The following is a 192,501-nucleotide window of genomic DNA, read 5'->3' as shown; positions in this document are numbered from 1 at the left end:
ACCGGTACGCCATCAACGATACGCACCGCCTTGCCTTGCGCGCCTGGCGCATAACCGCCGCCGACGTCGGCATGCGCGCCGGGATAGTAGTGTTCGTAACAATTGTCCGGTAAAACATCGCCCTGATATAGGCTTTCGACGGGGAATACGGTGCGGAATTCATGCAGTGCCACATAGTGGACACAGTTCATGACCCACGGATGTATGCGCAGATTTTCCGGCTTGGCCCAATCCCAGTGGCCTTCGCCATCGTTGGCGTTGGTGGCGCCGACCGAGGCGACCGTATCCATCAGGCCCAGCATGCGGACATAGGCGGGGATGCCGAACAATTGGCAGTCAATCAGGAAATATTGGTGCAGCCAGGTGGTGAACACGCGCGCCTGGGCCGCGCCGCGGGAAAAGCCGAACACATCGAGATAAATGCCGGCCAGGCATGGCAGCGTTGTCGATTTCCTGAGGTGCACGCTGAGTTTAAGGGCGCATTGTTTCAAGAAATTTTCTCGCGTTTTTTCGTAACCGACCAAACCGGATTTCAAGCCGAGTTCTTTGAGTATCTTATCTTCTTCGGACGGGATGGGCGCTGGCCATTCACGTGAGTTGTCCTGCTTTACCCAGTGGTCGCTGCATAGAACCCTCATTTGGTCGATATCAAACATGGTTTCACCTCGACTCACAAAACTATGCACAGAATTCAAGACCTGCAGCAATCCCCAGATGATGCGCGGCTCACCGCCCTTGCCGGCGGCAGCCTCTCGTATGTCTTCGCCATCGGTGCCAAGTTCTTCAAATGGTGTCGCGACACCGGGAATGTAGTGCGAAAAAAAGCCTTCCATTGGACTGTTTTGATAAGCGCGAAATAAACGGGCAATATTGCTTTGGGAAAGTGATGGGGTATCGCGTTTCATATTGTTGTCGGTACCATCAAAAAAGATGCCGATGTTTAAATTGAAGTCACAATATTTTCCGCAATCCATCGGCAACGCACGTGGGCAGACTACCTGGGCCGGTTCCAGGCAGGATTTTGCATTCGTCATGCTTACTTCCCCTTGGCCGGTTCAGGTTTTTCGTCGGGGAGAGGAACATAATCCGGAGCAGGAGGGCGTGGATATGGAGGACCTGGATATTCTGGATCCCAAAGTCCAATTCGTGCGCTCCAAACTTCAACACGATGTCCAGGTAAGAAATGAATTTTCAGACCATCGCTCTTCCCTAATGGGACATCAAAGTGCACTGGCACAGTCACCTCATGCCAGCGCTCTTCCGTGACTCCCGTACGATATGTCTTCCATTTCACTGTCACCATGATGGGCGCGTTGGTCGTGCTTGGCAGTGTCACACAACACACTGTCGCACCTCCGCCACCCCAGCCATCATATAAAACTCCGCCCCATTGCCCGTTGATATAGAAGTCTCCAATTCCGATACCCTTGCCATAGTGCGACACTGCCGAAACAGGAGCGGAACTCTTTCCTTCTACGATCAATCGGTTTGATCCCGTACCAGCACAGGCACTTAACAGCAATGCCAGGAGTGCCGACAACAGCCATCGCAATAATGCAAATTTAAAGAAACTGCTCTTCATCTAATTTCCTTTGAAAAAATACCGATATTCAAATTGAAGTCGCAGTGCGTGCCGCAATTGATCGGCAATGCACGTGGACAGACTACCTGTGCCGGTACCAGGCAGACTTTGCATTCGTCATGTTTATTTCCCCTTGGCCGCTTCAAGTTCTTCGTCGGCAAGCGGAGCATGGTGGGGAACGGAGGGGACACGGAGCAGGCAGACCCAGGATAATCAGGATTGCCTATCTTGCATGAAATAATATTGTCAGTCAAATAACAATCAGATGTCGATTGTAGGCAGTCAATCTGCAGAATCAGGTGTGTAGAAGAATGGGTACCGTTAATCCTTGATTTTAAGATTTACCCATTGCGCCAATTTTTTTTCATACGCCATCGTATGCGCCGGACTGCTCGAAGGCAGCAGCACGATCCGGTATTTCTCGGCGCGTTCCTTCAACGTTTTCAATCCCAGGCGCGCCGCCGTTCCGCCGTTGAATCCGATGGTCGTCAGCCTGGGCAGGCTGTCTATCAGGCCGACCAGGTCGTTGTCGGCGTGGTCGACGATGTTGCTGTCGAGACTGCCTTGGCGCTGCGCTTCCGCCACCACGTCCCACAATCCCACGCCATGTCCAAGCAAGGCCTGCAGGCGCTGCGCATAATCCAGCGCGCGCAGGTCTCCGCCGACGACTTCCGAAATCAATCTCCAGAAGGCGTTTTGCGGATGCGCATAATACTGGCTGTGCGCCAGCGAGACGTTGCCCGGCAGGCTGCCCAGTATCAAAAGGCGGACCTGCTCATCCACTACCGGGGGAAAGCTGCGCTTGAGGGTCATCGAGGTCAGGAATGGAACTGGCGCAAGCCGTCCAGGTCGAGGATGGTGATGCTGCCGTAATCGACTTTCAGCAACCCGGCTTTCTCCAGCACCTGCAGCGCCTGGTTGGCGCGCTGGCGCGAGGCGCCGGAAAGATTGCCGACTTCTTCCTGGGAAATCTGCAGCTCGCGGCCTATGCCGGGATTCAGGTAGGGATTGAACAGCGCCGCCAGGCAGCGCGCGACGCGTGCATCGGGTTCCAGCATGCGGTCGTATTCCACCAGCGAGATGAACAGCGCCAGCCGTTCATTCAATTGCGTGACCAGGAAGCGGTTGAACTGGATGCTGTTGTCGAGCAGCCATAGATAGGTGGTTTTCGGCATGTACAGCAGTTCGCTGTCGCGCAGCGCCACCACATCGTATTTGCGCGGCTCGCTCTTGAGCAGGGAGCCTTCGCCCAGCCAGCCGCCGTTCGCCATGCCGGCAAAGGAAACCGTTTTCCCTTCGGGGGAGACGCTGCTCATCTTCAGCAATCCCTCGTGCACGCCGATCCAGTGCGTGACCGGATCGCCTTTGCGGCAGACGAATGCGCCGTCGGCTATCTTGCGGCTGAACATCTCGGCTTCCACCCGCGCCAGTTGCGCCTCGGTAAGCGAACGCGCCCACATGGTCTTGGCCAGCATGTCTTGGATGGAAGTCTCTTTGATCATTATGATGCGTTGCAATATCGAAAATTTGGCAATTGTCTGCGAGATGACAACCCCATCTCCCGACTCCCACTACTATCATCGCATAAAAGCAGCACGTGACCGGCGGTTACTGTCCGCTAGAGTAAGCGCGACGTAAGCATGCCGGCCCAGACTGACTTGATACGGACAGGCACATGGCTTCGATCTCGTTGCCGTGGGACCAGATAAAAAAGGTGGGACGATGGTGGAGACAACACGACGTCCAGGAGTGCAGACATTTCCGGATCTGCTCCTGAAACATGCACAGGAACGCCCGCAACAGCCGGCGTTCCGGGAAAAAGACCTCGGCATCTGGCAGGCGACCGGCTGGGCCGAAGTGGCCGCCGAAGTGCGGGCTTTTGCCTGCGGCCTGGCGGCGCTCGGTTTCCGGCGCGGCATGAGCCTGGCGATTGTCGGCAATAACTGCCCGCGGCTGTATTGGGCGATGTCGGCCGCGCAGTGCCTGGGCGGGATGCCGGTGCCGCTGTACCAGGATGCGCCCGCGGCCGACATGGCTTACGTGCTGGACGATGCCGAAATCGATTTTGTGGTGGTGGAAGACCAGGAGCAGGTCGACAAGGTGTTCGAGATCAAGCAGACGCTGCTGCGCATCAGCCGCATCATCGTCGACGATGAACGCGGCCTGCGCAATTACCACCAGCCTGAATTGTCTTCCTTTGCCAAAGTGGCGGAGATCGGGCGCGCCTACGACTTGGCGCATCCCGGCTTCTTCATGAACGAAGTCGATGCCGGGCGCGCCGACGACATCGCCATCATCCTGTATACCTCCGGCACCACCGGCAAACCGAAAGGCGTCTGCCATTCGCATGCGGCGATGATCACCACCGCGCGGACGCTGGTCGAGTTCGACCAGCTGGACCAGGACGACGACCTGCTGTGCTACCTGCCGCTGGCCTGGGTCGGCGATTTCCTGTATTCGTTTGCGCAGGCGCATGTCGCCGGCTTCTGCCTGAACTGCCCGGAATCGCCGAATACCGTGATGACCGACCTGCGCGAGATCGGCCCGACCTATTATTTTGCGCCGCCGCGCATCTACGAAAATATCCTGACGCAGGTAATGATCAGGATCGAAGACGCCGGCTGGATCAAGCGCAAGCTGTTCCATGGGTTCATGGGGATCGCACGGCGCGTCGGCATACGCATACTCGACAAGAAGCCGGATGTGTCGCTGGCCGACCGCCTGCTGTACGGGCTCGGCAACCTGCTGATCTACGGTCCGCTGAAGAATGTGCTGGGCATGTCGCGGATTCGCGTCGCCTATACCGGCGGCGAAGCGATCGGACCCGACCTGTTCGATTTTTATCGTTCGCTGGGGATCAACCTGAAGCAGCTGTATGGGATGACGGAAACCTGCGTCACCGTGTGCATGCAGCCTTCCGGCGACGTCAAGCTGGACACGGTAGGACGGCCGATGAAAGGCGTGGAAGTGCATATCGACAGCAAGGGCGAAGTGCTGGTGCGCTCGCCCGGCTTGATGAAATCCTATTTCAAGCGGCCCGAGGCCACGGCCGCAGCGATCGATGCCGACGGTTATTTCCATACGGGCGACGCCGGTTTTTTCGACGGCGACGGCCACCTGAAAATCATCGACCGCGCCAAGGATGTGGGCAAGATGGCCGGCGGCACCTTGTTTGCGCCGAAGTATATAGAAAACAAGCTGAAATTCTTCCCCTTCATCAAGGAAGCGGTGGTGTTCGGCAACCGGCGCCAGCAATGCACGGCCTTCATCAACATCGACATGGATGCGGTCGGCAACTGGGCCGAGCGCCGCAACCTGGCTTACAGCAGCTATGCCGACCTGGCCGCGCAGCAGGCAGTGTATGCGCTGATCGCCGGCTGCGTTGAAAAGGTCAATGCCGACCTGGCGCAGGATCCTTTGCTGGCGGCCTCGCAGATCCACCGTTTCCTGATCCTGCACAAGGAACTGGATGCCGATGACGACGAGCTGACGCGCACCCGCAAGGTGCGGCGCGACTTCATTGCCGGCAAGTATGCCGTGCTGATCGACGCCTTGTACGGCGGCAAGCAGTCGCAATTCATAGAAACCCTGGTCAAGTTCGAGGACGGCCGGCAAGGCATGATCGCTGCCGACTTGCGGATCGCCGACGCCAAGATTTTCGCCACCATCGATAAAGCAGCCTGAACCCTATGAGCGCGATCATGAAAAGACATGCCACGGCAGAAATCCTGCCGGCAGAACCGGCGCCGCCGGCTCCGGCCCTGCACAAGCCGGAACAGCAGGTCATGGGGCGGGAGCGCAACATCGGCGAAGTGGTGCTGGACCTGCAGAACATTTCGTTGTCCTTCGGCGGCGTCAAGGCGCTCACCGATATTTCCTTCAATGTGAAAGAACATGAGATCCGCGCCATCATCGGCCCCAACGGCGCTGGAAAAAGTTCGATGATCAATGTCATCAACGGTGTCTATCATCCGCAAAAAGGCAGCATCGTATTCCACGGCGTGCCGCGGCACAGCATGCATCCCAGCAAAGTGGCGCGGCAGGGGATTGCGCGCACCTTCCAGAACATCGCCCTGTTCAAGGGCATGACGGTGCTCGACAACATCATGACCGGCCGCAATACCAAGATGCACTCCGGCCTGCTGGCGAACGCTATCTGGTGGGGGCGGGCGCGCAATGAGGAAATGCAGCACCGGCGCAAGGTCGAGGAGGTGATCGATTTCCTGGAGATCCAGCATATCCGCAAGACACCGGTCGGGCGCCTGCCTTACGGCTTGCAAAAACGCGTCGAGCTGGCGCGCGCCCTGGCGGCAGAACCCAGCATGCTGCTGCTGGACGAGCCGATGGCCGGCATGAACGTGGAAGAAAAGCAGGACATGTGCCGCTTCATCCTGGATGTCAACGACCAGTTCGGCAGCACCATCGTGCTGATCGAGCACGACATGGGCGTGGTGATGGATATCTCGGACCGCGTGGTGGTGCTTGATTACGGCAAGAAAATCGGCGACGGCACGCCGGAGGAAGTCATGAACAATCCCGAAGTCATCAAAGCCTACCTCGGCAGCTCGCACTGAACGGAGACGACAAATGCAATTTTTCTTTGAAGTGACGCTGAGCGGCTTGCTCTCCGGCCTGATGTATTCGCTCGTGGCGCTGGGATTCGTGCTGATCTACAAGGCCTCCGGCGTATTCAATTTCGCCCAGGGCGCCATGGTCTATTTCGCGGCGCTGGCGGTGGTGGGTCTGATGGACAAGGGTTGGCCGATGTGGGCGGCGATCATCGGCGCCTTTGCGGTAATGGTGGTCGTGGCGGTAGCGACCGAGCGCCTGGTGCTGCGCAAGCTGGTCAACCAGCCGCCGATCACCCTGTTCATGGCCACCATCGGCCTGGCCTTTTTCCTGGAAGGGCTGGGGCCGATGCTGTTCGGCAGCGAAGTGCGGGCGATCAACCTTGGCATCGTCGACGAGCCTATCGCTTCGGTCATGGACAGTTTCGGCATCGGCATCTCCAAATTCGACCTGTTTGCTTCCGGCATGGTGATCGGGCTGGTGCTATTGCTGGCGCTGTTTTTCCAGAAAACCAAGGTCGGCCGCGCCTTAAGGGCGGTGGCTGACGATCACCAGGCGGCGCTGTCGCTGGGCATCCCGCTGCGCCATATCTGGGTGATTGTCTGGGGCGTGGCCGGTTTCGTTGCGCTGGTTGCCGGTTTGCTGTGGGGCTCGCGCAACGGCGTCCAGTTCGCGTTGACGATGACTGCCTTGAAGGCCTTGCCGGTATTGATACTCGGCGGCTTTACCTCGATCCCGGGAGCGATTGCCGGCGGCCTGATCATCGGCGTTTCCGAAAAGCTGGCCGAGATCTATATCCCGCCGGTCATGCAAGACCTGTTCGGCGGCAATTTCGGCGGCATAGAAGGATGGTTCCCCTATGTGTTTGCATTGCTGTTCCTGCTGGTGCGGCCGGAGGGGCTGTTCGGCGAGCGGCATATCGATCGTGTGTGACGGCCTGCCAACCTGCAAGATGATTCGAACGGAGAAATGCCATGTTTTATCGTGAGGCCGGACAGTTTAAAACCTCGTACATCGCGGATAGCCAGATATTCCCGATCCGCCAGGACCGCATCGGCATGGCCGTGCTGCTGGCGGTCGCCTTTGTCGGCATTCCCCTGGTCGGCAGCGAATACTGGTTTTCGGCGATCCTGATCCCGTTCCTGGTGTTTGCGCTGGCGGCGCTGGGCCTGAACATACTCACCGGCTATGCCGGCCAGCTATCGCTCGGCTCGGCCGCGTTCATGGCGGTGGGCGCCTATGCCGCCTACAACTTCCAGCTGAGGATAGAGGGCATTCCTATCCTGCTGTCCTTCATCCTGGCCGGCTGCTGCGCGGCGGCGGTCGGCGTCCTGTTCGGCCTGCCTTCGCTGCGGATCAAAGGGTTTTACCTGGCGGTGGCGACGCTGGCTGCGCAATTTTTCGTGATCTGGGTGCTGACCAAGTTCCCCTGGTTTTCCAACGACAGTTCTTCCGGCGTCATCAGCGCGCAAAAAATCGACCTGTTCGGCATCGCCATCAACAGCCCGGTCAGGAAATACCTGTTCGTGCTGGCGATTGTCTGCGTGATGGCGCTGCTGGCGAAAAACCTGGTGCGCTCCTCCACCGGCCGCGCATGGATGGCGGTGCGCGACATGGACGTGGCGGCGGAAGTGATCGGCATCCGCCTGATGCAGACCAAGCTGCTGGCGTTTGCCGTCAGCTCGTTTTTCTGCGGCGTGGCCGGCGCCCTGTACGCTTTCTGTTACCTCGGTTCGGTGGAGCCGGACGGCTTTTCGCTGGATTTGTCGTTCCGCATCCTGTTCATGATCATCGTCGGCGGCATCGGCAGCATCCTCGGCGCTTTCCTCGGTTCCGCCTTCATCCTGCTGCTGCCGATTTTCCTGGATAACGTCTTGCCGCCGCTGGCGGCCTGGCTGCACCTGCCGTTCACCAACGCCACGGTGTCGCATATCCAGATGATGCTGTTCGGCGCCCTGATCATTTTCTTCCTGATTGTAGAACCGCACGGGCTGGCGCGCCTGTGGCAGATCACCAAGGAAAAGCTGCGCTTGTGGCCGTTCCCGCATTGACCGATGCGGCAGTTTTTTTGCAGTCCCGATAACTAGCACGACAAAAGGAGACAAGATAATGAAAAACCTCAAACGGATCATGCTCGCCGTCGCGGCCGCAGCCAGCCTGCTGGCGCCGGCCTTGCCGGCAATGGCGCAGGCGAGCGACCAGTTCATTGCGATTCCCAGCTATCGGGTCGGTCCTTACGGCACCAACGGCCAGTCGTATTACGGCGGCTATATCGACTACCTGAGCTACGTCAACCTGAAAGAGGGCGGCATCAACGGCGTCAAGCTGTCCTGGGAAGAGTGCGAAACCGAGTACAACAACGCCAAGGGCGTCGAGTGCTACGAACGGCTCAAGGGCAAGAACCCGGTCACCAAGGGCACCGCCATCAACGCCATGGCGACCGGCATCGCCTATGCGCTGATCGACAAGACGGCGGAAGACAAGGTGCCGCTGCTGATGGTCGGCTACGGCCGTACCGATGCGGTCGATGGCTCGGTATTCCCGTACGCCTTTCCGCTGGTGACGACCTACCAGATGCAGGTGTCGGCAATCGTCAAATACCTGGCGAGCAAGAACAATGGTTCGCTGGCCGGCAAGAAGATCGTGTTCCTGTACCACGACTCGGCCTACGGCAAGGAGCCGATCGTGGCGCTGGAAGCCGAGGCGACGCTGGGCAAGTTCAAGCTGGTGCAGATTCCGGTGGCCCATCCGGGCAACGAACAGGGCGCGCAATGGCTGAAGATCCGCCAGGAGAATCCCGACTACGTGATCTTCTGGGGCTGGGGCGTGATGAACCAGACTGCCTTGAAGGCGGCGCAGAAAGTCGGGTTCGCCCGCGACAAGATCATCGGTTCCTGGTGGGCCGGATCTGAGGAAGACACGGTGCCGGCCGGCGATGCCGCCAAGGGCTACCTGAGCGCGACCTGGAATGTGTCCGGCAAGGGCGTGCCGCTGATCGCCGATATCGAAAAGGTGGTGTACGGCGCCGGCAAGGGCAACATGCAGGACAAGGCCAAGATCGGTTCGATCCTGTACAACCGCGGCGTATCGGCGGCACTGGCGACGGTGGAAGCGATACGCACCGCGCAGGCCAAGTACGGCAAGGGCAAGGTGATGAGCGGCGAGGACGTGCGCTGGGGGCTGGAGAACCTCAACATCACCAACGCGCGGCTGCAGCAGCTGGGCGCGTCCGGCCTGCTGCCTGAAATCAAGACGTCCTGCGATAACCATGAGGGATCGGGCAAGATCAAGATCCAGCAATGGGATGGCGCCAAGTGGGTGCTGGTGTCGGACTGGATCGAAGGCAACAAGAACCTGATCCATCCGCTGTTCAAGGCTTCCGCCGCCAAGTATGCCAAAGAAAAAGGCATCACGCCCGCCTGCATGAAGTAGTCCCGGCGCCGGCGCCCGTCCGGGCTGCCGGCGCTTTTTTACCGCATAGCCGAGGAAAGCATGGGTACTGCACTCAACATCAATAATATCGAAGTGATCTACGACCATGTCATCCTGGTGCTGAAAGGGGTGTCGCTGGCGGTGCCGGAAGGGAAGATCGTCGCTTTGCTGGGCGCCAACGGCGCCGGCAAAAGCACGACGCTGAAAGCGATCTCCAACCTGCTGTCGGCGGAGCGCGGCGATGTCACCAAGGGCAGCATCGAATACCGGGGCGAGCGGGTCGACCGCCTGACGCCGAACGACCTGGTCAGGCGCGGCGTGATCCAGGTGATGGAAGGACGCCATTGTTTCGGCCACCTGACGGTGGAAGAAAATCTCCTGACCGGCGCCTATACGCGCCAGGCCAGCAATGTCCAGGTCAAGCGCGACCTGGAAAAGATCTACGATTATTTCCCACGCCTGAAAGAAAGGCGTAAATCGCAGTCGGGCTACACCTCCGGCGGCGAGCAGCAGATGACGGCGATCGGCCGGGCGATGATGGCCAAGCCGTCGATGATCCTGCTGGACGAGCCGTCGATGGGGCTGGCGCCGCAAGTGGTCGAAGAGATTTTCGAGATCGTCAAGGATTTGAACCGGCGCGAAAACGTGTCTTTCCTGCTGGCTGAGCAAAACACCATGGTGGCGCTGCGCTACGCCGATTTCGGCTACATCCTGGAAAACGGCCGGGTAGTGATGGAAGGCGCTGCCAGCGAACTGGCCAGCAACGAAGACGTGAAGGAGTTCTACCTGGGCGTCTCCGGCGCGGGACGCAAGAATTTCCGCGACATGAAATTCTACCGGCGCCGCAAGCGCTGGCTGGCTTGACATTACCTCTACGCTGCTCCTCCGTCCACGCATACAGGCCTGCCATGTCTGACACTCTCGACTTCCTTGAACAACGCCATCCGCTGCAGCGCGAGGCGGACCTGATGAGCGCCTTGCCGCAATTGATCGCACGGGCGCAAGGCGCGCAGGGCTGGGCGCGCATCCTGCACGGCGTCGCCGCCGGCGAGATCCGCGACCGCGCCGCGCTGGCGCAATTGCCGCTCACGCGCAAATCGGACCTGCATGGACTGCAGGCGCGGCAACCGCCGCTCGGCGCCCTGAACACCACGCCGCACCGCCAGCTGCGCCGCCTGTACGTGTCGCCCGGGCCGATCTTCGATCCCGAGGGATACGGCCAGGACTGGTGGCGTTTTGCGCGGCCGATGCGCGCCCTCGGGCTGCGCGCCGGCGACCTGATACAGAATTGTTTCGCCTACCATTTCACGCCAGCCGCCTTCATGGTCGAAGGAGCGGCCAGCAAGCTGGGCTGCGCGGTGATCCCGGCCGGCATAGGCCAGACCGAACTGCAGGTGCAAGCGATGTCGGCCCTGCGGCCGGATGCCTACGTCGGTACGCCGTCCTTCCTCAAGATCATCATCGAAAAGGCGCGCGAGATGGGCGCCGACATCGGCACCGTGCAACGGGCGCTGCTCAGCGCCGAAGCCTTGCCGCCGTCGCTGCGCCAGTGGTTCCACGACAACGGCGTGCCGCATGTGCTGCAATTGTATGCATCGGCCGACGTTGGTAATATCGCCTACGAGTCGCTCAGCGACGGCCGCCTCAATCCGGGTATGATCCTGGATGAGGATTTGATCCTGGAAATCGTGCGGCCCGGCAGCGGCGACCCGGTTGCCGCCGGCGAGGTGGGCGAGGTAGTGCTGACGTCCTTCAATCCAGACTATCCTCTGATACGTTTCGCCACCGGAGACTTGTCTGCGGTGCTGGAGGGCGTCTCGCCATGCGGCCGCACCAATACCCGCATCAAGGGCTGGATGGGGCGCGCCGACCAGGTAACCAAGGTGCGCGGCATGTTCGTCCACCCGTCGCAGCTGGCTGAAGTGCTGAAGCGTCATCCGCAGGTCCTGAAAGCGCGGCTGGTGGTCAGCGGCGCCATGGCGAGCGATGTGATGACGCTGCATTGCGAAACGCAAGGCGCGCCGGCGTCCGTCGCCGAGCAGGTTGCGGACAGCCTGCGCGATGTGACCAAACTGCGCGGCGAGGTTTTGCTTGTCGCACCGGGCAGCTTGCCGAATGACGGTAAAGTCATCGAGGATGCCCGCAAATACGAATGAGGGCAGCATGTCGAAACAAGTGATCGTGATTACCGGCGCCAGCCGCGGCATCGGCGCCGCCACCGCGCGCCTGGCGGCCGCCCGCGGCTACGCCGTATGTGTCAATTATGTACATAACCGCAGCGCCGCCGAACAGGTGGTCGACGCTATCCGCCAGGCCGGCGGCGAAGCCTTGGCGGTCGCCGGGGATGTCGCGGTGGAGGCCGACGTACTGAACCTGTTCCAGACCGTGGATGCGCAACTCGGCAGGCTGGCCGCCCTGGTCAACAACGCCGGCATCCTGGAGCGGCAGATGCGGGTAGAAGAGATGGACGTAGCCCGTCTGCAGCGCGTGTTCGCCACCAACATCGTCGGCAGTTTCCTGTGCGCCCGCGAAGCCGTGCGGCGCATGTCGACCCGCTTCGGCGGCGAGGGCGGCGCCATCGTCAACCTGTCGTCGATGGCGGCCAAGCTCGGCGGTCCGGGCGAATATGTCGATTACGCCGCCTCCAAGGGAGCGATCGACGCCATGACGGTCGGCCTGGCGAAGGAAGTCGCCGACCAGGGCATCCGCGTCAATGCGGTCCGGCCCGGCGTCATCTATACCGATATCCATGCCAGCGGCGGCGAACCGGGGCGGGTCGACCGGGTCAAGGATACGGTGCCGATGCGGCGCGGCGGCAGCGCCGAGGAAGTGGCGCGCGCGATCATGTGGCTGGTGTCCGACGAGGCGTCTTATTCGACCGGCGCATTCATCGATGTCGCCGGCGGCCGCTGATGCCGGCGCGCGGGTGAAAAGCGATGCGTTTCTTGCAAAATGCCAGTTGCCTGTAAAAAATTGATAAAATGAGCAGAGTTGGCCAAAACCTGATCCACTGATTCACTGTCCAATGCTGCAAGCAACGGCGCCGTGCCCGGGCAACCCTTCTGTCGGTGCGCTTCGCGGGTTATGCGGCAATTTTTGTGTAAGAGCAATTTATGATGGAGTTATCAAGAATGAAGAACCTGATCGTAGTCGCAGCCATGGTGGCCTTGAGCGGTTGCGCCGTGACGCCGAATTCGGCAAACGTATATACCAGCCGCCAGGCCCAGGGTGAGCAATCGGTGCGCATGGCGGTGGTTGATTCGGTGCGTCCGGTCACTATCGACAAGAACACCGGCGGCGGCGCCGGCACCTTGGCTGGCGGCGCGCTTGGCGCGGTAGGCGCCGGTTCGCTGATCGGCAAAGGCAACGGCTCGATTGCAGCCGGCGTGGTCGGCGCGGTGCTCGGCGGGATTGCCGGCAACCAGGTCGAAAACAACCTGAACCAGCGTCCAGGCCTGGAAATCACCGTACGCCTGAGCAACGGCGAATTGCGCGCCATTACCCAGGATGCCGACGAGCGTTTCAATGTCGGCGACCGCGTGCGCCTGCTGTCGTCGGGCGGCGTTACCCGGGTAACCCACTAAGCGCCGGAGCAAGCGGCGGTAAAGTCAAAAAGGCTGGAAGACATGATTGTCTTCCAGCCTTTTTTATTGACGGCGACGTTTGTTACTGGCCGTTATGGATCACCACCAGCAGCGCGGTAGCGGCATTCTTGCCGACATTCTTGATGTAGTGGGGACGGTCTGCCGCATAGCGCGCCGTTTCCCCTACCTTGATCTTGGTGATGTTGCTGCCGCTCTGGACCTCCAGCATGCCGGACAAGACCGTCAGGTGTTCGCGCGAAGCCGGTTCGTGCGCCTCCGAGTCGAGGCAGCCGCCGGGTTCCACCGACAGTTCATACCATTCAAACTGGCCGGCCAGTTCGATCGGCCCCAGGATGCGCAGCACGCAATGGCCGTCGCGCGAGCGCAGCGATGGCGTGGCGTGGCTGGGCAAGGTTTCGATCGAAGCAGGCACAGGCTGGTTGCCGTCGACCAGCAGCGAGATCGGCACACCGAGGGCGTTGGCCAGCCGCCACACCACGGCCACCGTGGGATTCGCCTGGTTGCGCTCGATTTGCGATAGCATGGACTTGGAGACGCCGGCGCGCTTCGACAAGGCATCCAGCGAAAGCCCGTCGGCCTGGCGCAGCTTGACCAATGTATCGCCGACCTTGGGCGGTGTATCCTCCAAATTTTTCCCCGGATTGCTGCTCATCTGGTTGACAACCTCGTTTTTGTGCATTATCGTGGAATTCTTGTTCGATATATCGAATTTAAGCAATATATTATATAAGATCGAGGCAGACAATGACACAAGACATCAGCACCCAAGCCGGCGCGACTGGCTTCTATGGCCACCTGCGCGACGAGCTGGCCGGGATCGAAGCCGCCGGCCTGTTGAAACGCGAGCGCCTGATCCTCGGCCCGCAAGGCGGCAAGATCAATACCGCAAGCGGTGAATTGATCAATCTGTGCGCCAACAATTACCTCGGATTGTCGTCCCATCCGGCCTTGATCAAGGCTGCGCACGCCGCCCTGGACAGCCATGGTTTCGGCCTCAGTTCGGTGCGTTTCATCTGCGGCACGCAAGATATCCATCGCGAACTGGAGCAGCGCCTGGCGGCGTTCCTGGGCACCGAGGACTGTATCCTGTACGCCGCCGCGTTCGACGCCAACGGCGGCCTGTTCGAGCCCTTGCTGGGCGAGCAGGACGCCATCATCAGCGATGCCCTCAACCACGCCTCGATCATCGACGGTGTCCGTCTGTGCAAGGCGAAGCGCTACCGCTACGCCCACAACGACATGGAAGACCTGGAGCGTTGCCTGAAGCAGGCCAAGGCCGACAACGCCCGTTTCTCCATGGTGTTTACCGACGGCGTATTTTCCATGGATGGCACCGTGGCGCAGCTCGATGTGATCCGCCAGCTGTGCGACCAATACGGCGCCTTGCTCGGCGTCGACGATTGCCACGCTACCGGCTTCATGGGCGCGCGCGGACGCGGCACGCATGAAGCGCGCGGCATCTTCGGCAAGGTCGACGTGATTACCGGCACCCTCGGCAAAGCCCTCGGCGGCGCCAGCGGCGGTTTCACCGCCGGGCGGCGCGAGGTGATCGACCTGCTGCGGCAACGTTCCAGGCCTTACCTGTTTTCGAACACGCTGATGCCGGCGATCGTCGGCGCTTCGATCGAGGCGCTCAACCTGCTGGAGGCCTCCACCGAACTGCGCGACCGGCTTGAACGCAACACCGTCTATTTCCGCAAAGCCATCACCGACGCCGGTTTCGAGATCAAGCCGGGGACCCATCCGATCGTGCCGCTGATGGTGTACGACGCCGTGGTGGCGCAGAACCTGTCGCGCCGCCTGTACGAGCTGGGCGTCTACGCCGTCGGTTTCTTCTATCCGGTGGTGCCGCAGGGACAGGCGCGGATCCGGGTGCAGATGTCGGCGGTCCATGACGAAGCGACATTGCAGCGCGCCGTGGGCATTTTCCGGCAAGCCGGCGAAGAGCTGGGCTTGGTAAAAAACTGAAGAGACGAACGATGAAAAAAATACTGGTAATCGGCGCCAACGGCCAGATCGGCACCGAACTGACGACGGCGCTGGTCAAGCTGCATGGCGCAAAACAGGTGGTCGCGAGCGATATACAAGCCCTGGGCCGGCACCAGGAACTGGCCTACGAAAAACTGGACGTGACCGACGCCCAGCGCCTGGCCGAAGTGGTGCAGCAGCACGGCATCGGTGAAATCTACCACCTGGCGGCCGCCTTGTCGGCCAAAGGCGAGGAGCATCCCGAGTGGGCCTGGAACCTGAACATGACCGGCCTGCTGAACGTGCTGGAAGTGGCGCGCCAGGCCAAGCTGTCGAAAGTGTTCTGGCCCAGTTCGATCGCCGCTTTCGGCCCTTCGACGCCGCGCGACAATGCACCGCAGGTCGGCGCCATGGATCCCAAGACCGTCTACGGCATCTCCAAGCTGGCGGGCGAGCACTGGTGCAGCTGGTATGCTGAAAAATACGGCATGGATATCCGCAGCCTGCGTTATCCGGGTTTGATCAGCTATTCCGCCGAACCGGGCGGCGGCACCACCGACTACGCGATCCAGGCCCTGTTTGCAGCTGCCGCGGGCCAGGACTACACCAGTTTCCTGGATATCGACAGCACGCTGCCGATGATGTACATGCCGGACGCCGTGCGCGCTACCATCGAACTGATGAGCGCGCCGAAGGAGCGGCTGAAGGTGGCCGGTTCCTACAACCTGGCGGCGTGGAGTTTTTCGCCGCACGAACTGGTGGACATCATCAGGCAGCACTATCCGTCGTTCAGCATCGCCTATAAGCCGGATTTCCGCCAGGCGATCGCCGATGCATGGCCGCGCTCGATCGACGATTCCAGTGCGCGTGAAGATTGGGCGTGGCGTCCTGCATACAGCCTGAGCGAGATGGTTGACGACATGTTGAAGCACTTGGCCGGACGCAAGCCTGCGAGGCCGGAAAAGCAGGTTGCCTGAATGACGATCGCGGTGGTTTTCCGACGGACATGACCGACAAGCAAGACTGCGCAAGTCGGCGAAAGGGCTGGGGACAATTTGTCTTCCAGCCCTTTTTTATAAGAATTCAATTAATTTCCCCCGTTGTTCACGCAGACGGTGCCTGAAAAAGATATTCTTTGTAAAAAATCAATCATTAGCCGTATCGGATGCTTGCATTGATAGCAGAATTAGCTAGAATGATAGCGTTGCAATCGATTATGAGGTCCGGCAATGGCTACAAACCTGGTGGTTAGAAACGTGGAAGAAGAACTCACCCTGGCACTCAAGCGGCAAGCTGCTTCACATGGCCGCAGCGCCGAAGCGGAACATAGGGAAATCCTGCGCGCAGCGCTGCAGCGGCCTCAACGGCGTTCCTTGGCGGACTTCTTGTCGAGCATGCCGAATGTCGGGGAAGACAACGACTTCGATGCGCGCAAAATTCAAGAATAAATTCAGGAGTAAAGCGTGTATCTGCTGGATACCAATGTGATCAGCGAATCCCGCAAAGGGAAAAAGGCCAACCCTGGCATGCAGAAATTCTGGCGCTCGGTCGATCCCGATGCGATTTATCTGCCGGTGCAAAGCATAGGCGAGATACGCCGCGGCGTTGAAATCGTCAAGCGTCGCGGCGATTCAGCACAGGCCAAGATGCTGGAGATATGGCTGCAGACGCTGGCGACAGTCTATGCGGACCGCATCCTGTCTTTTGACGGCGACTGCGCCCAAGTGTGGGGGGCGCTGATGTCGGCCGGCAATCAACATCCGATCGACAAACAAATTGCCGCGATCGCCTTGATCCATGACATGACAGTCGTTACGCGTAACACCAGCGACTTCATCGGCACTGGCGTGAGCCTTGTAAATCCGTTTTCGTAGGACCGGCAGGCTGGATCAGCATGGTAAAAGGCAGTTCGCTATGCACCAAGTCTTGTTGCCGTCCCTTGTCCACCGTTCTCTATCGAACGGAAGGAATTTCTCTACTACTTACAGTTGCCGGAACTCCCATGAGCTACAGCCTGCATTGCACCAAGAAACTGCTTGATCGCATCAAGCCGCAGATCGAACCTGGCAGCGATGAGCCCGGCACACTGCTCGGCAACTGGTACGCCACGGCCCTGTTCTGGAGGCCGCAATTAGTTTTGCTGGTGAATGAACGGACATTATTGCCAGTGCTGTTGCCGTTGGCTCCGGCTACGACGTTGGCGGATCGTTTCCCTCAACAACTTGAATCCGTGCTGACGGCTCATGGTGTCGCTCGGGAGCGCATTGCTGCAGAGATTGCGCAGATGAGCGAGGTTCGATATGCGAAAACCGCGAGCCGCAGCCATGTCGGCGTCATGAACGAGTTTTCCTTCCTTGCGGAAGTTTATCGCGATCACCCGGGCACGGGAGATTTGATCGAATTCTCGCTCAAACTGGCGGAGGTCCCATGTGGCCCGCTGTACAAGCGATTGGGTACACCCGAGCGCGAGTTGCAGTTTTTGTTTGCAATACAGCCAGGATAAGAAAAGGCCGGAAGACATGACTGTCTTCCGGCCCTTTGCAGTTACCGAGGCCGTCTTGTATGGCGGCCCGTTTAGCTTTACTTGCCAGCCATGCCCAACAGCATTTCGTTGAGGCGTTTGACGAACCCGGCCGGATCGGCCAGGGCGCCGCCTTCGGCCAGCAAAGCCTGGTCGAACAGGATGTGCGACCAGTCGCCGAACTTGGCTTCTTCATATTTCAGGCGCTGCACCAGCGGGTGGTCCGGGTTGATTTCCAGGATCGGCTTGGAGTCCGGCGCTTCCTGGCCGGCGGCCTTCAGCATGCGCAGCAGGTTGCCCGACAGTTCGTTCTCGTCAGCCACCAGGCAGGCCGGCGAATCGGTCAGCCGGAAAGTGACGCGCACATCCTTGGCCTTGTCGGCCAGCGCGCCCTTCATCTTTTCAACCAGGTCCTTGAACTGGGTTTCGGTTTCTTCGTGCTGCTTTTTCTCGGCTTCATCTTCCAGGGTGCCGAGATCGAGGCCGCCCTTGGCTACCGACGCCAGTTCCTTGCCTTCGAAATCCTGCAGGAAGGACAACATCCATTCGTCGACGCGGTCGGTCAGCAGCAGGACTTCAACGCCTTTCTTGCGGAAGATTTCCAGGTGCGGGCTATTCTTGGCGGCGGCGAAAGTTTCACCTGTCGCATAGTAGATCTTGTCCTGGCCTTCTTTCATGCGGCCGATATAGTCGGCGAAGGAGACAGTCTGCGCCTCGCTGCCGTTGCCATCTGCGTTGCTGGTGGAAGCAAAGCGCAGCAGCTTGGCGATTCTCTCCTTGTTGCCGGCGTCTTCGCCTATGCCTTCTTTCAGGACCTGGCCGAACTCTTTCCAGAAGCTGGCGTACTTGTCTTTTTGCGCCTGGTCGTCGCTGTTCGCCAGTTCTTCCAGCAAGCCCAGCACGCGTTTGGTGGAACCTTCGCGGATCACGCGCACATCGCGCGATTCCTGCAGGATTTCACGCGAGACGTTGAGCGGCAGGTCGCTGGAATCGATCACGCCCTTGACGAAGCGCAGGTAGACCGGCATCAGCTGCTCGGCGTCGTCCATGATGAAGACGCGCTTGACGTACAGCTTGATGCCGCCGCGCTTGTTGCGGTCCCACAGGTCGAACGGGGCGCGGCTTGGCACGTACAGCAGCTGGGTGTATTCGCTGCGGCCTTCGACCCGGTTGTGGGTGTAGGTCAGCGGCGCTTCGAAATCGTGCGAGACATGCTTGTAGAACTCGACATACTGTTCTTCCGTGATGTCGGATTTGTTGCGGGCCCACAGTGCGCTGGCCTGGTTGACGGTCTCGAATTCGTCCTTGACCACGGTTTCCTTCTTTTCTTCGTCCCATTCCTCTTTCTGCATCACGATCGGCAGCGAGATATGGTCGGAGTACTTGCGGATGATGGATTTCAGTTTCCAGGCCGACAGGTATTCGTCTTCGCCTTCGCGCAGGTGCAGGGTGATGTCGGTGCCGCGCGACGGCTTGTCGATGGTTTCGATGCTGAAATCGCCGGCGCCCGCCGATTCCCAGCGCACGCCTTCGGTGGCGCTGGCGCCGGCGCGGCGGGTGTCGACCGTGATCTTGTCGGCGATGATGAAGGCGGAATAGAAGCCGACGCCGAACTGGCCGATCAGGGCCGCGTCTTTTTGCTGGTCGCCCGACAGTTTCGAGAAGAATTCCTTGGTGCCGGATTTGGCGATGGTGCCCAGGTGCGAGATGGCTTCGTCGCGGCTCATGCCGATGCCGTTGTCCGAGATGGTGATGGTGCGCGCGGCCTTGTCGAAAGCGACCTTGATCTTCAGTTCGGGATCGTTCTCGAACAGGGCGCCGTTGTTGATCGCTTCAAAGCGCAGCTTGTCGGCGGCATCGGACGCATTGGAAACCAGCTCGCGCAGGAAAATTTCCTTGTTCGAGTACAGCGAGTGGATCATCAATTGCAGCAGCTGCTTTACTTCTGCCTGAAAACCAAGGGTTTGCTTTTCGGATACGGCCATTGTTTCCTCTGTGTGTAAATTAAATAAGCGTAGAAAAAGTGATGTAAAAACGATAAGGGCGGCAAAGCGGCCTGCGGGGCTTCGCTTTTGCCTTGTACATTGCTCGAAAAATGGGGAGTAATCCGGATTTTACAAGAGCGGACCGGGTGGCAGCTGCTTAACTTGCTTGTTTGTCACATGCATTTGCCACATTCACTTGCCGCATTCCTGCTCCAGGAAGCGCCAGATGGCCGGGTCCGACATCGCCGCCACGTTGATCCGCATGCGCGAAGAAGGTAGCTGGCTGGGCGAAAACAGGGCGCCGGGGGCCAGTAAAAAACCTTCGGCCAGGGCTTTTTCCGCCATCACGTTGGTGTCGTGGCCGGTGTCGGCCCAGACAAAGATGCCGGCCGGGGTACTGATATCGACCGTCATGCCGATTCTTTCCATCTGTCGGATAGTGCGGTCGCGCACACTGTCGAGCTTGCTGCGCAGGCGGTCGAGATGTTTGCGGTAGTGGCCTTCGGACAGGATCTTGTAGACCACGCGTTCGCCGACTTCGGCGCTGGTGAGGTTGGTCAGCATCTTGCGGTCGGCAAAATGCTGCGCCAGTTCGAGCGAAGTGGCGATGAAGCCGGAGCGCAGGTTTGGCGACAGCGTCTTCGAGAAGCCGCCCATGTAGATCACGCGGTTGAGCTGGTCGAGTGCGGCAATGCGGGTCGCCGGCTGGATCGCCGAGCCGGGATGCATGTCGCAGTAGATGTCGTCTTCGACAATCATGAAATCGTGCTCCTCGGCCAGCTTGAGGATCTGGAATGCCTTGGCTGCCGAGAGCGAGGTCGAGGTCGGGTTGTGCAGCACCGATACCAGCACATACAGCTTCGGCTTGTGCAGCGCCACCAGTTCCGCCAGCTTGGCCATGTCGGGGCCGTCGGCCAGGCGCGGCACGCCGACCACCTTGGCGCCCAGCGCGGCGAACGAGGCGAACATCAGGAACCAGGAAGGATCGTCCACCAGAATCACGTCGCCGGGCTGGGTGAAGTGGCGCGCCACCAGGTCCAGCGCCTGGGTGACGCCGGTGGTGGTGACGAATTGTTCCGGCGTGGCGGCGATTTCCAGTTCCGCCATCTTCAGCTGCAATTGCTGGCGCAGCGGCAGGAAGCCCTGCGGAATGCCGTAGGAGAGCAGTTGCGCCGGATTCTGCCGGCTGATGCTGCGCAGGGCGTTGGCGATCAGGTCGGCGTCCAGCCATTCGCTGGGAAACATGCCGGAGCCCGGCATTTTCTTGTGCGGCGCCTGCTGGTGCATATTGCGCACCAGCCAGACCACATCGATCAGCTGCGGCTGCTGATGGTTTCCTAGACTGGTGGCGGAATTGCTGCCGCGCTCCACCAGCAGCGGCGAGCGTTCGCGCACATAGAAACCGGAGCCGCGCCGCGATTCCAGGCAACCCTTGGCCACCAGCCGGTCATAGGCTTCCACCACCGTGAAGCGTGACACGCTGTGGCTGTCGGCGAACTGGCGGATCGACGGCATGCGGGCGCCGGTGCGCAGCAAGCGGTCGCTGATGCGGGTTTCGATGCTGCGCACGATCTGCTCGACCAGCGAGGTATCGCTATCGCGCGATAGCGGCTGCGGGGCAGGCGGCGGCTGGCTGTTGCTCAGCTTGCGGGGAGGGACTGTGTTGGTCACTGTGCTGGTTGCTGTATTGGTGATTTGGCCGGGACAATGTCAGAAATTACTTGTTTAACTGTATTGGTACTGTATTGGTTAGTTGGCTTAGCATAGACCTAAATCCTCAATGCTGCAAATCCGGAAGCGAATTCGCCATGCAAACACTATTCAAACAGCAGTCTCATACCTTGTCGGGCGGCAGCGTGCTGTCCGGCGTCACTGAACAGCCATTGACCCTGAAGGTGGTCAGCGGCCGTGTCTGGGTGACGTTTGAAGGGCAGCCGGAAGATCACTGGCTGCACGCCGGCCGTTCGCTGGCCTTGCTGCCGGGGCGGGTGGTGGTGGTCGAGGCCGATCCCGGCAACAGCCGGATTACCTTGAGCGGCCAGCCGCAGCGCGGCACGGCCGGCTTGTTGCGCATCTTGCTGGCGCGCCTGCGCGGGCCCGGCTTCCATCCTGCGACGAGCGTGTCATGATGCTGGAGACCTTGCTGCCGCTGGCCGTATTTGCCTTCGTGTCGTCGATCACGCCGGGGCCGAACAACATCATGCTGACCTCGTCCGGCATCATGTTCGGCTTTAACCGCACCATTCCGCACATACTCGGCGTGACCTTCGGCTTCGGTTTGCTGCTGGTGCTGTGCGCTGCCGGCATCGGCGGCCTGGTGCTGGCGCTGCCATCGATCCATGTCATCCTGAAAACCCTGGGTTCGGCCTATTTGCTGTACCTGGCCTGGAAGCTGCGCAACATGTCGTTCAAGTCGGAATCCGGCGGCCACCGGAAGCCGATGACCTTCCTCGGCGCGGCGGCATTCCAGGCAGCCAACCCGAAAGCCTGGATCATGGGCATCACCAGCGCGTCGGCATTTTTACCGCCGCTGCAGCCGATCTGGCTGTCGATCGGCATATATTGCCTGGTGTTCTGCGTCATCAACCTGCCGTGCGTCGGTGTCTGGGCCGGCGCCGGTTCGGTATTGCGGCGTTACCTGGCCCAGCCTTTGTGGCAGCGCGTATTTTGTACGGTGATGGTGCTGTTGACGATTTACTCCGCGGTTTCCATCTGGCTGTGACCGCAACGCGAAAGGCTGGCGCCATGACGGATGAATCGAAAGGCATGTGGCTGGGGCTGGCCGGGGTGGCGCTGTTCAGCCTGACCCTGCCGTTTACCCGCATGGCGGTGGCGGAACTGAATCCGGTGTTCGTGGCGTTCGGCCGGGCAGTGGTCGCCGCGCTATGCAGCGTGCTGCTGCTGTGGAAGCTGAAAGCCGCGCTGCCGACCGCCGCGCAGTGGAAACCCCTGGCGCTGACGGCGCTCGGCGTGGTGGTCGGTTTTCCTGTGTTTTCATCGGTGGCGATGCGCTATGTACCGGCAGCGCACGGCGCCATCGTGCTTGGCATCCTGCCGCTGGCGACAGCCTTGTTTGGCGCTTTGCGCTTTGGCGAACGGCCTTCGGCCGGATTCTGGATTGCCGCCGTGGCCGGCAGCGCCATTGTTATCGTTTTTGCACTGAGCCAGGGCGGCGGCGGTTTGCAGGCTGCCGACCTGGCCCTGCTGGCGGCGGTGCTGGCCGCTGCCATGGGCTACGCCGAAGGAGGGCGCCTGTCGCAAACCATGGGCGGGCAGCAGGTGATCGCCTGGGCGCTGCTGCTGTCCTTGCCGGTGCTGCTGCCGATCACCGTCTGGCTCGGATGGCGCTACGGCGTCAGCGCTTCGCCCAAGGCATGGCTGGGATTCGCCTACGTGTCGGTGTTCTCGATGTTCATCGGCTTCTTCTTTTGGTACAAGGGCCTGGCGCTGGGCGGCATAGCACGGGTTGGCCAGGTGCAACTATTGCAGCCGTTCCTGACCTTGCTGGGGGCTGCGCTGTTGCTGGGCGAGGCCCTGGAAGCCCGAAACATGCTGTTTGCGCTGGCCGTGCTGGCGGTCGTGGCGTTCGGCCGCAAGATGGCGGTGCGGCGGCAGGCCGCGTAGGCGGCAAACGCAGCTGCCGAAATACCAGGCGACATTTCGCAATTTGGGCGCTGGGGTGAGATAATCCGATATTGGCCGGAATTTGGCGGGGCGCCAGCCGGCTGTATCCCATTTATCCCGTCATTGCTGCTGGCGTCAAAAGCGCCGGCAAATGATTTTTTTTCGGAGTGTCAGATGTCTGTATATGAAAAGTTGCAAGCCCTGAATATCACGTTGCCTGCGGTAGCCGCGCCTGCCGCTGCCTATGTGATGTACGCCCAAAGCGGCAACACGGTTTACCTGTCCGGTCACTTGTCCAAGAAAGACGGCAAGATCTGGGTCGGCCAACTGGGCAAGGACATCACGACCGACGAAGCCAAGCTGGCCGCGCGCGGCATCGCCGTTGACCTGATCGCGACCTTGCAGGCAGCTTGCGGCGGCGACCTGAAGCGCGTCAAGCGCGTCGTCAAGCTGATGAGCCTGGTCAATTCGACGCCTGATTTCACGGAACAGCACCTGGTCACCAACGGCGCTTCCGAACTGATCGGCGAAGTATTCGGCGAGCAGGGCAAGCATGCCCGTTCCGCATTTGGCGTAGCACAGCTGCCGTTGGGCGCTTGCGTGGAAATTGAAATGATTGCTGAAATAGCGTAGTCCGCGGCGTAATCCTGGCAGCGTCATCCGCTGCCAGCCCAGGAGACGGCAGATCATAAGAACCGCAGGCTGCTGCAATCCGCGTCCGGCCCTGGCTGGGCGCTTGACGGCAGCCTCTTAAAATAGATCACTTGAAGAGAACAGTATGAAAATCGAAAATCCAACCCCGCTGCAATGGCGTTTTTCGCAGCGCGCGCAGAAACTGCAAAGTTCGGCCATCCGTGAAATCCTGAAGATCACCATGCGCCCGGAAATCATTTCCTTTGCCGGCGGCCTGCCTTCGCCTGCGACTTTCCCGGTCGAGCAGCTGAAAGTGGCGTTTGACAAGATATTGTCGGAGCAAGGCAAGGTTGCCTTGCAATACGGTCCGACCGACGGTTATGGCCCGCTGCGCGAATGGGTCGCCAATTCGCTATCGACCAACGGCGCCAAGATCATGGCGAACCAGGTCATGATGACTTCCGGTTCGCAGCAGGGGCTGGATTTGCTGGGCAAGGTGCTGATCGATGAAGACAGCAAGGTGCTGGTTGAAACACCTAGCTACCTGGGCGCCTTGCAGGCGTTTTCCCTGTACGGCCCAGAGTTCGTTTCGGTGCCCAGCGACGAAGGCGGCCTGATCCCGGAAACCGTGGCGACCCTCGGGCAGGGCGCGCGCATGCTGTACGCACTGCCGAATTTCCAGAACCCTACCGGCCGCACCTTGTCGATGGAACGCCGCCACGCGCTGGTGGATATCTGTGCGCGGCTCGGCTTGCCGCTGATCGAGGACGATCCGTACGGCGCCCTCAGCTATCGCGCCGAACCGCTGCCGAAGATGCTGAGCATGAATCCGGGCGGCGTGATCTACATGGGTTCCTTCTCCAAGATCCTGACCCCGGGGATACGTCTGGGCTACGTGGTCGCGCCGCGGCCGCTGATCGAAAAGCTCGAGCAGGCCAAGCAGGCGACCGACCTGCACACCGCGCAGCTGACGCAGATGGTAGTGTACGAAACCATCAAGGACGGTTTCCTCGACCAGCACATCCCGACCATCCGCAAGCTGTATTCGGACCAGTGCGACGCCATGCTGGATGCGCTCAAGACCTATTTCCCAAGCGGCACCAGCTGGACCAAGCCGGAAGGCGGCATGTTCATCTGGGTCACCTTGCCCAAGCATATCGACAGCGTCAAGCTGCTGGCGGAAGCGGTGGAGCAGCACGTGGCGTTCGTGCCGGGCGGACCGTTCTACGGCAATACGCCGGAACAGCATACCTTGCGCCTGAGCTTCGTGACCGTGCCGCCGGCCAAGATACGCGAAGGCATCGAGCGCCTGGGCAAGCTGATCGCTTCCAAGATCTGATGGCTGCGCCGGCGCCGTAGGCTTGCCAACGGAGCCAGGCACGCAGGGCAAGAAAAAGCCGGCTTGAAGCCGGCTTTTTCACTTTCAGGACTGCGCTGTCAGCGTCGCCGGTTTCAGCTTCGATTCCAGCATCTTTCCCTTGCGCGCCCGCTTGCCGATATGCGGCGCCAGTCCCGACGCCGATAAGGCCACCTGCTGCGCCTTGCCGCCGCGGCCGATGCCGGACACCAGCACGCCGCGCTGGCTGATCGGCTGCGCCGCCAGCAGTTTCTCGTTGTTTTCCAGTTCCATCAGGATCACGCCGCGGCCGCCGTTGCTGAGCGACTTGCACTCGTCCAGGCCGAACACCAGCAAACGGCCCTTTTCCGACAGGCAGGCGATGGCGCCGACATTGGCGCTCAGCGCCTGCGGCGGCAACGGCAGGTCGCCTTCATCCAGCGTGACATAGGACTTGCCGGCCTTGACCCGGCTCAGCATGTCGCCGATCTTGGCGGTGAAGCCGTAGCCGCCGGAACTGGCCAGCAGCAGCACCATGTCGGACGGGCCGGCAAAATAATGCATGACGCTGCTGCCGTTAGCGAGGTCGATCAGGGTCGTGATAGGCACGCCGTCGCCGCGCGCGTTCGGCAAGGTGGCGACCGATACCGAGTAGATGCGGCCGTTGGAGCCGAAGGTCAGCAGGTTGTCGACGGTGCGGCACTCGAATGCGCCGTACAGGGCGTCGCCGGCCTTGAAGGCGAACTGGCCGGCGTCGTGGCCGTGGCCGGTGCGTGCGCGCACCCAGCCTTTTTGCGAAATGATGACGGTTACGGGCTCATCTACGATGCGGGTTTCCACCACCGCTTTTTCCGCCGCTTCGATCAGCGTGCGGCGGGCGTCGCCGAATTGCTTCTGGTCGGCTTCGATTTCCTTGATCACCAGGCGCTTCATCGAGGCCGGGTTGTCGAGCAGGTCTTGCAGCGTGGCTTTTTCATTGCGCAGCTCAGCCAGTTCCTGCTGGATCTTGATGGTTTCCAGGCGCGCCAGCTGGCGCAGGCGGATCTCAAGGATATCCTCGGCCTGGCGGTCGGACAGCTTGAACGCCTCGATCAGCGCCGGTTTCGGTTCATCCGATTCGCGGATGATCTTGATCACCTTGTCGATATTCAGCAGGATCGCTTCGCGGCCTTCCAGGATGTGGATGCGGTCTTCGATTTTCTGCAGCTTGAACTGTGAACGGCGGGTAATGGTGGCGAAGCGGAAAGTGATCCACTCGCGCAAGATCATGCCCAGGCCCTTCTGGCGAGGACGGCCGTCGCCGCCAATCATCACCAGGTTGATCGAGGCGCTGCTTTCCAGCGACGTATGGGCCAGCAGCATGTTGGTGAATTCGGTCTGGTCCAGGTTTTTCGATTTCGGTTCGAACACCAGGCGCACCGGCGCATCGCGTCCCGATTCGTCGCGCACCGTATCGAGCACCGACAGGATCGAGGCCTTGAGCGCCAGCTGTTCCGGCGTCAGGGTTTTCTTGCCGAGCTTGATTTTCGGATTGGTCAGTTCTTCGATTTCTTCCAGGATCTTTTGCGAAGAGGCGCCCGGCGGCAATTCAGTGACCACCGCCTGCCATTGGCCGCGCGCCAGGTCCTCGATTTTCCAGGTGGCGCGCACCTTCAGGCTGCCGCGGCCGCTTTCGTACATTTCCGAGATCGCGCTGGCCGAGGTGATGATCTGGCCGCCGCCCGGGAAGTCCGGGCCGGGAATGATCTGCATCAGCTCGGCATGGCTCAGGCCGGGATTGCGGATCAGGGCTACCGCGGCCTTGGCCACTTCGTGCAGGTTGTGCGACGGGATTTCGGTGGCCAGGCCGACCGCAATGCCCGAGGCGCCGTTCAGCAAGACAAACGGCAGGCGCGCCGGCAGCAGTTTCGGTTCTTCGGTGGAGCCATCGTAGTTGGGCTGGAAATCGACCGTGCCCATGCCGATTTCTTCCAGCAGCAGGCGGGCGATCGGCGTCAGGCGCGCTTCGGTGTAACGCATCGCCGCGGCGCCGTCGCCGTCGCGCGAACCGAAGTTGCCCTGGCCGTCGACCAGCGGATAGCGCAGCGAGAAATCCTGGGTCATGCGCACCAGGGCGTCGTACACCGACTGGTCGCCGTGCGGATGCAGCTTGCCCAGCACATCGCCGACCACCAGCGCCGATTTGCGCGGTTTGGCGGCGGCGTTCAGGCCCAGCTCGCTCATCGCATACAGGATGCGGCGCTGCACCGGCTTCTGGCCGTCGGAAACGTCGGGCAGGGCGCGGCCCTTGACGACTGAAATGGCGTAGTCGAGGTAGGCGCGTTCAGCGAAAGTAGCGAGGGTTAAGGATTCAGCGTCCGGGGTAGGTGCATCTGGCGTAGCAAACAGATCGTTTTGGTCGGTCATGAGGAGTCGGTAAATTATTCGATAAGAGGCGTTGCCGTTGCGGGTATTGCCGCAGCCGGCGGAATTGGCGCAGCGTCCGGCGTCATGGCGGCCGGCATGTTGCTGCGGCCTGGAATCACCAGGCGGATACGGTTCAAGCCGGATTTGGGACCGCCGTCATTGCTGCCGGCGGATTGCGCGAAGGCAGGCTGGTACAGCTGGTAGAACTGCCGCACCAGCTGCACGTAATTGCGCGTTTCGGCGTACGGCGGCACCTTGTTATTGTATTTCTGCACCGCGCCTTCACCGGCATTGTAGGACGCAATCACCAGCTCCTGCTGTGCCGGGTAGAGCTTCAGCAAGTCGCGCAGGTAGCGCGCGCCCAGGCGGATGTTGGTGCGCGGGTCGGTCAGTTTTTTCTCGACAGGTTTCTTGCTGTCGCCGGTCAGGCCGTAACGTTCGGCGGTGGCGGGCATGATCTGCATCAGGCCGATCGCGCCTTTGGGCGAAACCGCGCTCGGGTTGAAGCCGGACTCGGCTGCCATCACCGCCTTCAGCAGCGCCGGCTCCAGCGCGAATTCCTGCGCTGCCTGGTTTACCAGCGGTTCGTATTTTTTCAGGTTCGGATGTTGCGACAGGTAGCGGAACAGCGGGCTGTCGCGCAGCTTGGGATTGAGCGGCTTGGCGCCGCCTGCCGCCAGCTGTGATGAATCGAAAAAGCCGTCGCCGCGCATGAACAGCTGGTAACGGCTGTCCAGTTTTTCAGTCGAGAAATGCCCCATGCCATCGGCGTCGATATAGCCGAAAATATCCGCGCGTGCACTGCCGGCAGTAGTCAGCAGTGCAAACGTCAGCAGAGTGGCGGCGAGGAGTTGGCCCAGGTGACGGCGAAGCTGGTTCATCTGCTGTCGGAGGCCAAGCTTGGTCTGTTACGGCATTTCATTAAAAACACTATCCTTTGCAAGCTCGGCGATGAGCTGCGGTAAAGCCCTGGGCAGCAGGGCGGCTGCGCTATTGTTGCGGCGGACAACGGGGAAGGTCGGCTGCCTGGCGGCCGTCCGGCAAGCCGGACCAAGGCGGCAGGAGCCTGGAAACTCTGCCCATGATAATACGTTTCGCCGCCATGCATGGCCGATGGTGAAAACGTTGTCATATCGCCATGCGCCATGGCGCCGGATTCAGATGTCGGCCTCTGCTTCATTGCCGTGTTCTTCGATCCAAGCCCGGCGCGCCGCCGCTTCGCCCTTGCCCATCAGCATGTTGAAGCGGTTTTCCGACGCTTCGATGTCGAAGTTGCCGAGCGAAACCGGCAGCAGCCTGCGGGTATCCGGGTTCATCGTGGTTTCCCACAGCTGTTCGGCGTTCATTTCACCCAGGCCTTTGAAGCGCGAGATAGCCCAGGCGCTGTCTTTGACGCCATCCTTGCGCAGCTTGTCTTCGATGGCTTCCAGCTCGCCGTCGTCCAGCGCGTAGATTTTCTGCGCCGGCTTCTTGCCGCGCGCCGGAGCGTCGACCCGGTACAGCGGCGGCCGCGCGATGCAGATGTTGCCGCGATCGATCAGCTGCGGGAAGTGGCGGAAAAACAGCGTCAGCAGCAGGACCTGGATGTGCGAACCGTCGACGTCGGCATCGGACAGGATGCAGATCTTGCCGTAACGCAGGCCGCTGAAATCGATGGTGTCTGTCTTGCTGTGCGGATCGACGCCGATGGCGACCGCAATGTCGTGGATTTCATTGTTGGCGAACAGGCGGTCGCGCTCGGTTTCCCAGGAGTTCAGCACCTTGCCGCGCAGCGGCAGGATGGCCTGGAATTCCTTGTCGCGGCCCATCTTGGCGGAACCGCCGGCGGAATCGCCCTCGACCAGGAACAATTCATTGCGGCTGATATCGGTGGACTCGCAGTCGGTCAGTTTGCCCGGCAGGACGGCTACCCCGGAAGATTTTTTCTTTTCGACTTTTTGCGCCGATCGCAAGCGGTTCTGGGCTTGCTTGATCACCAGGTCGGCCAGTTTCTTGCCGTACTCGACGTGCTGGTTCAGCCACAGTTCCAGCGCCGGCCGGGTATAGGTCGAAACCAGCCGCACCGCATCGCGCGAATTCAGGCGTTCCTTGATCTGGCCCTGGAACTGCGGATCCAGCACCTTGGCCGACAAGACGAAGGAGACGCGTGCAAACACGTCTTCCGGCAACAGCTTGACGCCCTTGGGCAGCAGTGAATGCATTTCGACGAAACTCTTGACGGCGCCGAACAGGCCTTCGCGCAGGCCGGATTCATGGGTGCCGCCGGCCGAGGTCGGAATCAGGTTCACATACGATTCGCGCACGATGGCGCCGTCTTCGGTCCAGGCCACGACCCAGGCCGCGCCTTCGCCTTCGGCAAATCCTTCGGCGTCGGCATTGGCGTATTGCTCGCCTTCGAACAGCGGGATCAGCGGCTCGGCGTTCGACGACTGCGCCAGCGATTCCATCAGGTAGCCGCGCAAGCCTTGGTCGTATTGCCAGGTCTGGCTATCGCCGGTCTTGGCGTTGAGCAGCGTGACCTTGACGCCGGGCAGCAGCACCGCCTTGGAACGCAGCAGGCGCTGCAGCTCCGGCTGCGAGATGGCCGGCGAGTCGAAGTATTTCGGATTCGGCCAGGCGGTGACGCGGGTGCCGGTCTTTTTATTGTCTTCGCGGCCGATCGGACGCGACTTGAGTTTTTCGATCACGTCGCCGTCGGCAAACACCATGTGGTGCACGCCGCCTTCGCGCCATACCGTGATTTCCAGCCGCGAGGAGAGGGCGTTGGTGACCGATACGCCGACGCCGTGCAAGCCGCCGGAGAAGGAATAGGCGCCGCCACTGCCTTTGTCGAATTTGCCGCCGGCGTGCAGGCGGGTGAAGACGATTTCTACCGTCGGGACTTTTTCTTCCGGGTGCATGCCGACCGGGATGCCGCGGCCGTCGTCCTCGACACTGACGCTGCCGTCGGTGTTCAGGGTGACCAGGATATTCTTGCAGAAACCGCCGAGCGCTTCGTCCGAGGCGTTGTCAATCACTTCCTGAATGATGTGCAGCGGATTTTCGGTGCGGGTGTACATGCCAGGGCGTTGCTTGACCGGCTCCAGGCCTTTCAGTACACGGATCGATGATTCGCTATAGTCAGATTGCGGTGATTTTTTGGTTGCCATTCAGTGGTGTAGGGTAAATGTAAATTATTGTTAATTTGCAACTAATTTCCAATGGGAGCGGAGATTACTCGTTATTATCCCTGCGCATTCTAATGAAAAAGCCGTTCGCTTGCGCAAGCAACATACTGGAAACTGCGCGAAAACCGCGCGGAAACTGCGGGAAATCAAATATCCGCGGGAGGCGGCCGCGATGCAGATGCGATTTTGTTGACAGCCGGCAATCGAATGTTGTTGTTTTGCACAGTGTGTCAATCAGGGTGTAAGTTGAACAGGGCCGCTGTTATGATGGCCTCGCCAGCGTTCGCGCAGCAGGGATATATAAAAATGAAAAATCATGATGCATCATTCGCCATCCGTTTCATCGGGTTTTCCGCCCGGGAAATCAATATTTTCGACGCCACTTTTTCAGTCGAGCAAAACCGCCAGAAACAGTATTGCCGTTTGCCTGCCGACAGCCTGCAGGAGCCGGACCTGTACCTGGTGAACGCCGACGACCTGAAAGCCCTGGCTACCCTGGCCGACATGGAGCCGAACAACCTGCGGCCGGTATTGCTGGTCGGCGCTCCCCACGTGGAATTGCCGTTTGCCGCGGTCGAACGGCCGATTCGCTGGCTGAAGCTGTTCGAAGCCCTGGATACCTTGATGGAACGACGCCAGATCATGCTGGCCAAGCAGAACCCGGCCGACGTGGCGCTGGCCGGCAATGTTGCCGAACGCCGCCGGCGCGAGCGCCTGGACCTGGACCTGACCGATCCGCTCGAATACGAACGCATGCGCAGCAAGCCGCCGCAGAGCGACCGCATCCTGGTGATCGATGACCAGTCGACGTTTCGCGACGACCTGGCAATTACCATGGCGCACCATGTGGTGCCGGTGGAATGGGCCGGCACCCCGGAGGCTGCGGCCGAGGTTTACCAGCGCCAGAATATCTCGGTGGTGCTGATCAATCCGCAGCTGGGACGGTTCGATCCCTATGAAGTGTGCATCACCATCAAGCAACAGTATCGCGACACCAGGGTGGCGGTGATTTTCCTGATCGACCAGGGTTTTACCTACGACCACGTGCGGGCGCGGCAAGTGGAGTGCGACGGTTTCCTGGACCGGCACCTGGGCCAGCCGCAGATATTGCTGGCGCTCGGAAAATTCCTGTCGCTGCGGCGCTAGCAGCCTGCCGGACTTAGGGGATCGAAGCGAAAAAATAGCTGGGCGAGGACAGATTTTGCCGGATTCGCAGTGTCAATAGCCAAGCTATTGACCAAGAAGCTGGTGAAATATGGACCGCTCGGCTATTTTTGCAGCCGATCATCCTGAGTCCGACAGGCTGCTAGAGTCCGTGCTACTTGCTTAGCAGGCGCATGCCGCGTTCCAGGCCGTCCATGGTCACCGGAAACATGCGGTTGCTCATCAACTGCCGTATCACTTCCACCGACTGCCGGTATTGCCACAGGCCCTCGGGTTCAGGATTGAGCCAGATGAACTTCGGGAAAGCCTTGGTGAAGCGCTGCAGCCATTCGGCGCCGGCCTCTTCATTGTTGTATTCCACCGAGCCGCCCGGCTGCAGGATTTCATAGGGGCTCATGGTGGCGTCGCCGACGAAGATCAGCTTGGTGTCCGGCGTGTATTTGCGCAGGATCTCCCAGGTCGGGAAGCGTTCCGCATGGCGCCGCTGGTTGTTTTTCCATACATAGTCGTAGACGCAGTTGTGAAAGTAGAAGAACTCCATGTTCTTGAACTCGGTCTTGGCGGCGGAGAACAGTTCTTCGGTGCGGGCGATGTGGTCGTCCATGGTGCCGCCGACATCGAGCAGCATCAGCACCTTGATGTTGTTCTTGCGCTCCGGCCGCATCTTGATGTCGAGGTAGCCGGCATTGTTGGCGGTGGCGCGTATGGTGTCGTCCAGCGCCAGTTCTTCGGCAATCCCTTCACGCGCGAACTTGCGCAGCCGGCGCAGGGCGACCTTGATATTGCGCGTGCCCAGTTCGCGTTCGTCGTCATAGTCGCGGTAAGCGCGCGCATCCCAAACCTTGACCGCGGTGCGGTTGCCGCCGCTGCCGCCGATGCGGATGCCTTCCGGATTGCTGCCGCCGTGGCCGAACGGCGAAGTGCCGCCGGTGCCTATCCACTTGTTGCCGCCTTCGTGCCGTTCTTTCTGTTCCTCCAGCAATTCCTGCAGGCGGTCCATCAGCTTGTCGTAGTCGAATTTCTCCAGCTGCGCCTGCTGTTCCGGCGACAATTCGCGTTTCATGCGCTGGATCAGCCATTCCAGCGGGATTTCGGCATTTTTCTCGAAGACGGTCTGGATGCCCTTGAAATAGCGGCCGAAAGCCTGGTCGAACTTGTCGAAGTGGGCTTCGTCCTTGACCAGCGTGGTGCGCGCCAGGTAATAAAAATTATCCAGCGTAGGCGAAATGACCTTGCGCTGCAGCGCTTCCAGCAGGAGCAGGAATTCCTTGATCGACACCGGGATCCTGGCGTCTTTCAAGGTGAAGAAAAAATCGATCAGCACGGGATTTACCGGTTTTTCCTGGCCATGAACACCAGGCGTTCAAACAGATGCACATCTTGCTCGTTTTTCAGCAGGGCGCCGTGCAGCGGCGGCACTACCGCCTTGGCATCGCTGCTGTGCAGGGCTTCCGGCGGGATGTCTTCGGCCAGCAGCAGCTTGAGCCAGTCCAGCAGTTCCGAGGTCGAGGGTTTCTTTTTCAGGCCGGCGACGTCGCGCACCTGGTAGAAAGTCTCCAGCGCTTGCGCCAGCAGGTCTTTCTTCAGGTTGGGGAAGTGCACATTGACGATGTCCTGCATGGTCGCCTTGTCCGGAAACTTGATGTAATGGAAGAAACAGCGGCGCAGGAAGGCGTCCGGCAATTCCTTTTCATTGTTCGAGGTGATGATGACCAGCGGCCGATGCCTGGCGCGCACCATTTCACGTGTTTCATAAACGTAAAATTCCATGCGGTCCAGCTCGCGCAGCAAGTCGTTGGGGAACTCAATGTCGGCTTTGTCGATCTCATCGATCAGCAATACTACCTGTTCATCCGCGTTAAACGCTTGCCACAGGACACCTTTGACAATGTAGTTGTGGATGTCCTTGACCCTGGCGTCTCCCAGCTGCGAATCGCGCAGGCGCGATACGGCGTCGTATTCGTACAAACCTTGCTGGGCTTTTGTGGTCGACTTGATATGCCATTGCAGCAAGGGCATGTCGAGGGCGGCGGCCACTTCCTCCGCCAGCATGGTTTTGCCGGTGCCTGGCTCGCCCTTGATCAGCAGCGGCCTCTGCAGCGTCAGGGCTGCATTGACTGCCAGTTTCAAGTCGTCGGTGGCGACGTAGCTGGGGGAACTTTCAAAACGTGTCTCGGGTCGCATGTCGTTAGTGATGAGGAAGCATCAAGGAAGTAAACAAAGCCGAGTATAAACGAGATGGCCGATTGGCTGGCCCGCGCTCAAAAACGCATTGTCCTTACAAGGCAAGCATTTCCTCACTGTTATAAGAATAGCCAATGAAAATTCTGTTTCTCCGCCTGCGGGTGATGTGGCGCCGGTTTCGACACGGCGAGCGGCACCTGGAGGCTGATAGCCGGCACTACGCCACCCAAGCCGACGCCTTGATGCGCCGCGCCAATCCGTTTTATTCCTGGCAAGAACGCGCCAACTGGATCATCGATATCGTCCAGTGGCTGCGCCACGTCCCCAAAGTCTCCATGCTCGACGACGACGCCAGGCTGCGGGCCAAGCAGCAGCGCCTGCATTTCCTGCTGGAATGGCTGGACAGCAACCGCGACGTGCGGCGGGTGGTGCAAGCCACGCTGCAGAAAACCTTGCGCGAGGCAGCCGGGCCCGAACTGTTTTGCGCCACAGGCTTGCCGCATGAACCGGCGTTCTTCAGCGAACTGACCGAACACGCGGTGAAGCTGGTGCTGCCGAAACCGCCGTTCGAGGCCGATCTGTCCGCTTTGTTTACCGCCTTGTTTCCAACCCCGGAAGATGCCGACTGGCTGCTGGCGCTGGACAGGCAAAGCGTGGCGCAGATCTGGAAACTGATCGCCGACGACGGCATCGCCCACAGTTACCAGCAGCAGATCGACGAGGCCCTGATCTACCTGGCGGCGACCGTGCTGGCCGACGGCATCAGCAAAGCCTTCCGCCAGAAGCTGGACCCGAAGATGCCTTTGCAGGCAACCCCGTTCATGGTGTTGCGGCGCGAGCTGGAAACCTACCTGTATGTCAGCCCGCGGGATGAAGCCGCCTTGCGCAGCGTGCGCATGCTGATTGCGGTCTGCCAGGCGCAGACCGACAGGATCTACGCCCACCTGGACGAGCACGGCGTGTCGGTCAGCCTGGTCTACCGGGTCGAACGCATGCGCGCCCAGCTGACACGGATGGCGCTGCTGACCGACCTGCGCTCCGCGATTTTCGGCCAGGACACCGAGCCGGGAGCAGGGCAGGTCCAGGCCCTGCTGGGAGACCTGATCGCCGCCCATCACCAGCGCTCTTCGGTGCGCGGGCTGATACAGCGCAGCTTCTCTCTGTTGGCGCGCAAGATGGTCGAGCGCAACGCCGACCACGGTGAGCACTACATCGCCCGCGACAGCAAGGAATACCGGGCCATGCTGAAGGCGGCCGGGCGCGGCGGCGTCATCACGGCGTTTACCGTGCTGGGCAAATCCCTGGTGTCGGCGGTCGGCGCGGCGCGCTTCTTCGAGGGGCTGTTTGCATCCCTGAATTATGCCGTCAGCTTCATGGCGATTTCCGCCGTCGGCGGTGTGCTGGCGACCAAGCAGCCGGCAGTCACGGCGCCGGTGCTGGCCTCCAAGATGGGGCAGCTGGATACGGTAGAGGGCTTGCGCGCGCTGCTGAGCGAAATCGCCTTGCTCTTGCGTTCGCAAGCTGCCGCGGTGTTCGGCAACCTGATGGGCGTGGTGCCGGTGATGCTGCTGATCTCCGGCGCCATCCTGCTGGCTACCGACGCGCCGATGATGACGGCCGAGCACGCCAGCGCCAGCTTGCACAGCCTGTCGGTGATCGGACCGACTCCCTTGTTTGCCGCTTTCACCGGGATCTTGCTGTGGCTGTCGAGCCTGGCCTCGGGTTTTGCCGACAACTGGTTTGCGCTGCGCCGCCTGCGCGAAGCGCTGACCCATCAGCGGCGCCTGGTATTCGTGCTGGGGGCGATGCGGGCCGAGCGCTGGGCCGCCTGGCTGGACCGCAACGTGGCGCAGATTGCCGGCAACGTTTCGCTTGGCCTGCTGCTGGGGATGACGCCGGTGCTGGCCCAGTTCTTCGGCTTGCCGCTGGACGTGCGCCATGTGACGCTGGCCACCGGCACGCTGACCGCAGCCGCCAGCAGCCTGGGCTGGGAAGTTTTAGCGGCGCCGCAATTCTGGCTGGCGGTTGCCGGCATCGCCAGCATCGGCGTGTTGAATGTGGGCGTCTCGTTTGCCTGCGCGCTGACATTGGCCTTGCGCGCGCGCGACGTGCCGGCGCGCATCCGGCGGCTGGTGTTCCGGGCGGTATTGCGCCGGTTCAGCGCCTCGCCGCGTTCCTTCCTGTTTCCCGAACGGCCGGCGGCTCCAGCCGGCGCAGGAGCGCTGGTTGATGCAGCCACGGCTGACATCGTCGACAGCAATCCCGCCGGGCCTGTGTCGCCGTCGGAGGCGTCGCCTCTGCGGCAACGCCAGCCCGGCAGCCGCCATGGATGAGGCGGCCGCCGTCCCCGGCCGGCAGCGATAGCGCCGGCAAAAGCCTGCCAAGGCGGTGAAAAATGATTGTCCCGGCCTCGCAAATGCTGCGATTTTGGCATTGGCGGGCGTGGACTGTGCTTGTTTCTTGGGGTAAAATTAGCCGGTTTTGGCGTAGGGTGGCGACGGCAGTCAGCGTCGGGCAGGGCTACCTTGGCAATAAATGCCGCAGTATATGCAGCAAGGCATAGAGACTATATCTATGGCCCGTGCTGTATTTCCTGCAGTATTTGAGGCAATATTCGCGGCAAGTTCGCAGTAAAAGGCACCAGGAAAACTGAAATGAGCTGTAATAAGCGGTGCAGGGACGGCGGGAGACACGCAGCCTGGACCCGCAACAGGTTTTCCATGGTTCCTTAAACCGGTTTCGCTACAAATTACCCAGCTAATATGAAAAAACTAATTGCACTTCTCGCGCTCGCGAGTCTTGCCAACCTGGCCGCAGCCGCGGACGTGGTAGGCAACGCTAAGGCAGCTGAAAACAAGGTATCGATGTGTATCGGCTGCCATGGTATTCCCGGCTATAAAGCTACCTTCCCGGAAGTCTATCAAGTGCCCATGCTTGGCGGCCAGTCGGCAAAATATATCGAGAATGCGCTGGCAGCCTACAAAAAAGGCGAACGCAAGATGCCAACCATGCGCGGCATCGCGGCCAGCCTGTCCGAGCAGGACATGGCGGACATCGCAGCTTATTACTCGCAGCAAAAATAAGGGACCCACATAATGAAAAAGATTTTTGCTGGCGTGGCGTTCCTGCTTTCCACCGGATTCATGCAAGCCCATGCCGCCGGTAACATCGCGGCGGGTGAAGCCGCTACCAAAAAATATGCCTGTGCATCCTGCCACGGCGCCGATTTCCATACCCCGATCGATCCCAGCTATCCGAAGCTGGCAGGCCAGCCGCAGGATTACCTGCAGCATGCCCTGATCGCCTACCAGCGCGGCAGCGACGGCCCGAACGGCCGCAGCAATGCGATCATGGGCGGCCAGGCCAAGGCCCTGTCGCACCAGGAAGTGCAAGATATCGCTGCTTACCTGCACAGCTTGCCGACCACTTTGGTGCTGCGCAAATAAAGCTGATCCGCCTGCGGACAAAAAACCACGCAATCATCGTTGCGTGGTTTTTTTTCATTTGCCGTCCGGGAAAAGCAGTGTGAACACGGTGGTGTGGTCCGCCCCGCGGTTCAGGTCAACCCGGCCGCCATGCAGTTTCATGATTGACTGCACGATAGCCAGCCCGAGGCCGGCCGAAGAGGCCGAGTCGCTGCGCGCCGGATCGGCCCGGTAGAAACGGTCAAACAGTCTCGGGATGGCCGAATCCGCGATCTGCGGGCCGGGATTGCTGACCGTGATCACGGTTGCCTGTTCCACTTGCCCGGCTTGCAGCAGGATCGTCTGGCCTGCTTCGGTATAGCGGATCGCATTCGCGACCAGGTTGCTGATCGCGCGCCGCAGCAGCATGGGGTCGGCCCGTACCTGGCCGGACGCGGTTATGCTCAGGCGTACGCCGCTGTCCTCCGCCACTCCTTCAAAATAGTCAGCGATGCGTTGCAGTTCCAGGCGGCAGTCGAGCTGCTCGAAGGCCAGCGCGACATGCGCATGGTCGGCGCGCGCCAGGAACAGCATGTTGTCGAGCATGCGCGCCAGCCGTTCATACTCTTCCACGTTGGACACCAGCAGCCCCTGGTATTCTTCCGGCAAACGCGCCTGCGCCAGCGCGACCTGGGTTTGCACCATCAGGTTATTGATCGGCGTGCGCAAGTCGTGCGCGAGGTCGGCGGAAAACTGCGACAGGCGCTGGAAGCTGTCGTGCAGGCGGTCCAGCATGCCGTTGAACGCCACCACCAGCTGCTGCAATTCATACGGCGCACTGGCTACGTCCAGGCCGCGGTCCAGGCGTTGCGCGGTGATGGAGTGCGCCTGCTGCGCGATCAGGCGGGCCGGGCGCAAGCCGCGCCGTACCAGCGCATAACCCAGCAGCGCCGCCAGGATTGCGCCCGACAGGGCCGCGCCGAGTATCTGCTTGCGATAGCTGGCCAGCATCTCGATGCTGTCGCTGGTGTTATGGGCGACGATGATCTGCATTTTTTCCCCGGTGCTGTCGATGCTGGCCCAGAGCGCCGTGGCCCGTACCGGCAAACCGGCCGAGGTGCGCAGGTTCTGCCTGGATTTTGCATCCGGCGCCTGGCCGACTGCCGTCATCGGCAGCGGCGGCAAGCTGCCGGCCTCGGGTCGCGTGTCCAGCAGCGGCGTGCCGTCGGCGCTGCGCAATATCAACAGCAGGTCATCGTGGCCGAGCGTGGCGTCCATGAAGGAATGCGGATCGTCGCGAATCGCCTGGACCGACCTGGCCTTGGCAGCCAGGTGCCGCATCAGCGTGATTTTTCCCATCAGCTCCTGGTCGTCGTGGTGTTCCAGCTGGCGCGCCAGCGAAAAATACAGGTAGCTGCCGACCAGGGTGAACGTGAGCAGGGTCGCCAGCGCAAACAACAGCGCCAGGCGTACCGTCAGCGAGCGCGGGGCCCACAGCTTCAAGTCCGGTCCTCCAGCACGTAGCCCATGCCGCGCACGGTGTGGATCAGCGGCGGCGCATAGGGCTCGTCGATCTTGATGCGCAGGCGCCGGATGGCGACATCGACGACGTTGGTGTCGCTGTCGAAATTCATGTCCCACACCTGCGACGCAATCAGCGAACGCGACAATACTTCGGACTGGCGCTTGGCCATCAGGTGCAGCAGGGAAAATTCCTTGGTGGTCAGGTCTATCCGTTCGCCGTTGCGCGTGACGCGCCGTTTCATCACGTCGATTTCCATGTCGGCGATGTGCAGCAGGTCCGATTCGCGAATCGGACCGCGCCGCAACAGGGTGCGGATCCTTGCCACCAGTTCGGCAAATGCGAAAGGCTTCACCAGGTAGTCGTCCGCGCCCAGTTCCAGGCCCTTGATGCGATCCTCGACTTCGTCGCGCGCGGTCAGGAACAGCACCGGCGTCGAATGGGTCTTGCGCAGCTCGCTGATCACCAGCCAGCCGTCCATGCCGGGCAGCATGACGTCGAGCACGATCAGGTCGTAGTCTTCCGTGGTGGCGCAGTGCAGGCCATCGGCGCCGGTGCGCACCCAGTCGACCACATAGCCGGATTCGCTCAATCCTTTGCGCAGGTATTCGCCTGCCTTGGGTTCGTCTTCCACCAACAGGATGCGCATATATGTAGCCCTTCCGCTTGCGTGTGTTGTTGCTGCCGGTTGCCGCCTACCGCCGATTATCTTACAGAACCCGGCAGCGGTGGATTACAAAAGCGTAATCCAGCCGTCACCTTCCGGTTTCCGTCTCCTTCCTACACTTGGCTTCAACGATGCGGTCACGGCAAACGGTTCCATGCATCTCTGCAAGCCGGGACTGTGTCGTTGAACTCTTTCTTAATTTTCTGGAGATTGAAATGAACGCTAAACAATTATTCGCCGTACTGACTTTGATGGCTGCTAGCGGCGCCGCATTGGCGCAAGCGCCTGCTGCAGACAAGCCGGCGGCCCCGGCCAACACCGAAACCGCAAAGGAAGCGGGCAAGGCGGCTGCCGGCAAGAACAAGTCCGGCGCGCATGACCACAAGCAAGACGGCCCGAAAAAGTCGATTTATTCCGGCGCCTGAACCTGGGCGTCAATCTAAACCGTAATTACCCATCGCTCCGACGCAGTGGCCGCGTCGATATCGCCGGCTGGCCGTTGGAGTGTTTCCAGATGAAATGGAGAAGCAGATGAATATCAAAAAAATGTCCGTTGCAGTTGTTTTGCTGGCTGCAGCCGGCGGTCTGATGGCCCAGCCTGCGGCGCCAGCCGCGGGCAAGACCCGCGCGGAAGTTGTGCGCGAACTGGAGCAGGCGCACGCCGCCGGCCAGATGTCGGTGGCGGATGCCCATTATCCGAAAGCGCCGGAGGGCGGCAGCAAAGACGGCATGGCGGCGCCGTCGGAACCGGTGGCAGATGAATCCCACCAGAAGGTCGATCCGGCCTACGCCGGCAATTGAGTCATGCCGCGGATTTCATGGCGCGGGCCTGGCGCCCCGTTTGCCTTGCAGTCCGGCACAGCTGTTTTTGGGGAGTAGGGTATGTATAAGCTTTTCTTGCCGCTCGGTCTGGCGGTATTGGCTTGCCAGCCGTCTTTGGCGCAGGAAGCAAAACCGGCGGCCGCACCGCCGGTCATCGATTACAGGCTGCCGCCGCTCAAGAGCAGCGATGCCGGCAGCCGGCTGACGCTGGAACAGGCGCTGGCGCAGGCATTCAAGAGCAATCCGGAACTGGCGGCGGCGGTGCTGGAAGTCGCCGCAGTAGATGCTTCCGTGCTGCAAGCCGGCGCCAGGCCCAATCCGGAACTGTCGACCTTGCTGGAAGACACGCGCAAGGCGACCCGGACCACCACCATACAGCTGAACCAGACGCTGGAGCTGGGCGGCAAACGCGGTGCGCGGATCGCCGCCGCGGAGAAAGGCCGGGATGCCGCCAAGGCGGACCTGCTGGCCAAACGCGCCGACATACAGGCGGCGGTAGTCGCTGCCTACTTTGCCGTGCTGGAAGCGCAGGAGAACCTGCAGCTGCTGCAAAGCTCCCTGCAGCTGGCGCAACGAGCCACCGTCCTCACCGCGAAGCGGGTGAGCGCCGGCAAGGTAGCGCCGATCGAAGAGACCAAGGCGCGGGTTGCCGAAGCCGGCGTCCAGGTCGAACTGCAGCAGGCCGGCAGCGCCTTGAATATCGCGCGCCGGCGACTGGCCGCTACCTGGGGCGACAGCAGCCCCGCTTTTGCCGCCGTCGACGGCGACATCAACAATCTGCCGGCACTTCCTGCCATCGAAACATTGCAGGCGCGCCTGCGCGATTCGCCCGCTTTTGCCAGGGCACGGCTGGAAGTGGAGCGCCGCCAGGCCATGGCAGAGCTGGAGCGCCGCCGCCGGATTCCCGACGTTACCGTCAGCATCGGCAGCAAGCGGGCCGAGGAGATCGGGCGCAATCAAATGATTGTCGGCTTGTCGATTCCGATTCCTGTGTTTGACCGCAACCAAGGCAACCTGCTGGAAGCCTTGCGCCGCACCGACAAGGCCCGCGACGAACAGAAAAGCGCTGAACTGCGCCTCAATGGCGAACTGGCGGACGCCTATGAACGGCTGAAGCTGGGGCGGCAGCAAGTGGCGGCGCTGCAGGACGAAATCCTGCCGGCCGCACAGAACACCTATGACATCACCACCAAGGGTTTTGAACTCGGAAAATTCAGTTTCCTGGAAGTGCTGGACGCGCAGCGCGTGCTGTTCCAGGCCAAGTCGCAGGCCCTGCGCGCACTTGCGGATATCCATCGCGCCGCCACCGAAATCGAGCGTGTGCTGGGAACCTTTCCGTCAACCGACCCTTTGTAGTCGGCAAATCAATCAGCCTATCAATCAGCCTATCAATCAGCTTATGAAGCAGCCAATATGAACATCAATCTGAGCAAAAGCAAAGTTATCGCGGCCGGCGTCACGGCGATTATTGTGCTGGCAGTCGCGGGCATATACCTGGGTGGGGGCAGCAACGGCGGCGATAAGCCGGGCGACGGCTCGCACAGGGAAGCTGTCGCGCACGCCGATACCGAACACCATGGAGAAAAGGCATCCGAGAAACACGATCACGACAGCCAGCATGCGGACGGCGAACACCATCCGGCAGGCGCGGCTGCAAGCGCAGGCCCGCATGGCGGGAAATTGTATGCCGAGGACAAGCTGGCGCTGGAGGTAAACATGATCGAGGCAGCGGGCGAAGCGCGGCTCCAGGTCTGGCTGTTCAATGACGGCAAGCCGTTGGCGCCGGATGCGGCCAAGCTGGAGCTGGTATTGACCAGGCCGGATGGCGAAGTCCAGGAAATCGGCTTCACGCCGGAAAAGGATTTCCTCAGGAGCATCGTGCCGATAGCCGAACCGCATGTGTTTGACGCCAGGCTGCAGCTGCAATACGGCAAGCAGGCGATGCAAGTCAGGTTTTCCCAGGAAGAAGGCAAGGTCGAGCTGGACCAGGCCCAGGTTGCAGCTTCCGGCGTCAAGCTGGAGAGCGCCGGCGCCGCCAAGGTCAAGACTTCGATCACCTTGCCGGGAGAGATCCGCTTCAATGAAGACAAGACGGCCCATGTGGTGCCGCGCCTGGCGGGGGTGGTAGAGCAGGTGGCGGTGAGCCTCGGGCAACAGGTCAAGAAAGGACAGCTGCTAGCGGTGGTGGCCAGCGCCGGCCTGGCGGAACAGCGCAGCGAATTGCTGGCGGCGCAGAAACGCTTCACGTTTGCGCGCACTACCTATGAACGTGAAAAAAAGCTGTGGGAAGAAAAGATCTCCGCCGAGCAGGATTACCAGCAAGCGCGGCAAGTCATGAACGAGGCTGAAATCGCCTTGCAGAACGCGCGCCAGAAACTTGATGTGCTGGGCACAGGGGCCGGCAGTCCAGGCGCCTTGAACCGCTATGAGATCCGAGCGCCGTTCAATGGCCTGGTGACCGAGAAACACATCGCGCTGGGCGAGGCGGTGGCGGCAGACGCCAGCATTTTCACGATCTCCGACTTGTCCACCGTGTGGGCCGAGATCATCGTGCCGGCCAAGGACCTGAACCTGGTGCGGCTGGGCGAAAAGGCCAGGATCAGCGCCACCGCCTTTGAGTCGACGGCGAGCGGCAGCATTTCCTATGTCGGCGCGCTGCTGGGCGAACAGACCCGCACCGCCAAGGCGCGCGTCACCCTGGCCAATCCTGACATGGCCTGGCGGCCGGGACTGTTCGTCAATGTCGAAGTGGTTTCCAGCGATGTTGAAGTGGCGGTGGCGGTGCAGCCGCAAGCGATACAAAGCGTCGACGACAAGCAGGTGGTGTTTGTCCGCATCGCCGACGGTTTCATGGTGCAGCCGGTGACCGCCGGCCGCGCTGACAGCCGGCACGTGGAGATCGTCAAGGGACTGAAGGCGGGCGCGCGCTATGCGGCCGAAGGCAGTTTCGTCCTCAAATCGGAACTCGGCAAGAGCAGCGCCGAGCACGCACATTGATGAAGCAAAGGATCCGATCCCATGTTTGAACGCATCATACGTTTCTCGATCGAGCAGCGCTGGCTGATCATGCTGGCCGTGTTTGCGATGGCAGCGCTCGGCATCTACAACTACCAGAAGCTGCCGATCGACGCGGTGCCGGACATTACCAACGTCCAGGTGCAGATCAATACCGCTGCGCCCGGCTATTCGCCGCTGGAAACCGAACAGCGCGTGACCTTCCCGATAGAAACGGTGATGTCGGGCTTGCCGCACCTGCAGCAGACGCGTTCGCTGTCGCGCTACGGCCTGTCGCAAGTGACCGTGATTTTCAAGGATGGCACCGATATCTATTTTGCGCGCCAGATGGTCAATGAGCGGATCCAGGAGGCGAAGGGCAAGCTGCCGGCCGGCGTGACGCCGGCGATGGGGCCGATTTCAAGCGGCCTCGGCGAAATTTACCTGTGGACGGTGGAAGCCAGGGACGGCGCAAAAAAAGCGGACGGCAGCGCCTACACCGCTACCGACCTGCGGGAAATCCAGGACTGGATCATCAAGCCGCAGCTGCGCAATGTCAGCGGCGTCACCGAGATCAATTCGATCGGCGGCTTCGCCAAGGAATACCAGGTGGCGCCGGTGCCGGAGAAGCTGGCGTCCTACGGCCTGACGCTGCAGGACATCGTCACCGCGCTGGAGCGCAACAACAGCAACGTCGGCGCCGGCTATATTGAAAAGCGCGGCGAACAGCTGTTGATCCGGGCGCCAGGCCAGGTGCAGTCGATGGAGGACATGCGTAACATCATCCTCGGCAATGTGCAGGGAGTGCCGATCCGTATCCGCGATGTCGGCGAGGTAGTCATCGGCCGCGAATTGCGCACCGGCGCCGCCACCGAAAACGGCCGCGAGGTGGTGCTGGGCACGGTATTCATGCTGATCGGGGAAAACAGCCGCGCCGTCTCGCAGGCGGTCGACCGCAAGATGGTGGAAATCAACCGCAGCCTGCCGGCCGGGGTCGAGGCGGTCACGGTCTACGACCGCACGGTGCTGGTCGACAAGGCGATCAATACGGTCAAGAAGAACCTGCTGGAAGGCGCGATCCTGGTGATCGCCATCCTGTTCATGTTCCTCGGGAACATGCGCGCCGCGATCATTACCGCGATGGTGATCCCGCTGTCTATGCTGTTTACCTTTACCGGCATGGTCCAGTACAAGGTGAGCGCCAACCTGCTCAGCCTGGGCGCACTCGATTTCGGCATCATCATCGATGGCGCGGTGGTCATTGTCGAAAACTGCGTGCGGCGCCTGGCCCATGCGCAAGCCCACCATGGCCGGCCGCTGACCCGTAGCGAGCGCTTCCATGAGGTGTTCGCCGCTTCCAGGGAAGCGCGCCGTCCCTTGCTGTTCGGCCAGGTCATCATCATGGTGGTTTACCTGCCGATCTTTGCGCTGACCGGCGTCGAAGGGAAAATGTTCAATCCCATGGCCTTGACGGTGGTGATCGCCCTGGTCGGCGCGATGATACTGTCGATTACCTTTATCCCGGCGGCGGTGGCGCTGTTCATCGGCAAGCGCGTGGCGGAAAGCGAAAATTTCCTGATGCGCGGCGCCAAGCGATTTTATGCGCCGGTGCTGGAATGGGTGATGCAGCGCAAAGCCATGGTGCTGGGCGGCGCGCTGGCGGTGCTGCTGTTGTCCGGCTTGCTGGCGACCCGCCTTGGCAGCGAGTTCGTGCCTAGCCTGAATGAGGGCGACATGGCGATCCAGGCGCTGCGCATCCCTGGCACCAGCCTGACGCAATCGCTGGAAATGCAAAAGCAGATCGAGAGCGCGTTGAAGCGGCAGTTTCCCGAGATAGAGCGCGTATTCGCCCGTACCGGAACCGCGGAAATCGCTTCCGATCCGATGCCGCCAAACATATCGGATGGCTACATCATGCTCAAGCCGGAAGCCGACTGGCCCAAGCCGAAGAAAACGCGGCCCGAACTGCTGGCGGCGATCCAGGAAGCCGCCGGCAAGATTCCCGGCAATAACTACGAGTTTTCGCAACCGATACAGCTGCGTTTCAACGAACTGATTTCCGGCGTGCGCAGCGATGTCGCCGTCAAGATATTCGGCGACGACATGGCGGTCCTGAACGACACCGCCGACAAGGTTTCTAGCGTGCTGGGCAAGATCACCGGCGCTGCGGAAGTGAAGATCGAACAGACGTCGGGGTTGCCTATGCTGACGGTGAATATCGACCGCGACAAGACCGCCCGCTATGGCTTGAACGTGGCTGAAGTGCAGGATGTGGTGGCCACCGCCATCGGCGGCAAGGAAGCCGGCACCTTGTTCCAGGGCGACCGCCGTTTCGATATCGTGGTGCGTTTGCCGGAGGAGCTGCGCAGTGACCTGGAAGCCTTCAGGCGCCTGCCGATATCCCTGCCGCGCAGCGCCGGCGGAGAAGGCCGCACCAACTATATCCCGCTGGGCGAAGTGGCCAGCCTGGAGCTGGCTCCCGGGCCGAACCAGATCAGCCGGGAAAACGGCAAGCGGCGGATCGTGGTGAGCGCCAATGTGCGCGGCCGCGACATCGGCTCGTTCGTGGCCGAGGCCGAAGGCAAGCTGCAGCAGCAAGTCAAGATCCCGTCCGGTTACTGGACCAGCTGGGGCGGCCAGTTCGAGCAGCTGCAGTCGGCCAGCCAGCGCCTGCAGATCGTGATTCCGGTCGCCTTGCTGCTGGTATTCACGCTGCTGTTCGCCATGTTCGGCAACATCAAGGATGGCTTGCTGGTATTCAGCGGCATTCCGTTTGCCCTGACCGGCGGCATTGTCGCCTTGTGGCTGCGCGGGATTCCCCTGTCGATTTCGGCGGCGGTCGGGTTTATCGCGCTGTGCGGGGTGGCGGTGCTGAACGGCCTGGTGATGATTGCTTTCATCCGCGGCCTGCGGGAAGAAGGCCGCAGCCTGGAGACGGCGATCCGCGAAGGCGCGCTGACCCGCTTGCGGCCGGTGCTGATGACGGCGCTGGTGGCGTCCCTGGGTTTTGTGCCGATGGCGATTGCTACCGGCACCGGGGCGGAGGTGCAGCGGCCGCTGGCAACGGTGGTGATCGGAGGAATCCTGTCGTCGACCATCCTGACCTTGCTGGTGCTGCCGATCCTGTACCAGCTGTTCCATCGCCGCGACGAAGGCGAAGACGGCAAAAGCGCCGAAGGGACCGCCGTCCCGCATTGAATTCGCCAAACCTCGGTTCCCTGCCCAAATCTCCTTGGGTTTGCGCCTGGATCACATCCAGGCGTTTTTTTGCAGGATCGAACCGCGTTAAACGCGTTTCCTGACGCAGTCGATATAGGCAGCGCCATCCGGCGGCAAGCCGCTGCGCTGCGAATTCCAGATCATCTCGCCCAGGCATTCCATGATGTGATGATGGGCTTCGTGTTCCGATTGCAGGCGCTGCGTCAAAGCCGTGGCGGCGGCGCGTATGCCTGGCGGCTGGTCGATCGAGATCTGCTCGGCGATAGACAAGTGCATGGACAGGTGCAGGAAGGGATTGGTCTGGCCGTTCTCGACCGAGTAATCGGCGCCTAGCGCGGCGTCGACATCCTTCAGGTCGTCGTCATACTCGGGATGCTGTTTCAGCCAGTCGCTGGCGATGGCCTCCAGCGGCGTCAGGATTTCATTGGCGCGGTGCTTGCGGTAGGTTTCGCAAAAAAAGCGCCGCACGTCGTCTTGGGATGGATTGAACATGGTGGTTAACTGATCAGTCTGGCGATGCCGAAGGCGACGGCCGCGGCCAGGCCGCCAACCATCAGGGTTTGCAATGCCGATTTGACGGCGCCGGTGCCGGTGACGCTGCCTTTCAGGTAGCCGAAGACAAACAGCGCCAGCAGCGTCACCGCGGTAGAGGCGGCGAGCGCGCGCGGGATGGATGTCATCAGCATGTAGGGCGCGAGCGGGATCAGGCCGCCGACCAGGTAGGACACGGCGATGGTGACGGCGCTCTTCCTGGCTGCGGCCGGCCGCGGTTCTTCCAGGCCGAGTTCAAAGCGCATCATGAAATCGCGCCAGGCGACCGGGTTGCGTTCCAGCCCGGCCAGCATCGGTTCGCATTCCTGTTTGGTCACGCCATACTGGGCCATGATGTCGATCACTTCCTTGCGCTCGCGATGCGGCACGTTCAGGATTTCCTGTTCTTCACGCTCGCGCTCGGCATAGTAATGCTGGCGCTGGGTACGCCCCGCCAGGTAACCGCCCAGGCCCATGGCGATCGAACCGGCGGCAATTTCGGCGACGCCCGCGGTGACCACGATATCGATGCCGACAGCGGCGCCGCTGATGCCGGCAGCCAGCGCAAACGGCACCGTCAGGCCGTCGGCCATGCCGATGACGATGTCGCGCACGGTGTCGCTGGCTTGGAAGTGGTGTTCGGTATGCGGATGAGAATGCTGCATGGCTTTATATCCCTTTTTCCGGCAACGGCGTTTTCGCCTTGAAATCGCACAGGTCGGCAATGCTGCAGTTCCAGCATAGCGGTTTGCGGGCAATGCAGGTGTAGCGTCCATGCAGGATCAGCCAATGATGGGCGTCCAGCAGGAACTCGGCGGGCACCAGTTTCATCAGCTTGTGTTCGACCGCATCCACATCCTTGCCCGGCGCGATGCCGGTGCGGTTGGAGACCCGGAAGATATGGGTGTCGACGGCAATCGTCGGCACCCCGAAAGCGGTATTGAGCACCACGTTGGCGGTCTTGCGGCCGACCCCGGGCAACGCCTCCAGCTGTTGGCGGGTGCGCGGCACCTGGCTGTCGTGCAGGGCCACCAGCATGCGGCAGGTTTCGATCACGTTCTTGGCCTTGGTGCGGTACAAGCCGATGGTCTGGATGTATGGAATCAGGCCGTCGACGCCGAGTGCGTAGATTTGCGCCGGCGTATTGGCGACCGGATACAGCTTGCGGGTCGCCTTGTTGACCGAGACATCGGTGGCCTGCGCCGACAGGATCACCGAGATCAGCAATTCAAACGGCGTGGTGTATTCCAGTTCAGTGGTCGGGTGCGGCAGGGCGGCGCGCAGGCGGGTGAATATTTCCCGGCGTTTTTCGGCATTCATTGCGAGTCCTTGGCAACCTGTTCGGCTTGTTGTTCTTTCTTCAGCCGGGCACGTTCAATGGCGGCCTGGATGATGGCTTTCTTACGTTGCTGTTCGGCTTGCTGCTCCGGCGTTGCGGCGGATTCGGCGGCGACCGCCTTGAGCTTTTCCGCGGCCTTGGCAGCCAGGCGCTCATCGTTTTCCCGCTTCTCGCGCGCTACCCTGAACAGATGGAAATCGTGGCGGGCGCGGGCGCCGTCGGCTTGCTGCCGGGTCCACGCATCCCAGCCGGTAGCCGGGCCGCTCGCTTCGACCATGGCGATGCAATCGACCGGGCATGGGGCCACGCACAGGTCGCAGCCGGTGCACAGGTCGTTGATGACCGTGTGCATCTGCTTGGCGGCGCCGGCGATGGCGTCGACTGGGCAGGCCTGGATACAGAGCGTGCAGCCGATGCAGGCGGCTTCATCAATGACCGCCAGCGGCCGCGGCCGCTCGGCGCCGTTGGCCGGGTTGAGCGGGATGACGGGCTTGTGCAGCAATTGCGCCAGCCGGGCCACGCCTTGCTGGCCGCCCGGCGGACACTGGTTATAGCCGGCGCTGCCGTCGGCGACGGCTTCGGCGTAGGGACGGCAAGCCGGATAGCCGCACTTGGTGCATTGCGTCTGCGGCAGCAGCGCTTCGATACGGTCGGCGAGGGAAGGCGAGGACACGGGCGGCAGGGAGCTGGGTGATGACAACATGGGGCATATTATACCGGCGCCGCGCCGAATAAAAAAAACCGCTCCCGGCGAAGGAGCGGTTTTTGCAGCGGATTTACCGGATCGGCAGAGGACAGGGCCGGCTTAAGCGTTGTCCTTGATAAATGCGGTAATTTTCGGGCAAATCAGTTCGCGCCAGCGGCGGCCCGAGAAAATTCCGTAGTGGCCGCATTTTTCGGCGGTGTAGTGCTGTTTCTTCGATTTCGGGATGGAGCTGCACAGGTCGTGCGCGGCCTGGGTTTGCCCGGGGCCGGAAATGTCGTCCAGCTCGCCTTCGATGGTAAACAGCGCCACGCTCTTGATATCCTGCGGCCGCACCAGCTTGCCTTCGACTTCCCAGGTGCCGTGCGGCAGGGCGAAATCCTGGAACACGGTCTTGATGGTTTCCAGGTAGTACTCGGCCGGCATGTCCAGCACCGCGTTGTACTCGTTATAGAACTTGCGGTGGCTGTCGGCCGATTCGTTGTCGCCTTCGCGCAGGTGCATGTAGAAATCCCAGTGGCTCTGGGCATGGCGGCTCGGATTCATCGCGACGAAACCGGCATGCTGCAGGAAGCCCGGGTAGACCTTGCGGCCGAAACCAGGGTAATTGGACGGCACGCTATAGATCACGGTGTTCTCGAACCAGCTGAACGGCTTCTCGGTGGCCAGGTTGTTGACGTCGGTCGGCGATTTGCGCGGATCGATAGGGCCGCCCATCATGGTCATGCTCTTTGGCAAGTGGCTGTCCTTGGCGCTTGCCATCAGCGAGATTGCGGCAAGTACCGGGACGGTCGGCTGGCAGACTGATACCACATGCAGGTCCGGCCCCAGCTGGCGGATGAAATCCTGTATGTAATATATATAGTCGTGCAAATGAAAAGGGCCGTCGCTGGCCGGCACCATGCGCGCATCGGTCCAGTCGGTGATATAGACATCGTGTTCCGGCAGCAGGCCGCGCACGGTGTCGCGCAGCAGGGTCGAATGATGGCCTGACAAGGGGGCGACCAGCAATATGGTCGGCTGCTTGAGGGCGGCCAGTTCCTTGTTGCCCAGGTCCTTCTTGAAATGCAGCAGGCGGCAGAACGGCCGGGTGGTGGTCACTTCCTCGATGATCCTGACGGGCTTGTCGTTGACCAGCGTGCTGTCGATTTCGAACTCAGGCTTTTCATACTGCTTGCCGAGGCGGTACATCAATTCGTAGCCGGCGGCGATGCGCTGCGCGAAGGGCGTGTGGGAAAGCGGCGAGATCGGGTCGGTGAAGAGCCTGCTGCCGGCATCGGCCCATTGCACAAGAGGATGGAGTAAAGAGCGGTTGAATTCGTGAAATTGGTAGAGCATGCATTACCTCTCGGGTGGTCCACTACAACATGGTTGCTTATAGCGCAACTTGTCTGTCATTTTATCTTATGCAAGGAAATGCCGCAGAAATCCTGTAGTTTAACAACAACGACAGAAAAACGGGATAAACGATTTGGTCGCAAATATACCACTTACGGCTTCCCGTCACTGAGGTTTTCAGCCTGTTTTTTACTTGGCGATCAGGTCCGGCGACATGACCGCTTTCAAGAAATTGGTGGTGATGTCGCCACGCTCGCGCTGGGCAATCCACCAGACATTGCCTTTCCTGATCGACCAATCCTGCATCTGGCCTGCCACCAGCAAGGCGGCGGCCTGGCCCAGCGTCGGCTGGTGGCCGATGATCAGCACCGGTTCGCGGCTGTTGGGCCAGTTGGCTGCCGCCAGCAGCTGCTCGGCGCTGCAGTCGGGGGCGAGATCGGGGTGGGTCTTGAATTTGCGGCCCAGCGCTTCCGCCGTCTGCACCGTGCGGGTGGCCGGGCTGCTGATGATCTTGCAACTGTGCGGCAGGTTGCGGTCCAGCCAGTCTGCCATCTTCCAGGCTTGCTTGTGTCCCTTGCCGGTGAGGGCGCGGCCCTCGTCCGGCTCGCCGATTTCTGCCTCCGCGTGTCGCCATAGGATCAGTTCCATGATGTGCCCTTGCTCACTTGTTTGTGTAATGCGTAGGGGAAAGCGCGCCTAAAGCCAGCATCAAATGTCGTTGCGCACTGTATTGTTTCTGTCTCCGGTGAGGCTTGTTCTTGTGCCAGTTGCCGTCGGACCCGAGGCTCCAGGCATTGGTGTTGTCTTTAAGGTAAGGAGCCAGGCCTTCGTTGATGACCCTTCTCTTGAGCGATTTGTCGAGCACCGGGAAGGCCACTTCGACGCGCCGGAACAGGTTGCGGTTCATCCAGTCGGCGCTGGCCAGGTAGACATCGTGCTGCAGGTTGTTGCGGAAATAATAAATGCGGCTATGTTCCAGGAAGCGGCCGATGATGGAGCGCACGTGGATATTCTCGGACAGCCCCGGCACGCCGGGCCTGAGCGCGCAGGCGCCGCGCACGATCAGTTCGATCTTGACGCCGTCGGCAGAAGCTTCGTAGAGGGCGCGGATCACGGATTCGTCCAGCAGCGCATTCATCTTGGCGACGATGCGCGCCGGCCGTCCCTTGCGGGCGATCTCGGCTTCGTTGTGGATGGCCCGGATGATTTCCTTTTGCAGCAGGAACGGCGCCAGCCACAGGTAATCCATTTTCTTGGGTTTGGTCAGGCTGGTCAGGTGCAGGAAGACTTCATTGACTTCGGTGGCCAGTTTCTGGTTCGACGTGAGCAAGCCGAAGTCGGTGTACAGCTTGGTGGTGGTCGGATGGTAGTTGCCGGTGCCGAGGTGGGCGTAATAGCGCAGTTCGCCGTGGCCGTCCTTGCCGGTTTCGCGCCGGATCACCAGCGACAGCTTGGCATGGGTCTTGAGGCCGACCACGCCGTAAACCACCTGGGCGCCGGCGCGTTCCAGCTTGTCGGCCCAGTTGATGTTGGCTTCCTCGTCAAAGCGCGCCATCAGCTCGACGATCACCATGACCTCTTTGCCGCGCTGGGCCGCGACAATCAGCGCTTCCATCAGGTCGGAGTTCATGCCGGTGCGGTAAATGGTTTGCTTGATTGCCACCACATTGCTGTCAAATGCCGCGGAGCGGACAAAATCGACCACCGGCTGGAATGACTGGAACGGATGGTGCAACAGCACGTCTTTCTGCTTCAGCTGCTCGAAAATGTCGTTGCCGTTGTCCAGGTGCAGCGGCAAACCTGGCGCAAACGGCGGGAAACGCAGGCTGGCGTCGCTGATCTGGTCGATCATTTCCGACAAGCGCACCATGTTCACCGGGCCATCGACGGCGTACAGGCGGTTGGCGGCGATGCCGAACTGGTCGAGCAGGAACTGGGACAGGTGTTGCGGACAGCTGCGCGCCACCTCGAGCCGCACCGCAACCCCGAACTGGCGGCTCTGCAGCTCGCTCTGCAGCGCCTGGCGCAGGTTCTTGACTTCTTCTTCGTCGACCCACAGGTCGCTGTTGCGGGTTACCCGGAATTGCGAATAAGCCAATATCTGGCGGCCGACGAAAAGATCGCCTATGTGGGCATGGATGATGGACGACAGCAGGCAAAACGAGGCGCCGCCGGGCGACAGCACGTCCGGCAGCTTGATCACGCGCGGCAAAACGCGCGGCGCCTTGATGATGGCAATCGAGGTGCTGCGTCCGAACGCATCTTTGCCCGCCATTTCGACAATGAAATTGAGGCTCTTGTTTAATACCTGGGGAAAGGGGTGGGCCGGATCCAGCCCGATGGGAGTCAGCAGGGGGCGGATTTCCTGCTCGAAGAAGGATTTTACCCATGCCCGCTGCTCTTCGTTGCGGTCGCTGTGCCGCAGCAGGTGGATATGGCTGGCCGACAGCTGCGGCAAAATGGTCTGGTTCAGGAGGGCGTACTGGCGGTCGACGATCTGGTGGCACTCTACGCTGGTGCGCTCAAGCGCCGCGGCCAATGCCGGCGACTCGGCGCTGACGCCTTCAACCTGGCTGTTTGCCAGCAGGCTGGCGATCCGTACTTCAAAGAATTCGTCGAGGTTGTTGCTTACTATGCATAAATATCGCAATCGCTCCAGCAGCGGCACGTGCCTGTCCTCGGCCTGGGCCATGACGCGCCGGTTGAAGGCCAGTTGCGACAGTTCGCGATTCAGATAGCTTGGGTTGGCGCCTAATCTGGCGCTGGGGTGCTTTGAGTCATCGTCCGGCTTGGTTTTCTTATTCATGAATCAGGCAACTTGTCTGATGGTTACGGCGCAGTGTATGCATTGAATATGACAGCTTCATGAAGAAAAAGGAAGCGTCGCAGGAGGCTTGGCGTTCCGAGGCAGCGCCGTCCGGCGCCGGGATGAAGAAAATATTACGGCGTAATAGGCTTTTCCGCCTGTTTTTCATGTTTTTTCTGACAATTTCATGACATTCACATTCATTTTTACCTCGTCATAAAGCTGTCATAAATCTTGGTTAGAGTTCGCCCTGTCTCAGGGGCTGTTGTGAAATTGGCTTCCTTGCAAGGAGATGGATTTCACAACAGTCTCGACTTGGGCACATCACATCTATAGTCAACAAGGGAGTAACAAATGCGATTGAATCACTTCGTTAAAGCCGCCATCCTGGCAATGGGTTCGACACTGGCGGTTTCTTCGGTCATGGCAGCGGAAATCACCGGCGCCGGCGCTTCTTTTCCTTATCCGATCTACTCCAAATGGGCTGAAGCCTACAAAACCGCGACCGGCAACAGCCTGAACTATCAATCGATCGGCTCCGGCGGCGGCATCAAGCAGATCAAGGCGAAAACCGTGGATTTCGGCGCTTCCGACATGCCCCTGAAGGTGGAAGACCTGAATACTGACAACCTGGCGCAGTTCCCGGCGATCATGGGCGGCGTGGTGCCGGTCGTTAACCTGGATGGCGTTACTCCTGGCCAAGTCAAGCTGACCGGCCCTGTGCTGGCTGACATCTACCTGGGCAAGATCACCAAATGGAATGCGCCTGAAATCACGGCTATCAATCCAGGCGTGAAACTGCCGGCGGACGACATCACCGTGGTGTATCGCGCTGACGGCTCCGGCACTTCGTTCGTGTTCACCAGCTACCTGTCGAAGACCAGCCCTGCGTTCAAGACCGGCGTTGGCGCCGGCACCGCGGTCAAATGGCCAGTCGGCGTAGGCGGCAAGGGTAACGAAGGCGTCGCCGCCAACGTGCAAAAGATCAAGGGTTCGATCGGTTATGTTGAATACGCTTATGCCAAGAAAAACAAGCTGCAGCATACCCAGCTGAAGAATCGCGACGGCGGCTTCGTGCAACCGGACGACGAGACTTTCAAGGCTGCCGCAGCCGGCGCCGATTGGGCCAAGACGCCAGGTTTCGCGGTGGATTTCACCGACGCAGCCGGCAAGACCAGCTGGCCTATCACCAGTGCGTCGTTCATCCTGATCCACAAAACCCAGGCCGACGCTGCCAAGGGCAAGGAAGTCCTGAAGTTCTTTGAATGGGCATACAAGAACGGCGGCGCTTCTGCTACCGAACTGGACTATGTCGCGATTCCTGCATCGGTGGTGAAACTGGTGGAAGAGTCCTGGAAAGCCCAGATCAAGGATAACGCCGGTAAAGCCGTCTGGTAATTGTCCTGCCTTGGCGCATGCTTGAGCTGGCTCAAGCATGCGCTGCAAGTATTGTTCGTGTCGCAAGTGTTGCAAATGCTGGTTGTTGAAGATACGCGTGGCGGACAGTTGTTCGGGGAATGTCGAAGAACTGTCCGCGTCGTTGAATGTTTTTGGATCACCTAGTCTCTACGCGAAACATCTCCAGGTCGAGCGCGGTCTGGTAGTTGAAATTTCCGCCGCCGCTTCTTATTCTTCATTGGATATCGCTACTCATGAGTGCAAATATTCCTGTCATGGCACAATCGATCTCACCCCAGGCAATCAGCGCTGAAGAAGCGGGTTTATCGCATCAGAGCCTGCTTGCCGCGATGCGCAAGCAGCGCATCCAGGATTTTCTTTTCCACAAGGTCACGCTGCTGTTTTCGCTGATCGTGCTGCTGGTCTTGCTCGGCATCATCGTTTGCCTGGCGATCGGCGCCTGGCCGGTGTTCCGCGAGTTCGGGCCATCGTTCATCACCACCGTCGAGTGGGATCCGGTCAATGACCATTACGGCGCCATGATCGCCATCGTCGGCACCCTGGTGACCTCGTTCATCGCGCTGGCGATAGCGTTTCCGGTAAGTTTCGGGATCGCCTTGTTCCTCACCGAAATCTGCCCGGCGAAATTGCGCCGTCCGCTGGGCACCGCCGTCGAGCTGCTGGCCGGCGTGCCGAGCATCATCTACGGCATGTGGGGACTGTTTGTATTCGCCCCGCTGTTTGCCAAATACGGCCAGCCTTTCCTGTCCTCCACGCTGGGCCAGCTGCCGCTGATCGGCGCCTTGTTCAACGGCCCGAAAATGGGCATTGGCTTGCTGACCGCCGGCCTGATCCTGGCGGTGATGATCATCCCATTCATCTCTTCCGTCATGCGGGACGTATTTGAAGTGGTTCCTGCGGTGCTGAAAGAATCCGCCTACGGCCTTGGCTGCACGCGCTGGGAAGTGGTGCGCAAGGTGGTGCTGCCGTACGCCAAGACCGGCGTCGTCGGCGGCGTCATGCTCGGCCTCGGGCGCGCTTTGGGCGAGACCATGGCGGTGACGTTCGTGATCGGCAATGCACAGCGGCTGTCCTGGTCGCTGTTCGCCTCCGGCAACAGTATTGCCTCGACGCTGGCCAATGAAATCGCCGAGGCTTCCACCACGCTGCACGTATCGGCCTTGTTTGCGCTGGGCCTGATCCTGTTCGTGATTACCTTCATCGTCTTGTCGATCGCCAAAATCATGTTGATGGGCATGTCCCGTAAAGAAGGTGCCAAATGAAGAATTCCCTGCAAGCGGATGCCGATATCCAGGCTAACCCGCTGGTCAACCCGGTCTACCGCAAGCGCCTGCTGATGCATCGCTTCGGCATGGTGCTGTCATTCCTGGCGATGGCCTTGGGCATAGCCGTGCTGGCCTGGATCCTGGCGACGCTGGTGATCAAAGGTTTCGGCGCGCTGAACCTCGGCATCCTGACGCAAAACACGCCGGCCCCGGGTTCCGGCGCCGGCGGCTTGCTGAACCCGATCATCGGCAGCCTGATGCTGGTGGGGCTGGCGACCGTGATCAGCACCCCGGTCGGCATCCTGGCAGGCATCTACCTGGCCGAATACGGCGAAGAGAGCAGGCTGGCGCAGGTGACGCGTTTTGTGACCGACATCATGCTGTCGGCGCCGTCGATCGTGATCGGCTTGTTTGTCTACGCCATCTACGTTGCCAAGGTTGGCCATTTCTCGGGCTGGGCCGGTACGTTTGCCTTGTCCCTGATTGCGGTGCCGGTGGTGGTGCGCACTACCGACAACATGTTGAAACTGGTGCCGGGCAACCTGCGCGAAGCAGCATTCGCGCTGGGCGCGCCGCGCTGGAAAGTCGCCTTGCTGGTGCGCCTGCGTGCGGTCAAGGCCGGCGTGGTCACCGGCGTCCTGCTGGCGGTGGCGCGGATTGCCGGCGAAACGGCGCCGTTGCTGTTCACGGCCTTGAACAACCAGTTCTTCAGCACCAACATGAACAAGCCGATTGCCAACCTGCCGGTGGTGATCAGCCAGTTTGCGATGAGCCCGTTCGACAACTGGGTGCCGCTGGCGTGGGGCGGCGCATTGCTGATCACCTTCAGCGTGCTGGCCTTGAACATCGTGTCGCGTTCGCTTTTCAGCCAGAAAATTCCAGGTTAACGAATTCACTTAGATTGCCATCCTTACTGGTCAATATTATGCAAACCTCAATCAAACCGAATACTCTCGACAAGCAGCCGACCATAGAAATCTCGCAGCTGAATTTTTACTATGGCGCGTTCCAGGGCTTGAAGAATATCAACCTGCATGTCAATGAAAAGAAAGTGACTGCATTCATCGGCCCTTCGGGCTGCGGCAAATCGACCTTGCTGCGCACCCTGAACCGGATGTACGACCTGTACCCGGGCCAGCGCGCGGAAGGCAAGATCATGTACGCCGGCCGCAACATCCTGGAAGCGGGGCAGGACCTGAACATGCTGCGCGCCAAGGTTGGCATGGTGTTCCAGAAGCCGACGCCGTTTCCGATGTCGATCTACGACAACATCGCATTCGGCATCCGCCTGTATGAAAACCTGCCCAAGGGCGAGATGGACGAGCGCGTCGAGTGGGCCTTGTCGAAGGCTGCCTTGTGGGGCGAGGTCAAGGACAAGCTGAACAAGAGCGGCCTGAGCCTGTCCGGCGGCCAGCAGCAGCGCCTGTGCATTGCGCGCAGCGTGGCGGTGCGTCCCGATGTCTTGCTGCTGGATGAGCCGACCTCGGCGCTGGATCCGATCTCGACCGCCAAGGTGGAAGAACTGATCAGCGAGCTGAAGCAGGATTACACCATCGCCATCGTGACCCACAACATGCAACAGGCGGCGCGCTGTTCCGACTACACCGCCTACATGTACCTGGGCGAGCTGGTGGAATTCGGCGAGACCGACCAGATCTTCATGAATCCGGCACGGAAAGAGACGCAGGATTACATCACGGGCCGCTTCGGTTAATGCCAGCGACAGCCTCAACCTTGACGCGTAAAGAACAGAAGGAAACAAGATGACCGGCGAACACTCTTCAAAACAGTACGATACGGACCTGGAAACCATACGTTCCAAGGTATTGCTCATGGGCGGCCTGGTCGAGCGCCAGTTCCAGGAAGCGATCAACGTTTTCCGCAACGGCAACCTGGATGCGGCGGAACGGGTGATCAAGGACGACGACCAGGTCAACCGCCTGGAAATCGAGCTGGACGACGCCTGCAGCCACCTGATCGTGCGCCGCCAGCCGACCGCCAACGACCTGCGCACGGTGATGGCGACCATCAAGGTGATCACCGACCTGGAGCGGATCGGCGACGAAGCGGCAAAAATCGCGCGCACCGCGATCCATCTGCACAAGCGCGGCGCCGGCACCATCGACCATACCGAAACGGTGCGCGTCATCGCTGTCGGCGCGGCCGACCTGCTGCACGATGCGCTGGATGCGCTGGCGCGCCTGGATGAAAAACAGGCCATGAAGCTGATCGCGCAAGACGAAGTGATCGACCGCGATTTCCGTTCGATCATGCGCAACCTGATTACTTTCATGATGGAAGATCCGCGCACGATTTCGGCGTCGATGGATACCCTGTGGGTGGCCAAGGCGGTCGAACGCATCGGCGACCATGCCAAGAACATTGCCGAATACGTGATCTACATTGTCGAGGGCAAGGATATCCGCCATACCGATTACGCCACCAGCCAGTTCGATGACGAAGTGTAATGTCATGTCAACCGCGTGTTAAAAAATGGCCGCTGATAAAACATCCATCCTGATCATTGAAGACGAGCCGGCGATCGCCGAACTGATTGGTTTCACCATCAAGGAAGCCGGCTGGACTCCTTCCATCGTGCATACCGCCGCCGATGGCTGGGAATTCGTCCAGCGCCGCACGCCGCACCTGGTGCTGCTGGACTGGATGTTGCCGGACCAGAGCGGTTTGCGCCTGCTGTCGCAAATGCGCGCCGACCGCCAGCTGCAGTCCATGCTGATCATGATGCTGACCGCGAAAAGCATGGAAGAGGACAAGATCTCCGGCCTCGACAACGGCGCCGACGACTACATGACCAAGCCGTTTTCGCCGCGTGAGCTGACCTCCCGGGTCAAGGCCCTGCTGCGGCGCAAGGGGAGCGACGAAGTCCCCGGCATGATGTCGGCCGGCGCGGTGTCGCTCGATCCGGCCAGCTGTTCAGTCTGCCTGGAAAACCAGAAAATCGATATCGGCCACGCCGAATACCGCCTGCTGAAATTCTTCATGGCCAATCCAGACCGGGTGTTCTCGCGCAGCCAGCTGCTGGACAAGGTCTGGGGCGACCACGTGGTGATCGAAGAACGCACCGTCGATGTCCATGTGCTGCGCCTGCGCAAGGCGCTGCGCGAATCGGAACACCTGATCCGCACGGTGCGCAGCGTCGGCTACATGCTTTCGGCAAAATAGCGCAATATATACAGCTGGGTTTCAAGCGCTGGCCGGTTGCCGTGATCCGGCGCCGTGAACGATGCTCCCCTCGCATAATAGTGATTTATGAATCCACAGATGTTGTTCTGGATCCCGGCATTGCTGCGGATCCTGCTGATCTTTGTCATCTCAGGCGTGGTCTGGGCCTTGTTTGGCGTACTGCCCGGCCTGCTGCTGGGTTTGGCCCTGATGTCGGTTGCGGTTGTGGTGCAGCTGCATTACCTGTTCCGGCTCAGCGGCTGGCTCGATAATCCGCGCAGCGAAAAGCTGCCGGACGGCTGGGGTGCGTGGACCGACATTTTTTCGCGCCTGTACCGCTTGCGGCGCGACGACGAGAAACACCAGACCGAACTGAGCGAATGGCTGGCGCGCTTCCGCCAGGCCATGCACTTGCTGCCTGACGGCGTTGTCATCATGGACGACGTCTTGTTCCTGGAGTGGTGCAATCCGGCCGCCGAACGCCATCTTGGACTGCAGCATGGGCGCGACAAGGGCATGCGGGTGACCAACCTGATCCGCACCCCGGACTTTATCGATTACATCATCCTGGGCCGTTACGACCAGCCGCTGACCCTGAGCCTGCGCGAGCGCAAGCTGATCGTGCAGATCATCCCGTTCGAGAACCGGCGCCAGATCCTGGTGACCCACGACGCCACCGAATCCGAAAGGATCGACATGATGCGGCGCGATTTCATCGCCAATGCGTCGCACGAACTGCGCACACCGCTGACCGTGATCAACGGCTTCCTGGAAATTGCGCAGGCGCAGCCGGATCTCGACCCGAAAACCCGCGCCGGCCACCTGCAGCTGATGACAGAGCAGGGGCACCGCATGCAGAACCTGATCGGCGACATGCTGACCCTGACGCGGCTGGAGTCGATCGATTATCCCTTGCGTCCCGAACCGGTGGACATGCAGGCCATGCTGCGCAGCCTGCTGCTGGAAGCCGAGGTGCTGTCGGCTGGCAAGCACAGCTTTTCGCTGGCGGTCGACGGGCCCGACATCAACGGCAGCAACGACGAGCTGCGCAGCGCTTTCAGCAACCTGATTTCCAACGCTGTCCGCTACACGCCGGCCGGCGGCAAGATCCAGATTCTCTGGCAGAACGGCAAGGCCGGGCCGCAGCTGGTGGTCAGGGATTCCGGCATCGGCATCAGCGCCGAGCATATCTCGCGGCTGACCGAGCGTTTTTACCGTGTTGATAAAAGCCGTTCGCGCGAAACCCAGGGCACCGGCCTGGGCTTGGCGATCGTCAAGCATGTGCTGCTGCGCCATCACGGCAGCCTGGTGGTCGAGTCGCGGCCTGGCGAGGGCAGCGTGTTTACCGTCAAATTGCCGGCAACGTCAATCGTTGCTGCGGCGAAAGATCAAGCGTAATTCCAGCGGCGCGGCGGTCTGAACTCTTCAACATCGGCTACAATTCTGCGGCGGCACTTGCCGCCGGCCGCGTTCGTTGTCGATGACTGACAGCGTTTGCGCTTCTTCTTCATCTTGCTCAATGTCCCGCCTCCCTCATATGTCCTTGCCACGCTTATTGCCGCCCCTGAGCCTCGTTTTATGCGTTTTGCTGGCCGCCTGCGGCAGCAACCCGATCGCGCCGCAAGTGCCGCCGGTGGCGGTCGCTCCGATTGTCCAGCCGAAAGTCCCCAAGCCGGTCAAGATCGGCCTGGTGCTGGGCGGGGGCGCTGCCCGCGGTTTTGCCCATATCGGCGTGATCAAGGCGCTGGAGGCGCAGGGGATCGTGCCGGACATCGTGGTCGGCACCAGCGCCGGCAGCGTGGTCGGCGCACTGTATGCGGCGGGCAATAACGGCTTTGCGCTGCAGAAGATCGCCTTGCAGATGGACGAAGCCGCCATTTCCGACTGGTCGGTGCCGTTCTTTGCCAAGGTCAGCGGCGTGCTGAAGGGCGAGGCGATCCAGAACTATGTCAACAAGACCATCCGCAATGTGCCTATCGAAAAGCTGAAAATCCCGTTCGGCGCCGTCGCCACCGATTTGAACAGCGGCGCGCCGATCCTGTTCCGCCGCGGCAATACCGGAGTCGCGGTGCGGGCTTCTTCGGCGGTGCCGGGCGTGTTCCAGTCGGTGAACATCGGCGGCCACCTGTATGTCGATGGCGGCTTGGTGTCGCCGGTGCCGGTGCGTTTTGCCCATGAAATGGGCGCGGATTTCGTGATTGCGGTGAATATTTCGGCTTCGCCTGAGGCTCAGGCCGCATCCAGTTCGGTCGATGTGCTGCTGCAGACTTTCGCCATCATGGGACAAAGCATCAATAGCTACGAATTGAAGGACGCCGACATTGTCATTCGTCCCGACCTGGGGGCGATGAAGGGCAACGACTTCGCCGCACGCAATACAGCGATCCTGGCCGGCGAGCAGGCGGCGATGGCGCAGATGGCGGCCATCAAGAAGAAATTGAAGGAAAAGCGCGAGGAATAACGGTGGCGGCGGGAGCGAAGCGCGCACCAAGCAAAAAGCCCCTGGCAGTCTTCGACTGGCAGGGGCTTTTTGCAGGTAGGGCCGTTATTGATGGTTGTCGCTGCCAGGCTCTGGATCGTTGATGCGGCGCGCGCCGTTAAAGCGCGATTTCCAGTAAGCCAGGTCCATGCTTTCGATGCGGACTTTGCCGCCGGTGGACGGGGCGTGGATGAATTTGTTGTCGCCCAGGTAGATGCCGACGTGGGAGAAGCTGCGGCGCAGCGTGTTATAGAACACCAGGTCGCCCGGCTTCAAGTCCTGCTTGTCGATTTTTTCGCCGCTGCGGCTCAGTTCGGCTGCCGTGCGCGGAACATTGACGCCCCAGGCGTCCTTGAAAACATACCGTACCAGGCCGCTGCAATCCAGGCCGTTTTCAGGGTTATTGCCGCCGTATTTATAGTGAATGCCGATCATGCCCATTGCGCTGACAGCCAAGTCCGACGCCCGATCGGTAAATTGCTGGAGTTTGCTGCGGGTGCTGCTCGGTTGCGGCCGCATGTCGATATCGGTGATATCGGAAGCGCGGGCGGGACTGCACAGCCATAAGCCGGCGAGCAGCGCGCAAGCGAGCGCGAAGGTCTGGAATAGGGGGAAGGCTTCTTTGATCGTCATCGTTACGGGTGGGCGTTGGGACATTACGATCGCACGAATGTAAGTGAATAAGAGGTACCTGTCAAACTTGGCAGGCGACGGGGCCAAACTATATCATGTCAATACACTAATTAAAATCGGATAAATCCGAATGGCGGCAGGGAGTTTCCTGCATTTGGGTTTTCTTCCAAGCAAATATCGCGCCAGAAATAATCTGCCGGGAATGGCGGCGGCGCAGATGCCTATTGCAGAGCACTAAAGTACAATATTCAGTTATTTCACAAGGAGCAAAAATGAAATCCAAACAAGTGTTGACACTCGACGATGTCAAGAAAATCGCCGCGGCTGCAGAGGCTGAGGCGGTGAAGAACCGCTGGGCTGTGACAATTTCGATCGTTGACGATGGCGGCCACTTGCTGTGGCTGCAACGGCTCGACGGCTGCGCGCCGATTTCAGCCCATATCGCGCCGGCCAAGGCTAAGACCGCTGCGCTGGGCCAGCGTGAATCGAAGATTTACGAAGACATGATCAACAACGGCCGTTTCTCGTTCATTACCGCACCAAACCTGGAAGGTTTGCTGGAGGGCGGGGTGCCTATCGTGGTCGGCGGCGAATATCTTGGCGCAGTCGGCGTTTCCGGCGTGAAGTCGAGCGAAGACGTGCAGATCGCCAAGGCCGGCATTGCCGCTTTGAGCGCCTGATCCGAGACCGGGGACCACGGTCGGCTGCCGCGGCTTGCCGGTTCGGAACGCCGGACCGGCAAGCTGACCAATATTGTCTGCGGCATCCTCTGTTGCGGCGCTGTTTGTCAGTTAAGTTGTCAATTGCATCATCGCCGCATGTCTTTACTAATTATTTATACAAAAACCCTCAGCTTGGCGTCGGATCGGATTGCCGGGTAGGTCGTTGTCGGCTATAATTGCAGGGTTTAGCCCAATTTACTCCGCCGTAGCGCGTACCACCTTCCATCTCGTCCCAAAAAGACTAATAAAGCCGCCAAATCAACACTGTTTGGGGTTTCATAGCGGTCGTTTGGCGCAGCGCAGCGGCGGTAACAACATCAGGAGTTACCCCTTGCAGCCATTTTTTTCTGGCCTCACCGTACCGGCCATCCTCGCGCTAGCAGATGGGACGATTTTCCAAGGTATTTCCATTGGCGCTGCCGGTCATACGACTGGCGAGGTCGTATTCAATACCGCCATGACCGGCTACCAGGAAATCCTCACCGATCCAAGCTACAGCCGCCAGATCGTCACCCTTACTTATCCGCATATCGGCAATACCGGCGTCAATGAAGAAGATGTCGAATCTTCGCAAATCCATGCCGCCGGCCTCATCATCCGCGACCTGCCGCGCCTGGTCTCGAATTTCCGTTCCACCAAGACCCTCGACGCCTACCTGCAGGAATCGAACATCGTCGCCATCGCCGGCATCGATACCCGCAAGCTGACCCGCATCCTGCGCGAAAAGGGTGCGCAGGGCGGCGCCATCGTTGCCGGCGAGCAGGATATCGCAGCCGCAACCGCCAAGGCGCTGGAACTGGCGCGCGGTTTCCCCGGCCTGGCCGGCATGGACCTGGCCAAGGTGGTTTCGACCACCAAGGCTTACAGCTGGAGCCAGACGGAATGGCGCCTCGGCCGCGGCTACGACCAGCAGATCACGCCTAAATACCACGTGGTGGCGTTCGACTACGGCGTCAAGTTCAACATCCTGCGCATGCTGGCGCAGCGCGGCTGCAAGATTACCGTGCTGCCGGCCCAGGCTTCGGCTGCCGATGCGCTGGCGCTCAACCCGGACGGGATTTTCCTGTCCAACGGTCCTGGCGACCCGGAGCCTTGCGACTACGCGATTGCCGCCACCAAGGAACTGATCGAGCGCGGCGTGCCGACCTTCGGCATCTGCCTCGGCCACCAGATCATGGCGCTGGCGTCCGGCGCCAAGACGCTGAAGATGAAGTTCGGCCACCACGGCGCCAATCATCCGGTGCAGGACCTGGACAGCAAGCAAGTGCTGATCACTTCGCAAAACCACGGTTTTGCAGTGGATGGCGCGACCTTGCCGGCCAATTGCCGCGTCACCCACGTTTCCCTGTTCGACGGTTCGCTGCAGGGTTTCGCCCGCACCGACAAGCCGGCGTTCTGCTTCCAGGGCCACCCGGAAGCGTCGCCCGGCCCGCATGACATCGCCCCCTTGTTCGATCGTTTCATTCAATTGATGAATCAAACGATGTTGGAGAAAAATAAAAATGCCTAAGCGTAGTGATTTAAAAAGTATCCTGATCATCGGCGCCGGCCCGATCATCATCGGCCAGGCCTGCGAGTTCGACTACTCCGGCGCGCAGGCTTGCAAGGCGCTGCGCGAAGAGGGTTACAAGGTAATCCTGGTCAACAGCAACCCGGCCACCATCATGACCGATCCGGAAATGGCCGATGTCACCTACATCGAGCCGATTACCTGGCAAGCGGTGGAGCGCATCATCGCCAAGGAAAAGCCGGACGCGATCCTGCCGACCATGGGCGGCCAGACCGCGCTGAACTGCGCGCTGGACCTGCATCGCCACGGCATCCTGGAAAAATACAAGGTTGAACTGATCGGCGCTTCCCCGGAAGCGATCGACAAGGCTGAAGACCGTTCCAAGTTCAAGGCTGCAATGACCAAGATCGGCCTCGGTTCGGCCCGTTCCGGCGTGGCCCACACCATGGAAGAATCGTGGGGCGTGCAGAAGGAACTCGGCTTCCCGGTCATCATCCGGCCGTCGTTCACCATGGGCGGCACCGGCGGCGGCATTGCCTACAACGCCGAAGAATTCGAAACCATCTGCAAGCGCGGCCTGGAAGCATCGCCGACCAAGGAGCTGCTGATCGAAGAATCGCTGATCGGCTGGAAAGAGTACGAGATGGAAGTGGTGCGCGACAAGGCGGACAACTGCATCATCGTCTGCTCGATCGAAAACCTGGATCCGATGGGCGTGCATACCGGCGACTCGATCACGGTAGCGCCGGCGCAGACGCTGACCGACAAGGAATACCAGATCATGCGTAACGCCTCGCTGGCGGTGCTGCGTGAGATCGGCGTCGATACCGGCGGCTCCAACGTGCAGTTTTCGGTCAACCCGGCTGACGGCCGCATGATCGTGATCGAAATGAATCCGCGCGTATCGCGTTCCTCGGCGCTGGCTTCCAAGGCGACCGGTTTCCCGATCGCCAAGATCGCGGCCAAGCTGGCCGTGGGTTTCACGCTCGACGAGTTGCGCAATGAAATTACCGGCGGCGCCACGCCGGCGTCGTTCGAGCCATCGATCGACTACGTGGTCACCAAGATTCCGCGTTTTGCGTTTGAAAAATTCCCGACCGCCGACAACCACCTGACGACCCAGATGAAATCGGTGGGCGAAGTGATGGCGATCGGCCGCACCTTCCAGGAATCGTTCCAGAAAGCCTTGCGCGGCCTTGAAGTCGGCGTCGACGGCATGAACGAAAAGACCCAGGACCGCGAAGTCATCGAAGAAGAACTCGGCGAGCCGGGCCCGGACCGCATCTGGTATGTGGGCGACGCGTTCGCCCAGGGTTTCACGCTGGAAGAAGTGCATCAGCTGACCCATATCGATCCGTGGTTCCTGTCGCAGATCAAGGAAATCGTCGATATCGAACTGTGGCTGGAAAACAGCCAGACGCTGGAAGCGCTGGATCGCGACACCTTGTTCCGCCTCAAGCAAAAGGGTTTCGGCGACCGCCGCCTGGCCAAGCTGCTGAAGACGACCGATACCGAAGTGCGCAAGAAACGCCTGGCCCTGAATATCCGCCCGGTCTACAAGCGCGTCGACACCTGCGCCGGCGAGTTTTCGACCAACACCGCCTACATGTACTCGACCTACGAGGAAGAGTGCGAATCGAACCCGACCAGCAAAAAGAAAATCATGGTGCTGGGCGGCGGTCCTAACCGCATCGGCCAGGGCATCGAATTCGATTATTGCTGCGTCCACGCGGCGCTGGCGATGCGCGAAGACGGCTACGAGACCATCATGGTCAACTGCAATCCGGAAACCGTGTCGACCGACTACGATACCTCGGACCGCCTGTATTTCGAGCCGGTGACGCTGGAAGACGTGCTGGAAATCGTCGACAAGGAAAAACCGTACGGCGTGATCGTGCAGTACGGCGGCCAGACGCCTTTGAAGCTGGCGCTGGACCTGGAAGCCAACGGCGTGCCTATCGTCGGCACTTCGCCGGACATGATCGATGCCGCCGAAGACCGCGAGCGTTTCCAGAAGCTGCTGCACGACCTGAACCTGCGCCAGCCGCCTAACCGCACCGCGCGCACGGAAGAAGACGCATTGCGCCTGGCGCAGGAAATCGGCTATCCGCTGGTGGTGCGTCCTTCCTATGTATTGGGCGGCCGGGCGATGGAAATCGTCCACGAGCAGCGCGACCTCGAGCGCTACATGCGCGAAGCAGTCAAGGTTTCGCACGATTCGCCGGTATTGCTGGACCGCTTCCTGAACGACGCCATCGAAGTCGACGTCGATTGCCTGTCGGACGGCGACCGTACCTTCATCGGCGGCGTCATGGAACATATCGAGCAAGCTGGCGTGCACTCCGGCGACTCAGCCTGTTCGCTGCCGCCTTATTCGCTGGCGCCGGCCACCATCGAAGAGATCAAGCGGCAGACTGCGCTGATGGCCAAGGGCCTGAACGTGGTCGGTTTGATGAACGTGCAGTTTGCGATCCAGCAGATCGACGGCAAGGATGTCGTGTTTGTGCTGGAAGTCAATCCGCGCGCTTCGCGCACCGTGCCGTTCGTATCCAAGGCGACCGGTTTGCAGCTGGCCAAGATTGCGGCTCGCTGCATGGTCGGCCAGTCGCTGGACAGCCAGGGGATCAAGGACGAAGTGGTGCCGAAGTACTTCAGCGTCAAGGAAGCGGTGTTCCCGTTCGTGAAGTTCCCGGGCGTCGATACCATCCTCGGACCGGAAATGAAATCGACCGGCGAAGTGATGGGTGTCGGCAAGACCTTCGGCGAAGCGTTCGTCAAGTCGCAGCTCGGCGCCGGCATCAAGCTGCCGAAGTCGGGCAAGGTATTCCTCAGCGTCAAGGGCAGCGACAAGCCGCGCGCGGTGCAGGTAGCCAAGGACCTGGTAGCGATCGGCTTCTCGGTAGTGGCAACCAAGGGCACGGCAGCGGCGATCAGCGCTGCGGGCATCCCGGTGGAAACCGTGAACAAGGTAGTCGAAGGGCGTCCGCACGTGGTCGACATGATCAAGAACAATGAAATTTCATTGGTGATCAACACCGTCGAAGAAAAGCGCAGCGCGATTGTCGATTCGCGGGCGATCCGTACCTCGGCGCTGGCGGCCCATGCCACGACCTACACCACGATTGCCGGTGCGGAAGCGGCGGTCGAGGGGATGCGTCATCTGGACGAGTTGCATGTCTATGATTTACAAGGGCTGCATAAAACCTTACACTAAGGCCAGATCAGGATGTGCCTAGGCGCATCCTGAGTCGCTTCCGGGCTGTGTTGGCGCCTGGAAGCCGATGAAACGCACAATTTAGCTACAGAAGTTCCTGCGGAGGTCATCAGCGCATCTTTTCCCGGTGCGTTTTTGACCTCCGTGACCTTTTATCGTGTGCGTGGCGCACCCTGCGTCATAAACCTTATTTAATATTTGTTGAATACCATCCCTATGAGCTCAGTACCTCTTACCAAGCATGGCGCGCAATTGCTGAAAGACGAATTGCATCATTTGAAAACCAAAGAGCGTCAAGCGGTCATCAAGGCCATCGCGGAAGCGCGCGCGCATGGCGATCTTTCGGAAAACGCGGATTACGATGCGGCGAAAGAGCGGCAAGGTTTTGTCGAAGGCCGGATCGCCGACCTGGAAGGGAAGCTGGGCGCCGCGCAGGTTATTGATCCGGCAACGCTGGATGCGGACGGACGCGTGGTGTTCGCCTCTACGGTCGACCTGGAAGACCTGGAGTCGGGCGATAAGGTGACTTATCAGATCGTCGGCACCGATGAAGCCGATATCAAGCTGTCCAAGGTTTCCGTGACTTCGCCGATCGCACGCGCGCTGATCGGCAAGACCGCAGGCGACGTGGTGGGCGTGCAAGCGCCATCCGGCATTCGCGAGTATGAAATCCTGGAAGTCCGCTACGTCTAAAGCGTGGCCATGACGGCGCCCGGCGGCGCCGGCGCAGCATTCGATCAGAAAATCCGGGAGCAGCAATGTTTGTAGTGCGATGCAGGTTGTTAGTCGCGACCTTGTGGGTCGGTAGTTTGTGGACGGTAGGCTATCTGGTTGCGCCGACCTTGTTTGCCACCTTGCCCGACCGCGTGCTGGCCGGCACCATTGCAGGGAGCCTGTTCCGGATCGAGGCCTGGCTGTCGGTGGCCTGCGGCATAGTCCTGGTCATGCTGTTCAGCTACCGTACCCACGATGATGCGGCGCCGTTGCGCAAGACCCTGATGCGGCTGGCGCTGGCGATGCTGGTTTGCACGTTGGTCGGTTATTTCTGCATCCAGCCGTTCATGGCGGATTTGCGGGAAGCGGCGGCCGGCGGTGTCATGAGCGCCGACGCCAAGACGCGGTTTGGCATCCTGCATGGCGTCGCCAGCGGCATCTACCTGATCCAGAGCTTGCTGGGAGTGGGACTGATCCTGCGTTTGCGCAGCTTGCGCTAGGCGACTGGCCGCCCCGCGCAGGCTGTGGTATTTGCCGAAGCGGCAGGCATCAACGGCCCAATGCGGATTTCTTGCTGCTTTTCTGACGCGGTTTGGCGCGCTTGATATTGCCGCCCTGGGTCACGCGTTCATTGCCTTTTACCATGACCTTGGTCACCGACGGCCGCTTGGTGCCGCTTGGGCTTGGCTTGACGATGGTCACTTCACGCATGCCCTTGCCACGGCTTTCGCTGCGTTCTTTGGCAGCATCTTTTTGCGGCCGGTACAGGACCAGCAGCTTGCCGATGTGTTGTACCGGGGCTGCGCCGAGTTTTTCGCAAATGGTTTCGTAGATGGCAATCCGTGCCTCGCGATCATCACCGAATACACGCACTTTAATCAGGCCGTGCGAGTTCAGGCTGGCATCGATCTCTTTCATCAGGGACGGCTTCAAGCCATCTTCGCTGATCAGGACCACCGGATTCAGTCCGTGGGCTTGGGAACGGAGCTCGCTACGCTCGGCGGATGTAAGTTTCAACATAAAAATTCCTTAAAAACGGTATTCTACGCGAATGGCAAAGAAGAAATTAAACAAAAACTGGCTGCACGACCACATTAACGATCCTTATGTGAAGCTGGCGCAGAAAGAAGGCTACCGTGCGCGGGCCGCCTACAAGCTGAAAGAAATCGACGAACTGGACAAGCTGATCAAGCCTGGCCAGATCATTGTCGACCTTGGATCGACCCCGGGCAGCTGGTCGCAATACGCGCGCAACAAGCTGGCGGGCCAGGACGGCGGCGGCATCCACGGCATGATCATCGGCCTGGATATCCTGCCGATGGAGCCGATCGCCGATGTCCATTTCATCCAGGGCGACTTCCGCGAGGCGGACAGCCTGCGCCAGCTGGAGCGCCTGCTGGAGGGGCGCAAGGTGGACCTGGTGCTGTCCGACATGGCGCCCAACCTGTCCGGCATCGCCATTTCCGATGCGGCGCGGGTGGAGGAGATTATCGATTTGGCAATTGAATTTGCGCAGCAGCACATGAAGCCGGGCGGCGCCTTGCTGGCGAAGTGTTTCAACGGCACCGGCTACAACGAAGTGTTGATGAAATTCCGCCAGGAGTTCAAAACCGTGGCCTCCCGGAAGCCCAAAGCCAGCCGCGACAAGTCCTCGGAAATCTTCTTGCTTGGCAAGATATTGAAAAATCCAAGGTAATTAACAAGTTTTCCTTGATTTATCGTTGGTACGGCCACATATCCTGCCTAGCAAGCCGTATCTATTCCGAGTAAAATCTAATGAATACCTCGAAGCTGTACCTATGTCAGGCGCGCAGCGCGTCCAAGGAGTTCTAGTGAACAACATGTTTTCCAAAGCCGCCATCTGGGTGGTCATCGCCCTGGTGCTTTTCACCGTATTCAAGCAGTTCGACGGCCGAGGACTGGCCAGCGGCGCAGGGCCGATTGCCTATTCTGATCTCATCACTGAAATCAGGGCCGGACATATCACCGATGCGACGATTGAAGGGGGCAACATTGTCGCCAGCACTTCGGACGGCAAGAAAGTGAAAACCGCCATTACGTCGCTGGACCGCGGCTTGATCGGCGACTTGGTCAACAACAACGTCAAATTTGAAGTCAAGCAGCCGGAAGAACCATCGTTCCTGCAGCAGATCTTCATTTCCTGGTTCCCGATGATCCTGTTGCTCGGGGTCTGGATCTTCTTCATGCGGCAGATGCAGGGCGGCGGCAAGGGCGGGGCGTTCTCGTTCGGCAAGTCGAAGGCGCGCATGCTTGATGAAAACAGCAATTCTGTCACCTTTGCCGACGTTGCCGGTTGCGACGAAGCCAAGGAAGAAGTTTCCGAACTGGTCGATTTCCTGCGCGACCCTACCAAATTCCAGAAACTGGGCGGCCGTATTCCGCACGGCGTGCTGATGGTCGGTCCTCCGGGTACTGGTAAGACTTTGCTGGCGCGTGCGATTGCCGGCGAAGCCAAAGTACCGTTTTTCACCATTTCCGGTTCGGATTTCGTTGAAATGTTTGTCGGCGTCGGCGCATCGCGGGTACGCGACATGTTCGAGAATGCCAAGAAACATGCTCCTTGCATCATTTTCATCGATGAAATCGATGCGGTGGGCCGTCATCGCGGCGCCGGCATGGGCGGCGGCAATGACGAACGCGAACAGACGCTGAACCAGATGCTGGTCGAGATGGATGGCTTCGAGGCCAATTCCGGCGTGATCGTGATCGCTGCCACCAACCGTTCCGACGTGCTGGACAAAGCCTTGCTGCGTCCGGGCCGTTTCGACCGCCAGGTGGTGGTCGGCTTGCCGGACATCCGCGGCCGTGAGCAGATTTTGAACGTGCACATGCGCAAAGTGCCGATTTCGACCGACGTCAAGGCCGATATCCTGGCGCGCGGCACGCCTGGCTTCTCGGGCGCCGACCTGGCCAACCTGGTTAACGAAGCAGCCCTGTTTGCAGCCCGCCGCGCCAAGCGCCTGGTCGAGATGCAGGATTTCGAGGATGCCAAGGACAAGATCGTCATGGGCCCTGAGCGCAAGTCTGCCGTGATGCGTGAAGAAGAACGCCGCAATACGGCGTATCACGAATCCGGCCATGCCGTGGTCGCGAAGCTGCTGCCGAAAGCCGATCCGGTGCACAAGGTCACCATCATGCCGCGCGGCTTTGCGCTGGGCCTGACCTGGCAATTGCCAGAGCATGACCGCGTCAACATGTACAAGGACAAGATGCTGGAAGAGATCGCCATCCTGTTCGGCGGCCGTATTTCGGAAGAAATCTTCATGCACCAGATGTCGACCGGCGCGTCCAACGACTTCGAGCGCGCTACCAAGCTGGCGCGGGCGATGGTTACCCGTTACGGCATGTCCGAGACCCTGGGCACCATGGTCTATGAAGATACCGAGCAGGACGCGTACTTCGGCCGCATGTCGGCCAAGACCGTGTCGGAAGCAACCCAGCAAAAAGTCGACGCCGAGATCCGCAGCATCCTCGACCAGCAATACGCCTTGTCGCGCCGCCTGCTGGAGGAAAACAAGGACAAGGTCGAAGCCATGACCAAGGCCTTGCTTGACTGGGAAACCATCGACGCTGACCAGATCAACGACATCATGGAAGGCCTGGAGCCGCGCCTGCCGAAAGCCGGCAGCTCGGTGCGCAAGGCGCCTAGCGACAATTCGTCCGGCGGGGTTTCGCCGAACGCCACCGCACCGGCCTGACCTGGCCCGGAGCGCCGGTCTGGCGTCGCGGTTTGTGAAATGACCATCAGCAAGGGTGAGGAGCGATCCTCGCCCTTTTTGTTTATTTTCGCGCTTTCAATAGAATTTCTATATGCAACAGTATTTTCAATGCGGCCGGTACCGGCTGCCGGTCAACACGCCGCAGGCGCGGCCGCTGGTGATGGGCATACTCAACATCACGCCCGATTCGTTTTCCGACGGCGGGCAATTCCATTCGCTCGAATTTGCCTTGTCGCACGCGGAGCAGATGATCGCTGACGGCGTCGACATCATCGACATCGGCGGCGAGTCGAGCCGTCCCGGCAGCCCGGCGCTGTCGCTGGAAGAAGAGCTGGACCGCGTCATGCCGGCGATTTATGCCTTGCGCGATTGCGGCAAGCCGCTCTCCGTCGACACCTACAAGCCGGCCGTGATGCGCGAAGCGCTCGCCGCCGGCGCCGACCTGATCAACGATATCAACGGCTTGCGTGCGCCCGGCGCCTTGGAAGCAGTAAGCGACAGCGATTGCGGCCTGTGCGTCATGCACATGCAGGCCGATCCGCAAACCATGCAGATCAAGCCCGAGTACCAGGATGTGGTGGCCGAAGTCAGCGCTTTTTTGCATGAGCGGGTGGCGGCGCTGGAGCAGGCGGGGATCAGCCGGAATCGCATCAGCATCGATCCAGGCTTTGGTTTTGGCAAGACCTTGGCGCATAATGTTGCCTTGTTGCAAAGCATGGGAGATATCCAGCGTGCGCTGGACTTGCCCTTGCTGGCAGGCATGTCGCGTAAAACCATGCTGGGACAGCTGACCGGCAAGCCGTTGGAGCGGCGCCTTGCCGGCAGCCTAGCGGCGGCTTTGGCGGCGGTTTCGCAGGGTGCTAAGATAGTCCGGGTGCATGATGTGGCCGAGACGGTGGACGCGCTCAAGGTGTGGCAGGCGGCGCAGCGGACATGAGCAGCAAGACGGTTATGATTGAAATGCATGTGACTGAGGGTTGAGATGACAAGAAAATATTTTGGTACCGATGGTGTCCGCGGGCGCGTTGGCGTAGCGCCGATTACGCCGGATTTTGTAATGAAGCTGGGTTACGCCGCGGGTAAAGTGCTGGCCCAAGCCAAATCGGGAACCGGCAAGCCAACCGTGCTGATAGGTAAAGATACCCGGGTCTCCGGTTACATGCTGGAAGCCGCGCTGGAGGCGGGTTTTGCCGCCGCCGGCGTCGACGTGATGCTGGCAGGCCCCATGCCGACGCCGGCGATTGCCTACCTGACGCGCGCCTTGCGCTTGTCGGCCGGGGTGGTGATTTCAGCGTCGCATAATCCGTACGAAGACAACGGCATCAAATTTTTCTCGGCGCAAGGGAACAAGCTGGCGGATGCGGTGGAAACCGCCATCGAAGTTGCGCTGGAGTTGCCGATGGTTTGCGTGTCGTCGGATAAGCTGGGCAAGGCAAAGCGCCTGGACGACGCGCCTGGACGTTATATCGAATTCTGCAAAAGCACGTTCCCCAACGAGCTCGACCTGCGCGGACTGACCATCGTGGTCGATAGCGCCCACGGCGCCGCCTACCATATTGCGCCGTACGTATTCCACGAGCTGGGGGCGGAAGTCATTTCTATCGGCAACCAGCCCAACGGCTTCAACATCAACGCCGGTTTCGGCTCCACCGCGCCGGACGCGCTGGCGCTGGCGGTGCGCTCCAACCGCGCGGACATCGGCATTGCGCTGGACGGCGACGCCGACCGCCTGCTGATGGTCGATGCCGGCGGCCGCATCTACAATGGCGACGAGCTGTTGTATGTGATGGTCAAGGACCGCATGAAGACCGGGCCGGTCAAAGGGGCGGTCGGCACCCTGATGACCAACATGGCGCTGGAAGTGGCGTTCCGCCAGATGGGCGTCGAGTTTGCGCGCGCCAAGGTCGGCGACCGTTATGTGCTGGAAGTGATGAAAGAGCGTGGCTGGATCCTGGGCGGCGAGGGCTCCGGCCATCTGCTTTGCCTCGACAAACATACCACCGGCGACGGCATCGTGTCCGCGCTGCAGGTCTTGTCGGCCTTGAAGCGCGACGGCGAAACGCTGGCGCAGCTGACTGCCGATATGACGCTTTACCCGCAAACCTTGGTCAACGTGAACGTGAGCGCAGGTTTCGACTGGCAGAAGAATCCGGCGATGGTGGCGGAGAAAGAAGCGGTCGAGCGTGAGCTCGGCGATAACGGGCGCGTGCTGATCCGCGCCTCGGGCACCGAGCCGCTGATACGCGTCATGGTCGAAGCCAAGGATGCTGACCTGGCGCAAGCGATGGCGCGCCGGATCGCCGCTAAAGTCACGTCCTGACGATCGACTTCCACTGAATAGAGCCTATTGCCGATGTCGAAATATCAAACCCACATCCTGATCGTCGAAGATGAACCGGGCATCGCCGAGCTGCTGCGGTTTACGCTCGACGACGCCGGCTTTTCCTGCGAAATAGCGTATAGCGCCAGCGAAGCGCGGCAGGCGATCGTCGGGGTCTTGCCCAAGGCCGTGCTGCTGGACTGGATGCTGCCTGATACCTCCGGCCTAGCGCTGCTGCAAGAGTGGCGCAGCCAGCCGCGCAGCGCCACCTTGCCGGTCATCATGCTGACGGCCAAGGGGATGGATGAAGACAAGGTGCGCGGGCTCAATGCCGGCGCCGACGACTATGTCACCAAACCGTTTTCACCCAAGGAACTGATTGCCCGGATCCAGGCGCTGCTGAGGCGCAAGATCCCGGAACTCGGACAAAGCCTGCTCAGCCACGGCTTGATCCAGATAGACACCGACCGTTACCAGGTGACGGTCGACAGCCAGGAAATCGAACTGGACCAGGCTGAGTTCAAGCTGCTGCGTTTCCTGGTGGCGCATCCGGACCGGATTTTCTCGCGCGCGCAGTTGCTCGATAAAGTCTGGGGCGACCATACTTTCATCGAAGAGCGCACGGTGGACGTCCACATCATGCGCCTGCGCAAATCGCTTGGCCTCGCCGCCGATTACGTGAAGACCGTGCGTGGCGTCGGCTATAAGCTCAACGCCGAGCCGGCAGCGTGACAAGAGCCAGACCCGGAGCCAGACCCGGAGCCGGCGCCAGCACCCGCAGCGCGCGCAAATTCTGGGTGCCGGCGCTGCTCTGGTTTGGCTTGCTGTCCCTGATTGCGGTAGCGGTCGCCGCGGTTGGCGGCGCTATTGTCGGCCTGCTGTTCTTTAGCTTGTCGCTGGCAGGCTTGCTGTTCCTGCAGATGTGGTCGCTGTACCAGATCGAACGCTGGATGGATACGCCGGTCGGCGGCCGCCGGCCGAAAACCTGGGGATTGTGGGCGCACGCATTTGCCGCGCTGGAAGATATCCGCCTGGAAGACGAGCGCTCGCGGGCCGAGATGGCGGAATGGCTGGCGCGCTTTCGGCAAGCCATGAGCTTGCTGCCGGACGGCGTGGTGATCGTCGATGGCGTGATGCATCTGGAGTGGTGCAACCCCGCGGCGCAAACCCACCTGGGGCTGGACCTGAAGCGCGACGAGGGGCGTTTGCTGACCAACCTGATACGTTCTCCCGATTTCGTCGATTACATGCTCTCGGGGCGTTTTGAACAGCCTTTGCCGTTCATGCATCACGACAGGAAAATCCTGGTGCAGCTGATTTCATTCGAAAGCCGGCGCCAGATCCTGGTCACCCACGATGCCACGCAAAACGAAAAAATGGATACCATGCGGCGCGATTTCATCGCCAATGCATCGCATGAACTGCGCACGCCGCTGACAGTCATCAACGGCTTTCTCGAACATGCGCTGAGCAGCGAAATGAGCGAAGAAACCCGGCAGCGCCAGTTGCATCTGATGGCTGAGCAGGGGCAGCGCATGCAAAGGCTGGTGGCCGACATGCTGACCCTCACCAGGCTGGAATCGCTTGTGCAGCCCCCATCGAACGACGCGGTGCGCATCAAGCCGTTGCTGAATCGTTTGGTGGAAGAGGCGAGGGCCTTGTCCGGCGGCAGGCACAGCATCACTTTACAGGTGCAGGACGTCGACCTGAAAGGCAATCACGATGAGCTGGAAAGTGCGTTTGCCAACCTGCTTTCGAATGCGGTCCGGTATACCCCGGACGGCGGCCGCATCGATGTCAGCTGGGGCATGGAAGAAGAGTGCGCCAGCCTGGTGGTTGCCGACGATGGCATCGGCATCGCGGCCGAACACCTGAGCAGGCTTACCGAACGTTTCTACCGCGTCGACAAAACCCGGTCACGCGCTACACAGGGAACCGGCCTCGGCCTGGCGATCGTGAAACATGTCCTGCTGCGCCATCGCGGCCGCCTTGAAATCACTTCCGAGTATGGCAAGGGCAGCCGTTTCAAGGTGAGTTTCCAGCGCGCGCAACTGGCGCTGCGGCAAGACTGATGAATTTTATAAATGATTTTGGCGCGGCGATTTTTGCGTGATATCGCTGCTTCTTTCCGTAGATTTGCCGATGTTTTAAGCAGAACCAAAAGCAGGCTGAAATTTTTGCCGAAATATGCGTTTTTCTCTCGCATATTTTTCCAAATTCTGGTCTAATCCGTCTCTCAAGTTTTTCAGCAGATAAGCTTTTGGCGGTACCGTTATTGGGTTGGTTTTTGCGGCAGGATTTGAAAATTTCCCTGTATAAAAATTTGACAAAAATCGGAATACTGTTTATTATCTTGCTTCTCGGAGTGTAGCGCAGCCCGGTAGCGCACCTGGTTTGGGACCAGGGGGTCCAAGGTTCGAATCCTTGTACTCCGACCATATTTAAGTTGTAAGATCAATGACTTGGAAGAGAAATCTTCCGAGTCATTTTTCTTTGCGCGCGATTTTTTTGCACGACTTTCCGTTGATTACCCTGCGCAGCCTGGGGATATTCCGCGTTTTCCGCACAAGATTTGCCATCTCGATAAGCCGTGCAATTGTCGGTATAGCTTAGTGTCCCGACACATTGTTTACCCCATGGCCCATCAATACCGCCCGGTCCTCGGAAAGGATGCCAGCATCACGCCGGCGCTGCCCAAATGCGCGCCCTGAAAGCCCTCAGGGTGAGGGCTTATTATGCGGGACTTGCAAAGAGTCACTGACCACTTTACAGGATGGTAGATGGCTCCTGCTCGGGGGCGGATCGATGGGGGCCAGTAGCGCTTTGGTTTTCGCAAACGCGATCACGCCCGCTGGATTTTGCCGCGTAGAGGGCCTTGTCGGCCGCCAGTACCAGCTCTAACGGATTGTCCAGGTTCTGAATGGGGATAAACGCATCAACGCCTGCGCTGACGGTGACCACGCCGGCCGAATTGCCCGTATGCTCGATACCAAGATTGTGGATTTCCAAACGGATTTTTTCTGCAATGGTCATTGCTCCGCGTACGTCAGTACCGGGAAGCAGAACGCCAAGCTCTTCCCCGCCGTAGCGGGCAGCGACGTCGCCAGGCCGGTTCTGATTGGTCTTGATTACCTGGCTGATTTTTCGCAAGCATTCATCGCCTGCTGCGTGACCGTATATGTCGTTATATTGTTTGAAGCAGTCAACATCGATCATGATGAGCGCCAATGAACTTGCCTCTCGCACCGCGCGGCTGAATTCCTTGTCCAGCGCGAGGTCAAAATGACGACGATTTGCGAGTCCCGTGAGACCGTCTTGCAATGCGAGCCTTTCGAGCGTCTGGTTGAGTGTTTCCAATGCATCCCGTGCTCGTACAAGTTCTGCTTCGGCATTCAGGCGTTGCTTGATTTGGCCGACGAGGTGGAATCCCAGCATGCTCAATACGATGAGCAGTATCCCCACGCCGGTGGAGTGCAAATAGGTATCCGTGAGCCAATCTGCGAGGATTTCATCTTCCGACAACGCCGTGGCGACGAACAAGGGATAGTGTTCCAAGTGTCGAAAGCTATTCAGGCGCCTCACGCTGTCTAGCGCAGAAACGATAACAATCGTGCCGCTGGCCTTCTTCGCTACGTTGTCACGAAACAGAGGGATGTTTGCAATATTTTTTCCATTGGTATCGGCCAAAAGCGGCCGGCGGGTCAGCATGATGCCGTTGTTTAGCCCAAGCACGATCACGCCGTGCTGGCCGATATCGAAATTTTTGTAGAATTTGTTGAAATAATCCATGTTGATGGTGGCCAGCGCAACGCCGGCGAAGCTGCCGTCTGCATGTTCGATCCTGCGCGAAACGGTAATGATCCATGCTCCCGTTGAACGGCTTCGGATCGGCAGTCCAATGTACGGTTCCGGATCGACGTGGGTGCTGTGGTAGATGAAATAATCGCGATCCGAATTGTTAACATTGGATGGCATGGCCGGTAATGCGTTAACCAGCCAATTTCCTTTTTCGTCATAGACGAACAAGCCTTGCAGCTGAGGCAATTCTATAACCCGCCGCACCAGCAGTTCATGCATGCGCCGCAGGGCTTCGGGACCGGTACCGTCCGTTTGTACCCGTTCAACGAGGCCCACCAGCGTGGTGTCGGCTGCTTTAATCGTATCGTCGGCGTGCTGTGCTATGGCTCGCGTCATGTTAGACGTGGAAATTCCCATCTCGCGCAACTGGATATTACGGGCGGTCCAGCTTCGCCAGCCATCAATGAATACCAAGGATAGGCAGACAAGAACGACGAAAATAAAGGCTAACCACGTAATTGGTATCCGTTTTGTCACTAGTTCTGTTTGCCGCGCCAATGTGTCTCGAAGACCGTTCATGATTTTATGGGGTAGCTGATTACAAGTTTAAAAGTCGGCGTGTCTCTCTTCTATCGCATGGCCAGGCACTTGCGGGCGCCTGGGAATATTTTCTCGTGGAAACTATTATTGATCATAGGTCGGCATAGATCAATGCAATAGTCATTTATTAATTGTGCGGTGCAGGCGCGTTGGCATGAACTGGGTTGCCCCTTCATTGCCTTGCCCGCAAGAAAATTTCCCCCATCGCCTGCCAGTTACAAGCAATCGTAACGATTAAATGGGTGTAGAATTGATTCCAAATGGCAACATTTTGTGGGTTGTTGTCGAACGTCAAGACTGACGCCAACCATCTGCCGGTGCCAATAGAACAGTTATTTCAACTCGGCATTCCCTCTTTTAGGAGGTGTTATGGACTCAATTCCATTCGAAAAAGTCTCGGTCTCGGAAGCAAAAGCCGTACTCGATGCAGAACTGCGCAGGAAGCAAGAAAAGAATTGGGAACAATTGCGCCGCTTGCATGAGCCTGCCGATTTGAAATTGCAGGAACGGACATACAATTGGTTGCTGTCGCTGCCTACAGAAATCTGGCCTTTATGGCTCATCAAACATTATCCGCGTATCGCCAATCAATTTGCCGAAGTCTGGCCGCGGCGTGCGGCTGCTGAAAAACTGTTTGCTGAACTCTTGCTGGATCAACGAGGAACCCGCAAAGGTTTTCCTGCAGATGTGTCCAGGGAAATCATGGCTTTGAAGCTCTATTTCGACATGGAAAAAGTCCCGGCTGCCAGGCAGCCGAGCCCGCTGGAGAAGGCAAACAACGTTTGATTATGCCGGATCATCCACTTCTTGAATGGAGGTGGATTGACCTGGTCGGCCTGCCATTATTGTCTTAGAGCATTCTTACTTGTTCCCAGTCGGTCAGGCCTTGAAATATTTTATCGATCCCGTCCTGTTTCAAGGTACGCATGCCTTCCCCAATGGCGGTTTGCAATATTTCCGGGACATTCGCTTTGGCATGGATTTTTTTCTTGATGGCGGGACTGTTGACCAGTAATTCGTGTACGCCCAATCTGCCTTTATAACCGCTCTTGTCACATTTTTCGCATCCCACGGCCTTGTATAACGTGAGAACAGTGCCGTCGTCGCCATATTGTTTTTGCCATTGCGCTGCTACGTCGTCTTCCCGGAGTCCGGTTTCCAGGCAATATTCGTAAGCAAGCATCTTGACTTGCTCGGCGGTGGCGGAATAACGTTGGCGGCAGCTTGTACACAGTTTACGCGTGAGCCGTTGACCGACTACGCCTAGCAGCGCATCTGCAAAATTAAACGGATCCAGGCCGAGATCCAATAACCTGACGACGCTTTCGACCGCACTGTTGGTATGCAATGTGGAAAATACCAGATGCCCGGTTAGTGAAGCTTCAATGACGGTCCGGGCCGTTTCCGGGTCCCTTGTTTCTCCCACCATGATGACATCGGGATCGGCTCGCAAAAAGCTCCGCAATACGGCGGCGAATGTCAGGTCGATTTTTGCGTGAACCTGTACTTGCCGCAGGCCTTTCTGGGTAATTTCTATAGGATCCTCGACTGTCCATATTTTGCGTTCGCTGGTATTGATATAACTGAGCAAGGAATGCAGAGTTGTGGTTTTACCTGACCCGGTCGGGCCGCAGACAAATAGCAGGCCATGAGGTTTCAGGGCCAGTTTCTTGAGTCCTTCCAGCACCGCGGTAGACAGGCCTAGTGCGTCCAGGGATAAGGCCTTTGGCGCTGCAAGTATGCGCATCACGATATCTTCCAGGCCTTCCGTGGTCGGCATGGTGACGACGCGCAGTTCAATTTTCGCAGGGCCAAACTGCTCAAAATTCAGTTTCCCATCTTGTGAGCGGCGCTTCTCGGAAATGTCGAGGCGGCTCATGATCTTAAGGCGGGAAACCAAGGCATTACGGTAGTTTGCCGGAATGTTCGAATAATCGACCATGATGCCGTCCTTGCGAAAGCGGACCCGGGTGGGCTCATTGCCTTTCATGACTTCGATATGGATGTCGGAGGCGCCTTGTTCGAATGCATCGAGGATGATCTTGTTGACCAGGCGAACCGTGGCATTGTCGGATTCGGTAATGATCTCATTGCCGGCCTGGCTTGGTTCGGCGCTGCCGCCATCATCCATTTTAGAAACAAACTCTGCGATATCCTGACGTTCCCCTTGCCGGCCATAAAATCTTGGAATGACCTCGGCCAGGTCAGTCTCCGACGCCATGACGGGATCAATCGTCAGCTTGGAAAAAAATGATAATGCCTTCAACGCTTCCGACGACAGCGGATCTTCCATTGCCACCACCATGCGCGACTGGGTTCGGTATAGCGGCATGACAATGTATTTTCGTGCCAGGTCGGCAGGCACTACCTTGGTTAAATTCAAGTCAAACTGGAACTGGGGCAGGGTAACGAAGGGGATGCCAAGCTTTTTCGCCAATATTCTTTTAATGCTTTCTTTGGTGACAAAACCCATGCCGACAAGGATTTCTCCCAGGTGCAGCTTTCTGTCTTCATGTTGCTTCTTTAGCGCTTGCGCCAGCTGTTCAACGGTGATCAAATTCTCTTGAACCAATGCTTCCCCAAGCTTGAGGTGAGGCATCGATCTTTGTTTTTGCAACGCCTTTTCCACTTCCGCTTCTGAGACAAGGCTTTCCAGCTGCAGATATTCGCCCAGCTTGGATTCCCGCAGCTGGCCTTGCTTCTTCAAGCCCGCATCGACAGCGTCCGCCGACGCCATTCTGGTGTCTATCAGCATCTGGCCAAGCTTGTCGCCAATTTGATAATTGGCAATTGCTTCTGTTGGAATAAACCAGCGCAAAACGTTGTTGCCGACGCCAACAAGAAATAGAAAGAGTCCGATTTCACGCGGAACGTAACCGATCGTTTCGGATAGCAGATGTTCTCCGTCCTTGAACGTAATCACGCATTTTTGCCGAATCGGGATGGGCAAATCTCCTTGTGTTTCGACCGTTGAAGGCAATTCCATTTTCTTTAACTCTATCGGCGACGTTAAGCGGATACTTTTGAAATTGGAAAAGCCGATACGCAAGTTGCCGCCGGCGCGTTCCGGATGAAATTCTATCGATGAGGTTTCCAGGTCAAAACCCAGCAGATTTCCGACCTTCCGGTTACCGTCGTTCATGGTAACGATGCATGGCGCCTTGCCATTGTCCGCAGCCGAGGTTGCAGAGATTGATTCGAAGTGTGGCGGCAGTGGCCAGCCGAAATCGGTATCCATGGACTTCTCCGTTTTGATTCAAAAACTGTCGCATTCCAAGAAAAATTATCGTTTGGCGTAACGCTTGGCGAGTTGCTATTCCTTATTTCAAAGCGGGTGCGCTGACGGGCTTGGTGTCCTGTTTCGGATTTTTACCCATCGTGCGTGCTTCGTAGCGACGAAACGACTCTCCAACATGCTGCCGCAGCAATCGGTCATCCCACGGCTTCGTCAGGAATTTATAAACGGCTGCCTCGTTAATTGCGCCGGTCGCCAGCTGTATTTCGGAGTAACCGGAAAGCATGATGCGGACTATATGCGGATAGAGTCCCCTGACCCGGCTTAAGGGATCGATTCCAGGTATTTCGGGTTTACCCAGGTCAGATACAATGACGCCCACAGGATAGATCGCTAGCATTTCCAACGCTTCAAGCGGACTGTTCGTGCTGAAAATTTGATAGCCGTCCGGCAGGAAAAGACGATTGAGGGAGGCCTGTATTTCCTCATCGTTGCAGACCAGCAGCAGGGTGCGCTTGAGTTGCTCGCTGCGTTGGTTGTCATCAAGGAGATGTGTTCCTGCGCTAAGCAACGCATCCATTTCTTCTATCGGCAATGGGCGGCTGAAATAATACCCTTGCATGGTGTCGCACCGGTTGCTGCTTAAAAAACCCAATTGGCCTTCTGTCTCCACCCCTTCGGCAACTGTCGTCATATGGAGGGACTCGGCCATGGCAATGATAGATTTGGTGAGCGAGGCGCCATCGACGCTGTTGGTCACGTCGGTGATGAACGACTTATCGATCTTCACTACATCGAAGGGGAATTCCTTGAGATAGGAGAGGCTCGAATATCCGGTGCCGAAATCGTCCAGCGTTAACACCACGCCTATCTCTTTGAGCTGACGCAGTGTTTTTACCGCGGTCTGTCGATCCCGCATGAGCACGCTTTCTGTCAGTTCCAGTTCCAGATATTCAGCGGCGAGGCCGCTATCAAGCAGAGCGCTACGCACGAGTTCGACAATATTCTGTTGTCGAAATTGCCGCGCTGATACGTTGACTGCCATGCTCAGCTCAAGATGCCCTGCAACTTGCCAGGCCTTTGCCTGGACGCAAGCCGTTCTCAATACCCACTCGCCCAAGGGCACAATCAATCCCGTCTCTTCCGCCAAGGGGATAAAGCTGTCCGGCGGGATCAAGCCGACCCCCGGGCGACGCCAGCGCAGCAGCGCTTCAACGCCATTGACTTGTCCACTTTTAAGATCGACCTTGGGTTGGTAGAAGAGCTCGAATTCATGCCGTACGACGGCTTGGCGCAGCGCATTTTCGAGCTCCGCCTGTTCCTCTACCTGAACGCCCATTTCACGGGTATAGAGCTGGAAGCAATTCCGGCCCTTTTCTTTCGCACTGTATAACGCCGCATCTGCCGTTTTCAGCAATGTTTCGCTATTGCCGCCATCCTCTGGATAAATACTCACTCCGATACTGGTCGTGACATGCAGCGTATGATCGCCGACCAGGAACGGCGAGGAAAACGCATCCAGCACTCTTCGCACTGCCGTGTCCGTATCATCGGAGGCGCTGAAAGCCGGCAGCATGATGACGAATTCATCGCCTCCTATTCGCGCTACGGTATCCTCTTCGCGCGTCGCTGTTTTGAGCCTGGCAGCAACCGCCTTCAACAAATTGTCGCCTGCGGGGTGGCCGAAATTGTCGTTAACAAATTTAAATCGATCCAAATCGAGAAACATCACAGCCATGTGCTGGCCGGCACGGTTCGCATGAGCGATTGACTGCGTAATGCGATCGCTTAACAAGTTGCGGTTGGGCAGGTCTGTAAGCGCATCATGGTTGGCCAGGTATTCGATCCGCGCCTCGTGCATCTTACGTTCAGTGATGTCTTGCAAAGTGCCGCGGAGTGTCAGGATCCGACCTTGCTCGCGCAACGCTTCCGCCTGTTGGAGCACAATCCTCTCGTCTCCGTTGGGGCGTGTAATACGGTGCTCCAGGCTATAGCTGATGCCTTCAGTGCGTAAATTCATGAAGGAATAAATCAGCTTGGGCTGCTCATCGTTGGGCGCCACTTGCAGCAGCGATTCAAACCGTGGCGGACTATTACTCTCGTCGAGTCCCAGGATCCTGTAGACTTCCGGGGACCAGTAACCGTCGGCGCTTTCCGGGCTATATTCCCAGTTTCCCACATGGGCCAATCCCTGGGCATACGTCAGGCTCGCCTCGCTGCGCGCCAGGTCCTTCAGGGCTTCGCTGGCCCGTAACAGATATCGCACGCGATGCGGCAGCAATTTCCAGCGCATGGGCTTGGAAAGAAAGTCGGTAGCCCCAGCCTCAAATGCCTGCGTAATCGACTCGTCATCGTCGTTTCCGGTAAGGACGACAATCGGTATGCGCTTGCCGTCAAGCAGTCCACGTATGCGCTTGCAGCAAGCAAATCCGTCCATTCCGGGCATGCTGACGTCTAATAGAATGATGTCAGGCTTGAGGCGTTGAAACGCCTCGATGCCTTCGATGCCGCTTGCGGCTTCTTCCACCTTGAAACCCTCAGGTTCGAGCGCTTCTACAACAAGCATGCGTGTCATCGCATCGTCGTCAACGATGAGGACCACGGTAACGTCTTTAGTTTCCTTAGTCATGCGGCAACCCTTTCCAGAGCGAGCGCCACAAGGACGCGGTCAAGTTCTTCCATTGCTCCATCAAATGGTGCGGCGGTTGCCGCCACATCCGCAGAGCGCGCTAGTTGTTCGATTTCACGGCAGTACGCCGCAAGCAGCATGGCGCCGACATTTGCACTAGTCGATTTCAGCGTATGTGCAGCACGCTGCAAAGCGTCAGCATCATTCGCCGCAATGGCGTTACGCATTGCGGAAAGCAACCGGGGAGCATCGAGGTTGAACATGTCGACAACCCGGGTGAGTACGTCGGGGCGGCCCGGCTTTTGCAGTGCGCGCAAGACTTGCAGCGCCTTGGGGTCGATGGTGACGGCTTCCGGCGTGGCTGATATGCCTGGAATCTCGTCGGCGATCGGAGTGGAGCTTGGGGCCTTTCTTTCATCTCGAGTCCAGTGCGCGAGTGTCTTTAATAATATGTCGCGGCGGAACGGCTTCGAGATATAGTCGTCCATACCCGCTTCAAGGCAGCGTTCCCTATCGCCGCCAATGGCATTTGCCGTCAGTGCAATAACGGGAATGCGATGGCCGCCGGTTTCGTTTTCTCGCCGGCGTAGCTCGCGGGTCGCTTCGAAGCCGTCCATTTCCGGCATTTGGCAATCCATCAATATGACATCAAAATCGCTGCTCGCAAGCATGGATAGCACTACGCGACCGTTCTCGGCTGCGGTGACGTGGTATCCGGTATCTTCAAGCATTGCTGTGGCGATTTCCTGATTGATCGCGTTGTCCTCAGCCAGCAGCACTCGAACCGTCATCCCGGGGAGCAGATTGGTTGCCGCAGCTGATGCAGGATCGATCGCCTTTATCATGGGCTGCGCGGTAGTTGGGGTGCCGGCTCCGGTTGCGGCGATGATGCAGTCGTAGAGATCGGTTCCACGTACCGGTTTGTTAAAACAGTGTTCGATGCCCAGCTTGCGGGCAAGATTGATGTCGTCGACGGTGTCGAACGAAGTGAGCATGACAATCTTCGGCTGAAAGAGAGAAGTATCGGCTTGGATCGCGTGTACCAGGGCAATGCCGTCCATGACAGGCATGCGAACGTCGATGATCGCTACGTCAAAATGCTTGTCGCCGGCTGCGGCGGCGCGTAGCTGATCCAAAGCTTCCGCGCCGCTCGATACGCTCACGGCATCCATATTCCATTCGCCCGCATGCTCCAGGAGAATACTGCGGTCGGTCGCATTGTCATCGACAATCAGCATCCTCAATCCGGCCAGGGATGTCCGTACGGCAGGAGCGTGGGACGATATTTCCTCGGCCAGCCGCTCCAGGAGCAAGGTGACCGAAAAAATGGATCCCTGACCCGGCGAACTCTTCAATTCGATTGTTCCTCCCATCATTTCGACGAGCTGCTTGGTGATGACAAGACCTAGTCCGGTGCCGCCGTACTTCCGTGAAGTTGAACTATCCGCTTGCTGGAAGGGCTGAAAAAGATGCGCGGCCACCTCCGGTGCTATGCCTATGCCAGTGTCAGAGATCGAAAAACAGACACGGTCGCGATCGTCGCAGCGCACATCGACCACAATTTCTCCACGATCAGTGAACTTGATGGCATTGTTGATCAGATTCGTGATGATTTGGCGCACCCGAACCGAGTCGCCTCGCACATTTTGCGGCAGGTCCTCTGCCATAAGAAGGATGAGATCAAGGCCCTTGCGTTGAGCGCCATGAGCAAGCAGGACAACGACATCGTCGATCGTCTGTCTCAAGTTGAATCCGATTTTCTCCAGTGTCAGCTTGCCTGCTTCGATTTTTGAAAAATCGAGAATGTCGTCGATCACTGTCAGAAGCGACTCGCCAGAGCGGTAAACCGAGTCGACGAAGCGTCGCTGCTTGGCATCCAGCCTGGTGCGCAACAATAATTCAGTCATGCCCAGCACGCCGTTCATGGGAGTGCGGATTTCGTGGCTCATCTTGGCTAAAAACTCCGACTTCGCCTGGTTGCCGGCCTTTGCTTCCGCTGTCGCGTGCTTGAGCTGCGCGTCACGCCGCTCAATATTCTCGAGCATGCTGTTAAAACCGTTGATCAGTATTCCTATTTCGCCCGTGCCGTGCCCAGGCACCCGCAAAGAAAGATCCTTCCCGCCGCGTATGCGTTCGATCGTGGCGGACAGGCTGGAAAGCGGGTGCGCGATCGACGTTCCAATCTTGGTATTGACAGCGATGCCGGCGAAAGCCAGCAATAATGTTGCGAGCACAATCACGACAAACGATCTATTTACCGAACTTTGCAAATTCGATACGACGCCTTGCTGTTGCTTGCCGATGTTTTCCACTTGCAAGTCGCTGTAAGCCAGTTTTTTCATCGAGACGGCATTTACCTGTCCGACGATTTCGCGTAACGCAGCGTCACTTGCAAGCACGCGCATCTTTGCCGTGATGATTCTTTCAGATCCTTCATTGAGTACCTGGATGAGCCGGTTGATGGCATTGGCATCGGCAATGTATTTGTTCTGCTGCGTGCCCAACAGCTCCTTTCTAAGCAACGAGTCACTTTCTTTCAATTCCTTTGCCTGGATCCTTGCAGCGGTCACGCTCGTTTTTAATTCAGACTCCGATTCGCTCAGGATCACTCCTCCGATTGCGCTATTCAACTCGTTGACATCAATGGTGATGGCATTTCCAGCGTCTTTCACACGCGTCGCCTTTTGCAAGAATGCAACGGCTTCTTCAAGTTTGTGGCGGTCGCGGACCAGTTGCATTTCAATCGGATCGATAGCCTCGGATACTTTCGCATCAATGGATTCAAATTCCTGAATGATGTTTGCTTTTTCCGAAAAATAGTCGGCCTCTGAGGCAGCGTTCGACAGTGTGTTGGAGCGCAACGCGATCAATCCGCCTTTATTGTTGAGGACACGTTCAGTCAATGCCGAAATGGCGTCGCCTATTTCCTTCATTTTTGTCGTGCCGTCCTGCGCATAAGCAAGCCCTTTAATCGCATTTTCCGCAGCTTTCATGCGTTCTTTCAAAGGGGTAAGCCGATAACGGTTCTTTACTGTTTCAATCTCATCGATGATGATGATCATGTCTTTCACGCGCATTCTGATACCGGAGAATTCTTTGATAATCTTGTTCGACGAAAGACTTGCCTGCTGCGCCGCGGCGACCACTGTTTCGGCCTGGGTATTCAGCGTGCCAATACTGGTCTTGATGGTGCTTATCGAGCGCTCTATGTTCTTTAGCGTCTCTTTGATGTTGTGCGCCTCGTCCTTGAATATTTCGGTATCCCGTAGACGGTCGCCGACCGCAAGATTCATCTTTCCCTGCATCGCCTCATATAATGCAGGATTGATGTCAATCCCTTGCTGATCCATTTCTTGGATATTGCTCGTAAGAGTTCTGATCGACTTGATATTGCTGGCGATTGCCGATGAAGACTGTTCTTGCTGCTGACGATCTGTCGACATGCCGAGTTTGAAAAAATTGTCTGACGTTCTTTCGATGGTGCGTTGCAGTTCGCCTGTTTTCAATTGCAGGGGCAGCGATTCCTTGGTAAGCCTGTATACGCTCGAAGAAACGCCGTTCAAGGCGATCAGGCTAGCCGTCGCGATCGCGATCACTCCTAATAGCAGCAATCCTGTACTCGCAAACAGCTTTGTTCTGATTTTCACCCAGGCCTCACTTTTGCAACGCACGGTTCGTTTTTTCAAGCCGGCTGTCTTGCGTGCTACTTTGGAATAGTGTCGATCGGGGTTATTTTCCCTTGCGATATTCTGGTCAAGAATACTGAATTGGATGCTTGATGATTATCCGGGCCGAGATTGAATTGCAGGCCGCCGATATCCAGCCCCTTGATCGATTCGAAGGCGTGGATCAGTCCCGGCCGTGTCAATGCCGGCCCGGTTCTGTCCAAGGCGATGACCATGGCCTTGGCGCTGATACACCCTTCGAAATTGACAAATCCGAGTTTTTCTTCCGGAGCATATTTCTTGATGAGTACCGCGCATTCCCTGGCGAGCGGCAAGTCATGATTTTCCGGGAACGGGACCACTTGCGATATGACGACTCCATCGCCGTCGGCGCCGACCAGCCTGACCAGATTGTCGGTACCGACGAACGACACGGTCGCTAAACTGGCTTTCAACCCTTCGGTTTTCGCATTTTTGATAAATGTCGACAGCGGCGTATAGGGTCCGACCATGATCACAACGTCGGGCTTGCTCTCTATTAATGTGGCAAGCCCAGCCTGGATTGCAGTCGTCCCGCGTTGGAAAGTCGCCTTTGCCACGATTTCAATGCCGCGCCGTTTTAATGCCGTCTCGGTTCCGGCCAGGACCGACAGGCCGAATCCATCGTCTTGGTAAAACACGGCAAAACGTTTGGCGCCTCTGTCCTTGATGAAATGATCAACCAGGATTTCCGTCTCATCGCCATAGCTGGCGCGCAGATTGATCACTTCAGGAATGACTGGCTTGCGTAACAGCATCGCGCCGCTGAAGATACCCACGAGGGGGATCTTGGTGTCCTTGATGATAGGCAGAACGGCGTTGGCGGTTGGCGTGCCGACATATCCGAACAAAGAAAAAACATTTTCCTGGTCGATCATTTTCAATGTTGCATCGATTGCCTTGTCGGGATCGTAGGCATCGTCATCCACCAGTAAATTTATCTGTCGCCCGTGAATCCCGCCATTGGTGTTGACGTCGTTGAAAACCGCCATGGCGCCAATCCGCATGCCTTGGCCCAGTCCGGCGGCCGCTCCGGATTGCGCATTAACCATGCCCAATCGAATTTCAGTGTCGGAAATTCCCGGATCCGCAGCGAATAACTGGCCTGCAAGCAGCGTGCTAAACATGAAAAAGATAAGCGATTGCCTTACCACCAGTTGCCTCCTAAATCCGTTGTCAGCTCTGTAAATATGGACGAGAAAATTGACATCAGGCTGTCCATGCAGACATGGCAATAGTTGCCTTTTGTCTATAGTTGGCCAGAAAAATAACAAGGCAGTTCATGATCGACATATAGCCCCCACACACATATGGCATGGCAATGACCGTGGCCGATTTTCCCCTGGTGAATAGCAGGTTGCGTCCGACGGCTGGGCAGTTCAATAGCCATTAACCGCTTTTTTAACATTAATGCTTTAGATGTCACAAAAACAGCTGTCAATATTGATAGGTGGCAATATATTAATAAGCTGGCAATATTAGGCATCAAACGATCAAGACCTGATCAGCATTTGCCGCCTGTGGTTTTTTGCATATTTATCTTCAGCGGCTGACTGCTGGATGCCGGCATTGCATATCTTCTTGGTCTGGATCGTTGTTGAAGTGCGTCGACCGGATTCTTTGCTTTGTGATTTGTTAAGACAAGACTACACTTAATTTCCATGTGGGAATTTTTTTCTTGCCCATTGGCCCTGTGAGGATGAGCGGTGCACATTGCCGTACCGCAGCAATCTTCCTGCCATCAGGAGAGGGATTTGGTATGGGTGCTGATAATTTTCCGGTATATGACGATATGCCGAGGAAGAATTGGGAGCGGCCTTCCGAGCCACCCATGGTAGTCGCCGACCTGCTGGTGGCCTATCTGGACCAGATGGAAATCGAATGTGTCTTCGGTGTTCCAGGCGGCGCCATCGAGCCTTTTTTCGATGCCCTTGCCAGAAGCAGCCGCAGGGGGGGAGTGCGCCATGTCCTGGCGCGGCACGAAGCGGGAGCTGCCTACATGGCCGACGGTTATGCCCGTGAAACCGGCAAAATCGGCGTCTGCTGCGCCACCTCCGGTCCCGGCTCCACCAATTTGATTACCGGGGTGGCCTGCGCCTACGATAACAATATTCCCTTGCTGGTGATTACAGCGCAGCCAGCCCTGCCTACTTTCGGCAAGCATCCGTTGCAAGAGTCGACTTGCACCGGTGTCGATACGCTGGGCATGCTGCAGCACTGCACCCACTACAATTCCCTGGTGTCCCATCCGCAGCAGTTCGAAAACAAGCTCATGACCGCTCTGCAGCGCGCCATCCGCACACCAGTCGGGCCGGTGCATTTAAGCATACCTATCGATGTGTTTCGCAGCCCGAATACGCAGTTGGCTCCCTCTTACGATTTACAAGCGCTTTTGCAGCCGTCGGCGTCGGTGGACGACGAAGCGCTGGCAACGCTGCTCCTGATGCTTTCCAGGGCCGAAAATATCGTCTTGCTGATTGGCGTGGGTTGCGGCGAAGCTATCGGCTCCATACTCCAGTTCGCCGACCTGAGCGGTGCTGCCGTGATTACCACGCCGGACGGCAAGGGCCTGGTAAGCCCACGGCATCCGCTTTTTCGCGGCGTATTCGGTTTTGCCGGCCACGCCTCCGCCGAGACGGCGATACGAGACAAGTCGGTCGACCTGATCATGGCGATCGGCACCGGGATGGGCGAGTGGAGCAGCGGCGGCTGGAGCGACGGTTTGCTCAATTCACGGCTGGTGCACATCGACGATACCGAGGAGCATCTCAGCCAGACCCCGATGGCGCGCTTTCACATGCGGGGACGGATCCTGTCAATTTTCAATCGGCTGGTCAAGCATATGCAGGACGTTCGCCGTTCCGGCAATTTCGAGTATGAACAGAGGCGCTTCGTTCGCAAGCAGCATAGCAGCCAATGGGAGCCGGAGACCATGCTGATTGCTCCCAAAAAATACGAGAGCAGCGTCATACCGATTTTGCCGCAACGGCTGATGCGCGAATTAAGCCGGCTGTTTCCGCCGACCACGCGTTTCCTTGCCGATACCGGCAATAGCGCCGCCTGGGCGATTCATTATTTGCAACCCCGGGACCGGCGCATATCCGAAAGACGCCAGGGCGGGGGAGGGAGCGTCCGCGCGCCGGGACGGCGCAAGACCTACGGCGGCTGGCTGCGCGTCATCATGAATTTTGCACCGATGGGCTGGGCTATTGGCGGGGCCATCGGCACCGCCATTGGCAATCCAAAAATGCCTGTGGTTTGCATTACCGGAGACGGTAGTTTCTTGATGAACGGCCAGGAAATATCGGTAGCCGTCGCCGAAAAGCTGTCCGTGATTTTTGTTGTCCTCAACGACCAGGCCTTGGGAATGGTCAAGCATGGCCAGCGGCTGGCAGAAGCCGAGCATATCGGCTGCGATTTGCCGCCTACCGATTTCGCTGCCCTGGCGCGGGCCATGGGAGCCGAAGGGCATACCATCCATGCGCCTGAAGATCTGGCCAAGCTAGATATCGCTGCGATGTGCGCGCGACCGGGGCCGACGCTGCTGGACGTGCTGATAGACCGCGACGAGGTGCCTCCAATAAATCTTCGCATGCGGGTTCTCGCTGGAACTCTATAAGGAATAGACATGGGCAAACTGGACGGCAAGACGGTACTCATCACAGGTGGTTCCAGCGGCATCGGTTTGGCAAGCGCAAAGCTTTTCCTGGAGCAGGGCGCCCGCCTGGCGATTACCGGGCGTGATCCGGATGGCTTGGCGCGCGTCCGGGAGGAGCTGGGCGGCGACGTCCTGACGATCCGCAGCGATACGGCGAATCTCACCGAAATCGCATCCTTGATGCAGCAAGTAGAGCGCCGCTTCACACGTCTGGACGTCCTGTTCGTCAATGCCGCCATCGCCACCGCAGCGCCAATGGAATTGGTCTCTGAAACACAATTTGACGACATCATGGGAATCAACTTCAAGGGAGCGTTTTTCACCATCCAGAAAGCGTTGCCGTTGTTTAGCGGGGCGGCATCCATCATTGTCACCACCTCTATCGCCAACCAGCTGGGATCGCCGAATTTCAGCGTCTACGGCGCCAGCAAAGCCGCCTTGCGCTCGCTGGTGCAGTCGTTGGCGCTGGAGCTGATCAGTCGCGGGATCCGGATCAATGCGATCAGTCCTGGCCCCATCGCCACACCGATCTTCGACCGCTTCGGCCTGCCGCCCGCCGTAGCCGACGGCATAAAAACCGAGATTGCGCAAAAGTCTCCGAGCAAACGTTTCGGCCTTCCGTCAGAGGTAGCCAAGGTTGCCCTGTTCCTGGCTTCGGACGATGCGGCCTACGTGGTAGGCGAGGAAATCGTTGTCGATGGCGGCATGAGCCTGCTTTAGCAGTTTCTTTCGAATAAGGAATCAGATGAACGATAAAGAAAGCCCGCACAGCATCCGCAGCAGCGTCTGGCAAGAAGAAGCTGAAACGGACAACCCTTTTGCTGCCGCAGCCTGTTATTGCCGAGGTTACGATGTCTATGGCGATTTGCTCGGCAAGATCGGTTACATCGAATACCTGTATCTCCTGTTCAAGGGCGAACGCCCGCAACCGGCCGTGGCTGCAGTCTTGGAGACATTAGCCGTAGCCTTGGCCAACCCCGGCCCACGCGATCCTTCTGTACACGCGGCGATGGCGGCCGGCGTCGGCGGCTCAACCGCTGCTTCGGTGCTCATGGCAGCGCTGGCTGTCGGCGCCGGTTCGCACGGCGGGGCGCGAGAAATCTTTCTGGCATTGGAGGCATGGAAGAAGAATGGGAAGGAGCTTGCAAACTGGCGCTCCGCTCTTGCCAGCCCGGCCGCACCGACCCGCCTGCAAGTATGGCCTGAGCCAGGCCATCCTCCAGGGTTCGATCCCTATGGCAAGAGTTGCGCAAATCCGGTACGCCAGACCCTCTCGCAATTGGTCGCGATGATGCCCGCAGGCCACCTGGCGTGGCTGTCGCAAGAAAGAGAGGCGTTGGAATCGATGGCCGGCCACCCGCTGGCGATGACCGGCGTGGCCGCCGCCGCGCTTGCCGATATCGATTTTTCTGCCAGCGAAGGTGAGATGCTGGCTTTGCTGCTGCGGCTGCCGGGCGCGGCCATCCATGCTTTGGAACAAGGCAGGCAGGGTTTTCGCCAGTTTCCTTTCTTTGAACTGGATCTGGAAAACGATCCCGGCCCGGCCTTCGCCAGGGAGCAAGCATGAGAAACATCTTGCTGGACTATGAAGGTCCCCTGCGCACCACGATGGGCGCATGTTTCCCGGGGGAGCGCGCGGTATTTCGCGGACACGATCTGCATGCCGATCTGAAGGACATGGATTGGATCGCACTATATGCCTTCGGCATCACCGGGCGTCGCTACTCGCCTGAGCAAATAACCGTCCTGCATGCGCTCTGGACTTATACCAGTTACCCGGATCCCCGATTGTGGAACAACCGCGTCGCCGCCCTGGCAGGTAGTGCCCGCAGTACCGGCGCGCTCGGCATTGCCGCCGCCATCGCGGTTTCGGAAGCCAGCATTTATGGGTGGCAGCCGGAATTCGCTGCGGCAGATTTCCTGGTCCGCGCCCATGACCGCATCAATGCCGGGGAGTCGCTGGAAGCAGTTCTGCAGCAGGAGCTGCTGCAGCATCGACGCATCCTGGGGTACGGCCGTCCGGTGGCGACATTGCAGGTGGATGAACGTATTCCGGCGATTCTCGTGCGCATGGAAAGCGAAAAAATGGCGCAGGGTCCGTATCTTCGATTGGCCTTTGATATTGAAAGGGAGCTGTCTCGAATGGGGCGCCGGTTACCGATTAACTATGCAGCTGTCGTCGTGGCCATCCCCTTGGATCTGGGCTTTTCTCCGCGCGAGTGTTATTTATTCCTGCTTCCCTCGTTCATGGCGGGCATGCCTCCTTGTTATCTGGAGGCCAGCGAGCGCCCGGCAGGAGCGACATTTCCGTTGCGCTGTTCACAGCTGCGTTACGAAGGACCCGGGCGACGGCTCTGGCAGGAAGAGTAAGACAGCAAGAATAAGGCAGCTGATGCGGGAGGATGAGGAGCAGCGGCTCGACATCCTGTGATATCTGGGTTCCATCGAATGAGGCAGCAATGAAAAACCGTTGGCAAACTCAAATTCCGTGCGCCGCCATCCTGTTCCTGGGCGCCGCTTCGGCTGCAGCACAGCAAAATGCCGATGAAGACGATTTGGTGCTTTCCTACGGGAATAAAGCGTTCGTCAGCATCGCCACGGGCAGCCAGCAAGATATTTCCCGGGCGCCGGCGGTAGCGTCGGTGATAACCGCCCAGGACATCCAGGCCATGGGGGCGACCAGCATGAACCAGGCGCTGGAAAGCGTGCCAGGTTTGCACGTATCTTACTCGGGCCTTTACAACGATCCAATCTATTCGTTCCGCGGCATCACCACGCAATACAATCCGCAGGCATTGATGCTGGTGAACGGCATCCCCATCAACGATGCTTTTCTCGGTAATCGTGACTTTGCCTGGGGCGGTGTGCCGATCCAGAACATAGCCCGTATCGAGGTCATCCGCGGCCCTGGATCAGCGCTGTACGGCGCGAACGCTTTCGCCGGCGTCATCAATATCATTACCAAGACCGCGGCTGACATCAACGGCACCGCGTATGGCGCACGGGCGGGATCGTTCGATACGCACGAAGCCTGGATCCAGCATGGCGGCAAGATGGGGCCGCTGGATGTGGCGTTCTATCTTGGAGCGGGCCACACCAGCGGCGCGAATAAAACGATAGACGCCGATGCGCAAACCAGCCTGGACAAAATTTTCGGGACGCAGGCCTCGCTAGCCCCTGGGCACGAGCAGCTGATGCGCAACAGCCTGGACATGCAGGTCGATGTCGCCTATGACCTATGGCGTCTGCGCGCCGGCTATCAGGACCAGGAAACCGGCACCGGCGTCGGCCTGGCCAACAGCCTCGATCCCAGTGCGCGCGTGCGGGCGCAGCGCTGGAATGCCGACCTGACCTATTCCAATCCCAATTTTTTCCGCAATTGGGATGTCACTGCGCAGGCGTCGGTGAAAGATATCAACGAACTGCCGGCGTCGCCGCCGACAGTGCTGTTCCCGCCGGGAGCTTTCGCAGGATCTTTCCCTAGTGGCGTCATAGGCAATCCCGGCCACGCCGAACGAGACAGTCAATTCAGCCTGTCGGGGTTTTACACCGGGTTTGACAAGCATCGGATCCGGCTCGGCGCCGGCTATCGGATTGAAAACCTGTATCAGACCAGCGAGAGCAAGAATTTCAAGATCGTGGCGGTTCCCGGGGTCGGGGTCGAGTTCGTTCCGCTAACGAGCGTCATCGACGTAAGCGGCACCAGCGATGTATACCTGACCCCGCACAAACGCACAATCAGCTACGCGTTTGTGCAGGACGAATGGACCTTGGCGAAAGACTGGACGCTGACATCGGGGGTGCGGGTGGACCGCTATTCCGATTTTGGCAGCACGGTCAATCCGCGCCTGGCGCTGGTTTGGGATGCTGCCTACAATTTTTCCGTCAAGGCCTTATACGGCAGCGCGTTCCGCGCACCGTCCTTCACCGAGCAATACAGCATCAACAATCCGGTCACCATAGGCAATCCCCATCTCGAACCGGAAACCATCAATACACGCGAGCTGGCGTTCACGTGGCAGCCTACCCAGACGCTGCAAACAAACTTGAGCCTGTTCTACTACCGTATGCACAACATCATTCAGTTTGTGCCGAATCCTGACCCCTCGACCGGCTCGACCGCGCAAAATGCGGGCGACCAGACCGGCCGCGGCTTGGAACTGGAAGCAACCTGGGACGCCACGCGCAACCTGCGGCTTTCCGGCAGCTATTCCTTGCAGCACTCTACGGACCAGACCACAGGACAGGACGCAGGCCTGGCGCCGCGCCAGCGCTGGTTCGGCCGCGCTGACTGGCGTTTCGCGTCATTATGGCAATTTGGCAGCACCGTCAATCGCGTAGTCGACCGCAAGCGGCAACCTGGCGACACCCGCCCCCAGATTCCCGATTACACCACCGTCGATTTGAATTTGCGCAGGGAGAAATTGATCGGCAACTGGAGCGTCAGCGCGATGGTGCTGAACGTGTTCAATCGAGATGCCAGGGAGCCCAGTTTCGCTCCAGGAAATATTCCTTTCGATTTTCCACTGCCAGGCCGTACCTTCTATGTACAGTTCCAGCACAAACTGTGAGTCGTCCCTGCTGATTCAACTGCCCAGGGTCTCCTGTGCGGTTGTATTGCGGATCGAAGCCAGCTTGCTTCTTTTGCTGGCATGTACATTCGGCTACGCTGCCCCGGGGAGCGTCTACCAGGATCCTGGCCGGCGCGCGGGCGCCAGCCACTTGCCGGACTGGTACGAAAATACGGCTGAGATGCGCGCCGTGCGCAGCGAACTCCAGCCGCTGATCATCGCCGCAGTGGCCGCGCTGGACGCGCCAAGGCGACAGGAGATCATGGATGGCAAAGGTGCGATCGCTGTCATTTATCCAGACATCGGTGAACCCTATCGCAGCATCTTTTCCAAGATTATCGAAGGCATTCAGGAGCAAGCTAAAGTGCCGATAAACACTTACGCCGTCGGTCCCAACACCAATGCCAGCGACCTTGGCGCACAATTGGCGCGCGGCAGCGTCAAGGTAGTGATAGCGCTGGGGCGCCAAGGATTGAAGGCTACATCCGGGTTGGCGCCGGAGATAGCGGTAGTGGTCGGCGGTGTGCTGTCGGTACCCGAAAACGAGAGCCGCAACCTGACCGGCATCAGTTTGACGCCGGATCCGGCCCTGCTGTTCGTACTATTGAAAAGACTGTTGCCCGGCATAAAAAGGGTGACCGTGATCTACGACCCGCAGCATAACGACTGGCTGATCAAACTGGCGCGTGAGGCAGCCAGGGCGCAAGGCCTGGAACTGGTCGCCCGCGAAGCCCATGACCTGGCCTCGGCGGCGCACCTCTATGACGCTGCTTTCGCCACCGCTGACAGCCGCCAGGATGCGATCTGGCTGCCTCAGGATACTACTACGGTAGATGATGAAACCATCTTGCCGCTGGTCCTGAAGGAAGCCTGGAGTCGAGGTTTGCCGGTCTTTTCCAGCAGCTTCCTGCACGTCAAAAAAGGCGTCATGTTCGCCTTGTATCCGAACAACCTGGGGCTGGGGCGCGACCTGGCCAGTTCCGCCTTGGGTGTACTTTCAGGAGAATCACGCAAGCGTGGCGTGTCGCCGCTACGCGAGGTGCTGACGGCGGTCAATCTGCGCACCGCCAGTCACGTCGGGTTAAATCTCGATTATCAGCAGCAGCGTAGTTTTGATTTTGTTTTTCCGGAGCCTTAGCGTACGAGCATGTTCATTCAATACAGATGCAATTCGCGTGGCCAGCCGGTATGCGATGCCTTTTTTTCCTCATCTTGACGAGCCCATCATGTTGCAATCCTACTTACGCCGCACCGGATTTCGCCGTCAGCTGATGGCGATTGTCACCATCTCGATCCTGGGCCTGGCGTTGTTTTCGTCCTTGATGAATTCCTGGCAAACCAATCGCAGCGTGCGGGGTTACCTGATTGAGCAAGGGCTGCATATTGCAGAAAACCTGGCGCGTCAAAGCACCCTGGCTCTGCTTTATCATTCCGCTGACAATGTGCGTGAGGAGGTTGCTACCACGCTTGCGTTTCCTGACGTGCTCCAGGTGGAGATTACCGATACCGCTAACAAAGTTCTGCTGTTCGAAACCAAGGCAGGCAAGATAGCCGGGCCGATTCAAGGGCCGCAGCCTGGCATCGCTCCGACCAGGGCCATGCTGGAACAGGAAAACGATAAGGAATGGCGTTTCGGCGCACCGGTCTATCAAGGCCATGCAGCAACGTCGCCGTTCGAGCTGCAGGAGAGCAAGCCGCAGCTCCTTGGGTATGTGTATATCGTGCTTGGCAAGGGAACCATGAATCACCTGGTGCTCTCCTTGCTGATGGTCAATCTGGCCATTACGCTTTCCTTTGCTCTTATCTTGCTGGGAATCATGCGCCTTTTGGCGCGCAATCTGATCCGGCCTTTGAATGCCCTGTCCGAGCTGATGGGGCGCGCCGAGTCGGGCGAGTCGGGCATGCGCGCAGCGCGCGAGGGGCCGCGCGACATCATAGACATGGCCAAAGCCTTCAATAAAATGATGGCAGTACTGGAAGAGCGTGAGCTCGAGCTGAAGCAGTCGCGCGACCAGGCATTGCACGCAGCAATGATGAAGGCCCAGTTTGCCGCGACGGTGAGCCATGAAGTGCGCACGCCCTTGAGCGGCGTGGTGGGAATGCTGGACATGCTAAGGGAAATGCGGCTCACCAAGCCGCAAATGGAATGCGTCGAAGTGGCCTGGAGTTCGGCCCATACGCTAATTGACTTGATCAACGATGTCCTCGATTTCTCCAAGATAGAGGCCAACAAGCTGATATTGGAAGAAATCGATTTCAACTTGCGCAAACTGGTGGAAGAAGTCCTCGATCTGTTCGCCAAGCAGGCCCGGGAAAAAGAACTGGACCTTGGTTATCTACTGGCAGCCGACGTTCCGGATCTGATCAAAGGCGACTCGATGCGCTTGCGGCAGGTTCTCACCAACCTGGTGGGAAACGCCTTGAAATTTACCGGACACGGCGAGGTGGCTGTCCGCATTTCCCGCAGTCAGGACAGCGGCGAACACTTCGGCCTGAGGATAGAGGTGAACGACACCGGCATTGGCATGGACCAGGATGCGGCGCTCCATGTATTCGACTCTTTTGCCCAGGCCGACAGCGCCACCGCTCGCCAATACGGCGGGACCGGTCTCGGCCTGGCGATTTGCAAGCAGCTGGTGGAGCTCATGGGAGGCGGGATCGGAGTGGTCAGTGCGCCGGGCCAAGGCGCTACATTCTGGTTCACGATTGTTTGCCAGCCGGCTGAAAAGCAGGCTGCAGTTGCGCCCGAGCCGGACTTGCAAGGGATGCAGGTCCTGATTGCAGCGAAAAGCGAGATCGTACGCAGGTTCCTGATGCAAAGCCTGGCAAGTCACGGGATGCAATGCCGCATAGCCTACAGTGCCGCGGAAGCGCGGGAAGAACTGGAGCGGGCGGCGAAAACGCCATATGCGCTGATCATCACCGAATGCACGCAGGCAGAAGGCGAGGAGGCCGACTTGCTGCGATATATCCGAGCCGCGCCGGCGCTGGCGACGGCACGTCTGCTGCTGTTGCAGCACTACGGCGCAGCGAAAGACGCACAGTTCAAGGGAGTCGATGCCTATCTGGACAAGCCGTTACGCTTGCAGCGTCTATTGGAGGCGATCCGCCAGCCGCGGCCGGATCGACAATCAGGCGCCGCCGAAATCCTTGCCGCGCAATTGCCAGGCACACTGCCAGCCAAGGCAAAACAATACCGGGTATTGGTCGTCGATGACAATCGCACCAACCAGGTGGTGGCTACCGGCATGCTTGTCATGAGCGATTGTTTCTGCGAATGCGTCGACAACGGCTGGGCGGCGATCGAGGCAGTCCAGCGCAGCCACTTTGATCTGATCCTCATGGATTGCAATATGCCTGAGATGGACGGATATGAGGTCACTGCGCGAATCCGCAATATCGAAGAACCCGGGTTGCGGCACACGCCGATCGTCGCCATGACCGCCAATACCCAGAGCGGCGATGTGGAAAAATGCCTGGCCGCAGGGATGGATGATTACCTGGCAAAGCCAATCACGCTGATTGAGCTACGGCATAAGCTGGAGCAGTGGCTGATTCGAGCAACCGGACGCAGGACAAAGGAATCCGAAACGGCGTCAATGGCGGCTAATCCGATCGAGACTGAGGCCAGTCCTTTGGATCGGACTGTGTTCGATAAACTGCAGGAGATATTAGGGCCCAGCTTGCAGCAAGCGGTGACGCCCTACCTGGAAGATATGCCGCTTAACCTGGAGCAGCTGGAGCAGGCCATAGGACAGAAAGACACGGATGCTATCCGGTCTTTAGCGCATGCCATCAAGGGTAGCAGCGGCAACCTGGGAGCAACCAATATGACCCAGTTGGCCAAGAAAGTGGAAGAGCTGGAGCTGGCTGGGCAGATCGATGAGATCCGTCCTTTGCTGCCGCAGTTGCGTGCAGCGTTCGATGATGTAGCAGCCTTGCTTTACAGCGAGGTCTCAAGTGAAAACTATTTCAGCACAAAACCGACGGAAGGCAGCGCCCTGGTGCTGGTGGTCGATGATGACCGCAGCACCCGCAGTGCCTTGCGCTATACCTTGTTAAGGGACGGTTTCCGGGTGGCGGAGGCAGAAAATGGCGCCCAGGCATTACGTGTCCTTAAGCGGATAAAACCAGACGTCATACTGATGGATGCCGTGATGCCGGTCATGGACGGATTTACCGCCTGCGCTCGCATGCAGGAGATTCCCAGTCGCCAGCATATCCCGGTATTGATCATTACCGGCCTGGAAGACAACTTGTCGGTAGAGCGTGCGTTCGCCGCAGGCGCTAGCGACTATATACCCAAGCCGATTCACTTCGCAGTCCTGCCGCAGCGAGTACGCCGCATTGTCGAAGCCAATCGCGCAGAGAGGCGAGTGCGCGACCTGGCCTTCAGCGATTCGTTGACCGGCTTGCCGAACCGGGCCATGTTTTTCGATCAGTTGAAGCGCAGCATTGAGCAGGCGCAGCGGAGCGGGAATGGCGCGGCCGTGCTGTTCCTGGATTTAGATCGGTTCAAGTACGTGAACGACACGCTCGGCCACGATGTCGGCGATCAGTTGCTGATAGCTGTAGCACGCCGCATCCAGCGCAGCGTGCGCATCGTGGATTGCGTGGCCCGATTGGGCGGAGATGAGTTCACCGTCGTACTGGCGGACGTGGCAACTTCGGATATAGCCACGCTCGTTGCCCAGAAAATTTGCCAATCCTTGGCTAAACCCTTCCTGATCAGCGGCCACGGTATCGTCGTTAGCGCCAGCATCGGTATTTCGCTCTATCCTCAGGACGGTGCTGATGTGGGAACCTTGCTGCAGCATGCTGACGCCGCAATGTACCGCGCCAAGAAAGCCAACTCAGGCTTCATGTTTTTCGAGGCTTCCATGGAGTACTCGATGTCTGAACACCTGTCCTTGGAAAGCGATTTGCGCGAAGCGTTGAACCGGAAGGAACTGGAGGTGTTTTATCAGCCGCAAATCCGGTGCGACACAGGTCGCATCGTTGGCGTGGAAGCATTGGTGCGTTGGCATCACCCGACCCGAGGCATGCTGGCGCCCAAGGATTTCATCCCGCTTGCAGAAGAAACCGACCTGATCAATATCATTGGCGCCTGGGTGATGCGTACAGCATGTGTTCAGTTGCAAAGCTGGATCAAATCTGGCATGCCGGCAATGAGAATGGCTGTGAATTTTTCCGTGCGACAGTTAAGGTCCGATTTCACTGACGCTGTGGAACAGCTCCTGGTAGAAACCAGTTTGCCTCCACAGTTATTGGAGCTGGAGATCACCGAGAGCACGCTCATGGAAAATGCCGAAAACAATTTACAGGCGCTGCATCGGCTGCATACTCTCGGAGTGCGCCTGACTATCGACGATTTTGGTACCGGCTATTCCTCGCTTGCCTACCTTAAACGCTTTCCTGTTGATGTCGTCAAGATAGACCAGTCCTTCGTGCGTGATGTCCCCCATGATCTGGATGACGTCGCCATCGTTAAAAGCATTATTGCGCTGGCGCATAGCTTGCGTCTCGAAGTGGTTGCCGAAGGAGTGGAGAACGAATCCCAGCTTGCTTTCCTGAGAGGTAATTCATGCGATCTGATGCAAGGCTATTACTTTGGAAAACCCATGGCGGCGGAGCAGTTCATGCATTTTTTCATGGAGCAGGAGAGCCTTCAGCGGGCATGAACTCCTTGATTCTGGAACCGGATCTTCCTAACGAAATGATTTGTTTTGCCGACTATCTCCTATTTTCTTCCCGGCACAGCTCTGCTATACTCCTGCGACGGGCAATAGCCAAGCCTTTGATTTATAAGACGTTCCGATTTTATTGCCTGGTTTGGACCAGGGGTCCAAGGTTTGAATTGTTGTACTCCGACCAAAGAATAAAAAAGGGGCGGTCTTCGGACAGCTCCTTTTTATTTTTGCGCTTGAAGAGCAGCAGGCTCAGCAATGAAGTGATCTCCCGATCGGCATCAAGGCAACAGGCGCATGAATCCGGCCGTAGCTCAACTGGATAGAGCATTCGGCTTCTACCCGAAATGTTGGGGGTTCGATTCCCTCCGGCCGGACCAGTTTTAGCCTGACTTTCAACGCGGCATTCCATTGTCAACATCCATCTTTGTAAAATTTCGTCTGCGACACGTGTTCGCGGATTTTTCCTGCCTGTTTCCTTCTCTTCAAATTTTCCCTCGATCAGGTTAGGCCCGGGCTTATTGGCTGGGCGGCGCGAGCAACATTATGATGTGTCAATGGCATCTATCTGGTGCCGCACACCGTTGCCTCTAACCGAAGGAGAATTGCATGCCTGCTACAGTCAGCTTATCCAGCAATTTACGTTTTTTCGCATACTGCAAGATCGTGCTTGTCCGGTTCGCCGGCAGTGCGCTGGTTTGGGCCGCGACATTCCTGTGCGCAGCCGGCGCCTTGACGTTTTGCGCGACACCGGCGAACGCGGTCGAATATGTCGACGCCGTGCATTATCCCGGCAATGAGCAGGGCTGGGATGTCTTCTACGACCTGGCGCGGCGGCTGCATCGGGATTTCGACGATATCTGCGGCGATACCATCTGCGAAGGTGAGTTCAGCAATATGCAAGCCTTGCGCTACCGCTGCTCGGTGCGGCAGTCCGACGGCACGATGGGAGAGTGTGTGTGGGTCTTTGCGGGCAGTAATGCTGAAATCGATGCCGCCAACGGCAAGGTCGTGACCGATGCGCGCACCTGGGCCTGCCGCTCGCCACTGGCGGCGCAGACGCCGGTAGCGTCGTTTTACAGCGCACTGGCGGGCGACAGGCCGCTCCACGCACCGTTGCCGGGCTCGAGCATGACGATCTATGATGGTTTGACTGATTGCCTGAACTGAATCAGAGAGGAGGGCGTGCGCTGAATGGGCGATGCCGGCTGAGCCGGCATCGTACTGTCATCAGTGAGGCTTAGCGGCCGCGACCGCCGGAGCGGCGTGGAGCCGCAGGACGCGGTGCCGCACCATTGCCGCCGCCGTGGCCACGGGATGGTCCCTGGCCTGGCTTGACGCCAGGCGCCGCGCCTTGTGAGCGTCCACGCCCACCGCCGCCTCCTGCGCCACGATTGCCGCCGCCACCACCGCCGCTACGCAGCTGTATAGGCTGCGCGCGGGCATTTGGATCGGGTTCAAAACCGGCAACCACTTCCTTCGGCAATTCACGCTTGATCAGCTTCTCGATATCTTTCAGCATCTGGTGCTCATCCACGCATACCAGCGATACCGCTTCACCGGTGGCGCCGGCGCGGCCGGTGCGGCCGATCCGATGGACATAGTCTTCCGGCACGTTAGGCAGATCGTAGTTGACCACGTGCGGCAGCTGGTCGATGTCGATGCCGCGTGCCGCGATGTCGGTTGCTACCAGCACTTGCAGGCTGCCGTCCTTGAACTCGGCCAGCGCGCGGGTGCGTGCCGACTGGCTCTTGTTGCCGTGGATCGCCATGCCGCTGATGCCGTCTTTTTCCAGCTGCTCGACCAGTTTGTTGGCGCCGTGCTTGGTGCGGGTAAACACCAGCACTTGCGACCATTGGTGAGTCTTGATCAAATGCGCCAGCAGCGGATGCTTGCGGTCGCGGTCGACCGGGTGGATCTTTTGCTGGATCACTTCAACCGTCGAGTTGCGGCGCGCCACTTCGATCATGGCCGGCGAGTTCAGCAGATTGTCGGCGAGGATCTTGATCTCGTCCGAGAAGGTGGCCGAGAACAGCAGGTTCTGGCGTTTCTTCGGCAGCACGGCAAGGATCTTCTTGATGTCGCGGATAAAGCCCATGTCCAGCATGCGGTCGGCTTCGTCCAGGATCAGGATTTCCACGTGGTTCAGGTTGACGGTGCCTTGCTGCATGTGGTCCAGCAGGCGGCCCGGGGTGCACACCAGGATATCGACGCCATGCTTGAGCAGCTTGATTTGCGGGTTGATGCCGACGCCGCCGAAAATCACCGCCGAGGTCAGCTTCAGGTATTTGCCGTACAGGCGCACGCTTTCTTCGACCTGGGCGGCCAGTTCGCGGGTCGGTGTCAGCACCAGCGCGCGGATCGGGCGCTGGCTGCCGACCGGGTTGGTGGCCGATGTCGACAAGCGGTGCAGCACCGGCAGCGTAAAGCCGGCGGTCTTGCCGGTGCCGGTCTGGGCGCCGGCCAGCAAATCGCCGCCAGCCAGCACCGCAGGAATGGCCTGGGTCTGGATTGGAGTAGGGGTAGTGTATCCGTGTTCGGTTACGGCACGAACGATGGCTTCGGACAAGCCGAGTTCAGAAAAAGACATGACAACTCAATAGAATAGTATCGGCCTGTCGCCTTCTATAAGGCGCCAGTCGCAGGCAAACGGATTAGAGGAGATTGGAGTCAGCTGGGCTGGCATTTGCTTTTCAGCCCGATAACGTCCTTGACAGCAGTATTTGACTGGAGAATTTGCTGTGTCGCCGCAGAGTATAACAACGGCGCGCTACAGGCAAGCAATTCCCGCATGTTGTGGGGCCAGGGGCCATAAAACAGCCGCTGGCGATCCGCCTGGAAATAAAGCGGACCGCACGGTGTGCAAGCGCGGGTCAGCCGGTTTGTTTCATGGCGGCAGCGGCGCGCTCGCGTATTTCTTCATCCGAATAGTCGGCGATGTGCGTGCCTACGGTCCAGACGTGGCCGAACGGGTCTTTCAGGGTGCCGGAGCGGTCGCCGTAGAACTGGTCTTGCAACGGCCGCGCCTGCGTGCCGCCGGCAGCGATTGCCCGCGGGAACACCACGTCCACCTCTTCAACATAGAGCATGATGCTGACGCCAGCCCCGCCCAGTGTTTTCGGGCTGCGGATATCCATCTCCGGGAATTCGTCGGCCAGCATGACGTGGGAATCGCCGATCTTGATTTCCGCATGCCCGATCCTGTGGTCAGGCCCCTCCATGCGCATTATTTCCACTGCGTTAAAAGCTTTTTTGTAAAACGCGATTGCGTCGGCCGCGCCGTTGACAATGAGGTAGGGAGTGACGGAAGAATATCCGTCCGGAATTGGTTTGACTGCCATATTGTTCTCCTGCGAGTTGAGAAATGGTCGTTAGGGCTGTCCAATTGCGCTGTTGCGCATGCATTGTAGTCGCCCGGCCACGCAGTTGAAATGACAAAGCAGAGTTTTATGGCGCTTCCGGGGCAGGGTTTCTCTTGCCCCGGAAAATCCAGTGGGTTATTTGCCGGCGAATGGCGACAGCAAGCCAACCATCTGCGCAAATACTTTGGGACTGCCGGCCAGCACGTCGCCCTTGTACAAATAATCGGATTCGCCGGTGAAATCGCCGACGATGCCGCCCGATTCGCTGATCAGCAGGGAGCCTGCAGCGATATCCCAAGGTTTCAGGCCTTTTTCAAAGAAACCGTCAAGGCGGCCTGCTGCGACGTACGCCAGGTCGAGGGCGGCGGCGCCAGGACGGCGCAGGCCGGCACAGCTTTGCGTCATGATGCGGAACATTTTCATGTATTCATCCATGGCCGGGCCTTCTGTTTCGCGGAAAGGAAAGCCGGTGCCGATCAGGGCGTCGGCGATCTTGTCGCGCTTGCCGACGCGGATCCGCTTGTCGTTCAGGTAGGCGCCGGAACCCTTGGTGGCTGTGAACAAATCGTTGCGAGTCGGGTCGTACACGACTGCCTGGGTGATCTGGCCGCGGTGCTGCAGCGCGATCGAGACGCAGTATTGCGGGAAACCATGGATGAAATTGGTGGTGCCGTCGAGCGGATCGATGATCCAGACGTTTTCATTATCGTCATGCAGGTTGGCGGAGGCGCCAGATTCCTCGGCCAGGATGGCGTGGTCCGGATAGGCATTCTTCAGTACATCAATGATCGCCGCTTCAGCAGCCTGGTCGACTTCGGTGACAAAGTCGTTATGCTGCTTTTTGGTGACTTTCAGCAAATCGAGGTCGAAAGAGGCGCGCGAGATGACCTTGGCGCCATTGCGGGCGGCCTTGATGGCCGTATTGAGCATTGGATGCATGATAGTGTTCCGTTAAAATGGCGGCACTGTGCCAACCGGGAACAGAACCACCTATATGATGAATAATAATGAACGATGCGGATGTTTCAGTGAATATTTCGAAAAATAAGCAACTTTTAGTCGAAGAAATCCGCGTAATGGCGCTATTTTAAATGAACCCGGCAAAAATCAACACGTCTCTTTTCAATCGGCTGCGCTTTGTGCTGGTTGAAACCAGCAGTCCCGGCAATGTCGGTGCTGCTGCACGCGCTATCAAAACCATGGGATTTTCCGAGCTGGTCCTGGTCAATCCGCGTTTCCCCGATGTGTTGCAGCGTGAGGAAGCGGTCGCGTTTGCCAGCGGCGCGCAGGATGTCCTGGCGGCGGCGCGGATTGTCGATAGCCTGGAGCAGGCCCTGGAAGGCTGCAACTTCGCTGCTGCCCTGAGTGCCCGCTTGCGAGAATTTTCCCCGCCCTTGATGGCGCCGCGCGCCTTGGCGGCACAACTGGCCGGCGATGCCAGCCTGAATGCGGCGGTCATCTTCGGCAGCGAACGTTACGGGCTGCCTAACGAGATTGTCGAAAAATGCAATGTGCTGCTGAATATTCCGGCGAATCCCGAGTATTCATCGCTGAACCTGGCGCAGGCAGTGCAGGTGCTGGCGTATGAATGCCGGGTTGCAGCCAGCGAGGATGTGTCGCCGACAAGCAGCGGCGAGATCGGTTTCCAGGGTAATGCTGCCAGCCTGACCGACATCGACGGCATGTTCGCCCATCTTGAACAAGCCTTGATAGAGATCGAATTCCTTGATCCGGCCAGCCCGAAAAAGCTGATGCCGCGCCTGAAGCGGCTGTTCTCGCGCACCCAGCTGGAAACCGAGGAGGTCAATATTTTGCGCGGCATCGCCAGCCAGATACTGACCAAACGGCGCCGCCTTGATCGTTCCTGATTAATTCCAGCTACGCAATAGTCCGACCGCCAGGCCCTCCAGGGCGAAATCTTCTTGGCTGGATGTCACGATGATCGGCTCGAAATCAGGATTTTCCGGCAGCAGCTGGATAGTGGAGCCGGTTTTCTGGTAACGCTTGACGGTGACGTCGTCGCCCAGGCGGGCCACCACGATCTGGCCATTCCTGGCACTGTCGGCTTTCTTGACCGCGAGCAGGTCGCCGTCCAGGATGCCGGCGTCGCGCATCGACATCCCGCGCACCTTCAGCAGGTAATCCGGTTTGGCGCTGAACAGGGCGGGGTCGACGTTGTAGCTGGCCTGGATATGTTCCTGCGCCAGGATCGGCGAGCCTGCGGCGACCCGTCCGACCAGCGGCAGGCTGAGCTGCATCAGGGCCGGGTGCGGCAAGGCCAGCTGCGTGCCCTGGCTGCGGCTGGCGCTTTCGGTCAGCCGGATCCCGCGCGAGGTGCCGGCCGAGATCACGATGGCGCCCTTGCGCGCCAGCGCCTGCAGATGTTCTTCTGCCGCATTGGCTGAGCGAAAGCCGAGTTCGGTTGCTATTTCGGCGCGCGTCGGCGGGAAGCCGGTGTTTTCGATGGCGTCCTTGATCAGATCGAGGATTTGCTGCTGACGTGCGGTCAATTTGATCATGGCGTATTTTGGTGTAAAAAAATGGTGTGGGAGTGCTTGGAAAAGCGGTAAAGAAACAGTAAAGGCAGCGCTGGTGCGCCCAACCGATGCTGTGCATAACAACAGTCTGTATTTTTGTACAGTATTTGTGCAAATGCAAGACAATTTGATGCGATTTGACCACTCTTTAGCTATTTACTTACATCCCGGCGAGGGCCAGGGTCTGAAATCATTGAGTTTTGTTGCAATTGCTAGTACTATTGCTGGTTTTCCTCTTCCCACACTCGTCTTGACGCCGAGGTGGGCGATTTTTCAATCCGTCCAAAAGGAGCTTACATGCGTCATTATGAAATCGTATTTATCGTCCATCCAGATCAAAGCGAGCAAGTGCCTGCGATGATCGAGCGCTACAAAGGCATCGTCACTACACGTGGCGGCACTGTGCATCGCGTGGAAGACTGGGGCCGCCGCCAACTGGCATACCTGATCCAGAAACTGGCTAAAGCACATTACGTCTGCCTCAACATCGAGTGCGACAGCGAAACCCTGGCTGAAATCGAAACCGGCTTCAAGTTCAATGATGCAGTGCTGCGTCATCTGACCGTCAAGCTGAAGAAGGCTGAAACCGGTCCTTCGCCGATGATGAAGGCTGTGCAGAAGGAAGATGCTGCCAAGAGCCATCGCACCGAAGCGCCGGCAGCCTAATACTAGCCGCCTACCAGCATTCATTACGTAGCCAACGAGTTCATCAGGAGTGGATCAACCCAATAATGTGTTTCAACTGGTTGCCGTAGTCGCCGAACGTGAAGTCATACGTTACACACCGGCAGGCATCCCGATCGTATCTGCGATATTGCAGCACCGCTCGGAACCGATTGAAGCAGGCATCAAGCGTCTGATCGAATTCGAAATTGCCGCGCTAGCCGTCGGCGAGATTTCGGGAAGATTCAGCAAGGCGCAACTGGGCGAGACATTCTGGTTTACGGGATTCATGGCACGCAAGAGCCGCAACGGTAGAAGCCTGGTATTTCACATCACGGATTTCGCTGCATTGGATATTGCAGACGAATCCATTAGTCAAAATTTAGATACAGGAGCCAAAAATGGCATTCGGTAAAAAGTTCGATAAAAGCAAACTGAAAAACAAGCGTCAACAACAAAACCCGCTGTTCAAGCGCAAGAAATTCTGCCGTTTCACCGCTGCACACGTTGCCAGCGTTGACTACAAAGATATCGACACGCTGAAGGATTTTGTTCAGGAAAACGGCAAGATCATGCCAGCACGTCTGACCGGCACCAAGGCAATCTACCAACGTCAAGTGGACACCGCGATCAAGCGCGCGCGTTTCCTGGCGCTGCTGCCGTACACCGATCTGCACAACGCTTAATTGACGACTTGAAATAGGAGAAAAACATGCAAGTCATTCTGTTGGAAAAAGTCGTTAATCTCGGCAATCTGGGTGAAGTTGTTCGCGTCAAGGACGGTTACGCACGTAACTTCCTGATTCCGCAACGTATGGCACGTCGTGCTACAACTACTGCCATCGCTGAATTCGAAGCGAAGCGCGCCGACCTGGAAAAAGCTGCCGCCGCCAAGCTGGCTGCCGCTCAAGTCCAGGGCGAAAAACTGAACGGCCTGACCGTGCAGATTTCGCAAAAATCGGGTGTTGACGGCCGTCTGTTCGGTTCCGTGACCAACTTCGACATCGCTGAAGCGTTGACCAAGCAAGGTTTTGCAGTCGAAAAAGCACAAGTTCGTTTGCCTGTCGGTCCTCTGAAGACCACCGGCGAGCACGCTGTTGCGGTTGCCCTGCATACCGACGTCGTAGTCGACATCGTTATCGCTGTGATCGGCGAGCACGTTTGATACGTTGCCTGAAATAGTTGTTGTAGTGTTAAAAAGCCGGGTTTTCCCGGCTTTTTTTATGTCCTTTTTCTGGACGCGGTGGCAAGACCGATATCAGAAGCAGGTATAATTCGCGCCATGAAAGCACCTTCCAAAGCACCGTCCGATCCGCAGTTAGATTCCCTCCGCGTACCACCCCATTCCATCGAAGCAGAACAATCCGTTTTAGGCGGACTGCTGCTGGATAACGCGGCCTGGGACAAGATCGCCGACTTTGTGAACGCCGACGATTTCTATCGGTACGACCACCGCATCATCTTCCAGCACATGGTCAAGCTGATCAACGGCAGCAAGCCTGCGGACGTGATCACTGTCTATGAATCGCTGAGCGGCACCGGCAAGGCTGAGGAGGTCGGCGGCCTGAGCTACCTCAACGCGCTGGCCCAGAATACGCCGTCCGCCGCCAATATCCGCCGCTACGCCGAGATCGTGCGCGACCGCGGCGTGCTGCGCAAGCTGATCACCGTCGCCGACGAGATTTCCGGCCAGGCTTTCAGCCCGCAGGGCAAGGAAGTCAAGCAGATGCTGGACGAGGCCGAGTCGAAGATCTTTGCGATCGCCGAGGAAGGCGCACGCGGCGCCCAGGGGTTCCAGGAAATCCAGCCTTTGCTGACGCAAGTGGTGGAGCGCATCGACGAACTCTACAACCGCGACAACCAGAGCGACATCACCGGCGTCTCGACCGGCTTCATCGATCTCGACAAGATGACTTCCGGCCTGCAAAAGGGCGACCTGGTCATCGTGGCCGGACGGCCGTCGATGGGCAAGACCGCATTCTCTGTGAATATCGGCGAAAACGTCGCGCTCGACAGCGGCTTGCCGGTAGCGATCTTTTCGATGGAAATGGGCGGCACCCAGCTCGCCATGCGTATGTTGGGTTCGGTCGGCAAGCTCGACCAGCACCGCCTGCGCACCGGCCGCCTGAACGACGAAGACTGGCCGCGCCTGACGCATGCGATCCAGAAGATGAACGACGCCCAGCTGTTCATCGATGAAACCCCGGCCCTGAGTTCGATCGAGCTGCGCGCCCGCGCGCGCCGCCTGTCGCGCCAGTGCGGCACGCTGGGCCTGATCATCATCGATTACCTGCAGCTGATGTCAGCCAACAACGCCGGCGAGAACCGCGCGACCGAAATTTCTGAAATCTCGCGTAACCTGAAGGGCCTGGCGAAAGAGCTGCAGTGTCCGGTGATCGCGCTGTCGCAGCTGAACCGTTCGCTGGAACAGCGCCCCAACAAGCGCCCCGTGATGTCGGACTTGCGCGAATCCGGCGCTATCGAGCAGGATGCCGACGTCATCCTGTTCATCTACCGCGACGAGGTGTACAACCCCGATTCGCAAGAAAAGGGCACCGCCGAAATCATTATCGGCAAGCAGCGTAACGGCCCGATCGGCAGCGTCCGGCTGAGTTTCCTCGGCCAATACACTAAATTCGACAATTACGTTGGTAATCTGGATGCGCCGTACGGCGGCGACTGACCGCCGTTTCCATTTTTTGTTGCAGTAATGCGAAACAGGTAAAACCAGCTTAGCAACGTTTGGGCGAGCCTGATATATTTCAGTTTCGTGACATTTGTTTGCTTTAAATCAATATATTCGGCAGATAACAGTTAGTAAGTAGCGCAGTAAGCAGATTCAGCTTAACCCTCAGAAGAGAGAATAAACATGTTTGGACGATTGATGCCCACCGAGGGCAAATTCTTTGAGCTCTTTAACCAGCACGCAGAGTTATGCGTCAAGGGCGCCAAGGAAATGGTGGCGTTGATGACTAATTTCGACGATCTGGAAATCCGCGTGCACGCTATCGAAGGCATTGAGAAGCAGGCCGACCAGGTCACCCATCATGCGATCGACATGCTGCACAAGACTTTCATCACGCCTATCGATCGCGACGACATCCATCAGCTGATCACGCGCATGGATGACATCCTGGATTTGCTGGAAGACGCGGCGCAGACCATTTCCCTGTACGACATCAAGGCCATCACGCCGGAAGCCAAGCGCCTGGCCGAACTGTGCCTGGGTTGCGCGGAAAAGGTCAAGGCCGCGGTGGGCCTGCTGCACAACATGGACAACTCGCGTGAAATCCTGGCCATCTGCGTCGAGATCGACCGCCTGGAATCGGATGCCGACCACGTGATGCGCGCCGCCATGTCGAAGCTGTTCCGCGACGAACCGGACGTGCGCACCCTGATCAAGCTGAAAGCCATTTACGAGTTGCTGGAAACGGTAACGGACCGTTGCGAAGATGTCGCCAACATCATCGAAGGCATCATCGTAGAAAACGCCTGATCCATGCACACTCTTCAAATCAGTATCTACGTTCTCGTTTTCCTCATTGCACTGGCGCTGGTATTCGATTTCATGAACGGCTTCCATGATGCCGCCAATGCCATCGCAACCGTGGTTTCCACCGGCGTCCTGAAGCCGCAGCAGGCAGTCGCCATGGCGGCCCTGTTCAATTTCATTGCGATCGCGGTATTCCAGCTGCATGTGGCCGCCACGGTGGGCAAGGGCACCATCGATCCGAATGTGGTCGACCATTACGTCGTGTTCGGCGCGCTGGTCGGCGCCATCTGCTGGAACATCCTGACCTGGTATTACGGCATTCCGTCGTCGTCTTCGCACGCCTTGATCGGCGGCCTGGTCGGCGCCGCGGTAGCCAAGGCCGGCACCGGTTCGCTGATCTCGGCCGGCCTGATCAAGACGATTGCGTTCATCGTCCTGTCGCCGCTGCTGGGTTTCGTGTTCGGCTCGATCATGATGGTGCTGGTGTCGTGGATCTTCGTGCGCTCCACGCCGCGCAAGGTCGACAAATGGTTCCGCCGGCTGCAGCTGGTGTCGGCTTCGATGTACAGCCTGGGCCACGGCGGCAACGATGCGCAAAAGACCATCGGCATCATCTGGATGCTGCTGATCGCCACCGGCTTTTCGCAGCAGACCGATGCGCTGCCGCCTTGGTGGGTGATCATTTCCTGCTATAGCGCGATCAGCCTCGGCACCTTGTTCGGCGGCTGGCGCATCGTCAAGACCATGGGCCAGAAAATCACCAAGCTGAAACCGGTGGGTGGCTTTTGCGCCGAAACCGGCGGCGCCATCACCTTGTTCCTGGCCACCATGCTGGGCGTTCCTGTCTCGACTACCCACACCATCACCGGCGCCATCGTCGGCGTCGGCGCGGCGCGGCGGGTCTCCGCGGTGCGCTGGGGTGTGGCTGGAAATATCGTCTGGGCCTGGGTTCTGACGATCCCGGCGTCGGCCTTCATGGCAGCGATTGCCTGGTGGATAGGCAGGCACATCTTGTAAGAAATTTTGCAAGAAAAAGTGGGAATGGGCGATGCAGCGGATTGTGCATCGCCTTTTTTACGCCCGATCCGGGTAAATTTTGTGAGCGTTGCCTGCTTGCCATGGTCTTTCATAGCAACTAGAATAATTTCTACGGGGAAATAAATTATAGTTTGACCATAATAAGCACATGCATTGTGCACTGACTGAGGAGCGGATTATGCAACGAGCACTCAAGAAAAGCATGAATGGCGTCGTCATCGCATTTGCCGGAACATTGATTACCCAGGCGCACGCTACCTGCAGCAGCAATGCACCTGCCAGTGGCGTTTCGGTAAGCTGTTCCGGCGCCGTTGCAACACCTGTCGCGGCACAAGCCGGCAGCACCGGCGTGACGGTCACGCTGGATTCCAGCGTAGTGGCGAATATTCCGCGCAGCACCAGTCCGGTCGGTTTTCAGGTGGATACCTCAAGCACCGTCACCAACAACGGCAGCATCACCCTGACCGGCGGCGGCGGCACCGGCGGCAACCGAGGCGCCGCGCTGCTCGGCTTGAACAACAACAACCAGCTCACCAACGGCGCCCAGGCCAGCATCAGCACCACCGGCGCCTTCAACGACGGCATGGCCGCCAACGGCAGCGGCAACACGCTGATCAATCAGGGCACCATTTCCACCACGGGTCCCAATGCCTTCGGCATATCCGCCGCCTGGGGCCAGACCAATCTTGGCCAGTTGAACAACACCATCAGCAACTCAGGGACGATTACCACCGCAGGCAGCAACGCCCGCGCCATCTCCATCCTCGGCGGCAGCGGTACGGTGACCAACAGCGGCAGCCTGTCGACCAGCGGCGCCAGCAGTCCTACCGTGTACATGCAGGGCAATAACGACAAGCTCGTCAACAGCGGCACGATCAACGCTTCAGGCACCGGTTCCGACGCGGTGTTTTCAAACACCGTGGGTTCCAGTTTTACGGCCAGCATCGAGAACCAGGCCGGCGGCCAGATCATCAGCCAGCAGGGCGCGGCGGTGCGCACTCTCAACGGCAGCAGCACCGTCATCAATGCCGGCCTGTTGCAGAGCGGCTCCGGCACGGCGATTTCGATGGGCACCGGCGTCAATACGCTGATATTGAGAACCGGTTCGGTGATCAACGGCGCTGCCAATGGCGGCGGCAACGCCGGCAGCGGCGTAGTGCTGCAGGGATCGGGCACGGCCTCGAATGCATTTACTAATTTTGCCAGCTTGCAGGCGCAGGGCGACAGCTGGACCTGGAGCGGCAACGGTGTTTTCACTACTGCGCAAATCCAGAGCGGCCTCTTTAACCTCACCGGCAGCCTGGGCGGAGCAACCACCGTCGCCTCGGGAGCAACCCTGGCCGGCAACGGCGGCACGATTGCCGGCAACCTGCTGAACCAGGGCACCCTGCATCCAGGCGTCGGCGACGGCAGCGGCGGCCTGACCGTGACGGGAAATTTCACCCATGCGGCAAATGGCATATTCCAGACCGAGGCGTCGCCGGTTTCCGCCGGCTTGCTGACTGTAGGCGGCACTGCCAGCCTGCAGGGAGGAACCGTGAATGCGGCCATGCTGCCGGGTTCTTATCCTGACCAGGTCCGGTTGCCGATTGTCACCGCCACGGGCGGCGTCACCGGTACTTTCGGCCAGCTGCAAGCGAACGCAACGGCGTTGCTGACGCCAACGCTGGCGTATGACAACGGCAATGCCTACCTGGTGATTACCCGCGCGCCGATCGCGACGGTGGTCACCAGCGGCAACAATGCAGCGATCGGGCAAGCCATCGACACCAGCCGGCCCCAGGCCACGCCCCAGGAACCGGTGCCGCCGGCCGTTACGCCAGCCGGCGTGCCGGTAGCCACGGGTGCGCTGGCGGAGACGGTCAATGCCCTCAACTTGCTGGATAAAGCAACGTTGCAGGCTACGGTGGGCAGCCTCACTGGGGGCGTCCATGCAACCTTCTCGCAACTCGCCCTGCGTGAAAACGACCTGTTCGGCCGCGCTCTGTCGATACGCCTGGACACCCAGCGCGAGGGCGGGCGCAAGGTTGGCGATAACGGCGTGTGGGTACGCCCCTACGGTTCTTTCGGTAAATTGAGCGCCACCGCGGACACCTCCGGCGCCAGCTACCGGATAGGCGGCATCAGCGCCGGCGTCGACCGTGCTGTAGGTAACGATTGGATAGTCGGCGGCGGCTTCGATTATGCCCACCTGAACGCCGACTTCGACGATTACAACGGCAACGGCAAGCTCGACAGCTACAAGATCGGCGCCTATGCCAGTTACGCTCCAGGTCCGCTGTATGTCGATGCGATCGCCAGCTACGCGATACAGCGTACCGGCATCCAGCGCGACGTGCTGACCGGAACCGGCGCCACGCTGCGCGCCAAGAGTTCCTATGACGGCCAGCAGGCAAGCGCCTACGGCGAACTGGGCTATCGTGCGAAACTGGACGAACGTTTTGTCCTGCAGCCGTTCACCGCCTTGCATTACACGCGCTTGCGCCAGGACGGCTTCACCGAAACCGATGCCGAGAACCTGGGATTGTCCACCCACAGCACTACCTTGAACAGCTTGCGCAGCAGCCTCGGCATCAAGGCCAGCCAGGACCTGCCGCTGTCCACGGGTTTCATCACGTTCGGCGCGCAGTTGCGCTGGATGCATGAGTTCATGGACGCCCAGGCGCAATACCAGGCGACCCTGATTGGCGCCCCGGGCAGCGATTTCACGGTGAAGGGCGTGGACCTGGGCCGCGATGCGGTGCTGGCAGGACTGAGCCTGTCATACACCGTTTCGCCGCGCATGAACCTGTTCGCCGACTACGACTACCAGGCGGAATCGCATAACCGTGTGAACCGGGTCACTCTCGGCTTGCGTTATCTCTGGTGAGCCCGGTTCAACCGCTTGGCGCGCCGCGGTAAGCAAGGTTTGCGCATAAAAAAAGAGCGATGCCGTCTCAACGACGGTATCGCTCTTTTTACAACGGCATCCGGTCCTTTAGTGGGCGCCGCCCGCATCAGCCGGCACGCTGGAGCGGGAAGGCTTGGTCAGCCACACCAGCGCGATCAGCATCAGGAACAGGACCGCCGAGATCCAGAAAATATCGGTGGCGCCCTGGGTTGCGGCTTTCACCGTAATCAGGCGCTCGATAGTGGCCCAGGCCGCAGGTTCCGACATGCCCTGGGCGGTCAGGTTATGAACCGCTTCGTTGAATGCCGGGCTGTGCGGGCCGCTGAATTCGGTCAGCTGCGAATGGTGCAGCGATGTGCGGCGATCCCAGAAGGTGCTGGTGATCGATGTGCCCATGCCGCCGAACATGATCCGCACGAAATTGGACAGGCCGGCCGCCGACGGCATCTTTTCCGGCGGCTGGCCGGACAGGATGATCGAGGTCAGCGGAATGAAGAACATCGCCATCGCCGCACCCTGGATCACGGTAGGAATCATCAGCGTGAAGGTGTCGACGTTTTCAGTGAACTGCGAACGCAGGAAAAACACTAGCGCAAAGATCAGGAAGGCCGTGCTGGCAACCCAGCGGGCATCCACCTTCGGCAATATTTTCCCGATGAACGGCGACAGGATGATGGCAAAGATCCCCACCGGCGCCATCACTTCGCCCGCCAGCGTCGCCGTATACCCCAGCGTGGTCTGCAGCCACAGCGGCAGGATCACCAGGCCGCCGAACATCAGGCCGTAGCCGACCGAAATCGCGATCACGCCGCCGCTGAAGTTGCGGCCTTTGAACAAGGTAAGGTCGACCACCGGATGGTCGTCGCCCAGTTCCCAGATCACGAAATAAATAAAGGCAACCAGTGCGATCGCACCCAATATCACGATGGTCGAGGAATTGAACCAGTCGAGCTCCTTGCCCTTGTCCAGCATGATCTGCAGCGAACCGACCCAGATCACCAGCAGGCCGAGGCCGATTTTATCGATCGGCAGTTTATAGACTGCCGACTCGCGCTTGTGATAGATCGACCAGGTGGCCCAGGCGGCAAATACGCCGACCGGAATGTTGATGTAGAAAATCCACGGCCAGGTGTAGTTGTCCGAAATCCAGCCGCCCAGCAGCGGCCCCATGACCGGCGCCACCAGTGTCGTCATGCCCCAGAAGGCCAGGGCCATGCCGCTCTTGGCGGGCGGGTAACTGGAGAGCAGCAGCGACTGCGACAAGGGAATCATCGGTCCTGCCACCGCGCCTTGCAGCACCCGCGCGGCAATCAGCACTTCCATGCTGGGAGCCAGGCCGCACAATATCGACGACAGCACGAACAGGATGATCGATGTGACAAACAGGCGCACCTGGCCGAAGCGCTGGGTCAGCCAGCCGGTCAGCGGCACCGAGATGGCGTTGGCGACGGCAAACGAAGTGATGACCCAGGTGCCTTGCTGCGGCGATACGCCCAGGTCGCCCGAAATGGCCGGGATGGAAACGTTGGCGATGGAAGAATCGAGCACGTTCATGAACACGGCTAGCGATAACGCTACCGTGCCCATGACAAGCTTGCCGCCGGCCAGCGGCGGCAGTGGTTGCGATGGCGGCCGCGCGGGCAGCGCCGGTTTTGGGGAACTCATGAAGGCATTCCGGTAAGGGTTCGCGCGCCGGAGGCCGCCGCGACGGCGGCATCCGGCAGGGCAGGCAGCAGCTTAGTGTGCAGCAGCTGCATTGTTATTGGCGGCGATGATGCTGGCGATGCGTGCATCGGCTTCCTGGCCGCTCTTGTCGAAGACGTCGGTGGTGTAAGCCGGCGTCGTGCGCGCGGTGCCTGCGGTCAGCGAGGTGCCTTCGGTCTGGGCGATGTCGACAGTGGCGTCCATCGATACGCCGATGCGCAGCGGATGGCTTTCAAGATCCTTGGGGTCGAGGGAAATCCGCACCGGGATCCGCTGCACGATCTTGATCCAGTTGCCGCTGGCGTTTTGTGCCGGCAGCAGCGCGAAAGCAGAGCCGGTGCCGGCTGCCAGGCCGACCACCTTGCCGTGGTATTCGATCTTCGACCCGTACAGGTCCGATTTCAAGGACACCGGCTGGCCGATGCGCATGTTGTTGATCTGCACTTCCTTGAAATTGGCGTCAACCCACAGTGCGTTCAGCGGCACGATCGACAGCAGCGGTGTGCCGGCGGCGACGCGCTGGCCGACCTGCACCGAGCGCTTGGCGACGTAGCCTGTGGTCGGCGCCAGCAAGGTGGTGCGGGCCAGGTTGATATAGGCATTGCGCACCTGGGCGGCAGCGTTTTGCACATTCGGATGCTGTTCAACCGAGGTGTGGTCGGTCAACACGCGGTTCGACGCCAGCTGTTCGCGCGCAGCCTGCAATGCAGCTTCCGCTCCTTGCACCGCGACCTTGGCGTGATCCAGTTCTTCCTTGGATACTGCGCCGGTGCTGATCAGCTGCTGGCGGCGCGCCAGGTCGGCGCGGGCACGGTCCAGCTCAGACGTACGGGCGGTAACGTTGGAAACCAGGGCGTTGTTGTTGACGAACAGCGTGCGCACCTGGCGCACGGTTTGCGCCAGCTGGGCTTCCGCCTGGTCCAGCGCTACCTTGGCGTCGGCCTTGTCCAGCTCCACCAGCGGTTTGCCGGCTTGCACCAGTTCGGTATCGTCGGTATTGATCGCCAATACCGTGCCGCCTACCTGCGGCGTGACTTGCACCACGTTGCCGCCGACATACGCGTCGTCGGTGTTTTCGTAGTGACGGGCATAGATGAACCACCAGATGCCATAGGCAAGCAGGACGATGATGAGGGCGATGGTGACGCCGATCAGCAGGCTGCGGCGTTTGCCGTTGCCATTGGCGGCCGGGGCCGGAGCAGCTGGGGACGGATTTTCTGGAGTTTGATTTGGTGTGGTCATGATGCGGGTTTCGCAATAAGTGAACGGTTTATTTTATGGATCAGTTAGCTGCGTTTGCTTGCGGGCTGGCAGTGCCTGTGCTTGCTTCGGCCGGATTGAGTCCCTCGGCCGCGGCGTCAAAGCCGCCGCCCAGCGACTTGATCAGGTTGACGCGCAGGTCCGCCCTGCGGGCGCGCGTATCGAGCTCAAGCTTGCGTTGCGCCAGCCAGGAAATCTGGGTGCTTACCACCTGCAGCATGTTGGCGGTGCCCACCTGCTGCCGCTGTTCAGCCAGTTTCATGCCGCGCTCGGCGGCATCTACCGCAGCCTGCTGGTTCTTGCCCTGGGTTTCAGCCGCCTGCAGCGATTGCACGCTGTCGGCCACTTCATGGAACGCATCGTTCAGGGCCTGGTTGTAAGTCGCCACGGCGCCGTCATAAGCGGCGACCCGGCCCTTGAGCTGGGCGCGCAATGCGCCGCCTTCAAAGATCGGCAGGTGGATCGCGGGGCCGATGCCGACCACCTTGCTGCTGTGGTTCAGGAATTGCGAAAAGCTGAGGCTGGAAAAGCCGGCCATGGCCGACAGGTTGATATCCGGGTAGAACTCGGTCTTGGCAACCTTGATGTCGCTCTGTGCAGCTTCCACCTGCCAGCGGGCGGCGACCACGTCCGGGCGGCGTCCAAGCAGGCCAAGCGGCAGCTGGTCGGGCAGGGCGATGGCGGCGTCCGCCGGCAATGCCGGAGGCGCGATTTTCAGGCCGCGGTCAGGACCCTGGCCCATCAGCGCGGCGATCTGGTTGCGGGTCAGCGCGATCGCTTCCTGCCATTGCGCCTGCTCGGCGCGCAAGCCGGCTACCTGCTGGCGGCTTTGCTGGTTGTCGCTTTGGGTGTCAAGGCCGGCGGCGAAGCGCTGCTGGGTCAGCTTGTCGAGCTTGTCGCGCAGCACCAGCTGCTGGTTGGTCAGGTCCAGTTGCGCGTACTGGCGTCCCAGCTGCAGCCAGGCTTTCGAGATGCCGGCGGTCAGCGCCAGGCGCGCCGCATAGTGCTCAGCTTCCGCGGCCTTGCTTTGCGAAATGGCTGAGCGCAGCTGTGCACTGTGCTTGCCCCAGAAATCCAGGTCGTAGGAGAAATTCAGCGCGGTTTCATAATCCGTCACATACATGCCGCCGAACGGCGGCGGATAAATGCTGTTCTCGGAAAACCGTTCGCGGGTGGCCGACAGGCTGGCGCTGACTTGCGGCTTGCTGGTGGCGCCGGCTGCCTCGACCATGGCGCGTGCGGCGCCGATGCGGGCAGCGGCGGCCTGCAGGTTGGGATTGCCCGCCAGCGCTTCATCCACCAGTTGCTGCAGCTGGCTGCCGCCGATCGCGTTTACCCAGGAGCTGGCCGGCCATAAACCGCCTTGTCCCGGCAGGGAAGCGGAGGAGGCGTAGTCGTCCGGGTTGTTGGTGCTGGCGGTGCTGTGGATACCGCTGAAGTTGGCGCATGCCGCCAGCAATAGTACGGCGGCGCTGATCACAAGGCGCTGGGTGCCGAGTTTCGGCAGGCTGCGTCGGGCTGAAGATGGATGAGAGTTCATGTCGGCGTTGATTTGACGGATTGGTTTAGCGGTCACGAATAGAAAGACTATCGGGAACTGCTGCTTGTTTAAAAGTAATATTGAATAAATTAATCTTGCATAGTCAATGTGTTTTCTCTGGCGGCGCATTGCTTGCCAGCAGCCGCCTGAGCATCGATTTCAAAAAGCCGATCTCTTCCGCGCTGAACGCCGAAAAATGCTTGTTCAGCACGCCGCAAAACGCCTGCGGCACCAGTTTCGACAACTCCACGCCGCTTGCCGTCAGGTGCAGTTTCATCAGCCGCCTGTCATTTGCGCAGGGCTCGCGCTTGATCAGGTCTCGCGCCACCAGGCGGTCGATCATGCGCTTGGTGGATGCTGCGTCGGTATACGTCTCGCGGGCCAGGTCGGCGGCCGTCGAATACTTTCCTGTTGACAACATCAGGAGGATGGCGCCTTGTGCATGGGTGATCCCGTACTGCATCAGAGATTCATCGGAGCTCTTGACCAGCATGGCGCGCGAACGCGCCAGCAGGTAGCCTATGCTTTCTTCAATCTGGTAAGTATCCAGAGTGAACAATGGGGGTGGGTTGCTCACGATTTTCTCAACTTGTTTTGCTTGACTTGTTGCTTCAATATTCATTGCCTAGGCAAGAATATACTGCAAAATAAAGTTTCTTGCTGACGACACTTTAGAATTGTTGTTCAGGTCCTGGCGTGGCACAGGCGGGCAGTTGCAGCAACACCGTCAGGCCGCGCTGCTGCTCGCCGATGCCTAGCGTCACCGTGCCTTGCGCCGCGATCACGATTTCCTTGACGATGGCAAGGCCGAGGCCGGTGCCGTCCTGCCCCGGAGCCGCGTTGCGGAAGAAGCGTTCAAACACGCGGTCGCGCACTTCGGCCGGGATGCCCGGACCGTTGTCGCTGACGCGGATCTCGACCTGTCCGTCGCCCGCCGCGATGGCTACTGTTACCTTGCCGTCCACCGGGGTGTAGCGGATAGCGTTGTCGACCAGGTTCATCATCATGGCGCTGAACAACGCCTCGTTCCCCATCACCCACGCATGCTCGATTGCTGTCTCCAGCCCGAGGTCGATATTCTTGCGCTGCGCCAGGTCGACGATTTCTTCCAGCACCGTGGCCGACACCGCCAGCAGGTCTACCGGCTGGCGCAGGAAGGCCGTGGTGTTGGAGGCTTCCGCCTGCGACAGCAGCAACAGCTTGTTGGTCAGTTCGGTCATGTTGCGGCTGCTCTCCTGCATCGCCTGCAGTACCTGCAGCACTTCGGCGCGCCGGCTTTCATCGCTCAGGCGGTGCGCGAACTGGATTTGCGAATCGAGCAGGGTGAGCGGGGTGCGCAACTGGTGGGCGGCATCGGCGATAAAACGCTTTTGCGCCGACACCTGCGTGTTGAGGCGCTGGATGGTCTGGTTGATGGCTTCGACGATCGGCCTCAGCTCCAGCTGCAGCTGGCCGGCCTTGATCGGCGACAGCGAGGTCGCATCGCGCGCGGCCAGCTGGTTTTTCAGATGCATCAGCGGCCGCAATTCCATGCTCAGGCCGATCACCACCAATGCCGCGGCCAGCAGCAGCATGGCGATCTGGCGATGCAGGGCAGGGCGCCACAGGTCAGCCGCCATCTGGTCGCGGGCGCCGGTGGTCTGGCCAACCAGTACCGCGATCTTGCGCAGCTGGCCAGCGTTGTACAGGGTGCGCACCTGGCTCACCACGCGCAGTACCTGGCCGTGGTAGTCGATGGTGCTGAACGCCGGCGTGCTTAGAGGAAAACGCAGCGCTTGCGGGAAATCGGGACGGCCTGCCAGCAAGCTGTCGTTATCGGTGATGACCTGGTAGTAGACCTGGTCCTGCCTGGGCGAGACCAGCAGCTCCAGCGCCGCCGGCGGGATGCTGGCATGCGGTACGCCGTCCAGCCAATGGATCTCGCCGGCGATCACTTGCGCCGACGCCAGCAGCGCATGGTCCTGGATCAGGTCTGCGGTCTGGCGCGCGCTGCGATAGGAAAGCGTAGCGCTGATGGCGACAAACACCGCCAGCGGAATCAGCAGCCATAACAGCAAACGCAGGCGCAGGCTGATGATCAATTGGCGTCTTTCTGTTTGAGCAGGTAACCGAGTCCGCGCAAAGTCATGATGGCGGCCTGGCAGTGTTCCAGTTTCTTGCGCAGCCGGTGGATGTAGATTTCGATGGCGTCGGCGCTGGGTTCGTCGTCGAGGCCGAATACGCCGTCCATCAAGGCGGTCTTGGAGACGGTCTTGCCTTGCTTCAGCATCAGGATTTCGAGCACATCGTGTTCCCGGCCGGGCAGCGCCAGCAGTTGGCCGGCAATCGAGAACTGCCGGGTGTTGCTGTCGTAGCGCAGGTCGGCGCAATGCATCTCGGCCGCCTTGTCGGGCGTCTGGCGGCGGATCAGGGCCTTGATCCGCGCGACCAGCTCGCGCACCTCGAACGGCTTGACCAGGTAGTCGTCGGCGCCGGCGCCGAGGCAATCGACTTTCTCGTCGACCGAGCCGCTGGCGGTAAGGATCATGACCGGCACATTGTTATGCCGTTCGCGCAGCCGGCGCAAGACGCTCTTGCCGTTCATCTTCGGCAGCTGCAGGTCGAGCAGCACCACGTCGTAGCTTTCGCTTTGCAGCAGGCGGTCGGCGGCTTCGCCGTCGCTGGCGAGGTCGATGGTGAATTTGTCTTCCTTCAAAATCTTGCTGAGCCATAACGCCAGCGGCGGATTGTCTTCGATCAGGAGTAGTTTCATGGATGTGGTTGCTTATGTGGCGCTTTATGTTGCACTGCAAGTTAAATAAGGCGGTTTTGGAAAGCTGGATGAAAGTTAGCGCATCCTAGAATACGCCCAAGACTGGAACAATGGCATGCTGTCCTGCGGATCCGGTCATTATCCCAAAAAAACAAACGGAGACAACTCAATGCATACCCTCATCCGCGGTTCCCTGCTTTCCGCTGTGCTGCTTGGCAGCGGCGTGCTTGGCGCCAGCCAGGCCATGGCGGCCGATTCAGGAAAGATCACCATCATGGTCGGCGGCATCACCAAGATGATCTACCTGCCGGCCAAGCTGACCGAGCAGCTCGGTTACTTCAAGGAAGAAGGCCTGGACGTTGAGCTGCAATCGCAGCCGGCTGGCGTGGATGCGGAAAATGAATTGCTGGCCGGGGCAGTGCAAGCGGTGGTCGGCTTCTACGACCACTCCATCGATTTGCAAAGCAAGGGCAAGGAAGTCACTGCAATCACGATTTTCGGCCAGGTCCCGGGTGAAGTCGAAATGGTGTCGACCAAGGCTGCCGCCACCATCAAGAGCATGGCTGACGTCAAAGGCAAAACGCTGGGCGTGACCGGCCTCGGCTCGTCGACCAATTTCCTGACGCAATACCTGGCGGCCAAGGCCGGCATCACTTCCAGCCAGTATTCGGTGTTGCCGGTGGGCGCCGACAATACGTTCATCGTCGCCATCAAGCAAGGCCGCATCGACGCCGGCATGACCACCGAACCGACCGTGTCGCAGCTGCTGAAGACCGGCGAGGCTTCGGTGCTGGTCGACATGCGCACCGTCGAAGGCACGGTCAAGGCGCTGGGCGGTTTGTATCCGGCGTCCAGCCTGTACGTCCAGGGCCCATGGCTGAAGGCGCACAAGGCCGAAGCGGCCAAGCTGGCGCATGCTTTCGTCAAGACGCTGAAATTCATCAACACCCATAGCGCTGCCGAAATCGCCGACAAGATGCCGAAGGATTACTACGGCAATAACAAGCCGATGTATGTGCAGGCCCTGCAAAATTCCCTGCCGATGTTTTCGGCCGACGGCAAGATGCCGCCAGGCGGCCCGGAAACCGTGCTGCAGGTGCTGTCGGGTTTCAATCCTAACGTCAAGGGCAAGCATATCGACCTTGCCAAGACCTATACCAACGAGTTTGTCAGCCAGGCCAAGTAAGGCCGAAGCATAACCATCCGGCAGGCCGGAAGCGCAGCTTCCGGGCGGGGAGACCCGCGCCCAGCGAATTGCTTCGGCCTGTATAGCAAAGGAATTTCAAATGACTCAAGCAGCACATGCCTCGCAACCGGCCACGCCTGCGGCAGCTTCGCCGGCGCCCCAGGTTTTAAGGGACACGCCCGCCATCGAACTGCGCAACGTTTCGTGCCGCTTCATCTCTCCTGACGGCAAGGCCACCGTGGCCTTGCGCGATTTCAGCATGAGCGTGGCGCGCGGTGAATTCGTGGCCGTTGTGGGACCGACCGGCTGCGGCAAATCGACCACGCTGAGCATGATTACCGGCCTGCTCAAGCCGACCGTGGGCGAGGTGCGCATCATGGGCGAGCCGGTCAGCGGCATCGACCCGCGCATCGGTTTCGTATTCCAGAACGATGCGGTATTTCCTTGGCGCAGCGTGATCGACAACGTGGCGGCCGGACCGCTGTTCCGCGGCAAGCCGAAAGATGCCGCGTATGCCTTGGCGGAAGAGTGGATACGCCGCGTCGGCCTCGATAAATTCGCCAACCATTACCCGCACCAACTGTCCGGCGGCATGCGCAAACGCGTTGCGCTGGCGCAGACATTCATCAACAGCCCCGAGATCCTGTTGATGGATGAACCGTTCAGCGCGCTCGACATGCAAACCCGCACCCTGATGCAAGACGAGTTGCTGCAGCTGTGGTCGTCGCAAGCCGGTTCGGTGGTGTTCGTCACGCATGACCTGGAAGAAGCGATTGCGCTGGCGGACAAGGTCTACGTGCTGACCGCGCGTCCGGCCACCTTGAAGAGCGTGTATGAAATCGACTTGCCGCGGCCGCGTGTGATGTCGGAAGTGCGTTATGAACAGCGCTTCATCGATATCTCGCGCAAGATCTGGGCCGACCTGCGCGAAGAAGTGCACATCAGCTGATTACAGGCTGTCATCCATTTACATACCGTCGCTTATGCAGATATGGATGTCGCATAAGCGAAAGGAAAAAGGCATTATATGAGTCAAGTACGGAATCAAGCACAAACAATCGACAAACTTAGCGCGGCCAGCCTGGCCACTGTCGAACAAGAGGCGCAACGAAAAATCAAGCAACGCTACTGGCTGGTGATATCGCTGCGCGTCGCCATCCTGGTGCTGACCCTGGGCGGCTGGGAGCTGGCTGCCAGGCTGCAGTGGATAGATCCGTTCTTCTTTTCGCAGCCGTCGCTGATCGTGGTGCAGATCTATGACTGGATCGTGGAAGGCACCTCGCAAGGCCCGCTCTGGACCCAGGTGCTGGTGACGCTGGAAGAGACGGTGCTCGGTTTCCTGATCGGCTCGGTCGCCGGCGTGATCTGCGGCATCCTGCTGGGCCGTAATAAATTGCTGTCGGATGTTTTCAGCATCTACATCCAGGTTGCCAATTCGATTCCACGGGTAGTGCTGGGCTCGATTTTCGTGATTGCGCTGGGCCTGGGCATGGCTTCCAAGGTTGCGCTGGCGGTGGTGATGGTGTTCTTTGTGGTGTTCGGCAATGCATTCCAAGGAGTGCGCGAAGCGGACCGTTACATGATTGCCAATGCCCAGATCCTTGGCGCTTCGCCGCGCCAGGTAACGATGTCGGTGGTGATCCCTTCCGCGCTGAGCTGGATCCTGGCCAGCCTGCACGTCAGTTTCGGCTTTGCCCTGGTAGGCGCCGTGGTCGGGGAGTTCCTAGGCTCCAAGCAAGGCATCGGCTTGCTGATCTCGACCGCGCAGGGCGCTTTCAACGCCAGCGGCGTGTTTGCGGCGATGATCGTGCTGGCTGTGGTGGCCCTGGCGGCGGATTATTTGCTGACAACGCTGGAAAAACGTTTGCTTAAATGGCGTCCTGTGGCATTCTAGTTTTAACTGAAGATTAGTGACTTAAGGTTGCGGCGCATTGAAAAATGCGCCGTTTTTTTATGCCCGGATTCTTCCCGTCGACAGCCACGTCGCCCAGTCGGCCCGGCCGTTCTTCAGCGCCGCCGCGGCAGCCTTGTGATGGTCGTAGCTGATGTTGATGTGGCTGACATCCCAGCCGTGGGCGGTTTTTTCGCAGATCGCGTAACGGGCGTGCGGGCTGCCGTTTTCGATAGCGTGGAAGTAGGGCTGGTCGTCGTCATAAGCCTGCAGGCCGACGCTGCCGGGGTTGACCACCAGGCGTCCGCCGGAGATCGCATGGGCGCGCGGCTTGTGCGTATGGCCGCAAATGATCAGGCTGTGGCTGATGCCGGCCGCATGGGCCTCGATGTCCGCTGCTTCGGCCAGGCGGCAGCCTTGCTGGTCGACCTGTTCGAGGAAATACACCAGGTCGCTGGCCGGCGTGCCATGGCACATGAAGATCTCGTCCGAAATGGCGAGGGTGGCAGGCAATCCCCTGATCCAGTCGCGTTGCGCCTGTGTCGTGTGCTCGAAGGCAAACTGGTCGCTGGGATGTCCCGGGCGCTGGTCGCAGTCCAGCAGCTGGCGTTCGTGATTGCCGCGGATGGTGGGCAGCTGCAGCGACATCAGCAGGTCCGCGGTGGCCGAGGGCTCCAAGGGGCCGGACAGGATGTCGCCGGCGTTGACGACCAGGTCCGCTCCTTGTTTGCTGATGTCCGCGAGGACGGCTTCCAGCGCCCAAATGTTGGCATGAATGTCGGAGACGATAGCGAGTTTCATTGGCGGCTTTCTTCACGGAAGATGGCGGGATATCACATCATCAAATTGTATTATCAAATAAAACGGGTGCAATTCAACCGGAATTGAATTGCACCCGTTCTGCCATCCGGCAAGCGCATCGCTGCGCCGCCGTTCAGGCCATCTTGTTACAGTACGTCGCTGGCATGGTCGGCCAGGCGCGAGCGCTCGCCGCGCGCCAGCGTCACATGGCCGCTGTGCGACCAGCCCTTGAAACGGTCGACTACATACGTCAGGCCGCTCGAGCCTTCGGTCAGGTACGGCGTATCGATCTGGGCGATATTGCCGAGGCAGATGATCTTGGTGCCCGGACCGGCGCGGGTGACCAGGGTTTTCATTTGTTTCGGCGTCAGGTTTTGCGCTTCGTCGATGATCAGGAACTTGTTGACGAAGGTGCGGCCGCGCATGAAGTTGAGCGACTTGATCTTGATGCGCGAGCGAATCAGGTCCTGGGTGGCGGCGCGACCCCATTCGCCGGCATCCGAATCGGACTTGTTGAGCACTTCCAGGTTGTCGTCGAAGGCGCCCATCCACGGCCCCATCTTCTCTTCTTCGGTACCCGGCAGGAAACCGATATCCTCACCGACCGGCACCGTGACGCGGGTCACGATGATTTCGTTGTAGGTCTTGGTTTCCAGCACTTGCGCCAAGCCGGCGGCCAGCGCCAGCAGGGTTTTGCCGGTGCCGGCCTGGCCCAGCAGGGTGACGAAGTCGCAGTCGGGATTCATCAGCAGGTTCAGCGCGAAATTCTGCTCGCGGTTGCGCGCTGTGATGCCCCATACGCTGTTCTTGGCGTGGCCGTAGTCGCGCAAGGTTTGCAGTACCGCCGTCTTGCCGTTGATCTGCGTGACTTGTCCGTAGAACGCCGGTTCGCCGTTTTTCGGTTCGATGAAAACGAACTGGTTGACCAGCAGCGTCGGCACCAATGGTCCGCTCAGGCGATAGTAGGTATAGCCGGTGCCATGCTTGTTTTCTTGCCAGGATTCGATGCCCTTGCCGTGCTTGATCCAGAAATCGTCCGGCAATTGCTGGATGCCCGAGTACAGCAGGTCGGTGTCTTCCAGCACATGGTCATTGAAATAATCTTCCGCCGGCAAGCCCATCGCCCGCGCCTTGATGCGCATGTTGATGTCTTTCGACACCAGCACCACCGGACGGCCCGGGGTTTCGGCTTCCAGGCCGCGCACTACGCCGAGGATCTGGTTGTCGGCCTTGCCTACCGGCAGGCCTTCAGGCAAGTCTGCGTTCTGCAGCTTGGTCTGGAAGAACAGGCGGCCCTTGGCGTCCTTGTTGCCGAGCTTCGACAAAGGAATGCCATGGTCGATCTGGTCGTCGACGATATCGCCTACCAGTGCATCCAGCGAGCGCGACACCTGGCGTGCGTTGCGCGCAACTTCCGACATGCCTTTCTTGTGGTTGTCGAGTTCCTCCAGCGTCACCATCGGCAGGTAGATGTCGTGTTCCTCAAACCGGAACAGGGAGGTTGGATCATGCATCAGCACGTTGGTGTCCAGCACAAACAGCTTGGTCGTGCCGGATTTGTCGGCGGCGCGGCTGGTGCTCGATTTCGGCCGGCTGTCGGCCGGTTTTGAAGGTTTGTCGGCAACGGCACGCGAATTCTCTGCGGGGGCCTTGTCGGTCTTGCGGTTTTCTACTGGTTTGTTGCGGGCTTGCGGAGCAACTTCCTTGTTACGGGTAATCGGTTCAACGACGGCGATACGTGGTTTGACGGCTTTGCCGGCTTCCGCTTTTGGGTAATCTTGAACGGAGAGTAAAGCAGCGGGTTTGGTCGGTAATTTTGGTAAGGGCATCAGAACCTCGCTTTAAAGATGAAAAAAGTGTTCGCTTTGGTGATAACACGAACCGGACCAAACGGGTGAAGCTACGGCGGGTACGACTTAAATATATTTAAAAAACATCAGGAGTGAAGCGGCCTGGCTAACAAAACACAAATTAAAAAGTAAAAAAGCCGTTTGGGAAGGCCCTCAGGCCTTTTCCGCAAACGGCTTCCAAAATTATTTTTTTTGAATTCAATGACTTACAAACTCCAATACTTCTTCAACATGCGATGGCACCTTCACTCCACGCCATTCTTTCACCAATGTGCCGACGCCGTCAATCACAAACGTGCTGCGCTCGATGCCGCGTACTTGCTTGCCGTACATGTTTTTCATTTTCATGACATTGAACATGGCGCACAGCGTTTCATCGGGGTCGGCGATCAGGTCGAAAGGCAGCCCCAGTTTGGCTTTGAAACCTTCATGGGAGCGAATGCTGTCGCGGCTGACGCCAAATATCAAAGTGTTTTTCTGTTCGAATTCCTGGTACAGGTCACGGAATTGCATGGCTTCGGTGGTGCAGCCAGGCGTGTTGTCCTTGGGGTAAAAATACAACACTATGTTTTTTCCATGATAGTCCGACAACTTGAATGTCTGTCCGCCGGTCATGGCTGCAGAGAAGTCGGGCACCGTCATGTTGATGATGGAGGGTTGGTCAGCCACTGTATTGTCCTGTTCATTAGATGATGATGAATCGGTCGCCAATCAGGGTCCTGCTGTACACGCTGATCAGCTGCTGCTTGCCTGCATGATCATCTCGCCCGATCGTCCCGGCAATTCCGCCCATGCAAGAGGGACCGTGGGTAATTGCCGGTCTTTGACGTGTCGATGATAGTCTTCCATCGCGACCAGATCATAGCCCTGCGCCTTCCAACCCTGCAGCAACTGCTCGAATATGGGGGCGAGTTTTTGCCCTTCAAGCTCTGCATGCAGAGTAAATACATGATCGCGCGGCGAGGCTGTCAGGGCAAGGATATGGGCGGCGATATTCGCCGGCGTCAGTTCAACGCCGCCGAAGCTCCTGCCCAGCAGTTCATCCAGCGTCGGCAGGGTAGTCGGCAGCTGTATGCATGCCAGTGTCTTGCCGTTGACCTGCAGGCGATGCGGGCCGGCGGCCTGGTCGGCCAGGGCGCCGTCATCGGCCAGCATGGCGCGGCCATCGGAGGCATAAGCGATGCCGAATTTTTCCAGCTGCTCGAAGGCATGGGGATTCATTTGCCAGCCGGCGGCGCCGTGGGTCTTGGGCGCCTGGCCGAAAATATGGGTGAAGCGGTCGAACGAGCGCTGCATCTGCAGGGCGGTCCACTCGGCGCCGCGCTGCCGCACATGGTCTTGCCACACGCGGTGATCCCAGGTGTGGACGCCGCATTCGAAGCCGGCGTCGCGCACTGCCTGCATGTAGCTCGCGCACGTCTTGCCGATATCCGGCGCAGGCAGCAGCACGCCGTACATCAAGGTCTTGAGGCCGTAATGTTCGACCACCGAGGTGCGCGATACTTTCTGGAAGAAGCCGGGCCGGAACACTTGCTTCAAGGCCCAGCCGGTATGGTCGTGCCCGAGCGAGAACAGGAAAGTGGCGCGGGCCTGGTATTTGCTCAGCAGGCGCACCAGGTTCGGTACTCCTTCACGGGTGCCGCGATAGGTGTCGGCGTCGATTTTTAAGGTGAGGAGGGGCAAGTTGTCTGGTCTGGCAGTAATAGGAAAAACAGCGCCCGCTAAACACACGATACACACGAAACAGCGTCGTGGCTTGCGCGGGCGGCAACGTAGGTCTTAATCCATCAAGGCGCGTGCTTCGGCTACCTGGCCGCGGTACGCATCAAAAATATTGCGCAGGGTGTCGGCCATGGTGGTGGTCGGCTTCCAGCTCAGTTCGTCGCAGGTGTTGGTGATCTTCGGCACGCGGTTCTGCACGTCCTGGTAACCCTTGCCGTAGTATGCGGCGGAAGTGGTCTCGACCAGCTTGACCTTCTTCGCCGAATCGGCGTACTCAGGATATTCCGCAGCCAGCTTGAGCATCATGTCGGCCAGGTCGCGGATCGAGTAGTTGTTGACCGGATTGCCGATGTTGTAGATCTTGCCGCTGGCGACGCCGTCCTTGTTGGCGATGATCTTGATCAGCGCGTCGATGCCGTCGTCGATGTAGGTGAACGCACGTTTCTGCTGGCCGCCGTCGACCAGCGAGATATTCTCGCCGCGCACGATATGGCCGAAGAACTGGGTCACCACGCGCGAGCTGCCTTCTTTCGGCGTATGGATCGAGTCGAGGCCGGCGCCGATCCAGTTGAACGGACGGAACAGGGTGAAGTTCAAGCCTTCTTCCATGCCGTAGCCCCAGATCACGCGGTCCATCAGTTGCTTGGCGCAAGAGTAGATCCAGCGCGGCTTGTTGATCGGGCCGCAGATCAGCTCGGATTGCTCCGGGTCGAATTCTTCATCGTGGCACATGCCATACACTTCGGAAGTCGACGGGAACACCAGGTGCTTGCCGTACTTGGCGGCGGAACGCACGATAGGCAGGTTGGCTTCGAAGTCCAGTTCGAATACGCGCAGCGGCTGCTTGACGTAAGTTGATGGCGTGGCGATCGCTACCAGCGGCAGGATCACGTCGCATTTCTTGACGTGGTATTCGACCCATTCCTTGTTGATGGTGATGTCGCCCTCGAAGAAGTGCATGCGCGACTTGTAAGCTTCGTTGTCCAGCAGGTCGCGGATGCGGTCGGTCATCATGTCCATGCCGTAGACGTGCCAGTCGGTGGTTTCCAGGATCCGCTTGGACAGGTGGTGGCCGATGAAACCGTTGACGCCGAGGATGAGGACTTTTTTCATAGTGATCTATTGTTGTTGGATTGGCATTCCGCAAAACGGAATTTCAAGCGCTGCAGTTCTTGCCGGACAGGGCGCGGTAAACAAACTGACACCGCAACCGCCCCGCCTGCGAAAGCAGCCGGTTTTATAAAAGGATGTTCTTTAAGGCTTCTGGCGTCACGGTTTGGCCGTCCGCCAGCAATTCGTTAATCAACAGCGTGCGGCCATCGCCGCAGACGCCAACAATGCGATTATCCACTACCGCCAAGCCCCGAGGCAAATTTGCCGGCAGGTTTTCCATCAGTTTGGCCGATAAACAGGCTTTTCCGACGATAAACGTGCGCTCTTTGACAATAGTCCAGGCGCCAGGGTAAGGCGGCGCCACTGCGCGGTACAGGTTGTAGACTTCTTGCGCCGGCCGGTTCCAGTCGATTTTGCCGTCCTCAGGCTTGCGTCCGCCGAAATAGCTGCCTTGCGCCAGGTTGTTCGGCAACCGGGGAATGTTGCCTGCCAGCATGGCCGGCAACACCCGCCACAGCGTCTGCTCGGCGGCAACCACGACCTTGCCGAATACTTCGTAGGCGGTATCGTCGGGAAGGATGGGCACCGAGGTTTGCGCCACGATGGCGCCGGCGTCCGGCTTGGCCGCCATTTCGTGCAGGGTGGCGCCGGTTTCGGTTTCGCCGTGCAGCACCGCCCAGTTGATCGGCACCCGGCCGCGGTATTTCGGCAGCAGCGAACCGTGCATGTTGTAAGCGCCGTGTCTTGCCAGCGCCAGCAGGGCGACCGGCAGCATGTGGCGGTAATAGAAACTGAAGATGAAATCCGGCTGCAGGGCCGCGACCTGGGCCAGCAGCTCAGGCGCGGAGGGGTCGTTCGGAGCGATGCTGGCAATGCCATGCTGGCGGCACAGCGACGATACCGATTCGAACCAGATGGTTTCCTGCGGATTGTCTTCGTGGGTAACCACCAGAGCAATGTCGACGCCGCGCGCCAGCAAGACTTTCAGGCAGCGTACGCCAACGTTGTGATAGGCAAAGACGACGGCTTTCATGACGCCTGCTTGTCGTCCGTCGACGACTGTTCCAGCATGGCTTGCACTACATACCGCGGCCGCGCCCGCACTTGCTGGTAGATCCGGCCGACGTATTCGCCGACCAGGCCGATGCCGAACAGGATCATGCCCATCAGGAAGAAGGCAAACGCGAACAGGGTGAACACACCCTGTACTTCAGCGCCGAACAGGAAACGGCGCGCGACCAGGATGAAGAACAGCGCCGCGGAAGCAAAGGAAAGCACGATGCCTATCAGCGAGAACAGCTGCAAAGGCATGATCGAAAAGCCGGTCACCAGGTCGAAATTCAGGCGGATCAGGCTATACAGAGAGTACTTCGATTCGCCGGCCGAGCGTTCTTCATGCTCGACCACGATTTCAGTCTCTTTGCGGGCAAACGTATATGCCAGCGCCGGTACGAAGGTGTTGACCTCCTGGCACTGGTTGATCAGGTCGACCACGTTGCGGCCATAGGCGCGCAGCATGTTGCCCTGGTCGGTCATCCTGATGCCGGTGATCCTTTCGCGCAGCAGGTTCATGGCCTTGGAGGCGATCGTGCGCCAGGCCGAATCCTGGCGCTTGCGGCGGATCGAGCCGACGTAGTCGTAGCCCTCGCGCATCTTGGCGACCAGGTTGCCGATTTCTTCCGGCGGGTTCTGCAGGTCGGCGTCGAGCGTGACGACGATATCGCCGCGGGTCGCTTCAAAGCCGGCCAGTATCGCCATGTGCTGGCCGAAATTGCCGTTGAACAGGACTACGCGGGTAACGTCGGGACGCAAGCGGAACTGTTCCGCCAGGACGGCCGCCGACTTGTCGCGGCTGCCGTCGTTGACGTACAGGATTTCATAGCTGATGCCGAGTGCGTCGAGCGCCGGATAGAGGCGCTCGAACAGTTTGGGAAGGCCCGATTCCTCGTTGTATACCGGGATGACGACGGAAAGTTCTGGTTTCATCAAGCGATCGTTCAATTTATTGAAGCACGGATTTTACCGCGGACACTGCACGTTCGACATCGTTCTTCGTCATGGCATTGAACATCGGCAGCGAGACGATCAGGCGCCCGACCTTTTCGGCGACCGGGAACATGCCTTCCTTGAAGCCGCGTGCGCGATACATGCTGAGCAGGTGGATCGCAGGGTAGTGATAGCCGATGCCGATGCCGCGTTCCTGCATCTGTTCCATGAAGGCAGCACGCGCCGGTTTGCCGTCCTGGCGTTCCGGCAGCACCAGCTGGAACATGTGCCAGTTGCTGTTGGCGAAGTCGGCGACCGGCAGCTGGGCGCCGTGTTTCGCCTCGAAATCGCTGCCGAAGCAGGCAAAATAATGCTGTGCCAGTTCGCGCCGGTGGGCGGTGATCGCTTCGATATGGGCAAACTGGCCGAGGCCGATGGCGGCGGCGACGTCGGTCATGTTGAATTTGCCGCCGAGGACGTCGACATCGAGGCCGTCGAAGCCGCTGCGGGTTACGCCTTGCAGGCGGTATTTTTCCGCCAGGCGCGCTTCCTCGGCATTGTTCAGCACCAGGCAGCCGCCTTCCGACGAAGTGATGTTCTTGTTGGCCTGGAAGCTGAACGAGGCAAAATCTCCGAAAGAGCCGATGCGCTGGCCGTTCCAGGTCGAGCCCAAGGCTTGGGCGGCGTCTTCCACCACGCGCAAGCCATGTTTTTTAGCCAGCGCGTAGAGGCGGTCCATGTCGACCGGCAGGCCCGACAGGTAGACCGGGATGATGGCCTTGGTGCGCGGCGTGATGGCGGCTTCGACCTGGGCCAGGTCGATATTGCGGGTGACCGGATCGATGTCGGCGAACACCGGCGTGGCGCCGGTTTCGATGATCACGTTGGCGGTGGCGACCCAGGAAATCGGCGTGGTGATGACTTCATCGCCGGCGCCGATGCCGGCGATGCGCAAGGCGATTTCCATGGTGCAGGTGCCGGAATTGAACGTGCGCACCGGCCGGCCGCCGAAATACTCCGACAATTGCGCTTCGAATGCCTGCACCTTGGGGCCGCTGGTAATCCAGCCGGAGCGCAAGACGTCGCCGACCGCTGCGATCGTGGCTTCGTCGATGGTGGGTTTGGCAAACGGCAGGAAAGGTTGTTGGCTCATATTGGTTTTGATATCCGATGTAAGTTTGACGGAAAGTCGCGATGCATTGACTAGCTGCGTGTCAGCAATACCACGCCGACGATGATGATGCCGATTGCCAGCAGGCGCTGCATCGAAACCGCTTCTCCCAGGAAGTACCAGGCGCCGACGGCGCTGATGATATAGCCCATCGACAGCATCGGATAGGCAATCGTGACGTCGACCCGCGACAAGCCGATGATCCAGACCCCTACCGAGATGACATAACAAGCCAGGCCGCCCAGGATCGGCAGCTGGGTCGCCAGCTTGATGCCGGTGGCAAGCCAGTTCTGCGGCGTCAGGTGGATCACGCCGACTGCATTGGTGCCGGCTTTCAGCAGCAGCTGCGCGACGGCGTTAAGGCAGACGCCGCCGAGGATGAAGGCAAAAGTGGTGATGTTCATATATATGCGGCGGGTTACGGTGCAGTTGCTGTGGATGCCGCAGCCGAAGCAGCCGGTGCCGCCTCGCTCGCAGCAGCGGCTGGCGCCGCGGGCGCGGCGGCAGCAATTCCCTGGTTGGTCACCACTACCCGGCGCGGATCCTGGCCGATGACCCGCATCGGCACGCCGCGCTGTTCCAGTTCGCGATAGTTTTCCGGGCGGATGATGGCAATGTCCTTCTTGCCGGCAGCGTGATCGGCCGTCCATTTGACGACAAATGCATCGATGGTCGGAATCCATAGCTGCGGCTGCTGGCCGATGCCGAATTCCAGCTCATCCATGTGCTGCACCATGGTCATGGTGCGGCGCAGGTAGAACGGCAGCGCCTGCTCGTATTTGCCGACCACGTACAGCGTGGTTTGCGGCGTCATTTCGGCATTGATGGCCGGCACCAGGTCAATCCCGGCCGAGTAGCGTCCTTGCGGATCGTGGCCGTACATCAGCAGCTGGCCGCCGATGAAGCCGCTGGCGGCTAGGGCGACGATGGCCCATTCGCGCTGCCGGCGCACCAGCAGCAGGGCAGCGACGGCGCCCGCGAAACCGACCGCCGATGCGGCGAACACCCAAGGCACGTGGGCTTGCATCAAGGGCAGGCTGTAAGCATCCTTGGCCAGGTTCGGGATCTTGTGCGACAGGACCAGGCCGATCACGGCCGGCGCCAGCAGCAACAGCGCCGAAGCCTGCACCGACTTGTTGCTGGCGTTATCCAGGTGGCAGGCGATCAGCAGCGCCAGCGCCGGGAAGATCGGCAGGATGTACGACGGCAGCTTGGAATCGGAAATGCTGAAGAACGCGAAAATGAACACGCTCCAGATCAGCAGCATCTTTTTCGGCTGGAAGCCTGACGCCGCATTCTGTTCGCGCGCACCGTTCCACAGGCTCTGGAACAGGACGCCCAGCCAAGGCACGATACCCAATAGCAGGATGGGAACGAAGTAATAAGGCGGGCCGTAGCGGTTGTGGATCTTGCTGGTGAAGCGCTGGAATTGCTCGTGGATGAAGAAGAATTGCGGGAATTCGGGATTCTTCAGCGAGATCAGGACAAACCATGGCGTGGTGATAAGGAAGAACAGGATCAGGCCCAATACCAGGTGCAGGCGTTTCCAGATCGACCAGTCGCGCGAGAACAGCGTATACAGGATCAGCACCGCGCCGGGCAAGACCAGCCCGATCAAGCCCTTCGACAATACCGCCAGCGCCATGCCTGCCCAGCACAGCAGCATCCAGTTGCGCTGCTCGCCATGGCTGATGTCGCTGCGCTGCGCCAGCAGCAGGGCGCACAGGGAAATCGTCATCATGCCGGACAAGCCCATGTCCAGCGTATTGATGTGGCCGAGGCCGGCCCACAGGAAGCTGGAGCCGAGCACCAGCGCTGCGTAGAAGCCGATGCGGGCCGAGAACATGCGGGTGCCGGTGAACGCAACCAATACCACGCCCAGCAAACCGCACAAGCCGGTCCACAAGCGCGCTTGCCATTCGCCCAGGCCGAACAGCTCGAAGGTGAGGGCGTTCATCCAGGTTTGCAGCGGGGGTTTCTCGAAGTACTTGAGGCCGTTCAGGCGCAGGGTGATCCAGTCGCCGGTGGCGACCATTTCGCGCGCCATTTCGGCGTAGCGGCCTTCATCGGTGGGCACCAGCGTGCGCGCGCCGAGCATGTAAAACCAGATGATGCAGAACAGCAGGAACAACAGCCAGGCGAAAGTTTTTGATTTATGCAGTTCACGCATCTTGGGCGGTTTCCTCGTCGGTATTGAAAATCAGGGCCAGGGCGACTTTGCGTCCCTCGGCCATCAGGATGTTGTAGGTGCGGCAGGCGGCCTTGTTATCCATGCATTCGACGCCGATGCGGCGCGCGGTCAGCACGCTGGTCAGCTTCGGATGGACAAAGCGCTGGCGCGCGCCGGTGCCGAGGATCACGACATCGGGCCGGGTGCTGTCTATATGCGCGAAATGTTCGGCATGGAGGGCGTCGAAGCCGCTCACCGGCCATGGCACCGGCGCAGCTTCCGGCAGCACCAGCAGGCTATGTTCATAGCGGACGGCGTTGATTTCCACGCCCTTGTCGTCGTAGGCCGTGACTGTCTGGTACTGTTGGGTCGGGGTGGTATGTAGCTTCATTGCATTATCTTTACACGTTGAGGGGTTGATCCTATCCACGAATACTTAGCTGAACCAAAGGATAGACCGCAGACGATGTGCAAATTCCCGGAAAATGGAAAATAAAGTGCTGCATTGTAGCGTTTTCCGTCCAGGAACTTGCGGTATTGATTGATAAAACCTCACGCTTTCGGCAGAATGGGTGGTTCGGGCGGTGAATTGTGCACTGCCGAAAAGCTGTCTGAAAAGTCGTGAAATGCGGGGGTGTCGAGCCCTGGCGCGCCCTCACAAGGGGTTGTCGCAAGCATTTGTGCGGCGCACTGACCCGTGTGTGACCATAACCCAATTTTCCAGACAGCTTTTTAATGCTGGATAATGTTGCGTAAAATACAAGGGATTGCGCTGTGCGACCGATTCAAAAATCGAAAAAACTGGACGATGTCTGTTACGACATCCGCGGCCCCGTGCTGGAAAAAGCGCGGCAAATGGAAGAAGAGGGTCACAAGATCATCAAGCTGAACATCGGCAACCTGGCCGTGTTCGGTTTCGAGCCGCCCGATGAAATCGTGCAGGACATGATCCTCAACATGGGCAACGCTTCCGGCTATACCGATTCCAAGGGCATGTTCGCACCGCGCAAGTCGGTGATGCATTATTGCCAGCAAAAAAAGATCCAGGGCGTCACGATCGACGATATCTACCTGGGCAACGGCGCCTCGGAACTGATCGTGATGAGCATGAACGCCTTGCTCAACACCGGTGACGAAGTCCTGGTGCCGGCGCCCGACTATCCGCTCTGGACCGCGGCGGTCAGCCTGTCCGGCGGCACCCCGCGCCATTACATCTGCGACGAGCAGGCCGGCTGGTTCCCGGATATCGAAGACATCAAGAAGAAAATCAACAGCAATACCCGCGCGATCGTCGTCATCAACCCGAACAATCCGACCGGCGCCCTGTACCCGGTGGAGCTGCTGCAGCAGATCGTCGACCTGGCGCGCCAGCACCAGCTGATCATTTTTGCCGACGAGATCTACGACAAGGTGCTGTACGACGGCGAGACCCATACTTCGCTGGCGGCGCTGGCCGACGACGTGCTGTTCATCACATTCAACGGTTTGTCGAAAAACTATCGTTCCTGCGGCTACCGCGCCGGCTGGATGGTGGTGTCGGGCGAGAAAAAACATGCCAAAGGCTATATCGAGGGCTTGAACATGCTGGCGTCGATGCGCCTGTGCGCCAACGCGCCTGGCCAGTATGCGATCCAGACCGCGCTGGGCGGCTACCAGAGCATCAACGACCTGGTCGGGCCGGGCGGCCGCCTGACGCGCCAGCGCGACATGGCGTATAAATTGCTGACCGATATCCCGGGCGTCACCTGCGTCAAGCCGAAGGCTGCGCTATACATGTTCCCGCGCCTCGATCCGAAGATGTACCCGATCAGCGACGACCAGGATTTCGCCTACGAATTGCTGGCCGAGCAGCGCGTGCTGATTGTCCAGGGAACCGGCTTCAACTGCCCGACGCCAGACCATTTCCGCGTGGTGTTCCTGCCGAACACCGACGACCTGGCCGATTCCATGGGGCGCATCGCCAGCTTCCTCGAAGGTTATCGCCGGCGCCACGGCAAGGCTTGACGCGGCTTGAGGCAGAATTTTTATTGAACCCGCCGGACTGGCTTGGCAGCCGGCCCGGCATCAGCAGATTTTTTTACAGACAGCAGAGATCATGAAATCCATCAAGGTAGGTTTGCTTGGCATAGGTACGGTCGGTTCCGGCACGTTCAACGTATTGAAGCGCAACCAGCGAGAGATTGCAGCGCGCGCAGGGAGAGCTATCGAAATTACGATGGTGGCCGATCTCGATGTCGAACGCGCCAGGCAGCTGACCAATGGCGAAGTGGCCGTGGTCAACGACGCCAGGCTGGTGGTCAACAATCCCGATATCGATATCGTCATCGAGCTGATCGGCGGCTACGGCATCGCCAAGGACCTGGTGCTGCAGGCGATTGCCAACGGCAAGCATGTGGTGACCGCCAACAAGGCGCTGATCGCAACGCATGGCGATGAAATTTTCAAGGCGGCCCAGGAAAAGGGCGTGATCGTCGCGTTTGAAGCGGCGGTGGCCGGCGGCATTCCTATCATCAAAGCCTTGCGCGAAGGTTTGACCGCCAATAGCATCCAATGGATCGCCGGCATCATCAACGGCACCACCAACTTCATCCTGTCCGAAATGCGCGACAAGGGCCTCGATTTTGACGTCGTGCTGAAAGAAGCGCAGCGCCTGGGTTACGCCGAAGCCGATCCGACTTTCGATATCGAGGGCGTGGACGCCGCACACAAGCTGACCATCATGGCTTCGATCGCATTCGGCATCCCGGTGCAGTTCAGCAAGGCGCATGTGGAAGGCATCACCAAGCTGCAGGCGACCGATATCCGCTATGCCGAGCAGCTCGGCTACCGCATCAAGCTGCTTGGCATCACCAAGCGCACCGCCGGCGGCATCGAGCTGCGCGTGCATCCGACCCTGATCCCGAGCAAGCGCCTGATCGCCAATGTCGAAGGCGCCATGAATGCGGTGCTGGTGCGCGGCGATGCGGTTGGCGATACGCTGTATTACGGCAAGGGCGCCGGCGCCGAGCCTACCGCTTCGGCCGTGATCGCCGACCTGGTCGACATCACGCGCCTGGCGACGGCCGATCCCGAGCATCGCGTGCCGCACCTGGCGTTCCAGCCGAACGCCATGGCCGACACGCCGATCCTGCCGATGACGGAAATCACCACCAGCTATTACCTGCGCATGCATGTGGCCGACCAGCCGGGCGTGCTGGCCGACGTCACGCGGATCCTGGCCGATTCGTCGATTTCGATCGACGCCATGCTGCAGAAAGAACCGGCGGCAGGCGAGACCCGCACCGACATCATCATGCTGACGCACCAGACCCAGGAAAAGAATGTCGAAGCGGCGATTGCCAAGATCGAAGCCTTGGCGACCGTGGTCGGCAGCGTCACCAAGATCCGCCTGGAAGAATTGGGTTAAGCGCCTGTCTTGATGGAAGATGATTGGCGCTTCCAGCGTCAACGTAAAAAAACGCAGCAGATGAATAATCTGCTGCGTTTTTTTTCATCTGCCGCAGGGCGGGGCGGCAGATTTTGTATTAATGGTAATTGCCGCCGCCTGCAGGACCGGGCGCTGGCGACCCAGCTGTCATTCGAGGTTCTGCACCTGCTCGCGCATCTGGTCGATGAGCAGCTTCAGTTCCATGGAGGCGTCGGCGAGTTCCTTGATCGCTGCCTTTGAACCAACGGTGTTGGCTTCGCGATTGAGTTCCTGCATCATGAAATCGAGGCGCTTGCCGACCTGGCCGCCTTTTTTCAGGATATGGCGGGTTTCGCTCAGGTGCGCCGCCAGCCTGGACAGCTCTTCCGCGATATCGATGCGGATGCCGTACAGCGTGACTTCCTGGCGGATTCGGTCCAGCGCTTCTTCGCGCGACAGGCTGGAGTTGCCGGCGTCCTGTTGCGCCAGGCCGAGCGCTTCCTGCATGCGCTCTATGGCTTTTTGCTGGAACTGCGCCACTACCTGCGGCACCAGCGGCGTGATCCTTTGCACGATGGCTTCCATGGCGTCGATGCGGGAAATCAGGGTGGCCTGCAGCGCAGCGCCTTCGCGGGCGCGCGAATCGACAAACGCTTCCAGCGTGGCGCCCATGGCGGCCTGGATGTCGGCTTGCAGCGTGTCCTGGCTGATCACCGCTTCCTCGATCACGCCCGGCCAGCGCAGCAGTTCGTTGACGGTGAGCGGCGCCGCTTCGATGAATTGCTGGCGCACGGCGCTTTGCAGGTCTGCCAGGGAGGCCAGCAGCGCGGTGTTCAGCGCCTGCGATGCGCCGGACGCGGTCTTGCGCCCGAAACTCAGACGGCATTCAACCTTGCCGCGCGCAACGCGGCCGATGATAGCCTCGCGCAGCGCCGGTTCGAGCGAGCGCAGATCGTCGTTGATGCGAAATTGCAAGTCGAGGAAGCGCGAATTGACGCTCTTGATTTCGATGGTAATCGTGCCCGCTGCCGTCTCGCGATTGTTGACGGCGTAACCTGTCATGCTACAGATAGTCAAAATGCTGTCCTTTGTTTCTGGTTTGCAAGGGTTTTTCTTTACAATTCAGCGATTTATCAAGACAATCCTTACACCATTGACTAAGCATTGATTAAGGTAGGATCGCATGGCCGCGCAAAACAATGCACCATTGCCTGACGGGCTAAAAATTGCTGGATACCGCATTGTAAAGAAGATTGCTTCTGGCGGGTTCAGTATTGTCTATCTGGCATACGACGAGGATGGCAACGCAGTCGCCATCAAGGAATATCTGCCGAGTTCGTTGGCTTTACGCCAATGGGGAGAACTGGCGCCGGCCATCTCGCCGGAAAACCTGCCGACCTTCCGCATCGGCCTCAAATGCTTCTTCGAGGAGGGCCGCGCGCTGGCGCGCATCGCCCATCCGAACGTGGTGAGCGTGATCAATTTCTTCCGCGCCAATGAAACCGTGTACATGGTGATGGCCTACGAATCGGGGCGCTCGCTGCAGGAACACATCCTGCGCCGCCGCGACAAGGGGGAGAAACCGCTGGTGTCGGAAAAATTCATCCGCAAGATGTTCCGCCACGTGATGAACGGCTTGCGCGAAGTGCATACCCACAAGTTGCTGCACCTGGACTTGAAGCCGGCGAATATCTACCTGCGCGCCGACGGCACGCCGATCCTGCTGGACTTCGGCGCCGCCCGCCAGACCCTGCGCTCCGACTCGCCCAAGCTGTATCCGATGTATACGCCGGGTTTTGCCCCGGCCGAATTGTATGAGCGGAATGGCAACCTGGGGCCGTGGACCGACATCTACAGCATCGGCGCCTCGATTTTCGCCTGCATGGTCGGCGCGCCGCCGCAGCCGGTGGACCAGCGCAAGGTCAACGACAAGATGGAAGGCCACTTCCGCAAGCTGGAGGGGCTGTATTCGCCGGAGCTGATCCAGGTGGTGCGCTGGTGCCTGATGATCGACCCGCTGCAGCGGCCGCAAAGCGTGTTCGCGGTGCAGCGCGCCTTGATGGAGCCGGTGCAGGAAGAGGAGGTCAGCGTGCGCGACATGGTCACGCGCAAGATACGCAACGTGTTCTTCACGCATATCCAGTTCCGCCGCAAGGCCGAGAGCAACCCGGATACGACCATCCAGGAAAATACGCAGTAAACAAGTAAAAAAACGCCGCTTCATTGCCCCAGCATTCGCTGTATTTTTAGCAAGAACCAGACATAGTCATGCGATTTTCAGTTTATCAAGAAAGCCATATCGGCGGCCGCAAAGTCAACCAGGACCGGATGGGCTACAGTTTCACGCGTGACGCCTTGCTGCTGCTGCTGACCGACGGCATGGGCGGCCACCTGCACGGCGAGATCGCCGCCAGCATCGCGATGCAGACCATCGGCTCGCTGTTCCAGAAGAATGCCCAGCCGTATATCAAGAAGCCGGAGCGTTTCCTGGAAGACGCCTTCTATGCCGCCCATATGGAAATCCACCGCTACCGGGAAGTGCACAAGCTGTCGGAAACCCCGCGCACCACGGTGGTGGCCTGCCTGATCCAGCACAACAGCGCGTTCTGGGCGCATTGCGGCGATTCGCGGCTGTACTGGATGCGCAACGGCCAGATCCTGGCGCGCACCCGCGACCATTCACGCATCGAGAGCCTGATTGCGCAAGGCAAGGCCGATCCTTCGGAGCGCGCCACCCACCCGGACCGCAACAAGCTGTTCAACTGCCTGGGCGCGACCAACATGCCGATCGTCGAACTGTCGCGCCGCGTCAGCCTGCAGGCGGGCGACGTCATGCTGCTGTGCTCCGACGGCCTGTGGTCGATGCTGCCTGACCACGTGCTGGCGCAACGGCTGCAGACCAGCACCATCGTGCGGGCGGTGCCTGAGCTGGTGAACAATGCGCTTGGGATTGCCGGCAAAACCAGCGATAATATTACTGCTTTGGCAATGGCCTGGGGCGCCGACCCGAACATCGACGATCCGGCCAGTTCGATCGTCACCCACACGCTGCCGATCGGCAGCCTGACCACCACCATCCAGGCGCCGCGGCTTGGCGCGACAGACACCCCGGACGGCTTCAGCGATGCCGACATCGAACAGGCGATCGCGGAAATCCGCGGCGCGATTGAGAAAAATATTTGATTTTATTGCGGGACAGAGCTGCCCGGGTAGGGTTTAAGAGCCACCGTAGCGCGGCGAATTACACTCCCCGTGCGGCTCTGTCCTCAACTGGTCAGATAAACGATTAAATTTGAGAAATGAGTTGATTATGTCCACCATTACCCGTCCTAGCGGCCGCGCCGCCGATGCCTTGCGCAGCGTGCGCCTGACCCGCAACTACACCAAGCACGCCGAGGGTTCGGTGCTGGTCGAGTTCGGCGACACCAAGGTCATCTGCACTGCCAGCCTGGAAGAAAAAGTCCCGGGTTTCCTGAAGGGCAAGGGACAAGGCTGGCTGACCGCCGAATACGGCATGCTGCCGCGCTCCACCAATACCCGCATGGACCGCGAGGCGGCGCGCGGCAAGCAATCCGGCCGCACCCAGGAAATCCAGCGCCTGATCGGCCGTTCGCTGCGCGCGGCGTTTGACCTGGAGGCTTTCGGCGAACGCACCCTGCATCTTGACTGCGACGTGATCCAGGCCGACGGCGGCACCCGCACCGCATCGATCACCGGCGCCATGGTGGCGGCTTACGATGCCTTTGCACGGCTGCTGGAGAACAAGGCGATCGCCGCGATTCCCTTGAAACATTTCGTGGCGGCGATTTCGGTCGGCGTCTACCAGGGCACGCCGGTGCTGGACCTCGATTATGTCGAAGATTCCGGCTGCGACACCGACATGAACGTAGTGATGACCGACACCGGCCATTTCATCGAAGTGCAGGGCACCGCGGAAGGCGTCGCCTTCGACCGTCCTACGCTGAACAGCTTGCTGGACCTGGCGCAAGGCGGCATCGGCGAACTGATCCAGCTGCAAAAACAGGCTTTGGGCCTGGCCGACTGAGGTCCCTCCGCCGGCAAAACCGCGAGGCTGAAATATCGGCTGCGCGCGCAGATCGCCGATGATGCGCGCGCGCAAGCGATATAATCCTGCCTATGTATATCGATTCCCACTGCCATATCAATTTTCCGGAGCTGTCCGCCAGGATGCCGGAAGTGCTCGCCAAGATGGCGCAAAACCAGGTGACCCATGCGTTATGCGTATCGGTTGACCTGCCCGATTTTCCGCAGGTGCTGGAGCTGGCCGAGACCTATCCGCACATCTATGCCTCGGTCGGCGTGCATCCCGATTATGAAGATACGCCGGAACCCAGCGTCGACGACCTGATCCGCCTTTCCGACCATCCGAAAATCATCGCCATCGGTGAAACGGGGCTTGACTACTACCGCCTGCAGGGCGACCTGGAATGGCAGCGCGAGCGTTTCCGCCGCCACATCCGGGCTTCGCGCGCGACCGGCAAGCCGCTGATCATCCATACCCGCGCCGCTTCCGCCGACACCATCCGCATCATGCAGGAAGAGGGCGCCGGCACCGATGCCGGCGGCGCCGGCGGCGTCATGCACTGTTTTACCGAGTCGCTGGAAGTGGCCGAAGCGGCGATGGCGATGGGTTTTTACATTTCGTTTTCCGGCATCGTCACCTTCAAGAGCGCCAAGGAATTGCAGGCGGTGGCGCTGGCAGTGCCGCTGAGCAGCACCCTGATCGAAACCGATTCGCCCTACCTGGCGCCGGTGCCGCATCGCGGCAAGATGAACGAGCCGGGCTGGGTCATGCATGTCGGCGAGTTCCTGGCGAATCTCAAAGGCGTGCCGGCAAGCGAAGTGGCGCAGCAGACTACCGACAATTTTTTCAATTTGTTCAAACTGGCAAAGGATCAGGCGCATGCTTAACTTATCTGGCCGCTGGAGCGGCGGTTCGCGGTTTTCGGCAATGTTGCTGCTGCTGGCGCTGAGCTGCCTGCCGTCATTGAGCCAGGCCAGCAACCTCGACGACTATGTCAAGGCGGTCAGGCTGGACGACGAACGCGGCATGAAGAAATTGCTGGCTGCGGGCGTCAGCCCGAACCTGGCGGAGAAACAGCGCGGCGATACCGGCCTGATATTGGCCTTGCACGAAGATTCGAAGAAGGTCTTCGCGCTTTTGCTCAATGCAAAAGGCATCGATCTCAACCTGCGCGCACGCAACGGCGACACGGCGTTGATGGTAGCCTCCTACAAAGGTGATGTGGCGGCGGTGAAGGCTTTGCTGGACAAGGAAGCCGAGCCCAACAATACCGGCTGGACCGCGCTGCATTATGCGGCGGCGATCGGCAATAATGAAATCGTGCAGATGCTGCTGGACGCATCCGCCTACATCGACGCCGGCTCGCCCAACAATACGACGCCGATCATGATGGCTGCGCGCGGCGGCAAGATCGAGACCGTCAAGCTGCTGCTCGACAGCGGCGCCGACGTCACCCTGAAAAACGATCTCGGCATGACCGCCATCGACCTGGCCAGGAAATTCGACCACGACGACATCGCCGACGGCTTGACCAGCCGCCTCAAGAAAGCCGGCAAGCTGTAATCCTTGATTAATTAATCAAGTAAGGATGTGGGGTCCCGCATCCTTGATATCTTTAGTGCCGGTCAGCGCCATGCTGACATCCAGTTCCTGCTGCAATATCTGCAGCATCCTGGTGACGCCGGCTTCTCCCATCGCTCCCAGGCTATACAGGAAGGCGCGGCCGATCATGGTGCCTTTGGCGCCGAGGGCGACCGCTTTCAGCACATCCTGGCCGCTGCGGATGCCGCCGTCGAACCAGACTTCGATCTGGTCGCCCACCGCCTCGACGATCGCCGGCAGCGCCGAGATCGACGATACCGCGCCATCCAGCTGGCGGCCGCCGTGGTTGCTGACGACGATGGCGTCGGCGCCGGTGGTGGCGGCGATCTTGGCGTCCTCGACGTCGAGGATGCCTTTCAGGATCAGCTTGCCGCCCCATTGTTCCTTGATCCAGGCGATGTCGTCCCAGTTCAGGGTCGGATCGAACTGGCTGGCGGTCCATTTGCTCAGGGTCATGATGCCGTCGGCGCCGGAGACGTGGCCCGCCAGGTTGCCGAAAGACTTGCGGCCGCCCAGCGCGCGCAGGGCCCAGCCTGGCTTGGTGGCAAGGTCGAGCAGGTTGGCCAGGGTCATTTTCGGCGGCACCGACATGCCGTTTTTCAAGTCTTTGTGGCGTTGGCCGAGAATCTGCAGGTCCAGCGTCAGCACCAGGGCGGAACATTTGGCGGCCTTGGCGCGTTCGATCAGGGATTTGATGAAACCGCGGTCGCGCATGACATACAGCTGGAACCAGAACGGCTTGGTGGTCACGCTGGCGACATCTTCGATGGAGCAGATGCTCATGGTCGACAGGGTGAACGGGATGCCGAATTTTTCGGCAGCGATGGCGCCCAGCATTTCACCGTTGGCCCATTGCATGCCGGTCAAGCCGGTAGGGGCAATCGCCACCGGCATCGTCACTTCTTCACCGATCATGCTGCTGCGGGTAGAGCGCTGGTCGACGTTGATGGCGACCCGCTGGCGCAGGTGCAGGGCGGCCAGGTCGCTGCTGTTGGCGCGATAGGTGGATTCGGTGTAGGAGCCGCTGTCGGCATAGTCGTAAAACGCTTTTGGCACGCGTTTCTTGGCCAGTACGCGCAGGTCTTCGACGCAGGTGATTACAGACATGGGGGCTCTCCGCTAGATTTTGTTGTGTGTCGCTGTTGCCGCGCTGTTGCCACTATCTTAGATGAAAACAATGCATCCACGGTGCAATTCAATTGACGCCTGGCATGAAGCATTTTCACCTGGCTTCGCGTATCTGCGCCAGCAATGCCTGCGCCGCCAGCCTGCCGCTGCGCACTGCCGATTCCAGCGTCGCCGGATAATCGCTGGCGGTATAGTCGCCGGCCAGCAGCAGCTTGCCGAGGCCGGTGTCGTTGGCTGGCCGCGCCAGGCCCGGGGTGCAGGCGAATGTGGCGCGCTTCTCTGAAATGACCTGGGTCCAGGCGGGCGACGCCAGCTGCGGCTGCCTGAAGGCTGTGGCCAGCTGTGCGGCGACCGCTTTTGCCAGCGCCTCATGGCCGGCCTGTATAGCCTCGGACGAAGCACTGATGACGACTGCCAGCAAACCGGCCTGGGCCGCATCGAGCTGGCCGCGGTCGAATACGAACTGGCCCCAGGCGGCGCTGTCGCCGGCGTTTCCCGGATCGTCCAGCAAGGCGAAGAACGGGCGCGGCAAGCGCGTGGCGGCCGGGTACTGCAGGTAGCAGGTGGTGATCGGCTCGTAGTCGAAACCGCGCAAGGTTGCCAGCAGCGCCGCATCTGCGCAGCCATCCAGCAGCGTTGCCGCGGTTTCGGGCGGCGTGGCGATCACGACGGCGTCGAAATCCATGCTTGCCTCGCTGCCTTGCAGCTGCCATCGTTCGCCGTGGCGCTGCAGTTGCCTGATGCTGTGGCCGGATTCAACGTTGCCGCCGCGTTCCTCGATGAAGGCAGCCGCCTGTTGCGGGAACAGGTTGCTCAGATCGGTACGCGGCAGCAGCATGTCGGAGGCGCTCCTGCGGGCGCCCAGGCTGTCGCGCAGCACTGCCAGGAAAACCTGCGCCGAGGCTTGCTCCGGCGGGGTATTCAGCGCGGCGATGCAGAGCGGGCGCCACATCAGCCGGATCAGGCGCTCGGTCTGGTCGAACCGTTCCAGCAGCGTGCTGACGCTGCAATCGTCATGCAGTTGCCAGCCCATCCAGCGCGCCGCTGAAGAAAAGCGCGCCAGCGCCAGCTTGTCCTGGCGCTCGAGGCCGTCGGCGCGCAGCAATGCCGCCAGCAGGTGCAAGGGCGCCGGCAAGCGCGGAGCCACAAAAGTCATGCCGCCGCTATCGGCCGGGTAACACATCTGCAGCGGCAGGCGCAGCATGACGCTGGCCGGATCGATGCCGACCTTGCGCATCATTTGCAGGGTCTGGCTGTAGGCGCCCAGCAGGATGTGCTGGCCGTTGTCCAGTATGGTTTCGTTGATGTCGACGCGCCGGGCCCGGCCGCCGAGCTGGCGGCTGGCTTCGAACAAGGTTACCTGGTGGCCGGCCTGGGTCAGTTCGACGGCGGCGCTGCAACCGGCCCAGCCGGCGCCGATCACTGCGACCTGTTGCATTTCCATGGCCATGTCAGCGCAGGGGCAGGAGCCGCGATGCGACGCAGTCAGCCGCGCACATAGGTTTTCCAAGCCAGCCAGAGTTTACGGATCGGCGTGAGCGAAATGCGCTGGTTCAATACATGGAAGCCGTCGCGCTCGATTTCACCCAGCAGCGCGCGGTAGATGGCCGCCATCATCAGGCCGGGGCGCTGGGCGCGCCGGTCTGCCTTGGGCAGCAAGGCAAATGCTTCGTCGTAAGCCTGCTGCGCGCGCGCTACCTGGAAGCGCATCAGGTTGACAAAATTCTCGCTGTAACGCGCATTCAGGATGTCGGCGGCGGTGACATTGAATTGCTGCAGCTCGTTGACCGGCAGGTAGATGCGGCCCTTGCGGCCGTCTTCGCCGACGTCGCGGATAATGTTGGTGAGCTGGAATGCCAGGCCGAGCTTTTCGGCAAACTGCAGGGTTTGCGGCTGGCTCACGCCGAAGATGCTGGCCGACAGGATGCCGACCACGCCTGCCACATGCCAGCAGTATTGCTTCAAGCCCGGGTAATCCAGGTAACGGGTCTGGTTCAGGTCCATTTCCATGCCGTCGATAATGGCTTGCAGGTGCTTGCCTTCCAGTCCGTAAGGCTGCAGGTGAGGTTGCAGGGCCTGGGTGACCGGATGGGACGGATTGCCGGCCAGCATGGCGGCGATTTCCTTGCGCCACCACATCAGCTTGGTGCGCGCCACGCTTTCGTCGGTGCAATCGTCGACCGTGTCGTCCACTTCGCGGCAGAAGGCGTACAGCGCAGTGATGGCGCGCCGCCGTTCCGCCGGCAGGAACAGGAAGCTGTAATAAAAACTGGAGCCGCTCTGGGCGGCTTTTTGCTGGCAGTAATCGTCTGGGGACATGGATGTGGGGAGCAGCTTAAAAAACAATTTGCCCGAAGTATACGTAAGAATGCATAAGAGCGGCGTTGTGGTTTGCTGATTTTGTTGGCTTATCTCATGCGCAGGGCCCGCCAGGCAAGCAGCAGCCAGTCGGCCTTGCCCAGTTTCGGCCGTTGGCGGAACATGTCGTAATCCGCCGCTTCCAGCAGCTCCAGGATGCGCAGGCCGCCTTGCACCACCAGCCGCAATTCCCAGCCGATCCGGCCCGGCAGCCGCAGCGCCAGCGCCTGGGCACCGGTCATCATGTTGCGTGCACGCTGCACCTCGAACTGCATCAGCCGACGCCAGGCGTGGTCCACCGTGCCGCTGGCAAGCTGCGCCTGCGATACACCGAAACGCTGCAAGTCTTCCAGCGGCAGATAAATCCTGGCCTTGTCCCAGTCGATCGCTACGTCTTGCCAGAAGTTAATCAATTGCAATGCCGAACAGATGGCGTCCGAATCGCGCAGGTTCTGTTCGTTCGCCGCCCCATACAGGTGCAGCATCAGGGCGCCGACCGGATTGGCCGAGCGCCGGCAGTAGTCGAGCAGCTCGGGAAACTGGCTGTAGCGGGTGGTGACCACATCTTGCTTGAAGGCCGACAGCAGGTCGCGGAACGGCGCCAGCGGCAGCCGGTATTCCGCGATCACCTGTTCCAGCGCTTGAAACAAGCTGCTTTCCGCGGCCTGCTTATGTTCTATCCTGTCCAAAGCGGTCTCGTACGCATGCAATGCGCGCAGGCGCTGCTCGGGAGCGGCGTCGCCTTCATCGGCGATGTCGTCGGCGCTGCGGGCAAAGGCGTAGATCGCCCTGACTGCGGGACGCAGCCGGGCCGGCAGCAGCAGGGAGGCGACCGGGAAATTTTCGTAATGGTTGGTGGACATTAGGGCGGGTAGAATTTTTTTATTAAAAAAGCATTATTTGTCTCTAATTGTCCGGCATAAAAAAAGCTTTGGTCAAACTTAATCCGGCGCAATTATAATAACTGACCTGAAAGTTATTAATTTGTGAGAAGCTTCGGCAATCGATTGTTTTATGACCTGCCGAACGGTGCTGCGTAAACCGGCAACGACAGCTAACGACCGCCCAGAATAGTAAAGGAAAAAACGTGTTGACCCAGATAAATCCGCGTCCGTCCGCAGCTACCTTGGTGCGCATGCGCGCTCCCGGTTTGTTGCTTATTTGCACATTACTGTTGGCTGCCTGTTCCAAGCCCGCTGAAAAGGTCGAAGATATCCGCCCGGTGCGGGTGGTGGTGCTGAATCCGGCCAATGCCGACGTCACCTCTGAATTTCCGGGCGCGGTGCAGGCCCGCTATGAATCGCAGCTGGGTTTCCGGGTGGCCGGCAAGATCATTGCGCGCCAGGTCGATGTCGGCACGGTCGTCAAGCGCGGCCAGGTGCTGATGCGGCTCGATCCCAAGGACCTGCAGCTGGCGCAGGCGCAAGCGGTGGCCGCCGTCAGCTCGGCCGCCAGCAACCGCGATACCGCCAAGGCCGACCTGAAACGCTACCAGGACCTGCGCGACAAGAACTTTGTCAGCCAAGCCGTGCTGGATGCGAAAGATACCGCGTACAAGGCCGCGCAAGCGACTTATGACCAGGCCGAAGCCGCATTCAAGGGGCAGTTGAACCAGACCGCTTACGCGACCCTGGAATCGGATGTGGACGGGGTGGTCACCGCCATCAGCGCCGAAGCCGGCCAGGTGGTTGCAGCCGGCACGCCGGTGGTCAGCGTGGCTCGCCAGGGCGCCAAGGAAGTGGTGGTCGGGGCGCCGGAAAACCAGGTCGACAAATTGCGCGGCAGCAGCGATGTGCAGGTACGTTTGTGGGCTGATCCAAAACAAGTGATCCGCGGCACGGTGCGCGAGGTTTCGCCGATTGCCGATCCGGTGACGCGCACTTACGCCATCAAGATCTCGATCCCGGACGATACGCCTAACGTCAAGCTGGGCATGACCGCCTACGCCAGTTTCACCAGCAAGACCAGCGACAATGCGATCAAGGTGCCGCTCACCGCGCTGTTGCGGGTGCAGGACCATAGCGCGGTATGGGTGGTCGACGGCAGCACGGTGCACCAGGTGCGCCAGGTGCCGGTGCAGATCAACGGCCAGCACGGCAATGAAGTATGGATACAAGGCGACCTGCGCGCCGGCCAGCAGGTGGTGACCGCCGGCGTCAACCAGCTCAAGCCGGGACAGAAAGTCACGATCCTGAATGCGCCGGAAGGCAGCCTGCCGCCCGGCAAAGCGGTGGCGAGCCCGCCGCTGGCGTCCAATAATGCCGAACCTTCCGCAGCGGCGGCAACGGGCGGAGCAGCCCGATGAGCGATGACAAAAAAAACGGTTTTAATCTGTCGCGCTGGGCCCTGGAGCACATACCCCTGACGCGTTACCTGATGGTGGTGCTGGTGATCGGGGGCATCCTCAGCTATGGCCGCCTGGGGCAGGATGAAGATCCGCCGTTCACCTTCCGCGCCATGGTGGTGTCGGCGCAGTGGCCGGGCGCTACCGCCTTGCAGATGGCCGACCAGGTCACCGACAAGCTGGAAAAGAAGTTGCAGGAAACGCCGCACATCGACACCATCCGCAGCTATTCCAAGCCGGGCGAAACGCTGATCATCCTGACCTTGCAGGAATCGGCCCCGCCCAAGGAAACGGCGGATGCCTGGTACCAGGTGCGCAAGAAAATCAACGACATCAAGCAGACCTTGCCGCCAGGCGTGGTGGGGCCGTTCTTCAACGATGAGTTCGGCGAAACCTACGGCTCGATTTTTGCGGTTTCCGGCGACGGCTTCAATTATGCCGACGTCAAGGACTATGCCGATTTCGTGCGGCAGCAATTGCTGACCTTGCCCTCGGTCGCCAAGGTGGATTTGTTCGGCGTCCAGGATGAAAAGATATTCATCGAATTTTCGCAGAAAAAATTCTCGCAGCTGGGCATTACGGTGCAAGACATCGTCAACCAGCTGAGCGCGCAAAACGCCTTGCAGTCGACCGGGGTGCTGGCCACCGCCACCGACAACCTGCAGATCCGCGTCAGCGGTGCGCTGGCGTCGCCCAAGGACCTGGAAAACCTGCAGCTGCGGGCCAACAGCACTACCTTCAGGCTGGGAGATTTTGCCGTCGTCAAACGCGAATACCAGGATCCGCCGCAGACCAAGATGCGCTTCAACGGCAAGGAAGTGATCGGACTCGGCGTGTCGATGGCGAAGGGCGGCGACATCATCTCCCTGGGCAAGGACATGGAGAAGATGACTGCCCAGATCAAGGCCAAGCTGCCGGTCGGGATCGACCTCGAGCGGGTTTCGAACCAGCCGAAAATCGTCGCCGAATCGGTCAATGAATTCCTGAAGACCCTGATGGAGGCGGTGCTGATCGTGCTGGCGGTGAGTTTCCTGTCGCTGGGGTTCCATACCAAGCCGTTCCGCATCGACGTCCGGCCCGGCCTGGTGGTGGCCTTGACCATTCCGCTGGTGCTGGCGGTAACCTTCCTGTTCATGAGCATTTTCAGCATCGACCTGCACAAGATTTCGCTGGGCGCGCTGATCATCGCCCTCGGCCTGCTGGTGGACGACGCCATCATCGCGGTGGAGATGATGGTGCGCAAGATGGAAGAAGGCTTGTCGCGGCTGGAGGCGGCGACCTTTGCCTATACCTCCACCGCGATGCCGATGCTGACCGGAACCCTGATCACCGCCGCCGGCTTCCTGCCGATCGGCCTGGCCAAGTCGGCCGCCGGCGAATATACCTTTTCCATGTTTTCGGTGAATGCGCTGGCGCTGCTGATTTCGTGGCTGGTGGCGGTGCTGTTTACGCCCTATATCGGCTTCCTGCTGCTGAAAGTGAAGCCGGCGGCCGGCGCCGACGGCCGCCATGAATTGTTCAATACGCCGTTCTATACACGCGTCCGGCGCGCGGTCAACTGGTGCGTCGAGTGGCGCAAGACCACCATCGCCTTGACCTTGATGGTGTTTGCGCTGGGCGTGTTCGGCTTCAAGTTTATCGAAGAGCAGTTTTTCCCCGATTCCAGCCGGCCGGAGCTGATGATCGAGCTGTGGCTGCCGGAAGGTTCGTCGTTTGCCGCCACCGAAGCCCAGGCCAAGAAATTCGAGGCGTATATCCATGCCGCGCCCGAACTGGAAAGCATGACCACTTATGTCGGCAGCGGCAGCCCGCGTTTTTACCTGCCGCTGGACCAGATCCTGCCGCAGACCAATGTGGCGCAGCTGGTGCTGCTGACCAAGGACCTGGCGGCGCGCGACGCCTTGCGCCTGCGCATTACCGAAGCGTTCAAGCACGGTTTCCCGGAAGTCCGGGGGCGCGTCAAGCTGCTGCCTAGCGGCCCGCCGGTGCCGTATGCGGTGCAGTTCCGCGTCAGCGGCACCGACGCCGCCAAGGTCAGGACAATTGCCGACCAGGTCAAGAGCGTCATGAACGGCAATCCGAATATCACCGGCCTCAACGACAACTGGAACGAGTCGGTCAAGGTGCTGCGGATCGACCTCGACCAGGATAAGCTGCGCACGCTGGGCATCGGTTCGCAAACCGTGATGCAGACGGTGAACACCATGCTGACCGGCACCACCATCGGCCAGTACCGCGAACACGACCGCCTGATCGATATCGTGGTGCGCCAGCCGCTGGACGAGCGCGCCACCATCGACGCCCTGAACCAGGCCAACGTGCCGACCGCCAGCGGCAAGTCGGTGCCGCTGGCGCAGGTCGCCACCGTCAAGCTGGTGTGGGAGCCGGGCGTGGTGTGGCGCGAATGGCGTAATTGGGCGATCACGGTGCAGGCGGATGTGATCGACGGCGTGCAAGGGCCGACGGTGACCGCCCAGATCGATCCGCAGCTCGACAAGATCAGGGCCCAGCTGCCGCCCGGCTATATCATCGACGTCGCCGGCGCCGCCCATGACAGCGGCAAGGCGCAGGATTCGATCGCCGCCAATGTGCCGCTGGTGATTTTCATTATCTTCACTTTGCTGATGCTGCAGCTGCACAGCTTTTCGCGCTCCTTGCTGGTGTTCCTGACCGGGCCGCTCGGCGTGGCGGGTGCGGCGGCGGCGCTGCTGCTGTTGCAGCGGCCGTTCGGTTTCGTCGCCCAGCTGGGCGTGATCGCACTGTTTGGCATGATCATCCGCAATTCGGTGATCCTGATCGACCAGATCGAGCACGATATCGCCAACGGCGTGGCGCCGTGGAATGCGATTGTGGAATCCGCGGTGCGGCGCTGCCGGCCGATCATGCTGACCGCGGCGGCGGCGGTGCTGGCGATGATCCCCTTGTCGCGTTCGGTGTTCTGGGGGCCGATGGCGGTGGCGATCATGGGCGGCCTGATTGTGGCGACCGGCTTGACCCTGCTGTTTTTGCCGGCGTTGTATGCGGCCTGGTTCCGGGTCAAGAAGCCGCAGCCGGAGACCGCTGCGGATCACCACGGCTAAACGCGTAGAAATATGGCGAGAAAACAAGGCAGCCTCTCGCCATATCGGATGGCTTGCAGTAGAATAGCGGGCTGTCCAATCCTGCCGAGCGGGATTGCACTGTATTTGTTGGAAATGCGACCGTGGCGAAATTGGTAGACGCAACAGGTTTAGGTCCTGTCGAGAGCAATCTTGTGGAGGTTCGAGTCCTCTCGGTCGCACCAGCTGTGTCGATGATATCGATGTATTGGCGGCTGGCTAAGCATGGAAGAACCCTCTTGAAGAGGGTTTTTTTACGTCTGCGCGCATGGTCGTCAAATGCCGAGCGGCGGATCGTTTGTTCGGCATACAATCGCAATTTCTTTCCTGGAATAAATATGCATACAAAATCCCTGGGAGTGGCCGCTTTACTTGGCATGCTTGGTTTAGCGGCAATCGCCGCAGGCCCTGCGCAAGCGGCGTCGGAGCAGGTGGGCGAGGTGAGCACCGCATTCCGCTGGGTCGGGCGCAATGACCGCGTCGTGGTCGAGGCGTACGACGATCCCAAGGTGCAGGGCGTGACCTGCTACGTGTCGCGCGCACGCACCGGCGGCGTCAAGGGCACCGTCGGGCTGGCGGAGGACAGGGCGGAAGCCTCGATCGCCTGCCGCCAGGTTGCCGCGGTGCAGTTCAGCGCCAAGCTGCCGTTGCAGGAAGATGTGTTTACCGAGCGCATGTCGGTGCTGTTCAAGCGCCTGCATATCGTGCGGCTGGTCGACCCGAAGCGGAATACACTGGTCTACCTGACCTATTCGGATAAATTGGTCGACGGCAGCCCGCAAAACAGCGTTACGGCGGTGCCGGTGCCGGTCGGCAACCCGATTCCGCTCAAATAAGCAAGCTTATTGCCCGGGCGGAGCGACGCGTTTTGGCGCAACCGCCTGTTTTACGTATAGAATATCGGACTTTAGCGCGGCAGGGTTGGGGTGGAAATGACAACTTTTCATCGTTTTACCCCGCATTACCTTAGCCGCACCACGGAATTTTTAATTTTTGGACGATCCACATGGCAACTGCAGTCGAAACTCTGGATAAACTTGAACGCCGCCTTACCCTCACTATCGCTGTGAGCGAAGTGCAAACCGAAGTCGAAAAGCGCCTGAAGGTTCGCGCCCGCACTGCAAAAGCGCCTGGCTTCCGCCCAGGTAAAGTGCCGATGAAGATGGTCGCTGCACAATACGGCTACCAGGTCGAAACCGAAGTGCTGAACGACAAAGTCGGCAATGCCTTCAACACCGCTGCCAATGAAAACAACCTGCGCGTTGCCGGTTATCCGAAGATCGAGCCAAAGAACAGCGAAGGCGTGGCTGAAGGTACGCTGGCGTTCGACGCGACTTTCGAAATCTACCCTGAAGTCAAGATCGGCGACCTGACCGCCGTTGAAGTCGAAAAGACCAAGGCTGAAGTCAGCGATGCTGAAATCGACAAGACCATCGATATCCTGCGCAAGCAGCGCGTGCACTACCACGTCAAGGGCGAGCAAGGCGCGCACGGCGATGGCGGCAGCGACCTGACAGCCAAGAACGGCGACCGCGTGACTGTCGATTTCGTCGGCAAGATCGACGGCGTTGAGTTCCAGGGCGGCAAAGCCGACGACTACGCTTACGTACTGGGCGAAGGCCGCATGCTGCCTGAGTTCGAAAACGCGACCATCGGCCTGAAAGTAGGCGAAGCCAAGACGTTTGAACTGGCTTTTCCTGCCGATTACCACGGCAAGGATGTCGCCGGCAAGACCGCGGAATTCACCATCACGCTGAAGAAGCTGGAATGGGCGCACCTGCCGGAAGTCGACGCAGAATTTGCTAAATCGCTGGGCATCGACGACGGCGACCTGGTCAAGATGCGCGCTGACATCAAGCTCAACCTGGAGCGTGAAGTCGGTTCCCGCGTCAAGGCCAAGAACAAAGACAGCGTCATGGATGCGCTGATCAAGGTCAGCGACCTGGAAGTGCCGAAAGCGCTGGTCGAGCAGGATGTCGAGCGCCTGGTTGAAATGACCCGCCAGGATATGGCGCAGCGCGGCATGAAGGTCAACGACATGCCGTTCCCGCCGGAGCTGTTCACAGCCCAGGCTGAGCGTCGCGTACGCCTGGGCTTGATCCTGGCTGAAGTGGTCAAGGAAAACAAGCTGCAGGCAACCCCGGAGCAAGTCAAAGCCCAAGTGGAAGACTTTGCGCAAAGCTACGAAGACCCGCAACAAGTCCTGAAATATTATTTCAGCGATCGCCGCCGCCTGGCAGAGGTCGAAGCCCTTGTTTTGGAAGAAAACGTCGTTAACTATGTGCTGGGCAAATCGAAAGTGACTGAAAAATCGGTTGCATTCGATGAATTAATGAGCAACAACGGGCAACAAGCTTAATCAGGTGCAGTACCAAGGTCCAGGCGGCAAGCCTGGGCCGGTTCGGTGGTTTGATTAAGTTTTGAGCGCTCTCCATAAGGAAAAATATGACAGGCTTTAATCGTAATTCGGCACTGGATACTGACATGCTTGGCATGGTGCCTATCGTGATTGAGCAGAGTGGCCGCGGTGAGCGTTCCTATGACATCTATTCGCGCTTGCTGCGCGAACGCATCATTTTCCTGGTAGGCCCGGTCAACGACCAGACCGCCAACCTGGTGGTGGCGCAGTTGCTGTTCCTGGAAAGCGAAAATCCTGACAAGGATATTTCTTTATATATCAATTCTCCTGGCGGTTCGGTGTCTGCCGGCATGGCGATTTTCGACACCATGCAGTTCGTCAAGCCGGAAGTCTCCACCTTGTGCACCGGCATGGCGGCATCCATGGGTGCTTTCCTGCTGGCTGCGGGCGCCAAGGGCAAGCGTTTCTCGCTGCCTAACTCGCGCATCATGATTCACCAGCCTTTGGGCGGCGCCCAGGGTCAGGCTTCGGATATCGAAATCCAGGCGCGTGAAATCCTGTACCTGCGGGAACGCCTGAACGGCATCCTGGCTGACAAGACCGGTAGAAGCATTGAGCAGATCAGCAAGGATACGGACCGGGACAATTTCATGTCCGCGGATGCGGCTGTGGAATATGGCCTGATCGATAAAGTCCTGGCGACACGCGCTTGATTGCTGCGTAACGAATGAAACGCCCGGCCCCAAAGGTACGGGCGTTTTGCTTTTCAAAAATCGCCCAGGCGTGACGAATCCGGATTTCGCGGGTAAGATAAAATCCATACCGCGAATCGATGCTGTGGTCCACCCTCTATAGTTTTACTTAAACTCTGCCTTTATGTCTGATAAAAAATCTTCCAGCGGCGAAAAACTGCTTTATTGTTCCTTCTGCGGCAAAAGCCAGCATGAAGTGAAAAAACTCATCGCCGGGCCATCGGTATTCATTTGTGATGAATGTATCGATCTCTGTAATGACATCATTACCGATGAAGCATCGAACGTCGAAACGCTGGATGGTCAAAAATCGGAACTGCCGATCCCGCAGGAAATCAGCGAGCTGCTCGACCAGTACGTGATCGGCCAGGAGCCTGCCAAGCGGATCCTGTCGGTGGCGGTGTACAACCATTACAAGCGTCTCAAGCATCTTGGCAAGAAAGACGACATCGAACTGGCGAAGAGCAATATCCTGCTGGTCGGTCCGACCGGCTCCGGCAAGACCCTGCTGGCGCAAACGCTGGCGCGCATGCTGAACGTGCCGTTCGTGATCGCCGATGCGACCACGCTGACCGAAGCCGGTTATGTCGGCGAGGACGTCGAAAACATCATCCAGAAACTGCTGCAGAACTGCAATTACGAAGTCGAGAAGGCGCAGCGGGGCATCGTCTACATCGATGAAATCGACAAGATTTCGCGCAAGTCGGATAACCCGTCGATTACCCGCGATGTCTCGGGCGAGGGCGTGCAGCAAGCCTTGCTGAAACTGATCGAAGGCACCATGGCCTCGGTGCCGCCGCAAGGCGGGCGCAAGCACCCGAACCAGGACTTCGTGCAGATCGACACCACCAACATCCTGTTCATTTGCGGCGGCGCCTTCGACGGCCTGGCCAAGATCATTTCCGAGCGTTCGGAAAAGAGCGGTATTGGCTTTTCGGCAAATGTGAAGAGCCAGAGCCAGCGTACCTCCAGCGAAGTGCTGCTGGACGCCGAGCCTGAGGACTTGACGCGCTTCGGCCTGATTCCAGAGCTGGTCGGCCGTTTGCCGGTGATCGCGACGCTGGCCGAGCTGAATGAAGAAGCGCTGATCGAGATCCTGATTGCGCCCAAGAACGCGCTGGTCAAGCAATACTCCAAGCTGCTGCAGATGGAAGGCGCCGAGCTGGAAATCCGCCCTGCGGCGCTGCAAGCCATCGCCAAGCGCGCCCTGGCGCGTAAAACCGGTGCGCGCGGCTTGCGCTCCATCCTCGAGCACGTGCTGCTCGACGTTATGTACGATTTGCCAAGCCAGCAGAACGTCGCCAAGGTCGTGGTTGATGAAAATACCGTCAACAGCGGCGCTAAACCGTTGCTGATTTACCATGAGCAGCCGAAGGTGTCCGGCGCGAAATAAGGCGGTCAGGTTTGTCTGCCGGAGCAGGTCTTGCCAAAGGCCGGTTCCTGGCGGCGGCGCAAAACCGGGAAATTTGTAAAGCCATGTAAAAAGCAGGGGTTTAAGCCGGTTTTTAAGCCAAAAGTAGTACAATTTGCCAAAACATACGATTTGGCTTCAATCGCAAAGCCACCCGAAGTTACCTTCGCGTGTGGCTTTTTTATTGGCCATCGCAAACTAGTTGCAAATAGAAGTGGTGATTTATTGTTGAAACCGGGGCTTGAGTTTCGGCCACTCGTGCCAACATCATTAATAAGATTTTTTGATAGGGCTCACCATGACGACTTCTACATTTACTGAACAAACTCAGTTGCCTCTCTTGCCTTTACGGGATGTCGTGGTATTCCCGCATATGGTGATTCCACTGTTCGTCGGTCGCCCAAAATCGATCAAGGCGCTTGAAGCCGCGATGGAGCAGGGCAAGAGCATCATGCTCGCGGCCCAGAAAGCCGCAGCCAAGGACGAGCCGTCGCCGGACGATATTTATGAAATCGGCTGCGTCGCCAATATCTTGCAAATGCTGAAACTGCCCGACGGCACCGTCAAGGTGCTGGTGGAAGGGGCGCAGCGTGCGCGCATCCATCACATCAGCGAACTCGACACGCATTTTGTCGCCGACCTGACGCCGGTCGAATCCGAACTGGGCGATGAGGCTGAAGTGGAAGCGATGCGCCGCGCCATCGTTCAGCAATTCGACCAGTACGTCAAACTGAACAAGAAAATTCCGCCGGAGATCCTGACCTCGCTGTCCGGAATCGATGACGCTGGCCGCCTGGCCGACACCATCGCCGCCCACTTGCCGCTGAAGCTCGAGCAAAAGCAGGTCATCCTGGAAATCTTCAATATCGCCAAGCGTTACGAGCACCTGCTCGGCCAGCTCGAAGGCGAACTGGATATCCTGCAAGTCGAGAAGCGCATCCGCGGCCGCGTCAAGCGCCAGATGGAAAAATCCCAGCGCGAATACTATCTGAACGAGCAGGTCAAGGCGATCCAGAAGGAATTGGGCGAAGGCGAAGAAGGCGCTGACCTGGAAGAGCTGGAAAAGAAGATCCTGTCTGCCAAGATGCCTAAGGAAGCGCTGGAAAAGGCGCAGAGCGAGCTGAAGAAACTGAAACTGATGTCACCGATGTCAGCCGAAGCGACCGTGGTGCGCAACTACATCGATACGCTGGTCGGTTTGCCATGGAAGAAAAAATCCAAGGTCAACAACGAACTGGGTAATGCCGAAAAAGTCCTGGAAGGCGATCACTACGGCCTCGACAAGGTCAAAGAACGCATCCTGGAATATCTTGCCGTGCAACAGCGCGTCGACAAGCTGAAAGCGCCGATCCTGTGTTTCGTCGGTCCTCCGGGCGTGGGTAAAACCTCGCTGGGGCAGTCGATCGCCCGCGCCACCAACCGCAAATTCGTGCGGATGGCTTTAGGCGGCGTGCGTGACGAGGCCGAGATCCGCGGTCATCGCCGTACCTACATTGGTTCCATGCCAGGCAAGATCTTGCAAAGCCTGGCCAAGGTCGGGGTGCGCAATCCGCTGTTCCTGCTGGACGAGATCGACAAGCTCGGCATGGATTTCCGCGGCGATCCGTCGTCGGCGCTGCTGGAGGTGCTGGATCCTGAGCAGAACCATACCTTCTCGGACCATTACATCGAAGTCGATTTCGACTTGTCGGATGTGATGTTCGTGGCGACTTCGAACTCCTTCAACATCCCGCCGGCGCTGCTGGACCGGATGGAAGTGATTCGCCTGTCAGGCTACACCGAAGATGAAAAGACCAACATCGCGCTGCGTTACCTGCTGCCCAAGCAAATCAAGAACAATGGTTTGAAGGTCGAGGAAATCAGCCTGGCTGAAAGCGCGATCCGCGACATCATCCGTTACTACACGCGTGAAGCCGGGGTGCGTTCGCTGGAACGGGAAATCTCCAAGATCTGCCGCAAGGTGGTGAAGCTGCTGCTGTTGAAGAAGCAGGAGAAGAAGGTTGCGGTCACTTCCAAGAACATCGATAAATTCCTCGGTGTGCGGCGCTTCGATTTCGGCGTTGCCGAAAAAGAGAACCAGATCGGCCAAGTGGTCGGCCTGGCGTGGACTGAAGTGGGCGGCGAGCTGCTGACCATCGAAGCCGTCAAGATGCCGGGTAAAGGTGCAATCATCCGTACCGGCACCCTGGGCGACGTGATGAAGGAATCGATCGAAGCTGCACGCACGGTGATGCGCAGCCGCGCCGCGAAACTGGGCATCAGGGGCGAGGCGTTCGAGAAGAGCGATATCCATATCCACGTGCCGGAAGGCGCGACGCCAAAAGACGGACCGTCGGCCGGCGTCGGGATGACTACCGCCCTGGTCTCGATCTTTACCGGGATCCCGGTGCGGGCCGATGTCGCCATGACGGGTGAAATCACCTTGCGCGGCGAAGTCCTGCCTATCGGCGGCTTGAAGGAAAAACTGCTGGCAGCGCATCGCGGCGGCATCAAGACGGTGCTGATTCCAGAGCAGAACGTGAAAGACCTGGCCGAGATTCCGGACAACGTCAAGAACAAGCTGGAAATCGTACCGGTGCGCTGGATCGACAAGGTGCTCGAGATCGCCCTGGAGCGGCAGCCTGTGCCTTTGACCGACGAGGAAGCAGTGCTGGATGCTGCCGTCGCCAAGAGCAGCGAGAAGTCGGATCCCAGCGTGGTCAAGCACTGAGCCGGTGCCGGATCCGGATAAGCTATCGGATTCGCCAGCCTGATTCCTGTTTTTAAAAAGCGCTCGCGAGTGAACTGAACCCCAAAAGTTGGACAACAACTTTTGGGGTTTTTTCATATGTGCAAATGTATTTAATGTTGAATATATCAAGTTTGTAAAATCAGGTTAAACCTCCCCGTATCGCCGGGAAAGCGCTTGACACAAGGCTTTGCGGCTTGTTTAATACCAGCTGCAGATTTTTTTCTGCAGTCCATCTGCGATGATTTTTCGCACAAAATGCGGAACAAGCATCATCTCGAATTTCAATTCCTGTGAGGGGGCTTCAGTGAACAAAACCGAATTAATCGATCACATCGCCAAGTCAGCAGACATTTCCAAGGCCGCGTCGACCCGCGCTTTGGATGCCGTGATCGCCGCAGTTAAAACCACGTTGAAAAAGAACGGCTCAGTGACCTTGGTCGGCTTTGGCACGTTCTCGGTAGGCAAGCGCGCAGCACGCACCGGCCGTAATCCGCGTACCGGAGAGGCAATTAAGATCAAGGCAGCGAAAGTTCCTAAATTTAAGCCTGGCAAAGCGTTGAAAGATGCTGTAAACTAGCGTCTTTTGGCGTGGTGACAAACGCCAAATAAGTGGGCCTTGCAAAACCGTAGCGAGCGACCCAAGGTCGGTAGGAGAAGCGGAGGCGTGCGAAAGCACGGTGAGCATCGCAGTACCGAGATTGGGCCGCGCAGTAGGTTTTCGAGGTCAACTGAGATTTGCAAGCAGTTGTTTAGGAGTGGTAGTTCAGCTGGTTAGAATACCGGCCTGTCACGCCGGGGGTCGCGGGTTCGAGTCCCGTCCACTCCGCCAAAATACAAAAAAGGCGAACGAGAGTTCGCCTTTTTTCTTATGTACATCCGGTTTGTATTGCAGCCTTCCTTTTTGATCTTGATTGGCCGACCATGTTTGAATTTGTCCGTACCCATCAGCGCTTGATGCAGTTCTTGCTGCTGCTCCTGATCATCCCTTCGTTTGCATTAGTCGGGCTGCAAAGCTATAGCAGCTTTGGCGACGGCGCCAACACGGTGGCGAAAGTCGCCGGCCAGCCGATCACCCAGCAGGAATGGGACGCCGCCCTGCGCCAGCAGATGGACCGCATGCGCCAGGCATTCGGCGACCGTTTCGACCCGAAGATGGTCGAGACGCCGCAAGCCAAGCAAGGCGTGCTGGATAACCTGATCGCGCAGCGCGTGCTGGTCGCGGCGGTGGGCAGCGAGCATTTGTCGGTATCCGATCAAAGCCTGCAGCAAGCCATCATGGGTGTGCCGGAATTGCATGGCGCCGACGGCAAATTCGACAATGAACGCTACAAGGCATTGCTGGCGGCGCAGGGCATGACGCCGACCATGTACGAGGCGCGCCTGCGCCAGGACATGGCAATGCAGCAGTTGAACGGCGCAGTGCAAACCACCGCGTTTACGCCGAAAACAGTCGCCACGCGCTTGTCGGACATCAACGATCAGGAACGCGACGTGCAGGAGCTGCTGTTCAAGACTGCCGACTATGCCGCGCAAGTGAAAGTCACCGACGCCATGCTGCAGGACTACTACGTCAAGAACGCCAAGGAATTCGAAATCCCTGAGCAGATCAAGGCTGACTATGTCGTGCTCGACAGCGCTGCGGTTGCAGCCCAGGTAACGGTCAGCGATGCCGACATCAAATCCTATTACGACAATAACCTGAGCCGTTACACGACGCCGGAAGAACGCCGCGCCAGCCATATCCTGGTCTCGGTGAAGAAAGACGCGCCGGCGGCGGAACTGGCCGCGGCAAAAGCCAAGGCAGAAGGCTTGCTGGCCCAGGTACGCAAGAATCCCGCCGACTTCGCCAAAGTGGCCAAGGCCAATTCGCAAGACACCGCGTCTGCTGAAATGGGAGGCGATCTCGGTTATTTCGGCCCGGGCATGATGGTCAAGCCTTTCGAGGACGCAGCCGGCAAGCTGAAACAGGGCGAGATCAGCGACCTGGTGCAATCCGATTTCGGTTATCACATTATCGAAGTAACCGGCATCAAGCCTGCAGTGGTCAAGCCGATCGATGAAGTCAAGGCCGATATCGGCGCCGAGATCAAGAAACAGCTGGCAGCGCGCAAGTTCACCGAACTGGCGGAAGCGTTCAGCAACACGGTGTACGAGCAGGCCGACAGCCTGAAGCCTGTCGCCGACAAGATGCACCTGCAGATCCAGTCGGCCGCGAACCTCGGCCGCCAGCCGAATCCTGCCGCTGCGCCAGCCGCCGCTCCGTACAACAACCCGAAATTCCTGGCCGCGCTGTACTCGGATGAGGCCTTGAAGAACAAGCACAATACCGAAGCGATCGAGATAGCGCCGAACACGTTCATCGCCGGCCATGTAGTCGAATACAAGCCGGTGACCAAGCGTTCGTTCGACGAGGTCAAGGCGATCATCAGCGACAAGGTCACGCGTACCGAAGAGGCCGCGCTGGCCAAGAAAGCCGGCGAAGAAAAACTGGCCGCGCTGAGAGCGCAAGACAGCGCCGGCGGTTTCGGCGCGGTGCAAACCGTGTCGCGCGTCAAGAACCAGGGTGTCAATCCGGTGGCGTTCGAGGCGGTGATGAAGGCCAACGTGAATAAACTGCCGGCCTATGTCGGCGTGGTGCTGCCGCAGCAGGGTTATGGACTGTACCGGATCGCCAAGGTCGGCCAGCCGGCGGCCCAGGACCAGGCGCGGCGTACTGCTGAACAGCAGCAGATCACCAGTGTCCTGGGACAGCAGGAAATGCTGGCGTATGTGGATGTGCTGAAAGAGAAAGCCAAGGTCAAGATACTGAAACCGGTGGCAAGCATCGCCGCTGGCGGCGATGACAAGCAGAACTGATCGATGCCGTCACTAAGGTAGAGAATAAAAAAGCCGCTGGAAAGTGGCTTTTTTATTGCTGGATGTCATTTCGCCAGCAGCGGTTTCAATTCCGGCCAGACATTGTTCAATATGATCGGATGCGCCTGCGCTACAGGATGCATGCGGTCGGCCTGGAACATGTCCGGTTTGTCGGCGACGCCGTCGAGCAGGAACGGAACCAGCGGCACCTTGGCCTGTTTGGCCAGCATCGGATAAAGGGCAAAGAATTTTTCGGTGTAGTCGCGGCCATAGTTGGGCGGAATCCGCATGCCCACCAGCAGCACTTTTGCTTTCGCTTGCTGCGCCGCGCTGATCATCGCGCGCAGGTTGCTTTCGGTGGCGTTCAGTTGCAGGCCGCGCAGGGCATCGTTGGCGCCCAGTTCGATGATGACAATGTCCGGCCGTTGCAGGAGCAGCGCCGGCAAGCGCGTTTTGCCGCCGCTGCTGGTTTCGCCGCTGATGCTGGCGTTGACGACGCTGCCGCCAAGGTTTTCTGTCTTCAGGCGCTGCTGCAGCAAGGACACCCAGCCGCTGCCGCGCGCCAGTCCGTATTCCGCGGAAAGGCTATCGCCTAACACCAGTATCGATTTTGATGCAGAATAGGCATTGTTCGTCCATACTAGGCCGAGCAGGCCAAGCAGCAAGGCGGCAAGCCGCAAGCCAACGCCGAATTTGCGGCGCCAGCCCTCGGCCAGGTCCTGAAAACCATTCCCCAACCCGGAGTCGATAATCTGCATGCATCAGTCCTCTTCTGTTAATCCTGCAATAGCCCCAGCCATAGACGTCCAGCGCTTGACCAAGCGTGTTGCCGACGCCAGCGGCGAGCTGGTGATTCTTGATGATATCAATTTTAACGTCCAGGGCGGTACCACGCTGGCGATTGTCGGCGCTTCCGGTTCCGGCAAATCGACCTTGCTGGGCTTGCTGGCGGGGTTGGACACGCCATCGTCGGGCACTGTGCACATCGACGGCAGCGATATCTTTGCCCTGGACGAGGATGGCCGCGCCGGCTTGCGCAAGGAAAAGCTCGGTTTCGTTTTCCAGTCTTTCCAGTTGCTGAGCCATTTGAGCGCGCTGGAAAATGTCATGCTGCCGCTCGAACTGCGTGGCGACAGGGATGCCAAAGAGAAGGCGCAGGCCAAGCTGGAACGGGTCGGGCTGGGGTCGCGCTTGCAGCACTATCCGAAATACCTGTCGGGCGGTGAGCAGCAGCGGGTGGCGCTGGCGCGTGCTTTCGTCACCGAGCCGCCGCTCTTGTTCGCTGACGAGCCTACCGGCAGCCTCGATGCGGCTACCGGCGACGCGGTGATCCAGCTGATGTTTGACCTGAACCAGGAACGCGGCTCAACGCTGGTGCTGGTGACGCACGATACCTCGATCGCCATGCAGTGCCGCCAGACCATCACGATCGCCGCCGGCCGTCTGCTGCGCCCGGGTGATACCAGCGCTGCCGATGCGCAGATATTTCAATAAGCGAAAAAAGAAAGTGGAGGGTAGTGCATGTCGGCTTGGCTTTCAGTAACAAAGGCTGTGCTTCCGTATATCAGCGACATCATTTCCGTGGCGGCGCCGGTGTTCACCCGGCGCAAAGGTAATACGGAAGAGAGCCGGCTGCAGATCTTGCAGCAGCAGGTAAGCGAACTGCAGGCGGCGTCGCTGCAAAATGTCGGCGACATCAAGGCGCTTGCCGAACAACTCAAGACCGCGCTGCCATTGCTTGAGCAGGAAATGCGGCAAGAGGCGCTGCAAGCCGACGCAAAATCGCGGCGCGCCGGCGTGCTGTGCGGACTGGCGCTGGGCCTCAGCGCGCTGGCCCTGGTGGTCGCCTTCACGGCTTTGCTGAGTAAATGAGCGGCAGAGAATAAGATAGGACAAAAGAATATGGATCGCTTGCAGTCAATGCGGGTTTTTGCGAAGGTAGTGGAGCAGGGCAGCTTTGTCGCCGCCGCCCAGGTGCTGGACATGTCGAATGCGGTGGTCACGCGCCTGGTGGCCGACCTGGAAAACCATCTCGGGATCCGCCTGCTGCACCGCTCGACGCGCCGCATGGCGCTGACCGAACCGGGCCAGGCTTACCTGGAGCGGGTGCAGCAGATCCTGGATGAAATCGACGAAGCAGAAGCTGCTGCTTCCGTGCTGTCGACCAAACCCGCCGGCACCTTGCACATCTATTCGCAGATCGGTTTCGGCCAGACCCAGCTGGCGCGCCTGCTGCCGCTGTATTCGAAGCAGTATCCCGATGTGCGGCTGGATGTGACCTTGTCGGACCGTACTGTCGACCTGATCGAAGAAGGTTTTGACGTCGGCATTTTTTCGGTCAACCAGAAATTCGACGCCGGCATGGTGGCGCGCCAGCTGGGCATCGCGGAAGTGCTGCTGTGCGCCTCGCCGGCTTATATTGCCGAACATGGCGTGCCGCAGACGCCGGAGGAACTGGCGCAGCATTCATGCCTCAATTTTTCCATGGAACATCTGCGCCATCACTGGACCTTCCAGTCGGAGCAGGGCGCCTCGGTCATTCCGATCACCAGCAAGGTGATGTCGAACAATACCGATTTGCTGCGCCAGTGTTTGCTGGCAGGGATGGGAATCGCCATGCGCACCTCGTATACGCTGGGCGACGATATGGTGGCGGGGCGCGTGGTGCGGGTGCTGCCCGATTACCAGATCAACAAGGTGGCAGTGCGCCTGGTCTATCCCAGCCGGCGCCTGTTGTCGGCCAAGGTGCGCAGTTTTGTCGATTTCATGATGGCGCAGTTTCCGCATCCGGATTGCGACCCCTGGCTGGCATCCTAAATATCCGCCAGGCGCCGCAATAGATTGGCTTCCAGCTGCCAATGACGGCGTTCCGTGCTGCTCTGGGCTTCGGCCTGCAGCTCAGGGGTGCTCTTTTCCATTTGCGCCAGCAGGATTCTTTCGGCCAGGCGCAAATCCATTTCCACCGGGCCCAGGAACGCCACGACGTCGCCGCGCTGGATCAGCAAGGTAGGGAAATTGTCGACGTCCAGGTCGCCGATCAGTTCTGCCTGGTCTTCGATATCGATCCAGACGAATTGCACATGCGGATGGCGTTGCGCCAACGCCGTGAAATTCGCGAAATATTCCCGGCAGCTGCCGCACCAGGCGGCGCACAGGCAAGCCGCCACCCAGCCATCCTCCGACAGGGTGGTGGCAAGTTCCTGGTGATTGTCGTTATCGAGAGTGAGGATCAGCATTCGCGATATTTTACAGCGTGTGCGCTGGATCTTGCATGAATACCCTTGGTTTGCCGGTTCCTGGGGCCTTTGCCGCAGGATTGGGCCGGCCAATCGCGCAGAGTACAGCCGAAGCGGCGTCGAGCGCGGTAAAATACGGCCCATGCAGACCATTCTTGCCATTGAAACATCTACCGAACTGGCCTCCGCCGCCTTGTTGCGCGACGGCCAGGTGACTACCCGCGAATCGGCGGGCGTCCAAACCCATTCCCTTGCCATCCTGCCGATGGTGCAAGACTTGCTGGCCGAGGCCGGGATCAGCCTGGCCCAGTGCGACGCGCTGGCGTTCGGCGTCGGTCCCGGCTCCTTCACGGGGGTGCGCACCGCCTGCGGCATCGTGCAAGGACTGGCGTTCGGCGCCGACCTGCCGGTGTTGCCGGTAGTGACGCTGGCCGCCATGGCGCAGGCTTGCCGCGACCTCAACGGCGCCGGCGAAGTGCTGGCGGTGCTGGATGCGCGCATGGGCGAAGTCTACTGGGCCCAATATCGCTTTGCCGGCGATGGCTGGCAGGTAATTGCCGAACCGGCTTTGTCGGCGCCGTCGCAGGTATTGCCCCTGCCGGCGCAAAGCGGCGTGCTGCAAGCCTGCGGCAATGGCTTGGCGGCATATGCGGAAGCGTTTTCCGCTGCTCCGTTCGCGGCCGGCGGCTTGCCGGCGGTGATGCCGAGCGCGCGCCAGATCGCCCAGCTGGGCAGCGTCGCGCTGGCCCAAGGCAGGGGCTTGAGTGCGGTGCAGGCCCAGCCTTTGTATTTGCGTAACAAGGTAGCGCTCACCACCGCCGAGCGCGCCGCCAAGGTGAACCCATGAACGCCAATGCACAGCCGGCGGCCGGCCTGTTGCGGCCGCTTGCGTTTGCCGCCATGCGTATCGAAGACCTGGACGAGGTGCTGGCGATCGAAAAGACCGTGTATTCGCATCCCTGGACCCATGGCAATTTTGTCGATTCGATCCAGAGCGGTTATCAATGCTGGGTATTGCGCGATGCGAAGCAGGCCTTGCTCGGCTATTTTTTCATGATGCAGGCGCTGGACGAGGCGCATCTGCTCAATATCAGCGTGCATGGAGACATGCAGCGGCGCGGCATCGGCAAGATGCTGCTCGATAAGGTATGCCTCCTGGCGCATCAGCAGCAGATGCAGTCGGTGTTGCTGGAAGTGCGGCCATCGAATACGCGTGCGATTGCGATCTACCAGCGCTACGGTTTCGTCGAGATCGGCCGCCGCCGCGATTATTATCCTGCTGCCGGCGACAAGCGTGAAGAAGCCATCGTAATGAGGCTGCCGTTATGAGCGAGATGAGCAGGCGCAGCGTTTTCCTTGACGAGATCGGCCTCGGCCCGCTGTGGCTGCGGCGCGATGGCGGCGCCGGCTTGGCAGGCGCAGAACTGATAAAAGCGGATATGGCGCCGGCGGTGGAAATTCCCGCCGTGCCGGTGCCGCAGCGGGTCGAGCCGATGGCGAGCCGCGTGCAGGATAATCCGGCGGTTTCAGCCTGGGCCGACGCCGAACCGGTATCCGTACCGCAGGCAGCCGTCCAGGCGGGGATTTCCACCGCCGCGATGGATTGGGGACAGTTGCAGAAGGCAGTGGCAGGCTGCACAGCTTGCGGGCTCTGCCAGGGGCGCAAGAATACCGTGTTCGGTGTCGGCGACAGCAAGGCCAAATGGCTGTTCATCGGCGAAGGTCCCGGACGCAACGAGGATATCCAGGGCGAGCCGTTCGTCGGCCCGGCAGGTAAACTGCTCGACAATATCCTGCTGGCGATGGGCTTGAAGCGCGGCGAAAACGCGTACATCGCCAATATCGTCAAGTGCCGCCCCACCGACGGCACCGGCCGCGATCGGCCACCGGCGGCGGACGAAGTGGCGGCCTGCCTGCCGTATCTGCAGCGCCAGATCGAATTGATCCAGCCAACCGTCCTGGTCGCGCTGGGCAAGACCGCTGCCTTGTCGCTGCTGGGACTGGATCCCGCCACCCCGGTTTCAAAACTGCGCGGCTCCGTGCACCGCTACGCCGACCGTCCTCTGGTGGTGACCTATCACCCGGCTTATCTGCTGCGCCAGCTGGGCGACAAGGGCAAAGTCTGGAGCGACCTGTGCCTGGCCATGAGCACGTATGCCAACGCCGGCGAATGATTCTTCCGCGGCGCACGCCGGCGCTTGCCAGCAACAGTTTCACTTGCGCTGGAACCATCTGTTCGATCCGCACGTCAGGGCGCTGGCTTGGCTGCTGGATGCGCCCGACCTGCTTGATCCCCGGGCCGCACAGTGGCAAGGAAAAATCGCCAGCTACGCTGACGCCGGCCTGGCTGCATGGCTGAGCGCGCTGGAGCAGGCGCCGGAAAAATTGCAGGCATTGCACAGCTATATCGGCAGCTTGCCATCGACGCGCTTGGGCCTGTATGCGGAAAAATTGATGGCGTTTTATTTTGAGCAGCGGCAGATGCTGGTGGCGCACAGCGTGCAGGTCAGGGCCAGCAAAAACGACACGATAGGCGAATTCGATTTCCTGTTGCGGCTGAACGGCGACCTGGTCCACTGGGAGTTCGCGACCAAGTTCTATCTGCTGGAGACTGGCGGCGGCAGCTTGCAGCCGGACGATTTCCTGGGTCCTAACCTGGCCGATTCGCTGGGCGCCAAAATGCAAAAGATCCTGCAGCGCCAGCTGGTGCTGTCGCAGCATCCGGCTTCGCAGATACACCTGAGTGAACCGGTCGCTTCTGCCCAGGCACTGGTCAAGGGCTGGCTGTTTTATCCGGATGACGATTTACCCTCGCCCGACGCGCTCGGCGTATCCGCAAACGCTTGCCGGGGATATTGGCGCAGCCTCTCCGCGTTGCAGCTGGATCAGTCGGCTTTGTACCTGGTATTGCCGCGCCAGCGCTGGCTGGCGCCGGCAAAAATCGCGCTTGGACACGCGCTCAGCGCGGCAGACGCGCAACAGGCCTTGTCGCAGCATTTTGCCGGCGATGCCGCGCCGGTGCTGCTGGCGACCCTGCGCGCCGAGGATGGGTATGGGCTGGAAATCGACAGAGGTTTTGTGGTGCCGGACGACTGGGCGGAGCGGGCGGCGGCCCAGCGTCATGCAAGGATGGGCGACCAAGGCTGATCGCTGCCTGGATTTTTCTGCAGGCGTTAATGCTTGGTTTCGCCAATCAAGGCCAGCGAATCATGCTCGCGCTGATTGGCCGCATGCTTGCGCATGATGAGAAACATGATGCAGGCGACAAACGAGCCAAACAGGAGGATGACGATATTGACATCCAGGTCGATCTTGATCATCAGCGCATACAGCACCAGCATGGTCAGCACCGACAGGTTTTCATTGAAGTTCTGCACGGCAATCGAATGGCCGGCGCTCATCAGCACATGGCCGCGATGCTGCAGCAGCGCATTCATCGGCACCACGAAATAACCCGACAAGGCGCCGATGATGATCAGCAGCGGGTAAGCGACCCATACCGAGTGCACCACGGTCATGGCCATCACCACCAGGCCCATCACGATGCCCATCGGCATGACGGTCAGCGATTTTTTCAGTGGGATCATGCGCGCCGCCGCCCCGGCGCCGATCGCCACGCCAAACGCCACCACGCCTTGCAGGATGGCAGCCTTGTCGAGCGGCATGCCGAGCGACTTCTCGGCCCATTTCAATACGATGAACTGCAAGGTTGCGCCGGCGCCCCAGAACAGGGTGGTGACGGCTAGCGAAATCTGCCCCAGCTTGTCTTTCCACAGGATTGCGTTGCAATTGGCGAAATCGACGATCAGCTTGCTCGGCCTGCGCTGCTGGTGCGGGTAGCGGGCGCCGGTGTCAGGGATTTTCAGGTTGAAGACGGTAGCGATCAGGTACAGCATGCCGATCACCATCAGCGCCGCATGGGTCGGCGTGTTCAGGTGCCAGTTGATGATGGGGATGTGCCATTGCAGCAAGATGGAAACGACGTGGGGACTGACGAGGGCGCCGCCGAGGACCGTGCCGAGGATGATCGACGCCATGGTCAAGCCTTCGATCCAGCCGTTGGCAGCCACCAGTTTTTCCGCCGGCAACAATTCAGTGAGGATGCCATATTTGGCAGGCGAATATGCCGCTGCGCCGAAGCCGACCACGCCATAGGCGATCAGGGGATGGACGTCGGCAAACATCATCAGGCAGCCGGCGATCTTGATCATGTTGGTGATGAACATCACCCGGCCTTTGGGCAGCGAATCAGCAAAAGCGCCGACAAAAGCAGCTAACAGCACGTAAGATAGGACAAAAAACAGTTTCAGCAGCGGCGTCATCCAGCCGGGCGAGGACATTTCAGCCAGTAAGGCGATTGCCGCTATGAGCAGTGCGTTGTCGGCCAGCGAAGAAAAAAACTGCGCTGCCATGATGGTGTAAAAACCGCGATTCATCCGCATCCCAGAATGTAACAATGTGTCCCCGGCCTGCTTTATACCATGAAAATATGACCGATTCGTGATTATGAGAGATGCAAAAGAGAAAACGTTCCGTCGAATTATGGGGATTGCCGATCCATCGTCGGCGGTGCATCCGGTAAAATAGAACGCTCTACGAATCTTCACAAATTCCGCACATTCATGCCCAGACCCCTAGTCGCCACCATAGACATTTCTGCACTGCATCACAACCTGCGTATTGCCAAATCGCATGCGCCCGGCGCGAAAATCTGGGCGGTGGTCAAGGCCAATGCCTACGGGCATGGCTTGGAGCGCGGCGTACGCGGTTTTGCGGAAGCGGACGGACTGGCGCTGATCGAACCGGAAAACGCGCTGCGCCTGCGCGAGCTGGGCTGGCAAAAACCGATCTTGCTGCTGGAAGGCATTTTCGACGCCGTCGACCTTGAAACCGTAGTGCGAGCCAAGCTCGATTTTGCCGTGCATTGCACCGAGCAGATCATCTGGCTGGAACAGGCCGCGCTGAAGGGGCCGCTGGACATCCACCTGAAAATGAACAGCGGCATGAACCGGCTCGGCTTCAAGCCGGAAGCCTATCGCGCTGCCTACCAGCGCTTGCAGGCGATTCCCGCCGTGCGCAAGATCACGCTCATGACCCACTTTGCCAATGCCGACGATCCGCTCAATCCTGGTTTGCCGCTGCAGCAGCAGGTGCAGCAGTTCGAGCAGGGCGTCGCCGGCCTGAACGGCGAACGCAGCATCGCCAATTCCGCCGCCGACCTGATGCATCCGGAGCTGAAGTCGGATTGGGTGCGGCCGGGCATCATGCTGTACGGCGCCACGCCCGGCGGCGCCAGCGCCGCACAGTTCGGCCTGAAACCGGCGATGACGCTCAGCAGCAAGATCATTGGTATCCAGCGCATAGGCGCCGGCGAGGCGATAGGCTACGGCAGCCGCTTCGTCGCCTCGGCGCCGATGCTTATCGGCGCGGTCGCCTGCGGCTACGCCGACGGCTATCCGCGCCATGCGCCTAACGGTACGCCGGTATTGGTCAATGGCGTGCGCACCGCCACCGTCGGCCGGGTATCGATGGACATGTTCTCGGTTGACCTCACCGCTGTGCCAGGGGCCGGGATCGGCAGCGCGGTAACCTTGTGGGGCGACGGCCTGCCGGTCGACGAGGTCGCGCATGCGGCCGGCACCATCGGATATGAACTGCTGTGCGCTTTGGCTCCACGGGTTAAAGTGGTGGACTTGTAATCGTCATTGCAGGTCCGCCCGCCGCCAGGGATAGTAAGTCCACCACCAACATGATTGCAGAACCGCATGGCCAAAGCTAAAACCAATTACACCTGTACCGAATGCGGCGGCGTCGCCAATAAATGGACCGGCCAGTGCCCCTCTTGCGGGCAATGGAACACGCTGGTGGAAACCATCGTGGAGGCGGTCGGCAACCGTTTCTCCAACCAGCACCAGGGCCTGGCGCAGACAGCGCCGGTGATGACCCTGGCCGACATCGAAGCGATCGACGTGCCGCGTTTCGGCACCGGGATCGAGGAATTCGACCGCGTGCTGGGCGGCGGCCTGGTAGCCGGCGGCGTGGTGCTGATCGGCGGCGATCCCGGCATCGGCAAGTCGACCTTGCTGCTGCAAGCGCTGGCGAACCTGTCGAAGCTGAAAAAAGTGCTGTATGTGAGCGGCGAGGAATCCGGCGCGCAAATCGCGCTGCGCGCCAAACGGCTGGCGGTGGACGCCAAGGATCTCAAGCTGCAGGCTGAAATCCAGCTGGAAAAAATCCTCAATACCCTGGTCGAGCATAAGCCCGAAGTGGCGGTGATCGATTCGATCCAGACCGTCTATTCGGACGCGCTCAGTTCGGCTCCCGGTTCGGTGGCCCAGGTGCGCGAATGCGCGGCGCAGCTGACGCGGGTTGCCAAGCAGTCCGGCATCACCATCATCATGGTCGGCCATGTGACCAAGGAGGGCGCTTTGGCAGGGCCGCGCGTGCTTGAGCATATCGTCGATACGGTGTTGTACTTCGAGGGCGATACCCATTCCAGTTTCCGCCTGGTGCGCGCGTTCAAGAACCGCTTCGGCGCGGTCAACGAGCTTGGCGTGTTTGCCATGACCGAAAAGGGCTTGAAGGGCGTGTCCAATCCGTCGGCGCTGTTCCTGTCGCAGCATGACAACCAGGTGCCCGGCTCCTGCGTGATGGTGACGCAGGAAGGCACGCGGCCGCTGCTGGTGGAAATACAGGCGCTGGTCGACGCCTCGCACGTGCCGAACGCACGCCGCCTGTCGGTGGGGTTGGAGCAGAACCGATTGGCCATGCTGCTGGCGGTGCTGCATCGCCATGCCGGCATTGCCGCTTTCGACCAGGACGTGTTCATCAATGCCGTCGGCGGCGTCAAGATCACCGAACCGGCAGCCGACCTGGCGGTGCTGCTGGCGATCAACTCATCGATGCGCAACCGGCCGCTGCCGCGCGGCCTGGTGGTGTTCGGCGAAGTTGGCCTGGCGGGCGAAATCCGGCCGGCGCCGCGCGGCCAGGAGCGCCTGCGCGAAGCCGCCAAGCTGGGATTTTCCATCGCCATGATTCCCAAGGCAAACATGCCCAAACAAGAGATCGAAGGTTTGAAAGTGATCGGCGTCGAACGTATCGATGACGCTTTGAGCAAGATACGCGACGCTGAGTAAATGGCAGGATTGCCGTGAATATCGAATAATCCTGTGTTCCCAAATACATTCTGGTAAAGGTCACCCATATGAAAACCAAAGCAGCCATTGCATGGAAAGCCGGTCAGCCGCTGACTATCGAAGAAGTCGAACTGGGCGGCCCGCGCGCCGGCGAGGTGCTGGTCGAGATCAAGGCGACCGGCATCTGCCATACCGACTATTACACGTTGTCCGGCGCCGATCCTGAAGGTATTTTCCCTTCCATCCTGGGCCATGAAGGCGCCGGCGTGGTGGTCGATGTCGGGCCTGACGTCAAGAGCCTGAAAAAGGACGACCACGTGATTCCGCTGTACACGCCGGAATGCCGCCAGTGCAAATTCTGCCTGTCGCAGAAAACCAACCTGTGCCAGTCGATCCGTTCGACCCAGGGCCGCGGCCTGATGCCGGACGCCACCAGCCGCTTTTCGATCGACGGCAAGCCGATTTTCCATTACATGGGCACCTCGACGTTTTCCAACTACATCGTGGTGCCGGAAATCGCCCTGGCCAAGATCCGCGAGGATGCGCCGTTCGACAAGGTTTGCTACATCGGCTGCGGCGTCACTACCGGCGTCGGCGCGGTGCTGTTCACCGCCAAGGTCGAAGCCGGCGCCAACGTGGTGGTGTTTGGCCTCGGCGGCATCGGCCTGAACGTGATCCAGGCGGCGCGCATGGTCGGCGCCGACAAGATCATCGGCGTCGACATCAACCCGGCGCGTGAAGCGATGGCGCGCAAGTTCGGCATGACCCATTTCATCAACGCCAAGGAAGTCGAGAATGTGGTCGACGCCATCGTCGGCCTGACCGACGGCGGCGCCGACTACAGCTTTGAATGCATAGGCAACACCACCACCATGCGCCAGGCGCTGGAGTGCTGCCACAAGGGCTGGGGCCAGTCGATCGTGATCGGCGTCGCTGCCGCCGGCCAGGAAATCAGCACCCGGCCGTTCCAGCTGGTGACCGGGCGCGTCTGGAAGGGGTCGGCTTTCGGCGGCGCCCGCGGCCGCACCGACGTGCCCAAGATCGTCGACTGGTATATGGATGGCAAGCTGAACATCGATGACCTGATCACGCACCGTCTGCCGCTGGAGCGTATCAATGAAGGCTTCGACCTGATGAAGAGCGGCGAGTCGATACGCTCGGTGGTGATCTACTGATGGAGCTGATCAGCGAACATGCCTGCTTCGGCGGCACGCAGGGGTTTTACCGCCATGCTTCGGCCGAGATCGGTCTGCCCATGCGTTTTTCGGTGTTCCAGCCGCCGCAAGCCAGGTCGGGTCCGGTGCCGGTCCTGTTTTACCTGGCCGGCCTGACATGCACCGAAGAGACTTTCATGATCAAGGCCGGCGCGCAACGCTTTGCGGCGCAGCACGGCATCATGCTGGTGGCGCCGGACACCAGCCCGCGCGATACCGGCATCGCCGGAGCCGACGCCAGCTGGGATTTCGGCAACGGCGCCGGCTTTTACCTGGATGCGACGCAAGCGCCTTGGGCAGCGCATTTCCGGATGTACTCTTATATATTGCATGAGTTGCGGCAAACCATCGTGCAAGAGTTTCCGGCGCAAGCCGGCAACATCGGCGTCTTTGGCCATTCGATGGGCGGCCACGGGGCGCTGGTGCTGGCCTTGCGCAATCCGGATGTGTTCCGTTCGGTATCGGCGTTTGCGCCGATTGCCGCACCCAGTCACTGCCCATGGGGACAGAAAGCGTTCGGCAATTACCTGGGGCCGGACCAGGCGGCATGGCAGGATTACGACGCGACGCAACTGATGCTGGACTTGCCGCAGCCGTTTCCGCAAGAGATCTTGATTGACCAGGGCCTGGGCGATAAATTCCTGGCCGAGCAGTTATTGCCGGAACGGTTTGAAGCTGCCTGCGCACAGGCCGGGCAAAAGCTGACGCTGCGCCGCCACGCGGCTTATGACCACGGCTATTATTTTATTTCGACCTTGATCGAAGATCACCTGGCTTTCCACCAGCGGATACTGGGCGCGGCATCCTGAGCCGAAAAAAAAGCCCCGCCTGGCTTGGCGGGGCTTTTACATTGCAGCTTTTAGATTATATTTCCCGATCTTATTCGGCGGCCTTGGTGCCGTCGCGCCGCCTGGAAACCAGCCAGCCTCCGCCCAGCACCACGACGAAACCAATCACGTAAGCGGCATAGTTCAGTCCGGGAACGGTGTTCCACAGCGGCTGCGCAATTGGCTCGGTGACGATCATGTGCATCGCGGTATACACCAGGATTGCCGCGCCGATAAAGATCGTGACCGGGAAGCGTTCTATCAGCTTCAGCGCCAGGGTCGAACCCCAGACCATGATCGGCACCGAAATCAGCAGGCCGATAATCACCAGCGCCATGCTGCCCTTGGCGGCGCCGGCCACTCCCAGCACGTTGTCGATGCCCATGACGGTGTCGGCGATGATGATGGTTTTCAGCGCGGCGGCCATGGTGGTGGCTTGCGCGCCATGTGCTTCACCGTCGTCCGACTGGGTCAGCAAGCGGTACGCGATCCACAGCAGGGCGATGCCGCCAACCAGCAGCAAGCCTGGGATCTTGAGCAGCCACACCACGCCGATCGTCATCAGCACCCGGGTCACGACCGCGCCCATGGTGCCCCAGATGATGGCTTTGCGGCGCAGGTTGTCAGGCAGGTTGCGGGCTGCCATCGCAATCACGATGGCATTGTCGCCGGCCAGCACGAGGTCGATGACGACGATAGCCAGCAGCGCCGCGAAGAAGGCGCCGGCATTCCAGTCGGCCATGCCCAGCATTGAAAGTAAACCAGAAAAATCCATAAAGTCTCCAACAGGGTTAACGATTAACCTCAGGCATGGACGACAACAGGAGTGGTGAGGAGCCAATCTGGAAAATTGGGCGACACATTGCCTGCATGGAATCCATGCTGACAAAGGTCTTGCTCAACAGCGATGCTGCCAAGGTAACCGGGTGCAGGCGATGTGCCTGTTCCGTGATGACGACTACCTTGCAAAACACTGGGCGACGCGTAAACCTACGCGTCATGCAATATTCAGGAGCTACTCCCCTTTGAGAGGGCGTCGCACGCGCGTTGCCGTGCGACTGGACGAGATTATATACCAGTTTTCCAAAAGCAAGGAATCAGCCGTGGCGCCAGTAGTCCGGCTGGGCATAGGCGCGCCGCAGGAAGTCGACAAACACCCGGATGCGCAAGGGCAGGTGGCGGCGCTGTGCGAATACCGCGTAGATATCGTTGCCTGGCGCGGCAAATTCGTCCAGCACCGTGACCAGCTTGCCGGATTCGATCTCGCTGCCGACTTCCCACATCGAGCGCCAGGCCAGTCCCTTGCCGGCCAGCGCCCAGTCATGCAGTACCTGGCCATCGTTGCAGACCATGTTGCCGGCCACCCGGACGGTAACGGTCTTGCCGTTCTGGCGAAAGCTCCAGCCGCGCTGGCTGCCTTCGCTGCTGATCGCCAGGCAGTTGTGCTTTTGCAGGTCGTCGACCGTGAGCGGTTTGCCGTGGCGCTTGATGTAGGCAGGGGAGGCCACCACGATACGCTTGTTGTCTGCCAGCTTGGCGCCGACCAGCGACGAATCCGACAGCGACGCGATGCGGATGGCGACGTCTATCCCTTCGCCGATCAGGTCGACCACGCGGTCGTTCAGGTTGAGCGTCAGGGTGACGTCGCGGTGTTCGGTGAGGAAAGAGGGCATCAGCGGCGCCACGTGCTGCCGTCCGAAACCGGCCGGCGCCGAAATCAGCAAGTGGCCGCTGGCATGGGCGCTGCGTTCCGAGACTGCCGATTCGGCGTTTTCCAGGTCGGACAGGATGCGCTGGCAGTCTTCGAGGAAGGCTTCGCCTTCGTTGGTCAGCGCGATTTTGCGGGTGGTGCGTTGCAAAAGCTTCACGCCGAGGCGTTCCTCTAACGCATCCAGGCGCCGGCCGATCATGGCAGGGGCGATCCCTTCGGCGCGGGCAGCCGCGGACAGGCTGCCCTTGGCGGCTACCTCGACAAAAGTGGAAATCTGCTTGAATTGATCCATGTCGCCGAACTGGTTTGCTGGTTTGTTGAAGGCTGGAGCGATAGCTGGCGCTATAATACGCTCACTTGTGACTAAAACGCATAGATCAAATGATAAATCGTTCCACCTATGATGATTTAGTTTAAATATACTATATAGCGTAAAAATTAGATAATGCCATTCAGGATTTAACATATCCGGCATGGTAAAAAACAGAATGTAGCGCTGCACAATGGCTGGTGCAGCGAACTGGCCCAAGACACCAATCAATTCATAGAACCAACAGGAGTAAAGCATGACGCAACTGACACTGCCCGCCGGTATGGAAATCAAGGGCGCAATCGGCGCCGGATACGCCGAGATTCTGACCCCTGAAGCGCTGGCGCTGGTCGCCAAGCTGAGCCGCGCATTCGAAACGCGCCGTCAGGAATTGCTGGCAGTGCGGGTCGAGCGCGCCAAGCGCCTGGACGCCGGCGAGCGTCCGGACTTCCTGCCTGAAACCGCGCACATCCGCAACGGCGACTGGAAGATCGCGCCGATCCCGGCTGCGCTGGAATGCCGCCGCGTCGAAATTACCGGCCCGGTCGAGCGCAAAATGGTGATCAACGCCTTCAATTCGGGCGCCGACAGCTACATGACCGACTTCGAAGATTCGAACTCGCCGGTATGGGATAACCAGATCACCGGCCAGATCAACCTGCGCGACGCTATCCGCAAGACGATTTCGCTGGAACAGAACGGCAAGTCGTACAAACTGAACGACAAGGTGGCGACGCTGGTGGTCCGTCCGCGCGGCTGGCACCTGGATGAAAAGCATGTGCTGATCGACGGCAAGCGCGTCTCCGGCGGCATTTTCGATTTTGCGCTGTTCATGTTCCACAACGCCAAGGAACAGCTGGCGCGCGGCGCCGGCCCGTATTTCTACCTGCCGAAGCTGGAATCGCACCTGGAAGCGCGGCTGTGGAACGACATCTTCGTGATGACGCAAAACGAACTCGGCCTGCCGCAGGGCACGATCAAGGCAACGGTCCTGATCGAAACCATCCTGGCGGCTTTCGAAATGGATGAAATCCTGTACGAACTGCGCGAGCACAGCTCCGGCCTGAACGCCGGCCGCTGGGACTACATCTTCTCCTGCATCAAGAAATTCAAGCTGGACAAGGATTTCTGCCTGGCCGACCGCGCCAAGGTCACCATGACCGCGCCGTTCATGCGTTCGTACGCCTTGCTGTTGCTGAAAACCTGCCACAAGCGCAATGCGCCGGCGATCGGCGGCATGGCTGCACTGATCCCGATCAAGAACGATCCCGAGAAGAACGACATCGCCATGGGCGGCGTGCGCGTCGACAAGGCACGCGACGCCACCGACGGTTACGACGGCGGCTGGGTTGCCCACCCGGGCCTGGTCGAGCTGGCCATGACCGAATTCAAGAAGGTGCTGGGCGACAAGCCGAACCAGATCAGCAAGCAGCGCGAAGACGTCAACGTCAGCGCCGCCGACCTGCTCGACTTCAAGCCGGAAGCGCCAATCACCGAAGCCGGCCTGCGCTACAACATCAACGTCGGCATCCATTACCTGGGCGCCTGGCTGGCCGGCAACGGTTGCGTGCCGATCCATAACCTGATGGAAGATGCTGCCACGGCGGAAATCAGCCGTGCGCAAGTATGGCAATGGATCCGCTCGACCAAGGGCGTGCTCGACGACGGCAAGAAAGTGACCGCCGAGATGGTGGTGGCGATGATTCCGGAAGAGCTGGCCAAGGTCAAGGCGCTGGTTGGCGATGGCGCGACCTACGACCGCGCTGCCGCGATCTTCAAGGAAATGTCGACCTCGGCCTCGTTTGCCGAGTTCCTGACTTTGCCGCTGTACGAAGAAATCTAAACGAAGAAATCTAAATCGACGTCCGCGGGCGGCAAAGCAGCCTGCCTGGCAAAAAAGCCGATCGGAAGATCGGCTTTTTTTTCGCCTCGGCCGGTTGCCGATGCCGGCGTTCAATGTCAATAAGTAACGGTGACGGTCACTGTATCGGTGTAGGTTCCGGCGGGCTTGTTCTGGCTTCCCGGCACGCGCCCATACGCTGTGTAATGGCGGACGGTTGGCGCGACCAGGATCAGATAGCTGTCGCTTACCGCCTGGGTGCTTGCGGTGCCGTCCCCCCAGACTATCGTCCGCCCTGTGTCGGTGAACATGTTGTAGTTGAGGAAATTGGCGCCCGAGGACAGCTTGCGGTTGGCATAGGTGCCGGCCCCGGTGCTGACCGAAATGGTATAGCTGCCAAGCCCGGCCACCACCGCGGAGCAGGTGACCGCAACGTCGCCGGTGCTGTCTGCGTCGGTACTGCCGGGCGATGCATAGGCGGGAAATACGATGCCGGTGGTGGCGACGGTGCACGTGGCGAGCAGCGCATGCGCGCTGAAGGGCAGCACCAGGAGCCAGGCGGCAGCCAGCCATTTCAGAGCAGGTTTCATTTCGTCTCCTGAGCGCAGACATAAGGCCCCAGTACCGGGAAGGCGCCGGCCTGTGGCGATGCATCGATCCTGAAGCGGCAGCGTATGCCGGAACCGTTGTCGCGCACCACGACCTCGGCCGGGTAATCGATCGACTCCACGAAGACTTGCCCGCGCAAGGCAATTTCTGCTGCCGACGTACTGCGATTGACATACACCCGGGTGCCGGTGGCCAGCGCCTTGTTGTTCTCGTCGACCAGGACCAGGGTCGCGCTGCGGTTCTGCTGCGCGCTGAATTTCAGCAGGCTGCCGGTGCGGTAGCCGGGCGTGACCGATTTATGCGCCAGGTCCAGCGTCATCGACAGCGGCAGCCCGGCGTCGTCCAGCGCGACCGTGTTGGATTCGTAGGGAACCAGGCGCGGAACGAAGCCGACGCCGTACTTGTCGGTCTGGCCGACCTTGATATTGTTGGCGTAGATATCGATAGGCTGCTCGACCGGCACTTCCACCATGGCGAAACTCTGGTCCAGCCAGCGCGTGGCCCGGACGTGGCCGCCGAGCAGGGCGATGCCGCCGCGCGCTTCCAGCTGCAGGTTGTTTTGGCCGTCCACGTGATTGGCGTTGAGCATGTATTCGCCGCTGGTGCCGATGTAGTTGGCGCCGATGTCTTCGCCGCCGTTGTCGAACAAGGCCTTGCGCGCGCGATAGCCCCAGCCGCCTTCCTGCGGCGCGGTTTGCTGGTACTCGGTGCTGAAGTATTTGCTGCCTTGCTGGCCGCTGGCCACCACTTGCAGGAAACTCTGGTGTTCCAGCGGCATGACCCAGACCAGGTTGGCGGACAGCTGGCGATCCTGCGTCAGCGATTTCAGCAAGCCGATGCTGATGCTGCCGTTCTGGCGCAAGTTGAAATTAAGGCCGGCATTGATTGCGCGCACATTGTCCTGGCCGCGGTTGACCTGGCTCAGGTAGCCGATTGCCGCGTTGGCGCGTTCTCCTAGCGAAACATTGGCTTGCGCCTGGATCTGCTGCGCCGGCGCCAGGATGTCGTCGGGCAGGCCCAGCTGCCAGAAGCGCGAGCCGGCCGTCTGCGCGCGCAGGGTCAGGGCATAGCGGCTGCCCTGGCGGTCGAACTGCAGGTATTGCTGGGTATCGTTGCCGCGCTCCGAGCTGCTGGCAGCCAGGCCGCCGCTCAGCAAGCCGATATCGCTGACGGCGACGGCGGCGCCGAAAGCGAGCGACTGGCGCCCGCGCATGATCTCGCCGTGGCCCTCGACGGTGCTGCTGTCGCTGACGCCGTAACGCACGGTGGCGGAGCTGAACACCCGGCCGTAGTCGCTGTCCTTGCTGCCGAAATTGTTGCGCAGCGCGCCGGCTTCGTAAGAGACGTCCTTGCTGCCTTGCCGCAGCAGCTGGGCGCTGGTGATGTAGCCCTGGGTGTAGACCTGCTGGCGCCCCAGCACGTCGTGCACCACCATCTGCACATTGCCTTGGCCGGCATACACGGGCAGGTTGTTGATGGTGAACGGGCCGGTGTCGACCGGCTGTTTCAGGCGCAGGATGTTATCCACGTAGATGTCGACCACGGACGGCGCCGCCGCGGTGCCGCTGAACGCTGGCAGCGGTATCGCCTGGTAGCCCGGGATGGTCGAGAATTTGGTACGCCACTGAAGGCCTCCGAAATATACCTGGCGCGACAGGGCGCTGCCGCCGGTGATGCTGTCGCCGACCACCATGGTCGCCTGCTGCTGCGGGAAATCCCGCGTGTACTGGCTGTCGAGCCGAAACAGCGAACGCTGGCCAGTCAGGTCCTGGCCGACGAAACGGCTGGTGTAGATCCCGCCGCCGCTGAATATGCCCACCTCCGCCAGGCCCGAAAGATTGGTCTGGTTCTGGCCCTTGGCGTAGTTGACATCGTAGTTCAGGAAAGCGCCGGTTTCCGCGGCCTGCAGCAGCAAGGGCTGGTGAGCGCCAAGGTTGAATGCCGAATCGATGAACGCGCTCGGCGGCGCTTGGATGTTCAGCGTCTGCGTGCCGGCCTCGATTTCGGCACGCACGCCAGGCAACGCCGCCAACGGATAATAGCGCTGCTGGTGGCTGCTGATGGCGGCGACGTCCGGCAAGCGCAGGCGAGCGTCGGTCAATAACTGTGCCGGCACGATAATGCCGTCGGCCACAGTACGCACGATCAGCGCTGCGTCCGTCAATTTCCTGTCATTGACGGTCACCGCCAATATGAATTCCTGTTCTGTCACTGACTTGTCTGCTGCCGCCAGAGCCGGGATGTGGCAAGCGATCAGGCTAGCGGCTAGATACTTGGTCAGCCTCCAGCATGAGATGTTCTTCAAGCTCGCCCTTGTCTGTTTGAATTTGCAGCCGGACCGGTCCGGCGTGGATCTTCCCGTTCGCCAAAGACCATTGTTTGTGCTGTCCCGGCAATACGTAGGCAGGTGTGCCGATTTGCAGACCGTCCTTGCCGTCGCTGTTGCTGATCTGGACGCGGATGATCTTGGCATGGACATTGCCGTCGTTGGCGGCCACCAGCTGCAGGCCGTTGTTGTCATGCTTTAATTGCCAGGAGATTTTTTCCTGTTTCTTTTGCGGCGCGATAAACACGGGAATACTGACTCTCAGCAAAGTCTTCAAGCCCGGTGCCTGCGGCCCGCTGGGCGGTACTTCATCGATCAGCAGCCGGTAGCTCTTTTCGGTTGCCGAACTGACCGGTTGGCGCACGCCGAAGCGCAGGTACTGGATTTGTCCCGGCTCCAATGCAAAGATTGGCGGATTCAACAGCAGGGCTTCAGTATCCGCCATCACTTCCTGGCGGCCATCGGTGCTCCAGTCGACGGCGCCGACCTGTATCCGCACCGGCTCATTGCCGGTGTTCTTGATTTGCAGCACGCCGGAAGCGCGTTCCACGCTCAGGTCGAAACCGATCGGATTGACGTTAAACGAGGCTGCGCTTGTATCTTGTGCAAAGACCAGGCACAAAACAAAAGCAACAGCCAGCCATTGCTTTAGCTTGGGCATCATCGGCCGCCCTAAAAGGTGACGGTAGCGACTACGGTATCGATATAAGTCGCTGCTTTGACAGACTGGCCGGACGGCACCCGGGCGTAAATGGTGACCGGCGTGGCGCTGCCCGTAGCGGTGACTGCCGCAGGCGCGGTGGCAACCGTGTTGCCCCAGGTGACGGTGCGGCCGGAGTCAGAGAACAGACTGTAGTTGAGGAAAACCGGGGTGCCGCCGCCGCTGCTCAGGCGACGCAGCGGTATGGCGTCGGTCGAACCGGTATCGGCGTTTGCGCCTTGTCCCAGGGTAATCACGGGGGAGGCGCCGATGGTGCAGGTGGTGGTGACGCTGGCAGTCACGTCCTGGTTGGTGGTGGCGTTGGCGACGATGGGATCGTAGGTCGTCGTGAAGCCCAGGGTGGAGATGCTGCAACTATTGCTGATGGTGACCGTATTGGTCATGGTGGCAGTGGCGGTGGCCGCCGAAGCGCCGCTACAGATAGTTGTCGATGCAATAATCAAAATACCATTCCGAACAAACCTTTTCATGGCAAATCTCCCTATTGACATTTTATTGTGTTGCGAAAGCCCAGGCAGTCGACTGGACATTCATTCAATACGGCATCCTCTCTCTCAATATTTTCCTTTGGGAAATGTTTTCTTTTGTTCATATTGGCGTCATAGGAGAAGTACGTCAAGACATTTTGTTTTTTGTGAAAAACATAAATATTCATTAAGTATTTTGGAAGAGGTATTGCCGTCAACAAATGTGTTTTTGTTTCCTATCTTATTGTTGCTTTTTAAATGCAACAATAATATGATGACGGCAACGCAGTCCATTTTCAGCAGGAAAGATAACCATGCAATTCACCAAATTCACCGACTTCGGCTTGCGCGTCCTGATGTACCTGGCAGCGACGCCGGAACAAGGCGTGATTACCGTCGGCGAGCTGGCGAATTATTTTGACGTGCCGAAGAACCACCTGAACAAGGTGGTCAACCGCCTGGTCAAGCTGGGCTGGATCAGCGCTACGCCGGGCCGCAACGGCGGCCTGCGGCTGGCGCAAGCGCCGGCGAGCCTGCACCTGGGCGATATTCTCAGCGCGCTGGAAGGAGACGGCGGCCTGGTCGATTGCGACAAGCCGCCTTGCGTCTTGCGCGGCAGCTGCCACCTGAAACGGGTGCTGGATATCGGCCAGCAGGAATTTTATGCCGGCATGAACCGGCACAACCTGGCGGAGCTGGTCATGCCGCCGACTTCAAGCACGATTGCACGCATGCAGTTCCAGCCGATGCCGGTGCACTGATGCGATAACCGGGCGCCCGCCAAGGCAGGGCGCATTTTTTTGGATTAATTGTAGTATTTTAAATGTAACAATAGGAGTGTTTATATGATTTCCGCCATTTCCCGTCCTTATATCGTTGCTTCCGTTCCCGTCTTGCGCGAGCAGGGTGTCGCCATCAGCCGTTGCTTCTACCAGGGCCTGTTTGCCGCTCATCCTGAGCTCAAGAACATGTTCAACATGCCTAACCAGCAGGCCGGCACGCAGCAGCAGGCCCTGGCAGCCGCTATTTTCGCCTACGCCGCCAACATCGATAATCCCGAAGCGCTGGCGCCGGTGATCAGCCGTATCGTGCAAAAGCATGTAAGCCTGGGGATCAGCGAAGCGCACTATCCGATCGTCGGCAAACACTTGCTGGATGCGATTGCGGAAATCCTTGGCGCGGCGGCCACGCCGGAACTGCTGGCAGCCTGGGCCGAAGCCTATGGCTTGCTGGCCGCGGCCCTGGTTGCGGAAGAACGCAAGCAGTACCAGGCGCATGGCATCGCGCCTGGCGAATATCTCTCGGTCACCGTGGCCCGCAAACAAAAGGAGAGCGACAGCGTGACCTCTTTCTATCTGCGCGCCACCGACGGCAGCGTGCTGCCGGCCTTCCAGCCAGGCCAGTACATCAGCGTCGCGGTGGATATCGAACAGCTGGCCCTGCGCCAATTGCGCCAGTACAGCTTGTCCGATGCGCCGGACAATGGCCACTGGCGCATCAGCGTCAAGCGCGAGCCGGAGAACGTCGCCGCAGACGGTCCTTATCCGGCCGGCCTGGTGTCGAACCTGCTGCACGATGAATACCATGAGGGCGATGTACTGCAGGTCAGTCCGCCATGCGGAGATTTTGTCCTGGCGCAAGAAGACCGCAGGCCGCTGGTGCTGATCAGCGCCGGCGTCGGCGTCACGCCGATGATGAGCATGCTGCATGGCAGCCTGCAGCAGAGTCCGCAGCGGCCGGTCAATTTCCTGTATGCCGCGCTGAACGGCCGCCACCATCCGCTAAAGGGTGAATTGAACAGCTTGCGCCGCCGCCATGGCCAGATACGTTCGCACATCGCCTACGAAAAACCGGGCGCCGACGATCGGCCGCAAAAGGATTACCAGCAGCAGGGTTATCTGCAGCTGGCGCAACTGCCGGACGCCTTGCTGCCGCATGACGGTTCCTACTTCTTGTGCGGACCGGCACCATTCATGCAGGTCCAGCGCGATGCCTTGCTGGCGCGCGGCGTGGCAGCGCACCAGATCCGGCAGGAAGTGTTTGGTCCGTCGCTGCTGCAGCATTTGCAATAGGCAATGCGGCGCCAGCCGATGATGACGCACCGTGTTTCGATGTGGTAATGTTTCACTCCTAAAAATTCATTACTGATAGGGAAGACGATGCGAATTCATTGGCTTTTTGCCGCGCTGCTGGTTCCAGGCATGACGATGGCAGCGGAGGGGATGTGGACGTTGGACAATTTGCCGAAGGCGAAGATGCAGGCCGAATACGGATTCACTCCGAGCGAGGGCTGGATCAAGCGCACCATGCTGGGCTCGGCGCGGATTGCCGGCGGCTGCTCGGCATCCTTTGTCTCGAAAGATGGGCTGGTGATGACCAATCACCATTGCGCCTCCGAGTGCCTGGACCAATTGTCGACGGCAAAAAAGAACCTGATCAAGGATGGCTTCCTGGCCAAGGGCCGCGAGCAGGAACTGAGTTGCCCGGAAATCGAATTGAACCGCCTGGAGCAAATCACTGACGTCACGGCCGAAGTCAAGAATGCCACCGCGGGCCTGGACGGCGCGGCATTCAAGAATGCGCAAAATGCGGTCAAGGCGAAGCTGACTTCAGCCTGTGTCGGCAACGACAAGGAAACCGTGCGCTGCGACGTCGTCGACCTGTATCACGGCGGCCTGTACCAGGTTTACAAATACCACCGCTTCCAGGATACGCGCCTGGTGTGGGCGCCGGAAAAAGCTGCGGCCTTCTTTGGCGGCGACCCGGATAACTTCAATTTCCCGCGCTATGACCTCGACATCACCCTGCTGCGCGCCTACGAAGGCGGCAAGCCGGCCAAGATCGAGAACTATTTCCCGTTCAGCAAAAGCGGCGCGCAAGAAGGCGAGATGGTATTCGTGACTGGCCAACCGGGTTCGACGCAACGCCAGCTGACGGTGTCGCAGCTGACTACCTTGCGTGACCTGACGCTGGTCAACAACCTGATCCGGCTGGCGGAAATGCGCGGCGTGCTGGAACAATACAGCAAGAATAGTCCGGAAGCGGCGCGTAACGCCGAGAACACCTTGTTCGGCGTGGAGAATGCCTACAAGGCGTTTCGCGGACGCCTGAGCGCCTTGCAGGATCCTGCGCTGATGAAGCAGAAGCAGGATGAGGAAACTGCCTTGCGCCAGTTCGTGGCCAAGCAGCCGGCGCTGCAAGCCAAGGTCGGCGGCGCCTGGGACGCCATAGCGGCGGCGCAGCAAGCGTATCGCCAGATCGAAGCGCCTTACGGCCTGATCGAAGGCGGCCGCGGTTTCTCCAGCAAGTACTCCGGTTATGCGCGGGCCTTGGTGCGCGGCGCGGAAGAGCGCGCCAAGCCGAACGGCGAACGCTTGCCTGAATATGCCGACGCCAAGCTGCCGGAGCTGGAACAAGAGTTGTTTTCCACCGCACCGGTATATCCGGAATACGAAAAGGTGATGCTGTCGCTTTCGTTCACCAAGCTGCGCGAGATGCTCGGCACCGACGATCCGTTTGTGAAGCAGGTGCTCGGCAAGCAGTCGCCTGAACAGCTCAGCGACGCCTTGATCGACCACACCAAGCTGGGCGATCCTGCGGTGCGCAAGGCGCTGTGGCAGGGCGGCAAGGAAGCGATCCTGAAATCCGACGATCCGTTCATCAAGCAGGAAATGGCGCTCGATCCGGCTGCGCGGGCGATCCGCGCACGCTACGAAAAAGAAGTGGATTCCGTGCAGCAGAAGAATTCCGAGCTGATCGCGCAGGCGCGTTTTGCCCAGCAAGGCACCAGCGCTTATCCGGACGCCACCTTCACCTTGCGCCTGTCATATGGCGAAGTCAAAGGATGGCAGGAAGGCGACAAGAAGATCCCGCCGTTCACCACGATCGGCGGCGCCTTCGAGCGTGACACCGGCGCCGACCCGTTCGCCTTGCCGGCTTCCTGGCACGCCGCCAAGAGCAAGCTGAACCTGGCGCAACGCTACAACCTTGCCACCACCAACGACATCATCGGCGGCAATTCCGGCAGCCCGATGATCAATCGCAACGGTGAGATCGTCGGCCTGATTTTCGATGGCAACATCCACTCGCTGGGCGGCGCATTCTGGTTCGATCCGCGCGATAACCGCTCGATCGCCGTACATAGCGGCGCCATCCTGGAAACGCTGGGCAAGGTCTATGGCGGCGCCGACCTGGTCAAGGAAATCCAGGCGCATTGAAATCACGCTGGCCTGGCAGAACTGCGCCAGGGGCCGTGAGTTTGTATCTATAATGAATCCCTCCCGGCGGCGGCGCCGGGAGGGATTTTGCATTACATCTGTCTTACATCTGTCCGGCGGCGATTCCGGCCGAGTGATTGTCATGGAAGGAGAATGATTTTGGAAATGCTTAGCCTGGGGCTGCTGCTCTTTATCGGCATCCATCTGATTCCCGTTGTCCCGCCCCTGAAAGCGCAGTTGGTCGGCGTTTTCGGTGAAAACCGCTACAAAGGCCTGTTCGCCTTGCTGGCCGCACTGGGGCTGGTCCTGGTAGTGGCCGGATACGCCAGGGCGCCGGCCGGGCCGCAACTGTTCGCATCTTCTGTCGGCGCAATCCATGCCGCGCCGCTGGCGATGGTTGTCAGTTTCATTTTGTTAGCCGCGGCCAACATGAAAAGCCATATCCGGGCCTGGGTCAGGCACCCGATGCTGCTTGGCCTGACGATCTGGGCCTTGGTGCATTTGCTGGCGAACGGGCATGCCAAAGCCACGCTGCTGTTTTCCGCGTTCCTGGCTTATGCCGTGGTCGGCCTGTTTTCCGTGATCCGCCGCCAGAGCTACAAGCCGTTTACGCCGGCGCTGAAATTCGATGTGATTGCCTGTATCTCAGGCTTGCTGCTGGCTTTGCTGGTGATGACGTTCCATCGCCGGCTGATGGGCGTGGCGGTGGTTCCCTGGGGAGCATGACGGCCGGTCCGGCCGGTCAGCGCTCTTGCAGCAGCTGGTTCAGCACCAGCCTGGCTTCCGGGATCAGTTCGCTGGCGCTCAAGCCGATTGGCCCGATGCCTTGCGCTACCAGCTGATCGGCGGCGCGGCCGTGCAGCCATACGGCCGCCAGCGCCGCTTCCCATTGCGGCCAGCCTTGCGCCAGCAAGGCGCCGCAAATGCCCGACAGGACGTCGCCGCTGCCGGCGGTGGCCAGGGCAGGGTTGCCGGTCGAGTTGACTACCGCTGCGCCATCGGCGCGGGCGATGACGCTGCCGGCGCCTTTCAGCACGACTACCGCATTGAAGCGGCTTGCCAGGGTGCGGGCGGCGGCGACACGGTCGACCTGGACGTCGCTGGTGCTGACACCCAGCAGGCGCGCGGCTTCCAGCGGATGCGGCGTCATCAGCACGGCGTGCTGGCGTTGCGCTGCCTGGGTTTGCAGCTGCGGCTGGCGCGCCAGCAGGTTCAAGGCGTCGGCGTCCAGCACCAGCCAGCTGAGCGCATCGAGCGCACGGCCGAGCAAGGCCAGCGCGGTATCGGCCATGCCGAGGCCGGGGCCGACCACCAGCACCGCCGATGAAAAATCGAGGTCGGCGGCGAGGCGGCACATGAGTTCCGGCTGCGCGCTGTCGTAGGCCGGCGGGTTTTCAGGGTAGCCGACAAACACCCGTCCGGCGCCGCACTTGGCGGCGGCGCGCGCCGCCAGGATCGGCGCGCCGGCCATTCCCGCGGCGCCGCCTATCACGGCGACATCGCCAAAACTGCCTTTGTGCGAATTGCGCCGGCGCGGCCGCAGGTAGTCGCTGAACAGGCTCGGCTGGCTCAGCCACATGTGCGGCGCGGGGAAATGGCTGTCTGCGATGGCCAGCGCCGCTACTTCGACCTGGCCGGCGTAATCGGGACCGTCGCCAGTGTGCAGGCCGGCTTTGTCGGCGATGAACGTGACGGTGTGGCTGGCCTTGACAGCGATGCCGGCCGTGCCGCCCACCACGGTGCCGGTATCGGCATCCAGGCCGCTCGGCACGTCCAGCGCCAGCACCGGACAGGCCATGGCGTTGACGGCTTGCACCAGGCCGCGCCAGCCGCCATCCAGCGCCCGGCTCAGGCCGATGCCGAACAGGCCGTCGATCACCAGCGACCATTGGTTGCTGTCGATCTCGGCAAACTGCTCCGGCGGCATCAGGTGCACGCCGTGCCGCTGGGCGCGGACCAGCGCCTGGGAGGCGTCAGCAGGCAGTTGCGACGGTGCGGCTTTGAGCAGCACCACCACTTCGGCGCCGGCCTTGGCCAGGACAGCGCCGGCTTCCAGGGCGTCGCCG

The 192,501-nt window shown here is 59.6% G+C and carries 165 protein-coding genes and 4 tRNA genes (1 of these 169 only partly in view); 105 read left to right on the top strand and 64 right to left on the bottom strand.

Annotated features, from left to right (window positions below; all coding sequences use genetic code 11):
• From BM062_RS05425 to BM062_RS05410, 4 genes are all read right to left on the bottom strand, one after another.
• On the bottom strand, window positions 1–1,034 hold a 1,034-nt coding region (locus BM062_RS05425; protein ID WP_139219997.1), incomplete at its 3' end, for a T6SS phospholipase effector Tle1-like catalytic domain-containing protein.
• A gap of 2 nt (window positions 1,035–1,036) precedes the next feature.
• Window positions 1,037–1,582: a DUF3304 domain-containing protein gene (locus BM062_RS05420; RefSeq protein ID WP_092394304.1), complete on the bottom strand. Its 546-nt coding sequence runs from the start codon at window positions 1,580–1,582 to the stop codon at window positions 1,037–1,039.
• A 321-nt stretch (window positions 1,583–1,903) separates the two neighbouring features.
• Window positions 1,904–2,395 carry a DNA-deoxyinosine glycosylase gene (locus tag BM062_RS05415; RefSeq protein WP_092394301.1) on the bottom strand — a complete coding sequence of 164 codons (492 nt, stop codon included), beginning with the start codon at window positions 2,393–2,395 and terminating at the stop codon, window positions 1,904–1,906.
• A gap of 5 nt (window positions 2,396–2,400) precedes the next feature.
• Window positions 2,401–3,057 (bottom strand): Crp/Fnr family transcriptional regulator, encoded by a 657-nt coding sequence (locus tag BM062_RS05410; RefSeq protein WP_175500901.1) that lies wholly within the window; start codon window positions 3,055–3,057, stop codon window positions 2,401–2,403.
• Between the two features lie 247 nt (window positions 3,058–3,304).
• Between BM062_RS05410 and BM062_RS05405 the strand changes: the two genes are divergently transcribed.
• The 9 genes from BM062_RS05405 to BM062_RS05365 all read left to right on the top strand — a co-directional run bounded on the left by BM062_RS05405 (window position 3,305) and on the right by BM062_RS05365 (window position 13,167).
• On the top strand, window positions 3,305–5,266 hold the full coding sequence (locus BM062_RS05405; protein WP_092394295.1) for an AMP-dependent synthetase/ligase: 1,962 nt from the start codon (window positions 3,305–3,307) through the stop codon (window positions 5,264–5,266).
• 5 nt (window positions 5,267–5,271) lie between these two features.
• On the top strand, window positions 5,272–6,156 hold the full coding sequence (locus tag BM062_RS05400) for an ABC transporter ATP-binding protein (protein ID WP_092394292.1): 885 nt from the start codon (window positions 5,272–5,274) through the stop codon (window positions 6,154–6,156).
• A 13-nt stretch (window positions 6,157–6,169) separates the two neighbouring features.
• Complete coding sequence (locus BM062_RS05395; protein WP_092394289.1) at window positions 6,170–7,084, top strand: branched-chain amino acid ABC transporter permease; 915 nt, start codon at window positions 6,170–6,172, stop codon at window positions 7,082–7,084.
• A gap of 41 nt (window positions 7,085–7,125) precedes the next feature.
• Window positions 7,126–8,202, top strand: coding sequence for a branched-chain amino acid ABC transporter permease (locus BM062_RS05390; RefSeq protein ID WP_092394286.1), 1,077 nt, complete (start codon window positions 7,126–7,128; stop codon window positions 8,200–8,202).
• A 58-nt stretch (window positions 8,203–8,260) separates the two neighbouring features.
• On the top strand, window positions 8,261–9,583 hold the full coding sequence (locus BM062_RS05385) for an ABC transporter substrate-binding protein (RefSeq protein ID WP_092394283.1): 1,323 nt from the start codon (window positions 8,261–8,263) through the stop codon (window positions 9,581–9,583).
• Window positions 9,584–9,643: 60 nt separating this feature from the next.
• Window positions 9,644–10,447, top strand: coding sequence for an ABC transporter ATP-binding protein (locus tag BM062_RS05380; RefSeq protein ID WP_092394280.1), 804 nt, complete (start codon window positions 9,644–9,646; stop codon window positions 10,445–10,447).
• A 44-nt stretch (window positions 10,448–10,491) separates the two neighbouring features.
• Window positions 10,492–11,739, top strand: coding sequence for a phenylacetate--CoA ligase family protein (locus BM062_RS05375; RefSeq protein WP_092394277.1), 1,248 nt, complete (start codon window positions 10,492–10,494; stop codon window positions 11,737–11,739).
• A 7-nt stretch (window positions 11,740–11,746) separates the two neighbouring features.
• Window positions 11,747–12,496 (top strand): SDR family oxidoreductase, encoded by a 750-nt coding sequence (locus BM062_RS05370; RefSeq protein WP_092394274.1) that lies wholly within the window; start codon window positions 11,747–11,749, stop codon window positions 12,494–12,496.
• A 218-nt stretch (window positions 12,497–12,714) separates the two neighbouring features.
• Entirely contained in the window at window positions 12,715–13,167 is a 453-nt protein-coding gene (locus BM062_RS05365) for an outer membrane lipoprotein (protein ID WP_092394271.1), read from the top strand.
• 82 nt (window positions 13,168–13,249) lie between these two features.
• Here BM062_RS05365 and BM062_RS05360 read toward each other — a convergent pair whose 3' ends face one another.
• Window positions 13,250–13,867, bottom strand: coding sequence for a helix-turn-helix domain-containing protein (locus tag BM062_RS05360; RefSeq protein ID WP_254784933.1), 618 nt, complete (start codon window positions 13,865–13,867; stop codon window positions 13,250–13,252).
• A 65-nt stretch (window positions 13,868–13,932) separates the two neighbouring features.
• On the opposite strand from BM062_RS05360, the gene kbl reads away from it, so the two are divergent.
• The 5 genes from kbl to BM062_RS05335 all read left to right on the top strand — a co-directional run bounded on the left by kbl (window position 13,933) and on the right by BM062_RS05335 (window position 17,659).
• Entirely contained in the window at window positions 13,933–15,156 is a 1,224-nt protein-coding gene (gene kbl, locus BM062_RS05355) for a glycine C-acetyltransferase (protein WP_092394268.1), read from the top strand.
• Window positions 15,157–15,167: 11 nt separating this feature from the next.
• Window positions 15,168–16,133: an NAD-dependent epimerase/dehydratase family protein gene (locus BM062_RS05350; protein WP_092394265.1), complete on the top strand. Its 966-nt coding sequence runs from the start codon at window positions 15,168–15,170 to the stop codon at window positions 16,131–16,133.
• Between the two features lie 252 nt (window positions 16,134–16,385).
• The gene (locus BM062_RS05345) at window positions 16,386–16,604 is read left to right on the top strand and encodes a FitA-like ribbon-helix-helix domain-containing protein (RefSeq protein WP_092394262.1); all 219 of its coding nucleotides are present in this window, start codon (window positions 16,386–16,388) and stop codon (window positions 16,602–16,604) included.
• 15 nt (window positions 16,605–16,619) lie between these two features.
• Window positions 16,620–17,030 (top strand): type II toxin-antitoxin system VapC family toxin, encoded by a 411-nt coding sequence (locus tag BM062_RS05340; RefSeq protein ID WP_092394259.1) that lies wholly within the window; start codon window positions 16,620–16,622, stop codon window positions 17,028–17,030.
• 128 nt (window positions 17,031–17,158) lie between these two features.
• Window positions 17,159–17,659 carry a DUF6933 domain-containing protein gene (locus BM062_RS05335; protein ID WP_092394256.1) on the top strand — a complete coding sequence of 167 codons (501 nt, stop codon included), beginning with the start codon at window positions 17,159–17,161 and terminating at the stop codon, window positions 17,657–17,659.
• 77 nt (window positions 17,660–17,736) lie between these two features.
• On the opposite strand, the gene htpG is transcribed toward BM062_RS05335, so the two are convergent.
• Both htpG and BM062_RS05325 read right to left on the bottom strand, forming a co-directional pair.
• Window positions 17,737–19,662 carry a molecular chaperone HtpG gene (gene htpG / locus BM062_RS05330; protein WP_092394253.1) on the bottom strand — a complete coding sequence of 642 codons (1,926 nt, stop codon included), beginning with the start codon at window positions 19,660–19,662 and terminating at the stop codon, window positions 17,737–17,739.
• A gap of 192 nt (window positions 19,663–19,854) precedes the next feature.
• Window positions 19,855–21,333, bottom strand: coding sequence for an aminotransferase-like domain-containing protein (locus BM062_RS05325; RefSeq protein ID WP_092394250.1), 1,479 nt, complete (start codon window positions 21,331–21,333; stop codon window positions 19,855–19,857).
• 137 nt (window positions 21,334–21,470) lie between these two features.
• On the opposite strand from BM062_RS05325, the gene BM062_RS05320 reads away from it, so the two are divergent.
• The 5 genes from BM062_RS05320 to BM062_RS05300 all read left to right on the top strand — a co-directional run bounded on the left by BM062_RS05320 (window position 21,471) and on the right by BM062_RS05300 (window position 25,258).
• Window positions 21,471–21,791: a DUF2917 domain-containing protein gene (locus BM062_RS05320; RefSeq protein WP_092394247.1), complete on the top strand. Its 321-nt coding sequence runs from the start codon at window positions 21,471–21,473 to the stop codon at window positions 21,789–21,791.
• On the top strand, window positions 21,791–22,384 hold the full coding sequence (locus tag BM062_RS05315) for a LysE family translocator (RefSeq protein ID WP_092394356.1): 594 nt from the start codon (window positions 21,791–21,793) through the stop codon (window positions 22,382–22,384). The genes BM062_RS05320 and BM062_RS05315 overlap by 1 nt, the downstream gene beginning before the upstream one ends.
• A 23-nt stretch (window positions 22,385–22,407) precedes the next feature.
• The gene (locus BM062_RS05310; RefSeq protein ID WP_092394244.1) at window positions 22,408–23,286 is read left to right on the top strand and encodes a DMT family transporter; all 879 of its coding nucleotides are present in this window, start codon (window positions 22,408–22,410) and stop codon (window positions 23,284–23,286) included.
• A 174-nt stretch (window positions 23,287–23,460) separates the two neighbouring features.
• Window positions 23,461–23,919 (top strand): RidA family protein, encoded by a 459-nt coding sequence (locus tag BM062_RS05305; protein WP_092394353.1) that lies wholly within the window; start codon window positions 23,461–23,463, stop codon window positions 23,917–23,919.
• A 145-nt stretch (window positions 23,920–24,064) separates the two neighbouring features.
• Window positions 24,065–25,258: an aminotransferase-like domain-containing protein gene (locus tag BM062_RS05300; protein ID WP_092394241.1), complete on the top strand. Its 1,194-nt coding sequence runs from the start codon at window positions 24,065–24,067 to the stop codon at window positions 25,256–25,258.
• A gap of 84 nt (window positions 25,259–25,342) precedes the next feature.
• Here BM062_RS05300 and parC read toward each other — a convergent pair whose 3' ends face one another.
• The 3 genes from parC to BM062_RS05285 form a co-directional block, all read right to left on the bottom strand.
• Window positions 25,343–27,661 carry a DNA topoisomerase IV subunit A gene (gene parC / locus BM062_RS05295; RefSeq protein ID WP_092394238.1) on the bottom strand — a complete coding sequence of 773 codons (2,319 nt, stop codon included), beginning with the start codon at window positions 27,659–27,661 and terminating at the stop codon, window positions 25,343–25,345.
• A gap of 14 nt (window positions 27,662–27,675) precedes the next feature.
• Complete coding sequence (locus BM062_RS05290; RefSeq protein ID WP_092394235.1) at window positions 27,676–28,542, bottom strand: lytic transglycosylase domain-containing protein; 867 nt, start codon at window positions 28,540–28,542, stop codon at window positions 27,676–27,678.
• Window positions 28,543–28,818: 276 nt separating this feature from the next.
• Window positions 28,819–30,810 carry a DNA topoisomerase IV subunit B gene (locus tag BM062_RS05285; RefSeq protein WP_092394231.1) on the bottom strand — a complete coding sequence of 664 codons (1,992 nt, stop codon included), beginning with the start codon at window positions 30,808–30,810 and terminating at the stop codon, window positions 28,819–28,821.
• 324 nt (window positions 30,811–31,134) lie between these two features.
• On the opposite strand from BM062_RS05285, the gene BM062_RS05280 reads away from it, so the two are divergent.
• The gene (locus BM062_RS05280; protein WP_175500894.1) at window positions 31,135–31,974 is read left to right on the top strand and encodes a response regulator; all 840 of its coding nucleotides are present in this window, start codon (window positions 31,135–31,137) and stop codon (window positions 31,972–31,974) included.
• Between the two features lie 172 nt (window positions 31,975–32,146).
• On the opposite strand, the gene BM062_RS05275 is transcribed toward BM062_RS05280, so the two are convergent.
• Window positions 32,147–33,316 carry a vWA domain-containing protein gene (locus BM062_RS05275; protein WP_092394225.1) on the bottom strand — a complete coding sequence of 390 codons (1,170 nt, stop codon included), beginning with the start codon at window positions 33,314–33,316 and terminating at the stop codon, window positions 32,147–32,149.
• A gap of 5 nt (window positions 33,317–33,321) precedes the next feature.
• Window positions 33,322–34,176: an AAA family ATPase gene (locus BM062_RS05270; RefSeq protein ID WP_092394222.1), complete on the bottom strand. Its 855-nt coding sequence runs from the start codon at window positions 34,174–34,176 to the stop codon at window positions 33,322–33,324.
• Window positions 34,177–34,310: 134 nt separating this feature from the next.
• Here BM062_RS05270 and BM062_RS05265 point away from each other — a divergent pair, with 134 nt between their 5' ends.
• The 3 genes from BM062_RS05265 (at window position 34,311) to BM062_RS05255 (ending at window position 37,622) form a co-directional block, all read left to right on the top strand.
• Window positions 34,311–36,509 (top strand): site-specific recombinase, encoded by a 2,199-nt coding sequence (locus tag BM062_RS05265; RefSeq protein WP_092394219.1) that lies wholly within the window; start codon window positions 34,311–34,313, stop codon window positions 36,507–36,509.
• 429 nt (window positions 36,510–36,938) lie between these two features.
• Window positions 36,939–37,259 carry a c-type cytochrome gene (locus tag BM062_RS05260; protein ID WP_092394216.1) on the top strand — a complete coding sequence of 107 codons (321 nt, stop codon included), beginning with the start codon at window positions 36,939–36,941 and terminating at the stop codon, window positions 37,257–37,259.
• A 12-nt stretch (window positions 37,260–37,271) separates the two neighbouring features.
• Window positions 37,272–37,622, top strand: coding sequence for a c-type cytochrome (locus tag BM062_RS05255; RefSeq protein ID WP_092394213.1), 351 nt, complete (start codon window positions 37,272–37,274; stop codon window positions 37,620–37,622).
• A 54-nt stretch (window positions 37,623–37,676) separates the two neighbouring features.
• Here the strand turns inward: BM062_RS05255 and BM062_RS05250 are convergent, their stop codons facing one another.
• Both BM062_RS05250 and BM062_RS05245 read right to left on the bottom strand, forming a co-directional pair.
• Window positions 37,677–39,083, bottom strand: coding sequence for a heavy metal sensor histidine kinase (locus BM062_RS05250; RefSeq protein WP_092394210.1), 1,407 nt, complete (start codon window positions 39,081–39,083; stop codon window positions 37,677–37,679).
• A complete protein-coding gene (locus BM062_RS05245; RefSeq protein WP_092394207.1) occupies window positions 39,080–39,751 on the bottom strand; it encodes a heavy metal response regulator transcription factor in 672 nt (223 codons plus the stop codon). Before BM062_RS05245 ends, BM062_RS05250 begins: the two co-directional genes overlap by 4 nt.
• A 233-nt stretch (window positions 39,752–39,984) precedes the next feature.
• On the opposite strand from BM062_RS05245, the gene BM062_RS05240 reads away from it, so the two are divergent.
• The 5 genes from BM062_RS05240 to BM062_RS05220 all read left to right on the top strand — a co-directional run bounded on the left by BM062_RS05240 (window position 39,985) and on the right by BM062_RS05220 (window position 46,783).
• Window positions 39,985–40,194, top strand: a complete 210-nt coding sequence (locus tag BM062_RS05240; RefSeq protein WP_092394204.1) for a hypothetical protein — start codon at window positions 39,985–39,987, stop codon at window positions 40,192–40,194.
• Window positions 40,195–40,300: 106 nt separating this feature from the next.
• Entirely contained in the window at window positions 40,301–40,570 is a 270-nt protein-coding gene (locus tag BM062_RS05235) for a DUF4148 domain-containing protein (RefSeq protein WP_175500893.1), read from the top strand.
• Window positions 40,571–40,651: 81 nt separating this feature from the next.
• Window positions 40,652–41,947, top strand: a complete 1,296-nt coding sequence (locus BM062_RS05230; RefSeq protein WP_092394198.1) for a TolC family protein — start codon at window positions 40,652–40,654, stop codon at window positions 41,945–41,947.
• A gap of 57 nt (window positions 41,948–42,004) precedes the next feature.
• Complete coding sequence (locus BM062_RS05225) at window positions 42,005–43,588, top strand: efflux RND transporter periplasmic adaptor subunit (RefSeq protein ID WP_092394195.1); 1,584 nt, start codon at window positions 42,005–42,007, stop codon at window positions 43,586–43,588.
• A 21-nt stretch (window positions 43,589–43,609) separates the two neighbouring features.
• The gene (locus tag BM062_RS05220; protein WP_092394192.1) at window positions 43,610–46,783 is read left to right on the top strand and encodes a CusA/CzcA family heavy metal efflux RND transporter; all 3,174 of its coding nucleotides are present in this window, start codon (window positions 43,610–43,612) and stop codon (window positions 46,781–46,783) included.
• 87 nt (window positions 46,784–46,870) lie between these two features.
• On the opposite strand, the gene BM062_RS05215 is transcribed toward BM062_RS05220, so the two are convergent.
• The 7 genes from BM062_RS05215 to ppk1 all read right to left on the bottom strand — a co-directional run bounded on the left by BM062_RS05215 (window position 46,871) and on the right by ppk1 (window position 53,521).
• Window positions 46,871–47,296, bottom strand: coding sequence for a DUF1841 family protein (locus BM062_RS05215; protein ID WP_092394189.1), 426 nt, complete (start codon window positions 47,294–47,296; stop codon window positions 46,871–46,873).
• Between the two features lie 5 nt (window positions 47,297–47,301).
• Window positions 47,302–48,000 carry a VIT1/CCC1 transporter family protein gene (locus tag BM062_RS05210; RefSeq protein ID WP_092394186.1) on the bottom strand — a complete coding sequence of 233 codons (699 nt, stop codon included), beginning with the start codon at window positions 47,998–48,000 and terminating at the stop codon, window positions 47,302–47,304.
• A gap of 4 nt (window positions 48,001–48,004) precedes the next feature.
• Complete coding sequence (gene nth, locus BM062_RS05205; RefSeq protein WP_092394183.1) at window positions 48,005–48,655, bottom strand: endonuclease III; 651 nt, start codon at window positions 48,653–48,655, stop codon at window positions 48,005–48,007.
• Window positions 48,652–49,377 carry an electron transport complex subunit RsxB gene (gene rsxB / locus BM062_RS05200; RefSeq protein ID WP_092394180.1) on the bottom strand — a complete coding sequence of 242 codons (726 nt, stop codon included), beginning with the start codon at window positions 49,375–49,377 and terminating at the stop codon, window positions 48,652–48,654. Before rsxB ends, nth begins: the two co-directional genes overlap by 4 nt.
• A gap of 102 nt (window positions 49,378–49,479) precedes the next feature.
• Window positions 49,480–50,715 carry a polyhydroxyalkanoate depolymerase gene (locus tag BM062_RS05195; protein ID WP_092394177.1) on the bottom strand — a complete coding sequence of 412 codons (1,236 nt, stop codon included), beginning with the start codon at window positions 50,713–50,715 and terminating at the stop codon, window positions 49,480–49,482.
• Between the two features lie 189 nt (window positions 50,716–50,904).
• Complete coding sequence (locus tag BM062_RS05190; protein WP_092394174.1) at window positions 50,905–51,363, bottom strand: SixA phosphatase family protein; 459 nt, start codon at window positions 51,361–51,363, stop codon at window positions 50,905–50,907.
• A 13-nt stretch (window positions 51,364–51,376) separates the two neighbouring features.
• Entirely contained in the window at window positions 51,377–53,521 is a 2,145-nt protein-coding gene (gene ppk1, locus BM062_RS05185; protein WP_092394171.1) for a polyphosphate kinase 1, read from the bottom strand.
• Window positions 53,522–53,580: 59 nt separating this feature from the next.
• On the opposite strand from ppk1, the gene BM062_RS26115 reads away from it, so the two are divergent.
• The 9 genes from BM062_RS26115 to BM062_RS05145 all read left to right on the top strand — a co-directional run bounded on the left by BM062_RS26115 (window position 53,581) and on the right by BM062_RS05145 (window position 61,849).
• Window positions 53,581–53,712, top strand: a complete 132-nt coding sequence (locus BM062_RS26115; protein ID WP_256381565.1) for a hypothetical protein — start codon at window positions 53,581–53,583, stop codon at window positions 53,710–53,712.
• Between the two features lie 163 nt (window positions 53,713–53,875).
• Window positions 53,876–54,919, top strand: coding sequence for a phosphate ABC transporter substrate-binding protein PstS (pstS, locus tag BM062_RS05180; RefSeq protein ID WP_092394168.1), 1,044 nt, complete (start codon window positions 53,876–53,878; stop codon window positions 54,917–54,919).
• Between the two features lie 275 nt (window positions 54,920–55,194).
• Window positions 55,195–56,202 (top strand): phosphate ABC transporter permease subunit PstC, encoded by a 1,008-nt coding sequence (gene pstC / locus BM062_RS05175; RefSeq protein WP_254784932.1) that lies wholly within the window; start codon window positions 55,195–55,197, stop codon window positions 56,200–56,202.
• A complete protein-coding gene (pstA, locus tag BM062_RS05170) occupies window positions 56,199–57,092 on the top strand; it encodes a phosphate ABC transporter permease PstA (protein WP_092394162.1) in 894 nt (297 codons plus the stop codon). Before pstC ends, pstA begins: the two co-directional genes overlap by 4 nt.
• Window positions 57,093–57,130: 38 nt before the next feature.
• Window positions 57,131–57,919, top strand: a complete 789-nt coding sequence (gene pstB, locus BM062_RS05165) for a phosphate ABC transporter ATP-binding protein PstB (RefSeq protein WP_092394159.1) — start codon at window positions 57,131–57,133, stop codon at window positions 57,917–57,919.
• Between the two features lie 49 nt (window positions 57,920–57,968).
• Window positions 57,969–58,673 (top strand): phosphate signaling complex protein PhoU, encoded by a 705-nt coding sequence (phoU, locus tag BM062_RS05160; protein ID WP_092394156.1) that lies wholly within the window; start codon window positions 57,969–57,971, stop codon window positions 58,671–58,673.
• A 25-nt stretch (window positions 58,674–58,698) separates the two neighbouring features.
• Window positions 58,699–59,388: a winged helix-turn-helix domain-containing protein gene (locus BM062_RS05155; protein WP_092394153.1), complete on the top strand. Its 690-nt coding sequence runs from the start codon at window positions 58,699–58,701 to the stop codon at window positions 59,386–59,388.
• Between the two features lie 87 nt (window positions 59,389–59,475).
• A complete protein-coding gene (phoR, locus tag BM062_RS05150; RefSeq protein ID WP_092394150.1) occupies window positions 59,476–60,786 on the top strand; it encodes a phosphate regulon sensor histidine kinase PhoR in 1,311 nt (436 codons plus the stop codon).
• Window positions 60,787–61,012: 226 nt separating this feature from the next.
• Window positions 61,013–61,849 (top strand): patatin-like phospholipase family protein, encoded by an 837-nt coding sequence (locus BM062_RS05145; protein ID WP_371326550.1) that lies wholly within the window; start codon window positions 61,013–61,015, stop codon window positions 61,847–61,849.
• A gap of 84 nt (window positions 61,850–61,933) precedes the next feature.
• Here BM062_RS05145 and BM062_RS05140 read toward each other — a convergent pair whose 3' ends face one another.
• Window positions 61,934–62,524, bottom strand: a complete 591-nt coding sequence (locus tag BM062_RS05140) for a C40 family peptidase (protein WP_254784930.1) — start codon at window positions 62,522–62,524, stop codon at window positions 61,934–61,936.
• A gap of 248 nt (window positions 62,525–62,772) precedes the next feature.
• On the opposite strand from BM062_RS05140, the gene BM062_RS05135 reads away from it, so the two are divergent.
• The 5 genes from BM062_RS05135 (at window position 62,773) to BM062_RS05115 (ending at window position 69,160) form a co-directional block, all read left to right on the top strand.
• On the top strand, window positions 62,773–63,180 hold the full coding sequence (locus BM062_RS05135; protein WP_092394141.1) for a GlcG/HbpS family heme-binding protein: 408 nt from the start codon (window positions 62,773–62,775) through the stop codon (window positions 63,178–63,180).
• 373 nt (window positions 63,181–63,553) lie between these two features.
• Window positions 63,554–64,732, top strand: coding sequence for a glutamine-hydrolyzing carbamoyl-phosphate synthase small subunit (gene carA, locus BM062_RS05130; RefSeq protein WP_092394350.1), 1,179 nt, complete (start codon window positions 63,554–63,556; stop codon window positions 64,730–64,732).
• Window positions 64,725–67,946 carry a carbamoyl-phosphate synthase large subunit gene (gene carB / locus BM062_RS05125; RefSeq protein WP_092394137.1) on the top strand — a complete coding sequence of 1,074 codons (3,222 nt, stop codon included), beginning with the start codon at window positions 64,725–64,727 and terminating at the stop codon, window positions 67,944–67,946. Before carA ends, carB begins: the two co-directional genes overlap by 8 nt.
• 216 nt (window positions 67,947–68,162) lie before the next feature.
• Window positions 68,163–68,639, top strand: coding sequence for a transcription elongation factor GreA (gene greA / locus BM062_RS05120; RefSeq protein ID WP_092394134.1), 477 nt, complete (start codon window positions 68,163–68,165; stop codon window positions 68,637–68,639).
• Window positions 68,640–68,704: 65 nt separating this feature from the next.
• Window positions 68,705–69,160 carry a DUF4149 domain-containing protein gene (locus BM062_RS05115; RefSeq protein WP_092394131.1) on the top strand — a complete coding sequence of 152 codons (456 nt, stop codon included), beginning with the start codon at window positions 68,705–68,707 and terminating at the stop codon, window positions 69,158–69,160.
• Window positions 69,161–69,209: 49 nt separating this feature from the next.
• Here the strand turns inward: BM062_RS05115 and BM062_RS05110 are convergent, their stop codons facing one another.
• A complete protein-coding gene (locus BM062_RS05110; RefSeq protein ID WP_092394128.1) occupies window positions 69,210–69,680 on the bottom strand; it encodes a YhbY family RNA-binding protein in 471 nt (156 codons plus the stop codon).
• 31 nt (window positions 69,681–69,711) lie between these two features.
• Here BM062_RS05110 and BM062_RS05105 point away from each other — a divergent pair, with 31 nt between their 5' ends.
• The 7 genes from BM062_RS05105 to BM062_RS05075 all read left to right on the top strand — a co-directional run bounded on the left by BM062_RS05105 (window position 69,712) and on the right by BM062_RS05075 (window position 77,158).
• Window positions 69,712–70,356, top strand: coding sequence for an RlmE family RNA methyltransferase (locus tag BM062_RS05105; RefSeq protein WP_092394125.1), 645 nt, complete (start codon window positions 69,712–69,714; stop codon window positions 70,354–70,356).
• 136 nt (window positions 70,357–70,492) lie between these two features.
• Entirely contained in the window at window positions 70,493–72,379 is a 1,887-nt protein-coding gene (gene ftsH, locus BM062_RS05100; RefSeq protein ID WP_092394123.1) for an ATP-dependent zinc metalloprotease FtsH, read from the top strand.
• A 112-nt stretch (window positions 72,380–72,491) separates the two neighbouring features.
• Window positions 72,492–73,337, top strand: a complete 846-nt coding sequence (gene folP / locus BM062_RS05095) for a dihydropteroate synthase (RefSeq protein ID WP_092394120.1) — start codon at window positions 72,492–72,494, stop codon at window positions 73,335–73,337.
• A 45-nt stretch (window positions 73,338–73,382) separates the two neighbouring features.
• Window positions 73,383–74,720: a phosphoglucosamine mutase gene (glmM, locus tag BM062_RS05090; protein WP_092394117.1), complete on the top strand. Its 1,338-nt coding sequence runs from the start codon at window positions 73,383–73,385 to the stop codon at window positions 74,718–74,720.
• Between the two features lie 33 nt (window positions 74,721–74,753).
• Complete coding sequence (locus BM062_RS05085) at window positions 74,754–75,452, top strand: winged helix-turn-helix domain-containing protein (protein WP_092394114.1); 699 nt, start codon at window positions 74,754–74,756, stop codon at window positions 75,450–75,452.
• Entirely contained in the window at window positions 75,449–76,792 is a 1,344-nt protein-coding gene (gene phoR / locus BM062_RS05080; protein ID WP_092394111.1) for a phosphate regulon sensor histidine kinase PhoR, read from the top strand. Before BM062_RS05085 ends, phoR (BM062_RS05080) begins: the two co-directional genes overlap by 4 nt.
• Before the next feature lie 289 nt (window positions 76,793–77,081).
• Window positions 77,082–77,158, top strand: a tRNA-Pro gene (locus BM062_RS05075).
• A 328-nt stretch (window positions 77,159–77,486) separates the two neighbouring features.
• On the opposite strand, the gene BM062_RS05070 is transcribed toward BM062_RS05075, so the two are convergent.
• Window positions 77,487–79,097, bottom strand: coding sequence for a sensor domain-containing diguanylate cyclase (locus BM062_RS05070; RefSeq protein ID WP_092394108.1), 1,611 nt, complete (start codon window positions 79,095–79,097; stop codon window positions 77,487–77,489).
• A 390-nt stretch (window positions 79,098–79,487) separates the two neighbouring features.
• Between BM062_RS05070 and BM062_RS05065 the strand changes: the two genes are divergently transcribed.
• Window positions 79,488–79,904, top strand: coding sequence for a hypothetical protein (locus BM062_RS05065; protein ID WP_092394105.1), 417 nt, complete (start codon window positions 79,488–79,490; stop codon window positions 79,902–79,904).
• A gap of 64 nt (window positions 79,905–79,968) precedes the next feature.
• Here the strand turns inward: BM062_RS05065 and BM062_RS05060 are convergent, their stop codons facing one another.
• From BM062_RS05060 to BM062_RS05045, 4 genes are all read right to left on the bottom strand, one after another.
• A complete protein-coding gene (locus BM062_RS05060; protein WP_092394102.1) occupies window positions 79,969–82,356 on the bottom strand; it encodes a GspE/PulE family protein in 2,388 nt (795 codons plus the stop codon).
• An 82-nt stretch (window positions 82,357–82,438) separates the two neighbouring features.
• Window positions 82,439–84,982: an EAL domain-containing protein gene (locus BM062_RS05055; protein ID WP_092394099.1), complete on the bottom strand. Its 2,544-nt coding sequence runs from the start codon at window positions 84,980–84,982 to the stop codon at window positions 82,439–82,441.
• Entirely contained in the window at window positions 84,979–88,668 is a 3,690-nt protein-coding gene (locus BM062_RS05050; protein WP_139219995.1) for a response regulator, read from the bottom strand. The genes BM062_RS05055 and BM062_RS05050 overlap by 4 nt, the downstream gene beginning before the upstream one ends.
• A gap of 17 nt (window positions 88,669–88,685) precedes the next feature.
• The gene (locus tag BM062_RS05045) at window positions 88,686–89,813 is read right to left on the bottom strand and encodes an ABC transporter substrate-binding protein (RefSeq protein ID WP_092394093.1); all 1,128 of its coding nucleotides are present in this window, start codon (window positions 89,811–89,813) and stop codon (window positions 88,686–88,688) included.
• Window positions 89,814–90,517: 704 nt separating this feature from the next.
• On the opposite strand from BM062_RS05045, the gene BM062_RS05040 reads away from it, so the two are divergent.
• The 9 genes from BM062_RS05040 (at window position 90,518) to BM062_RS05000 (ending at window position 103,772) form a co-directional block, all read left to right on the top strand.
• Window positions 90,518–92,305 carry a thiamine pyrophosphate-binding protein gene (locus BM062_RS05040; RefSeq protein WP_217647565.1) on the top strand — a complete coding sequence of 596 codons (1,788 nt, stop codon included), beginning with the start codon at window positions 90,518–90,520 and terminating at the stop codon, window positions 92,303–92,305.
• A 9-nt stretch (window positions 92,306–92,314) separates the two neighbouring features.
• Entirely contained in the window at window positions 92,315–93,064 is a 750-nt protein-coding gene (locus tag BM062_RS05035; protein ID WP_092394090.1) for an SDR family oxidoreductase, read from the top strand.
• A 25-nt stretch (window positions 93,065–93,089) separates the two neighbouring features.
• Complete coding sequence (locus BM062_RS05030) at window positions 93,090–93,911, top strand: citryl-CoA lyase (protein ID WP_092394087.1); 822 nt, start codon at window positions 93,090–93,092, stop codon at window positions 93,909–93,911.
• Window positions 93,908–94,714: a citrate synthase family protein gene (locus tag BM062_RS05025; protein ID WP_092394084.1), complete on the top strand. Its 807-nt coding sequence runs from the start codon at window positions 93,908–93,910 to the stop codon at window positions 94,712–94,714. Before BM062_RS05030 ends, BM062_RS05025 begins: the two co-directional genes overlap by 4 nt.
• Window positions 94,715–94,803: 89 nt before the next feature.
• The gene (locus tag BM062_RS05020; protein ID WP_092394081.1) at window positions 94,804–96,915 is read left to right on the top strand and encodes a TonB-dependent receptor plug domain-containing protein; all 2,112 of its coding nucleotides are present in this window, start codon (window positions 94,804–94,806) and stop codon (window positions 96,913–96,915) included.
• Window positions 96,916–96,979: 64 nt separating this feature from the next.
• Window positions 96,980–98,053 carry an ABC transporter substrate-binding protein gene (locus BM062_RS05015; protein ID WP_254784929.1) on the top strand — a complete coding sequence of 358 codons (1,074 nt, stop codon included), beginning with the start codon at window positions 96,980–96,982 and terminating at the stop codon, window positions 98,051–98,053.
• Between the two features lie 88 nt (window positions 98,054–98,141).
• Entirely contained in the window at window positions 98,142–102,596 is a 4,455-nt protein-coding gene (locus BM062_RS05010; RefSeq protein WP_092394078.1) for an EAL domain-containing protein, read from the top strand.
• Between the two features lie 309 nt (window positions 102,597–102,905).
• A tRNA-Arg gene (locus BM062_RS05005) sits at window positions 102,906–102,982 on the top strand.
• A 229-nt stretch (window positions 102,983–103,211) separates the two neighbouring features.
• Window positions 103,212–103,772, top strand: coding sequence for a hypothetical protein (locus tag BM062_RS05000; protein WP_175500892.1), 561 nt, complete (start codon window positions 103,212–103,214; stop codon window positions 103,770–103,772).
• Window positions 103,773–103,842: 70 nt separating this feature from the next.
• Here BM062_RS05000 and BM062_RS04995 read toward each other — a convergent pair whose 3' ends face one another.
• The 3 genes from BM062_RS04995 to BM062_RS04985 all read right to left on the bottom strand — a co-directional run bounded on the left by BM062_RS04995 (window position 103,843) and on the right by BM062_RS04985 (window position 106,903).
• The gene (locus BM062_RS04995) at window positions 103,843–105,192 is read right to left on the bottom strand and encodes a DEAD/DEAH box helicase (protein WP_092394075.1); all 1,350 of its coding nucleotides are present in this window, start codon (window positions 105,190–105,192) and stop codon (window positions 103,843–103,845) included.
• 283 nt (window positions 105,193–105,475) lie between these two features.
• Window positions 105,476–105,943 carry a VOC family protein gene (locus tag BM062_RS04990; RefSeq protein WP_092394072.1) on the bottom strand — a complete coding sequence of 156 codons (468 nt, stop codon included), beginning with the start codon at window positions 105,941–105,943 and terminating at the stop codon, window positions 105,476–105,478.
• Between the two features lie 156 nt (window positions 105,944–106,099).
• Window positions 106,100–106,903 (bottom strand): inositol monophosphatase family protein, encoded by an 804-nt coding sequence (locus tag BM062_RS04985; protein ID WP_092394069.1) that lies wholly within the window; start codon window positions 106,901–106,903, stop codon window positions 106,100–106,102.
• 152 nt (window positions 106,904–107,055) lie between these two features.
• Between BM062_RS04985 and BM062_RS04980 the strand changes: the two genes are divergently transcribed.
• Window positions 107,056–107,832 (top strand): RNA methyltransferase, encoded by a 777-nt coding sequence (locus BM062_RS04980; RefSeq protein ID WP_092394066.1) that lies wholly within the window; start codon window positions 107,056–107,058, stop codon window positions 107,830–107,832.
• On the opposite strand, the gene lexA is transcribed toward BM062_RS04980, so the two are convergent.
• Window positions 107,833–108,483: a transcriptional repressor LexA gene (lexA, locus tag BM062_RS04975; protein WP_092394063.1), complete on the bottom strand. Its 651-nt coding sequence runs from the start codon at window positions 108,481–108,483 to the stop codon at window positions 107,833–107,835.
• Between the two features lie 315 nt (window positions 108,484–108,798).
• On the opposite strand from lexA, the gene rpsF reads away from it, so the two are divergent.
• From rpsF to BM062_RS04935, 8 genes are all read left to right on the top strand, one after another.
• Entirely contained in the window at window positions 108,799–109,167 is a 369-nt protein-coding gene (gene rpsF / locus BM062_RS04970; protein ID WP_038488331.1) for a 30S ribosomal protein S6, read from the top strand.
• A 49-nt stretch (window positions 109,168–109,216) separates the two neighbouring features.
• A complete protein-coding gene (gene priB, locus BM062_RS04965) occupies window positions 109,217–109,579 on the top strand; it encodes a primosomal replication protein N (protein ID WP_092394060.1) in 363 nt (120 codons plus the stop codon).
• The gene (gene rpsR / locus BM062_RS04960) at window positions 109,566–109,850 is read left to right on the top strand and encodes a 30S ribosomal protein S18 (RefSeq protein WP_014006464.1); all 285 of its coding nucleotides are present in this window, start codon (window positions 109,566–109,568) and stop codon (window positions 109,848–109,850) included. Before priB ends, rpsR begins: the two co-directional genes overlap by 14 nt.
• 26 nt (window positions 109,851–109,876) lie before the next feature.
• The gene (rplI, locus tag BM062_RS04955) at window positions 109,877–110,329 is read left to right on the top strand and encodes a 50S ribosomal protein L9 (protein ID WP_092394057.1); all 453 of its coding nucleotides are present in this window, start codon (window positions 109,877–109,879) and stop codon (window positions 110,327–110,329) included.
• Between the two features lie 117 nt (window positions 110,330–110,446).
• Window positions 110,447–111,847 carry a replicative DNA helicase gene (locus BM062_RS04950; protein ID WP_092394053.1) on the top strand — a complete coding sequence of 467 codons (1,401 nt, stop codon included), beginning with the start codon at window positions 110,447–110,449 and terminating at the stop codon, window positions 111,845–111,847.
• A gap of 186 nt (window positions 111,848–112,033) precedes the next feature.
• Window positions 112,034–112,660 (top strand): DUF47 domain-containing protein, encoded by a 627-nt coding sequence (locus BM062_RS04945; protein ID WP_014006461.1) that lies wholly within the window; start codon window positions 112,034–112,036, stop codon window positions 112,658–112,660.
• 3 nt (window positions 112,661–112,663) lie between these two features.
• Window positions 112,664–113,674, top strand: coding sequence for an inorganic phosphate transporter (locus BM062_RS04940; RefSeq protein WP_092394050.1), 1,011 nt, complete (start codon window positions 112,664–112,666; stop codon window positions 113,672–113,674).
• Window positions 113,675–113,873: 199 nt separating this feature from the next.
• The gene (locus tag BM062_RS04935; RefSeq protein WP_175500891.1) at window positions 113,874–116,564 is read left to right on the top strand and encodes an autotransporter family protein; all 2,691 of its coding nucleotides are present in this window, start codon (window positions 113,874–113,876) and stop codon (window positions 116,562–116,564) included.
• A gap of 108 nt (window positions 116,565–116,672) precedes the next feature.
• Here the strand turns inward: BM062_RS04935 and BM062_RS04930 are convergent, their stop codons facing one another.
• The 6 genes from BM062_RS04930 to BM062_RS04905 form a co-directional block, all read right to left on the bottom strand.
• A complete protein-coding gene (locus BM062_RS04930; protein WP_305763963.1) occupies window positions 116,673–118,250 on the bottom strand; it encodes a DHA2 family efflux MFS transporter permease subunit in 1,578 nt (525 codons plus the stop codon).
• Window positions 118,251–118,322: 72 nt separating this feature from the next.
• Window positions 118,323–119,531, bottom strand: coding sequence for an HlyD/EmrA/EmrK family protein (locus tag BM062_RS04925; protein ID WP_092394044.1), 1,209 nt, complete (start codon window positions 119,529–119,531; stop codon window positions 118,323–118,325).
• Window positions 119,532–119,571: 40 nt separating this feature from the next.
• Window positions 119,572–121,089, bottom strand: coding sequence for an efflux transporter outer membrane subunit (locus BM062_RS04920; RefSeq protein ID WP_254784928.1), 1,518 nt, complete (start codon window positions 121,087–121,089; stop codon window positions 119,572–119,574).
• A 103-nt stretch (window positions 121,090–121,192) separates the two neighbouring features.
• A complete protein-coding gene (locus BM062_RS04915; protein WP_092394038.1) occupies window positions 121,193–121,666 on the bottom strand; it encodes a MarR family winged helix-turn-helix transcriptional regulator in 474 nt (157 codons plus the stop codon).
• Window positions 121,667–121,760: 94 nt separating this feature from the next.
• Complete coding sequence (locus tag BM062_RS04910) at window positions 121,761–123,170, bottom strand: sensor histidine kinase (protein ID WP_092394036.1); 1,410 nt, start codon at window positions 123,168–123,170, stop codon at window positions 121,761–121,763.
• Window positions 123,167–123,841: a response regulator transcription factor gene (locus BM062_RS04905; RefSeq protein WP_092394033.1), complete on the bottom strand. Its 675-nt coding sequence runs from the start codon at window positions 123,839–123,841 to the stop codon at window positions 123,167–123,169. Before BM062_RS04905 ends, BM062_RS04910 begins: the two co-directional genes overlap by 4 nt.
• 169 nt (window positions 123,842–124,010) lie before the next feature.
• On the opposite strand from BM062_RS04905, the gene BM062_RS04900 reads away from it, so the two are divergent.
• The 3 genes from BM062_RS04900 (at window position 124,011) to BM062_RS04890 (ending at window position 126,921) form a co-directional block, all read left to right on the top strand.
• Window positions 124,011–125,027, top strand: a complete 1,017-nt coding sequence (locus BM062_RS04900) for an ABC transporter substrate-binding protein (RefSeq protein ID WP_092394030.1) — start codon at window positions 124,011–124,013, stop codon at window positions 125,025–125,027.
• A 100-nt stretch (window positions 125,028–125,127) separates the two neighbouring features.
• On the top strand, window positions 125,128–125,976 hold the full coding sequence (locus BM062_RS04895) for an ABC transporter ATP-binding protein (protein WP_254784927.1): 849 nt from the start codon (window positions 125,128–125,130) through the stop codon (window positions 125,974–125,976).
• Window positions 125,977–126,054: 78 nt separating this feature from the next.
• The gene (locus BM062_RS04890; protein WP_092394027.1) at window positions 126,055–126,921 is read left to right on the top strand and encodes an ABC transporter permease; all 867 of its coding nucleotides are present in this window, start codon (window positions 126,055–126,057) and stop codon (window positions 126,919–126,921) included.
• A 57-nt stretch (window positions 126,922–126,978) separates the two neighbouring features.
• On the opposite strand, the gene BM062_RS04885 is transcribed toward BM062_RS04890, so the two are convergent.
• The 11 genes from BM062_RS04885 to BM062_RS04835 all read right to left on the bottom strand — a co-directional run bounded on the left by BM062_RS04885 (window position 126,979) and on the right by BM062_RS04835 (window position 138,122).
• Window positions 126,979–127,719 (bottom strand): metallophosphoesterase family protein, encoded by a 741-nt coding sequence (locus tag BM062_RS04885; RefSeq protein ID WP_092394024.1) that lies wholly within the window; start codon window positions 127,717–127,719, stop codon window positions 126,979–126,981.
• A gap of 146 nt (window positions 127,720–127,865) precedes the next feature.
• Window positions 127,866–129,548 (bottom strand): PhoH family protein, encoded by a 1,683-nt coding sequence (locus BM062_RS04880; RefSeq protein ID WP_092394021.1) that lies wholly within the window; start codon window positions 129,546–129,548, stop codon window positions 127,866–127,868.
• A gap of 219 nt (window positions 129,549–129,767) precedes the next feature.
• Complete coding sequence (locus tag BM062_RS04875) at window positions 129,768–130,238, bottom strand: peroxiredoxin (RefSeq protein WP_092394018.1); 471 nt, start codon at window positions 130,236–130,238, stop codon at window positions 129,768–129,770.
• A 66-nt stretch (window positions 130,239–130,304) separates the two neighbouring features.
• Complete coding sequence (locus BM062_RS04870) at window positions 130,305–131,252, bottom strand: polysaccharide deacetylase family protein (RefSeq protein WP_092394015.1); 948 nt, start codon at window positions 131,250–131,252, stop codon at window positions 130,305–130,307.
• A gap of 96 nt (window positions 131,253–131,348) precedes the next feature.
• The gene (locus tag BM062_RS04865) at window positions 131,349–132,404 is read right to left on the bottom strand and encodes a bifunctional UDP-4-keto-pentose/UDP-xylose synthase (RefSeq protein WP_092394013.1); all 1,056 of its coding nucleotides are present in this window, start codon (window positions 132,402–132,404) and stop codon (window positions 131,349–131,351) included.
• Between the two features lie 124 nt (window positions 132,405–132,528).
• Complete coding sequence (locus tag BM062_RS04860; protein WP_092394010.1) at window positions 132,529–133,437, bottom strand: formyltransferase; 909 nt, start codon at window positions 133,435–133,437, stop codon at window positions 132,529–132,531.
• Window positions 133,434–134,390, bottom strand: a complete 957-nt coding sequence (locus tag BM062_RS04855) for a glycosyltransferase (protein WP_092394331.1) — start codon at window positions 134,388–134,390, stop codon at window positions 133,434–133,436. The genes BM062_RS04860 and BM062_RS04855 overlap by 4 nt, the downstream gene beginning before the upstream one ends.
• 16 nt (window positions 134,391–134,406) lie before the next feature.
• Window positions 134,407–135,543, bottom strand: coding sequence for a DegT/DnrJ/EryC1/StrS family aminotransferase (locus tag BM062_RS04850; RefSeq protein ID WP_092394007.1), 1,137 nt, complete (start codon window positions 135,541–135,543; stop codon window positions 134,407–134,409).
• A gap of 50 nt (window positions 135,544–135,593) precedes the next feature.
• On the bottom strand, window positions 135,594–135,965 hold the full coding sequence (locus tag BM062_RS04845; protein ID WP_092394004.1) for an EamA family transporter: 372 nt from the start codon (window positions 135,963–135,965) through the stop codon (window positions 135,594–135,596).
• Between the two features lie 14 nt (window positions 135,966–135,979).
• Complete coding sequence (locus BM062_RS04840; protein WP_092394001.1) at window positions 135,980–137,731, bottom strand: glycosyltransferase family 39 protein; 1,752 nt, start codon at window positions 137,729–137,731, stop codon at window positions 135,980–135,982.
• Window positions 137,724–138,122, bottom strand: coding sequence for an Mth938-like domain-containing protein (locus tag BM062_RS04835; protein ID WP_092393998.1), 399 nt, complete (start codon window positions 138,120–138,122; stop codon window positions 137,724–137,726). Before BM062_RS04835 ends, BM062_RS04840 begins: the two co-directional genes overlap by 8 nt.
• Before the next feature lie 383 nt (window positions 138,123–138,505).
• Between BM062_RS04835 and BM062_RS04830 the strand changes: the two genes are divergently transcribed.
• Window positions 138,506–139,735, top strand: a complete 1,230-nt coding sequence (locus BM062_RS04830; RefSeq protein WP_092393995.1) for a pyridoxal phosphate-dependent aminotransferase — start codon at window positions 138,506–138,508, stop codon at window positions 139,733–139,735.
• A gap of 91 nt (window positions 139,736–139,826) precedes the next feature.
• A complete protein-coding gene (locus BM062_RS04825; protein ID WP_092393992.1) occupies window positions 139,827–141,137 on the top strand; it encodes a homoserine dehydrogenase in 1,311 nt (436 codons plus the stop codon).
• A 168-nt stretch (window positions 141,138–141,305) separates the two neighbouring features.
• Here the strand turns inward: BM062_RS04825 and BM062_RS04820 are convergent, their stop codons facing one another.
• Window positions 141,306–142,214 (bottom strand): YicC/YloC family endoribonuclease, encoded by a 909-nt coding sequence (locus BM062_RS04820; protein ID WP_254784925.1) that lies wholly within the window; start codon window positions 142,212–142,214, stop codon window positions 141,306–141,308.
• A 106-nt stretch (window positions 142,215–142,320) separates the two neighbouring features.
• Between BM062_RS04820 and BM062_RS04815 the strand changes: the two genes are divergently transcribed.
• The 5 genes from BM062_RS04815 to BM062_RS04795 all read left to right on the top strand — a co-directional run bounded on the left by BM062_RS04815 (window position 142,321) and on the right by BM062_RS04795 (window position 146,745).
• Entirely contained in the window at window positions 142,321–143,337 is a 1,017-nt protein-coding gene (locus tag BM062_RS04815; protein WP_014006434.1) for a serine/threonine protein kinase, read from the top strand.
• 68 nt (window positions 143,338–143,405) lie between these two features.
• Window positions 143,406–144,320, top strand: coding sequence for a PP2C family protein-serine/threonine phosphatase (locus tag BM062_RS04810; RefSeq protein WP_092393986.1), 915 nt, complete (start codon window positions 143,406–143,408; stop codon window positions 144,318–144,320).
• Between the two features lie 127 nt (window positions 144,321–144,447).
• The gene (gene rph / locus BM062_RS04805) at window positions 144,448–145,182 is read left to right on the top strand and encodes a ribonuclease PH (protein ID WP_092393983.1); all 735 of its coding nucleotides are present in this window, start codon (window positions 144,448–144,450) and stop codon (window positions 145,180–145,182) included.
• Window positions 145,183–145,274: 92 nt separating this feature from the next.
• Window positions 145,275–146,069 (top strand): TatD family hydrolase, encoded by a 795-nt coding sequence (locus tag BM062_RS04800; protein WP_092393980.1) that lies wholly within the window; start codon window positions 145,275–145,277, stop codon window positions 146,067–146,069.
• On the top strand, window positions 146,062–146,745 hold the full coding sequence (locus tag BM062_RS04795) for an ankyrin repeat domain-containing protein (protein ID WP_092393977.1): 684 nt from the start codon (window positions 146,062–146,064) through the stop codon (window positions 146,743–146,745). The genes BM062_RS04800 and BM062_RS04795 overlap by 8 nt, the downstream gene beginning before the upstream one ends.
• Window positions 146,746–146,760: 15 nt before the next feature.
• On the opposite strand, the gene BM062_RS04790 is transcribed toward BM062_RS04795, so the two are convergent.
• From BM062_RS04790 to hpnC, 4 genes are all read right to left on the bottom strand, one after another.
• The gene (locus BM062_RS04790; protein ID WP_092393974.1) at window positions 146,761–147,891 is read right to left on the bottom strand and encodes an alpha-hydroxy acid oxidase; all 1,131 of its coding nucleotides are present in this window, start codon (window positions 147,889–147,891) and stop codon (window positions 146,761–146,763) included.
• 115 nt (window positions 147,892–148,006) lie between these two features.
• Entirely contained in the window at window positions 148,007–149,356 is a 1,350-nt protein-coding gene (hpnE, locus tag BM062_RS04785) for a hydroxysqualene dehydroxylase HpnE (protein ID WP_254784924.1), read from the bottom strand.
• 41 nt (window positions 149,357–149,397) lie between these two features.
• Window positions 149,398–150,231, bottom strand: coding sequence for a presqualene diphosphate synthase HpnD (gene hpnD, locus BM062_RS04780; protein WP_092393968.1), 834 nt, complete (start codon window positions 150,229–150,231; stop codon window positions 149,398–149,400).
• A gap of 89 nt (window positions 150,232–150,320) precedes the next feature.
• The gene (hpnC, locus tag BM062_RS04775) at window positions 150,321–151,133 is read right to left on the bottom strand and encodes a squalene synthase HpnC (RefSeq protein ID WP_092393965.1); all 813 of its coding nucleotides are present in this window, start codon (window positions 151,131–151,133) and stop codon (window positions 150,321–150,323) included.
• Window positions 151,134–151,357: 224 nt separating this feature from the next.
• Between hpnC and BM062_RS04770 the strand changes: the two genes are divergently transcribed.
• The 11 genes from BM062_RS04770 (at window position 151,358) to BM062_RS04720 (ending at window position 165,821) form a co-directional block, all read left to right on the top strand.
• Entirely contained in the window at window positions 151,358–152,575 is a 1,218-nt protein-coding gene (locus BM062_RS04770) for an efflux RND transporter periplasmic adaptor subunit (RefSeq protein ID WP_092393962.1), read from the top strand.
• Window positions 152,572–155,694 carry an efflux RND transporter permease subunit gene (locus BM062_RS04765; protein WP_092393959.1) on the top strand — a complete coding sequence of 1,041 codons (3,123 nt, stop codon included), beginning with the start codon at window positions 152,572–152,574 and terminating at the stop codon, window positions 155,692–155,694. Before BM062_RS04770 ends, BM062_RS04765 begins: the two co-directional genes overlap by 4 nt.
• Window positions 155,695–155,810: 116 nt before the next feature.
• Window positions 155,811–155,897, top strand: a tRNA-Leu gene (locus tag BM062_RS04760).
• A gap of 153 nt (window positions 155,898–156,050) precedes the next feature.
• Complete coding sequence (locus BM062_RS04755; RefSeq protein WP_175500889.1) at window positions 156,051–156,548, top strand: CreA family protein; 498 nt, start codon at window positions 156,051–156,053, stop codon at window positions 156,546–156,548.
• Window positions 156,549–156,718: 170 nt separating this feature from the next.
• Complete coding sequence (gene tig / locus BM062_RS04750) at window positions 156,719–158,071, top strand: trigger factor (RefSeq protein WP_092393956.1); 1,353 nt, start codon at window positions 156,719–156,721, stop codon at window positions 158,069–158,071.
• An 86-nt stretch (window positions 158,072–158,157) separates the two neighbouring features.
• Window positions 158,158–158,784 carry an ATP-dependent Clp endopeptidase proteolytic subunit ClpP gene (gene clpP, locus BM062_RS04745; RefSeq protein ID WP_092393953.1) on the top strand — a complete coding sequence of 209 codons (627 nt, stop codon included), beginning with the start codon at window positions 158,158–158,160 and terminating at the stop codon, window positions 158,782–158,784.
• A 163-nt stretch (window positions 158,785–158,947) separates the two neighbouring features.
• Window positions 158,948–160,216: an ATP-dependent Clp protease ATP-binding subunit ClpX gene (gene clpX / locus BM062_RS04740; RefSeq protein WP_014006420.1), complete on the top strand. Its 1,269-nt coding sequence runs from the start codon at window positions 158,948–158,950 to the stop codon at window positions 160,214–160,216.
• A gap of 316 nt (window positions 160,217–160,532) precedes the next feature.
• On the top strand, window positions 160,533–162,944 hold the full coding sequence (gene lon, locus BM062_RS04735) for an endopeptidase La (RefSeq protein ID WP_092393950.1): 2,412 nt from the start codon (window positions 160,533–160,535) through the stop codon (window positions 162,942–162,944).
• A gap of 325 nt (window positions 162,945–163,269) precedes the next feature.
• Complete coding sequence (locus BM062_RS04730) at window positions 163,270–163,542, top strand: HU family DNA-binding protein (RefSeq protein ID WP_014006418.1); 273 nt, start codon at window positions 163,270–163,272, stop codon at window positions 163,540–163,542.
• A gap of 175 nt (window positions 163,543–163,717) precedes the next feature.
• Window positions 163,718–163,794 (top strand) — tRNA-Asp (locus BM062_RS04725).
• Between the two features lie 92 nt (window positions 163,795–163,886).
• Window positions 163,887–165,821: a SurA N-terminal domain-containing protein gene (locus tag BM062_RS04720; RefSeq protein ID WP_092393947.1), complete on the top strand. Its 1,935-nt coding sequence runs from the start codon at window positions 163,887–163,889 to the stop codon at window positions 165,819–165,821.
• Between the two features lie 65 nt (window positions 165,822–165,886).
• On the opposite strand, the gene BM062_RS04715 is transcribed toward BM062_RS04720, so the two are convergent.
• On the bottom strand, window positions 165,887–166,579 hold the full coding sequence (locus tag BM062_RS04715; protein ID WP_092393944.1) for an arylesterase: 693 nt from the start codon (window positions 166,577–166,579) through the stop codon (window positions 165,887–165,889).
• On the opposite strand from BM062_RS04715, the gene BM062_RS04710 reads away from it, so the two are divergent.
• The 3 genes from BM062_RS04710 to BM062_RS04700 are packed head-to-tail and all read left to right on the top strand — an operon-like array spanning window position 166,578 to window position 168,638.
• Window positions 166,578–167,315, top strand: a complete 738-nt coding sequence (locus BM062_RS04710) for an ABC transporter ATP-binding protein (RefSeq protein WP_092393942.1) — start codon at window positions 166,578–166,580, stop codon at window positions 167,313–167,315. The genes BM062_RS04715 and BM062_RS04710 overlap by 2 nt on opposite strands.
• A 57-nt stretch (window positions 167,316–167,372) precedes the next feature.
• Window positions 167,373–167,693, top strand: coding sequence for a chemotaxis protein (locus tag BM062_RS04705; protein WP_139219994.1), 321 nt, complete (start codon window positions 167,373–167,375; stop codon window positions 167,691–167,693).
• A gap of 30 nt (window positions 167,694–167,723) precedes the next feature.
• Window positions 167,724–168,638, top strand: coding sequence for a LysR family transcriptional regulator (locus tag BM062_RS04700; RefSeq protein WP_092393937.1), 915 nt, complete (start codon window positions 167,724–167,726; stop codon window positions 168,636–168,638).
• On the opposite strand, the gene BM062_RS04695 is transcribed toward BM062_RS04700, so the two are convergent.
• A complete protein-coding gene (locus tag BM062_RS04695; protein ID WP_092393934.1) occupies window positions 168,635–169,057 on the bottom strand; it encodes a thioredoxin family protein in 423 nt (140 codons plus the stop codon). The two genes, BM062_RS04700 and BM062_RS04695, sit on opposite strands and share 4 nt — an antisense overlap.
• Before the next feature lie 142 nt (window positions 169,058–169,199).
• Between BM062_RS04695 and tsaB the strand changes: the two genes are divergently transcribed.
• Genes tsaB through BM062_RS04675 form a run of 4 tightly spaced genes read left to right on the top strand, consistent with a single transcriptional unit; the run spans window position 169,200 to window position 172,204 of the window.
• A complete protein-coding gene (gene tsaB / locus BM062_RS04690; RefSeq protein WP_092393931.1) occupies window positions 169,200–169,904 on the top strand; it encodes a tRNA (adenosine(37)-N6)-threonylcarbamoyltransferase complex dimerization subunit type 1 TsaB in 705 nt (234 codons plus the stop codon).
• Window positions 169,901–170,386: a ribosomal protein S18-alanine N-acetyltransferase gene (gene rimI, locus BM062_RS04685; protein WP_092393928.1), complete on the top strand. Its 486-nt coding sequence runs from the start codon at window positions 169,901–169,903 to the stop codon at window positions 170,384–170,386. Before tsaB ends, rimI begins: the two co-directional genes overlap by 4 nt.
• Complete coding sequence (locus BM062_RS04680; RefSeq protein WP_092393925.1) at window positions 170,383–171,231, top strand: uracil-DNA glycosylase; 849 nt, start codon at window positions 170,383–170,385, stop codon at window positions 171,229–171,231. Before rimI ends, BM062_RS04680 begins: the two co-directional genes overlap by 4 nt.
• Window positions 171,212–172,204 carry a DUF1853 family protein gene (locus BM062_RS04675; RefSeq protein WP_092393923.1) on the top strand — a complete coding sequence of 331 codons (993 nt, stop codon included), beginning with the start codon at window positions 171,212–171,214 and terminating at the stop codon, window positions 172,202–172,204. The genes BM062_RS04680 and BM062_RS04675 overlap by 20 nt, the downstream gene beginning before the upstream one ends.
• 26 nt (window positions 172,205–172,230) lie before the next feature.
• Here the strand turns inward: BM062_RS04675 and lplT are convergent, their stop codons facing one another.
• Window positions 172,231–173,493, bottom strand: a complete 1,263-nt coding sequence (gene lplT, locus BM062_RS04670; RefSeq protein ID WP_092393920.1) for a lysophospholipid transporter LplT — start codon at window positions 173,491–173,493, stop codon at window positions 172,231–172,233.
• Between the two features lie 186 nt (window positions 173,494–173,679).
• Here lplT and alr point away from each other — a divergent pair, with 186 nt between their 5' ends.
• The 4 genes from alr to fghA all read left to right on the top strand — a co-directional run bounded on the left by alr (window position 173,680) and on the right by fghA (window position 178,216).
• A complete protein-coding gene (gene alr, locus BM062_RS04665) occupies window positions 173,680–174,756 on the top strand; it encodes an alanine racemase (protein WP_092393917.1) in 1,077 nt (358 codons plus the stop codon).
• A gap of 66 nt (window positions 174,757–174,822) precedes the next feature.
• Window positions 174,823–176,193, top strand: coding sequence for a DNA repair protein RadA (radA, locus tag BM062_RS04660; RefSeq protein ID WP_092393914.1), 1,371 nt, complete (start codon window positions 174,823–174,825; stop codon window positions 176,191–176,193).
• Window positions 176,194–176,261: 68 nt separating this feature from the next.
• Window positions 176,262–177,368, top strand: coding sequence for an S-(hydroxymethyl)glutathione dehydrogenase/class III alcohol dehydrogenase (locus BM062_RS04655; protein ID WP_092393911.1), 1,107 nt, complete (start codon window positions 176,262–176,264; stop codon window positions 177,366–177,368).
• A complete protein-coding gene (gene fghA / locus BM062_RS04650) occupies window positions 177,368–178,216 on the top strand; it encodes an S-formylglutathione hydrolase (protein WP_175500888.1) in 849 nt (282 codons plus the stop codon). The genes BM062_RS04655 and fghA overlap by 1 nt, the downstream gene beginning before the upstream one ends.
• Before the next feature lie 70 nt (window positions 178,217–178,286).
• Here the strand turns inward: fghA and BM062_RS04645 are convergent, their stop codons facing one another.
• Complete coding sequence (locus tag BM062_RS04645) at window positions 178,287–179,009, bottom strand: TerC family protein (RefSeq protein WP_371326549.1); 723 nt, start codon at window positions 179,007–179,009, stop codon at window positions 178,287–178,289.
• 322 nt (window positions 179,010–179,331) lie between these two features.
• Window positions 179,332–180,237: a LysR family transcriptional regulator gene (locus BM062_RS04640; RefSeq protein ID WP_092393903.1), complete on the bottom strand. Its 906-nt coding sequence runs from the start codon at window positions 180,235–180,237 to the stop codon at window positions 179,332–179,334.
• Window positions 180,238–180,511: 274 nt separating this feature from the next.
• On the opposite strand from BM062_RS04640, the gene aceB reads away from it, so the two are divergent.
• Window positions 180,512–182,098: a malate synthase A gene (aceB, locus tag BM062_RS04635; protein ID WP_092393900.1), complete on the top strand. Its 1,587-nt coding sequence runs from the start codon at window positions 180,512–180,514 to the stop codon at window positions 182,096–182,098.
• 116 nt (window positions 182,099–182,214) lie between these two features.
• Here aceB and BM062_RS04630 read toward each other — a convergent pair whose 3' ends face one another.
• From BM062_RS04630 to BM062_RS04615, 4 genes are read right to left on the bottom strand one after another with little or no spacing between them, the layout of a single operon-like run.
• Window positions 182,215–182,685, bottom strand: coding sequence for a spore coat protein U domain-containing protein (locus tag BM062_RS04630; protein ID WP_092393897.1), 471 nt, complete (start codon window positions 182,683–182,685; stop codon window positions 182,215–182,217).
• A complete protein-coding gene (locus BM062_RS04625) occupies window positions 182,682–184,916 on the bottom strand; it encodes a fimbria/pilus outer membrane usher protein (protein ID WP_175500887.1) in 2,235 nt (744 codons plus the stop codon). The genes BM062_RS04630 and BM062_RS04625 overlap by 4 nt, the downstream gene beginning before the upstream one ends.
• Before the next feature lie 46 nt (window positions 184,917–184,962).
• Window positions 184,963–185,694: a fimbrial biogenesis chaperone gene (locus BM062_RS04620; RefSeq protein WP_092393891.1), complete on the bottom strand. Its 732-nt coding sequence runs from the start codon at window positions 185,692–185,694 to the stop codon at window positions 184,963–184,965.
• Between the two features lie 8 nt (window positions 185,695–185,702).
• The gene (locus BM062_RS04615) at window positions 185,703–186,194 is read right to left on the bottom strand and encodes a spore coat protein U domain-containing protein (RefSeq protein ID WP_254784923.1); all 492 of its coding nucleotides are present in this window, start codon (window positions 186,192–186,194) and stop codon (window positions 185,703–185,705) included.
• 338 nt (window positions 186,195–186,532) lie between these two features.
• Here BM062_RS04615 and BM062_RS04610 point away from each other — a divergent pair, with 338 nt between their 5' ends.
• The 4 genes from BM062_RS04610 to BM062_RS04595 all read left to right on the top strand — a co-directional run bounded on the left by BM062_RS04610 (window position 186,533) and on the right by BM062_RS04595 (window position 191,161).
• Complete coding sequence (locus BM062_RS04610; RefSeq protein ID WP_092393885.1) at window positions 186,533–186,979, top strand: RrF2 family transcriptional regulator; 447 nt, start codon at window positions 186,533–186,535, stop codon at window positions 186,977–186,979.
• An 84-nt stretch (window positions 186,980–187,063) separates the two neighbouring features.
• Window positions 187,064–188,290, top strand: coding sequence for an NO-inducible flavohemoprotein (gene hmpA, locus BM062_RS04605; RefSeq protein WP_092393882.1), 1,227 nt, complete (start codon window positions 187,064–187,066; stop codon window positions 188,288–188,290).
• 87 nt (window positions 188,291–188,377) lie between these two features.
• On the top strand, window positions 188,378–190,435 hold the full coding sequence (locus BM062_RS04600) for a S46 family peptidase (RefSeq protein WP_254784922.1): 2,058 nt from the start codon (window positions 188,378–188,380) through the stop codon (window positions 190,433–190,435).
• A 165-nt stretch (window positions 190,436–190,600) separates the two neighbouring features.
• The gene (locus tag BM062_RS04595; protein WP_254784935.1) at window positions 190,601–191,161 is read left to right on the top strand and encodes an NnrU family protein; all 561 of its coding nucleotides are present in this window, start codon (window positions 190,601–190,603) and stop codon (window positions 191,159–191,161) included.
• Between the two features lie 16 nt (window positions 191,162–191,177).
• Here BM062_RS04595 and BM062_RS04590 read toward each other — a convergent pair whose 3' ends face one another.
• Window positions 191,178–192,501 carry the 3' portion of an NAD(P)H-hydrate dehydratase gene (locus BM062_RS04590; RefSeq protein ID WP_092393874.1) on the bottom strand. 182 nt of this gene lie beyond the right edge of the window, so the window shows 1,324 of its 1,506 coding nt (coding positions 183–1,506); its start codon lies off the right edge, out of view; the stop codon is at window positions 191,178–191,180.

Origin of the sequence: Collimonas sp. OK412 (assembly GCF_900112135.1) — a bacterium.
Lineage (GTDB): Bacteria > Pseudomonadota > Gammaproteobacteria > Burkholderiales > Burkholderiaceae_D > Collimonas > Collimonas rhizosphaerae.
This window is presented reverse-complemented; position numbering and strand designations above follow the sequence as displayed.

What these genes read in the sequence shown, in the direction of transcription:
- BM062_RS05420 (WP_092394304.1), bottom strand. Translation starts at nt 1,582, where the DNA reads ATGAAGAGCAGTTTCTTTAAATTTGCATTATTGCGATGGCTGTTGTCG.
- BM062_RS05415 (WP_092394301.1), bottom strand. Translation starts at nt 2,395, where the DNA reads ATGACCCTCAAGCGCAGCTTTCCCCCGGTAGTGGATGAGCAGGTCCGC.
- BM062_RS05410 (WP_175500901.1), bottom strand. Translation starts at nt 3,057, where the DNA reads ATGCTGGCCAAGACCATGTGGGCGCGTTCGCTTACCGAGGCGCAACTG.
- BM062_RS05405 (WP_092394295.1), top strand. Translation starts at nt 3,305, where the DNA reads ATGGTGGAGACAACACGACGTCCAGGAGTGCAGACATTTCCGGATCTG.
- BM062_RS05400 (WP_092394292.1), top strand. Translation starts at nt 5,272, where the DNA reads ATGAGCGCGATCATGAAAAGACATGCCACGGCAGAAATCCTGCCGGCA.
- BM062_RS05395 (WP_092394289.1), top strand. Translation starts at nt 6,170, where the DNA reads ATGCAATTTTTCTTTGAAGTGACGCTGAGCGGCTTGCTCTCCGGCCTG.
- BM062_RS05390 (WP_092394286.1), top strand. Translation starts at nt 7,126, where the DNA reads ATGTTTTATCGTGAGGCCGGACAGTTTAAAACCTCGTACATCGCGGAT.
- BM062_RS05385 (WP_092394283.1), top strand. Translation starts at nt 8,261, where the DNA reads ATGAAAAACCTCAAACGGATCATGCTCGCCGTCGCGGCCGCAGCCAGC.
- BM062_RS05380 (WP_092394280.1), top strand. Translation starts at nt 9,644, where the DNA reads ATGGGTACTGCACTCAACATCAATAATATCGAAGTGATCTACGACCAT.
- BM062_RS05375 (WP_092394277.1), top strand. Translation starts at nt 10,492, where the DNA reads ATGTCTGACACTCTCGACTTCCTTGAACAACGCCATCCGCTGCAGCGC.
- BM062_RS05370 (WP_092394274.1), top strand. Translation starts at nt 11,747, where the DNA reads ATGTCGAAACAAGTGATCGTGATTACCGGCGCCAGCCGCGGCATCGGC.
- BM062_RS05365 (WP_092394271.1), top strand. Translation starts at nt 12,715, where the DNA reads ATGAAGAACCTGATCGTAGTCGCAGCCATGGTGGCCTTGAGCGGTTGC.
- BM062_RS05360 (WP_254784933.1), bottom strand. Translation starts at nt 13,867, where the DNA reads ATGCACAAAAACGAGGTTGTCAACCAGATGAGCAGCAATCCGGGGAAA.
- kbl (WP_092394268.1), top strand. Translation starts at nt 13,933, where the DNA reads ATGACACAAGACATCAGCACCCAAGCCGGCGCGACTGGCTTCTATGGC.
- BM062_RS05350 (WP_092394265.1), top strand. Translation starts at nt 15,168, where the DNA reads ATGAAAAAAATACTGGTAATCGGCGCCAACGGCCAGATCGGCACCGAA.
- BM062_RS05345 (WP_092394262.1), top strand. Translation starts at nt 16,386, where the DNA reads ATGGCTACAAACCTGGTGGTTAGAAACGTGGAAGAAGAACTCACCCTG.
- BM062_RS05335 (WP_092394256.1), top strand. Translation starts at nt 17,159, where the DNA reads ATGAGCTACAGCCTGCATTGCACCAAGAAACTGCTTGATCGCATCAAG.
- htpG (WP_092394253.1), bottom strand. Translation starts at nt 19,662, where the DNA reads ATGGCCGTATCCGAAAAGCAAACCCTTGGTTTTCAGGCAGAAGTAAAG.
- BM062_RS05320 (WP_092394247.1), top strand. Translation starts at nt 21,471, where the DNA reads ATGCAAACACTATTCAAACAGCAGTCTCATACCTTGTCGGGCGGCAGC.
- BM062_RS05315 (WP_092394356.1), top strand. Translation starts at nt 21,791, where the DNA reads ATGCTGGAGACCTTGCTGCCGCTGGCCGTATTTGCCTTCGTGTCGTCG.
- BM062_RS05310 (WP_092394244.1), top strand. Translation starts at nt 22,408, where the DNA reads ATGACGGATGAATCGAAAGGCATGTGGCTGGGGCTGGCCGGGGTGGCG.
- BM062_RS05305 (WP_092394353.1), top strand. Translation starts at nt 23,461, where the DNA reads ATGTCTGTATATGAAAAGTTGCAAGCCCTGAATATCACGTTGCCTGCG.
- BM062_RS05300 (WP_092394241.1), top strand. Translation starts at nt 24,065, where the DNA reads ATGAAAATCGAAAATCCAACCCCGCTGCAATGGCGTTTTTCGCAGCGC.
- parC (WP_092394238.1), bottom strand. Translation starts at nt 27,661, where the DNA reads ATGACCGACCAAAACGATCTGTTTGCTACGCCAGATGCACCTACCCCG.
- BM062_RS05290 (WP_092394235.1), bottom strand. Translation starts at nt 28,542, where the DNA reads ATGAACCAGCTTCGCCGTCACCTGGGCCAACTCCTCGCCGCCACTCTG.
- BM062_RS05285 (WP_092394231.1), bottom strand. Translation starts at nt 30,810, where the DNA reads ATGGCAACCAAAAAATCACCGCAATCTGACTATAGCGAATCATCGATC.
- BM062_RS05280 (WP_175500894.1), top strand. Translation starts at nt 31,135, where the DNA reads ATGAAAAATCATGATGCATCATTCGCCATCCGTTTCATCGGGTTTTCC.
- BM062_RS05270 (WP_092394222.1), bottom strand. Translation starts at nt 34,176, where the DNA reads ATGCGACCCGAGACACGTTTTGAAAGTTCCCCCAGCTACGTCGCCACC.
- BM062_RS05265 (WP_092394219.1), top strand. Translation starts at nt 34,311, where the DNA reads ATGAAAATTCTGTTTCTCCGCCTGCGGGTGATGTGGCGCCGGTTTCGA.
- BM062_RS05260 (WP_092394216.1), top strand. Translation starts at nt 36,939, where the DNA reads ATGAAAAAACTAATTGCACTTCTCGCGCTCGCGAGTCTTGCCAACCTG.
- BM062_RS05255 (WP_092394213.1), top strand. Translation starts at nt 37,272, where the DNA reads ATGAAAAAGATTTTTGCTGGCGTGGCGTTCCTGCTTTCCACCGGATTC.
- BM062_RS05245 (WP_092394207.1), bottom strand. Translation starts at nt 39,751, where the DNA reads ATGCGCATCCTGTTGGTGGAAGACGAACCCAAGGCAGGCGAATACCTG.
- BM062_RS05240 (WP_092394204.1), top strand. Translation starts at nt 39,985, where the DNA reads ATGAACGCTAAACAATTATTCGCCGTACTGACTTTGATGGCTGCTAGC.
- BM062_RS05235 (WP_175500893.1), top strand. Translation starts at nt 40,301, where the DNA reads ATGAATATCAAAAAAATGTCCGTTGCAGTTGTTTTGCTGGCTGCAGCC.
- BM062_RS05230 (WP_092394198.1), top strand. Translation starts at nt 40,652, where the DNA reads ATGTATAAGCTTTTCTTGCCGCTCGGTCTGGCGGTATTGGCTTGCCAG.
- BM062_RS05225 (WP_092394195.1), top strand. Translation starts at nt 42,005, where the DNA reads ATGAACATCAATCTGAGCAAAAGCAAAGTTATCGCGGCCGGCGTCACG.
- BM062_RS05220 (WP_092394192.1), top strand. Translation starts at nt 43,610, where the DNA reads ATGTTTGAACGCATCATACGTTTCTCGATCGAGCAGCGCTGGCTGATC.
- BM062_RS05215 (WP_092394189.1), bottom strand. Translation starts at nt 47,296, where the DNA reads ATGTTCAATCCATCCCAAGACGACGTGCGGCGCTTTTTTTGCGAAACC.
- BM062_RS05210 (WP_092394186.1), bottom strand. Translation starts at nt 48,000, where the DNA reads ATGCAGCATTCTCATCCGCATACCGAACACCACTTCCAAGCCAGCGAC.
- nth (WP_092394183.1), bottom strand. Translation starts at nt 48,655, where the DNA reads ATGAATGCCGAAAAACGCCGGGAAATATTCACCCGCCTGCGCGCCGCC.
- rsxB (WP_092394180.1), bottom strand. Translation starts at nt 49,377, where the DNA reads ATGTTGTCATCACCCAGCTCCCTGCCGCCCGTGTCCTCGCCTTCCCTC.
- BM062_RS05195 (WP_092394177.1), bottom strand. Translation starts at nt 50,715, where the DNA reads ATGCTCTACCAATTTCACGAATTCAACCGCTCTTTACTCCATCCTCTT.
- BM062_RS05190 (WP_092394174.1), bottom strand. Translation starts at nt 51,363, where the DNA reads ATGGAACTGATCCTATGGCGACACGCGGAGGCAGAAATCGGCGAGCCG.
- ppk1 (WP_092394171.1), bottom strand. Translation starts at nt 53,521, where the DNA reads ATGAATAAGAAAACCAAGCCGGACGATGACTCAAAGCACCCCAGCGCC.
- BM062_RS26115 (WP_256381565.1), top strand. Translation starts at nt 53,581, where the DNA reads ATGAAGAAAAAGGAAGCGTCGCAGGAGGCTTGGCGTTCCGAGGCAGCG.
- pstS (WP_092394168.1), top strand. Translation starts at nt 53,876, where the DNA reads ATGCGATTGAATCACTTCGTTAAAGCCGCCATCCTGGCAATGGGTTCG.
- pstC (WP_254784932.1), top strand. Translation starts at nt 55,195, where the DNA reads ATGGCACAATCGATCTCACCCCAGGCAATCAGCGCTGAAGAAGCGGGT.
- pstA (WP_092394162.1), top strand. Translation starts at nt 56,199, where the DNA reads ATGAAGAATTCCCTGCAAGCGGATGCCGATATCCAGGCTAACCCGCTG.
- pstB (WP_092394159.1), top strand. Translation starts at nt 57,131, where the DNA reads ATGCAAACCTCAATCAAACCGAATACTCTCGACAAGCAGCCGACCATA.
- phoU (WP_092394156.1), top strand. Translation starts at nt 57,969, where the DNA reads ATGACCGGCGAACACTCTTCAAAACAGTACGATACGGACCTGGAAACC.
- BM062_RS05155 (WP_092394153.1), top strand. Translation starts at nt 58,699, where the DNA reads ATGGCCGCTGATAAAACATCCATCCTGATCATTGAAGACGAGCCGGCG.
- phoR (WP_092394150.1), top strand. Translation starts at nt 59,476, where the DNA reads ATGAATCCACAGATGTTGTTCTGGATCCCGGCATTGCTGCGGATCCTG.
- BM062_RS05140 (WP_254784930.1), bottom strand. Translation starts at nt 62,524, where the DNA reads ATGTCCCAACGCCCACCCGTAACGATGACGATCAAAGAAGCCTTCCCC.
- BM062_RS05135 (WP_092394141.1), top strand. Translation starts at nt 62,773, where the DNA reads ATGAAATCCAAACAAGTGTTGACACTCGACGATGTCAAGAAAATCGCC.
- carB (WP_092394137.1), top strand. Translation starts at nt 64,725, where the DNA reads ATGCCTAAGCGTAGTGATTTAAAAAGTATCCTGATCATCGGCGCCGGC.
- greA (WP_092394134.1), top strand. Translation starts at nt 68,163, where the DNA reads ATGAGCTCAGTACCTCTTACCAAGCATGGCGCGCAATTGCTGAAAGAC.
- BM062_RS05115 (WP_092394131.1), top strand. Translation starts at nt 68,705, where the DNA reads ATGTTTGTAGTGCGATGCAGGTTGTTAGTCGCGACCTTGTGGGTCGGT.
- BM062_RS05110 (WP_092394128.1), bottom strand. Translation starts at nt 69,680, where the DNA reads ATGTTGAAACTTACATCCGCCGAGCGTAGCGAGCTCCGTTCCCAAGCC.
- BM062_RS05105 (WP_092394125.1), top strand. Translation starts at nt 69,712, where the DNA reads ATGGCAAAGAAGAAATTAAACAAAAACTGGCTGCACGACCACATTAAC.
- folP (WP_092394120.1), top strand. Translation starts at nt 72,492, where the DNA reads ATGCAACAGTATTTTCAATGCGGCCGGTACCGGCTGCCGGTCAACACG.
- glmM (WP_092394117.1), top strand. Translation starts at nt 73,383, where the DNA reads ATGACAAGAAAATATTTTGGTACCGATGGTGTCCGCGGGCGCGTTGGC.
- BM062_RS05085 (WP_092394114.1), top strand. Translation starts at nt 74,754, where the DNA reads ATGTCGAAATATCAAACCCACATCCTGATCGTCGAAGATGAACCGGGC.
- BM062_RS05070 (WP_092394108.1), bottom strand. Translation starts at nt 79,097, where the DNA reads ATGAACGGTCTTCGAGACACATTGGCGCGGCAAACAGAACTAGTGACA.
- BM062_RS05065 (WP_092394105.1), top strand. Translation starts at nt 79,488, where the DNA reads ATGGACTCAATTCCATTCGAAAAAGTCTCGGTCTCGGAAGCAAAAGCC.
- BM062_RS05060 (WP_092394102.1), bottom strand. Translation starts at nt 82,356, where the DNA reads ATGGATACCGATTTCGGCTGGCCACTGCCGCCACACTTCGAATCAATC.
- BM062_RS05055 (WP_092394099.1), bottom strand. Translation starts at nt 84,982, where the DNA reads ATGACTAAGGAAACTAAAGACGTTACCGTGGTCCTCATCGTTGACGAC.
- BM062_RS05045 (WP_092394093.1), bottom strand. Translation starts at nt 89,813, where the DNA reads ATGTTTAGCACGCTGCTTGCAGGCCAGTTATTCGCTGCGGATCCGGGA.
- BM062_RS05040 (WP_217647565.1), top strand. Translation starts at nt 90,518, where the DNA reads ATGGTAGTCGCCGACCTGCTGGTGGCCTATCTGGACCAGATGGAAATC.
- BM062_RS05035 (WP_092394090.1), top strand. Translation starts at nt 92,315, where the DNA reads ATGGGCAAACTGGACGGCAAGACGGTACTCATCACAGGTGGTTCCAGC.
- BM062_RS05030 (WP_092394087.1), top strand. Translation starts at nt 93,090, where the DNA reads ATGAACGATAAAGAAAGCCCGCACAGCATCCGCAGCAGCGTCTGGCAA.
- BM062_RS05025 (WP_092394084.1), top strand. Translation starts at nt 93,908, where the DNA reads ATGAGAAACATCTTGCTGGACTATGAAGGTCCCCTGCGCACCACGATG.
- BM062_RS05020 (WP_092394081.1), top strand. Translation starts at nt 94,804, where the DNA reads ATGAAAAACCGTTGGCAAACTCAAATTCCGTGCGCCGCCATCCTGTTC.
- BM062_RS05010 (WP_092394078.1), top strand. Translation starts at nt 98,142, where the DNA reads ATGTTGCAATCCTACTTACGCCGCACCGGATTTCGCCGTCAGCTGATG.
- BM062_RS05000 (WP_175500892.1), top strand. Translation starts at nt 103,212, where the DNA reads ATGCCTGCTACAGTCAGCTTATCCAGCAATTTACGTTTTTTCGCATAC.
- BM062_RS04995 (WP_092394075.1), bottom strand. Translation starts at nt 105,192, where the DNA reads ATGTCTTTTTCTGAACTCGGCTTGTCCGAAGCCATCGTTCGTGCCGTA.
- BM062_RS04990 (WP_092394072.1), bottom strand. Translation starts at nt 105,943, where the DNA reads ATGGCAGTCAAACCAATTCCGGACGGATATTCTTCCGTCACTCCCTAC.
- BM062_RS04985 (WP_092394069.1), bottom strand. Translation starts at nt 106,903, where the DNA reads ATGCATCCAATGCTCAATACGGCCATCAAGGCCGCCCGCAATGGCGCC.
- BM062_RS04980 (WP_092394066.1), top strand. Translation starts at nt 107,056, where the DNA reads ATGAACCCGGCAAAAATCAACACGTCTCTTTTCAATCGGCTGCGCTTT.
- lexA (WP_092394063.1), bottom strand. Translation starts at nt 108,483, where the DNA reads ATGATCAAATTGACCGCACGTCAGCAGCAAATCCTCGATCTGATCAAG.
- rpsF (WP_038488331.1), top strand. Translation starts at nt 108,799, where the DNA reads ATGCGTCATTATGAAATCGTATTTATCGTCCATCCAGATCAAAGCGAG.
- rpsR (WP_014006464.1), top strand. Translation starts at nt 109,566, where the DNA reads ATGGCATTCGGTAAAAAGTTCGATAAAAGCAAACTGAAAAACAAGCGT.
- rplI (WP_092394057.1), top strand. Translation starts at nt 109,877, where the DNA reads ATGCAAGTCATTCTGTTGGAAAAAGTCGTTAATCTCGGCAATCTGGGT.
- BM062_RS04950 (WP_092394053.1), top strand. Translation starts at nt 110,447, where the DNA reads ATGAAAGCACCTTCCAAAGCACCGTCCGATCCGCAGTTAGATTCCCTC.
- BM062_RS04945 (WP_014006461.1), top strand. Translation starts at nt 112,034, where the DNA reads ATGTTTGGACGATTGATGCCCACCGAGGGCAAATTCTTTGAGCTCTTT.
- BM062_RS04940 (WP_092394050.1), top strand. Translation starts at nt 112,664, where the DNA reads ATGCACACTCTTCAAATCAGTATCTACGTTCTCGTTTTCCTCATTGCA.
- BM062_RS04935 (WP_175500891.1), top strand. Translation starts at nt 113,874, where the DNA reads ATGCAACGAGCACTCAAGAAAAGCATGAATGGCGTCGTCATCGCATTT.
- BM062_RS04930 (WP_305763963.1), bottom strand. Translation starts at nt 118,250, where the DNA reads ATGAGTTCCCCAAAACCGGCGCTGCCCGCGCGGCCGCCATCGCAACCA.
- BM062_RS04925 (WP_092394044.1), bottom strand. Translation starts at nt 119,531, where the DNA reads ATGACCACACCAAATCAAACTCCAGAAAATCCGTCCCCAGCTGCTCCG.
- BM062_RS04920 (WP_254784928.1), bottom strand. Translation starts at nt 121,089, where the DNA reads ATGAACTCTCATCCATCTTCAGCCCGACGCAGCCTGCCGAAACTCGGC.
- BM062_RS04905 (WP_092394033.1), bottom strand. Translation starts at nt 123,841, where the DNA reads ATGAAACTACTCCTGATCGAAGACAATCCGCCGCTGGCGTTATGGCTC.
- BM062_RS04900 (WP_092394030.1), top strand. Translation starts at nt 124,011, where the DNA reads ATGCATACCCTCATCCGCGGTTCCCTGCTTTCCGCTGTGCTGCTTGGC.
- BM062_RS04895 (WP_254784927.1), top strand. Translation starts at nt 125,128, where the DNA reads ATGACTCAAGCAGCACATGCCTCGCAACCGGCCACGCCTGCGGCAGCT.
- BM062_RS04890 (WP_092394027.1), top strand. Translation starts at nt 126,055, where the DNA reads ATGAGTCAAGTACGGAATCAAGCACAAACAATCGACAAACTTAGCGCG.
- BM062_RS04885 (WP_092394024.1), bottom strand. Translation starts at nt 127,719, where the DNA reads ATGAAACTCGCTATCGTCTCCGACATTCATGCCAACATTTGGGCGCTG.
- BM062_RS04880 (WP_092394021.1), bottom strand. Translation starts at nt 129,548, where the DNA reads ATGCCCTTACCAAAATTACCGACCAAACCCGCTGCTTTACTCTCCGTT.
- BM062_RS04865 (WP_092394013.1), bottom strand. Translation starts at nt 132,404, where the DNA reads ATGAAAAAAGTCCTCATCCTCGGCGTCAACGGTTTCATCGGCCACCAC.
- BM062_RS04860 (WP_092394010.1), bottom strand. Translation starts at nt 133,437, where the DNA reads ATGAAAGCCGTCGTCTTTGCCTATCACAACGTTGGCGTACGCTGCCTG.
- BM062_RS04855 (WP_092394331.1), bottom strand. Translation starts at nt 134,390, where the DNA reads ATGAAACCAGAACTTTCCGTCGTCATCCCGGTATACAACGAGGAATCG.
- BM062_RS04850 (WP_092394007.1), bottom strand. Translation starts at nt 135,543, where the DNA reads ATGAGCCAACAACCTTTCCTGCCGTTTGCCAAACCCACCATCGACGAA.
- BM062_RS04845 (WP_092394004.1), bottom strand. Translation starts at nt 135,965, where the DNA reads ATGAACATCACCACTTTTGCCTTCATCCTCGGCGGCGTCTGCCTTAAC.
- BM062_RS04840 (WP_092394001.1), bottom strand. Translation starts at nt 137,731, where the DNA reads ATGCGTGAACTGCATAAATCAAAAACTTTCGCCTGGCTGTTGTTCCTG.
- BM062_RS04835 (WP_092393998.1), bottom strand. Translation starts at nt 138,122, where the DNA reads ATGAAGCTACATACCACCCCGACCCAACAGTACCAGACAGTCACGGCC.
- BM062_RS04825 (WP_092393992.1), top strand. Translation starts at nt 139,827, where the DNA reads ATGAAATCCATCAAGGTAGGTTTGCTTGGCATAGGTACGGTCGGTTCC.
- BM062_RS04815 (WP_014006434.1), top strand. Translation starts at nt 142,321, where the DNA reads ATGGCCGCGCAAAACAATGCACCATTGCCTGACGGGCTAAAAATTGCT.
- BM062_RS04810 (WP_092393986.1), top strand. Translation starts at nt 143,406, where the DNA reads ATGCGATTTTCAGTTTATCAAGAAAGCCATATCGGCGGCCGCAAAGTC.
- rph (WP_092393983.1), top strand. Translation starts at nt 144,448, where the DNA reads ATGTCCACCATTACCCGTCCTAGCGGCCGCGCCGCCGATGCCTTGCGC.
- BM062_RS04800 (WP_092393980.1), top strand. Translation starts at nt 145,275, where the DNA reads ATGTATATCGATTCCCACTGCCATATCAATTTTCCGGAGCTGTCCGCC.
- BM062_RS04795 (WP_092393977.1), top strand. Translation starts at nt 146,062, where the DNA reads ATGCTTAACTTATCTGGCCGCTGGAGCGGCGGTTCGCGGTTTTCGGCA.
- BM062_RS04790 (WP_092393974.1), bottom strand. Translation starts at nt 147,891, where the DNA reads ATGTCTGTAATCACCTGCGTCGAAGACCTGCGCGTACTGGCCAAGAAA.
- hpnE (WP_254784924.1), bottom strand. Translation starts at nt 149,356, where the DNA reads ATGGAAATGCAACAGGTCGCAGTGATCGGCGCCGGCTGGGCCGGTTGC.
- hpnD (WP_092393968.1), bottom strand. Translation starts at nt 150,231, where the DNA reads ATGTCCCCAGACGATTACTGCCAGCAAAAAGCCGCCCAGAGCGGCTCC.
- hpnC (WP_092393965.1), bottom strand. Translation starts at nt 151,133, where the DNA reads ATGTCCACCAACCATTACGAAAATTTCCCGGTCGCCTCCCTGCTGCTG.
- BM062_RS04765 (WP_092393959.1), top strand. Translation starts at nt 152,572, where the DNA reads ATGAGCGATGACAAAAAAAACGGTTTTAATCTGTCGCGCTGGGCCCTG.
- BM062_RS04755 (WP_175500889.1), top strand. Translation starts at nt 156,051, where the DNA reads ATGCATACAAAATCCCTGGGAGTGGCCGCTTTACTTGGCATGCTTGGT.
- tig (WP_092393956.1), top strand. Translation starts at nt 156,719, where the DNA reads ATGGCAACTGCAGTCGAAACTCTGGATAAACTTGAACGCCGCCTTACC.
- clpP (WP_092393953.1), top strand. Translation starts at nt 158,158, where the DNA reads ATGACAGGCTTTAATCGTAATTCGGCACTGGATACTGACATGCTTGGC.
- clpX (WP_014006420.1), top strand. Translation starts at nt 158,948, where the DNA reads ATGTCTGATAAAAAATCTTCCAGCGGCGAAAAACTGCTTTATTGTTCC.
- lon (WP_092393950.1), top strand. Translation starts at nt 160,533, where the DNA reads ATGACGACTTCTACATTTACTGAACAAACTCAGTTGCCTCTCTTGCCT.
- BM062_RS04720 (WP_092393947.1), top strand. Translation starts at nt 163,887, where the DNA reads ATGTTTGAATTTGTCCGTACCCATCAGCGCTTGATGCAGTTCTTGCTG.
- BM062_RS04710 (WP_092393942.1), top strand. Translation starts at nt 166,578, where the DNA reads ATGCATCAGTCCTCTTCTGTTAATCCTGCAATAGCCCCAGCCATAGAC.
- BM062_RS04715 (WP_092393944.1), bottom strand. Translation starts at nt 166,579, where the DNA reads ATGCAGATTATCGACTCCGGGTTGGGGAATGGTTTTCAGGACCTGGCC.
- BM062_RS04700 (WP_092393937.1), top strand. Translation starts at nt 167,724, where the DNA reads ATGGATCGCTTGCAGTCAATGCGGGTTTTTGCGAAGGTAGTGGAGCAG.
- BM062_RS04695 (WP_092393934.1), bottom strand. Translation starts at nt 169,057, where the DNA reads ATGCTGATCCTCACTCTCGATAACGACAATCACCAGGAACTTGCCACC.
- tsaB (WP_092393931.1), top strand. Translation starts at nt 169,200, where the DNA reads ATGCAGACCATTCTTGCCATTGAAACATCTACCGAACTGGCCTCCGCC.
- rimI (WP_092393928.1), top strand. Translation starts at nt 169,901, where the DNA reads ATGAACGCCAATGCACAGCCGGCGGCCGGCCTGTTGCGGCCGCTTGCG.
- BM062_RS04680 (WP_092393925.1), top strand. Translation starts at nt 170,383, where the DNA reads ATGAGCGAGATGAGCAGGCGCAGCGTTTTCCTTGACGAGATCGGCCTC.
- BM062_RS04675 (WP_092393923.1), top strand. Translation starts at nt 171,212, where the DNA reads ATGCCAACGCCGGCGAATGATTCTTCCGCGGCGCACGCCGGCGCTTGC.
- lplT (WP_092393920.1), bottom strand. Translation starts at nt 173,493, where the DNA reads ATGAATCGCGGTTTTTACACCATCATGGCAGCGCAGTTTTTTTCTTCG.
- alr (WP_092393917.1), top strand. Translation starts at nt 173,680, where the DNA reads ATGCCCAGACCCCTAGTCGCCACCATAGACATTTCTGCACTGCATCAC.
- radA (WP_092393914.1), top strand. Translation starts at nt 174,823, where the DNA reads ATGGCCAAAGCTAAAACCAATTACACCTGTACCGAATGCGGCGGCGTC.
- BM062_RS04655 (WP_092393911.1), top strand. Translation starts at nt 176,262, where the DNA reads ATGAAAACCAAAGCAGCCATTGCATGGAAAGCCGGTCAGCCGCTGACT.
- fghA (WP_175500888.1), top strand. Translation starts at nt 177,368, where the DNA reads ATGGAGCTGATCAGCGAACATGCCTGCTTCGGCGGCACGCAGGGGTTT.
- BM062_RS04645 (WP_371326549.1), bottom strand. Translation starts at nt 179,009, where the DNA reads ATGGATTTTTCTGGTTTACTTTCAATGCTGGGCATGGCCGACTGGAAT.
- BM062_RS04640 (WP_092393903.1), bottom strand. Translation starts at nt 180,237, where the DNA reads ATGGATCAATTCAAGCAGATTTCCACTTTTGTCGAGGTAGCCGCCAAG.
- aceB (WP_092393900.1), top strand. Translation starts at nt 180,512, where the DNA reads ATGACGCAACTGACACTGCCCGCCGGTATGGAAATCAAGGGCGCAATC.
- BM062_RS04630 (WP_092393897.1), bottom strand. Translation starts at nt 182,685, where the DNA reads ATGAAACCTGCTCTGAAATGGCTGGCTGCCGCCTGGCTCCTGGTGCTG.
- BM062_RS04620 (WP_092393891.1), bottom strand. Translation starts at nt 185,694, where the DNA reads ATGATGCCCAAGCTAAAGCAATGGCTGGCTGTTGCTTTTGTTTTGTGC.
- BM062_RS04610 (WP_092393885.1), top strand. Translation starts at nt 186,533, where the DNA reads ATGCAATTCACCAAATTCACCGACTTCGGCTTGCGCGTCCTGATGTAC.
- hmpA (WP_092393882.1), top strand. Translation starts at nt 187,064, where the DNA reads ATGATTTCCGCCATTTCCCGTCCTTATATCGTTGCTTCCGTTCCCGTC.
- BM062_RS04600 (WP_254784922.1), top strand. Translation starts at nt 188,378, where the DNA reads ATGCGAATTCATTGGCTTTTTGCCGCGCTGCTGGTTCCAGGCATGACG.
- BM062_RS04595 (WP_254784935.1), top strand. Translation starts at nt 190,601, where the DNA reads ATGCTTAGCCTGGGGCTGCTGCTCTTTATCGGCATCCATCTGATTCCC.